A 230,686-nucleotide genomic window follows, 5' to 3' on the forward strand; every position below is an offset into this window, starting at 1 on the left:
AGACCGCCGAAAAGGCAAAGGAAGCCCTCGAGGCTGCCGGCGCAACGGTTACCCTCAAGTAGCATTGCCTTGCGGCCCAGCCGCATTGCTTCGAAAGCCCCCGCTCCCTTTCCAGGGAGTGGGGGCTTTTGCCGTACCGGGACGAAGAACTAGGGGAGGGGCTCAGTGATGTCGATGACGCGCGCGTCCAGCGCGTCGAGCAGGGCATCGCCGTCCACGAAAAGGCTGGCGCCGTGTTCGCCGGCGCCCATTGAAACCCGTTTGCCGCGGATGGCCGGCGCGGCAAAAACCGGCCAGCTGACGGTGCTGCCCAGCGGAGTGATCGTGCCGCGGGCATAACCCGTGGCTTCAAAGGCCTCCCCGGCCGGCGGCAGGGTCAGCTTGTTGGCACCGGCGGCTGCCCGCAGCTTCGGCCAGGAAATCTGCTCGTCACCGGGGACCAGCACAAACAGGTACTCCCCGGCTTTCCGCCGGACGACCAGGGACTTTACGATCTCCCCGGGGCTGATTCCCAGCGCAGCAGCCGCTTCGGCCAGGGAGGACGCATCCGGACGGTCAACGATCTGCACGTCCAACCCCAGTTCCCCGGCGGCAGCCTGCACCCGTTCACGCCCCCGGACGTGGTCCGCGTCCACTAGCCGCGGTACAGCAGCAGGGCCTCGCCCTGGCCGCCGCCTCCACAGAGCCCGACGGCGGCACGCCCCGAGCCACGCCGGTTCAGTTCGTGCGCGGCGTGGAGGGCCAGCCGTGCCCCGGACGCGCCGATCGGGTGGCCGAGGGCGATCGCACCGCCGTGAATGTTGCAGTCGGCCAGGTCCATGCCGAGCTCCTGCAGCGACTGCACGGCAACGGAGCCGAAGGCCTCATTGATCTCCACGAAATCAAGGTCACCGGCCGTCCAGCCGGCCCGCTTCAGGGCCTGCGCAATGGCGTTGGCGGGCTGGGAGTGCAGGCTGTTGTCCGGCCCGGCTACCTGCCCCGGCATTCCCACGACGGCCAGGATCTCCAGGCCCTGTTCCTCGGCAAACGCGCGCGAGGTCAGCACAACAGCTGCAGCCCCATCGGAGAGGGGGGAGGAGTTGCCGGCCGTGATCGTGCCGTCCGCCGCGAACGCCGGACGCAGGGCGGCAAGCGTTTCCACTGTGGTGGCCGGACGGATGCCCTCATCCGCCGTGAGCACCAGCGGTTCCCCCTTGCGCTGCGGCACGCTCACCGGGGCAATCTCCACGTCGAAGATCCCCGCCGCTGCTGCCGCTGCGGCCCGCTGGTGGGAAGCAGCCGCCACCTCGTCCTGTGCGGTGCGGCCGATGCCCAGCACGGAGTTGCCCCGTTCGGTGGAGACACCCATCGACTCGTTGTCGAACGCGTCGGTGAGCCCGTCGTGGGCCACGGAATCCAGCACCGACATGCTGCCGTAGTTCCAGCCCTGCCGGGAGCCGGGCAGGACATGCGGGCCGCGTGTCATCGATTCCTGGCCGCCGGCAACGGCGACCGTAGCCTCCCCGCTCCGGATCAGACGCGCCGCATCGGTAATCGCGGCGAGGCCGGAGAGGCAGACCTTGTTGATGGTCACCGTCGGTACGTCCCAGCCCAAGCCGGCCTTGATGGCAGCCTGCCGTGCGGGGTTCTGTCCGCAGCCGGCCTGGACCACGTGTCCCATGATCAGGGTGTCAACCTGGGACGGGTCGACGCCGGACCGCTCCAGTGCGCCGGCGATGGCGAAAGCGCCCAGTTCGACGGCGGTGAACGGGGCGAGCTGGCCGTTCAGCCGGCCCTGCGGGGTGCGGGCACCGCCCACGATCACCACGTCGGCTGCGCTTGATCCGGGTTCTGCAGTTGCGGGGGTGCTCATGCGGCCAGTCCACTCTCGTCGAAGGGAATCAGTTCCTGAAGGAAACAGCTGCCCCTAGGCTACCTTTTGAACGTGGTGCGGGACACACTGGCCGGAGTCCGCCCGGGACAGCCGCGCACACCGCCGGCCAGTCCGCCGGCCAGTCCGGCGACGGGGCGGCACAGGCACGGCACAGGCACGGCACAGGGAAATCGCGCAGACCAGGCGGACTTGGGGTACGCTTATTCCTAGCCAGCCACAAATCGGTACGCTGGCACCGCGCCCGTAGCTCCCCGGAAGGAAGCCGCAGCAAGGAACCTCCTGGTTCGCAGCTGCAGGATCCAGGGTAGAGCTGGCAGGGGTTTCGAATACCGGGTAGACTTCTGTGTCCCCAATGCCATATAGTAGATATTTGCTTCCCTCTCTTAACCTTCAGCCTTCATATAGCGGTGGGCTGTGTCACGGGCCAGGCGGCGTCCGGATCGTTCAAATGCACTGTCAGATGCACTGCAAGATGCAGTGTCGGCTGCACGGTATTGAACTGTTTCGACGCGCGTTGCGCCCGGCAGGACGCACGCGGACCAGGTCCGTCAGTGCAGAGGGGGAGCGTGAAACACGCCTGAAGGTCTGTGGAAGGATCCCTCTTGGTCGCCTCGAGCACCTCTAATAATGCAACCGCTACCAATCCGGAGAACGCAGCGTCCCGGATTTCATTCGCAAAGATTCACGAACCGCTGGATGTTCCCAATCTTCTTGCCCTGCAGACGGACAGCTTTGACTGGCTCGTCGGCAACGAGCGCTGGAAGGAACGCGTAAGGAAGGCGCAGGAAGCGGGCGAGGCAGGTTTCGCCACCACCTCCGGCCTCTCGGACATCTTCGAAGAGATCTCTCCGATCGAGGACTTCCAGGGCACCATGTCCCTGAGCTTCTCCGAACCGGAGTTCGCGGACCCGAAGTACACCATGGCCGAGTGCAAGGACCGGGACGCAACGTACTCGGCTCCGCTGTACGTTAAGGCCGAGTTCATGAACAACAACACGGGCGAAATCAAGCAGCAGACCGTGTTCATGGGCGACTTCCCGCTGATGACCGACAAGGGTACCTTCGTCATCAACGGCACCGAGCGCGTCGTCGTCTCCCAGCTGGTCCGTTCCCCGGGCGCCTACTTCGAGCGCACCGCAGACAAGACCAGCGACAAAGACATTTACACCGCGAAGATCATTCCTTCCCGCGGTGCCTGGTTCGAACTCGAAATCGACAAGCGCGACCAGGTGGGCGTCCGCCTGGACCGCAAGCGCAAGCAGTCCGTCACCATCCTGCTGAAGGCACTGGGCTGGACCGAGGGCCAGATCCTGGAAACCTTCGGTGAATACGACTCGATCCGCGCCACCCTGGAGAAGGACCCCACGGAGACCCAGGAAGATGCCCTGCTGGACATTTACCGCAAGCTCCGTCCGGGAGAGCCGCCCACGGTCGAGGCAGCAAAGACCCTGCTGGAGAACCTGTACTTCAACCCGAAGCGCTACGATCTGGCCAAGGTTGGCCGCTACAAGATCAACCGGAAGCTCGGCGTCGAGAAGGCCATCACCGACTCCGATGCCTCGGTCCTGAACATCGACGACATCGTCGCCATGATCAAGTTCCTCGTCGCGCTGCACGCCGGCGAGAAGACTGTTCCGGGCAAGCGCAACGGCGAAGACGTGGACATCCGCGTTGAGGTCGACGATATTGACCACTTCGGCAACCGCCGCATCCGCGCCGTGGGCGAGCTGATCGAGAACCAGATCCGCACCGGCCTGTCCCGCATGGAGCGCGTTGTCCGTGAACGGATGACCACCCAGGACGTTGAGGCGATTACGCCGCAGACCCTGATCAACATCCGTCCGGTCGTTGCTGCGATCAAGGAGTTCTTCGGAACCTCCCAGCTCTCGCAGTTCATGGACCAGAACAACCCGCTGGCCGGCCTGACCCACAAGCGCCGCCTGTCCGCGCTGGGCCCGGGCGGTCTGTCCCGTGACCGCGCAGGCATGGAAGTCCGAGACGTCCACCCCTCGCACTACGGCCGTATGTGCCCCATCGAAACCCCTGAAGGCCCGAACATCGGTCTGATCGGTTCGCTGGCATCCTACGCCCGGATCAACGCCTTCGGCTTCATCGAGACCCCGTACCGCAAGGTTGTGGACGGCGTCGTTACCGACCAGGTCGACTACCTGACGGCAGATGACGAAGTCGAGCGCACGATCGCACAGGCAAACGCCCCGCTGCGTGCCGACAACCACTTCGAAGAGGACCTTGTCCTCGTCCGTGCCCGCGGCGGATCCGGCGAGCCCGTGCTCGTCGAGCCCACCGAGGTGGAGTACATGGACGTTTCCCCGCGCCAGATGGTGTCGGTGGCAACCGCCCTTATTCCGTTCCTCGAGCATGACGATGCCAACCGTGCCCTCATGGGTGCGAACATGCAGCGCCAGGCCGTGCCCCTGCTCCGTTCCGAGCGTCCCGTCGTGGGCACCGGCATGGAGAAGTACGCAGCCATCGACGCCGGCGACTCCGTCACCGCAGTCAAGGCCGGCGTCGTCACCGAGGTGTCCGCTGACCTGGTAACCGTCATGAACGACGACGGCACCGAGACCAGCTACCCGATCATGAAGTTTGCGCGCTCGAACCAGGGCAACGCCTACAACCAGCGCGTGATCGTCTCTGAAGGCACCCGGGTTGAGGTCCACGACGTTATCGCCGACGGCCCCTCCACCGACCAGGGCGAACTGGCACTGGGCAAGAACCTGCTCGTGGCATTCATGTCCTGGGAAGGCCACAACTACGAGGATGCCATCATCCTCTCGCAGCGCATGGTCTCCGACGATGTCCTGACCTCGATCCACATCGAGGAGCACGAAGTTGATGCCCGCGACACCAAGCTTGGTGCCGAGGAAATCACGCGTGACATCCCCAACGTGTCCGAGGAAGTGCTCTCCCAGCTCGACGAGCGCGGCATCATCCACATCGGTGCCGAGGTCGAAGCAGGAGACATCCTGGTTGGCCGCGTAACGCCGAAGGGCGAAACCGAGCTCACCCCCGAAGAGCGCCTGCTGCGCGCCATCTTCGGCGAGAAGAGCCGCGAAGTCCGCGACACCTCCCTGAAGGTTCCCCACGGCGAGTCCGGAACCGTCATTGGCGTGCGTATCTTCGACCGTGACAACGACGACGAGCTGCCCCCGGGCGTCAACCAGCTGGTGCGCGTCTACGTTGCCCACAAGCGCAAGATCACGGACGGCGACAAGCTGGCCGGCCGCCACGGCAACAAGGGTGTTATCTCCAAGATCCTGCCGATCGAGGACATGCCGTTCCTCGAAGACGGCACCCCCGTCGACATCGTCCTGAACCCGCTGGGTGTTCCGGGCCGAATGAACGTCGGACAGGTCCTGGAAATCCACCTGGGCTGGGCTGCCAAGCAGGGCTGGAAGATCGAAGGCGAGCCGGACTGGGTCAAGGACCTGCCCGCGCTGCCGCGTGAAACCGGACCCACCACCGTTGCCACCCCGGTGTTCGACGGCGCCAGCGAGGACGAAATCACCAACCTCCTGGACTCCACGAACGTCACCCGCGACGGCGACCGCCTGATCGGTGCTTCCGGTAAGGCCCGTCTGTTCGACGGCCGCTCCGGCCAGCCGTTCCCGGATCCGATCTCCGTTGGCTACATGTACATCCTGAAGCTGCACCACCTTGTCGATGACAAGATCCACGCACGCTCCACGGGTCCGTACTCCATGATCACCCAGCAGCCGCTGGGTGGTAAGGCACAGTTCGGCGGCCAGCGCTTCGGTGAAATGGAAGTCTGGGCCCTGGAGGCCTACGGTGCCGCGTACACCCTGCAGGAACTGCTCACCATCAAGTCCGATGACATCCACGGCCGCGTCAAGGTCTACGAAGCCATCGTGAAGGGTGAGAACATCCCGGAGCCCGGCGTTCCGGAATCGTTCAAGGTGCTCATCAAGGAAATGCAGTCGCTTTGCCTGAACGTGGAAGTCCTTTCCACCGAGGGCAACACGATTGAAATGCGTGACTCGGATGAAGAAGTCTTCCGGGCCGCGGAAGAGCTGGGTATTGATCTGTCCCGCGCAGAGCCGAGCTCAGTCGAAGAAGTTTAGGTTTTTATCCCGGCTGGCGCCGGGAGGCCCGGAACGGCGGCAACGAAATTCCTCGCTCGCAGAGCTCGCAGGAATATTAAAGCCGCCTAACCCGGACCACCCGGCGCCACTGGGTTAGTCACCGAAGCTCTTCCCGTACCCGAGACATTCAGATTTAGAGAACAAGAGAGAACAGGGACCAATGTCCAACGATTCCACGTTCGGCCTCATGCGAATCGGCCTTGCCACTGCGGACGAAATCCGCAACTGGTCATACGGCGAGGTCAAAAAGCCGGAAACCATTAACTACCGAACCCTGAAGCCGGAGAAGGACGGTCTTTTCTGCGAAAAGATCTTCGGGCCTTCCCGCGACTGGGAGTGCTACTGCGGCAAGTACAAGCGCGTGCGCTTCAAGGGCATCATCTGTGAGCGCTGTGGTGTTGAAGTAACCCGTGCCAAGGTCCGCCGCGAGCGGATGGGCCACATCGAGCTCGCCGCTCCGGTTACCCACATCTGGTACTTCAAGGGTGTCCCCTCCCGTCTGGGCTACCTCCTTGACCTGGCACCGAAGGACCTGGAAAAGGTCATCTACTTCGCTGCCTACATGATCACCGCGGTCGACGAAGAGAACCGCCACACCGAACTGCCGAACCTGCAGGCCGAGCATGACCTGGAGCGCAAGCACCTCGTCGACCAGCGCGACTCCGACATCGCGGCGATCGCCAAGGACCTCGAGGACGAGCTTGCCCGCCTCGAAGGCGAAGGTGCCAAGGCTGCGGATAAGAAGAAGGCCCGCGACTCCGCCGACCGCCAGATGGCCAAGGTGCGCCGCGACGCAGACAACAACATCGAACGCCTCGAGCAGGTCTGGGAGCGCTTCAAGAACCTCAAGGTCGGCGACCTCGAGGGCGATGAGGGTCTCTACCGCGAACTGCGGGACCGTTACGGCCTGTACTTCGAAGGCTCCATGGGTGCCGAAGCCATCAAGAAGCGTCTTGAGGACTTCGACATGCAGGCTGAGTCGGAGAACCTGCGCGAGATCATCCAGAACGGCAAGGGCCAGCGCAAGACGCGTGCCCTGAAGCGCCTGAAGGTTGTCAACGCGTTCCTGACCACGACCAACAGCCCGATGGGCATGGTTCTCGACGCCGTACCGGTGATCCCGCCGGAACTGCGCCCGATGGTCCAGCTCGACGGCGGCCGTTTCGCGACGTCCGACCTCAACGACCTGTACCGCCGCGTGATCAACCGCAACAACCGCCTGAAGCGGCTGCTCGATCTCGGTGCCCCCGAGATCATCGTGAACAACGAAAAGCGCATGCTCCAGGAAGCTGTTGACTCCCTGTTCGACAACGGCCGCCGCGGCCGTCCGGTCACCGGACCGGGCAACCGTCCGCTGAAGTCGCTCTCTGACATGCTCAAGGGCAAGCAGGGTCGTTTCCGCCAGAACCTTCTGGGTAAGCGCGTTGACTACTCCGGCCGTTCCGTGATCGTCGTCGGTCCGCAGCTGAAGCTGCACCAGTGTGGCCTGCCCAAGCAGATGGCACTGGAGCTCTTCAAGCCGTTCGTGATGAAGCGCCTGGTTGACCTCAACCACGCCCAGAACATCAAGAGCGCCAAGCGCATGGTCGAGCGTTTCCGTCCGCAGGTCTGGGACGTGCTCGAAGAGATCATCACCGAACACCCGGTGCTGCTCAACCGTGCACCCACCCTGCACCGCCTCGGTATCCAGGCCTTCGAGCCGCAGCTGGTTGAGGGCAAGGCCCTGCAGCTGCACCCGCTGGTCTGTGGCGCCTTCAACGCTGACTTCGACGGCGACCAGATGGCAGTCCACCTGCCGCTGAGCCCCGAAGCACAGGCCGAAGCACGCATCCTGATGCTGTCCTCGAACAACATCCTGAAGCCGTCCGACGGCCGTCCGGTGACCCTGCCCTCGCAGGATATGATCATCGGCCTGCACCACCTGACCACCAAGCGTCAGGGCGCAGCCGGCGAAGGCCGCGTGTTCTCCTCGATGGCGGAAGCCGTCATGGCACACGACCTTGGCGAACTGCACCTGAACGCCCCGGTCCGGATCCGCGTCGAGGGCTTCGTGCCGAGCGAGGAGCAGCCGGCTCCGGAAGGCTGGGAAGAAGGCACTCCTGCCCTCATCCCGACCTCCCTGGGACAGGTTCTGTTCAACCAGACCCTGCCGGCGGACTACCCGTGGGTTGAGGCCGTTGCAGACAAGGGCCAGCTCTCCAAGATCGTCAACGATCTGGCCGAGCGCTACCCGAAGGTCGTCACCGCGGCAACGCTGGATAACCTGAAGGACTCCGGTTTCTACTGGGCCACCCGCTCGGGCGTTACCGTCGCCATCTCGGATATCGCTGCTCCGATCGACAAGCCTGCCATCATGGAGGTTTACGAAGCACGTGCAGCCAAGGTTGAAAGCCAGTACGGCAAGGGCCTGATCGCTGAAGACGAGCGCCGTCAGGAACTGATCGACATCTGGAACCAGGCAACCAACGAAGTTGCCAAGGCTATGCGCGACAACATGCCGATCGAGAACAACATCAACCGCATGGTTTCCTCGGGTGCCCGAGGCAACTGGCTGCAGGTCCGGCAGATCGCCGGTATCCGTGGCCTGGTGGCCAACCCGAAGGGCGAGATCATCCCGCGCCCGATCAAGTCCTCCTACCGTGAGGGCCTGTCGGTGCTGGAATACTTCATCGCCACCCACGGTGCCCGTAAGGGTCTGGCTGACACCGCCCTGCGTACCGCCAACTCGGGTTACCTGACCCGTCGTCTGGTGGATGTTTCGCAGGACGTCATTGTCCGCGAAGAGGACTGCGGCACCGAGCGCGGCCTGAACGTCACGATCGCTGTTCCGGATCACAACGGTGAGCTGCAGCTGCACGAAGAGGTCGAGAACTCGGCGTACGCCCGTACGCTGGCTACCGATGTCTCCGATGCGGAAGGCAACGTCCTGGCCAAGGGCGGCGACGACGTCGGCGATGTGCTGATCGAGAAGCTGTTCAACGCCGGCGTCACCGACATCAAGATCCGCTCCGTGCTGACCTGTGAGTCTGCCGTTGGTACCTGCGCCCTTTGCTACGGCCGTTCGCTGGCCACCGGCAAGACCGTGGACATCGGCGAGGCTGTCGGCATCATCGCCGCACAGTCCATCGGCGAGCCCGGTACCCAGCTGACCATGCGTACCTTCCACACCGGTGGTGTTGCATCGGCGGAAGATATCACCCAGGGTCTGCCCCGTATCCAGGAGCTCTTCGAAGCACGCACCCCCAAGGGCGTTGCTCCGATCTCCGAGACGGCCGGCCGGGTCACCATCGAAGAGACGGACCGCCAGATGCGTCTGGTTGTCACTCCCGATGACGGCTCCGAGGAAATTGCCTACCCGGTCCTGCGCCGTGCCCGCCTGCTGGTTGCCGACGGCGACCACGTTGAGGTTGGCCAGCAGCTGGTTGCAGGTGCAGTGGATCCCAAGCAGATCCTCCGCATCCTCGGCCCGCGCAAGGCACAGGAATTCCTGGTGGACGAAGTCCAGCGCGTATACCGCAGCCAGGGTGTTGGCATCCACGACAAGCACGTGGAAGTCATCGTCCGGCAGATGCTGCGCCGCGTGACCGTGATCGAATCCGGCGATTCCGACCTGCTCCCGGGTGAGCTGGCCGAGCGCCGCCGCTTCGAGAGCGAGAACCGCCGCGTGGTCTCTGAGGGCCGCCGTCCGGCTGCCGGACGTCCGGAGCTCATGGGTATCACCAAGGCATCCCTGGCGACCGAGTCCTGGCTGTCCGCTGCTTCCTTCCAGGAAACCACCCGCGTCCTGACGCAGGCGGCCATGGAAGGCAAGAGCGATCCGCTGCTCGGCCTGAAGGAAAACGTCATCATCGGTAAGCTGATCCCGGCCGGAACGGGCCTGCCCCGTTACACCGAGGTCACCGTCGAACCGACTGAGGAAGCAAAGGCCAATCTCTTCACCGGCCCCAGCGCCTTCAGCGACTTCGACTACGCCGGAGTTGACGGCGGCCTGAGCCCTGAGTTCCACGCCATCCCGCTGGATGACTACGACATGGGCAGCGAGTTCCGCTAAACCGGAGCAAAGCCAAGTGGAAGGACCCCGCCTTTGGGCGGGGTCCTTCCCCGTTTAAGCGGCAGTTCCAGCCCGGCCGGCTTTCCGGAGCCCGTGCCGGTCCGCGGCCAGGCAGCGCCGACGCCCGCGGACACCGCCGCCGGAAGGGTGTGCCAGAGTATTGGGTATGGCCAATTCCCCCTCCGGCGACTCCATGGCCGAGCGCATCCTGCGGCTGATCTCGGCGTTCGACGCCGAGCACACCGCCATGCCGGCCGCGGCCCTGGCCCGGCGGGCCGGGCTCCCGCTGTCCACCACCCACCGGCTGGCCGGTGAACTGGTGGCGCTGCAGGTGCTGCAGCGCGGAGACCGGGGCGAGCTGCGCCTGGGGCTGCGGCTCTGGGAACTGGCTAACCGGAGTTCCGCTGCACTCGATCTGCGGCAGGTAGCGATGCCTTTTATGGAGGACATCCAGGCCGTCATCCGGCAGCACACCCAGCTCTCGGTGCTGCAGGAGGATGAAGTGCTGTTCATCGAGCGGCTCTCCAGCCGCGGCTCGGTCTCCAACTTCGCCAAGGTCGCCGGCAGGCTTCCGCTGCATATTTCATCCTCGGGCATGGTGATGATGGCCCATTCGCCGCGGCACGTGCAGGAAGCGTTCCTGGACCGCCACCGCGGGGACCGCACACCCTTCCCGGCACCGGATTCCCTCCGGCGGCAGTGGGCGGACATCCGGCGGGAAGGCAGCGCCACGCTGCCCGGCGTCGTCGACCCGGAAACCACTGGCATAGCTGTCCCTGTCTTCGGTCCGCTGGGCACCGCGGTGGCAGCACTGGGTGTGGTGGTGCCCCTCGGCCGGGAAAACACGGCGGCCACGGTGCCGGCGCTGATGACCGCCGCCCGGGGCATCTCCCGCGGACTGGGAACCAACACCGCTGGAGCCGGCCCGCGGAACGGTGTTTCGGAACCGGCCGCACCCTAGGCAGCTGTGACATCAGGGACCACCAATTCTCATTGAATGAGAACCGCCTCGCCGGACGTATGTGGGTGTCCTCACACTTGAGTCAGGGGCATCCGTTCCCGGAGTTTTAGCTTGTCCAAAAAGGAGTTCAGCGTTGGCTGCAGAGCGTACCGTCATCAAGACCCAAGTCGGCATCGTCGGAGGCGGCCCCGCAGGCCTGATGCTCTCCCATATGCTCGCGAAGTCCGGGATTGAGAACATCGTCGTGGAAAAGCGGGACCACGAAACCATCCGCACCACGCACCGCGCCGGCATCCTCGAACATGGCAGTGTCCGGATGCTCACCGAGGGCGGAGTCAGTGACCGGGTCCTGACCGAGGGCTACAAGCATGACGGCATCGACCTGCGCTTTGGCGGGGTGAGCCACCGCATCGATTTTGAGGAACTGGTGGGGGAGTCCGTCTGGCTCTACCCGCAGAACGAGGTCTTTGTTGACCTGGCTGCCGCCCGTGAGCGGGACAACGGCGACGTGCGTTACGCCGTCACGGACACTGAGGTGCTGGACCAGACAACGTCCGTTCCCAAGATCCGCTTCACGGACGCTGAGGGAACCGGCTTCGAAATCCACTGCGACATCCTGGTCGGTGCCGACGGCTCCCAGGGCATCTGCAAGCGTTCCATCCCCAAGGAGCTGCGGACAGACAACTTCATCGAGTACCCGTTCGCCTGGTTCGGCATCCTGACCGAAGCCCCGCCGAGCGCCCCGGAACTGATCTACGCCAACTCTGACTACGGCTTCGCCCTGATCAGCCAGCGCAATGACAACGTCCAGCGGATGTACTTCCAGTGCGATCCGAATGAAGATGCCGGGGCCTGGAGCGATGAGCAGATCTGGGCAGAGCTGCAGCGCCGGGTGGACGGGCCGGACGGATTCCAGCTCAAGCGCGGCCCGATCTTCGAAAAGACGGTCCTGAAGTTCCGCAGCTACGTCTGTGAACCGATGCGCTACGGCAACATGTTCCTCGCCGGCGACGCCGGCCACACGGTTCCGCCGACCGGTGCCAAGGGCCTGAACCTGGCCCTGGCGGATGTCAAGGTGCTCTTCGAAGCCATCGACTCCTTCTACGCAACGAAGTCCGCGGAGCTGCTGGACGGCTACAGCGACAAGGCGCTCCAGCGCGTCTGGCGGGCACAGAATTTCTCCTACTGGATGACCTCCATGCTGCACACCCGTACGGACGCTACCCCGTTCGAGCGCAAGCGGGCGCTGGGAGAACTGAACGGTGTGGTTTCCTCCCGCCACGGCCAGGCATACCTGGCCGAGGCCTACACCGGCTGGCCGGAAAAGTAAGACCGCCAGGCACCACCCGCGTTCGTATTGTGAACGCATGTCCACAAAGTGAACAAGCGTGTAATGTGGTACAAACCACTGGGATGCTTGGACGATGACGAGGACGCGTCGTGTGCGCATCCTTTTGAAAGGAAAAAACATGGAGACGGAAAACGGCCTGTTCCCCGGGGACCAGCCAGACCAGCCAGTGCAGGGCCCGGACTCGGCGCAGAACTCGCAGGATGAGATCACCGCGGAAATCCAGGACGTGCACGCTGCGTACCGGAAGGGCCTGGAAAACGGCGACGCCGAAGAGACCCAGCCCCGCCTGGACTTCCGCCCGTACCGCAGTTCCATCCTGCGCCACCCCACCAAGGACCCGCACCACACGGACCCCGAGACCATCGAACTGTGGTCCCCGGCCTTCGGCCACCAGGATGTCCACGCCCTGGAGTCGGACCTGACCATCCAGCACAACGGGGAACCCCTCGGTGAGCGGATCGTCGTCGCCGGCCGCATCCTCGACGGCAACGGCCGCCCGGTGCGCAACCAGCTGGTGGAGATCTGGCAGGCGAACTCCGCCGGCCGCTACATCCACAAGCGCGACCAGCACCCGGCACCGATCGATCCCAACTTCACCGGCGTGGGCCGCTGCATCACGGACGATGACGGCAACTACCGCTTCACCACCATCAAGCCCGGACCGTACCCGTGGAAGAACCACTACAACGCCTGGCGCCCGGCGCACATCCATTTCTCGCTCTTCGGCACCGACTTCACCCAGCGCATGATCACCCAGATGTACTTCCCGGGCGATCCGCTGTTCTCCCTGGACCCGATCTACCAGTCGATCACCGACCAGAAAGCCAGGGACCGGCTTGTGGCCACGTACGACCACAACCTCACCCAGCATGAGTGGAGCACCGGCTACAACTGGGACATCGTACTGACCGGCAGCAACCGCACCTGGATGGAAGACGAGGACGCAGAGTAATGAGCGAGCAGAAACTCACCGCAACCCCCGGACAGACGGTTGGACCGTTCTACGGCTACGCGCTGCCTTATCCGAAGGACAACGAACTGGTCCACCCCGGTGCCAAGGGCGCCATCCGGGTCCAGGGCACAGTCCGTGACGGCGCCGGCGAAGTCATTCCGGACGCCCTGCTGGAAATCTGGCAGGCAGACGAAGACGGCAACATCCCGCAGAAGACCGGTTCGCTGGTGCGCGATGGCTACACCTTCACCGGATGGGGCCGGGGCGCCGTCGACAACGTGGGTAACTACACGTTCACTACGGTGAACCCGGGGCCGACCGAGGAAGGCTCCGCGCCGTTCATTTCGGTGGTCATCTTTGCCCGCGGTCTCCTGAACAAGCTGCACACCCGCATGTACCTGCCGGACGACGAAGCGGCCCTGGCCAAGGATCCGCTGCTCTCCTCCCTTCCCCAGGACCGCCGCCGCACCCTGATTGCAACGCGCGAGGCCGATGGCGGCCTGCGCTGGGACATCAAGCTGCAGGGCGAAGACGAGACCGTCTTCCTGGCCTACCCGGGAGCGTAATTCATTGGGCTCCGCGGAAACTGCCGACTACGGACTACTGTCGCCGGCATGGGCCGGCACCCGCGCCGCAGCACTGACCTCTGACGAGGCACTGCTGCAGGCCATGCTCGACGTCGAACTCGAGTGGCTGCGGGTGCTTGCCTCCGCGGGCCTGATCAACTCCGGGATCCCGGACGCCGTTGCTCCCGCCTGCCAGGCTTCGCGGTATGACATCGCGGACCTGGCCGCGCGGGCGCAGGGCGGCGGGAATCCCGTTATTCCCCTGCTGGCCGATCTGCGGGCACTGGTCCGCGGGGACGCCCCGGGTGCCGCCGGCCCCATCCACAAGGCGGCAACGAGCCAGGACATCCTGGACTCAGCCCTGATGCTCATGGCCGCCCGGACGCTGGAAACCATCCTGGCTGATGCGCGCCGGGTGGAAACCGCCCTCGGGGCACTGGCTCGCCGGCACGCCGGAACTGTCAGTGTGGCCCGTACCCTGACCCAGCATTCGCTGCCGTCGACCTTCGGACTGAAGGCCGCGCAGTGGCTCCATGGCATTGGGCAGGCCACCGCGGCGCTGGAAAATACGGCGGCGTCCCTGCCCCTGCAGTGGGGCGGTGCCTCCGGCACCATGGCTGCACTTACAACGGCCGCCGATGCGGCGGACCGCAGCCCCCTGGCTCTGGCCGCCGACCTGGCCGGCAGGCTGGGCCTCGCGGATCCCGTGGCGCCGTGGCAGACCAACCGGCTCCCGGTCACCCGCCTGGGGGCATCCCTGGCGGACCTGCTGGCAGCAGCGGGCAAAATCTCCAACGACGTGCTGCTGCTCAGCCGCCCGGAGATCGGCGAAGTCAGCGAACCGCGCGAAGCCGGCCGCGGCGGCTCCTCGGCCATGCCGCAAAAGCAGAATCCCGTGCTCTCCGTGCTGATCCGCAGCGCCGCCCTGGCAGCACCCGGCTACACCGCCATGCTGCAGGCCGCCGCCGGAGCAGCAGACGATGACCGCCCGGGTGGGTCCTGGCACGTCGAATGGCAGGCCCTGCGCCAGCTGCTGCGGCTGGCCGGGGGAGCCCTTGCCAAACTGGCGGAACTCACCGAAGGGCTGACGGTCCACACCGATGCCGTGGCCCGGAACCTGGAACTCGCCGGCCCGCTGGTCGTCAGCGAAAAGGTGATGGCACGCGTTGCTCCGCTGCTGGACGACGGAGTGCCCGGGCAGGGTAAAAAGCGTGTGCAGGAAATCGTGGCGCGCTCCCTGGCCGGCGAAGACTTTGCTGAGCTGCTGCGCGGGATCGTTCCCGCCGGAGAGCTTGCGGACCAGGAGATCACCGAGCTCCTGGACCCCGCCAATTACCTGGGCCAGTCGGATGCCCTGATCAGCCGAATTGTCTCGGCTTACCCCGGAAGGATGAACGCGTGAGCGTCCCGCAGATTAAAGCAACACAACTCTCCAATGCCGGCCCGGACGCCCCCGTCCTGATCGCCGGTCCGTCACTTGGGACCTCCGGCACCGCTCTGTGGAGCAGCACCGCAGCGCAGCTGGACGGCTACACGGTGATCGCCTGGGACCTGCCCGGCCACGGTAACAGCCCGGCGGCAGCGGAAGGATTCAGCCTGGAGGACCTGGCGGCGGCTGTTCACGGCCTGGTGGACAGTGCGGTCTCTGCCGGAGATCTCTCCGGCTCGCAGGAACTCTATTACGCCGGGGTCTCCCTGGGCGGCGCTGTTGGCCTGCAGCTGGGACTCGACTACCCGCAGGCGTTCCGGAAACTGGCCATCCTCTGCTCGGGCGCCAAGATCGGCGACGCCGAAGGCTGGGAAGCGCGCGCCGAAACAGTGCGCGGGCAGGGAACACCGGCCGTCCTGATCGGCTCCGCGCAGCGCTGGTTTGCCGAAGGCTTCATCGAACGGGACAAGGAAACCTCAGCCGCGCTGCTCCATTCCCTGCAGGACGCCGACCGCTTCTCCTACGCCTACTGCTGCCAGGCCCTGGCAGGCTTCGACGTCCGGGAGCGCCTGGACGGGATTTCCGCTCCGGTGCTGGCAGTGGCTGGCGCCGAGGACGTTGTCACCCCGCCGTCCTTCGCCGAGCTGATCGCAGCCGGCGTTCCCGACGGACGGTCCGCCGTCGTTCCCGATGCCGCGCACCTGGTGCCGGCCGAACAGCCTGCGGAAACCGCGAAACTGCTCAGCAGTTTCTTCGGCCCCGCCAACTAAACCCGGCTACGTAAAAGAGAAAGCGATTCAGTGAGCGAGAACAGCGCCAAAACCCAGCAGGACATCTACGACGAAGGCATGGCAGTCCGCCGCCAGGTGCTCGGCGACGCGCATGTCGACCGGGCCAACGCGGCAAAAGACGAGTTCACCTCCGATTTCCAGGACATGATCACCCGCTATGCCTGGGGCACCATCTGGACCCGGCCGGGCCTGGACCGGACCATGCGCAGCGCCATCACACTCACCGCCCTGATCGCCCACGGGCACCTGGAGGAACTCGCGATGCACGTGCGCGCCGCGCTGCGCAACGGCCTGACGCGGGATGAGATCAAGGAAGTCATCCTGCAATCGGCCATTTACTGCAGCGTCCCCTCCGCCAACTCTGCCTTCAAGGTTGCGCAGGGTGTTTTCGCCGAACTGGATGCTGCCGAAGGGGAAAGCGCCGAAGGCAACACCGCCGAAGTGAGCGCGGAAGCCGGACGCACCGAAGCCTGACGCAGCTGCGGGCCACCCAGGACGGCTTCCGCCGTCCGTCTTAAACCGCCATGTCCGGAAAGGGCTGGCGGTTTCGGGCATTCTTAGATAAATTCGCATCTTGTACGCATGTTCGGTCCGCGAACATTTTTTGGAAGTTGTACGCAGTACGGAGGTTCGCGGATTCGTACGCGGATAGACCGCATGCAGCACCCAGCAAAGGAGCCATGGTGAATCAGGCCTACATTTACGACGCCGTCCGGACCCCGTTCGGACGCTTCGGCGGAGCCCTCGCAGCGGTGCGCCCCGACGATCTCGCTGCCCAGGTGGTCAAGGCCGCCGTCTCACGGGCGCCGGGACTCGACCCCGAGCGGATCGATGAGGTGATCTTCGGAAACGCCAACGGCGCCGGCGAGGAAAACCGAAACGTCGCCCGCATGGCCACCCTGCTGGCGGGCCTGCCGGTCTCCATCCCCGGCACCACGGTGAACCGCCTCTGCGGCTCCTCCCTGGACGCCGCAATGATCGCCTCCCGGCAGATCAACGCCGGTGACGCTGACCTGATGCTGGTGGGCGGCGCCGAATCCATGAGCCGTGCACCCTGGGTCCTGCCGAAGAACGAGAAGCCCTACCCGGCCGGAGACCAGACCCTGGCCTCCACCACGCTGGGCTGGCGCCTGGTCAACCGGAACATGCCCAAGGAATGGACAGTCTCCCTCGGCGAAGCCACCGAGCAGCTCCGCGAGAAGTACGGCATCACCCGGGAACGCCAGGATGCCTTCGCGGCACGGTCGCACGAGCTGGCGGCCAAAGCCTGGGAGGAAGGGCGCTACGGCAACCTGACCGTTGCCGTGGACGGCGTTGACCTCACCCGCGACGAGAGCATCCGGGCCGGGTCCACCGTGGAGAAACTGGCCACGCTGAAGACGGTCTTCCGTCCCGTCTCCGATGAACCCTCCGGCGGCACCGTCACCGCCGGCAACGCGTCCCCGCTGAACGACGGTGCGTCCGCCGCATGGCTGGGCAGCGAAGCAGCAGCGCAGATGCTTGGCCTGGATCCGCTGGCCCGCATCGCCGGCAGGGGAGCGGCCGCCAACGAGCCGCAGTACTTCGGCTATGCACCGGTTGAAGCAGCCAACACCGCCCTGAAACGGGCAGGCATCTCCTGGAGCGACGTTTCCGCCGTCGAACTCAACGAAGCCTTCGCCGCACAGTCACTGGCCTGCATGGACGCCTGGGACATTGATCCCAGCATCGTCAACGCCTGGGGCGGCGCCGTTTCGATCGGCCACCCGCTGGGCGCCTCCGGAACCCGGATCCTCGGCACGCTGGCGCGCCGCCTGGAAGCCTCGGGCGAACGCTGGGGCGTCGCCGCCATCTGCATCGGTGTGGGCCAGGGCCTCGCCGTCGTACTTGAAAACACCAAAGCCTAACTTTCCAGGGAGAACCGTGCTGAATATTCTGCAGGACGTCGACGAAGCAGTCGCGCCGATCTATGACGGGGCCACCGTGATGATCGGCGGCTTCGGCAAGGCCGGGCAGCCCGTCGAGCTGATTGAGGCCCTGCTGCGCCAGGGCGCCAAGAACCTGACCGTTGTGAACAACAACGCCGGCAACGGTGAGGAAGGGCTCGCTGCGCTCATCGGTGCCGGCCGGGTCAGCAAGATCATCTGCTCCTTCCCGCGCCAGTCCGATTCCCACATCTTCGACGCCAAGTTCCGCGCCGGGGAAATCGAACTCGAACTGGTGCCGCAGGGCAACCTCGCCGAGCGGATCCGGGCTGCCGGCGCCGGAATCGGCGGTTTCTTCACGCCCACCGCCTACGGAACTCCGCTGGCAGAGGGCAAGGAGACCCGCATGATCGACGGCCGCGGCTATGTCTTCGAGACGCCGATCCACGCCGATTTTGCCCTGGTGAAGGCGCTGAAGGCGGACCGGACCGGCAACCTTATCTACCGCAAGACCGCACGGAACTTTGGCCCGATCATGGCAGCCGCCGCGAAGAACGCCATTGTCCAGGTCCGCGAAATCGTCGAAACCGGGGACCTCGATCCGGAAATCATTGTGACCCCCGGGATCTACGTGAACTCCCTGGTCCAGGTATCCCAGGAGAAAGCACCGGCAGCAGCATGAGCGAGAAGGCAGTGGACACCATCATGAGCGAAAAACTGGACCGCAACTCACTGGCAGAACTGGTTGCCCGGGACATTGCACCGGGCTCCTTCGTGAACCTGGGCATCGGCCAGCCGACCCTCGTCTCGAACTACCTCAAGCCCGAGCAGCACGTCACCCTGCACACCGAAAACGGCATGCTGGGCATGGGTCCGGAAGCCCAGGGCAGCGAAATCGACGGAGACCTGATTAACGCCGGCAAGATTCCGGTCACCGAACTGCCCGGCGCCTCCTACTTCCACCACGCCGACTCCTTTGCGATCATGCGGGGCGGCCACCTGGATGTCTGCGTGCTCGGGGCCTTTCAGGTCTCAGCAACCGGCGACCTGGCGAACTGGCACACCGGGGCACCGGATGCCATCCCGGCCGTGGGCGGCGCCATGGACCTTGCCACCGGTGCCAAGGACGTCTATGTCATGATGTCCCTGTTCACCCGCGAGGGTGTCAGCAAGCTGGTTGCCGAGTGCTCCTACCCGCTCACCGGGGTGGGATGCGTCACGCGCGTCTACACTAATGAAGCGGTGTTCCTCCTGAAGGAGGACGGCGTCCATGTCCGCGAGACCTTCGGGATCAGTTTCGAGGAGCTTGCCGCCAAGATGGACGTTCCGCTGATCGCACCTTCCGCGGACGCAGCCTAGGACCTTCAATGGGGGATAAATGAGCGAAACCATCGCGGCCAGCGACCAGTTTGTCCAGTCGCTGGCCCGCGGACTGTCGGTGATCCGGGCCTTCGACGCCGAACATGTGCAGATGACGCTCAGTGATGTCTCCCGCCGCACCGGACTGACCAGGGCTACGGCCCGGCGGTTCCTGCTTACGCTGGTGGAACTCGGTTACGTCCGCACCGATGGGCGGAGCTTCGAGCTGACAGCACTTGTTCTCCAGCTTGGCTATTCCTACCTGGCCGGACAGACACTTCCCCAGCTGGCCCAGCCGCTGCTCGAGGACCTGTCCCGGGAAATCCACGAATCAACCTCGGCCTCCATCCTCGACGGCAACGAAATCGTCTATGTCGCCAGGATCCACACCCGGCGCCTGATGACCGTCGGCATAACTGTCGGGACGAGGTTCCCCGCCTACGCCACCTCCATGGGCCGGGTCCTGCTGGCCGGCCTTCCGGAGGAGCGGCTGTCCGCGTACCTCGCGGAGGTGGAGCTCAAACCGCTGACTGAACGGACCCTGACCACCGAGGCCGGGCTGCGCGCGGAGGTGCAGCGGGTCCGGGAACAGGGGTGGGCGGTTGTGGACCAGGAACTCGAACGGGGACTGCGTTCGGTGGCGGTCCCGATTTTCAGCCCGTCCGGCGAAGTGATTGCCGCGCTGAATACCTCGATGCAGGCCACGCTGGGACTCGATGGTCCTACACTGGAGGAAGCGGCGGCCTCCGTGCTGCCGCATCTGCAGGAGGCTTCACGGAAAATCACGCAGGCCCTGGCGGCGCGGAGCTAGCTCCCGCGGCGCTGGCCGGCAGCCGGGGGTGTGCCCGGCCGGCGCCGGTCCCAGCCCCCGTGTGGAGTCTGCTAGACTTATAACAATTGTTTGTGTGGCAGTGGATGAAGGCCGCTCGCATGTTCTCCGGATATCTCTCCGAAGTGCGGGTGGGGGCCTGTTTCCGGGTTGCAGGGTTCTTGTGCAACGAATGCCACACTTTTGCACGCCTACGGTCGCTTTCGGTTCAACGGAACGTCTCGGGGGCACTGCGGCAACAAACTTTGAAAAGCGTCGCCTGAGGCTGCAGACAGCCGGCAGCCCGGCGTTGCAACCAGAGAATCTATCTCGAGATAAACGGAGAACTGATAAGTGCCTACGATTCAGCAGCTGGTCCGGAAGGGCCGCTCACCCAAGGTCTCCAAGACCAAGGCTCCTGCCCTTAAGGGCAGCCCGATGCGCCGTGGTGTTTGCACCCGTGTTTACACCACCACCCCGAAGAAGCCGAACTCGGCTCTGCGCAAGGTAGCCCGCGTCCGCCTCAACGGCGGCGTTGAAGTTACCGCTTACATCCCCGGTGTGGGTCACAACCTGCAGGAACACTCCATCGTGCTGGTCCGCGGTGGCCGTGTGAAGGACCTGCCCGGTGTCCGTTACAAGATCGTTCGCGGCGCACTTGACACCCAGGGTGTCAAGAACCGCAAGCAGGCTCGCAGCCGCTACGGCGCGAAGATGGAGAAGAAGTAATATGCCCCGCAAGGGTCCGGCCCCCAAGCGGCCGCTCGCAGTTGATCCCGTCTACGGCTCCCCGCTGGTCACGCAGCTGATCAACAAGGTCCTCGTCGACGGCAAGAAGTCCACCGCAGAGCGCATCGTTTACGGTGCCCTCGCCGGAGCACAGGAGAAGACCGGACAGGATCCGGTTGCAGCCCTGAAGAAGGCCATGGACAACATCAAGCCGAGCCTTGAGGTCAAGTCCCGCCGCGTCGGCGGCGCCACCTACCAGGTTCCCGTTGAGGTCAAGCCGGGCCGTGCAACCGCACTGGCCCTTCGCTGGCTGGTTGGCTACTCCAAGGCCCGCCGCGAGAAGACGATGACCGAGCGCCTGCGCAACGAGATCCTCGATGCCTCCAACGGTCTTGGTGCTGCTGTTAAGCGTCGCGAAGACACCCACAAGATGGCCGAGTCCAACAAGGCCTTCGCCCACTACCGCTGGTAACAAGCCTTTCCAGATTCTCTTCAGCCCCAGGCCCTGCGGCCCGCTTCGGCGGGCCTCGGGGCCGAAGGCCGAATAGATGACCGGCGGGGCCCAGAACCAAAACTAGGGAGAAACCGTGGCACTCGACGTGCTTACCGACCTCAACAAGGTCCGCAACATCGGCATCATGGCCCACATTGATGCCGGCAAGACCACTACCACCGAGCGCATCCTGTTCTACACCGGTGTCAACCACAAGATTGGTGAGACGCACGACGGCGCCTCGACCATGGACTGGATGGCACAGGAGCAGGAGCGGGGTATCACCATTACCTCCGCAGCTACCACGTGCTACTGGGACAACAACCAGATCAACATCATCGACACGCCGGGTCACGTTGACTTCACTGTCGAGGTTGAGCGGTCCCTGCGCGTGCTCGACGGCGCCGTAGCCGTTTTCGACGGCAAGGAAGGCGTGGAGCCGCAGTCCGAGACTGTCTGGCGCCAGGCTGATAAGTACAACGTTCCGCGTATCTGCTTCGTCAACAAGATGGACAAGCTGGGCGCTGACTTCTACTTCACCGTCGACACCATCATCAACCGCCTCGGCGCCAAGCCGCTGGTCCTCCAGCTGCCGATCGGTGCCGAGAGCGAATTCGAGGGCGTCGTTGACCTCCTCGAAATGCGTGCACTCACCTGGCGCGGCGACGCCAAGGGTGACGTGACCATGGGCGCCAAGTACGAAGTTGAGCCGATCCCCGCAGACCTGCAGGAAAAGGCTGAAGAGTACCGTGCCAAGCTGGTTGAGACCGTTGCTGAAGCCAGCGACGAGCTGATGGACAAGTACCTCGAAGGTGAAGAACTCACCCTTGAGGAACTGAAGGCCGGCATCCGCAAGCTGACCGTCAACTCCGAGGTCTACCCGGTGCTGTGCGGCTCCGCGTTCAAGAACCGCGGCGTACAGCCGATGCTTGACGCCGTCGTCGCTTACCTGCCGAGCCCGCTTGACGTCCCGAACATCAAGGGCCACGACATCCGCGACGAAGAGGTCATCCTCGAACGCGCCGCTGATGCCGAAGCTCCGTTCGCGGCACTGGCGTTCAAGGTTGTCACGCACCCGTTCTTCGGCCGCTTGACCTACATCCGCGTGTACTCCGGTCACGCTGCCTCCGGCACACAGGTCATGAACTCGACCAAGCAGAAGAAGGAGCGCATCGGGAAGCTCTTCCAGATGCACGCCAACAAGGAAAACCCGGTCGACGAGATCACGACGGGCCACATCTACGCCGCTATCGGCCTGAAGGACACCACCACGGGCGACACCCTGTGCGACCTTCAGAACCCGATCGTGCTGGAATCCATGAGCTTCCCGGAGCCCGTGATTTCCGTGGCCATCGAGCCGAAGACCAAGGGTGACCAGGAGAAGCTCTCCACGGCTATCCAGAAGCTCTCCGAAGAGGACCCGACCTTCCAGGTCTCCCTCGACGAAGACACCGGCCAGACCATCATCGCCGGCATGGGCGAGCTCCACCTGGACATCCTGGTGGACCGCATGCGCCGCGAGTTCCGCGTCGAAGCCAACGTGGGCAAGCCCCAGGTTGCTTACCGCGAAACGATCCGCCGTACGGTCGAGCGTTACGATTACACGCACAAGAAGCAGACCGGTGGTTCCGGCCAGTTCGCTAAGATCCAGATCGCGATCGAGCCGCTGGATACTGCTGAAGGCGCAATGTACGAGTTCGAGAACAAGGTCACCGGTGGCCGCGTTCCGCGCGAATACATCCCCAGCGTCGACCAGGGCATCCAGAGCGCCCTCACCGACGGCATCCTTGCCGGTTACCCGGTTGTCGGCATCAAGGCAACGCTTATCGATGGCGCTTACCACGACGTCGACTCTTCGGAAATGGCGTTCAAGATCGCCGGCCGCCAGGCTTTCAAGGAAGCTGCACGGCAGGCAAGCCCGGTTCTGCTTGAACCGATCATGGATGTTGAAGTCCGCACCCCTGAGGAATACATGGGTGAGGTCATCGGTGACATCAACTCGCGCCGCGGGCAGATGCAGTCGATGGAAGACGCCAGCGGCGTAAAGGTCATTCGTGCCCTTGTCCCGCTGTCCGGCATGTTTGGGTACATCGGCGACCTGCGGTCCAAGACCCAGGGCCGCGCCGTTTACTCGATGTCGTTCAACAGCTACGCAGAGGTCCCGAAGGCAGTAGCCGACGAGATCATCCAGAAGACGCGCGGCGAGTAAGACCCTGGCCGGTGTCCGGAGCAATTCGGACACCGGCCGTGCGCAGCCTGGTCCAGGGATGAAAAGTCCGGAAGACCAGGTTGCGCGGCCAGACTGAGCGGAACCTGTAAGGAACCGCAGCACAAGGCAATTTCATCAAAATAACAGCCCCCCAGTAGACTTGTATCGGATCAGTTGCGAGAAGCGCGGCTGGTGATTCAGTCTTCTAACCTTTCTAGGAGGAACCCGTGGCGAAGGCAAAGTTCGAGCGGACTAAGCCGCACGTCAACATCGGCACCATTGGTCACGTTGACCATGGAAAGACGACGTTGACCGCTGCCATTTCAAAGGTGCTTGCTGACAAGTACCCTGACCTGAACGAGCAGCGCGACTTCGCTGCTATCGACTCCGCGCCCGAAGAGCGCCAGCGCGGTATCACCATCAACATCTCGCACATCGAGTACCAGACCGAGAAGCGTCACTACGCACACGTTGACGCCCCCGGCCACGCTGACTACATCAAGAACATGATCACTGGTGCAGCTCAGATGGACGGCGCAATCCTCGTGGTTGCCGCTACTGACGGCCCGATGGCTCAGACCCGCGAGCACGTTCTGCTCGCCCGCCAGGTTGGTGTTCCCTACCTGCTGGTCGCACTGAACAAGTCCGACATGGTTGAGGACGAGGAACTTCTCGACCTCGTGGAAATGGAAGTTCGCGAACTGCTGAGCTCCCAGGAGTTCGACGGCGACAACGCTCCCGTCGTTCGCGTTTCCGGCCTGAAGGCACTGGAAGGCGACCCCAAGTGGGTTGCGTCCGTCGAAGAACTCATGGAAGCCGTTGACAACAACGTTCCGGACCCCGTTCGCGACAAGGACAAGCCGTTCCTGATGCCGATCGAGGATGTCTTCACCATCACCGGTCGTGGCACCGTTGTTACGGGCCGCGCCGAGCGCGGTACTCTCGCCATCAACTCCGAGGTCGAGATCGTCGGCATCCGTCCGGTCCAGAAGACCACGGTTACCGGTATCGAGATGTTCCACAAGCAGCTTGACGAAGCATGGGCCGGCGAGAACTGTGGCCTGCTGCTCCGCGGTATCAAGCGCGAAGACGTAGAGCGTGGCCAGGTTGTCGTCAAGCCGGGTTCCATCACCCCGCACACCGACTTCGAGGCCAACGTCTACATCCTGTCCAAGGATGAAGGCGGCCGCCACAACCCGTTCTACTCGAACTACCGCCCGCAGTTCTACTTCCGCACCACCGACGTCACGGGTGTTATCACCCTGCCCGAGGGTACGGAAATGGTTATGCCCGGTGACAACACCGAAATGACCGTTGAACTGATCCAGCCGATCGCAATGGAAGAAGGCCTCGGCTTCGCTATCCGCGAAGGCGGCCGCACCGTTGGATCCGGCCGCGTCACCAAGATCATCAAGTAATTTGATGAACTGACGCTCGGACCGTTCGGTTCAGCATTGAGAAGGCCCCGCTGCTACGGCAGCGGGGCCTTCTTGCGTTCGCGGAGGAGCCGGCTGGGATCGGCGCCCAAGGCGGCGGCCACGGCAGTACCGCACTCCAGGCCATCGGCGAAGGCACGGACGGCGTTGAGTCCGGCCGCGGTGGCAGCGCCGCCAATGACGGTGAACGGAATCCCTGCCGCCTCCAGCCCGTGCGCCAGTTCGGTGTTTTCCACCTGGCCGGCGGCCACGACGACGGCGTCAGCCGGGATGAGCAGGCCGCTGCCGTCCTGGCGGGTCACCAGCAGCCCCCGGTTGGTCAGGCGCCGGCAGGTGACGCCAGTGAGCATGCGCACCCCCGCGCTGCGCAGCACCTGGAGCGCGGCCCATCTGGTGGAAGGACCGATTCCGGCACCAATCCGGCCGCCCCGGCGCAGCAGGGTGATCTGTGCTCCGCCGCGGTCCGCGCCGGCGGCACCCGCCAGCTCCCGCGCGAAGCGTTCGGCCGACTGTTTTTCGGTCTCCGGGCGGCCCGGTTCCGGCTGGAGAAGCAGGTGGGCCAGGTCCACCGCGATCCCTCCTGCGCCCACGACGGCGATGCGGGGTACTGTGCGCAGCGCAGCCGGATCAGCGAACGCGTCCCGGTAATCCAGGACCGGAAGCTGGCCCTGCCCGGGCAGGGGCACGGTGCGGGGCAATACACCGGTGGCTACCACCACGTGGCTGAACCCGGCCAGATCGGCAGCCCGGACGCGCACGCCGGTCCGGATCCGGACACCCAGCCGCGGTAGTTCGTGGCTGAAGTACCTGACGTTCTCCAGGAAGTCCGCTTTGCCCGGCACCTTTCCGGCCAGCAGGAACTGCCCGCCGATGCCCGGCCCCGCCTCGAACAGGACCACTGGCACACCGTGGGAGGCGAGGGTTGCCGCGGCCTGGAGGCCTGCCGGTCCCGCGCCCGCCACCGCGACGGCGGCGTGTGCAGGAAGGCGTACACCACCGGGGCCTGGCCCGGTCCCGGGCAAGGGTGCCGGCCCCGCGCCGGGGACAGGACCCTTGCCGGCGGCCTGCACCTCGACGGGGTATGCCGCTTCCCGCCCGGCGCGTGGGTTAACCAGGCAGGAGACCGGTTCTGTGCCGAGCGACCGGTCGATGCAGGCTTCGTTGCAGGCAATACAGGTGTTCACCAGTTCCGGCCGTCCAGCGGCACTTTTAGCCACAATGCGCGGATCGGCGAGGAACGGCCGGGCCAGGGACACAAAATCAACCTGCCCGGCGGCCAGGGCGGCGTCCGCCTGGGCCAGGGAATTGATGCGGTTCGAACCGATGACCGGGACAGGGCAGGCCTGCGCGGCCAGTGCCGCCCGGATCAGGGCGGCAACTGGAAGCCACTGGCCGTGCGGTACCAGGGCCTGGACAGTGGGGACCCGTGATTCATGCCAGCCGATTCCGACGTTGAGGGCGTCTGCTCCGGCCGCCGCGAGGGCTGCGGCGAGGCCGCGGTATTCTTCCGGGGAGCTGGAGCCTGGCATCAGATCGTCTCCGGAGAGCCGGAATATCACGGGGAGTCCAGGACCGGCGGCGTCACGGACCGCGGCGAGCACCGCCAGGGGAAAGGCCCTGCGCCGGACGGCGTCCCCGCCCCACTCATCATCGCGCAGGTTGGTGGCCGCCGAGGCAAACTGATTCACCAGGTAGCCCTCGGAACCCATAATCTCCACAGCATCGAAGCCAAGCTCCCGCGCCAGCCGGGCGGCGCCGGCAAAATCCTCCAGCGTCCGCGCGATCTGCTCTTGGTTCATGGCCGCAGGCATGCTTCGGGAGAAGGCGGACCAGACGGGGGAGGGGGCCAGCGGCTGCAGGCCGAAGGTGTCTTCAAAGGCATACCGGCCGGCGTGGAAAAGCTGCAGCGCCAGCCGCCCACCGGCGTCGTGCACTGCCTCCAGCGCCGCTCCGGCAGCGTCCAGAAATGCGCCGCCACCGCTCACCAGGTAGGTCCTGCCGCCGGAACCTTCCCGGCTGACGGCGGTGCCCCCGGTGACGATCAGGGCGGCGCCCCCGGCAGCCCGCTCCGCGTAGAACGCGCCCAGCGCCCGGGGATCGGCTTCGAAGTTCAGGTGCATGGACCCCATGAGTATCCGGTGCGGCAGGTCCAGCGTGCCGATGGAACCCGGGGCGAAGGCAGCCGGAAACATGCGTGCTCCGGGGCGGGGATCAGTAGTCACGGGTTGCCGCTATCCGCCCGCACCGCCCAGGAGATCCCTGGCAATCACTGCCTTCTGGATCTCGTTGGTGCCTTCTTCGAACCGCTGGGCCCGGGCATCCCGGTAAACACGTTCAATCGGCTGGGACTGCCAGTAACCGATGCCGCCATGCACCTGCAGTGCCTTGTCCGTGACCCGGGTCAGCATATCGACGGCGGTCAGCTTCGCCATCGAGGACAGTGCAGGGGCCCCAGGGTCGGAATCCTGCCAGGCAGCAGCCGCCGTCAGCGTGAGCGCCCGGGCAGCGGCTATGTCGGCGGCATTTTCGGCCAGCATAAAGGCGATGGCCTGCCGGGAAGCCAGCGGTTTGCCGAAGGTGGTGCGTTCCAGGGCGTAGGTGACAGCCAGCTGCTGGGCGCGCTGGGCCAGCCCCACGCAGCTCATGGCCACGGAGATTCGGCTGGGGGTGAGGAATCCGCCCAGCGCCACCAGCAGGCCGTCTCCCTCCGCACCCAGCCGGTTCGCCACCGGAACCGGTGCGTTGGTGAATGTCAGCGAAGCATGGTCGGTGCCGCGCACTCCCATCGTGTGGGAAGTGTCTTCCACCACGGCCCCCGGCACGGTGCGGTCGACCAGCAGCGCCACGGTCCCGTCCCGGCCGGTGCTGCCCTCCAGCCGCGCGAACAGGAGCCAATAGTCGCACCGGACACCAAAGGTGATCAGGTGCTTGCGGCCCGTGAGGAAATAGGTGTCCCCGTCCCGGCGGACTGTGGAGGAGATGTCCACGCCGGTGCCGTTGCCCGGTTCCGTCAGGGTGAACGCCACCGTCAGGTCTCCGGCCACGGCCGGGCGGATGACATCCCGGCGCTGGCGCTCGTCCGCGAACGGGTTCATGGCCCGCCAGGTCCCGTTCAGGACATGCACGATCATGCGGATCGAGGCGTGCGACCGGGAGAAGACTTCCATCAGCCCCATCCACTGCACAAAGCTCAGCCCGGCTCCGCCGAGCTCCCGCGGCGCGGCCAGGGATAGGAAACCTTCGGTCCGCAGCTGCTTCCACAGCGCGTCCGGCGTGGAACCCGCCGCCTCGATCTCCTCAGCCCAGGCCTCGCCGGGCCCCTCAACCCAGTCCGTGACCCTCTGGAGCAGGCTCTGGTACTCGGGCTCCGGGACGGAGCTGCCCCTCCCGTCCGCAGTAATGCCGCTGGTCCTCACGCCTGGCTCCTGTCCTCGGCCGCTGGGTTTCCTGCCAGTTCACGCGCCCGTTCGCGCAGCAGGAACTTTTGTACTTTGCCGACGGGATTGCGGGGAATGGCCTGAACCAGTTCAAGATGCTCGGGCCAATAGTGCTTCGATACCTGGAAACTGTCCAAGTAGCCGGTGAGTTCGGCAAGGGTCAGGTCCGCTCCGCCGGCGGGCACCACGAAAGCACACGCCCGTTCGCCCAGCCGCGGATCGGGCATGGCAGCCAGCGCGACGTCTTCCACTCCAGGGTGGCGGTAGAGCAGCTGCTCAATCTCGGCCACGGGGATTTTCTCGCCGCCGCGGTTGATGACATCCCGCACCCGGCCGGTAATGCGCAGGTACCCGGCGTCGTCGAGCGTGGCCAGGTCCCCGGTGCGGTACCAGCCGTCCTCCGTGAAGGCTTCCTTGGTCAGGTCCGGACGGTCCAGGTAGCCCTCGAACAGGGTGGGGCTCAGGAGTTCGAAGTTGCCCTCCATCCCCGGCGGCAGCAGCTGCCCCTCGTCGCTGACGATCCTGGCCCGGACTCCGGGGAGCAGCCGCCCATCAGTTCCCCAGACCAGGGCCGGATCGTCACCGGGGGAGGAGACAGATCCCAGGCAGGTCTCCGTGGTGCCGAAGGCCCCGCAGACGGCGGTGTCCAGCACCCGGGTGGCGCGCTCCGCCAGGTGCCGCGGAACGGCCGCACCGGTATTAACGAAGATCCGCAGACTCGCAGGGGCAGCGGCTCCGGCTTCGACTGCCTTGACCAGGTCGGTGAGGAACGGGGTGGCAGCCTGCACGAACGTCCCCTTCCAGCCCCGGAGCATGGTCAGCGCCCGCTCAGGTTCCCAGACCGCCTGCAGGATCTGCGGCGCGCCCAGCACGAAGGACAGCCACATGCCGTAGAGGAATCCGGTTTGGTGGGCCAGCGGTGAGGGGATGAAGACGGCATCCGTGCTGTCCAGTTCCAGCTGGTGTGCTTCCATGGCCGCTGCCCGGCTTAGCGTGCTGTGCCGGTGGAGCACGCCTTTCGGCTCACCGGTGGTTCCGGAGGTGAACAGCAGCTGGGCGGGCGCATCGGGAGCCGGGGCAGCAGCGTCAATCAACTCCCGGTCCACCTCGGTCTCGGCCAGTTCCTGCTCCCAGCCATGCCAGATGATGCCCCGCTCGCGGACCGGCAGCGGGGGAGCGGCTGCGCCGATGACCACCACATGCCGGACCGCCAGGTCGTAGGCGGGGTCGGTGCCGGTGCCGGCGGCCAGGATGCCGGAGAGTTCCGCGGCATAGTGCCTGCCGCGGAACTCTTCGGGGACCACAACGACGGCGGCACGGGAGCGGTGGAGGGCAAACGCGACCTCGCGTTCGCGGAAGATCGGCATCAGGGGTGCAGCCACGGCGCCGATCCGCAGGACCGCCACGGTCAGGAGGACGAACTCGCTCCAGTTCGGCAATTGGAAGGCCACCCGGTCTCCGGGCCGGACCCCCAGGCTGAGCAGCATCGCCGCGATCCGGTCTGCTCCGGCGTCCAGCTCCGCCCAGGTCAGGTGTCCGGTATCCCGCGGCCGCCCGTCGACGACGGCGGTATCCGCCGGGCGTTCCTTCGCCCACCGGCGGACCCAGTCGGATCCGGTTACGGCGGAGCTTTCCTCGATGCCGTGGGCCGTGAGCTGGGCCGGACGGTGTCTGCGGAGCGCCTGCGGGGTTTTCCGGCGCAGGACACGCCCCTCCTCGACCTGCATGGACAATCCGAAGGAGTTCATTGCCTGGAGGAACTCCGGATAGGAGATGCGGTAGGCATTCGGGTAGGTCAGGGTGGACCGGCCCTCCGCTGCCGAGGCCGCGATGGCCAGGGACATCAGTACCCGGTGGTCGTTGAAGGAGGAAAGATCCGCGCCGGCCAGGTGTGCCGGGCCCCGGACACGCAGTTCATTGCCGGTGATCCGGACGTCCGCGCCCATGGAATTCAGCTGCAGCATCGCGGCGACCCGGTCCGATTCCTTCAGCCGCACGTGCCCGACATTGCGGAACACGCTTTCACCGTCGGCGCAGGCCGCCATGACGGACAGGATCGGCAGCATGTCCGGAACAAGGCGGCAGTCGATGTCCGCCGGTCCCAGGCGAAGGCCGTCGTGCCGGACCCGGACCGCGTCCAGCCCGGCGTCGTAGGTCATCGGCAGGCCCATGTCCGCTGCAATGTCCAGGAAATCCGCTTCCGGATGGTCACTGCCGTCCGCCGTGACCGACTGCAGCCCGTGCAGCAGCAGATCGGATGGATGCAACGCGGCGGCGGCCAGTCCGAAGGCCGCGGAGCCTATGTCCGGGGGCATCCTCAGGTCTGTGGGCACGGCCTGCTGCCCCGGCGGGATTTCGAACCTGTGCCAGTCCTCGAGAACCTCGAGCTGCAGCCCGAACCGGCGCATCATCTGGACCGTCAGTTCCAGGTAGGTTCGTTCGTTCAGCGTTCCGTCCACCACCACGGTGGTTGGTCCCGAGGCGAACGGTGCCAGCAGCAGAAGCCCGGAAATCCACTGGGAGAGGGTCCCGGCTATGTGTACCTCTCCGCCGGCGGGTGCGTGGGCACGGACCCGGATCGGCGGACAATCGGTGGGGGAATCGACGTCGAGCCCCATTTGCCGCAGCGCCGCCAGGAGCGGGCCGATGGGCCGGCGCTGGAAGTACTTCTGGCCGGTGACTGTAACGTCCCGGGATCCCAGAGCGGCGAGCCCGGCCATGAAGTAGAGGGTGGTGCCGGAGCTGCCGGCCGATATGCTCTCGCCGGCGGGAACGTAGGGGCCTCCGTGGACTACGTAGGTCCCGCCGTCAACGTCTATCCGGGTGCCGAGCCGGCGCAGCATTGCCACCGTGTAATGAACATGGCGGGCATCGGTCAGCCCGGTGATGCGGCTGGTCCCGGGCGCGAGTGAGGCCAGGATCAACGCCCGGTGGGCGTGGTATTTGGAGTTGGGCACCTGTGCTTCTCCACAGATGCGCTGCTGTGTTCCCAGGACCGAAAGATGCATGGCGTCATAGCCCTTCCACCGGCTGCTGTGCGCGTCCAGGCGGCCACCCCGGAGCCGAGGCTATCAGCTTGGGCAGACCCCCGGAACAGGCTGCGCATCCAGTGCCGGCGGGCGTCCCCCATTTTGTTCCGGGCATGGCCCGGGCCGGCTTTGTCCACAGGGTGGGATTGGAGGTCCGCGGACCGAGCCTGCGCGCCTAGGATGGTGGTCAGGACCGACGGATAGAGGGGAAAGCGGCAGGTCATGGGGGAATTCATCTTATTTTTGGCTGTCGCAGCGGCCGGGTTCACGGTTGGGCGTTTTTCCACGCGGAAGGGCGCAGCCACCAGGAACGGAACCGGGTATGGCCCCAATGTTCCCCATCCCGCACAGATTTTCGAAGAGGGCTACCAGGCAGGCCTGGTGGATGCGGCCGCCGTCCACCGCAGCACTGCTGCAGCCGGGGCGGGTTACACCATGTCCCAAGGGCTCACCAAGTCTCAGGAGCACGCCAGGTCTCAGGGTTATACCCAGCCGCAGGGGTACACCCAACCGCAGGGGTACACCCAACCACAGGGCAACGCCGGTCTTCACCCTGCGCCGCCTCAGTCAGGCCGGGCACCAGCTCCCGCTCCCGCGGCCTTCGTTTCCCAGCCGCCTGCTCCTCCGGTCTTCGAACGGCCGGCTGCACCGGCTCCCGCTCCGTCCGTTCCGGCTCCGCGGAATGTGCCTGCTCTGCCGAACGTCACTGCTTCGCGGAATGTGCCGGCTCCGCCGCCAACACGCCCGGCGCAGCCCCACAGCCCCCGGCCTCCGGAACCGCCCCGGGCCAGGACCGAAGCCGAGCTGGCGGCTGACAAACGGCGCCGGGACCTGCGCAACATCAACATCACCCTGTACTCCGCGAGCCTGCTGCTCGTGGCGGCGGCTGCGCTGTTTATTGGCATCTCGATCCCCGAAGAGGCACGGTTTGCCGGGATTGTGCTCCTGACTGGGCTGTTCTATTCCTCCGGTCTGGTGATCCATTCACGCCGGAAGAACCTGCGGCCCGCAGCCGTTGCGTTCACCGGCACCGGACTGGCATTGATACCGGTTGTTGGTCTGGCGCTCCACAATTTCATCCTCCACGATGCCGCTCTTGCCTGGCTGGTGACCTCACTGCTGGGAACCGCTGCCTTCGCCTACGCCGCTGCCCGGCTGGACAGCCGGGTTGTCACCTACCTGGCCCTGACTTTCCTGCTGTCTGCGGCGCTCGCCTCCGGGGCAGCGGTCCGCTCGGGAATCGTCTGGTACTTCGTCTTTACCGTTCTCCTCGCCACGCTGATGAGCCTTGCCGCGGTCCGCAGGCCAGGCTGGCTGAAGAACGTTTATCTCGACGCCTTTGTGCAGGCTCACCGGTACCTCGTCCCGGCCACCGCTGTGGCTGCTGTCCTGACCTCCCCGGACCTTGGACCGGGCTCCTTGGCTGTCCTGTTCCTGGCCATGGCCGGGTACTACGCCGTGCTGCTCTGGCAAGGCCCCGCAGCCCAGGTGCTGGTCCACAGCTACGGGGTCCGCGCCGGAGCCACCACCGGACTGGTGGCAGCAGCCCACTACTTCTTCGATTCAGTACCGGTGACGCTCTTCGCTGCGGCGGCATTGCTCGGTGTGCAGGCCGCAGGGCTCTTCGCCCTGGAGCGCCGGTATGCCGCAGCCGTCTCAACTGCCACGCGCCAGGACGTTCCAGGCCGCGGTACTCCGGCAGATGCCCAGGCCGCTGCCGCTGGATCAGCTGCGGGTTTCATCCCACCGGCGGGCACCGGCGGCCCCGCACCTGCGTCCGGCGGCCCTGCGCCTGCGTCTACGCCCGGCGGCGGAACGTCTGGCGGCCCCGCACCTGCATCCGGCGGCCCCGCATCTGCATCCGCTGGATTCCGGTCCGCTGACCCAACGGCACCTTTGGCCGGCCGCTGGTTCCTCGCGGACACTGCCACTGTGCTGGGACTGCAGTTCCTGGCAGGCTTCGTTGCAGCTCTGGTGTTCGGCTACGACCTCCGGAGCGGGAACGGCAATCTGCCGGCCTACGCCGCTTCCGTGATCCTCATACATCTCACGCTCTGCTTTGCCGCCTGGAAGTTCCGGGGTGCTGCGGAGACCGCCGCAGCCGCTGCCCTGCTGCTCGGTGTCCTTCCCCGCTTCTTGAGCGGGCAGGCCCCGCTGTGGCCGCTGCTGCTGGTTCTGGGAATGCTCACCGGCTACCTGGCGCTGCGTGCCGTCCGCGCCGCCGGAGAGGAACAGAAATCATTTGTACTGGCGGCGCGCTGGGCGGGAATCGTGCTGGTCCCGCTCGTCCTCTACACCGTCCTGGAGACACGGGCCTCCGCGGAGGCATGGACCTGGACGCTGGCCGGCGGATTTGCGGCAGCCGCGGGGAACCAGGCCGTTTCTGCTCTGTTCCGGGCAGCGGCGCGGAAAGAGAAATTCCCGAACGGTGAACTTGCCTTCTCGATTAGTGCCGGCATTGTGCTGGCACTGTCCCTGCGGCTGGCGGAAGCACCCGCAGCCGTCCTGACCGTGACTGCTCTGTGGGTCCTGGTCAGCGTCAACGTCCTGTCCTCCCTGCTGCGCCGCCCGGAAGCAGCCGCAGCCGCACCTGCAGCCTTCGGCGCTGCGGCCCTGCTCGGAGCCGGCACTCTGGGGCTGACGGGATATGAACTGCTTACGGCAGCGGCGCTTGGCTATTGCGCCCTTCAGGTGCTGCGGTTCGCACCGCACTCGGTGCGCGCGTGGTACCTGGCGGCGGGTCAGGTCCTGCTCACACTGCTCACCGCGCTCGTGGCCGCCGATCTGGGCCTCAGCGTGCATGGAATCTTCATCGCCACAGCGCTTTCGCTGGCAGCACAGCATGTTTTGCGCATCGTGCTCCGCCGCCGGCTCACAGCTGTAGGCCTGGGAGAGGCGCTGAACCGGGGAACCCTGCTGGCGCAGGCAGTCCTTCCGCTGGCTTACTACGCGCTTCTCGGCATGGAAGCCGCTGCGGATACCGGAACAGTGCTGCTGCTCATTGCTGCCGGCAGCGCTGTCACCACACAGACAGTCTCGGCCTTCGCGCTCAAACGGACCGCGGCGCCCGGGCCGGTGCTCATCCGAGGTATAACCGAAGCCGCGGCTCTGGCGCTGCTGCTCATGCTGGGAATCCGCCTGGCCGATGCACCGGGGACGGCGTTGGCGCTCGCCGGACTGTGGGCGGCATTTGGAGCGAATGCACTGACTGCCGTCCTGCACCGCGGCACCCGGCTGGCCCTGGCAGCCCCGGCCGGGTTCGTTGCAGCCGCCCTGATCGGTGCAGGCCTGCTGGGAATGCGCGGGTACCAGCTCCTCTTTGCTGCCGCCCTTGCCTACTGCGTGGTGCTGGTCCGGGATCGGGGCAACGCGTTCCGCGGAGCGTATCTGGCGGGAGCGCAGGGGCTGGGCGCCCTCCTCGCAGGGCTGTTGGCCGCGGACCTGACGGGGCAGGTCAGCGGGTTCTTCGTTGCACTGGCAGCAGCCTTCACAGCAGCGCAGGTCCTGCGGACGGTGTTCCACCGGCAGCTGGAACCACTGGGTCTGGCGGAACCTTCCCGGTGGGGAGGGTTGCTGGTACTCGCGCTCCTTCCCGTCCTCTACCCGGCGGCGTCCGGTCCGGTGGATGCTGGAGTGCTTCTTTTCCTTATCCTGATGGCAGCCGCAACCGCCTTGTTCACCCAGCTGTCCACCGCGGCCGGTATCCGGACGGGAACACCGCTGCCCAATGCTGCCGCCCTGACAGTCACCGCTGCCGTGGCGGTGCTGGCAGGGGTGTTTGCTGCCCGGTATGTGGAACACCCGCAGAGCGGCTGGACCCTGGCGCTGATCTGGGCCGCACTCGGCGTGAACGTGGCCACCTCGCTGCTGCTGCGTCCGGGCCGGTGGGAAGCAGCTGCGGCTGCGGGATTCGCGGCGGCCGCCCTGGCCGGAGCGGGTGTTTTGGGGCTGCGGGGCTATGAACTCCTGCTCCTGCTGGCGGCGGTCTACGGCGGATACCTCGTGACGCGGCGCAACCAGCCGAACCGTGGACACTACCTGCTGGGTGTGCAGGTTCTGGCTGCCTTCCTGGCCGGTGTTATCGCCGCAGATGCCGGAGCCGGAGTGCACGGGGTGTTTGCTGCCGGGGCGTCGGTCCTGGCCCTGGCCCAGGGGGCGCGCGCCGGTCTGGAGCCCCGGCTGGCGGGCCTCGGCTCCGCCGCCGCTGCCCAATGGACAACGATGGCTGCGCTGGCACTCTGCCCGGTTTTCTACACGGGGTACGCATGGGTGACCGGGCCGGGGGCACAGCGGGATGTTATGGCACTGCTGCTGGTGCTGCTCCTGGCTGTGGCAGCAGCCGGATTCGCCCGCTGGCGGGCAGCCGCTTTCCTCTACCCGGCGGTCTACGCCCTCGGAACCCTGCCCCTGCTCCTGACCGCGCTGGTGCGCTTCAGCGGCGGGGGTGTGCTGCCGGGCCCGGTCCTGGGGGTCCCGGCGGCCGGTTTCCTGCTGATAGCCCTCGGAGCCGCAGCCCTCACCGGCGAAGCACGGCCAGCGGTTGCCCGGCCGGTCCGTACCGCACTCCTCAGCGCTGCCGTGGCTTACCCGGCAGCTGCGCTGCTCATGGCAACCGCGAAAGACAGCCTGATGCTGACGGCGCTCTCACTCGCCGCGCTCGCAGCTGTCTTCCTGACCGTTTCCTACACGCGGGCGCGGATTTGGCTGGCGGCCGGTGTGCCGCCGCTGCTCTGCCTGGCGGCGCTGGCCGCGGTCGGGGAATTCCAGCGCTCCCTTCTGAGCACTCCGATGCCTCACGGCTACGAATACTTGTGGCCCGTCTGGACCGCTGCACTCCTGCTTCAGGCGCTGCGTATGTTCATTTCCCTGGCTGACGGTGTGCCCGGGACGCAGCTGCGCTCCCGGATTATGGGTGTGGCTTCTGCCTTCGTCCTGGTTGCCGGGGCTGTACCGGCGATGGGGGAGTGGAACCACGCCGGCCTCGCCGGATCTCTGACGCTGCTGGCCGCCCTTGGGCTCGCCGTCCGGGAAGCCCCGGCCGAGCTGCGGGAAGCGGCGGCGCAGGCAGCTGTTCTCCCGGCCGCCCTCGCCGTTCAGCGGATGGGCTGGTACTTCTTCCCCGTCGATGCCTTCTGGTCGGTGCAGTACTGGGCGGTCATCCTGGCCGGTCTGGCCGCGTGGGAGTATCTGCGTAAGCGGGACTCCCGGGGTACGGTCCTGCTCGGCGCCTCGGCTGTGATTCTTTCCGGCAGCGGCCTGACAACCATCGGGTCCGGAGGCGCCGGCGATCAGCTGTGGGCACTGGTGGCGCACGCGGGGCTGCTCGCCTTCGGCCTCCTCGCCAGCCGCAGGCTGTTCACCATCTGGGGCGCCGCGGGCGTCGCACTGGCGGTGCTCTGGTACCTGCGCGGGTACACTTTCCTGCTCCTGGCACTCCTGGCGGCCGGATTGATTGTCCTCGCCATCTGGCGGCTGACACGTGTCCGAAGTGAACCGGAGGAAGCCCGCGAAAAGGAAGAGATCCGGTCCTGACACCACCGGAGGTCCTCCGCTAGGCTCGGTGCATGGAATTTCTTATCCTGCTGATCGTTGCCGCAGCCATCGTGGGCGGCTTCGTGTGGAGCCGCCGGCACTTTTCCCATGAGATCGACCGGGCTAAGCGGATCCGGCGGGCTAACCGGGAGGACCGTCCCTGACCGGAGAATCCGGTACGGTGCTCTCCTGCCAGGTTCGTCCCGCCGGGCCGGTTGTTTTCCGGCCGCGCGGGTGCCTGGTCTAGAATGAAGAAAACAGCGCGCTGTGCCGACGGGTATCCCGCAGGCATGCGCGGTCATCTGCTGGCCGTCAGGCTGGGAACCCGGAGCTGATTCGCGTTCCCAGGCCCGATCTGGCAGACTAGAGAAGTTGTTCAAGCGCTTTTGTGCCCGCACGCGCTGAGCAGGCCGGTTAAACCCGGCACTGTGTGCGTGTTGAGATTGCGTCCCGGTCAGGATAATGCCTGACGCAGGGTCCGGTCCTTCAGGGGAAAAGCCCATATATGACCCGCCCCCATTCTTGTACGGGTGTTGCCAGTTTCGAATCTGCGACACGCCCGAGCGCGGGGGTCGGAGCCTCGGCAGGTTGAGGAACCCGGAGCTTCCGGATTCAGCTTGTTGGAGGAGCGCCGGGGCCAACATGGCCGCCAGGGGCAAAAACTGTACAGAGAGCAATACTCGAAGAAAGAGGCACGACGCCATGGCGGGACAAAAAATCCGCATCCGGCTGAAGTCGTATGACCACGAGGTCATTGACGTATCAGCACGGAAGATCGTTGAGACGGTCACGCGTGCAGGCGCAACGGTAGTAGGCCCCGTGCCGCTGCCCACGGAAAAGAACGTGTACTGCGTTATCCGTTCGCCGCACAAGTACAAGGACAGCCGCGAGCACTTTGAAATGCGCACGCACAAGCGTCTGATCGACATCATTGACCCCACGCCTAAGGCCGTTGACTCGCTGATGCGTCTTGACCTGCCTGCAGACGTGAACATCGAAATCAAGCTGTAGGGGGGAGCAGATACTTATGTCTTCTTCACTTACCCGCCAGGTTAAGGGCCTCCTGGGCACCAAGCTGGGCATGACCCAGGTCTGGGACGAGAACAACAAGCTCATCCCCGTCACCGTGGTCCAGGCTGATTCCAACGTCATCACCCAGCTGCGCGACGCTGCGAAAGACGGCTACACCGCCGTTCAGATCGGCTACGGCCAGATCGATCCCCGCAAGGTCACCAAGCCGCTGGCCGGCCACTTCGAGAAGGCCGGCGTTACGCCGCGCCGCCACGTTGTTGAGCTGCGCACCGCTGACGCCGACACTTACGAGCTGGGCCAGGAACTCTCTGTTGAGATGTTCGAAGCCGGCCAGAAGGTCGATGTCACCGGAACCTCCAAGGGCAAGGGCTTTGCCGGTGTCATGAAGCGTCACGGCTTCCACGGCGTCGGTGCATCCCACGGTGCCCACAAGAACCACCGCAAGCCCGGCTCGATTGGTGGCGCATCCACCCCCGGCCGCGTCTTCAAGGGTCTTCGGATGGCCGGCCGCATGGGCGCCGTCCGTCACACCACGATGAACCTCACCATCCACGCCGTGGATGTTGAGAAGTCGCTGCTGCTGATCAAGGGTGCCGTCCCCGGCGCCCGCGGCCAGGTCGTCCTCGTACGCACCGCCGTGAAGGGAGCTTAGTCTCATGGCTAACGAAACCACTGTTGAATTCCCCGCAGCGATCTTCGACGTTCAGACGAACGTACCGCTGCTGCACCAGGTTGTTGTGGCACAGCTTGCCGCCGCTCGCCAGGGCACGCACAAGACGAAGACCCGCGCAGAGGTTAGCGGTGCAGGCCGCAAGCCGTTCAAGCAGAAGGGTACCGGCCGCGCCCGTCAGGGCTCGATCCGTGCTCCTCACATGACCGGTGGCGGCGTTGTCCACGGACCGACGCCCCGCGACTACAGCCAGCGCACCCCCAAGAAGATGATTGCCGCCGCACTGCGCGGAGCACTCTCTGACCGGGCACGCAACGGCCGCATCCACGTGCTGGAATCCCTGGTTGCCGGCGACACGCCGTCGACCAAGGCCGCACGCGAAGCGCTGCGTTCACTTTCCGACCGCAAGAACATGCTCGTTGTTATCGAGCGCGCCAACGATGTTGCTGCACTCTCGGTGCGCAACCTCTCTGCTGTTCACGTGATCTATGTAGATCAGCTGAACACCTACGACGTGCTCGTTGCTGACGACGTGGTCTTCACCAAGGCTGCCTACGACGAGTTCGTTGGCAAGAACACTGTCAAGGAGGACGCCAAGTGAGCGCGACCACCGCTAAGGATCCGCGCGACGTAGTGCTTGCACCCGTCGTCTCGGAAAAGAGCTACGGCCTGATCGACGAAGGTAAGTACACCTTCCTGGTCGACCCCCGCTCGAACAAGACCGAGATCAAGCTGGCCGTGGAGAAGATTTTCTCCGTCAAGGTCGACTCGATCAACACCATCAACCGTGCCGGTAAGCGCAAGCGGACCAAGTTCGGATGGGGACAGCGCAAGAGCACCAAGCGCGCGATTGTCACCCTGAAGGACGGCACAATCGACATCTTCGGCGGTCCGCTCAGCTAGAGCGGAGACCACTTTAACGAGGAATAAATAATGGGAATCCGTAAATACAAGCCGACTACCCCGGGCCGTCGCGGCTCGAGCGTAGCCGACTTCACCGAAATCACGCGGTCAACGCCGGAAAAGTCGTTGGTTCGCCCGCTCCCGAAAAAGGGCGGCCGTAACAACACCGGTAAGATCACGACCAGGCACAAGGGTGGCGGACACAAGCGCCAGTACCGCCTGATCGACTTCCGCCGGCATGACAAGGACGGCGTCGACGCCCGCGTTGCAGAGATCGAATACGATCCGAACCGCACCGCCCGCATCGCGCTCCTGCACTATGTTGATGGCACCAAGCGTTACATCATCGCGCCGAACAAGCTCAAGCAGGGCGACTTCGTAGAGGCCGGCGCCGGGGCTGACATCAAGCCCGGCAACAACCTGCCGCTGCGCAACATCCCCGTGGGTACCACCATCCACGCCGTTGAACTGCGTCCGGGCGGCGGTGCCAAGATGGCCCGCTCCGCCGGTGCTTCTGTTCAGCTGGTTGCCAAGGAAGGCCGCTTCGCACAGCTGCGTCTGCCCTCCGGCGAAATCCGCAACGTTGACGTTCGCTGCCGCGCAACCGTCGGCGAGGTTGGTAACGCCGAGCAGTCCAACATCAACTGGGGCAAGGCCGGCCGCATGCGCTGGAAGGGCGTTCGCCCGACCGTCCGCGGTGTCGCCATGAACCCCGTTGACCACCCGCATGGTGGTGGTGAAGGCAAGACCTCCGGTGGACGCCACCCGGTCAACCCGAATGGTAAGCGCGAAGGCCGTACCCGCCGCCCCAATAAAGAGAGCGACAAGCTTATTGTGCGTCGCCGTCGTTCCGGCAAGAACAAGCGATAGGAGCCTGGAAACATGCCACGCAGCCTGAAGAAAGGCCCCTTCGTCGACCAGCACCTGTTCCTTAAGGTGCAGGCCGAAAACGAAAAGGGCACCAAGAACGTCATCAAGACGTGGTCCCGCCGCTCGATGATCGTCCCCGACATGCTCGGGCACACGATCGCCGTGCACGACGGACGCAAGCACATTCCGGTGTTTGTCACCGAGTCGATGGTCGGGCACAAGCTCGGCGAATTCGCTCTGACGCGGACATTCCGCGGCCATGTGAAGGACGACCGCAAGGGCAAGCGCCGCTAGGCGCTGCTCTTTCGGCAGAAGACGAGAGAAGGAAAGCAATGGAAGCCAAGGCAATTGCGCGTCATATCCGCGTAACGCCTATGAAGGCCCGGCGCGTCGTCAACCTTGTTCGTGGCAAGCAAGCGAATGAGGCTCTGGCAATTCTGAAGTTTGCCCCCCAGGCAGCTTCGGAGCCGGTATTCAAGGTAGTTCAGTCGGCTATGGCCAACGCACGTGTCCTCGCGGACCGTGACGGCGTGGCCTTCGACGAAGGTGACCTCTACATCAGCGAAGCATTCGTTGACGAAGGACCCACCATGAAGCGGTTCCAGCCGCGTGCCCAGGGCCGCGCCTACCGCATCAACAAGCGGACCAGCCACGTCACCGTGGTTGTCGCAACCCCGAAGAACGAGGAGGACCGTTAAGTGGGACAGAAGGTAAACCCGCACGGGTTCCGACTCGGCATCACCACTGACCACGTTTCGCACTGGTTTGCTGACAGCAACAAGCCGGGCCAGCGTTACAAGGACTTCGTCCGCGAGGACATCAAGATCCGTCAGCTGATGTCCACCGGCATGGACCGCGCCGGCATCGCCAAGGTTGAGATCGAGCGCACCCGCGACCGTGTCCGTGTGGATATCCACACCGCACGTCCGGGCATCGTCATCGGCCGCCGCGGCGCCGAAGCAGACCGCATCCGCGGCGAGCTCGAAAAGCTCACCGGCAAGCAGGTTCAGCTGAACATCCTCGAGGTCAAGAACCCCGAGATGGAAGCACAGCTTGTTGCCCAGGGTGTTGCTGAGCAGCTCTCTTCCCGCGTGGCTTTCCGCCGTGCGATGAAGAAGGCCATCCAGTCCGCACAGCGTGCAGGCGCAAAGGGTATCCGTATCCAGTGCTCCGGCCGTCTGGGCGGCGCTGAAATGAGCCGTTCCGAGTTCTACCGCGAAGGCCGTGTGCCCCTGCACACCCTCCGCGCGAACATCGACTACGGCTTCTTCGAAGCAAAGACCACCTTCGGCCGCATCGGCGTGAAGGTCTGGATCTACAAGGGCGACGTCACTTCCAAGGAACTGGCTGCACAGCAGGCTGCTGCACCGTCCCGTGGACGTTCCAACGACCGTCCGGGCCGTGGCCCGGCCGATCGCGGAGACCGTGGAGGCGACCGTCGTCGTCGTAACGACCGTGGCGACAAGGCCGCCGCGCCTGCTGCAGAGGCTCCGGCCGCTGAGGCAGCTGCCCCCGCAGCAGAAGGAGGACAGGCTTAAATGCTTATCCCACGTCGAGTCAAGTACCGCAAGCAGCACCACCCGGGTCGTTCCGGCGCTGCAACCGGTGGCACCGCTGTCAGCTTTGGTGAGTGGGGTATCCAGGCGCTTACGCCTGCATACGTAACCAACCGCCAGATTGAAGCTGCACGTATTGCCATGACGCGCCACATCAAGCGCGGCGGCAAGGTCTGGATCAACATTTACCCGGACCGTCCGCTGACGAAGAAGCCTGCCGAAACCCGCATGGGTTCCGGTAAGGGTTCGCCTGAGTGGTGGGTTGCAAACGTCAAGCCGGGGCGGGTTCTGTTCGAACTCTCCGGTGTTTCCGAAGAGGTAGCTCGCGAGGCCCTGCGCCTGGCGATCCATAAGCTGCCGTTGAAGGCACGCATTGTGCGTCGCGAGGGTGGTGAATAGCAATGGCTATCGGTTCAAAGGAACTTGCAACTGATCAGCTGGACGGGTTCGACAACGAGCGTCTCGTTGAAGAACTTCGTAAGGCTAAGGAGGAGCTGTTCAACCTCCGCTTCCAGTCCGCCACCGGGCAGTTGGAAAACAACGGCCGCCTTCGCGCCGTGAAGCGCGACATCGCCCGCATCTACACGGTGCTGCGCGAGCGCGAGCTGGGAATTCGTCCCGAGGCAGTGGCTCCCGTTGAGGAAGCCGCTCCCGAGAAGAAGAAGTCCAAGAAGAAGGCTGCCGAGTCCGAAGCGACGGTTGCCGAGGATGATGCCAAATGAGCGAAAACAAGAATGAGGCAGCAGTGACAAACGACGCAAACGGCGCCGATGCCCGCGGGTACCGGAAGACCGCTCGCGGCTACGTGGTCTCGGACAAGATGGATAAGACCATCGTTGTTGAGGTCGAAGACCGCGTGAAGCACGCGCTTTACGGCAAGGTTCTTCGCCGCACGTCCAAGCGCAAGGCCCATGACGAGTCGAACTCGGCCGGCATTGGCGACCTGGTGCTGATCACCGAAACCCGGCCGCTGTCCGCTACCAAGCGGTGGCGCCTGGTCGAGATCATCGAAAAGGCCAAGTAGTCTCCAAGCTGCAAAGCAAAAACAGGCCGGACAGTGTGCCGGCGGGAGCAGCACCAGCTGCCCCTGCCGGCACACGGGCGCCGTCCAAAGCGTCAGGGCCCCGGCCGCGATATCATCCGATTTCGTTTCCGGGGCCTTTTCGCGATAAACTTGAAATCTTGTCTGTGCGGTGCGGAAGCATGTCCTCTTTCGGACGCCCTTTCTCACCGCCGAATAAGACAAAAGCCCGATAATCTTGTTCAGCATGGTGCTGCGGCTTGCGCTGCAGAGCGGCCCGTCTTTGGGCCGGTGCTGAGTACCAGTATTACGGGGTCCACCCATATCCGTTCCGCAAGGCTCAACTACTGAGAACCGGCGCGACGACAGGAGTACTAAGTGATTCAGCAGGAGTCGCGACTGAAGGTCGCCGACAACACGGGTGCCAAGGAAATCTTGACCATCCGCGTTCTCGGTGGATCCGGCCGTCGCTACGCAGGCATTGGCGACACCATTGTTGCCACCGTCAAGGACGCAATCCCCGGCGGCAACGTCAAGAAGGGCGATGTGGTTAAGGCCGTCATCGTCCGCACCAAGAAGGAACGCCGCCGCCAGGACGGTTCCTACATCAAGTTCGATGAGAACGCTGCAGTGATCTTGAAGAATGACGGAGACCCCCGCGGTACCCGTATCTTCGGCCCGGTCGGCCGCGAGCTTCGCGACAAGAAGTTCATGAAGATCATTTCGCTTGCTCCGGAGGTGCTGTAGACCATGGCAAAGATTAAGAAGGGTGACCTGGTTCAGGTCATCACCGGTGCCAAGGCTGAGCGCGGCGGAGACCGCGGTAAGCAGGGCAAGGTCCTGAAGGTTTTCCCCGAGACCAACCGTGTCCTCGTCGAGGGCATCAACCGCGTCACCAAGCACACCAAGGTTGGCCAGTCCTCCCGCGGTTCCAAGACCGGCGGCATCGAGGTTGTTGAAGCCCCGATCCACGTTTCCAACGTGGCCGTCGTGGATCCCGAGACGAAGAAGCCTACCCGCGTTGGCTACCGCACCGAAACCGTCACGAAGGACGGCCGGACCCGCACCGTGCGCATCCGCGTCGCCAAGGGCTCTGGGAAGGACCTCTAATGACTGAGACCGTCACCAAGATCGTTCCCCGTCTGAAGACCCGCTACGCAGCGGAGATCAAGAAGACTCTGCAGGACGAGTTCAACTACGCAAACGTCAACCAGGTTCCGCGCCTCGTCAAGGTCGTCGTGAACATGGGTGTTGGAGATGCCGCCAAGGACTCCAAGCTCATTGACGGTGCTGTGCGCGACCTGACCGCGATCACCGGCCAGAAGCCGCAGATCACCAAGGCACGCAAGTCGATCGCACAGTTCAAGCTGCGCGAAGGCATGCCGATCGGTGCGCACGCAACACTGCGCGGCGACCGCATGTGGGAATTCGTGGATCGCCTGGTCACCCTGGCACTTCCGCGTATCCGCGACTTCCGCGGCCTGAGCGGCAAGCAGTTCGACGGCAACGGCAACTACACGTTCGGTCTGACCGAACAGTCGATGTTCCACGAAATCGATCAGGACAAGATCGACCGCGTACGCGGCATGGACATCACCGTGGTCACCACCGCCAAGACCGATGACGAGGGACGCGCGCTGCTCAAGGCGCTCGGCTTCCCGTTCAAATCCGAAGATTAATTACTACGTAAAAGGTCTGTTGTGCGCCACCGGTAAAGCCGCGGCTGCAGCAGAAACCGTTACGAGGGAGGGCTAGAGCCCACATGACAATGACAGATCCTGTCGCAGACATGCTTACGCGTCTGCGCAATGCAAACTCGGCATACCACGATTCCGTGTCCATGCCTTACAGCAAGCTCAAGGCACGCGTTGCCGACATCCTGAAGGCCGAGGGCTACATCGCCGGCTGGAAGGAAGAAGAGGCTGAGGTTGGCAAGACGCTGACCCTGGACCTCAAGTTCGGTCCGAACCGTGAGCGCTCCATCGCCGGCATCCGCCGCATCTCCAAGCCCGGCCTGCGTGTATACGCAAAGTCCACCAACCTGCCCCGCGTGCTCGGTGGCCTGGGTATCGCCATCCTGTCGACGTCGTCAGGTCTCCTGACCGACCGCCAGGCCGCCAAGAAGGGTGTGGGTGGGGAAGTCCTCGCCTACGTCTGGTAGCAGGGAAGGGAAAGAAAAATGTCACGTATTGGACGTCTGCCCATCTCTGTCCCCGCCGGAGTCGACGTTGCCGTTGATGGCAACAACGTTACGGTCAAGGGTGCCAAGGGAGAGCTGAGCCACGTTGTGCCCAGCCCGATCACGGTTTCCCTGGACGAGAACACCATCACCGTCGCCCGCCCCAATGACGAGCGCGAATCCCGTTCCCTCCACGGCCTGACCCGCACCCTGATCAGCAACATGATCACCGGTGTGACCGAAGGCTACAAGAAGGACCTGGAAATCGTTGGCACCGGTTACCGTGTGCAGGCCAAGGGCTCGGACCTCGAGTTCGCCCTCGGCTACAGCCACCCGGTTTCCGTGAAGGCTCCGGAGGGCATCACGCTCACCGTCACGGGCCCCACGAAGCTCACTGTTTCCGGCATTGACAAGCAGCAGGTGGGCGAGGTTTCCGCCAACATCCGCAAGCTGCGCAAGCCTGACCCCTACAAGGGCAAGGGCATTCGTTACGCCGGCGAGATTGTCCGCCGCAAGGTCGGAAAGGCTGGTAAGTAATCATGGCCATCAGCATTAATAAGAAGCGCAATTCCAAGAGCAAGTCCGCTTCCCGGAGCCGCCGCCAGCTGCGGATCCGCAAGCGCATTGCCGGCACCGCGGCCCGTCCGCGCCTGGTCGTCAACCGCTCTGCCCGCCACGTATTCGTCCAGGTTGTCGATGACAGCCGCGGCGTGACCGTTGCATCCGCGTCGACCATGGAAGCAGATCTGCGCTCCATGGAGGCCGATAAGACTGCCAAGTCGAAGCGCGTCGGCGAGCTCGTTGCCGAACGTGCCAAGGCTGCCGGCGTCGAAGCCGTTGTGTTCGACCGCGGCGGCAACCGCTACCACGGCCGCATCGCGGCTGTCGCAGACGGCGCACGCGAAGGTGGGCTGGCACTGTGACCGAGGTTAACAAGGAAAAGGAAAATCAGGTGACTGAAGCTACATCTGCTGAGGCAACTGAGACCAAGGAAACCGCTGCCGCAGGCACCGACGACCGCCGCGGCGGACGCCGGGGCGAGCAGCGCTCCGACCGTGGAGGCCGTGACCGCGGCGGACGCGGCGGACGCGACGGCGGACGTAATGATGACAAGGACAAGTTCATTGAACGCGTCGTGACCATCAACCGCGTCGCCAAGGTTGTCAAGGGTGGTCGGCGCTTCAGCTTCACCGCCCTGGTTGTTGTCGGTGACGGCAACGGCATGGTCGGCGTTGGCTACGGCAAGGCAAAGGAAGTTCCCTCGGCTATCGCCAAGGCAGTCGAGGAAGCGAAGAAGTCCTTCTTCCGCGTTCCCCGCATTGCCGGCACCGTCCCGCACCTGGTGCAGGGCGAGGCAGCTGCTGGAGTTGTCCTGCTGCGTCCGGCTTCCCCGGGTACCGGCGTTATCGCCGGTGGTCCGGTCCGCGCCATCCTCGAGTGCGCCGGTATCCACGACGTGCTTTCCAAGTCGCTGGGTTCCTCCAACGCGATCAACATCGTGCACGCCACGGTTGACGCACTGAAGCGCCTCGAAGAGCCCCAGGCAGTGGCAGCCCGCCGCGGCCTGCCGCTGGACGAAGTTGCTCCGGCAGCGATGATCCGCAACATGCAGAAGGCAGGTGCCTGATGACTACTCCGAAGCGCGTTGCCGTCAGCTCGGCACAGCTGGAAATCACTCAGATTAAGTCCACCATCGGTGGTAAGCAGAATCAGCGCGACACGCTGCGTTCACTCGGTCTCAAGCGCATCGGCCACACGGTCGTACGCAGCGCTGATGCCGTGACCGTTGGCATGATCAACACGGTTCCGCACCTCGTGAAGGTTGAGGAGGCGAAGTAACATGGCCGAAGAAAACAAAGCTCTGAAGGTCCACCACCTGCGTCCCGCACCGGGTGCCAAGACGGCTAAGACCCGTGTTGGCCGCGGTGAAGGTTCCAAGGGTAAGACGGCAGGCCGCGGTACCAAGGGTACGGCTGCCCGCTACCAGGTCAAGGCCGGTTTCGCAGGCGGGCAGCTTCCGCTGCACATGCGCCTGCCGAAGCTGCGCGGCTTCAAGAACCCGTTCAAGGTTGAATTCCAGGTTGTAAACCTGGACAAGATCTCCGAACTGTTCCCCGAAGGCGGTGAGGTCACCGTTGAGGCCCTCGTTGCCAAGGGTGCCGTGCGCAAGAACCAGCCTGTCAAGGTTCTGGGCACCGGCGACATCACCGTCAAGGTTGATGTGAAGGCCGATGCCTTCTCCGCCAGCGCCGCAGAAAAGATCGCTGCAGCAGGCGGATCGGTTACGGCGCTCTAAAGCACCGTGACGGGAACGCATAATCTCCGTTACCGGTGCCCGGTTCGTCCGGGCACCGGGGCGGGTTATGCACTCCTTCTGCTGACCACTTAGCTCCCGGTGGGCCGCGCGAGCGGCGCACCGGGAGCTAAGTGTTTTTAACACGTCGGCAATCCCCGGTAACAGCTGTTGGTGCCGTTAACACAACAGCGGGTTTGAGCGGATAGACTCAGTTTCTGTCACCAGTCCCGCCGGGACTCATTCACACTTCAGGATTACTTCAGGAGGACGCTTGCTTAGCGCTATTGGCCGGGCTTTCCGGACGCCAGACCTGCGACGCAAGCTGTTGTTTACGCTGGGAATCATCACTATTTTCCGCATGGGTGCGTTTATCCCGGCCCCTGGTGTTGACTACGGCAATGTGCAGCAGTGCTTGGCTCTTGGTGCCACCACAGGTGGCCTGTATGAGTTCGTGAACCTCTTCAGCGGCGGTGCCCTGCTGCAGGTCTCAGTCTTCGCCCTCGGCATCATGCCGTACATCACCGCGAGCATCATCGTTCAGCTGCTCCGCGTCGTGATCCCGCACTTCCAGGCCCTCCATGAAGAAGGCCAGCAGGGGCAGTCCACGCTGACGCAGTACACGCGCTACCTCACCATTGCGCTGGGACTGCTGAACGCGACCACTGTTGTTTCCCTGGCCCGCTCCGGCGCGCTGTTCAACAACATGTGCGCCGTGCCGATCATCCCCGATGACAGCATCATGACCATCCTCCTGCTCATCATCACCCTGACGGCCGGCACCGGTCTGATCATGTGGATGGGCGAGCTGGTGACGGAAAAGGGCGTCGGCAACGGCATGTCCCTGCTCATCTTCACCTCGATCGTCGCGAGTTTCCCCAGCGCCCTCGGCGCTATCCTCTCGGCCCAGGGCTGGACCGTTTTCCTCGGCGTGATTGCGATCGGCATCGTCACCGTTGCCCTGGTGATCTTCGTTGAACAGTCCCAGCGCCGTGTCCCGGTCCAGTACGCCAAGCGCATGGTCGGACGGCGCACTGTTGGGGGAACCAACACCTACATCCCGATCAAGGTCAACATGGCCGGCGTGATCCCCGTGATCTTTGCGTCCTCCATGCTCTACCTGCCCTCGCTGCTGGCCCAGTTCAATACTCCATCCGACGGCACAGCTCCGCCGGAATGGGTGGTCTGGATCAACAACTACCTGACATCGGGCGACCACCCTCTCTACATGGCCGTGTACTTCCTCATGATCGTGTTCTTCACGTATTTCTACGTCTCGATCACGTTCAACCCCGAAGAAGTCTCGGAGAACATGAAGAAGTACGGCGGATTCATTCCCGGCATCCGTGCCGGCCGCCCCACCGCCGAATACCTGCAGTACGTGCTTTCCCGCATTACCCTGCCCGGCGCCCTCTATTTGGGCCTTGTTGCCCTCATTCCGCTGATTGCCCTGGTGCTGGTCGGGGCAAACCAGAACTTCCCGTTCGGCGGAACCTCGATCCTCATCATGGTTGGTGTGGGTCTCGAGACGGTCAAACAAATTGACGCACAGCTTCAGCAACGTCACTACGAAGGGTTATTGCGATGACACGACTGCTCATTATCGGGCCTCCCGGCGCCGGCAAGGGAACACAGGCCGCCCGGATCTCGGACCGCCTCGGAATCGCAGCCATCTCCACGGGTGACATCTTCCGGTCCAACGTGAAGAACCTGACGCCCCTGGGTGTCGAGGCCAAGAAGTACATCGACGCCGGCAACTTTGTTCCCGACGAGGTCACGAACAATATGGTCCGGTCACGCCTGAAGGAAGACGACGTCGCCGAAGGCTTCCTGCTCGACGGTTACCCGCGCACCACCGCACAGGTGGATGAACTCGATGACATCCTGGCCTCCGGCAACCAGAAGCTCGACGCTGTCCTGCTGCTGACCGCCGACGACGAGGAACTCGTGTCGCGCCTGCTGAAGCGGGCGGAAATCGAAGGCCGCGCCGACGACAATGAAGAAGTCATCCGCCACCGTCTCGAGCTCTACAAGCAGCAGACGGCCGACGTCGTCGCCCGGTATGAGGAGCGCGGCATTGTCACCCGCGTCAACGGCCTGGGCGACATCGACGAAGTCACCGAGCGCGTGATGCAGGCGCTCAAGGACCACAGCTAAAGATAGAAGGCGAGACGTTGGCCCAGCCGCGGATCCAGTACAAAACCAACGCACAGATGCGCACCATGCGGGAAGCCGGCCTGGTGCTGATCAAGGCCCTCGACGCTGCGGTGGAAGCCGTTCGTCCGGGTATCACCACAGCGGAGCTCGACAAGGTCTTTGCCGCGGTGCTGGCTGAGGCCGGGGCCACGTCGAACTTCCTTGGCTACTACGGTTTCCCTGCGACGATCTGCACCTCAGTCAATGAGGAAGTCGTTCACGGCATCCCCGGTTCCCGCGTACTGGGCGAGGGCGACATCATCTCCATTGACGGTGGTGCGGTGGTTAACGGGTGGCATTCGGACTCGGCTAGGACAGTTATCGTCGGTGCCGCTGATCCCGAGGATCAGCGGCTGTCCGATGTCACCGAGAATGCCATGTGGCACGGCATTGCGGCCGCAGCCAAAGGCAGGTTCGTAGGTGACATTGGCGCCGCCGTCGATGACTATGTGAGCAGTGTCCCGGGCAAGCCGCTGGGCATCCTTGAAGATTACGTCGGCCACGGTATCGGTTCGGAAATGCACCAGGCACCGGACGTGCTGAACTACCGGACCAGCCACCGCGGCCCGAAGCTCAAGCCCGGAATGTGTCTGGCCATTGAACCGATGCTGGTACGCGGCGGGATCGAGACCAAGACGCTGGAAGACGACTGGACCGTTGTCACCACGGACGGGGCACGCTCCTGCCAGTGGGAACATTCCGTGGCTATCCACGAGAAGGGCATCTGGGTGCTGACCGCCCCCGACGGCGGTGCCTCCCGTCTGGCTCCGCTGGGTGTTACCCCGGTGCCGATTCCGTAGCTGCAGCTGTTTTCGCGTTGAAGGGCCCGTTCCGCCGATTGGCGGAGCGGGCCCTTTGCGTGGTGCTGCCCCTTCGCCTGGCGCTTCGTCCGGGCGGTTTCCGGTACCACTGAAGGCACATCAGGAAAATGACCGCGATTTCCACCGCGCCCCCGGCGTAGTACAGGACCATCGCCCCGGCTTCGCCCTGCTCCGCTGTGATTCCTGCCGGAGGAGTGGCATACAGGGACTTGGCCAGGACATTGTGCGCGGCCATGGTCAGGACCAGGATGGCCGCACGCAGGCGGAGGGAAGCACGGTGCGGGTTCGGATCACGGCCGATGAGCGCAGCGGTCCAGAGGTAGCCGGCGGCGGCCAGATGGAACGTCACCAGCCAGTGAACCGGCAGCTCGGTCCGCATGGCGTCGAAGAGCGGGGTGCGGAGCATCAGCACCATCCCGCCCATGGCCAGGACAGCCGCCGTGACCGGGTGGGCCAGGAAGCGGACCGGAATCGAGCGCAGAACCCTGACCAGGCGGCGGGTGGGAACGGGGTCCATAGTGCGCAGGGCCAGGGTCACCGGCCGGGAAATCACCAGCAGGAGAGGCCCCAGCATCCCGGCCAGGACGTGGGACACGGCCAGGAGGGTGAAGTTCCCATGGGCCTGGACCGGGAGCGGGCCGGCGGCCGTGACCAGCACTGCAGCGGTTCCGGCCGTGAACGCCACCGGACGGTAAACCGGCCAGACACCCGAGCGGGGTGAGAGCACGCCTGCCCAGTAGGCGGCGGCAGCTGCAGCCGCCGGAATCAGGAGCAGCAGGTCAACGGGCAGTCCGCCGGATTGGTGTGCGTGCAGCATCAGGCACTCGGACTGGCCGGAACCGCCGCACGGGTGCGGAAAAGCAGGAGGGCCCCGGCGGCCAGCAGCAGCACTGCCGCCAGATTCCAGATGAGGTCATAGGGCAGCAGCTCCACGCCATACCGGATTTGGTGGAGCGTGAGAACTTTGTGCTGGATGATGCCGTCGTAGAGCTGGAAGGCGCCGGTCCCCAGCAGGACAGCGCCCGTCCAGCGGACCGGAATGAGGCTGCGGTACCGGCGCAGGTCGGCGAACAGGAACAGGCCGGCTACGACGGCAAACCAGCCAAAAGCGTGAAACAACCCGTCTGAGAACAAGCCGGCTGCAGTCGTGGACTTGTCATAGAAGTGGTGCCACTGCAGGAGCTGGTGGAACACGACCTCGTCCAGGAAAGCGGCGATGCCGATGCCCACGAGGACACCGGAAAGCAGATTCCTGCGGCGGGCCCGGCGGGCCCGGTCCTGGGACAAGCTTGCGGAATTCATCCCCAGACCTTAGCAAACCGGTGCCGCCGGAAGGCGCAGCCCGGGCGCACCCCAGCCGCGCGTCCAGGCCCTCTCCCCGCCACACGGAGCCCGCGTCCGTCACAAAATGAACGGCCGCTGAACGCGCACTGAAAGCTCGGGCAACTGCTTCTGAAGACTCGTTGAACCGGAGACTTTTCCTGAATTCTCCGGCGCCAGGAAACCTACGCTGAAGGCATCAACCACCTGCCGACGAAGGTTCTTCGCCCCATGTCATCCACCACTTTGTCCCCGGCGCCGCCGGCCCGGCCAGGGATATCCGCACCCGCCAGCTCCGGCCCCGGGGGAGCAGCGCCAACGCTCCGGATCCGCCGGCCTGCCGGCAGGGCATCCCGGCGCCGCAGCAACTGGCTGCTGTTCCTCCTGCTGGCCGGCCCCAACATCGCGCTGCTGCTGGTCTTCACCTACAAGCCGCTGCTGCAGTCCCTCTACTTCTCCACCCTCCAGTGGAACATCGGCTCCAGCATTGCCAGGCCGGTGGGAATCCGGAATTACACGGACTGGTTCACCGCATCCTCCACACCCCAGATCGTGGGCGTCACGGTCGTCTTCACACTGGCCACGGTGGGCGGCGGGATGGTGATTGGGCTGCTCCTCGCGCTGCTGCTCAACAGCAGGCTGAAGCTCCGGGGCGCTGCCGGGACAATCATCGTCGCACCCTACGTTCTTTCGGGGGTTGCGGTTGGACTGCTCTGGCTGTTCGTCTTCGATCCGAACTTCGGTGTCACGTCCGCCCTGCTTCGGGCGCTCGGCATGCAGTCTCCGGACTGGTACAACGATCCGGGATCTGCACTGGCGATGGTGATCATCGTCTATCTCTGGAAGAACGCCGGCTACGTGGCCCTCATCTATCTGGCCGGACTCCAGGCGATCCCCAAAGACCTGCTGGAAGCAGCGTCACTGGACGGCGCCGGGAAGGTCCGCAGCCTGTTCGGGATCGTCCTGCCGCTGCTCGGTCCCACTACGTTCTTCCTCTCAGTGACCACCCTGCTCAGCTCGCTGCAGTCCTTCGACATCATCCAGGCGATGACCAAGGGCGGACCGCTGGAAGGCACGACCACCATGATGTACCAGATCTACCAGGAGGGCTTCACCCACGGAACGGCGGGGTACTCGTCGGCGATTGCCACCGTCCTCTTCGTGGTGCTGCTGGCCATCACCCTCATCCAGCTCAAATTCGTCGAAAAGAAGGTCCACTACTCATGAGCCGTACCCGGATCCGGATTGCCGGCTACGGCACCCTGCTGGCTGCCGTCGCGGTGATGGTCCTGCCGCTGGCCTGGATGCTGCTGGCCAGCTTCAAGGAACCCGATGAAATCTATACCGTCCCGATTCAGTGGCTGCCGGCGGCCTGGGACCTGTCCAATTACGCTGCAGCCCTGGAACGCGTACCGTTTGGCAGCTTCTTTGCGAACTCCCTGCTGGTGACGTTCATCGGAGCCTCGCTCAAGATCTTCCTGGGACTGACGACGGCGTATGCGCTGGTGTTCCTGGACGTCCCGTTCAAGAAGGTGTTCTTCGCCGTCGTGATCTTCGCCCTCCTCATTCCCCAGCAGATCGTCATCATCCCCAACTACACCCTGGTCGCGGAGCTCGGCTGGCTGAACACCTACCAGGGCATGATCCTGCCCGGGCTGGCCAGCGCCTTTGGCACGTTCCTCTTCCGCCAGCATTTCCTGTCCCTTCCGGCCTCCGTACTGGAAGCGGCGGGGCTCGACGGCGCCGGCCACCTGCGCAGGCTGTTCCAGTTCGTGGTGCCGATGTCAGCACCCACCATCGCCGCCGTCGCCCTCGTCTCGGTGGTCAACGAATGGAACGAATACCTCTGGCCGCTGCTGGTCGTGGACAAGGCGGACATGATGACCCTCCCGGTCGGTCTGACGCTGCTGCAGAACAACGACGGCGTCACCAATTGGGGCGTGCTGATGGCGGGAACGGTCCTGGTGACTGTGCCGGTGCTGGCCCTCTTCTTTGTGCTCCAGCGCCGGATTGTCTCCGGCCTGACCGCCGGTGCCGTCACGGGCTAAGCCCGTCCTGAATTTCCTCCCAACCCCGTCCCGTCCATCTATCCGCCCGCAAGACCCAGGAAACACAAAGGAAACCATGAACAAGCGACTCGCCCCTGCCTCACTTCCCGCCGCCGGCCTCACCCGCCGCAACATCCTTGCCCTTGCCGGAATCCTCGGAGGCTCAGCTGCCCTCGCCGCCTGCGGGGGACCCTCCACCGCCGGCGAAGGCGGAGCGGTGAAGGCCGCCGGAACTGACTGGTCCGCGGTCACCCCGGCGAAGCAGATCACCTGGTGGTCCAACCACCCCGGAGCCTCCAAACCGATTGAAGAGGAACTGATCCGCCGCTTTACCCAGGAAACGGGTATCGGGGTGGAGCTGGTCACCGCCGGTGCCAACTACGACGAAGTCGCCCAGCGCTTCCAGTCCTCGGCCGGTACGGACAATGTCCCGGACCTGGTCGGGGCCAGCGACGTCTGGTGGTTCCGCTACATGATCAACGGCCAGATCATTCCGGTGGACAGCCTCGCCGCGCACCTGGAGATCGATACCAGGGACTACAATACCGGCCTGTACAACGACTACCAGTTCGGCGAAGACCACTGGGCCTTCCCCTACGCCCGCTCCACCCCGCTGTTCTACTACAACCGGGACCTCTTCAAAGCTGCCGGCCTGCCGGACCGCGCGCCGAAGACCTGGACCGAATACAACGACTGGGCGCCGGCCCTGGCCGCAGCCAACAACGGGGCAGTGCCGATGTCCCTGGGGAAGGGCACCTCCTGGTCGGCCTGGTGGTTCTGCAACATCATGTGGGGCCTGGGCGGCTCCTACTCCGACGAGTGGACGCTGACGCTTGACGACCCGAAGACCATCGAAGCAGGCGAGTTCCTCCGCCGCATGATGAACCAGGACAAAACCCTCACCGTGTCCGCCGCTGACTATGTAGCCGACTTCACGGCAGGGGTCAGCACCTGCACCATCGCCTCCACCGGCTCACTGAGCGGCATCCTGGAAGCCGCGAAGTTCGACGTCGGCACCGGGTTCCTGCCCGAAGGTCCGGAAGGCGCGGCCTGCCCGACGGGCGGCACCGGCATCGCCATCGCGGCGGATAAGACCCCGGAACAGCAGCTGGCAGCAGCAATGTTCCTGAAGTTCATCGGCAAACCGGAACAGACCGCCTACTTCTCGGCGAACACCGGGTACATGCCGGTGCGCACCTCCGCAGCCGACGGCGAAACCATGCAGGCCGTGTACGCGAAGGCGCCGCAGTTCCGGACGGCAGTCGACCAGCTGGCCACCACCCGGGTGCAGGACTGGGCACGCTCCTTCGTCCCCTCCGGCGACCAGGCCCTGACCACCGCGCTGGAGAAAATCATGCTGCAGGACACCCCGGCGGCCGAGGCCTTCGCCGCAGCCGCGGAGGCCATCGGCAAGTCCTTTGAACAGAACGTTGAGCCGTACCTGTGAACCGCCCGCTGCCCGGCCCGGGGGAGATGCTGAACATTGCCCACCGCGGGAACTCCTCTCAGGCCCCAGAAAACACCCTGGCTGCCTTCGCCTCAGCGGCGGCGGCCGGGGCCGCGATGATCGAGACGGATCTGCAGCTCAGCTCCGACGGCACCGCGGTGCTCATCCATGACGCCAGCCTGTCCCGGACAGCCGGCAGCGATGCACTTGTGGGGCGGACAACAGCTGCCCGCCTGCGGGAAGCTGATGCGGGCTCCTGGTTCGCGCCGGAGTTCGCCGCCGAGCGGATCCCGGACCTGCCCGACCTGATTGCCTTCGCGGCAGGGCACCCGGAGATAGCCTGGCTGCTGGAGTTCAAGGGGGAGTGGAGCGTCAGCGCGCTGGCATCCGCGGCGGAACTGCTGCAGGCGGGCGGACTCAGCTCCCGCTGCCTGCTTCAGGGATTCTCCCGCCAGACAGTGCGGAACCTTTCCGAGGCCGCGCCGGACCTGGCGCGCGGGCTGCTGATCGCCGCAGCCCCTCCTCCGCGGCAGGACGCGGAACTGCTGAACTTCCTGGCCGACGTCGATGCCGCCGCCTGCAACCCGCACGGAGCGGTCCTCGCGGCCGCTCCGGAACTGGTGGAAACCCTGCACTCCAACGGGCAGGCGGTCTACAGCTGGACGCTGAACCAACAGGACCAATGGGCCGCGGCAGTGTCTGCCGGCGTCGACGGGATCATTACGGATCATCCCGCCGAACTCGCGGGCTGGCTGCGGCAGGCAGGCCCAGGCCGGACGGTCCCTGGGATTTAACTTATCGGGCATCGTACCGTAGAGTTATCTGTTGGTTGTCTCTACATTCGTGCCCTTTTCCATCCGGTGTATTCCGGTGGGTCAGGTCTCGGCGAGGCCGCCAAAAACCAAAACCGCTGCCCGCGTAATCAAGGGCGGCACAGACGTTAGCGGAGGATATGGCCAAGAAAGACGGCGTCATAGAGATTGAGGGCTCGGTCAACGAAGCCCTGCCCAATGCGATGTTCCGCGTTGAGCTGGCCAACGGCCACATTGTGCTCGCACACATCTCGGGAAAGATGCGTCAACACTACATTCGCATCCTCCCCGGAGACCGCGTTGTGGTGGAACTTAGCCCGTACGACCTCACCCGGGGCCGTATCGTCTACCGCTACAAGTAACAACAAGGCTCCGGTGTTTCCGAAGGAAGTCCGGAGTTCATCCCTGCAACCACGCAAAGGAAAACCATGAAGGTCCAGCCGAGCGTCAAGCAGATCTGCGATAAGTGCAAGGTGATTCGCCGTAACGGCCGAGTCATGGTGATCTGCGAGAACCCGCGCCACAAGCAGCGCCAGGGCTAACTAGCGGCTAACGTCCAAGGACCCGCAGGGGGCCTGGGGCACGCTAAGCCCACGCGTAGTAATTGAATATGGCAGTACAGCGTCTGATACGCGTGACGCATACCCCCGGTACGGAGGCCGGGGACCTGGCAACGGGGACGTACTGCCTCAGACCTCCGGTATTACCCAAAGGAGAACCGCCAATATGGCACGTCTCGCCGGCGTAGACATTCCCCGCGAAAAGCGGGTTGTCATTGCGCTTACCTACATCTACGGCGTGGGCAAGACCCGTGCAGAGCTGACCTTGGCAGAGACCGGCATCAGCCCGGACACTCGCGTCAAGGACCTCACCGACGCTGAACTCGTTCAGCTGCGTGACTACATCGAGGGCAACTTCAAGGTTGAGGGTGACCTCCGCCGCGAGGTAGCAGCAGATATCCGCCGCAAGGTTGAAATCGGCAGCTACCAGGGCATCCGCCACCGCCGCGGCATGCCTGTCCACGGCCAGCGCACCAAGACCAACGCTCGTACCCGCAAGGGCCCGAAGCGCACCGTTGCCGGTAAGAAGAAGGCCGGCCGCTAAATAACGCGGTCCAGGCCATGACCTGCACAGTCAGGTCACCTATTCCAAACTCTTTGTAGGAGAAGTAATGCCCCCCAAGACTCGTGGAGCGGTACGCAAACCGCGTCGCAAGGATAAGAAGAATATTGCGCTCGGCCAGGCGCATATCAAGAGCACTTTCAACAACACCATCGTGTCCATCACGGACCCGTCCGGTGCTGTTATCTCATGGGCTTCTGCCGGTGAGGTTGGCTTCAAGGGCTCCCGCAAGTCCACCCCGTTCGCTGCACAGATGGCTGCTGAAGCCGCTGCCAAGCGCGCCCAGGAACACGGCGTCCGCAAGGTCGACGTCTTCGTGAAGGGCCCGGGCTCCGGACGCGAGACCGCCATCCGTTCGCTCCAGGCCACCGGCCTGGAAGTTGGCACCATCCAGGATGTCACCCCGAGCGCACACAACGGCTGCCGTCCCCCGAAGCGCCGCCGCGTCTAATTCGCATTCGTTGCCGGTGCCGGCACCGCCCGTCGGGTCTGCTCTGCTTAGTGCAGGCAGGCCCGAAGGGCGGTCCGGCCCGGGTGCGAGGCTGCTAGCCGTCCAAGACGCGCGCGGGGTCGCCCCGTCGTCGTCGTTTCCACCATTTGTGCTGCGTCATATAGCGGACGCTCGCTGAAAGGAAATGCAAGTGCTCATTGCACAGCGCCCCACCCTCACAGAAGAAGTCGTAGCCGACAACCGGTCCCGGTTCATCATCGAACCGCTGGAACCCGGCTTTGGCTACACCCTCGGCAACTCGCTTCGCCGTACGCTGCTTTCCTCCATCCCCGGTGCTGCCGTAACCAGCATCCGGATCGACGGAGTGCTGCACGAGTTCACCACCGTTCCGGGCGTTAAGGAGGATGTCACTGAGATCATCCTGAACGTCAAGAACCTGTCGGTGTCCTCCGAGCACGACGAGCCCGTCGTGGCTTACCTGCGCAAGCAGGGCCCCGGCGTCGTCACCGCTGCGGACATTGCTCCGCCGGCCGGCGTGGAGTTCCACAACCCGGATCTGCACATCGCCACCCTGAACTCGAAGGGCAAGTTCGAACTTGAACTGACCATCGAGCGTGGACGTGGCTACGTTTCCGCAAGCCAGAACAAGTCCGGCGACCAGGAGATCGGCCGTATTCCGGTTGACTCCATCTACTCGCCGGTCCTGAAGGTAACCTTCCGCGTGGAGGCTACCCGTGTCGAGCAGCGCACCGACTTCGACCGCCTGATTGTCGACGTCGAAACCAAGGATGCCATTGCACCGCGCGACGCCGTCGCGTCCGCAGGCACCACCCTGGTTGAGCTCTTCGGCCTGGCCCGTGAACTGAACACTGCAGCTGAAGGCATCGAAATCGGCCCGAGCCCCACGGATGCCGCACTGGCAGCCGATATGGCCCTGCCGATTGAGGACCTTGAGCTGACCGTGCGCTCCTACAACTGCCTCAAGCGCGAAGGCATCCACAGCGTGGGTGAACTCGTTGCCCGCTCCGAGGCTGACCTGATGGACATCCGTAACTTCGGTGCGAAGTCCATCGATGAGGTGAAGGCGAAGCTGGTTGAACTGGGTCTGTCCCTGAAGGATTCCCCTCCCGGGTTCGACCTTGCAGCCCGCGCCGCAGCCATTGAAGAGGACGAGTCCGAATTCTCGGACGACGAGCTCTAACTACGCAAAATCATGCCGCCGTGCCTGAGCACAGTGCGGCACCGTTTGAGGAGAAAAAGTAATGCCTACACCCACCAAGGGTAAGCGCCTCGGAGGCAGCCCGGCTCACCAGCGCCTGATGCTGGCGAACCTGGCCGCACAGCTGTTCGAGCACAAGCAGATCACCACCACGGTGACCAAGGCCAAGCGCCTGCGTCCCTACGCAGAACGCCTGATCACGTTCGCAAAGCGCGGAGACCTGTCTTCCCGCCGCCGCGTCCTGGCCCTGATCTCTGACAAGGGCCTCGTTCACGAGCTCTTCACCGAGATCGCACCGGCCGTTGCCCAGCGCGACGGCGGCTACACCCGTATCACCAAGATCGGCAACCGCAAGGGCGACAACGCTCCCATGGCTGTCATCGAACTGGTTCTGGAACCGCTGTCCGCAAAGCAGTCTGTTGTTGCCGAGGCATCCACCGCTGCTGCTGCCGCTGCTCCCGCTCCGGTTGCTGAATCCGCCGATTCGGCTGAATCCGCTGACTCTGCCGAGTCCGCTGACTCTGCCGAGTCCGCCGAGTCTGCTGACTCCGCTGAGTCTGCTGACTCCGCAGATGAAGCTGCCGAGGCAACTGAAGAGAAGAAGTAATTCTCTGATTGATCCTTTGTGCCCTTAATATTGAGGGTATGAGTATCGAGAGACCCGCCGTTCCGAACGTGGACGGCGGGTCTTTTCGTGTCCGGCTGGACCTGGCCTACGACGGCGCGCCCTTCTCCGGCTGGGCCACCCAACCCGGGTTCCGCACTGTCCAGGGCACGCTGGAGGCAGCCCTTGCCGTGCTGATCCGCCGGCCCGTCCGTGTGACGGTGGCGGGGCGGACAGATGCCGGTGTCCATGCCCGCGGCCAGGTGGTCCACTTTGATCTGGCGGCAGCGGAGTGGCAGGCGCTGTCCAGGGGCAAGGAGCTGGATCCCTCCACGGCGCTTCGACGCAGGCTGCGCGGCGTGCTCAACCGCGAACTGACCATGCCGCTGAAGGAAAGCGGGACCTCCCGGCGGACAGCTGAAGCCCTGGCCGGCGCCATCGAGGTCCGCGCCGTCTCGCTGGCACCTGAGGGTTTCGACGCCCGGTTCTCGGCCCTGTGGCGCAGATACAGTTACCGGATCGCGGACCGGGATACGACGTGGGATCCGCTGCTGCGCAGCATCAGCCTCTGGTACAAGGTCCCGGTCGATGAGAATGCCATGAATGAAGCTGCCGCAGGGGTGCTGGGGATCCAGGATTTCCTGTCCTTCTGCAAACCGCGGGTGGGAGCCACGACCATCCGGGAGCTGCAGGAATTCAGCTTTGTCCGGGGTTCAGACGGAGTCCTCACCGCCCACCTGCAGGCCGATGCCTTCTGCCACAACATGGTGCGCTCCCTGATCGGAGGAGCGCTGCTGGTTGGTGCGGGGGAGCGGCGGCCGCAGTGGCTGGCGGAACGCATGTTCGCCCGCATCCGCGACTCCAAGTCCATCCTCGCAGCGCCGCATCCGCTGGTGCTGGAGGAAGTCCGCTACCCCAGCCCGGACCAGCTGCTGGCACGGGCGGAAATGACCCGGGCCCGGAGGGTATAGAGAAGGGCATAGAATAGTCAGGACAGTCGCGTGCACCGGACTTTGACCTGGCCCGGCAAGCACGCTATTGTTTATAGTCGTTGTGCGTGTCCTACCTCGATAGGTCTATGCCCACGGGAGCGGCTCAGTTGCAGAGCCACCTGGCCCCGGGGAGATAGCCGAGAACTCAGGACCACTGGTTACATCAGTCCTCACCTGACCGTCCGGTAACGCATAGAGAAGCTGCGTGGCGTATGGCATCCATACGCGGCGCGCCACCTAAGAAGAAGAAACGAAGGCAAAAACGTGCGTACGTACACCCCGAAGCCCGGCGACATCAACCGCCAGTGGCACGTCATTGACGCCACCGACGTTGTCCTAGGCCGTCTTGCCAGCCAGACCGCAACACTGCTGCGCGGAAAGCACAAGCCGACCTTTGCCCCCCACATGGACATGGGCGATTTCGTCATCATCATCAACGCTGAGAAGGTTGCCCTGACCGGCGCCAAGCTCGAACAGAAGCGTGCCTACCGCCACTCCGGTTTCCCGGGCGGTCTGTCCTCCGTCAACTATGCCGAACTGCTGGAAAAGAACCCGGTGCGCGCAGTTGAGAAGGCCATCCGCGGCATGCTGCCCAAGAACTCCCTCGCTGCACAGCAGATGGGCAAGCTGAAGGTATACAAGGGTGCCGAGCACCCGCATGCCGCACAGCAGCCCAAGACCTTCGAAATCACCCAGGTCGCCCAGTAGTTCTGGCCCGCCAACTAAGAAATTAATTCAAGGAGAATCGTGGCTCAGAACACTGAAGAGCTGAATGACAACACCGAGGAGCTCACCAGCTACACCTCGGAAAGCACCGACGCTGCCCAGGCGGAGGTCAAGGAGCGTCCGGCCCTGACCGTCGCCGGCTCCGCCGTCGGCCGCCGCAAGGAAGCCATTGCACGCGTCCGGGTTGTCCCGGGCACCGGCAAGTGGATCGTCAATGGCCGCGAACTGGCTGACTACTTCCCGAACAAGCTGCACCAGCAGGAAGTCAACGAGCCGTTCAAGCTTCTTGACCTCGACGGTGCTTACGACGTTATCGCCCGTATCCACGGCGGCGGCGCTTCCGGCCAGGCAGGCGCACTGCGTCTGGGTGTCGCTCGCTCGCTGAACGAGATCGACCGCGAAAACAACCGCCCCGCCCTGAAGAAGGCCGGCTTCCTGACTCGTGACGCCCGCGTCATCGAGCGCAAGAAGGCAGGTCTCAAGAAGGCCCGCAAGGCACCTCAGTACTCCAAGCGCTAGAAAGCGCTTTCCCCCGTTGCTGCCGCTGGCGCGTCAGCAACGGGGGGCCCGCAGCGCTTTCTGGCGCTCGGATCCCCAAGCGCTAATTCAGCGCTCCCGTTCTGCCAGCGCTGAAGCGCCTGCAGAACGGGGCCCTCGCGCTGAATTGGCGCTTGGCTCCACAAGCGCTCACTGGGTGCTTGGGTTCACAAGCGTCATTTCGGCGCTACCAGAGTTACGGCCGCTGTGGCGTCCACAACTCTGGGGCAGCAAAATACCCCCGGCTTCGGCCGGGGGTATTTTGCTTAAGCTACTGGTCAGCAGACGGTGCCCGGCGGGTACAGTTCGCTGGAAAGGACGGAAAGTCCTGTCATTCGGCTTGGCTGCGAGAGCGGCGTTTGGGCGCAGGCCTTGCTTGGGTGGCAGAATAGGCGCGGGGGTTGCAAGCTGGAACCCCTGCTGGGCAACTGCATGCTTGGTTACTACATGCTGTTAAGGATTCTTTGAACATGACACGACTGTTTGGTACCGACGGCGTCCGGGGACTGGCTAACGGCTTGATCACTGCCGAAGTGGCACTGGGACTGGCACAGGCTGCCGCCGTCGTCCTGGGACACCGGCAGGTTCCCGCAGGGAAGCGTCCGGTAGCGGTGGTGGCACGGGATCCACGGATCAGCGGCGAGTTCATTTCCGCCGCGGTGGAGGCAGGGCTTGCGAGTTCAGGCGTCGATGTTTTCGATGCCGGTGTCCTCCCCACCCCAGCGGCGGCCTACCTGGTAGCCGACCTTGATGCAGACTTCGGCGTGATGATTTCCGCATCCCATAACGCTGCTCCGGATAACGGCATCAAATTCCTGGCCCGCGGAGGCCAGAAGCTCGACGACGCGCTGGAAGATGCGATCGAAGCTGAGATGGATGCGCCGAATCCCCGTCCCACCGGTGCTGCCGTCGGCCGGATCCAGCGCTTTGCCGACGCCGAGGACCGTTACATCGTTCACCTTCTCCAGACCCTTCCGCACCGCCTCGAGGGCCTGAAGGTCGTCCTGGACTGTGCCCATGGAGCCGCGAGCGGATGCTCGCCCCAGGTCTTCGCCGATGCCGGTGCCGAAGTAGTGGTGATCGGAGCCGAACCGGACGGCATCAACATCAACGACGGTTACGGCTCCACCCACCTCGGCCCGCTGCAGGAAGCTGTCCTGCAGCACGGTGCGGACCTCGGCATCGCCCACGACGGAGACGCCGACCGCTGCCTCGCAGTGGATGCCGAGGGCAACGTCGTTGATGGTGACCAGATCATGGCCATCATGGCCGTAGCCATGAAGGCGTCCGGGGAACTGAAGGACGATGCCCTCGTAGCCACAGTCATGAGCAACCTCGGACTGAAGCTCGCGCTGCGGGAAGCCGGAATCAGCATCCGGGAAACCGGGGTAGGGGACCGGTACGTCCTGGAAGCCATGCGCGAGGGTGGTTACAGCCTCGGCGGCGAGCAGTCCGGCCACGTCATTTTCTCCAAGTACGCGACCACCGGAGACGGTGTCCTCACCGGCCTGCAGCTGGCCGCCCAGATGGCCAGGAGCGGCCGCAGCCTGAAGCAGCTGGCAAGCATCATGGAGAAACTTCCCCAGGTGCTGATCAACGTAAAGAACGTCGACAAATCCGCGGCCTCCTCCAACGAGGCCGTTCGGCGGGCCGTGATTGACGCCCAGGAGAAACTCGGTGAGACGGGCCGTGTCCTGCTGCGCCCGTCGGGGACCGAACCTCTGGTCCGGGTCATGGTTGAAGCGGCCGATATGGAAACCGCGCGGACAGTTGCCGAAAAGCTGGCAGCAACTGTCGAAGCAAACCTCTCATTGGCAGCCACTGAGGGCGCAGGCGTCTAACCGCTGCCCCCTGCTCCGGCCTGGTATCTCCAGAGCGGGAAAGTCAGGTGAGTGGAGTACCGGCGGACTGGCTGGGCTGGGTGGCCTGGTGGGATTGACCGGCCTGGCTGAAATGTCCGGCCTGGCTGGATTGTTCGGCCTGGCTGGATTGTTCGGACTGAGCGCTGAGGGCGTCCCGGATTTCGGTCAGCAGCACGATCTGCGGGTCCACGGCGGCTGACGGTTCGATGCCAAGGCGGCGGTTGCGCCGCTCGATCATTTTGTTCATCGGCAGGACGACCACGAAGTACACGGTCGCCGCCACGAGCAGGAAGTTGACGACGGCGGTGAGCAGGACACCGAACCGCACCGCGTTGCCGTTGAGTTCCAGGACCGCGAAACTGTCGAAGTTCGGCGATCCGGTGAGGCCGGAGATGAACGGCATCAGCACTGCGGAGACCATGGCGTTGACGACCGCGGTGAACGCGGTTCCAATGATGACGGCGACGGCCAGATCCAGCACGTTGCCTTTCATGATGAAGTTTTTGAACCCGTTAAGCATTGGCCCAGACTACCGGCTGCCCGGATGCTCCTAGGTCTTGCGCAGGAGCATCCGGCGGACGGAATGGTCCGCGTCTTTGGTGAGGACCAGCTGGGCCCGGCCGCGGGTCGGCAGGACATTCGTCACGAGGTTGGGCTCGTTGATGCGCTTCCAGATGTCCAGGGCCGTTTCACGGGCTTTCTGGTCCGTGAGGCCGGCATAACGGTGGAAGTAGGAGGCAGGGTTGGCAAAAGCGCCGCTGCGCAGCGATTGGAAGCGCTGGACGTACCACTCCTCGATGTAGGCGGTCCGCGCGTCGACGTAGATGGAAAAGTCGAAGAAATCGCTGAGCGCCAGCCCGGAGCGTCCATCCGGGCGGGTCCGCGCGGGTGCCAGGACGTTGAGCCCTTCGACGATCAGGACGTCCGGACGGCGGACCACGATTTCGGAATCCGGAACAATGTCATAGGTGAGGTGCGAATAACGCGGGGCCCTCACCTCCTCGGCGCCGCTCTTGACCGCGCTGACGAAGCGCAGCAGCCGCCGGCGGTCATAGCTTTCCGGGAACCCCTTGCGTTCCATGAGGCCGCGGCGCTTGAGCTCGGCGTTGGGGTACAGAAAACCGTCGGTGGTAATAAGTTCGACATTCGGGGTGTCCGGCCAGCGCCGCAGCATCTCCCGGAGCACGCGGGCCGTCGTGGATTTTCCGACGGCGACCGAACCGGCGACCCCGATCACAAACGGTGTCCTTGTGGTTTGTTCACCCAGGAAGGTGGTGGTGGCATTGTGCAGCTTGCCGGCCGCCGCCACGTAGAGATTCAGCAGCCGGGAGAGCGGCAGATAGACCTCGCGGACCTCATCCAGGTTCAGCTGGTCGCCGAGCCCGCGCAGGCGCGTGATGTCGTCCTGGTTCAGCGGAGACTCGATCTCGTGGGACAGGCGTGACCAGGTTTGCCGGTCCAGCTCAACGAAGGGGGTGAAATTGCTCTCATGGCCGTTGCCCGGCGAGGACTTCGGAGTTGGTTCGGTCACTCTAGGAATTGTGCACTGCCGGGGCGGTCAATCCAAACAAGGCTCCGGGACCGGGAGGCGGGAACGGGGCGGCGTTTAGACCGTCACCGCCAGCTGCCGGTAGTCTAATCATCATGTGTGGAATCGTAGGTTATACCGGCCGCCCGGGCGCTGCCGCAGCTATTGGGCACAGCGCCCTGGACGTCGTGATGGAAGGCCTTCGCCGGCTGGAATACCGCGGCTACGATTCAGCCGGCGTCGCCGTGCTGACCGGGACCGGAATGGAGTCCCGCAAGAAGTCGGGCAAGCTGGCGAACCTGGTTGCTGAACTTGAAGCAGACCCGCTTCCGGAAGCAACCACGGGCATCGGCCACACGCGCTGGGCCACCCACGGCGGACCGACCGACGGCAACGCCCACCCGCACCTGGCGGACGGCGGCCGCCTTGCCGTCATCCACAACGGCATCATCGAGAACTTCGCAGAGCTGAAGGAAGAACTCCTCGCCGCAGGCGTCGGGTTCAAGTCGGAAACCGACACCGAAGTTGCTGCAGCACTGCTGGGCCGCATTTACGCTTCCACCGGTGGACAGGACCTGGCCCGCAGCATGCAGCTCGCCTGCCAGCGCCTCGAAGGGGCGTTCACGCTGCTGGCCATCCATGCCGATTCCCCGGACACCGTAGTCGCCGCCCGCCGCAACTCTCCGCTGGTCGTGGGACTTGGCGAGGGCGAGAACTTCCTCGGCTCCGATGTGTCCGGCTTCATCGACTTCACCCGCCGTGCCGTGGAACTGGGCCAGGACCAGATTGTCACGATCACTCCGGATTCCGTCGAAATCACCGACTTCCACGGCCTCCCGGCCGAGGGCACCGAATTTGAGGTCAACTGGGACGCTGCCGCCGCGGAAAAGGGCGGCTATGACTCCTTCATGGAGAAGGAAATCAACGACCAGCCCCAGGCCGTTGCCGACACCCTGCTGGGCCGGTTCGACGCCGACGGGCGCCTCACCCTGGATGAGCTGCGCGTCAGCCCCGAAGCGCTGAAGTCGATCAACAAGATCATGGTCCTGGCCTGCGGCACTTCCGCCTATGCCGGCCAGGTCGCCAAGTACGCCATTGAGCATTGGTGCCGCATCCCGGTGGAGGTCGAGCTCAGCCATGAGTTCCGGTACCGCGATCCGATCGTCGATTCCAATACTCTGATCGTCGCCATCTCGCAGTCCGGTGAGACCATGGACACGCTCATGGCCGTGCGCTACGCCAAGGAACAGGGCGCCAAGATCCTGGCCATCTGCAACACCAACGGCTCCACCATTCCGCGGGAAGCGGATGCCGTGCTGTATACCCACGCCGGGCCGGAAATCGCCGTCGCCTCCACCAAGGCTTTCCTTGCCCAGATCACCGCCACCTACCTGCTGGGCCTCTACCTGGCGCAGGTGCGCGGCAATAAGTTCCAGGGCGAAATCAAGGACATCCTGGCCGACCTCGCCAAGGTGCCCGCCAAGATCCAGCAGGTGCTCGACGGTGCCGGTGCGATCAAGGAGCTCGGCCAGCTGATGGCCGGCACCTCTTCCGTCCTCTTCCTCGGCCGCCATGTCGGGTTCCCTGTCGCCATGGAAGGCGCCCTGAAGCTGAAGGAACTGGCCTACATCCATGCCGAGGGCTTCGCCGCCGGCGAGCTCAAGCACGGGCCGATCGCGCTGATCGAAGAAGGCCAGCCGGTGTTCGTCGTTGTTCCCTCGCCCCGCGGCCGGGATTCGCTGCACGCCAAGGTCGTCTCCAACATCCAGGAAATCCGGGCCCGCGGCGCCAAGACCATCGTCATCGCGGAAGAGGGAGACGACGCCGTCAAGGCTTACGCCGAGTACGTCTTCTACGTTCCGGAGACGCCGACGCTGCTGGCCCCGCTGCTGACTACGGTGCCGCTGCAGATCTTTGCCTGCGCCCTGGCCACTGCCAAGGGATTCGACGTCGACCAGCCGCGTAACCTGGCAAAGTCCGTCACGGTCGAGTAGCGGAGCGGACCAAACCTGCCGGAGGGGGCACCAATGATTGTCGGTATTGGCGTGGATGTCGTGGACATAAAGCGTTTCGGGCGCCAGCTCGAGCGTACTCCCGGGCTTCGGTCCCGGCTCTTCGTTCCGGCGGAACGGGAGCTGAACGTGCGGTCCCTGGCGGCACGGTTTGCCGCGAAGGAAGCGGTGGCCAAGGCCCTCGGCGCGCCAGCCGGCATGAACTGGCAGCACTGCCGGATTGAGCTGGATTCCTCCGGCGCGCCGCAGATCATTGTCGAAGGAACCGTTGCTGCAGCAGCCGAGCATAAGGGTGTCCGCACCTGGCACCTCTCCCTGAGCCACGACGGCGGCCTCGCCACTGCCATGGTGGTAGCTGAGGGCTAGTCTGGTACGCATGATCAGTGCGTACTCCGGCACCGCCGTCCGGGCAGCAGAACAACCGCTCCTCGATGCCGGCGCCGGGCCGGACCTGATGCAAAAAGCGGCCTACGGCCTTTACCACGCGGCCAGCGGGCTGCTCTCCAGCCGGCGCGGCCGGATCTACGGTTCGAAGACGGTGGTCCTGGCCGGAGCCGGCAACAACGGCGGTGACGCTCTGTACGCTGCGTCCCGCCTTCTGGCCCGCGGCGGCAGTTCCACCGCCGTGCTCACAGCCGCAGATGTGCACCCAGCCGCCCTGGCCGCCTTCCGCCGGCGCGGCGGGAAAGTCCTGACCCTCACCGAGGAAAATACCGGAACGGTTCTTGAGCTCTGCAGGGCCTCCGATCTGGTGCTGGACGGGATTCTCGGCACCGGAGGGAAGGGGGGACTCCGGTCCCCGGCAGCAGGGCTGGCAGTGCTGGAGCCGGCGCGCCTGCGCCGTGGCGAGGCTCCCGCCGTCGTCGCCTGCGACCTGCCCAGCGGGATCAACGCAGATACAGGTGAAGCGCGCGGAGCGTATCTGCGTGCAGACCTGACGGTCACCTTCGGTGCACCAAAGGCCGGACTGATGGCCGGCCCCGGCGCTGCAGCAGCCGGACAGATCGAGTGCGTGGACATCGGCCTCTCCCCGCAGCTGCGAACCGCCGGCATCCAGCGGCTGGAGGACGCGGACATCGCGGATCTCCTCCGCCCCCCGGCGCCCGGGGACCATAAGTACAGCCGCGGAGTGCTCGGCATTGCTGCCGGTTCAACAAAGTATCCCGGCGCCGCCGTCCTGGCCACCGGCGCCGCTCTGGCCACCGGGGTGGGTATGGTCCGCTTTCTGGGACCGGAGCCGGTCTGCCAGCTGATCAACCTCCTGCACCCCGAAGCCGTCTGTTCCCAAGGCGGCGTGGCGCAGGCCCACGTCCAGGCCTGGGCCGCGGGACCCGGCGCCGGTGAGGACGAAGGGCAGCTCCGCAGGGCGGTGGACGCCATGGCTTCGGGACTTCCCGCCGTGATCGACGCCGACGCGATCGCCGCCGCCGGGCCGGGCCTTGGCCCGCAGGTCATCCTGACACCGCACGCCGGGGAACTCACTGCGCTGCTCAACAGCCTGGGAAACCGCACTGACCGGGCGGCCGTGGAAGGGGACCCGCTGAGCCATGTCCGCCACGCCGCGGACCTGACCGGAGCCACTGTGCTGCTCAAAGGCTGGGCCACCCTCGTGGCCGCTCCCGGCGGGCCGGTCTACAGCCAGGCCGAAGCGACACCGTGGCTGGCGACCGCCGGCAGCGGCGACACACTCTCCGGAATCCTGGGCGCACTGCTCGCCACTGACACCAGCGGCCCCGGCAGCCCCGGACATTACGCGCGGCTTGCCGCGGCGGCAGCGAGTATCCATGGCCGTGCAGGCACCCTTTCTGCGCGGGGAGGTCCCGTGGAGGCCTCCGGTCTCCCGGCGAGCGTCCGCCGGGTCCTGGCCGGCTTTCTGCAGGATTGACCCGCGAGCACCGCGCCGCGGCGGCTGGCATACTGTAGAAAGTAAGCAGGCATAGTATTTGTCTGCCGCCCGCACAGCAGTCAGGAGCTCTGAATGGAAGTCTGGCCCGGAGATGCATACCCGCTGGGTGCCACGTATGACGGCAACGGCACCAACTTCGCCCTCTACAGCGAGGTGGCGGAATCGGTAACGCTCTGTCTGTTCGATGAGGACGGGTCCGAATCGCGCATTCCGCTGACCGAGGTGGACGGGTACGTCTGGCACTGTTATCTCCCGCATGTGGTCCCCGGCCAGCAATACGGCTACCGGGTGGACGGGCCCAACGATCCGGGCCAGGGCAACCGCTGCAACCCCAACAAGCTGCTCCTGGACCCGTATGCCAAGGCCGTCTCCGGGCAGATCGACTGGGATCAGTCGCTGTTCGGCTACAACTTCGGCGATGAAGATTCCCGCAATGATGAAGACTCCGCCCCTCACATGATGAAGGGCGTGGTGATCAACCCGTTCTTCGACTGGGATGGGGACCGGCGCCCCCGCACCATGTACCACCAGTCGGTGATCTATGAGGCTCACGTCAAGGGGCTGACCGAGCTGCACCCCGAGGTCCCGGAGGAACAGCGCGGGACGTACGCCGGCATCGCCCACCCCGCGGTGATCGCGCACCTGCAGAAACTGGGTGTGACCGCACTGGAACTGATGCCGGTTCACCAGTTCGTCAACGACTCAACGCTGCAGGAAAAGGGCCTCTCCAACTACTGGGGCTACAACACCATCGGTTTCTTCGCTCCGCAGAACACCTACGGAGCCACCGGCGAGAACGGCCAGCAGGTCCAGGAATTCAAGGCGATGGTCAAAGCCCTCCACCTGGCCGGCATCGAAGTGATCCTGGATGTGGTCTACAACCACACGGCTGAAGGCAACCACCTGGGGCCCACACTCTCCTTCCGGGGCATCGACAATGCTGCGTATTACCGGCTTATGGAGGACGACAAGCGGTACTACATGGACTACACCGGCACGGGCAACTCCCTGAACGTCCGTAACCCGCACTCCCTGCAGCTGATCATGGATTCGCTGCGCTACTGGGTCACGGAAATGCATGTGGACGGCTTCCGCTTCGACCTCGCGTCCGCGCTGGCCCGGGAGTTTTACGACGTCGACAGGCTCTCCAGTTTCTTCGAACTGGTGCAGCAGGATCCGGTGGTCTCCCAGGTCAAGCTCATTGCCGAACCGTGGGACATCGGCCCCGGTGGCTACCAGGTGGGGAACTTCCCGCCGCAGTGGACGGAGTGGAACGGAAAATACCGGGACACGGTGCGGGACTTCTGGCGCGGCGAGCCCTCCACGCTGGGTGAGTTCGCGTCCCGGATCACCGGCTCGGCGGACCTATACGAAACCTCGGGCCGCCGCCCGGTGGCGTCCATCAACTTTGTCACGGCCCATGACGGCTTTACCCTCCAGGATCTGGTCTCCTACAACGAAAAACACAACGAGGCCAACGGCGAAGACAACAACGACGGCGAATCCCACAACCGTTCCTGGAACTGCGGAGTCGAAGGGCGCACCGACGATCCGCTGGTACTCTCACTGCGCGCCCGCCAGCAGCGCAACTTCCTGGCCACGCTGCTTTTGTCCCAGGGCGTGCCGATGATCGCCCACGGAGATGAGCTCGGCCGGACCCAAAAGGGCAACAACAACACCTACGCGCAGGACTCTGAGCTGAGCTGGATCAACTGGGACCAAATGGACGCTCCGCTGATGGAGTTCGCCTCCGCGGTCAGCAAGCTCCGCGCCGAGCACCCGACGTTCCGCCGGCGGAGGTTCTTCGACGGGCGTCCGGTCGCCCGGGGAGAGGGCGACGCGCTGCCGGACATTGTCTGGCTGAACGAGGACGGAAGTCCCATGCAGCCGGAGGACTGGGATACCCAGCTCGGCCGTTCGCTCGGTGTGTTCCTCAACGGGCAGGGCATCCCCGGCAACGACCGCCGCGGGCAGCCGATCACGGACCTGAACTTCCTGCTCTATTTCAATGCCGACGACGATCCGGTGACGGTGACGCTGCCCTCCCAGGAACACGGGGAGCTGTGGGACCAGGTGATCGATACTGCCGGTGAATACGCCGACTCGGAGCCCGTGGCTGCTGACAACAAGATTTCGGTTGCAGCGAAATCAATGGTGGTGCTGAGGCAGCACGTCCGCAACGAAGAGGTCCCTGACCACTCCGTCGCGGCGTCGCTGGCCGCACTTGCCGGAGCCAAGACACGGGAGAGCGCCGTATGAGAACCCCGCGGTCCACCTACCGGCTGCAGATCCATGCAGGGTTCACCCTTTACGACGCCGCTGACCTGGTCCCCTACCTCAGTGACCTGGGGACGGATTGGATCTATCTTTCCCCGCTGCTGACGGCGGAGGAGGGCTCGGCCCACGGTTATGACGTGACGGACCCGTCGGCGATAGATCCGGCCCGGGGCGGACCTGACGGCTTCCGCGCCTTGGCCGAGGCAGCCCACGCGGCGGGAATGCGGGTGCTGGTGGACATTGTGCCGAACCACATGGGGGTGGCGACTCCGCGCGCCAACCGCTGGTGGTGGTCCGTGCTGAGTGAGGGCCCGGCGTCGCGCTATGCCGAAGCCTTCGACATCGACTGGGCGGCCGGCGGCGGGAAACTGCGGCTTCCCATGCTGGGGGAGGGCGGCGATGAACTTGACCGGCTCCGGATCGAAGAGGGGGAGCTGCGGTACTACGACCACGCCTTTCCCATCGCGGACGGCACCTACCGGTCCGGGGACTCGCCGCAGGCCGTGCATGAGAGGCAGCACTACGAGCTGATCAATTGGCGCCGTGCCGATGATGAGCTGAACTACCGCCGGTTCTTCGGCATCACCACGCTCGCTGGGGTGCGCGTGGAAGTGCCGTGGGTGTTCGAGGAAAGCCACGCCGAAATCCGGCGGTGGTTCCGGGAGGGGCTGGCCGACGGGCTCCGGATCGACCATCCGGATGGGCTGGCCGATCCGGCGGGATACCTGCAGCGCCTGGCGGAGCTGACCGGGGGCGCGTATGTCCTGGTGGAAAAAATTCTTGAACACGAGGAGGCTCTGCCGGAGAGCTGGCCCGTCGCGGGAACCACCGGTTATGACGCGCTCGCCGACGTGGACCGGCTCTTTATTGACCCGGCTGCTGCACCCGCGCTGAGCGCAGCTTCCGGGGCCGGACCGTACCGGGACTTGATCCACGACACCAAACGTGCGGTCGCAGACGGGCTGCTGCACTCCGAAGTGCAGCGGCTGGCCCGGCTGGTCCCGGCAGAGACGGGGATGGACACTGTCACGGCAGCGGATGCCTTCGCCGAACTGCTGGCCTGCTTCCCCGTCTACCGCAGCTACCTTCCCGACGGTGCCGTGTATCTGGAGGAGGCGGGCCGTGCCGCCAAAGTCCGCCGGCCGGACCTCGAAGCTGCGATCGACACGCTCCTTCCGCTGCTGGCCGGCGGGGAAGCAGCGGGGACACAGCCGGGCACGGGCCTCAACGAACTGGCCCTGCGGTTCCAGCAGACCTCCGGCATGGTCATGGCCAAGGGTGTCGAGGACACGGCGTTCTACCGGTACACGCGGCTCACTTCGCTGAACGAAGTTGGGGCAGATCCGTCGATTTTCGCGCTCGAACCCTACGACCTGCACCTGCGGATGCTCCGGCGGCAGCAGGAGCTCCCCGCGTCAATGACTGTGCTCAGCACCCATGACACCAAGCGGAGCGAAGACACGCGGGCCCGGATCAGTGTCCTGTCCGAACTGCCGCAGGAATGGACAGATACCGTCACCGAGCTTGATCGACTCCTCCCGCTGGGGGACCGGGACCTAGCGGACCTGCTCTGGCAGGCATTCGTTGGTGCCTGGCCGCTGGAGCGGGACCGGGCTCACGCCTACGCCGAGAAGGCGGCCCGGGAAGCCGGACACAGCACCAGCTGGACCTCGCCCGACGAGGCTTTCGAGAAGCAGCTCCATGCGCTGGTGGATGCCGCGTACGACCACCCGGATGTCCGTGCCATTGTGGTGTCCTTCGCGGAACGCATTACGCAGGCGGGACGCTCCAACGCCCTGGGCGCCAAACTGGTGCAGCTGACCATGCCCGGCGTTCCGGACGTCTACCAGGGAACTGAGCTGTGGGACCACTCGCTGGTGGACCCGGACAACCGCCGTCCGGTCGATTTCGATCTGCGTGCCCGGATAGCCGCCAGCCAACCCCGGGAAATCAGTGTGGTGCCGCCCATCGACGAGTCCGGGGCCGCCAAATTCCTGGTGACCCGGGAAGCCCTGCGGCTGCGCCGCGGCCGTCCGGAACTGTTTACCGGCTATACCGCGCTGAGCGTGGAGGGACCGGCCTCGAAGCACCTCTTCGGGTTTGACCGGGGAGGGGTCCTGACGCTGGTCACCCGGCTGCCGCTCGGACTGGCAGCAGCCGGCGGATGGAACGGAACAACGGTGCAGCTGCCCGCCGGCACCTACCGGAACCGGCTCACGGGAGCGGCCCACAGCGGCGGCGAGACGGATGTGGAAACCCTGTTCAGCACCTATCCCGTGGCGCTCCTGGCACTGGAGGGGGAACCGTGAACTCTGACTTCGATGTGTGGGCACCCAACGCGGACACCATGAGGCTCCTGGCCGATGGCCGGGAACTCCAGATGAGCCCCGGACAGGACGGGTGGTGGCACGTCCAGCACGCGGCGCTGGACGGCGATATTGATTATGGCTACCTCATCGACGAGGACACCACCCCGGTTCCCGACCCCCGCTCACGCCGCCAGCCGAACGGCGTCCATGGTCTCTCCCGCACCTTCGACCCGGATGCCTATGAATGGCACGACACCGGCTGGTCCCCGCCCGGGCTGAACGGCGGGGCCATTTACGAACTCCACGTAGGGACGTTCACCCCGGAGGGCACGCTGGATGCGGCCGCCGGAAAGCTGGACTACCTCGCGGACCTTGGTGTTCAGTACGTCGAGCTGATGCCGGTGAATGCCTTCAACGGCACCCACAACTGGGGCTACGACGGTGTGCTCTGGTACGCGGTCCACGAAGGCTACGGCGGTCCCCACGCGTACCAGCGGTTCGTGGATGCAGCCCACTCCCGGGGCCTGGGCGTCATCCAGGACGTCGTTTACAACCATTTGGGACCCAGCGGCAACTATCTGCCGAGGTTCGGTCCCTACCTGCACCAGGACAACGGCAATGACTGGGGAGACTCGGTCAACCTTGACGGACCGCTCTCCGATACCGTCCGCCAGTTCATCCTGGAGAACGTGGAGATGTGGTTCCGGGACTACCACGTGGACGGGCTCCGGCTGGATGCGGTCCACGCCCTCAGGGACGAGCGGGCCCTGCATATCCTCGAGGAGATGGCGGCCCGGGTCGACAACCTGGCTGCAGACCTCGGCAGTGAACTGTTCCTAATCGCTGAATCGGATTTGAACAACCCTCGGCTGATCACCCCGCGGAACCGTGGCGGATACGGCCTCGACGGGCAGTGGGCGGACGATTTCCACCACGCTGCGCACAGCAACCTCACCGGTGAAAACGGCGGCTACTACGCAGACTTCGATTCCCTGGGAGCCCTGGCCAAGGTGCTCCAGGACGGCTTTTTCCACGACGGCTCGTACTCTTCGTTCCGGCAGCGCAGCCACGGCAGGCCCCTGGACAAAGGCGTGCACAACGCCAACCAGCTGGTTGTAGCGGTGCAGAACCATGACCAGATCGGGAACCGGGCGGCGGGGGACAGATTGACGCAGAGCCTCGGTTACGAAGAGCTGGCGCTCGCAGCCGTGCTGAACCTGACATCTTCCTTTACGCCCATGATCTTTATGGGCGAGGAGTTCGGGGCTTCGACGCCGTGGCAGTTCTTCACCTCCCATCCGGAGCAGGAGCTCGGCCGGGCAACCGCGGAGGGCCGGCTGAGGGAATTCGCCCGGATGGGCTGGGACCCCTCGCTGGTTCCGGATCCACAGGATCCGCAGACATTCCAGAACTCCAAACTGGACTGGTCGGAAGCCGGCGTCGGCGCTCACGCCCGGCTCCACCGGCTCTACCGGGACCTTCTGGCACTGCGCCGGACGGTCCCTGATCTGAGGGAACCCGGCTTCCGGAACATCGTCGTCGAGTTCGATGAGGCTTCGCGCTGGCTCACCGTCCTGCGCGGCCGGACCACCGTCGTTTTGAACTTTGCGGACTCACCGTGCAAGGTGCCGCTGCCGCTGCAGGAACCGGTGAAGGTACTCCTTGAAACGGGACCCGCGGTTTCCCGCGGGGGCGCCATCCAGCTCCCTGCCTATGGGGCGGCAATCGTCTCCGGCAGCTGAGAACCGGCGCAGGACACCGGCGGAAGGTGCTCGATTCGCTGCCGTCAGGATGGCAGGATGATGCCATGACCCACACTCCCGCACAGAACCGTTACGACTCGATGCCCTACCGCCGCGTTGGCAGCAGCGGCCTGCTGCTGCCGGCCGTTTCGCTGGGCCTGTGGCATAACTTTGGTGATGACAGGGAGTTCGGCACGCAGCGCGCCATCCTCCGCCGGGCCTTTGACCTGGGGGTAACGCACTTCGACCTGGCCAATAATTACGGACCGCCTGCCGGTTCGGCTGAGACGAACTTCGGGCGCCATCTCCGGGACGATTTCCGGCCCTACCGCGACGAACTGGTCATCTCCACCAAGGCAGGCTACGACATGTGGCCCGGACCGTACGGCAGCTGGGGCTCACGCAAATACCTGCTGTCCAGCCTGGACCAGTCCCTGGAGCGCATGGGCCTGGACTACGTCGACATCTTCTACAGCCACCGCCCGGACCCCGAAACGCCGCTGGAAGAGACCATGGGAGCCCTGGACACAGCCGTCCGCTCCGGCCGTGCGCTCTATGCAGGCATCTCCTCCTATTCCCCGGAGAAAACGCTGGAGGCCGCCCGCATCCTGCGTGAGATGGGCACACCGCTGCTGATCCACCAGCCCTCTTACTCCATGCTCAACCGCTGGGTGGAAAAGGGGGAGCCGAACCTGTTCCAGGCACTCGAAGAAGTTGGGGCAGGTGCCATCGCCTTCTCACCGCTGGCCCAGGGCCTGCTGACCAGCAAGTATCTTGGCGGAGTTCCAGAGGGATCCCGCGCCGCAGCAGGCAAGTCCCTGGACCCGGCCCAGCTCTCCGAGGAGAACCTTGAGCGGGTGCGCGGATTGAACCGCATCGCGCAAGCGCGGAACCAGAGCCTCGCCCAGATGGCCATCGCCTGGGTACTGCGGCCGCAGGCCGGCGCCAGCACCGTGGCATCCGCCCTCGTTGGGGCATCCAGCGTGGGACAGCTTGAAGACAGCCTTGCTGCCGTGCAGAACCTGGACTTCTCCAGCCAGGAACTGAGTGAGATCGACACATATGCCAAGGATGCGGATATCAACCTGTGGGCCGCAGCGCTGGATGCCTGATCCTGCGGGAGGGAACGTGACGCTCACCATCAGGGAAGCCACCGGTGCGGACTGGCCGCAGATCTGGACTTTGATGGAGCCAATTGTCCGGGCGGGAGAGACCTACTGCTGGGACCGGGACCTGGACGACGACGGCGCCCGCCGGCTGTGGTTCGAACCGGCGCCGGCGCGCGTCTACGCAGCCGTGGAGGACGGCCGGATCCTCGGCACCGCCACGCTGCACCCCAACCGGGGCGGCGGAGGCAGCCATGTTGCCAACGCCTCCTTCATGACGGACCCTGCGGCGTCGGGCCGGGGCATCGCCCGGGCCCTTGCAGCGCATGTCCTGGCGGAAGCAGCAGCCCAGGGCTACCTCGCCATGCAGTTCAACGCGGTGGTGGAAACGAACGTCCGGGCCGTCGCCCTCTGGCAGTCCCTGGGATTCCGGATCCTGACCACCGTTCCGCGGTCCTTCCGGCACCCCTCGGCAGGGCTGACCGGACTCCACATCATGCATAAGGACCTCACGGAGGATGGAGAATGAACCGGGCCGGTGCCGTCAATGGGAGAATAGAGCCGTGAATTATCTCGAAGCTGTTCCCCCGGCGGAGCGTACCGCCGTCGTCGACCTCGCCGCGATCCGGCACAACATCCGCCACCTCGCAGAGCTCGTAAAGCCCGCCCGGCTGATGGCGGTCGTCAAGGCGGACGCCTACGGGCACGGCGCCCTCGAAGTAGCGCGCACTGCTGTGGACGCCGGTGCGGCCTGGCTCGGCACCGCACACATTTCCGAGGCGCTCGCACTGCGCACCGGGGGAATTTCGGCGCCGCTCATGGCCTGGCTGCATACGGCGGAGAGCGACTTTTCCGCAGCTGTTGCCGCTAACATCGACATCGGCATCTCCGGGTGGGAATTGGAAGCCGTGGTGGCCGCCGCACGCGAACTGGAAGTGCCGGCCCGGGTCCACCTGAAAATCGATACCGGTCTGGGCCGCAACGGCTGCCCGGAAGAACTCTGGGAGTCCTTCGTGGGGCAGGCACTTGCCTACCAGGAGGACGGACTGCTGAGAGTCGTGGGGATCTTCTCCCACCTCGCAGTCGCGGATGAGCCGCAGCGAAGGGAGACGGATGCGCAGCTGCAGAAGTTCCGTGACGCGGTTGCCGTTGCTGAGGACGCCGGCGTGGACCACGAGGTCCGCCATATTGCCAATACCCCGGCAGCGCTGTCCCGCCCGGACTCCCACTTCGACATGGTCCGCATCGGCCTCGGAATGTATGGGCTCTCGCCGTTCCCCGGCCAGGGCGCGGCCGAACTGGGCCTGCGTCCGGCGATGACCCTGAAAACCACCATTGCCAACTGCAAGGCCGTTCCCGCCGGGCAAGGCGTGTCCTACGGACTGCACTATAAAACGGCCGAGCCCACCACGCTGGCGCTGGTTCCCATGGGCTACGCGGACGGCGTCCCCCGGGTTGCCACGGGCGGACCTGTCCTGGTGGACGGGGAAGTATTTCCGGTGGTCGGCAGGATCGCCATGGACCAGATGGTCATCGACCTCGGGCGGACCGGGATCGCCGGCACACCGGAATCCTTCGTGGGCAAGGAAGCCGTGCTCTTTGGCGGCGAGGGCGCTCCCAGCGTCGATGAATGGGCGGCGGCCAGCGGGTCCATCAACTATGAAATCATCACCCGGATCAGCGGACGGGTCACGCGCAGCTACGTGGATTCCGACGCACCGGCAGCATCCGGGTCCGCCACCGCAGCGGCCGGGTCCGTGCTTCCATGACGGGTGCACAGGGCACAGCAGCCTGGGAACTCGAGCTGCGAACCACGTCCGCGGCCGGGACCCAGGACGTGGCCAAACGTTTGGGAGCGGAGCTGCGTCCCGGCGACCTGCTGCTCCTGACCGGTGAACTCGGCGCCGGCAAGACCACGTTCACCCAGGGACTCGGTGAAGGCCTCGGCGTGCGGGCCGGTATTATCTCGCCGACCTTTGTCCTGGTGCGCATCCATCCCGCCCTCGGCTCCGGACCGGACCTGGTGCACGTCGATGCCTACCGGCTCGGATCCGCTGCGGAAATCGACGACATCGACCTGGAAAACACCATGGATACCGCCGTGACGGTGGTGGAGTGGGGACAGGGCATGGTCGAGCACCTGGCGGAGAGCCGCCTTGAGGTGACCCTCCTGCGGGCCACTGGCGGACAGACGGGCACTGAGGGTGGCCTGGTCACGGACTTCTCCACGGACTTCTCCACGGAGGACGACGCAGAGGAGCGCACCATCCGCATTGCCGGGTACGGGCCGCGCTGGGCGTCGGCTCCAAACCTGGACGGTTCCTGACACTGCTTCTGCCCCCTGACATGGGCAGTTCTCCCCATCGCAGGCCGCCGCGGCACTGGATAAGCTTGCTGGACAGGCAATCCTGGTGAGCTTTTGGGGGAGGACATGACCAGCTGGAGCATCGATGCCGCGTCAGCGCACTCCATCATCAACCGGACCGCGGCGCGGGCAGAGGACTTCTCCGGTGCCTCCCGGGACCTCCGGAACGCAGTGGAGGCCGCCCAAGCTGCAGGCCGCAGCGCTGTCGTGGGGGATGCCCTCATCGCCGCCTACCAGGACTACGCCGGCCTCCTGATCGCGAATGCCGCCGACTCCGCTGAGACCGCCTGCACCTCGGTCCGCGGGGCCCTGGGCGCCTACCAGGACGCGGATCTGCAGATGGCGGCCGCCGCGCAGGCTGGGATGGCGTCAACCTGATGGCCGGAAGCGTTGATTTTTCCCTGCTGCCGGACTTCGCTGACGCCGATGAGCTTGTTGCGCAGGCCGGTGCCCTTGCCGCGGCCGGGGAATCAGCTGCCCTGACGGCGGCGGACTGCCACAGCGAATGGCAGGGGCTGCGCGAAGTTTACGGCGCTCCGGAAGCCGGCCTTGCCTACGGGGCTTTTGACAAGGTCGCCGCCTATGGCACGGAGACCAGGTCAGTGACCCAGGCAATCAAGACGGCCCTGGGAGATTTTGCGCAGGAGGCACGCCGGCTTCGCCTGCGCTCCCAGGAACTCATCGCAGCCTCCGGACAGTGCACACCGCCGGACGAATCCGGCGCCGAGGACGAAGCCAGGGCAGCCGAAATAAGGGCGGTCCAGCAGCAGGTAACGATCCTGGCCGCTGAGTATGCTGCCGCTGAGTCCATGTGCGCCGCGGGGATTCGTGCAGCCTGCGGCCTGCTGCCGGACAGCGGGCTGCTTGGCAGCAGCAGCTTCGGCACCACAACCTCACTCGCAGACACCGTGCTGGGCCAGGTCCACCAATCACCCGTTCATGTGCGCCGGACCCTGGAAGTCAGCGGGGAGCTCGCGGCCGAGCTGCGGGTGGAGAACATTGCCTATGACGTCATAGACGGCGGCGTGCGCTACACCCGAACACCGTCCGGGATCCTGATCCCGGCCGAACGTGCACTGGACCTGTTCCATCCGCCGGTCCCAGCGGCGGACTACGGGCGGCCGCGGCCTGAACTGAGGCTGGACGCCAACGCGGACACGCTGACCCCGCCCGGCTGGGCGCGTTGGGCGGGCCGCGGGCTGTTCACCCTCGATGCCGGCGTCACGGCGTGGGACCAGGGCAGTCAGCAGTACAACAGCGACCTGGTGCTCCACCCGGACTGGACCTCCGGTGAGCGGGCCTGGTCCGTCACGCAGAACGTGGCAATCGTAGGGGGCGCCTCCCTGGCCGGCGGTGCCGGCGGGGCCTGGGCCGGAGCCAAAGCAGGCGCGGTGGCCGGCGGCGTGTTCGGCAGCTGGGTGCCGGTTGTCGGTACGGCAGCCGGTGCCGTAGTGGGCGGTATTGTGGGTGGAATCGCCGGAGGCATGGTGGGCAGCGGCGTGGGGGAAAAGATTGGAAAGAAAGCCAAGGAGATATGGGATTCATTCTGGGACTGATCTTGAGCCTGGTGGTGCTCACGATGGGCTGGCGGGCACACACCGGCCGCTGGCGGTCCTGGCTGGGCCATCCTGGGCTGCTGCCGCGGGTCCGGGCCTATCCGGGACTGGGAATGCTCTACGGCGGCATAGGCCTGCTCACCGGAACACTGCTTTGGGATGCGGATCCGCGCTCCATGGGCAAACCGCTGCTCGGCCTGCTCCTGGTGCTGATGCTGGGCGGAATATGGACCTTCCTGGTCAGCCTGGTGTGGCTGCCGAAGTTTATGCTCCCTGACTGGGTCCGGGTGGCTGAGCGCACAACGGAACGGCGGGCATGAGCACGGCATTGCTGAATACCGGCTATCTGCAGCTGCAGGTCCCAGCCGGCTGGGAAAGCAGCATCGAAACGGATACAGCAGTGGTCCGGGCTCCTGTCAACGGAGGATTCCGGCCCAATGTCACCGCCCATACCCAGGCTTTTCCGGGCAGTGTGGCCCGGGCAGCTACCGAGGGCATCGCGGGGGCTTTGGCTGCCCTGGACCAGGTGCACATTCTCAGTTGCACCCTCTGGCCCGTTCCGGATACTGACGGTGGGCGCTGGATCGAGTACACCTATGAACTCCAGGGGACAACGCTGCACCTGCAGCAGGGGCTGCTGCTCCGCAGCGGCCTGCTCACGACTTTTTCAGCCACCTGCAGGACCTCGCAGCTTCCCGCTTATGGGGATCACTTTGCCAAGGTGGCCAGCAGCCTTCGTTTCACCGTTGCCGGGACGGAACCGGAAGGAAACACCCCATGAGCGGGTACACCGAACCGCGGCTGGAACCGTTTGCTGCGCGCTACACGGGTGAACCCCTGGAGGAGCTCTCCGGTCTGGCTGCCAGCCAGGATTACCGCTCGGACGGACCCTGGCTTTCCACAGCCGCACAGGATCTGCTGCTGATGCTGGCCAAGGGCGGCAGGCTGGGACGGTTTGGCTTCGGCAATGCCCAAGCCGGATTGGCTGAGCTTGAGGCCGCCGGCCTGGCAACAGGCAAGGGACGGTTGCAGGGGCAGGGAAGGCTGGTGACATCTCCGCTGGAGAATACGCTGGGTACCCTCCATCTCACTGCCGGCCTGGGCGGAGTCCGCACCGCTTTCTACTGTGCCATAGGGCCCGAAGGCGTGCTGGTGCTCGCCGGGCCTTCCTGCACCCGGCTGCGCACCAGGGACGGGGCGGAAACTGCCCGCCGGCAGGTTGACTTCCTCTCACTGGACCAGCTGTACCCGGCTCTCGCGGCCTGGCTGGGAATCGGCCCGTCGTGGACTCTGGATGAAGAGGCGGCACCCGATCCGGCAGCCGTCCAGGCACGGATGTCCGGAGCCGGCCCGGAACAGGTCCCGGCACCGGAGGGAAGCGGCCCGGTGGTGCGGCACATGTGGGAACAGGACTGGTTCATCTGGCAGCCGGCAGACGGCAGCACCGGGCTGCCTACCGGTATCCAGGCGGGCGCTGCTGGAACCTGGCAGCTGGTCCGCACCGAGGCTGGTCTTCTCCTGCGGCCGTGGCCTTCCGCCGCCGCATACCGCAGCCTGCTGCAGGCTGTGAACAGGCAGCTTTCCTAGCCCAGGACCACCGTGACGGGCAGCCAGGGGGAACCGCGTAAAATGGGCACCGTGCTCATCCTTGCCATCGATACCTCCGCCATTGCCAGTGCGGCACTGCTAACCGGTGAAGGGGAGACGCTGGCGTCCTTCGCCACCGCAGACACCCGTTCCCACGCCGAGGTCCTTGCCCCGGGGATCCAGGACCTGCTGCTGAAGACCGGAGTTGCCGGCGCGCAAATCGACGCACTGGTGGTCGGGGTTGGCCCTGGCCCGTTCACTGGACTGCGCTCCGGCATCGCCACCGCCCGGACCCTGGCCTTCGCCTGGAACAAACCGCTGCACGGCGTGATGAGCCTGGACGCCATTGCCCTCGACGCCGCCCTGGACGCCTGGCGGGAGGGAGTGGACGAGTTCGTTGTCGCCACGGATGCGCGGCGCAGGGAAGTCTACTGGGCGCACTACCGCAGCACCGGCGGCACCCCGGAACTTCTGGACGGACCGCACGTCACCTCACCCGCTGACGTTCCTGCTCTGCCCGCGTACGGCGCAGGCGCCGGCCTGTATCCGGATGCGCTGCACCCGGTGCGGGACTTTGCCGACGCCCAGCCGACGGCCGCTGCGCTGGGCCGCACCGCCGTCGTGCGCCTGGTCCGCGGACTGCCGCTGCTGGACAGCGCACCGCTTTACCTGCGTGAATCCGATGCCAAGGTGCCAGGCCCGCGGAAGCGTGCCCTGTGAGCACCCAGCCTGGGAAGGCCTCCCCGGTCACCATCCGGCCGATGACCGAGGCGGATATTCCGGCTGTGGACGCGCTGGAAAAAGCCATGTTCCCCGTCGACGCGTGGCCCACGCAGATGTTCTACGACGAACTCGGCCAGGCTGACACCCGGTCCTACTATGTGGCCGAGGCAGCGGACGGCAGCGTAGTAGGCTACGCCGGACTGATGTGCGTGCTGCCCATTGCCGATGTCCAAACCATCGCCGTTTCCACAGCCCACGAAGGTGCCGGGATTGGCTCCCGGCTGCTGGCCACCCTGATCGACGAAGCCAAGGACCGGGGCGCCGATGACGTGCTGCTCGAGGTCCGGGCGGATAATCCCCGGGCCCAGAGGCTCTACCGCTGGTTTGGTTTCGAACAGATCCACATCCGGCCGCGCTACTACCGTGACGGTGCCGATGCCCTGATCATGCGCCTGGACCTCTCCGCCTGGCAGGGCAGCCCGCAGCGCACCGTCCAAACTCCGAAGGAATCGTAAATGAACCGCACCGAACCCCTGGTGCTCGGCATCGAATCATCCTGTGACGAAACCGGCGTCGGAATCGTCCGCGGAAACACCCTGCTCACCAACGCTGTGTCCTCCTCCATGGAGGAGCACGTCCGGTTTGGCGGGGTGATCCCCGAGATTGCCTCCCGCGCCCACCTTGATGCTTTCGTCCCCACGCTGCGGCAGGCCCTGGAGGAAGCCGGCGTTACGCTCGACGACGTCGACGCCATTGCTGTCACCTCCGGACCCGGACTAGCCGGGGCGCTGATGGTCGGTGTGTGCGCGGCGAAGGCGCTGGCCGTTGCCACCGGCAAGCCGCTGTACGCCATCAACCATCTGGTGGCCCACGTGGGCGTCGGTGTGCTCGACGGCGGTGAGCTCCCGGAAAACCTTGGCGCGCTGCTCGTCTCCGGCGGCCACACCGAAATCCTCCGCGTCGGGTCGCTGACCTCCGACGTCGAACTCCTGGGCTCCACCATTGACGATGCCGCGGGCGAGGCCTATGACAAAGTGGCCCGCATCCTGGGCCTGGGTTATCCCGGAGGTCCGGCGATCGACAAGCTGGCACGGGAGGGAAACCCGAAGGCCATCCGGTTCCCGCGCGGCCTGACACAGCCCAAGTACATGGGCAGCGCCGAAGCTCCCGGCCCGCACCGCTACGACTGGTCCTTCTCCGGCCTCAAAACCGCCGTCGCCCGCTGCGTGGAGCAGTATGAAGCCGCCGGGCAGGAACCGCCGGTCGCTGATATCGCGGCATCTTTCCAGGAAGCCGTGGTGGATGTGATCACGTCCAAGGCCGTCCTGGCCTGCACCGAGCATGGCATTACCAACCTGCTGCTCGGCGGGGGAGTGGCAGCCAACTCGAGGCTCCGGGAGCTAACCGCAGAACGCTGCGCCGCGGCCGGCATTTCCCTGCGGGTGCCGCCGATCCGGCTGTGCACCGATAACGGTGCCATGGTGGCTGCGCTGGGTGCGCAGGTGGTGATGGCCGGCGGTCAGCCCTCCGGCGTGGAGTTCACTCCGGATCCCTCCCAGCCGGTCACCAGCATCCACCTGCCGGCGGCCTAGCGCGTGGTGCTCGGTCCTAGTGCCGTGTGCCCGGTGCCTGGCCGGGGCCTGGTGCTCAGCGTCTCGTGCCTAGCCGGAGCGCGGTGCTCAGCGTCTCGTGCCTAGCCGGAGCGTCTCGTGCCTAGCCGGAGTGCGGAGCCCGGTGCCCAGCGCTTCGTGCCTAGCCGGAGCCTGGTGCCTAGCGTCTCGTGCCTAGCCGGAGCCTGGTGCTCAGCGTCTCGTGCCTAGCCGGAGCCTGGTGCTCAGCGTCTCGTGCCTAGCCGGGGCCTGGTGCCCAGCGTCTCGTGCCTAGTGCCTAGTCGGTGCTCCGGCGCCTCGTGCCTTGAATCTGGAACCTTGACCCTAAAACGGTGGTGGGCCGTCATCGGGGGGAGTGCCTTTCGGTGCCTGTGGCAGGCAGCCGGGGGCGTAGTTGAGGGCGGGGTCGGTGGTGTAGGCCCGGCCGGTGGGGGAGCGCCATTCGATGGTGCCTGGCTCAGGTTGGCGCGCTTTCCAATGGCCGAGGGTTTTGAAGCGGTGGTGTTTGGGACAGAGGTGTTCCAGATTCGTGTGGTCGGTCGGTCCATAGTGGGCGAACGGGGTGGTGTGGTCGATCTCTGCATGGGTAACGCCGACCGAGCAACCAGGGAACCGGCAGGTTCCGTCCCGGGCCTGAAGCCAGCGTTTGAGCCCGGCGGGAATGCGTCGCCGCCGGCCCACACCGAGGATCTCCCCGGTGGCAGGGTCTTGGCTGAGCGGAGTCCAGTGCAGGGCTTCGAGGATCAGGCGGCGCCCGGTCTCGGGGCTGATGGGCCCGTAGCCGTTCAGCTCGGCCGGGTCCTCGTTGAGCCCGGCGAGGGTATCGGCGTTGATCAGGACCATCACTTCGGTCCGGACCCCGGAGCGGGTTCGGGTCCGGTGCCGTTCGGCCCTCCGCGGTCCCTTCGGTGACCGGCCTGCGCGCGGACCGCGGCCGAGTTCCTGAGGCTCTGGGCGTTCCTCTCCCATGCCGGCGCCAGGCTGATCAGGAGCTGAAGTATCTGCCGCGGTAGATCCCGGAATAGGCGTGGAATTGCCTCTGGGTGACGGGCCGGGGCCCGGAGCGGGGGCGGGGGTGGGGACGGAAGTGGGAGCGGGAGCGCCGGTGAAACTTGGGTCAGAGCCAGCTGCGGGGGCGGAGTCAGGGATGGGAGCGCGTGCGGGAGCGGGAGCACCGGTGGAACTTGGAGCGGGAGCGGGCTCAGAACCAGCAACGGGGGCGGGGGTGGAGCCAGGAAGATGGGAGGGGCCGGGGACGGGATCAGAGCCGGCTGCGGGGGCAGCGCCGGGGACGGGAGCGCGTCCGGGGGTTGGGACGGAAGTGGGAGCGGGCCGGATCCCCGGGATCTCGTCGTCGTTGTCCAGGAACAATGTGGTGAGGATGTCGGCACGGAGCTGGTCCATTGTGCGGGGGTCTCCGGAGCGTTTACCGGCCTTTGCGGCACCGGTAAGGGCGGAGAAGAGTGCCTGGCCTTTCTCCGCGGCGATAAATGCGCTCAGGCAGGACATCCCATCCGGCAGGGCCTGGAAGGAGACCCGGCGTTTGTCTTTGGCCTGACGGTGGCGAACCGGGATCAGGTCCGGGAACCTGGATTCCCGCAGCCGGCGGGCCCGGCGGCCAAAGCCTGCCGCGGTCCGGCCCTCGGCGGCATTGAGCAGGTCCCGCTCAAACTTCCCGCGTGCGCTCAACACTTCGGCCTCTGAACCAGCTCCATGAGTCACGCCGTCACCGGCTCCGCCAGCCGCTGAGTTCCCCGTCCCGGATCGATCAGCGGCCTGGCCGTCAGGACCCTTCTGATTGTTCTCCGCACCCGGGCCATCCAGCCCCAGGTCAAGCTGCCCGAAGCCAGTACCGGAGAGACCTCCGTCTGCTTCGCCGCCTCCGTCTGCTTCGCCGTGTCCGTCCGTCTCGTTGTCTTCGGCCGAGCCGTTTGGTTCCGTTCCGCTTCCAGCGGCACTCCCGTTAGGCCCGGCACGCCCGTCCGCCCCACCCCCTCCCGGATCACCGGCAACCCCACCCGCCCCACCCCCGCTATTCCCGGCTGTCCCGGGGATCTCGGTGGGCAGGTTCTGAGTTTCGTCGAGAATGATCCGGGCATGCTGGATAGCGATCCGGCCCTCGGCCAGCCGCGCGAGGGTTTGCGGTGCTTCCAGGCACAGACGGGTTGATTCGCTAATGAGCTGCAGCGCTGTCATGTGGGGCACATTCAGCACCGCTGCTGCTTCAGCAGCGGCCAAGCTCATGGCCAGGGCTGGTTGTTCCTTACCCGCGGCCGCCCCGAGGTCCCTGGCAAAGAGGGCTTCCAGCCGTGCGGCGGCCCTGGCCTGCTGGGCCTGGGCCCAAGACACCAGCATCCCCAGCCGCTGTAGCGCTGTAAGGGTTTCCTCATAGCCCAGGTTCCCGGCACCGCGCAGCGACAACCGTCCGTCGAAACCCTCTGGCAGCGTCTCCACGGATACGTCCGCCAACCCCGCAGGGTCGGCGCAGAACACCGGCACACCGCTTTCCTCCCGGTCAGCTGACCGGGAAAGCCCTGGGGTATCCGAGGAGCGGTTCATATCCCAACCCTGCCACCCGCCACTGACATTCCAAGCCCTAAATCGGCCCTTTGCCGTGCCCCTAAATACGGGTTATTTACTTGCCTTTTGGCCACCAGCGGGAAGGGGCTGCGGGGCGGCGGTCGGTTTCTTCGCGCGCCCACGAAACGGGGTCCTGGCCGTGACGGCGGGGACCGTGATGGTGGGGCTGGAGCTTCGCCGCGGAGCTGCCGGACGCCGCCGAGCCCCAGGCTAGGTTTCGGCACCCGGCTGCCGGGCGCCGTCGAGCCCCAGTTAGGCTTCGCCGCGGAGCTGCCGGACGCCGTCGAGCACCACGGCGCGCAGGTCGCCGTTGTTGTCCGCGGCTACCCGGCGCTGGCGCTGGTAGCCGGCACCGCGTCCGATAATGCCGGCGACGTCTGCCAATTCAGCGGTGCAGCCGAGCTTTTCCGCAACGGGTGCCAGACGCGGCAGGACATCTTCGAGCAGGTGTTCGGTGACCAGCTTTTCGTTGCCGGCAGCATCAAGGATGATGATGGCGTCGAGCCCGTAACGGGCGGCCCGCCACTTGTTCTCCTGCACATGCCAGGGCGGCATGGTGGGGATGGTTCCGCCGTTGTCCAGGATGGTGGAGAACTCGTCCACCAGGCACTGGGTCAGGGCCGCAATGGCTCCGATGTCGGTGGCGGTGGACAGTCCGTCGCAGACGCGCAGCTCGATGGTCCCGAGGGCGGGCACCGGGCGGATGTCCCAGCGGATTTCGCTGATCGAATCGATCACTCCGGTGGTGAACATGTCCTGGACGTAGGATTCGTACTCGCTCCAGGACTGGAACTGGAAGGGCAGCCCGGCGGTCGGCAGCTGCTGGAACATCAGCGCCCGCTGTGAGGCGTAGCCGGTGTCGTCCCCGGACCAGTACGGCGAGGAAGCGGAGAGCGCCTGGAAGTGGGGGAAGTAGTTCACCAGGCCGTCGAGGACCGGCAGGACTTTGTCGCGGGAATCCAGGCCCACATGGACGTGGACGCCGTAGATGAGCATCTGCTGACCCCACCACTGGGTGCGGTCAATCAGCTTGGCGTAGCGTTCCTTGTCCGTCACCGGCTGGGAACGCGGAGCCGCGAACGGATGGGTGCCGGCGCAGAACAACTCAACGCCCATCTCATCGGTGACCCGCCGGACCGCGGCCATGGACCGGGCCAGATCAGCTTTCGCCTCGGCCACGGTGGTGCAGATCCCGGTGACCAGTTCAACCGTGTTTTCCAGCAGCTCCTGCTTGATATGCGGGTGTTCTTCGTCCGCACTGAGGTCCGGGTCAGCGGCGTTGACCGCGCGCAGGACCTCGTCGGCCACTGAGAGAAGCTCCCCGGACTCCCGGTCTACCAGGGCCAGTTCCCACTCAACCCCCAGGGTTGACTGCGGTGAAGCTGCAAACTCAATGTCCAATACGTCTCCTGCTGTGCGTCTCGAATGAATGTCTCCGGTCCGCACCATTGCGTTCTTAGAGCCGCTCCAATCCTAGCCCGGAGGATGGGGGCTTTGGTTCCGCTGCCAAAGCCCCGTCCGGAACCTGTGCACGCGATAATGGTCCAGTGCCCATCCTGAACAAAGACATGGTCCTGTGCGTCTCGTTGGCGGCCCGGCCGAGCAATATCGGCACCCGGTTCCACAACTATCTCTACGAACAGCTGGGCCTGAACTACATCTACAAGGCGTTCGCACCCGCAGACCTGGCCCAGGCGATCGCCGGAGTGCGCGGCCTGCCCATCCGCGGCGCTGCGGTGTCCATGCCGTACAAGGAAGAGGTCATTGCGCTGGTGGACCGGATGGACGCCTCTGCCGCTGCCATCGATTCGGTGAACACGATCGTGAACGACGACGGCGTGCTCACCGCCTACAACACCGACTACCTGGCCATCGCACGGCTGCTGGCCGATCATTCGGTTTCACCGGCCAGTTCGGTGCTGCTGCGCGGATCCGGCGGAATGGCCAAAGCAGTGGCCGCCGCCCTGCGCGACGCCGGGTTCTCCGATGTATGCGTTATCGCCCGGAACGAGGGGACAGGCCGGGCGCTGGCGGACCTCTACGATTTCGACTGGCAGGCCGAACCCGGAACCGCGACGGCGGACCTGCTGATCAACGTGACCCCGCTCGGCATGGCCGGAGCTGATGAAGACGTCCAGTCCTTCGAAGATCAGGCGGTTTCCGCCGCGCGGACGGTGTTCGACGTCGTCGCGCTCCCCGCCGAAACCCCGCTGATCCGGGCCGCCCGCGCGGCGGGCAAAAAGGTCATCACCGGCGCCGAAGTGATCGCGATTCAGGCCGAAGAGCAGTTTGTCCTCTACACCGGGGTGCGGCCCACGCCGGAGCAGGTCCGGGCGGCCAGCGAGTTCTCCCGGAGCTAGACGGTTGGCGACCGGGCAGCACTAAAACCCCGCGCTGGGTGTGCAGATACGGTGACTTCCCCCGCCGCGGCGGGTCGTGGATGTGCAGCTATGGCGACCTCCTGTGCGGGAAGGTCGCCATATCTGCACAGCGGCGGGCCGCCGCCGCAGCCCCTGCCGGGCAGCGAGCTACTGGCCGGCAGGCACCGGATCGACGACGATCGCGACGCGGTCCTCACCGATCCGGGTCAGGACCAGGGTGGCCTTGTTCGGACCCTTGCCCGAGCCGGTGAGCAGCTGCCTGCGCAGTTCTTCCGGCGTCACTGACATCCCGCGCTTCTTGATGTCCAGCACGCCGATGCCATTGGCGCGGACCCAGGCCTTGAGCGCCTTGACGTTGTACGGGCGCACCTCCAGGATCCGGTACGCGCGGGCAAACGGGGTTTCCAGCAGCTCCGGCCCGGCAATGTAGGCGATCTGCGGATCCAGCAGGTGCCCGCCCAGGGTGCGCGCGACGTCGGCGACCAGACCCGCACGGATGACCGCGCCGTCGGGCTCATAGAGATAACCCTCCGCCGGCCCGGTGCGCACGTCCTGGGCGCCGGGGACGTAGTCCTCATGGGAGGTCAATTCAGCGGCCCCGGCCGGGCCGATCACCAGGGCAGCACGGCGGATCCCGGGACGGCGCAGTTCGTTGAACCAGAGTGTCGCCTCGGTAACGTCGCCGCCCACGGACACCCACTGGACTTCGCAGCCCGCGGGAATCGACTCGTGCGGAATGCCCGGGCCAAGCTTGACGCCCACCGGCATGCCGCCGTCGGCGAGGGATTCCACGAAGGAGAGCGGCGGGGAGAAGGCTTCCGGGTCGAAGATGCGGGAGGTGCCCGACGTCGTCGTCGTCCGCCGTGCCGGATCCAGCCACACGCCGTCGAACCCGGTCAGGTCGAAGGATTCCGCGTCACCCTGGACCACGCGGGCTTCCGGCCAGGGCATGAGGTTGATGGTGGCGACGGCGGCGGTAATCTCATCGAGTTCGACGGCGGTGACCTGCCGGTCCAGGGTGGCCAGGGCCAGGGAGTCCGCTCCGATGCCGCAGCCCAGGTCCGCGACCTTCGCCAGCCCGGCCTCCTGGAACCGCTGGGCGTGCAGGGCCGCAACGTTCAGCCGGGTGGCCTGCTCCAGTCCGGCCGGAGTGAACAGCATGTGTTCGGCGAACGGGCCGAATTTCGCCCGGGCCTTCATCCGCAGCTTCGCCTGGGTCAGGACGGCGGCGACCAGCTCGGGGGAGTGCCCGGCCTTGCGCAGATCGGTGTTTAGCTTCAGCGACTCGGATTCCAGGTACGGGCCGAGCGAGTTCAGCAGGGCCCAGCCCTCGGGGGTCAGGACATGGGCAAGGGAAGTATCGGGCATGCCTACAAGCCTAGTTCTTCGGCCGGGACGGATAGTTCTCCCGGCACGCTGCGGAGGTTCCTTCGACTGATCCACTGTGGTGCAGGGAACATTGGTCCAGGCGTGCTCAGGCCGTCCTTGTAAATTGGAAGATATGACTGAGATGGCCGTAGACCCCCTGGACGTACTGCGCAGGCGGACCAGCGTGAAGTGGCGGACCCACCCGCAGGATGTCCTGCCGCTCTTTGTGGCGGAGATGGACTACCCCCTGGCGCCTGCGGTGGCCCGGGCCATGATCGAACGGATTGAAGCCTCCGACGTCGGGTACGTTGCGGGTCCGGGTCCGCTGGCGCCCGCGTTTACGGGATTCGCACAGCGGCGCTGGGGCTGGGAGGTCGACCCCGCCGGCATCCGGACCACTACGGACGTCAGCGTCGCGATCGTCGAAGCCCTGCGGCAGGCCATTTCCCCCGGCGGCGAGGTAGTCATCACCCCGCCGGTCTACCCGCCCTTCTTCCAGCTGCCTGTCGAAGCCGGCGGCACCGTCCGGGAAGTGCCGCTGCTCGACGACGGCGCCGCCTGGTCCCTGGACCTGGCCGGACTTGAGGCTGCCTTCGCAGACGGCGCCGAGGCCCTGCTGCTGTGCAACCCGCATAATCCGCTGGGCCTGGTCCACACCCGCGAGACGCTCGCCGAGGTGGCCCGGCTGGCGCATCGGTACGGCGTGACCGTGGTCAGCGACGAGATCCATGCTCCGCTGGTTTACGCAGACTTCACGCCGTTCCTGGCGGTCTCGGATGAGGCCCGTGCCCACGGTGTCTGTGTGACCGCGGCCAGCAAGGGCTGGAACATCGCCGGCGCCAAGTGTGCCCTGGCGGTGGCGGCAGACCCCGCCATGCAGCTGCTGCTGGATGGTATGCCGGCGGGAACCGGCTTCCGCACCAGCATCCTTGGCCTGCACGGCACAGCCGCCGCTTTCGCGGAAGGCGAGCCGTGGCTGGACAGCGTCCTGGCAACACTGGATGCCAACCGCCGTCTTCTGGGTGAGCTGCTCTCAGCCGAGCTGCCGGGCGTGCGGTACAGGATGCCCGACGCCGGATACCTGGCCTGGCTGGACCTGCGGGCGCTGGGCTGGGGCGAGGATCCGGCGGCGGTGGCCCTGGAGAAGGCACGGGTTGCCGTGGAACCGGGGCTCAAGTTCGGTGCGGGCGGAGAGGGCCATGTGAGGTTGAACTTTGGCTGCGCACCCGACGTCCTGGAAGAAGCCGTGCGCCGGCTCGCCCGCGTCCGGGAGTCCGGGGCCTGAGGCTCCCGGACATCCCTCAGCACACCGGGTGCCCGTGCACTGCGCACCGCCGCATCAGGCGAAATACACGCCGATCCGGTTGCCCTCGATCTCCTCGATCCGGATGTCGATCTCGTAAATGTCCTTCAGGACCTCCGGCTGCATGATCATCGACGGCGGCCCCTGGTGCAGCAGCTTGCCGTCGGCCATGGCGATGATGTCGTCGGAGTAGCAGGACGCGAAGTTGATGTCATGGATGACCAGGACCACGGTCTTGCCGAGTTCGTCCGTGAGCCGGCGCAGCAGCCGCATCATCTCCACGGAGTGCTTCATGTCCAGGTTGTTCAGCGGCTCATCCAGCAGCAGGTAGTCGGTGTCCTGCGCCAGCACCATGGCGATAAACGCGCGCTGACGCTGCCCGCCGGAGAGTTCGTCAACAAAACGGTCCGCCAGCGCCGTGAGATCCAGGAAGGTCAGCGCCTGCTCGATCTTCTCCCGGCACTGGACTGTCGGGCGTCCGCCGTTGTGCGGGTAGCGGCCGAAACCGACGAGGTCCCGGACGGTCAGACGGACGGTGAGGTGGTTATCCTGGCGCAGGATGGCCATCTTCCGGGCCAGGTCCTTGCCCGGCGTGCCGGCCACATCCAGCCCATCCACCGTCACGGACCCGGTGTCGGGCGGAAGCAGGCGGCTGATGATGGACAGCAACGTGGATTTGCCGGCGCCGTTGGGGCCGATGATCGAGGTGACACCGCCCTCCTTGATGTGGCAGCTCACCTCGTCCACCACGGCAGTGTTCGCGTACTTTTTCGTAACGCCGGTGACCTGGATCATTTGATGGAGCCTCTCAGGAGCAGGATCAGGAAGACGATCCCGCCAACGAATTCAATGACAATGCTCAAGGCCGTGTCGAACGCGAAGACGCGTTCAAGGACCAGCTGGCCGCCGACCAGGGCGATGATGCCCAGCAGCACGGCGATCGGAACCACTGCGGAGTGCTTGAAATGGGAGCAGAGCTGATACGCCAGCGACGCAACCAGCAGCCCGAAGAAGGTGACCGGACCCACCAGTGCCGTGGAGACCGCCACCATCACCGAGCAGATGACCAGCACGATGGTTACCGAGCGTTTGTGGTTGACCCCGAGGTTGATCGAGGTTTCCCGGCCCAGGGACATCACGTCCAGTGAATGCCGCATCCGCCAGGCGGGAACGCTCACCACTGCGACGGCAATCAACGAGTAGCCGAGCAGTGCCCCGTCCACGTTGTTGAAGCTGGCGAAGAACAAATCCTGCAGGATGATGAATTCGCTGGGATCGATCAGCCGCTGCAGCAGCGAGGACACCCCGCGGAAGAGAGTGCCCAGCACAATGCCGACCAGCAGCATCAGATGCAGCGATTTCCCGCCGCCGGTGAACAGCCACCGGTAGAGCAGGAAGGAGAAACCGACCATCAGCGCGACTTCCAGCCCGTAGCGCAGCGGGGCCGCCAGAGCCAGGACCAGTCCGCCGCCGAACGTGAAGACCAGCACGGTTTGGATGAGGACGTACAGGGCATCGAAGCCCATGATCGACGGCGTGAGGATCCGGTTGGCGGTGACGGTCTGGAACAACACGGTGGAGACGCCGACGGCGTAGGCCACCAGGATCATTGAGCCCACCTTGATGGCGCGGCGGGGCAGGACGTAACCGATGTTCCCGCGCAGGTCGATGGTCATAAAAATGGCCACCAGAACAGCTGCGGCCACCGACAGCAGGATGATCCAGAACCTGGGGGAGAGGCCGCGCACCGGGCGGCGGCGCTGCACCGTAAGGGCGGAAGGTAGGACGCTGACGGGACTGCTAGGCACGGGCGGAGCGCTTTCTCAGGAGCAGGTAAAGGAACAGGGCGCTGCCGATGGCGGAGACGATGACTCCGACCGGGATTTCATAGGGGTAGCGGATAGTCCGGCCGATGATGTCACAGACCAGGACAAACCCGGCGCCGAAGATCGCCACCCAGGGAATGGCGCGGCGGACGTTGTCACCGATCATCAGCGAGACGAGGTTCGGCACGATCAGGCCAAGGAAGGGCACTGAGCCGACACTGACCACCACGACGGCGCTGATCAGGGAGACGATGATCAATCCCAGGGTCATGACGCGGTTGTAGTTCAGCCCGAGGTTTGTGGTGAACTCCTGGCCCATGCCGGCGACGGTGAACCGGTCTGCCGCCAGGTAGCCGATCACGGTCAGTGCCCCGACGATCCAGAGCAGTTCGTAGCGTCCGCGCAGGACGCCGGAGAAGTCCCCAACCATCCAGCTGTTGAGGGTCTGCAGCAGGTCGAAGCGGTACGCGAAAAAGGTGGTGATGGCTGCGATAACACCGCCGAGCATGATCCCGACCAGCGGGACGATCAGCGTGTTGCGCAGCGGAATCCGGCGCAGGACCAGCAGGAACAGGGCAGTGCCGGCGACGGCGAAAACGGTGGCGGTGGACATTTTCACGAAGAGCGAGGCCCCCGGCAGGAATACAGTGACCACCAGGATGCCCAGTGACGCCGACTCCACCGTGCCCACGGTGGAAGGTTCCACGAATTTATTGCGGGCCATCAGCTGCATGATGAGGCCGGCGACGCTGAGGGCCATTCCGGCCAGGATGATGCTCAGTGTCCGGGGGACACGGCTGATCCAGAAGATTCTCCACGCGTTTTCGTCCCCGGCCAGGAGCGAAGTGAGCGAGACATCGCTGACACCGACGAACATGCTGACGACGGCGAGCAGCAGGACTCCGGCTCCGCCCAGGATCAGCATTGCCCCGGGGCCGGGGAACCGCCGGCGGCCGGACGCGGCAGCGGCTCCGGCGGGCGCCGGAGCTGCGGGGGAGGTGAGGGTCAACATAGTGCTTTCCGTCTCCCTCGTCCGGCCGGCCTTCCAATGATGGGGAAGGCCGGCCGGGCGAGGATTGAGCAGGTGGGTGGGACGGGGTTAGGAGATGCCGTCCTGGACAGCGCTGACCATCGCGTCAACGTTGTTCAGGCCGTAGCCCACCAGGTACCAGCTGGAGGAGTCGAGCATGGTGATGTTGTCATTCTTTGCAGCCTTGGTGCCCATGACCAGTTCGTTGTCCAGGACAGCGGAGGCAACTTCGCCTGCATTGCCGACGGCGACGTCGCGGTCAATCACGAACAGGTGGTCCGGGTTGGTCTCGGCGACGTATTCGAAGGAGACGGACTCGCCGTGCTTGCCATCGGAGGTGATGTCGGCTGCGGTGGGAACGCCAAGGACGTCGTGGATCAGGCCGAAGCGGGAGCCGGCGCCGTAGGCGGTCATTTCACCGCCGCTGGTCATGATGATCAGGCCGTTTCCTGCGTCCGCCGCGGTTGCCTTGGTCTCTTCAACCTTGGTTTCCAGGGCGGCCAGCTTCTCTTCGACTTCGGCTTCCTTGCCGAAGATCTCACCGATGATCTCGGTGGTGGAGATAAAGGAGTTCCACGGATCCGCGGCGTCGTTGCTGAGGTTGATCGTGGGCGCAATCTTGGAGAATTCCTCGTAGGAATCCGCGGTCCGGCCGGACATGATGATCAGGTCCGGAGCGCCGGCGCTGATGGCCTCGAAATCAGGCTCCTTCATGCTGCCGATCTTGGCGTAGTCATCCGAGCCGTACTTGGACAGGCTCTCCGGGAAGTTTGCGGACGGAACACCGTCAACTTCAATGCCGAGGGCGTCCAGGGTATCCAGAGCGCCCAGATCGAACGTGTAGACCGTCTCCGGGTTGACCGGCACCTCGGTGGTGCCCTGGGTGTGTTCCACCGTCACGGTGGCGGGCTCGGCGGCTGCCGGTTCGGCGGCGGCTTCGGTGTCCTGGCCGCACGCGCTGACGGCAAGCAGGGACACGAGGGCGGTTCCGGCAAGCAGCCGGGACTTCAGGGTCGTCTTCACGAGTGGGTGCTCCAGTTGTTTCTCAATGGATGCGCCGCCTGCCGGATGCCTCCGCCATTAGGACACAAAATTGTTGGCTAATTTCTGCGCGCCATTGAAAACTATCTTGTTAGGCAAGGCTAAGCAACTTGGATGAATGGTCCGGGTAACACGAGGACCAGGCCCGCCGGGGGCACTTCCGGCACCGAAGACAGTTCCGTAAAAGGATTGTTGGCACTCACCTTGACCGAGTGCTAACGGTTGCATAAAGTCGGACTTAGCACTCGCCATGTGAGGGTGCTAACTCCTGAGGGAAGCGTGCACCGGCACCCGCGACGACGGCAAGCGCCTACCGACGGTCCACAAACCCGTTAGTAACTAAGCAAAGGAGAGCCCGAGTGTCGGTCTCTATTAAGCCCCTTGAGGATCGCATCGTTGTTCGCCCGCTCGAAGCTGAGCAGACCACGGCCTCCGGCCTGGTCATCCCGGACACCGCAAAGGAAAAGCCGCAGGAAGGCGAAGTCGTAGCAGTCGGCCCCGGCCGCGTTGACGACAACGGCAACCGTGTGCCGATCGATGTCGCCGAGGGCGACGTCGTCATCTACTCCAAGTACGGCGGAACCGAGGTCAAGCAGGGCGGCCAGGAATACCTGGTGCTCTCCGCACGCGACGTGCTGGCCATCGTCGTCAAGTAATTCTTTGAAGACCCCGGCCAGATTCGGCCGGGGTCTTCTTTTGTAGATGCAGATGTAGTTGTCGGAAAGGACACACACATGGCAAAGCAGTTGGAGTTCAACGACTCCGCCCGTCGTTCACTGGAAGCCGGTGTCGACAAGCTCGCCAACACGGTCAAGGTCACCCTCGGCCCGCGCGGCCGCAACGTTGTGCTCGCCAAGACCTGGGGCGCACCCACCATCACCAACGACGGCGTCACGATCGCCCGTGAGGTCGAGCTCGACGATCCGTACGAGAACCTTGGTGCACAGCTGGCCAAGGAAGTTGCCACCAAGACCAACGATGTTGCCGGTGACGGCACCACCACCGCCACCGTCCTGGCCCAGGCCCTCGTGAAGGAAGGCCTGCGCAACGTGGCAGCCGGCGCAGCCCCCGGCGCGCTCAAGCACGGCATCGAGACCGCCGTTGAGGCCGTCGCCGCACGCCTGCTGGAAAACGCCCAGGAAGTCGAGGGCAACCAGGTTGCCCACGTCGCCGCCATCTCCGCGCAGAGCGAAGAAATCGGCGAGCTCCTGGCCAAGGCGTTCGACACGGTCGGCAAGGACGGCGTCATCACCATCGAAGAGTCCTCTTCGACGTCCACCGAGCTGGTCATCACCGAAGGCATGCAGTTCGACAAGGGTTACCTCTCGCCGTACTTCGTGACCGACCCGGAGCGCCAGGAAGCCGTCCTCGAAGACGCGCTGATCCTGATCAACTCCGGCAAGATCTCCTCGGTTGCCGAGTTCCTTCCCCTGCTGGAGAAGGCACTGCAGGCCTCGAAGCCGCTGTTCATCATTGCCGAGGACGTGGACGGCGAAGCCCTCTCCACCCTGGTGGTCAACAAGATCCGCGGCACGCTGAACGTTGTTGCCGTGAAGGCTCCGGGCTTCGGCGACCGCCGCAAGGCCATGATGCAGGACATCGCGACCCTGACCGGCGCGCAGGTCGTGTCCCCGGACCTCGGCCTGAAGCTGGACCAGGTTGGCCTTGAGGTGCTGGGTTCCGCCCGCCGCATCACGGTCACCAAGGACCACACGACCATCGTTGACGGCTCCGGTTCCGAAGCTGACGTGGCAGACCGCGTGGCCCAGATCCGTGCCGAAATTGAGCGCACGGATTCCGACTGGGACCGCGAGAAGCTCCAGGAACGCCTGGCCAAGCTCTCCGGCGGCATCGGCGTCATCAAGGTCGGCGCCGCCACCGAAGTTGAGCTGAAGGAAAAGAAGCACCGGATCGAAGACGCCGTGTCCTCGACCCGGGCGGCCCTGGAAGAGGGCATCGTGGCCGGCGGCGGTTCCGCACTGGTCCACGCCGCCCGCGCCCTGGACACCGACGCCAACGTCGGGAAGCTCGACGGCGATGCCGCCACCGCTGTGGGCCTGGTCCGCCGCGCGCTGGCGCAGCCGCTGCGCTGGATCGCCGAAAACGCCGGTGCCGAAGGCATGGTTGTTGTCTCCAAGGTCGGCGAGCTCGACGTGAACAACGGCTTCAACGCCGCCACCGGCGAGTACGTCAACCTGATTGAAGCCGGCGTCATTGACCCGGTCAAGGTCACCCGGTCGGCGCTGCGCAACGCTGCTTCGATCGCTGCCCTGGTCCTCACGACCGAGGCACTGGTCGTTGAGAAGCCCTCCGACGAGGACGATGACCACGGTCACCAGCACTAGTTTCAGCTGAGCAAACGGGCCCGGTCAGGCGCAGAATTCCTGCGTCCGGCCGGGCCCTTTTGTGTCCCGTATCCCGCGGCCGCGGACAGCCGGGATTAAGCCTGCGGGTGACGGGCAGGTAAACTCTTGCGGTATTTACCATGTCGAAAGGACACCCGCAAGTGTCAGCACCTGAGCAGCACGCTGCCGCTTCCCCTGCCGCCAAGTCCGCCGCAGCTTCATCCCTGGAATCCGGAGAAGCCCGCACTGAAGCCCGCACTGAAGCACGCACTGCGGCCCGCAGCGCGGGTACGGAACGGCGCTACCGCCCGGAAGTCCAGGGCCTCCGCGCCCTGGCCGTGGTGCTGGTTGTGCTGTATCACGTGTGGCTGGGACGGGTTTCCGGGGGAGTGGACATCTTCCTGCTGATCTCGGCTTTCCTGCTCACGGGTTCCTTCGTGCGGAAGGCTGAAACCGGCCGCGCGCTGGCCCTGGGCCGCTACTGGCTGCACCTGTTCAAGCGACTGCTGCCCGCCGTCGTCGTCGTACTGCTGGCCGTCCTCACGGCGGCCGCCTTCCTGCTCCCGGCCAGCTCCTGGCAGGACGTGATCGGCCAGTCCTGGTCTTCGCTCTTCTACGTCCAGAACTGGACCCTGGCGAACAACGCCGTGGATTACCTGGCCGCGGACCACAGCGCCGCGAGCCCGCTCCAGCATTTCTGGTCCCTTTCCATCCAGGGCCAGGTCTTTATCCTCTGGCCGCTGATCTTCGCCGCAGCCCTTCCGGCGGCCAAGCTGCTCCGGCGAAGCTACCGGCCTGTGCTGGCTGTGATCTTCGGCACCATCTTCGCTGCCTCGCTGGTGTTCTCGGTCTGGGAAACCACCACCAATCAGGCCTATGCCTACTTCGATACCCGGACCCGGCTCTGGGAGTTCGCCCTCGGCTCGCTGCTGGCACTCGCCCTGCCCTACCTGCAGCTGGGCCGCCGCCTGCGGATTGTCCTGGGCTGGGTGGGCGTGGCCTCGATGCTCAGCTGCGGCATCATCCTGCAGGTCCAGCAGCAGTTCCCCGGATATCTGGCCCTCTGGCCCACCCTGGCCGCAGCCATGATCATCACCGCCGGTGACACCGGCAGCAGCCGCGGCGCGGACCGCTGGCTGAAGGCCAAGCCGCTGGTGAAGCTGGGGGACAACTCCTACGCCCTTTACCTGTGGCACTGGCCGATCCTGGTTTTCTGGCTCGTTGCCTCCGGGCAGCAGAATGCCGGGATCATCGACGGCGCTGTCGTCATCGCGGTCTCCCTGCTGCTGGCGGTCCTGACAACCAAGCTGGTGGAAGGTCCGCTGCGCGGCTGGTCCTGGCCTGAAGCGGCCTCCTGGCGTTCCGCCGTCGTCCTGGCCGCGTCCTTCGCCGTGGTTGCGGCACCGCTGGCGGGCTGGCAGGCCAAGGTCACCTCGGACGCCGAAGCCGTCCGGCTGCAGAGCATTGCGGACAACCCCGGCGCCCTTGCGCTGGATCCGTCCTTCGAATTCGCCGCCTCCACCAGCGCCCTGGTGAAACCCTCCCCGGCTGACATGGACCAGGAGTGGGCGCTGCTTGATGAGTCCTGCGGGCCGGATTTCGCGCCCGCCGGTGACTCCGTCCTCGCGGACTCCTGCAAAGAGATCGGCAGTGCCGAGGGCGCCACGAAGACCATTGTTGTGCTGGGTGACTCCCATTCCATGCAGTGGTCCGCAGCTCTGCGGCCTATCGCCCTGGCTAACGACTGGCACGTGATCACGGTCCTGAAAATGGGCTGCCGCTACGGCGGGGAAGACCCGGAACGCTCACCGGAGTGCAACGCCTTCAACCAGGCAGCCGGCGAATACGTGCTGGAGAAAATGCCCGACGCCGTGTTCACGGTGGCTTCGGTCACCAAGGAATCCCGGCCGGATGAAATGCTGGCCGGGGGATACGACGACGGCGTGCGGGGCTTCGCGGAAGCGGGGATCTCCGTGCTGGCCATGCGGGACAACCCGCGCTTCGAATTCGACATGTTCAAATGCCTGGAAGCCAATGGTTTCGCCACCGATGCCTGCCAGATGCCGCGCAGCGAGCTCCTGGCCGAAGTCTCCCCGCTGGACGGGCTGGAGGAACGCATTCCCGGCGTGCAGGTCCTGGACATGACGGACCAGCTCTGCATCGACGGCATCTGCCCGGGGATCATCGGCAACGTGATCGTCTACAAGGACCACGACCACCTCAACCGCACGTACATGGAGACCACCTCCCACGTCCTGGCCGAACGGATCCTGGAAGCCACGGGCTGGGAGGGAACCACCGTCCCGGAGTCTGCCTAGCCGCTGCCGGACAGACAACCCCCGGGAATAGGGCACCCCGCCGGTTTCGTTCTACGATTGATGTAACTTCGATGCAAAACGGCCGTGTTGCCCCGGCCTTCCCCCACACTCTCCGGTCCTGAAAGAGGCGCGAACTTTGAGCCAGCAGTCCACAGAACACGATCCGTTCGGCTTCGTCGGCCTTACCTACGACGACGTCCTCCTGCTGCCCGGTCCCACGGACGTGATTCCGTCCGAGGCTGACACCAGCTCCCGCCTGAGCAAGCGGATCACCGTCCAGACCCCGCTGCTGTCCGCCGCGATGGACACTGTGACCGAATCCCGCATGGCCATCGCCATGGCCCGCCACGGCGGCCTCGGGGTGATCCACCGCAACCTGTCCATCACTGACCAGGCCGAGCACGTGGACCGCGTCAAGCGCAGCGAATCCGGCATGATCACCAACCCGGTCACGATCTACCCGGAGGCAACGCTGGCGGAACTGGATGACCTGTGCGCGCACTTCCGCGTCTCCGGTCTGCCCGTCGTGGACCCGGAGAACAAGCTCCTGGGCATCGTGACCAACCGCGACACCCGCTTCATTCCGCGCTCCGAGTACGCCACGCGCACCGTCGGGGAAGTCATGACCCGCATGCCGCTGATCACCGGACGCGTGGGCATCACCCCCGAGGAAACCGTTGAACTGCTCGGCAAGCACCGGATCGAGAAGCTGCCGCTGGTGGACGACGCCGGGCGCCTGCAGGGCCTGATCACGGTCAAGGACTTCGACAAGGCAGAGCAGTACCCGCTGGCGACCAAGGACGACGAAGGCCGGCTCCGCGTCGGTGCCGCCGTCGGGTTCTTCGGCGACGGCTATGAGCGGGCGATGGCGCTGGTTGAGGCCGGCGTCGACGTCCTGGTCGTGGACACGGCCAACGGCCACAGCGCGGGCGTGCTGGAAATGATTGCCCGGCTGAAGAAGGATCCGGCCGCCGCACACGTCGACGTCATTGGCGGGCAGGCCGCTACCCGCGAGGGCGCCCAGGCGCTGATCGACGCCGGTGCTGACGCCATTAAGGTGGGTGTGGGCCCGGGATCCATCTGCACCACCCGCGTCGTCGCCGGTGTTGGCGTCCCGCAGATCACCGCCATCTACGAAGCCGCGAAGGCAGCTATCCCCGCAGGTGTCCCGGTGATCGCCGACGGCGGCCTGCAGTACTCCGGTGACATCGGCAAGGCCATCGTGGCCGGCGCTGACACCGTGATGCTCGGCGGCCTGCTGGCAGGCTCGGCTGAGAGCCCCGGGGACCTGGTCTTCGTCAACGGCAAGCAGTTCAAGACCTACCGCGGCATGGGGTCCCTGGGCGCCATGCAGACCCGCGGCAAGAACACGTCCTACTCCAAGGACCGCTACTTCCAGGCGGACGTCCCCAGCGACGAGAAGCTGATCCCGGAAGGCATCGAAGGCCAGGTGCCGTACCGCGGCCCGCTGTCCGCCGTCGCGCACCAGCTGGTCGGCGGCCTGCGCCAGACCATGTTCTACACCGGCGCGCACACCATTTCCGAGCTCAAGGCCAAGGGCCGGTTCGTCCGGATCACCCCGGCCGGGCTGAAGGAATCCCATCCGCACGACATCATGATGACCGCCGAGGCGCCGAACTACGGCCGCCGCTAGGCACCTGCTGCATGACGAAGCGGGCACCGTTCCACAGGGACGGTGCCCGCTTCCTTTTTGGTCTGGGATAACCTAGAGCAGTGACTAACGAGATAGAGATTGGCCGTGGCAAGCGTGGGCGCAGAGCCTACTCCCTGGATGACGTAGCGATCGTGCCGTCCCGGCGCACCCGTGACCCCCAGGACGTCTCGGTCAACTGGCAGATAGACGCCTACCAGTTCGAGATGCCGGTGATCGGCGCTCCCATGGACTCGGTGATGTCCCCGGCAACCGCCATCGCCCTGGGCAGGCTTGGCGGACTCGGCGTCCTGAACCTCGAGGGCCTGTGGACCCGCTACGAGGATCCGCAGCCGGTCCTGGACGAGATTGCCGTCCTGAGCCAGGAGAATTTCAACCCGGCCGCCACCCGCCGGCTGCAGGAAATCTACGCCGCACCCATCCGTGCCGAACTGATCACCTCCCGCCTCGCTGAAGTCCGCGAAGCCGGGGTCACCGTGGCAGGTTCGCTGACGCCGCAGCGGACCCAGGAGTTCTACAAGACCGTCCTGGCCGCGGGTGTGGACATCTTCGTGATCCGCGGAACCACCGTCTCCGCCGAGCACGTCTCCAAGAACGCCGAGCCGCTGAACCTCAAGCAGTTCATCTACGAACTCGACGTCCCCGTGATCGTCGGCGGCGCTGCCGGCTACACTCCGGCGCTTCACCTGATGCGCACCGGCGCGGCCGGTGTCCTGGTCGGTTTCGGCGGGGGCGCGACGACGACGACCCGCCGCGCCCTGGGTATCCACGCGCCGATGGCCACGGCCATCTCAGACATCGCCGAAGCCCGCCGGGACTACATGGACGAGTCCGGCGGCCGCTATGTGCACGTGATTGCCGACGGCGGCATGGGCACCAGCGGCGACATCATCAAGGCCATCGCCATGGGCGCCGACGCCGTGATGCTCGGCTCCGCCCTGGCGCGCGCCGAAGAAGCCCCCGGGCGGGGCTGGCACTGGGGCCAGGAAGCCCACCATGGCGAACTGCCGCGCGGGGACAGGGTCCACCTGGATACTGTCGGCCCGCTGCAGGAAGTGCTGTGGGGGCCCTCGCACCATACCAACGGAACCTCGAATCTGATGGGAGCACTACGGCGGGCAATGGCCACAACGGGCTACTCTGATCTAAAGGCTTTCCAGCGCATCGATGTGCTGGTTTCGCCCTACTTGTACAACACCTGAGCACACCCACCCCGGCACCCGGGGGCACGCTTCAGAGAGGAATCTTGACCATGGCTACAGATGCACTAAGTCCGGAATACCGCGAAGCAGCCCTCGGGAAACTGCGTGCCACCGCCCAACCCGGCGGCGAGCTGGACATCCTGATTGTCGGCGGTGGCGTGGTGGGTGCCGGGGCGGCCCTGGACGCGGTGACCCGTGGACTGAAAGTCGGCATGGTGGAAGCCCGGGACTGGGCCTCGGGAACCTCCTCCCGGTCCTCGAAGCTCATTCACGGCGGGCTTCGCTACCTGGAAATGCTCGACTTCGCGCTGGTCCAGGAGGCGCTGAAGGAACGCGGGCTGCTGATCCAGCGGATCGCCCCGCACCTGGTGAGGCCGGTGCCGTTCCTGTACCCGCTGACCAAGCGGTTCATCGAGCGTCCCTACGTCGGCGCCGGGATTATGCTCTACGACACCATGGGACTGACCTCAGGTAACTCCCGCGGCGTGCCAATGCACAAGCACCTCAGCCGGCGCTCAACCCTCCGTGCGGCCCCCAGCCTCAAGGACGATGCCATGATCGGCTCGATCCGCTACTACGACGCTCAGGTGGATGATGCACGCTACGTTGCGAACATGGTGCGCACCGCGGCGCATTACGGGGCCGCAGCGGCGAACCGGGTCGCCGTCGTCGACTTCCTCCGGGAAGGCGAGCGTGTGGTGGGCGCCCGGGTCCGGGACCAGGAGAGCGGGGAAGAGTTCGACGTCTTCGCCCAGCAGGTAGTTAATGCCACCGGCGTCTGGACAGATGAAACCCAGGCCATGGTGACGGACCGCGGCCAGTTGAAAGTCCGGGCCTCGAAGGGCATCCACCTGGTGGTGCCGCGGGACCGGATCCAGTCCACCGTGGGAATGATCCTCCGCACCGAGAAGTCTGTTCTCTTCGTGATCCCGTGGGGGCGGCACTGGATTGTCGGCACCACGGACACCGACTGGAACCTGGACAAGGCGCATCCCGCCGCTACTTCTGCGGACATTGACTACCTCCTCGAACACGTCAACCGGGTCCTGAAGCGGCCCCTGACCCGCGAGGACGTCGAAGGCGTCTACGCCGGGCTGCGTCCGCTGCTGGCGGGCGAGAACGATTCCACGGCCAAGCTCTCCCGTGAACACGTCGTCGCACACCCCGTACCGGGGCTGGTGGTGGTGGCCGGCGGAAAGTGGACCACCTACCGGGTCATGGCCAAGGACGCCGTGGACGAGGCAGCACGGGCGTTGGACGAAAAGGTCCCCGAAAGCTGCACCCAGACCATCCCGCTGCTCGGCGCCGTTGGTTACAAGGCGGCATGGAACAAGCGCCACCGCACGGCGGAGGAATACGGTGTCCACGTTGTCCGGGTGGAGCACCTGCTCAACCGCTACGGCTCACTGGCCGGCGAGGTGCTCGATCTGATCGCGGCGGATCCGTCGCTGGGGGAGACGCTGCCCGGGGCTGACGACTACCTCCGCGCTGAGGTTGTCTACGCCACCACCCATGAAGGCGCCCGCCACGTGGAAGACGTCCTGGCCCGCCGGACCCGGATTTCCATCGAGTCCTGGGACCGCGGTGTCTCAGCAGCCCCGGTCGTCGCCGAGCTTATGGCTCCGGTGCTGGGCTGGGATGAGCAGCGGATCGAGAAGGAGGTCCGGCACTACCTGGCCCGGGTCGAGGCAGAACGCCTGAGCCAGGAACAGCCGGACGACGTCTCCGCTGATGCTGCCCGGCTGGCCGTCCAGGACATCGCCCCTCCGCGCTGAGCGGGGCCGTAAGCATGAGTGATCTGAGCCTGAACCGGTACGAGGCAGTCCTGACGGAGCCCGAGATGGTCATCCTGGACCTGGAAGCCACGGACCGGGACGACGCCGCCGCGCAGCTGGCCGAGCGGATGTACAAGCAGGGGCGCCTCACCGACCTCCCGGGTTTCCTGAAGGACGTCACGGCCAGGGAACACCAGATGGCCACCGGGCTTCCCGGAGGAATCGGCCTGCCGCATGCCCGCAGCGTGCACGCGGTCAAAACCTCAATCGCCGTGGGCATCTGCAAATACGGGCACCGGCTGGACTTCGGGGCGTCGGACGGCCCGGCCAGCGTGGTGCTGCTTATTGCGACGCCCGCGGCCTCCTATTCCGAGCACCTGGAGGTCCTGGCAACTCTAGCCCGGTCGCTGTTCCGCCCGGCTTTCCGCGAATCCCTGCGCCGGGCCCAGGACCCGGAAGTCATAGCCGAACTGATCAATTCCTCGCTGGTGTTCTTTGACCACTGACGGGCCGCCGGCCGGGCATTGGGTTTTCTACACGGGTACGAAGTACCGTTAAGCCGTGCTTAAGACTGCCCTGCAACCACGCTGGATCGCCGGCCTCATCCTTGCCCTGGCCATTTCCACCGTCTTCGTGCTCCTCAGCGAGTGGCAGTTTTCATCCGCGGAGAACGAGGGCGCCCCGCCGGCGGCGACCACGGAAGAGGTCCGCCCGCTCACGGAGGTCTTCACTCCGGGGGAGCCGCTCTTTGCCACGCAGGCAGACCAGATGGTCACCTTCACGGGCTCCTTCCAGCCCGAGGACCAGGTCCTGGTCCAGAACCGCCTGCAGGACGGCGAGGAAGGCTACTGGGTAGTCACTGCCTTCGCTGTCGATGGCGCACCCGGAGACACGCTGATTCCTGTTGTCCGCGGCTGGACCGAGGACCCGTCGAACGCAGGCACGGCGCCGGAGGGCGACGTGGAAATCACCGGCCGGCTCCTGCCCCCGGAGGCACCGGTCGCCGGCCCCCAGCCCGAGGGGACCGTGGCGGCCCTCTCCAGTGCGGAGCTTGCCAACATCTGGGACGAACCCCTCTACTCCGCCTTCGTCACGGCTCATGAGACTCAGGCAGCAGGCCAGCAGGACAGTGCAAATGAGCTGGAAACCGTTGTCACGGGTCCACAGCCACAGGAAAAATCCGTTAACTGGCTCAACATCTTCTACGCCGTCGAATGGTTCGTTTTTGCCGGGTTCGCGGTGTTCCTCTGGTGGCGCCTGCTCGCCGATTCGTATCAGCGCAGCCTCGAAGATGAAGACGACGACTACGAAGACGAGTATGACGATGATGATGACGACGAGACCGGCCGGGAGCAGCCGCCCGGACCAACTAGCAGTGAGGTAGAGAAGTGAGCGATCCCGCAGTCACCAAGAAGCCGCGGCCCCGGAAAAAGAAGCGGCGGTTCGGCGGAACCCACGCCCAGATCCGTTCCGCCCTGACCTTCTACAAGGTCTCCTCCTGGGTAACCGGCATTTTCCTGCTGCTGCTCGTCGCGGAAATGGTTATGAAGTACATGCTGGACATCCCCCCGGTGATGCTCGGCGGCCTGAACCTCTACACCGCGGTGCTGATCGCCCACGGCTGGCTCTACGTTGTTTATCTGTTCGCAGACTTCAGGATCTGGCAGATGATGCGCTGGCCGTTCGTGAAATTCATTGTGATTGCCCTTGGCGGCGTTGTGCCGTTCCTCTCCTTCATCGTGGAGAGCCGGACTCACAAGCAGGTGCTGGCGGAGCTCGCAGCGCACCCCGAAGCGGCAAAGCGCTACTAGACGCGGCGGCACCGGCTGCGCGCAGTGCGGCCGGTGCCGATTTCGATGTGCGGAGGCGGCGCTCAGGCGACTATCCTTGAAACCGTGACTAATCCCGCAACTGCTCCCATAGAAGAGCGCCCCGTCCTGGTTGTGGACTACGGTGCCCAGTACGCCCAGCTGATTGCCCGGCGCGTGCGCGAAGCCGATGTCTACTCCGAGGTCGTGCCGCACACCTACAGCACTGAAGCGCTGCTGGCCAAGAACCCGGCAGCCATCATTCTTTCCGGCGGACCCTCCAGCGTCTACGCCGAGGGTGCACCGAAAATCGACCCCGCACTCTTCGAAGCCGGGGTTCCGGTTCTCGGTATCTGTTACGGCTTCCAGGCTATGGCCGCTGCGCTTGGCGGCAAGGTCGCCGAGACCGGCCTGCGCGAATACGGATCCACCGATGCCAAGACCATCAACGGTGCCCGTTCCATCCTCGAGGGCACCCCGGACCACCAGAACACCTGGATGAGCCACGGCGACAGTGTTCAGGAAGCCCCGGCTGGCTTCGATGTGCTGGCCAGCACTGCCGGTGCGCCGGTTGCCGCCTTCGCCAACGAGGAGAAGCGGCTCTACGGTGTGCAGTGGCACCCCGAGGTCAAGCACTCCGCCCACGGCCAGCAGGTGCTGGAGAACTTCCTCTTCAAGGGCGCCCGGCTGGACCGCAGCTGGACCACCGGCAACATTGTCGAAGAGCAGGTCGAACGGATCCGCGAGCAGATCGGCTCCTCCCGGGTCATCTGCGGCCTCTCCGGCGGCGTCGACTCCGCTGTGGCAGCAGCCCTGGTCCAGCGCGCCGTCGGCGATCAGCTGACCTGCGTTTTCGTGGACCACGGCCTGCTCCGCGAAGGGGAGGCAGAGCAGGTGGAGCGCGACTTCGTCGCCGCCACCGGCGTCAACCTCTACGTGGCTAACGAACAGGAGCGTTTCCTGAACGCCCTGGCCGGTGTCACCGATCCGGAAACCAAGCGCAAGATCATCGGCCGCGAGTTCATCCGTGCCTTCGAAGAAGCCGAGCGCGCCATCATGGCCGAGGCCAAGGCCGCCGGCGAACCGATCCGCTTCCTGGTCCAGGGCACCCTGTACCCCGACGTCGTCGAATCCGGCGGCGGTGAAGGCGCAGCGAACATCAAGAGCCACCACAACGTGGGCGGGCTGCCGGAAGACATGCAGTTCGAACTGGTCGAGCCGCTGCGCCTGCTGTTCAAGGACGAGGTCCGTGCCGTTGGCCGCGAGCTTGGCCTGCCAGCCGAAATTGTTGGCCGCCAGCCGTTCCCCGGCCCCGGTCTCGGTATCCGCATCATCGGCGAAGTCAACCAGGAACGCCTGGACCTGCTGCGCCGTGCGGACGCCATTGCCCGCGCCGAGCTCACTGCTGCTGGCCTGGATGACGAGGTCTGGCAGATGCCCGTAGTGCTGCTGGCCGACGTCCGCAGCGTCGGAGTCCAGGGCGACGGCCGTACCTACGGCCACCCGATCGTCCTGCGCCCGGTGTCCAGCGAAGACGCCATGACGGCGGACTGGTCACGGCTGCCGTACGATCTGCTGGCCCGGATCTCCAACCGGATCACCAACGAGGTGGACGGTGTTAACCGCGTAGTGCTCGACGTCACGAGCAAGCCGCCGGGAACCATCGAGTGGGAGTAGCATCATAAACGCGGGGGACGGCTGAACAAGCCGTCCCCCGCGTTGCTATCCGGAGCTATCGAGGTCCGAGGAGATAGCTTGGAAGGTATGCCAGTTTGGTCGAGATCGTCGCGCGGAAGTGCAGGAAAGAGGGCACCAGTGTCTGAGCAGAATCCCGGGGAAAAGGCCTCGGACTTCCTGCTGCCGTGGCTGGCCGGGCTCGGTCAGCATGCGGGGTCGGACACGCTGCTGCACTATACGGTCTCAGCGGAAAACAGCATCGACCTCACGCACGCGCATCCCTCCGGCCTGGCCCAGCTCCTCGCAGGCCGGCGCACCCGGCTTTCCACGCTGCTGCGCGACGCCGATCACTACCGGACGGCAATGCGGGCTGCACGGGCACTCCGGGCGAAAATCTACGAACTGGGTTCGGACCGCGGGCTCGACGTCGGATACCTGGCGGCCGGCACCGCATCCTGGCGTTACGCTTCCGACGACGCCGTGCGGCCGGAATCGCTGACGGCACCCGTGCTGCTGACCCCGGTATCGCTCACCGTCCACGCTTCCCAGGACGATTACGAACTTCAGCTCACCGGCAAGGCCGAACTGAACCCTGCCCTTGTCCGGCACCTGCAGGCCCAGCAGGGTCTGGACGTTGACGCCGAGGCACTGGCGCGGCTTGCCTACGGCACAGCCCGGTTTGATCCGCACCCGGTCCTGGACCGGCTCCGGGCACTGGCCGAGGGCGTGCGCGGCATGAACATCGAACACAGGATCCTGGTCTCGACCTTCGCGGACCTTCCGGACCTCGCCGAGGACACGGCGCTGGACCCCAGCCATCCGGTCCTCCGGGCCTTGATGGAGTCTGCCGTCAACGGCCAGGCACAGCCTTCGGAACCCGGTGATCCGGGCCTTCCTCCCCTCGACGAGCGGTCGCCGTCCGACGAGCTCCTGGTGCTCGACGCAGACAGCGAGCAGCAGGACGTCCTGGATTTGATTGGTGCGGGGGAATCCCTGGTCGTTTCCGCTCCGCCCGGCACCGGACAGACGCAGACCGCAATCAACGCAGCGGCAGCGTTGGCGAACGCCGGGAAGTCCGTGCTGGTGGTCGCCGAACGCCGGAGCACACTGAACGAATTCGTCTCCGGGCTCGATGCGCTGAACCTGGGATCCCTGGTCCTGCAGGCCAACACCGGCCTGAACGAGGAGCAGCTGCGTGACCGGCTGGTCAGGGCCATCGTCCGCAACGAAAAAGCTGTGGAACCCAATCTCGGCAACCTGCACAAGGTGCTCGCCGAAAGCCGGCACCAGCTGAGGGACCATGTGAAGTCCCTGCACAACGTGCGCCAGCGCTGGGGATGCTCGCCCTACCAGGCGATGCAGTCATTGGCCGAGCTCACCTCCATGAACCCTGCCCCGGCCACTACCGTGCGGCTCAAGCGCAGCGTGCTGGACAGCATCACCGACCGCACGGAGCTTACCGGGCGGCTGCGCCGCGCCGCCGAGCTGGGCAGTTTTTCCCGGGCCGCGGTTTCGAGCCCGTGGTTTGGCGCCAAACTGCTCAACCGCAAGGAAACCGAAGCCGCGCACAAGCTTTCCGAGGAACTGGCCGAGGCACTGCCCCGGCTGCGCGAGCGGGTCCAGGAAGTCGCAGAACATTCCCAGATCAGCCTGGGCGAGACTTTCGCCCAGTGGGGAGAGCAGCTGGAACTGCTCGTTGCGGTGCGTGAGAGCCTGGACAAGTTCACCCCGGACATTTTCGACCGGCCGGTGACCGACCTGATTTCAGCGACCGCGTCCTCCTCCTGGCGCCGGGAACACGGCGTGGACATGAGTTCCATGACCCGGTCCCGGCTGCGGCGGGTAGCCAAGGAGTACATCCGTCCCGGCGTCCACATTTCCGACCTGCACACCTCCTTGGTCCAGGTCCAGCAGCAGCGGGTGACCTGGGCCCGGTACGCCACCACCCAGCGCCATCCTTCCGTGCCGACCGGACTCGCGGACCTCAACCGTACCTACCTGGCGGTCAAGGAACAGCTGGAAACGCTGACCGGCATCCTGGCCCAGGCCCCGGAGAAACCGGAACTCGCCGGGCAGTCCCTGGATGAGCTGGAAAAGCGGCTCCATGCCCTGGCCGGGGACAAGGAAACTCTGGAAACGCTGCCCGAGCGGACCCTGCTGGTGGACGAAATGCGGGGCCAGGGTCTGGGCGAGCTGCTGGACGACCTCGAAGCCAGGGAAGTCACGCCGCGGCAGGTGGGCTACGAACTTGAGCTGGCCTGGTGGCAGTCGGCCCTGGAAGCCATGATCAGCGGGGACGACTACCTCGCCATGTCAGACGGAGACAGCCTGCGCCGGCTGGAAGCAGAATACCGGCTGGCTGACAACGCTCACATCGCATCCGGCTCCTCCCGGCTCCGCTGGGCTCTCGCCAGCCGCTGGCGTGAGGGAATCAAGTCCAAGGCGCATGCAGCCGGCCGGCTGAAGGAAACCATCAAATCGGGTCCGCTGAGTGTTGAATCGCTCAGCACCCAGTCCGATGACCTTGTCTCCTCCCTCCTTCCCATCTGGGCTGCCAGCCCGCTGCTGCTGCCCATGCTGCTGCCCGGCACCCGGCGTTTTGACGCGTTGATCATCCTGGACGCCGAATCAGTCAGCCTGCAGGCTGCCGTGCCGGCGATTGCACGTGCAAGCCAGGTCATCGCCTTCGGTGACGGCTGCCTGGGCGGACCCCGGCCGTTCACCATTGACGTGCAGGCTCAGTCTGCCGGCGAGGAACTGCCCAGCGTTTTCGAAGCGCTCAAACGGATCCTGCCCTGCCGGTCCCTGTCCACGGTTTACCGGGGGACAGATAAGCACCTGCTCAAGCAGCTCAGTGATGAGTTCTACGGCGGCCGCCTGTCCTGGGTGCCCCGCGGCGATGAAGTGGCCACCGGCGAACGTCCCCTCACCGTGGAGTACCTGGCAGATGGCACGGGTATGCCCAGTGCCGACCACGAAGGTGTCGAAAGCGTTGCCGCCGAGGTCAACCGCGTGGTGGACCTGGTGTTTGAACACATCCGCCGGCGGCCCAGCCAGTCCCTGGCCGTGATTACGGCCAGCCCCCGGCACGCCGTCCGCGTTGCCGAGGCGATCCGGGTCCAGATGGCCAACTTCCCCTGGGCAGCCGATTTCTTCGCACCGGGAGCTGAATCCTTCCGGGTGGTACCGGCTGACCGGGCGGCCGGACTGGTCCGGGACGCGGTGATCTTCTCCCTCGGCTACGGCCGGACCCCGCACGGCCGAGCGCTGCACAACTTTGGGCTGCTCTCCGAGCCGGAAGGCCGCGGCCGGTTTGTCAACGCGATGACCCGTGCCCGGCAGAGGCTGCATGTCCTCACGTGCTTCCAGCCCGCCGACCTGGACGAATCACGCCTGGGCCATGGTGCCCGTGACTTCTACCGGCTGATCGTGCGCGAACTCTCGGGACAGCCGGCTGCAGCCGTTGAGGCTCCCGGCGCCAGCGGCTCGATCATGTCCGACGACCCCCTGGTCGCGGATCTCGTCGGACGCCTCCGTTTCCGCGGCGCCCAGGTCTGGGATCACTACGACGGCGTGATTGACATTGTGGCGACCGTGGAGCGCCAGGGCGAATCGGATCCCGCAGTGCCCATGGCGATCGAATCTGACGGTACGGCCCGGTACCGGAGCATGAGCGTCCGGGAACGCAGCCGGCTCCGTCCGCAGCTGCTGGAACGCCTGGGCTGGCGGTACATGCCGCTGTGGACCATTGAGGTATTCACCGATCCCTCGGCCTGCGCCGACCTGGTTGGCCGCTACCTGGGGCTGCGGGTGCCGGAGACCCAGCCGGAGCCGATCCGGGCCGCCAGCTCCACCGAAGCCCGGAGCACAGTCACTCCGCATGGGAGCACCCGCATTCGCCAGCGTTCTGCTGAGGAACCGAACCCCGCCGTGGAGTCCGCTCCAGCCGCGGAGACAAACCCGGCCATCAGTGCTGCCGCGAAAGCGGCCGCTGCCGTGGCCGGTGGAAGCGATAGAGGCAATGAATCAGGAAACAAACCAGCCAACTGATCCAGCAGGCGCAGCTGTTCCGGCGGACGCTGAGAACACAGTGACCGCAGCCCGGGAGGGCCTGCCAGTGTCCCCGGCGGAATCCCCGGTGGTCTCCGGTACTGTCCCTGCCGCAGGAAGGCGCCGGTCCCGCCGCAGCACCGCTGCGCCGGCGACGTTGCGGCGTGCCGCGGAGCTGGTCCAGTCGGCGCCGTCCAATCCCCGGAAGGCAGACACGCCTCCGGCAGGACCTGATGTCGGTTCCGGCCGGTCAGGCGGGCGGCCAGCGGCGGGCGGAGACAGCAGCGGCGACGCCGCTGTCCAGGCTCCGCACCGGCACGAAGCCGGTCAGCGGGCGGGCTCCGGCCTTCCCCGGCTGGCCCGCGAAGACGATCCCCGTGCCTGGGGCGACCAGCCGGATGACAGCGCGGACTGGCTCCGCGAACAGCGCCCGCCGCACTGGGGCTGATCCAGGGAGTTAAGGGACTACTCACCGCTGAGGACCAAATAGAGGTTCCCGCGCTCGGAGGCCCCGGCCAGTGCAGCGGCGTCCCGGCCCCCGGCAGCGACGACGACCAGGCCGGCATCGGCTTTCGCGGCCCCCGGCCAGGTTCCACCGCCCTCCGCCATCTCGCCTGCAATCCACAGCACCGGAACCCCGGCGGCCAGCAGGGATGCCTCCGCGGCCCCGCTGGACCCGGGGTCGGGTGCGAGCATCACATCGACGAGGACCCCGGGGGAGAGCAGGCCGGCCGCGGCAGGGTCTGCGGTCCGCAGCGGCACCGCGGAAGTGCCGGCGGGCATCCCGGCCAGGAGCCCTGGTCCCACGAAGAACGAATCAGTCAGCACACTTCCTGCCCGCAGGGGAACGGCCAGCCGTTTGCCGGTCACCGCACCCGTGTCAGCGAAGGAGCCGGGGGAATCACCGGCAGCCGGGAGGGCCGCCACCCGCAGGTCCCCGGGGGTCAGGACATGCCCTGCGGGGAGATCGGCACGGGCGGTCACCACATCCACCGTTCGGGCATCCGGCGGCAGACAGGCCTCCACCGCAATGCCGCAGGCCAGTGAGGCGAGGATCCCGGCCAGGAGTCTCCTGCGGCGGACCGTGAACCTCCGGAGTCGGTCCCGCAGTGCGGCCCTTCCGGACCGTTCCCTGCCCGGCTGCCGGAATACGGTCCCGGCGCCGGCGTACTGGGAACGCGGAGCGGGCCGCGCGGCAGGGGAAACGCGGGTGCCGGGCGCGGGGCCGCGCCCGGCACGCCGGGGGTTTGAATGACCGAACATGACGCCATGCTAGGGACCATGCGGGCCCGGACTCCGGGAGGAGACCGCACCGGGGACAAAAAACGGCGCCCGCGGTCCTGTGGAGGACCAGCGGACGCCGTCGCTGTGTTTCGTGGGCTTTCGCTGCGGGGCCTTAGCCCGCTGCGGGGGCTGAGGAAGACGCGGCTGCCGCGGGGGCAGGGGCAGGAGCAGATTCTGCAGCCGCCTTGGCCGGGCTCTCCTTGGCGGGCGCGGCGGCCACGGTGGAAGCTGATTCTCTGGAATCGGTGCGGTAGAAGCCTGACCCCTTGAAGACCACTCCCACGCTGTTGAACTTCTTGCGCAGGTTTCCGCCGCACGCCGGGCAGACGGTCAGGCTGTCATCGGTGAAGGACTGCTGGATATCGAACGCGTGGCCGCAATCCTTGCAGGCATAGGCATACGTGGGCACTCTTACTCCTCCTGAAGACCGAAATTAAGGCCGCAGCGGTGCCCTCCGCGCCGGCACGTCCCGGATTGGTGGGAACCGCGGGCACACGGGAATTGGCACTCTGGGGCCTTGAGTGCTAAGTATACACCCCGGAAGATGGTACCGGCTTGAAGCCGGACGGTGTCAGGATTCCGTCCACGGGGGCATCAAGTGCATCGGCCGGAAGCTCCCCGGCAGGAAGGAACTCGTGGTCGTACACGACGGCGACGGTGCGCCCCGTGCCGCCCGCCGCCCTGAACCGGGCCAGGAACCGGTCATAGTAACCGCCGCCCTTGCCCATGCGGGTGCCGGCTGCATCGGCGGCGAGGGCAGGGATGAAAAGCAGGTCAAGTCCCTTGACCGCGTCCAGGCCCAGCCGGGGACCCACAGGTTCGGGGATGCCGGGGAACAGTCCGGCAGCCAGCTCGGTCCCCGGCGCCCAGCGCCGCCAGGAGAGCTGCCGCTCCGGTTCACAAACCGGTACCAGCACGGTGTGGCCGGCAGCGAACAGGTCCTCAAGGAGCCGGGATGTGTCAGGTTCGCTGCCCATTGGGAGGTAGCAGGCTACCTGGGAGGAAGCCGGAAGGGTATGCAGCAGGGGAGCGGCGGCGGAGGCGAAATCCCCGGCCGTTGCGGCGGTACTGCCCAGCTCACGCCGCTGCCGGCGGAAACTGGAGCGGACACGGTCTTTGAGATCGGCTGACATGCTCCCATTGTGCCCGCAGCGGCGCTGCATTTGGCGCGCTGCATACTCCCATAGGTAGTCTTACGGTCATGACCTCACGACCGAAGATCACCAAAGCCGTTATTCCTGCCGCCGGTTTGGGCACACGCTTCCTTCCTGCCACCAAGGCCATGCCGAAGGAAATGCTCCCCGTCGTCGACAAACCGGCCATTCAGTATGTCGTGGAAGAGGCTGTGAACGCTGGGATGTCAGACATCCTGATGGTCACGGGGCGCAACAAGCGCTCCCTTGAAGACCACTTTGACCGGGTGCCCTTCATCGAACAGACGCTGAAGGACAAGGGCGACGATAAGAAGCTGGCACTCGTGCGGGAATCGTCCGAGCTGGGCGAAATCCACTACCTGCGCCAGGGCGACCCCAAGGGTCTGGGGCATGCGGTCCTGCGTGCCAAGCTGCACATCGGCAATGATCCCTTTGCCGTGCTCCTCGGTGACGACCTCATTGATGCCCGGGATCCGCTGCTGGAAACCATGGTGGAGGTGCAGGCCAAGACCGGCGGTTCGGTCATCGCCCTGATCGAGGTCGAGCCGGACCAGATCAGCTCCTACGGCTGCGCTGACATCTCGGTGATCGAAGGCGAGGACTTTGTCCGTGTCAACAAACTCGTCGAGAAGCCGGACGCCGATGAGGCCCCGTCCAACCTTGCCGTCATCGGCCGCTACGTGCTGCACCCGGCGGTCTTTGATGTCCTGGAGGAAACCGGCCCGGGCCGCGGCGGCGAAATCCAGCTGACTGATGCGCTGCAGACCCTCGCCTCCGCCGAGGGTGAGGGCTCCGGGGTTTACGGCGTCGTCTTCCGTGGCCGCCGCTACGATACCGGGGATAAGCTCAGCTACCTGAAGGCCGTAGTCACCCTGGCTTCCGAACGGGAAGACCTTGGCCCGGACCTGCGCGCCTGGCTGAAGGAATTCAACGGCTCCATCGAGGGCTAGCTTCGTGCTGGGGTCGGCAATCTGGCCGGTGACGCTTGAATGCGGCGACCTCATTCTCCGGCCGATCCGCTACCGGGACCGCAGCGAATGGAGTGCGGTGCGGTCCCGGAACACGCAGTGGATCGGTCCGTGGGAGGCTACTAATCCGCTGCCCGGAACGGAACTTCCCAGTTATGCCGGGATGGTTCGCAGCCTGAACCAGCAGGCCCGGCAGGATACAGCCCTCCCTTTCGTCATCACGGAGCGGCTGGGCGGAGCTGGCCAGCCCCCTGCCATCGTTGGCCAGCTGACCGTGTCCACGATCGTGTGGGGGTCGGCGCGGATGGCAACCTTGGGTTACTGGGTGGATGAATCCCGTGCCGGCCGTGGAATTGCTCCGACGGCCGTGGCCATGGCAACAGACCACTGTTTCAGGGTGCTGGGTCTTCACCGGATGGAAATCAACATCCGGCCGGAGAACCGGCCCAGCCTGCGCGTGGTGCAAAAACTGGGTTTCCGTGAAGAGGGCCTGCGCCGCCGTTACCTGCATATCGCCGGTGACTGGGCCGATCACCTCAGCTTCGCGCTCACAGCGGAGGAAGTCCCCGGCGGGTTGCTGTCCCGCTGGCTTTCCACGCGCTGACCTCGCCTTTTGCCGTTGATGCTGAGAATTCGGTGGAAGTCCGCCGACACACCGCCGGCAATGCGGAGTGGTGAGTTTTTTATCTCATACGGTCGTAGTTGTGGACATCCCTCTTAACAGCTCCCTGGTCCTGGCGGCAGCCGTCGGGCTCTGGCTGCTGTGGGTTGCCCCGCAGTACCTGCAGCGAAGGCAGGCCCCTGCAGCGTCCGTGCCCGGACGAGCAGGAACTGCCTCCAGCGCAGCCAGCAGCGCCGCCAACGAACCGGACCCAAGTTCTCAGGGGAACATCATGTACAACACCAGCACCGGCGTCCAGCCTCCGCATGGGCCGGGGCGCCCCCAGCCGGGGGCAGACCGCGGTTCTGGTGAGACGCCTGCCGCTGCACCCGCCGCGCCGCTGCGTATCCGCTACGACCGCCTGGTACTGGCCGGCCTCGGGCTCGTTTTCCTCGCCGGCATTCTGGCGGGAGGAACAGCCGCACTCCTGGGCGTGGTGTCCGGCTGGCTGCCGGGGGCAGCCGCCCTCGGCACACTCGCTGTTTTCGCTGCGCTCCGCAATCTTGCCGTCCGCGACCGCCGGGCACGCCGCGCCCGGCACGCTGCAGCGGCAGCCCGCCGGGCTGCCGAGCCGGCTGCTGCTGCCCCCGTCCGGCCCAACCCGAAGGCCGACATCGTCTTCGATGCTTCCAGCTCCGCAGCTCCGGAAAACGCAGCCGCTGCCGCCCCCTCGCAGCCGGTCCAGCCGTCCATGCCGGTCCCGAAACCGCTGCCGCGCCTGACAGCCGGAGAGCTTCGCGCAGCGGCCCTGGCTGAGGCCGCCAAGAGCGCCGAAGCATCGTCCTGGGAACCCGTGGCCGTTCCAAAGCCGACGTACGTGGATGCTCCGATGGCCCCTCGTCCGGCGCCGAAGCCGCTGGCGGTCCCCGCTTCCCCCAAGCCCGTGCTGAAAACGCCCATCCGCCCCGTTGCAGCGCCCGCTGCCGGGAGCACCCCCATCGATCCCCGCCCGGCCACCGGTATTTTGAACCTGGACGACGTCCTGCAGCGGCGCCGGGCGTAACAGCCCGAGATGGCGCCGGATCCGCGGCGCGGACGCGGCGGTGATACGCACTCCGGTCCGGCTCTCCCTGCCGGGACCGTGCAGCGTGCACTGCTGGAGGGAACACGGATGGCAGTTCCGCTGGCGCAGCTCCTGACGCCGCGGCACCTCATCCTGGACTCCTGGACCCATGAAAGGACCTTTCACCGCCCCGGAGCCGGAGTCAGCTGCCTGTACCGGGTGCAGGCACTGGACCGGGCGGGACGCGTCCTGACGCTCTACGCCGGCGCCACGAGTGCTGTCCTGGACACTGCAGACCCGGGCACCGTTCAGGCCACCTTGGCCGGGATCCGCCTGAGCCTGTGGCTGCATCCCCATGATCCGCTGCTTTCGGGGCTGTCCTGGGCGCTCTCACCCCAGGACGTTGCCCGGGATGTTTTTGGGCAGTCAGACGCCGATGCCCCGACTGTCCTTAGCCTCTCCGCCTACCGTCCGCTGCGGAGGGCCGTGGTGCGGGCAGTCTGCGGCGACAGCACCGCCTACCTGAAAATCCTGCTTCCGGGACAAGCGGAAGAACTGCGCCACCGGCACCAGCTGCTGGCCGGAACGGCAGTGCCTGCGGCCACGGTGACCGGACCCAATCAACCGGCCGATCCCCGGGCACACAGCGCCGTTGCCCTCTCCGCCCTGGCTGGGGCGCCGCTGCTGCACGGGCTGCGGGACGGCACACATGGGCTGGTTCCCGAGGACCTGAGCCGGCTGCTGGACCTGCTCCCGGCGGACGCGCTGCACCTGGAAAGCCGCCCTGCCTGGGCAGAGCGGGCCCGGGCCTACGGCACAGCTGCGGCTGCCATCCTGCCCGGGGAAGCAAACCGGATCAGGGCCCTGGCACGGACGATCGAGAAGTACGTCCGCAGTCTGGACCCCGGGCCCGTGGTCCCGGTTCACGGCGACTTTTACGAGGGAAACCTCCTGTCCGGTGACGGACACATCACCGGGCTGCTCGACGTTGACGGCCTCGGACCGGGCCACCGGGTAGATGACCTGGCCTGTTTCCTCGGCCACCTCGCTGTCCTGGCGGAGCTCTCACCCGAGTCCGCGCTGCCCGGCGAACTGCAGGTGTTCCATACAGCGTTCCAGGATTTCGCTGAGGCGGCCGGCAGCTCATCGGCGGCGCTGCATGCGCGGGCAGCCGGAGTTGCCCTGAGCCTGGTACCGGGGGCAAGGGCCGGAAGCCGCAGCCGCTCCGAGAATGCCCTTGCCCGTCTGCGTGCCGTGGAAACCCTGCTGGCACGTGCTTCGGCCGGCTCCCGCAAAATGCGGCCCTGAGCCAGGCGGGGCATCCCCGCATCTGTTCCAACGGACGCCCAACGGACGCCCAACGGACGCCCAGCGGACGCCCAACGGACGCCCAACGGACGCCAAACGGACGCCGATCGGCGGATACCGGGTGGAAAACGCGCTCCGTTAGCCGGGTCCGCCCGCTGGCTGCGTAGGCTGAAGGAATGCAACTGAGCTCCAACCCCGGATCCGGGGCAGACCACACCGCCGTCGGCCTGGATATCGGTGGCACTAAAACACACGGCATCCGGCTGCACGGCAATGACGTCGTGGCCGAAGCCGTGAGCGGCAGCGCCAACGTGCAGAACGTTTCCCGCGAGCAGGCCCGGCAGAACCTGGCGGAGATTTTCGCCGCGCTGGGGACCGGGGACGTGTCCCGGGTGGTCGCGGGTTCCGGGGGAGTGGACACGGAAGAGGACGCCGCCGCGCTGCGGGTCCTGATCCACGAACATGTTCCGGACGCCGAGGTGAGCGTAGTACATGACACGCGGCTGATCCTGGCCGCGGGCGAGGCGCCGGCCGGGATCGGTCTGATCGCGGGCACCGGGTCCGTGGCCTGGGGGATGGACGGCTCCGGTGCCCAGGTGCGGTCCGGAGGCTGGGGCTACCTGCTCGGGGACGAAGGCAGCGCCTACTGGATTGGCCGCGAAGCGGTCCGGCATGCCCTGCGCCTGCACGATCTGGGGCAGGAACCCGACCGGCTGGCCGCGGAGCTGCTGCTGGCCGTCGGTGTGCCGTCCCCGGAGCTGCTCATTGCCCGGTTCCACGCTGAGGCCGGGCGCCGCTACTGGGCGTCGATGGCCCGCGTTGTCTTCGAAGCAGCGGAGGAAGGCCACGGACCCAGCAGAAGCATCGTTGCCACGGCCGCGCGGGATCTCGCCGGCCTGGTGGCAGACGTTGCCGCCCAGCTGGATATCCGGGGCCCGGTGGTGATCGGCGGCGGAATCGGCGTCCACCAGCCACTGCTGCAGGACCTGCTGGAAGCCGGCCTGTCCGCCCGGGGGCTCGCGGATATCCGCTTCCTTTCCCAGGATCCGGTGTTCGGTGTCCGCTACCTGCTCGCCGGTGGTGCAGCATGAGCGGGACGAAGCAGCCGTTTGATGTCCGCGTCGGCGCGTACGCCGTCGTCGTCCAGGATGGAGCCATCCTGCTGGCGCACTGGCACCAGCACGGCAACTCCGCGTGGACCCTGCCGGGCGGGGGACTCGAATTCGGGGAAGACGCACCCACCGCCGCTGTGCGCGAGGTCCTGGAGGAAACCGGCTACACCGTGGAACTGGACGGCTTGCTGGGGGTGGACAGCCACTTCATCCCGCCGGAGAAAAGGATGCACGGCGAGGGCCGGATGCTTCATGCCCTCCGCGTGATCTACCGGGCCAGCATCACGGGCGGCGAGCTGGCGAGCGAGGCGGCCGGCAGCACGGACGAGGCCGCCTGGTTCCCGCTGGACGAAGTGGCCGGGCTGGAGCGGGTGGGGCTGGTGGATGCTGCCCTTGAACTGCTGCGCAGCGCTCCCGGGGACGCCACGGCGCCGCTTCGCCCGTGGCGTAACCCCCGCTAACGCTGGACTCAGAGGCGCGGGAACACATAGCGTAATTTCACGGCTTGTCAGCATACTGCCGATTCCCCGCCGTATGTGCACCAGTCGAAACCAACCACGGAGGCTGTTATGTCCCTTCCGGATGCCCCTACGCCCCAGCCGGGTGCCGTGGAACCCATGATCAGGTTCCGCGGCGTCACCAAGTCCTATCCGGGCTCGGACTCGCCCGCCGTGGATAACCTCTCCCTCGACATCGCCAAGGGCGCCATCACCGTCTTCGTCGGCCCCTCCGGCTGCGGGAAAACCACCTCGCTTCGCATGATCAACCGCATGGTGGAACCGACGTCGGGAACCATCGAGGTGGACGGCCGCGACGCGGCCACGATCCCCTCCTCGGATCTGCGCCGGTCCATGGGGTACGTGATGCAGTCCTCCGGACTGCTCCCACACCGGACTGTCCTGGATAACATCGGGACCGTTCCCCGGCTGAACGGGGTCCCCAAACGCAAGGCCCGGGTACGCGCAGCGGAACTGCTCGACGTCGTTGGCCTGGCCCCGGAGCTGGGAAACCGGTATCCCGCGCAGCTCTCCGGCGGCCAGCAGCAGCGCGTCGGTGTGGCCCGGGCGCTGGCGGCCGATCCGCCGGTGCTGCTGATGGACGAACCGTTCAGCGCCGTGGACCCGGTGGTCCGGGCGGAGCTGCAGCAGGAACTGCTGCGCCTGCAGCGTGACCTGGCCAAAACCATCGTGTTCGTCACCCATGACATCGATGAAGCCACCATCCTGGGCGACAAGGTCGCCGTCTTCGCCGTCGGCGGGCGGCTGGCGCAGTACGACTCGCCGGAAGGGATCCTCCGGGCACCCGTCGACGACTTCGTTGCCGGCTTCGTCGGCAAGGACCGCGGCTTCCGCCACCTGGGCTTCCAATCCGGGGACACCGTTGCCGTGCATCCGGTGCAGACGCTGGACCCGGCCCAGCTCGCGGACCCCGCCGTTCCGGTCCGCGGGGGATGGGCGCTGGCGGTCGACGACGGCGGGCGGCCCCTGGGCTGGGTGCCCGCCTCCGGGCGTGCCTCGGTGACGTCCGCGCAGGACGTGGTTCCAGGTGGATCCCTGCACCGGCACGGCGAGAGCCTGCGCAGTGCGCTGGATGCAGCGCTGTCCTCGCCCTCGGGGATGGGTGTGGTTGTGGATCCCGAAGGCCGGGTGGAGGGGATTGTCCAGGCCGGAGAGATTCTCGAACTCATCGAAAAGGCCCGGCTGCGCCGCGGCATGGCGCTGCACGGCTCGGCGGTCTGAGCATGGACTGGTTCCTGCAGAACACTGAGATGATCGGACGCCTGACTGCGCTGCACCTGTTCCAGGCCGTGATTCCCCTTGTCCTCGGCGTGCTCATCGCCATCCCGCTGGCCCAGGCCGCGCGGCTGCACCGAGGGCTCGGCGGGTTCATCCTCGGCACTTCCGCGATCCTCTACACCATTCCGTCCCTGGCCCTCTTCGTTCTGCTGCCGGTGATCCTGGGCACCAAGGTCCTGGATATCACCAACGTGATCGTGGCCCTGACCATATATGCCGTGGCCCTGCTGGTGAGGTCCACCGTGGATGCGCTGAACTCGGTGGATGATGACGTCCGCCAGGCAGCAGCCGCGATGGGCTACCGGCCGCTGCGGCGCTTCCTTGCCGTGGACCTTCCGCTGTCCCTGCCGGTGCTGTTCGCCGGACTGCGGGTAATCTCCGTGTCCAACATGTCGCTGGTGAGCGTGGGTGCCCTGCTGGGCATCGACAGCCTGGGCCGGCTGTTTATGGACGGGCTGTACCGGAACTTCCCGACCGAGATCGTCGTCGGAATCGTGCTTATCCTGCTGCTTGCCCTGGTGCTGGACCTGGTGCTGGTCCTGTGCCAGCGGCTGCTCACCCCGTGGACCCGCGCCGCCCGGCGGACGGGCCCGCCGCTGCCGCTGTCCACCCTGGAAGCCAGGACGGCTGGTGCGTAATGGACTACACGAGCGATAACGTCCTGGTCCAAATGTTCGAATGGCTCACCTATCCCGCCAATTGGGAAGGGCCGCGGGGGATCCCCGTGCGCATCGTGGAGCACCTGGGCTACACGGCGCTCGCCGTGGGAATCGCGGCCCTGATCGCCGTTCCGCTGGGCCTGTACATCGGGCACACCGGCCGGGGACGCGTCGTCGTGGTCTCCGGCACCGGCATCCTGCGGGCGCTGCCCACCCTGGGCCTGGTGTTCCTCTTTGTCCTGCTGGCCGGAATCGGGCTGATGCCGCCCATCTGGGCCCTGGTGCTGCTCGCCATGCCGCCGCTGCTCGCCGGCGTGTACGCCGGAATCTCCTCCGTGGACCGCACCATCGTGGACGCGGCACGGGCCATGGGAATGAACGAGTTCCAGATCCTTTTCCGCGTCGAGCTGCCCAATGGCCTGAAAGTGGCCTTCGGCGGTTTCCGGGCAGCTGTGCTGCAGGTCCTGGCGACCGTCTCCGTCGTCGCGTTTATTTCCCTCGGGGGGCTCGGCGTGTACCTGATCGAAGGAACCCAGCTGCGCGACAACGGGCGTCTTTTCGGCGGAGCCCTGCTGATTGCACTGCTGGCGCTCGCTGTGGATTTGGTGCTGGCGGCCGTCCAGCGCCTTGTACTATCGCCGGGGCTGCGGACCAGCAGTGCCCGGAAACCGGCCGCACCAAGCCACCGGCGGGCCCAGCCCGCCGTCCGCCAAGAAGGAGCAACATCATGAGCATACGTACCCGACCGCGCACCAAGGCCGTCCTGACGGGGGCTGCGGGCCTGGCTGCCGCGCTGGTGCTGGCCTCCTGCGGAGCAAACTCGGACCCGCAGGGTGAGGAAACCAGCACCTCACCAGCGGCGTCGGGGGAAACCTCCACTCTGGTGGTCGGTTCCGCTGACTTCCCCGAATCCCAGATCATCGCGGAAATCTATGCCGGTGCCCTGAACGCCAAGGGCATCGAAGCCAGCACCAAGCCGGGCATCGGTTCCCGCGAGATCTACTACCAGGCCCTGGAAGACGGCTCGGTCCAGATCATCCCGGACTACAGCGGCAACCTTCTGCTCTTCGCTGACACCGAAGCCACCGCCCAGTCGGCGGAGGAGATCATGGACGCCCTGCCGGCGGCGCTGGAGGAGGAGTCCCCGGATGCCAACATTGCCGTCCTGGAACCGGCCTCGGCCGAAAGCAAGGACGCCCTGGTGGTGACGCAGGCGACCGCGGAGAAGTACGACCTGACCTCGCTGGAGGACCTGGCCAAGGTCTGCGGTGAAATTACCATCGCCGCGCCCACCACGTTCCAGGAGCGCGCCTACGGCCTGCCGGGCCTGGCGGAGAAGTACGGCTGTGAGCCGGGCGGTTTTGAAGCGATCAACGACGGCGGCGGGGAAGCCACGCTGCAGGCGCTGCTGACGGACAAGGTGCAGGCCGCGGATATCTACACCACCACACCGTCCATCGAGGAAAACAGCTTGGTGGTCCTGGAAGACCCGAAGAACAACTTCATTGCCCAGCAGGTGCTGCCGCTGGTGAACCTCGACGCCGTGAACCAGGAAGCGCAGGACGTCCTGAACAGCGTGTCAGCGGTCCTGACCACGGATGACCTGATTGCCCTGAACCAGGCCGTCTCCGGAGACCAGAAGCAGGACCCGAAGGCTGCGGCGGAAGCCTGGCTGAAGGAGAAGGGCCTGGCCTAGCCGGACAGCAGACCCATACGTTCGACTGCCGGCCCGGCGCCAGTGCTCTGTGAAGCACTGACGCCGGGCCGCAGCGTGTCGGCCGTCCCCGGGCTGGCTGGCCACACGTCGGAATCACCCCGGCTAGAATCAGCAAATACCCCGCCCCGGCTTCGAAGGACAGTGCGTGACCCTCCCTTTTCCGTCCCGCATTGTTCGCTGTGTTGCGGGCGCCCTGCTGGCTGTTCTCTTTCTGACCTCGTGCTCAGCGGTCTCCCGCCCGGTTGACTACCGTCCCCCTGCGTTGCCGAGCATGGATGCCGCGCCGCACGAGCTGACGACGGCCGACGTCGACGCGTGGCTGGACGGCTTTCTCCCCGCGGCGCTCAAACGGGAAGGGATCGCCGGAGCAGTTGTCTCAGTGGTCGGCGGAGGTTCAGCGGTCACCGAGCGGGGATTCGGATGGGCCGACACCGGCGTCAGCGGGAATGATCCAATACCGGTCGACGCGCAGCGAACGCTCTTCCGCATCGGCTCGATCTCGAAGCTCGTGACAGCGACGGCGGTTATGCAGCTGGTGGAAGACGGCAGGCTCGACCTCGACGCTCCGGTGCAGCAGTATCTCGACTTCACACTGCCGGTAGCCTTCGAGCAGCCAGTCACCGTGCGTCATCTGCTCACGCACACGGCAGGTTTCGAGGACAAGATCGCCGGTCTTTTCCGGGGACCGGACACAGAGCTCCCCACGCTGTACGACGCAGTCACTGTTGACCCACCCGAGCAGATTTTCGCGCCGGGCACGATGCCGGCATATTCGAACTACGCCAATGGGCTGGCGGCGTATCTCGTTCAGCACATCACGGGCGAGCCATACGAGGACGTTGTTGAGCGGGAGGTCTTCGCACCGGCCGGGATGGTGAACGCCACGCTTCAGCAGCCGCTCCTGGAACCAGCGCTCTCCAACATGTCGAAGGGTTACGACTCTGCGCGCTCCCCGGAAGTTCCATTCGAAGTCGTTTCGCCGGCCCCTGCCGGCGCCATCTCGGCGACGGCGGCCGATATGAGTGCCTTTATGATCGCTCAGCTCGATGGATCTCTGCTCGACGCGGCAACGCGCGAACAGATGCAGGCTCCAGGTTTGGACTCAGCAGATATCGGAGGACTCGCTGCCGGTCCACAGATGACGCTGGGTTTCTTCGAACAGGACCGTAACGGGCACCGGATCATCGGACACGGTGGTGACCTCACCGCCTTCCACTCCCAGCTCGACCTGTACCCCGAAGATGCGGCCGGCATCTTTGTGTCGCTGAACAGTTCCGGCCTGACCAGCGATTCAACAACGGCAATCCGCAACGCCCTATCCGAAGGTTTTGCCGACCGCTATTTCCCCGGTAAGCAGGCTGCAGCTGCCACCTCTGTCACTGCCGGTGACCACTCCGGCGCCCTGATCGGCACGTACCAGCTCTCCCGCCGCGGCGAGTCGACTTTCATCCGGCTGTACTTCACCCTGTCAAGCATCACCGTGGCGCAGGGACCAGGCGACAGCATCACCATTTCGGCCATCACCGACGCGTCAGGCTCACCCGTTCCCCTCGTCGAAGTGGAGCCATGGGTGTGGCAGGAAGCCGGCGGACAGACCCGCGTGGCAGTCGACCAGCGCGATGGCGTCGTGACAGCTATCGGTCTGGGCCCTGCCTTCACCCTGCAACCGATGCCGGCGACCCGGGCAATACTGCCTCTCGTCTTCGGCGCCACGCTCCTGATCCTGCTGGCGACAGCCGTCCTGACGCCGGTTGCGGCACTTGTGCGCCGCTGGCATGGCACCTCCGTGCCGCGCACGCGCTACCAAGCCCGGCTTCGCATCCTCATCGCGTCCAGCCTCGTGGCACTGCTCGCTGCGGGTGCACTCTGGGGTGTCGCAGCCTCGGCGCTGCTTTCCAATGCCGAGCCTCCGCCGGACGCCGTGTTCCGGACAGCACAGGCACTAAGCGCCGCCGCCGTGCTGGGGGCAGTGCCTGCTCTCCTTCTCACCGTCACGCACTTGAGGCCACAGCCAGGCACCGGCCGGGAGCAGGGTGTGCGTCTGATCCTTAGGGTGTCGGTGAGCGCGCTGATCACCCTAGCTTTCTGCGGCCTTGGCTACGCCGTCATCGTGGCCGGACTGCTCTCACGGAGCATCACCTACTGAGCAGCAGGCCAGGTTCATGCGTGGAAGCCCCGGTATGGCATTCTGAGTGAATGGCAGAATTCACCCAGTCGCATAAGCTCCACAACGTCCTTTACGACATCCGTGGGCCGCTGCTCGAACATGCGCAGCGGATGGAAGCCGCCGGCCAGCGGATCCTGAAGCTGAACATCGGCAACCCCGCGCCGTTCGGCTTCGAGGCGCCGGAGGCGATCCTGGTGGACATGATCCGCCATCTGCCTACCGCCCAGGGGTACAGCGATTCGCGCGGCATCTTCTCAGCCCGCACCGCCGTCGTGCAGTACTACCAGGGCCGCGGAATCCAGAACATCGACGTCGACGACGTGTACCTGGGCAACGGGGTCAGCGAACTGATCACCCTGTCCCTCCAGGCCCTGCTGAACAACGGGGACGAAATCCTGGTTCCCACCCCGGACTACCCGCTGTGGACCGCATCCGTGTCACTGGCGGGCGGCACCGCTGTCCATTACCTCTGCGACGAGGAAAACCACTGGTGGCCCGATGTGGAGGACATGGCAGCCCGGATTACCAACCGGACCAAGGGCATTGTGCTGATTAACCCGAACAACCCCACCGGCGCCGTCTACCCGGAGTACATCCTGCGCCAGATCGTGGACCTCGCGCGGAAGCACGGACTCATCATCTTTGCCGACGAGATCTACGAGAAGATCCTGTACGACGGCGCGGTGCACATCAACGCTGCGGCGATCACCGGCGAGGACGTACTCTGCCTGACGTTCAGCGGGCTGTCCAAGGCATACCGCATCGCCGGGTTCCGCAGCGGCTGGATGACCATCTCCGGTCCCAAACGGGATGCCGCGGACTACATCGAGGGCATCAACCTGCTGGCCAATATGCGCCTGTGCGCCAACGTTCCGGCGCAGCACGCCATCCAGACGGCGCTGGGCGGCTACCAGAGCATCAACGACCTGATCCTGCCCGGCGGCCGGCTCAAGGCCCAGCGGGACCTGGCGCACAAAATGCTCAACGACATCCCCGGGGTGAGCTGCGAAAACGCCGAAGGGGCGCTGTACCTCTTCCCCAAGCTGGACCCCGAGGCCTACCCGATCGAATCTGATGAAATGTTCGCCCTGGACCTGCTCAAGCAGCAGAAGATCCTGGTCTCGCACGGAACAGCATTCAACTGGATCCGGCCGGACCACTTCCGGATGGTGACGCTGCCCGCTCTGGAGGACATCGAGGACGCCGTGTCGAGGCTGGCTGAGTTCCTCAGCACCTACAAGCCGTAGCTTTACCCATCCGCGCTTATTCCGGCGCGTCCCCGCGGGCTGCCCGTGCCGCTTCCAGGCGCGCACGGGCGCCTTCGAGCCACGATTCACACCGGGTAGCCAGCGCTTCGCCGCGCTCCCACAGGGCCAGGGATTCCTCGAGGCTGGCACCGCCGGCCTCGAGCCGGGTCACCACGGATACCAGTTCGTCCCGGGCCTGCTCGTAGGTCATGGCTTCGACGTCTGCCGGCAGCGCTGCTGCTTCGTTCATGCTGTTCTCCTGGTTGCTTCGATGCTGGGTGGGAAAGTCTGGAACATTCAGGCCTGCTGCCAGGGGCCCGTTGCGGTGGCGCCGAGTTCCCCGGCCGCGACACGGACGCGCAGCGGAGTCCCGGTTTCAACCCCTGCGGCGTCGCGGACCACGGAACCGTCCGCAAGCTGCACGACGGCGTAGCCGCGGTCCAGTGTTTTCTGCGGTGAGAGGGAACGAACCTGCGCCCGCAGATAGGCGATCCGGTCGGCGTCGCGCCGGACCTCGGCGCGCATCGCGGAGAAGGCCCGGTCCCGGAGCCGACTGATGTCATCGCCGCGCGTGGCGAGCATGGTTTCGGGTGCGGAGAGCACCGGGCGGCTGCGGATGTGCCGCATCCGTTCGGATTCGCGTCCCAGGGTCAGCTCCATGATGCGGCGCAGCTGCGAGCGTGCGGCGCCGATGCGCGCCAGTTCCTCGCCGACGTCGGGCACAATCCGCTTGGCCGCATCGGTGGGGGTTGAAGCCCGCAGGTCGGCCACCTCGTCGAGCAGGGGCCGGTCAGCCTCGTGGCCGATGGCACTGACCACGGGGGTCTGTGCTGCCGCCACGGCCCGGACCAGATCCTCGTTGCTGAAGGGCAGCAGGTCCTCGAGGGAACCACCGCCGCGGGCGATGACAATGACTTCGACTTCCGGCATGGCATCAAGGGCAGCCAGGGCGCGGGTCACCTCGGCCACGGCATTCACGCCCTGCACCGCGACTTCCCGCACCTCGAACTCCACCGCGGGCCAGCGCAGGGCGGCGTTGCGCATCACGTCCTTCATGGCATCGGAGTTGCGTCCGGTAATCAGCCCAATCCGGCCCGGCAGCAGGGGCAGGCGGCGCTTGCGGGCTGCACTGAACAGGCCCTCGGCGGTCAGCGCCTGGCGGAGCCGTTCGATCCGGGCCAGCAGGTCGCCGAGGCCGACGGGCCGGATATCCCGGGTCTGCATGGACAGGCGGCCGGTCTTGACCCAGAAATCAGGTTTGATGTGGGCCACCACGCGGGCACCGCGCTCGAGCGGCAGTTCCAGCCGGTTCATCACCGTTCCCCAGACCGTCAGGGACAGTGAGATCTCGGCGTCGACGTCGCGGAGCGTAATGTACGATGCGTTGGCCCGGCGGTTCAGCTCGATGATCTGGCCCTCCACCCATGCGGCGGGAGCCCGGTCGATGTAGGCCTTCAGGTTCTTTGAAAGCAGTGCCAGCGGCCAGGGGTTGTCCGGCGAAGTAAGGGCCGCTGTCGGGGCCAGCGCGGTCCCGGCGTCTGCCTCACCAGGGCCCTGGGGTCCTGTTTCATCGTGCATTCGAGCTCCTGGGGTTTGACGGCTGGCCGGTGCCCGGGGAGGTACTGGTCCACGGTTAATGTCTATCAGGTACTTAGGACACAGCGGGCAGCGGTGCCTGGATGGTGGATGCGGCGCCGGTGTTTGGCAGAATTCCAGCAGGGCCGCGAACACGCGGCACGCGTACGAGTGGAGACAGATGCGAAGCTTTGGTTCAGCGATCCTGGTACTGGCCGCCGTGCTGCTGGCGGCAACGGCCGCCTGCGGCGCCTGGCTGGCGCAGAATGTGGTGTCCCCGGCAGGGTTCGCCAACCTCGCCCAGCCGCTGGGGGAGAACCAGGAATTCCAGGCGGAGCTCTCCGGGGCCATCGCGCAGCAGGCGGCAGCCTCTGCAGCGGACGGCCTGCCCGAGGGAATCAGTCAGTTGATCGAACCGGTCGTGCAGGAAATCGTTGCAGGCGTCCAGCAGGATCCCGGGTACCCGGAGGCCTGGACAGCAACCCTGGAGCAGTCACACGCGGCCACGTTCGAATCCGGCATCCCGACCCTGGACATCGGTCCACTGCTGAACCTCGTCCTCGCAGCCGTGGCCGGAGAGATCGGAACCAGTGTGCCGGATGGTGAATCCCGCCCGATCGCCCTATCCGGTGCAGATGTCAGTGGGCAGCTGGAGCGCCTGACCGGTTTTGCGGACGCGTGGCCCATGTTTGCCGCCGCAGCAGTGCTGGCCGCGCTGCTTGGGCTGCTGCTCGCCCGCCGCCGCTCGACCACGCTGGCGCTCGCCGGTGCCGGTGCCCTGGGGGCCGGAGTGGTCCTGTGGCTGCTCGCCGGGGCCGTACCCGCAGTGATGGACCGGTTCTCGCCGTCGAACCCTGTTGCTTCCACCTTCATCAGCGCCCTGGGACCCGAAGCAAGCTCTGCGTTCCAGGCCTGGCTCATCCCGCTCCTGCTCGGTGCGGCTTTCATCTTCGTCCTGGGCCTGGTCTTCCGCCTGGCAGCCGTGGCCCGGCGGAGGGTGCGCTGACAGCGGACGGACACCCTCCGGGCCAGGGCCGGCGGCGGCACCGGCTAGCATGGTGGTATGACCAGCACAGCCGTTTCCGTGCCGATGCCCACCGTGCCACGCCGCCGCCGCAGCCCCGAAGAGGTTGCCGCCGCTGCCCCCGTTGAGGGCCAGCGCCGGGTCCTCCTCGCCGCCCCGCGCGGCTACTGCGCCGGCGTCGACCGCGCGGTCATCGCCGTCGAGAAGGCACTGGAAGCCTACGGGCCGCCCATCTACGTCCGCAAACAGATTGTTCACAACCTTCACGTGGTCCACACGCTGGAGGAAAAGGGTGCCATCTTCGTCGACGAAACCGACGAGGTCCCGGAAGGTGCCCGGCTGATCTTTTCCGCACACGGCGTCTCTCCCGCCGTCGTGCAGTCCGCGAAGGACCGGAACCTGCAGACCATCGATGCCACCTGCCCGCTGGTGACCAAGGTGCACAAGGAAGCGGTGCGTTTTGCCCGGGACGACTTTGACATCCTGCTGATCGGCCACGAGGGCCACGAGGAAGTTGAAGGAACTTACGGCGAGGCCCCCGAACACACGCAGATTGTGAACGGTCCCGAAGACGTGGACAAGGTGGTGGTCCGTGATCCGGAGAAGGTCATCTGGCTGTCCCAGACCACGCTGAGCGTGGATGAAGCCATGCACACGGTGAATCTGCTGCGCAAGCGGTTCCCCACGCTGCAGGATCCGCCCAGCGACGACATCTGCTATGCCACCTCCAACCGGCAGGCAGCGATCAAGAAGATCGCCCCGGATGCGGACCTGGTGATCGTGGTCGGGTCTGCGAACTCCTCCAACTCCGTGCGGCTGGTGGAAGTTGCGCTGGAGTACGGCGCCAAGGCGTCCTACCGCGTGGACTTCGCCAACGAGATTGACGAGAGCTGGTTTGAGGGCGTTGCCACCGTGGGCGTGACTTCCGGTGCCTCCGTTCCGGAAAACCTGGTCCAGGACGTCCTGAACCTGCTGGCGGACTACGGCTACGGTGACGTCGAAGAGGTGGTCACCGCGCAGGAGGACATCATCTTCTCCCTGCCCAAGGAAATCCGCGCCACCCTCAAGGCCATGGGGGACACCTCGCGCGGTCTGGGCGGACGCCGCACCGGCTCCTAAGGAGGAGCGCCGGTTCGGCTCTGGCGGGCCGCCCCGGTAACATTGGCTAACGTGGCTCTTACTATTGGCATCGTCGGCCTGCCCAACGTCGGCAAATCGACCCTTTTCAACGCACTGACCCGGAACAACGTGCTGGCAGCGAACTATCCGTTCGCGACGATCGAACCGAATGTCGGCGTCGTCTCCCTGCCCGATCCGCGGCTGGCCAAGCTTGCCGAGATCTTCGGCTCGGCCCGCATCCTGCCGGCCACCGTGTCCTTCGTGGACATCGCCGGCATTGTGAAGGGCGCTTCGGAGGGCGAAGGCCTGGGCAACCAGTTCCTCGCCAACATCCGCGAAGCCGAGGCAATCGCCCAGGTCATCCGCGTCTTTGACGATCCCGACGTCGTGCATGTGGACGGCAAGGTCGATCCGAGCTCCGACATGGAGACCATCAACACCGAACTGATCCTCGCGGACCTCCAGACCCTGGAGAAGGCCATCCCCCGCGTGGAAAAGGAAGTGAAGATCAAGAAGCGCGACGCCGCGCAGCTGGCTGCCATGCAGGCCGCGCAGGCTGTGCTGGAGCGCGGCGACACGATCTTCGCCTCCGTGGAGAGCGACAAGCTGGACATGGAGCACCTGCGCGAGTTGAGCCTGCTCACCGCCAAGCCCTTCATCTACGTCTTCAACGTCGACGACGCCGTCCTGGGCAACCCCGCACGCCAGGAGGAGCTGCGCGCCCTCGTGGCCCCTGCAGACGCCATCTTCCTCGACGCCAAGCTCGAAGCCGATCTGGTGGAGCTGGACGAAGAGGAAGCCCGCGAAATGCTGGAGATGAGCGGCCAGGAGGAATCCGGCCTGGACAAGCTCGCCCGTGTTGGCTTCCACACGCTGGGCCTGCAGACCTACCTGACCGCCGGCCCCAAGGAAACCCGCGCCTGGACCATCCGTAAGGGCGACACCGCCCCGCAGGCTGCCGGCGTCATCCACACCGACTTCCAGCGCGGCTTCATCAAGGCCGAGGTTGTCTCCTTCGACGACCTCGCCGAAGCCGGCTCCATGGCTGAGGCCAAGTCCCGCGGCAAGGTCCGGATTGAAGGCAAGGACTACGTGATGGCCGACGGCGACGTGGTGGAGTTTAGGTTTAACGTCTAGGTTTCAGCTGATCGCTTGAGGAAGGCCCGGGGTGCTGATCGCATCCCGGGCCTTTCTGTCTTCCGAGGCGGTGCCGAATCGAAGTGCGCTAGCGTAACCGGCATGGACCGTAGAGACATGGATATCTTCGATGCGGCAACGCTTATGACCTTGTTGCATCCTGGGAAGCGCCCCTCGACGCTCCGGACGATGTTATCTGGGTGGGACATGCTGCAGGCGAACGTCCCATCGCGGGAACAGATGGAGACAGCAATGTCGATCCTGGCTGGTTCCGGCTTGGCGGAAGTGGACTCGTCGTGGGGAATGCTGCTCACGGAGGAGGGAGAACAGATCAGGCGGTCCGTCAAAGGTACTCAGGGGATGCGGATGATCCCGAGCGCAATCAACGAAATTCTGGCAGCACGACTGTTGAGCCGTGCGCAGCTGACCTTGCCTCAGGCCGTCTTTGATACGGCCTACGAGGACTATTACGGCGCCGCTCGACGCCGGGCAGAGCGTATGCGCGTGCGCCGGTCGCGGCCTCGCTGGTGGTGGCCTAATCCATTTAGGAGTCCCGGCCAGTGATGACGGGTGTCCCAATCCCCGATGCGGCGCGGTTCAGGCAGCTATGCGACACCCCGGTGCCAGCGGCCAGGCTGCCTTAGCCCTTACCGAGGGGTCTGCTAGGGGCTGGATGCCCCGGCCCATGGGGGGTGCTTACTGCCGCGGGGGAAAGCACAACTGCTGAGAAGATGGACAAGCCCCTGATCGGTCTGGCACGTCGTGGAAGCACGGGGTAACAGTTTCCGCCGGGTGTCCGACGGGGATGAGATTATTTAGGCTCGGATTTCGTTCAACCGGAAGGTTCCGTGAACTTTATGCTTCCTGCCTGCGACGACGTTCCCGGCTCAGGCTCAGGGTTGCCGCGGCAAGGACGGCTTACACGCTATCGGGTCCCGGGGATGTTGAGCCCGGAGGAGAAATTTGAGCATTGGCGCACTTGGTACGGCTCGGCCGTTGATTTACCCATGCGCCTGGAGAAAACCGAAAGCACGGTGCATCGCGGTTTTAATCCGACCGCGGTAAGCCTGAACGGCTCCGGGTTCAGCCTTGTGGAACTCACTAACGAACCGGTCGCCGGCTACTGGGGTGGGGCTGCGTCTTCCGAAGAGATCCGGTTGGTGCATTTCAAGACTGCGTGCGCCGGGTTCACCTTCTCGGGCCAGTCAAAAGCCGTTTTGCCAGGTGCTGTGAGGTTTATTGATCTTTCGTCTTCCGGTAGTTTCCACGCTCCGGCCGGACTCGGGGCGGTGCAGATAAACATTGACCGCGGCCTGCTTGGACTGGATGAAAAGTCAGTGGAACGGTTGCAAGCGCTGACCGATATTAGGACAAACCCTGTGGTGAGGTCTCTGATAATTCCAATGCTGTCGGGCTGGCAGCATCCGGACATGGATCAGGAAGTGGATCGTCTCCTGCCAGTCGTCCGATCCGTCATGGCTGCCCTGATCGGCTCCCTATTCGACACACACATTGACGACGCCGACCTTCGTGCGGCCCGCATCCTGGCGATCAGGAAGTTTATGCGGAAGAACGCCAGGAACCGGGCACTGGATGTGGACGCTGTTGTGGAGTACTCGCATCTTTCACGCCGCGCTCTCTACTATCTTTTCGAAGGTGAAAAGCTACAGGTAAATGGTTATATCCGTGCGCTCAGGGCGCTGGAGGCCCTTGAGCTCCTCACAGCTCCAAACCCGCGGAAGGTCCCACTCGCGGAGATAGCTGAAGCGAGCGGATTTAGCAGCGCGGCAGCGATGCGGCGGGCAGTCGAAACGACCACGGGAGCTTCCCTGCAGGAAATACAGTCTGACCCTGAAGGGTTGCGCTCGGCGACCCTTGCGCTCAGGAAATCCATCGGATTCTAAGGAACCCAGCGCCTCGAGGATGGCGGCAGGGCACGGATTCCCCTGCGTAGCCACGGCCGTGGATTAGCTCCTGATTGGGTTGGGAGCCAGACGGCATTCCGGTGTTTTGTGACCCACACCATTCAGCATGCACGGGATGCTCGTTTCGACGTGCAACTCTGCACAAACTGGGCGGCCCGCTCCTGTCTGGCTGGGCAGGAAGTCCATAAAATTGAGGCAGGCCGGCGGCGGATTCCCGGGCGGATTCCCCCAAATTCACGCCTGGTGAATGTTGCGCCGCCGCCGGCCGGACACGACAGCATTTTCGCTTCCCGGGGCCCGGTTCGTCTGCCGCCGTAAGCAGGCAGCCTCAACCGTCAAAAGGTTTGGCCAGTTTCCCAATTTTGCGATCGAATACGTTTCAAGGCTGAGTGTGATTTCTAAGTTCGAACCGGCTGGTGTCCAAGATCAACGCCGGGCCACCGCCGCGGGCGGGTCCCGTCTGCCCGAAGTCGAGCTCATGCCCAGCGGCATCCTTCTGGTTCGCTGGCCACCGAATGCAACAATCGAAGTGCCGGAGGCGCTGGCTGCCATTTCCCGCATAGAGCAGCTGAGCGGGAACGTCCCAAGGCCGCTGCTGGTGGAAATGCGCGGCATGCGTTATGCCAGCTCCGCGGCGTTGAAGAAGTTTGCCCGAGCCCTTACCGCGACCCGGATGGCGTTGGTGGGTACCTCACCTGTTGAACAAACAATCGGGCATTTTTTCCAAGCTATCCATCGGCCGTCCTACCCGGCTTCATACTTCACGCAGTACGCGGAGGCGTTGGACTGGCTCGCAGCGGTGGAAGCCGCCAACCGGTTAACCCCGCCGTCGCAGTTCCCGCCACGAAGCCGCACCCAGCGCTAGCGACCAGACGCTCCACAGCCGTTCCACGGGTGAGCGGGAGACTGCATTCATTACCGTTCCCACGACGCCGAGCCCAACGCACCCGCGGAGAATTGCTCGCCGCACGGAAGCGGAAGTCCCGGTGGAAGCCAATGCTGCACCAGCGGCGGAATACACCAGTGCGGTCACGGCGCTGGCTGCCCGAAGCCCCGCCGGCAGCCTGCCCTGGTGCTGCCCGCCGTAGGCAGTACCTCCCCACGGGGCACCTAAGGCAAGAGCAGCCTGAAAGGCCGACTGCGCCGTGAGCAGCAGGGGAGGAACGGGGCTTAGATCCATGCGGGACATGCAAGCAGGGCCAGTGCAGGTCCACAAGCCTGCTGTGTGGCTGATAGACGCGGCAGGGGCTTCTTTTCCAAGGCCGCGGCTGGCTAGCATGGCGGGCATGGCCATCAAAGTTGAGAACGTCGGGATTGCCGTCCGCGATCTCGAGGCGGCCATCGCCTTTTTCACCGATTTGGGGCTCACCGTCATGGGCCGTGACACCGTCAGCGGCGAGTGGACAGATACCGCCGTCGGACTTGACGGCAACCACGCCAAGATCGCGATGCTCCAGAGCCCGGACGGGCACGGCCGGCTGGAGCTCTTCGAATACATCCACCCCGAAGCGATCGAGACGCCGCCCGCCAGGCCCAATGAGATTGGCATGCACCGCGTCGCCTTCTCCGTCGATGATCTGGACGGGGCCCTTGAAATTGCGGCCAAACACGGTTGCCATCCGCTGCGCGGGGTGGCAACTTATCGGGACGTCTATCGGCTGACTTATGTCCGCGGGCCCAGCGGCATCATTGTGATGCTCGCTGAGGAACTAAAGAAGACCTGACTGCCAACCGGCCGGCCCGTGTGCCGGTGAGGGGATGGGAACGGCTATGGGAACCCTGATATTCACGGCGACAGTGTCCCTTGACGGCTACGTCTCTGATCAAAATGGGGACTTTCAATGGACGGGCCCGTCCGATGACATGTTTGCACTGCACGTCGACCGGATGGGGGAGGTGTCGACTGAAGTGCTCGGCCGGAAAACCTATGCGTTGATGGAGTACTGGGAGAAGCTTCCAGACACTGAAGACCAGCCCGCGCCTGAGCGGGAGTTCGCCCGCCGCTGGCGGGACATCAACAAGGTTGTGGTGTCGTCGACGATGACGGATAACGAGCTGGCGTCGGGCCGGGCCCGTATCGTGCCGCAGCTGAGCCTGGCCGAGCTGCAGCAAATCGTGAAGGATGCGGAGGGGATGGTCGAGATTTTCGGGCCCACTACGGCGGCGGACGCTATCCGTGCGGGCCTCGTTGACGAGTTCCGGTTAGTAGTCGTTCCGAAGCTGGTGGGCGGCGGTCTGCGCGCCCTGCCCGGCGACGTCCAGCTGGACCTGCGCCTCGCTGAACAGAGAGTTTTTGCCAACGGCACCGTGTACCTGCGCTACCTGGCCGGCCGGGGCTAAGTCCCATGGGCGATCACCGAAGTCTTCCCGAGCCCGCTCCGTTCACCGTTGAGGATTTCGCCGAGCGGTTGCGGCGCGCCGCCCGCGCCGCCCGGGAAGCCGGACTCGACGGCATTCTGGTTACTCCCGGGCCGGACCTGCTTTACCTCACCGGGTATGCGCCCGTGGCCATCACTGAACGCATCACCATGCTGGTGATTCCGGTCGACGCGGAGCCGGCAATGATCGTCCCGAGGCTCGAGCGGCCCGACGCGGAAGCTGCCCCCGGCGCAACGATTCTACGGATCACCGACTGGACTGACGGGAGCGACCCCTACGCGGAATCTGCAGCGCTGCTGGCCGGTGCCGGACGCTATGCCGTCTCTGACTCCGCCTGGGCAATGCACCTCCTTGGCCTGCAGGACCACCTTCCCGAGTCGTCCTACATATCGATGACGACCGCCCTGCCGATGCTTCGGGCGATCAAGGACGAGGACGAGATCGAGCGGCTGGCAGCGGCTGGCGCAGCCGCCGACCAGGCATACGAGGAAATCGTCACCATGCGGTTCGCCGGCCGCAGCGAGGCCGACGTCGGCTCAGACCTCGCCGACCTGCTTCGCCGATTCGGTCATTCGCAGGTGGACTTCACCGTCGTCGGATCGGGCCCGAATGGCGCCAACCCGCACCACGAGGTTGGCCCGCGGGTCATCGAGGATGGCGACATGGTGGTGCTCGACTTCGGCGGACTCAAGCACGGCTACGGATCAGACACGACGCGGACCGTGCACGTCGGCGAACCCACCGCCGAAGAACGCGAGGTTCACGACGTCGTCCGGCAGGCGCAGCAGGCAGGGTTCGCGGCCGTGCGGCCAGGCGTCGAGTGCCAGGAAATCGATCGTGCGTCCCGGGCGGTGATCACTGAAGCCGGCTACGGCGAATACTTCATTCACCGCGTTGGGCACGGAATCGGACTGACGACCCACGAGCCGCCGTACATGGTGGAGGGAGAAACCCAGATTCTCCACCCCGGCATGTGCTTCTCGATTGAACCCGGCATCTACCTGCCGGACAGGTTCGGTGTGCGGATCGAGGACATCGTGACGGTGGTTCCTGACGGCGGGCGGCGGCTCAACCAGACCCCTCATGAGATGAGAATCGTCCAGTAATCCGCCGGCGTCGTGACGCCCATTGGACTCATCCGCGTCCGCTTTGCAGTTCTTGGTCCGGGTAGAGGGCCTGGAGAGTGGAAATGTGGCTGCTGACAAAGAGGGACCGCGAGTTGCCCCCGCTGGAGTAGCGGAACGCCAGTCGACCCCAGAACAACGGGAAGTTCCCGTAACATCCGCCGATATCACCAGCTATACCCTGTATCCATGGGGGCATTGCTGAAGAAACTCGACCAGGTGAACGTCCGGTATTTCTATGCCGGGATGATCGTTCTGATGCTGGCGTTATTTGCCTGGTTAGCCGGCAGCAATCTGTCTAAGGCGTCAGTATTTCTGGCGGTAGGGGTGGTGTACGCAGTTCTTGTGTATCGCGTCGTCTCACAGTCAGTGCGTGCCTTTACCGTGATGTCCTGGACGTTCCTCTTGAACTACTTCACCTTGATCTCGATCTCCGTCGACGGTTCCTTGGGTATCCCTTCGGCTGGACCGTGGTTCATCGGGTTCATCATCGGTGCAATTGCGGGCGGATACGTCTGGCTCGGCCCGCGCGCCGGGTCAGAATTCAAGCACAGCCGTAAGCGCCTCCCCGAGCCGGACGGCAGTTTCTCCGGCGGGTGGCGCCTGGCGGTGATCAATGGATTCTGCGCGCTGGTGCTGCTCGGATTCGGCACAGCGCAGCTTCTCCTGTTGTCACCGACGGCGGAGTCGGCTGTGGTCCTAGCTGCTGCGTTTATGGCGGGCTGGACGTTGTTCCGCTTCCCGCCGTCGCTGGGAATCAGAAACGGCCTCCTCATCCTGGGTCTGCCCGTTAGCTACTTCGTGTTGGGATTCGTCGGCGGTGCAACAGACCAGATAGCCCTTCCCAATGCGTGGGCTTACGGCGTCCTTGCGGGCATTTTGATCGGCGGGAGGTACTGGACCGGTCCGCGGATCGGCCAGCCCCGGGCGCCTTTCAACGGTCCAGGCCGCCGCCGCAAACGACGGTTGCGGTCGAAACCGAAACAGACACATCCGATGTGACAGAGTTCGGCCGCGACCCAGCGTGCACGGAGTATCTGCGGTATCCGACTCGCCGGGACTGAGCCGACGCGGGAATGGGCAGGGTCAGCTGCTCAGGCCGAGGGCTTTGCCCACGCTGGCCTCATCACTGAGCAGCCCGAAGATGCACGCAGCGAGATCCCCGCGCGGAATCGAGCCGCCCAGCTTTCCAGCGTCGCTTGTCTCGAGGGCGCGCCAGCTGCCCGCCGGTTCCTTGTCCGTGAGGCCGGTGGGCCGGACAAGGGTCCAGTCCAGGCCGGAGCCCTGCACGGCACGTTCCTGCTCATTGTGATCCGCCAGCGGTTTGGCCAGGACGGTGCGCATGATCAGCCGGAGCGGACCAGGGAGCTGGGACGCCGAATCTCCAGCGCCCAGCGAGGACTGCACAACCAGTCTCCGCACCCCTGTTTCCTGCATCGCCTCAATGACGCTCCTGGTAACCGCAGTGCGTTGATGGGGGACTCCCTTGGCTCCGCCCACGGTGACAACGACGGCGTCAGCCCCGGCCACGGCGCCGGCAGCAACCGCAGGATCAGCGGCGTCGCCGGTGATAATCCGGACACCGTCCGGTGCACTTCCGCTGCGCGAGAGGGCCGTGACCTCATGGCCGGCGTCCCGTGCCAGACAGGCAAGCTGGGCCCCCGTGCCTTTGGATCCGCCGATAATCGTGATTTTCACGTATTCCCCTGCTTCGTGTGGCTGCTGATCCAAGCAGTTTATCGGGGACGCGAGCCGGGGGAGCAGGGGACGCCACTCGGCCACCGGCAGCAAACTGGCATGGTGTGCGGACAAGAATAGAGCATCACCAGGGTGTACGCCAGACCACATCGCATAATTGCATTTTACAGGTTGCAAACGTGTAACAACCGTGTCCTGCTGTGAGCCAGGTTACGACCCAGTAGGGGTCAGAGGCTTACTCTTCTACTCATATGCGACGAGACACGCAGGAACTGCGCTGTCCGTCCTTCCGGTAATCCCGCCGGAGAGAAACCCGCACTAAGAATTAGGAGGCGGAATGCGTTTCGGACGTATTTCCAAAGCAGTGGGAGTCGCAGCAGCAGCTGCGCTTGCACTGAGCGCCTGTGCTGCAAACCAGGGGACCACCGATAACGGGTCCACTGACAGCGAGAGCACCGGCGGATCAGTCCGCGTCGTGGAGGTTAACGCCTTTAGCTCGTTCAACAGCCAGACGGCGAACGGCAACGTGGATGTCAACGGCAAGATTGCGTACGCGACGCACTCCGGGTTCAACTACATCACTGACGAACTTGAAGTGGTGCCGCTGGAAGAATTCGGTTCCTATGAGAAGGTCTCCGATGACCCGCTGACGGTCAAGTACACCGTTAACGAAGGAGTTAACTGGTCCGACGGCGAACCCGTCGATGCTGATGACCTGATGCTGATGTGGGCCGTCAACTCAGGCCACTTCAACGACGCCACACTGGATGACGAGGGAGCGGTTGTCTCCGGCACCAGCTACTTCGACTACGCCGGCGATACGTCCGGCCTGGGCTTGACCGATGTTCCCGAGGTCGGCGACGACGGACGAAGCATCACCATGACGTACTCCGAGCCCTTCGCTGACTGGGAGGTCGCGTTCGGCCTGATGTCCGACGGCGGCGTGAACGTTCCCGCGCACGTGGTGGCCGAGAAGGCTGGCCTGGCCGACGGCGACGCCCTGATCAAGCTGATCCAGGACTCCCCGGCAGGAGATCCGGAGAACCCGGCTCCGGTCAATGAGGAACTGAAAGCAGTTTCAGACTTCTGGAACACCGGTTTCGACACCAAGTCCCTGCCGTCGGATCCGTCGCTGTACCTCTCGAACGGTCCGTTCATCGTCTCAGCCATTGATCCGGAAAACTCGATGACGCTGGTCCGCAATGAGGACTACAGCTGGGGCGCCGAGCCGAAGGTTGACGAAATCAACGTCCGCTACATCGGTGACTCCCCGGCCCAGGTGCAGGCCCTGAAGAACGGCGAAGTGGACATCATTGCTCCGCAGGCTTCAGCCGACACCGTGGCACAGCTGGAAGCCATCGACGGCGTGACCATCAACAGCGGCAACCAGCTTGCCTATGATCACCTCGACCTGAACTTCTCGGGTGTCTTCGCCGAGCAGAACGTACGCGAAGCCTTCATGAAGACCGTTCCCCGCGACGCAATCGTTGACTCGATCGTCAAGAAGCTGAACCCGGATGCAGCCCCGCTGGATTCGCAGATCTTCCTCTCCGACCAGCCCGGCTATGAGGAATCCGCCAGCAACAACGGTTCCTCGGCCTACGGCGAGGTGGACATTGAAGGTGCTAAGGAACTGCTGGCCGGTGCCACCCCGGAAGTCCGGATCATGTACAACAAGGACAACCCCAACCGTGCGGACGCCTACACGCTGATTGCCGAGTCTGCCTCCCAGGCCGGCTTCAAGGTCGTCGACGGCGGCCTGGGCGCTTCCGACTGGGGGTCAGCCCTGGGCGGCGGAACCTACGACGCGTCGATCTTCGGCTGGATCAGCTCGGGTGTTGGCGTCAGCAGCGTTCCGCAGCTCTTCAAGACCGGTGCCGCCTCCAACTACAGCGGGTTCTCGAACCCCGAGGCTGACACTTTGATGGATCAGCTGATCGTTGAAACCGATGCGGAGAAGCAGCGCGAGCTGCAGACCCAGATTGACAAGCTGATTTGGGATTCCTCCTTCGGCCTGCCGCTCTTCCAGTCGCCGGGCGTTGACGCGCACAGCGACAGCATCAGCGGCATCAACTCCTACATGCCCAACCAGACCGGCGTCTGGTGGAACTTCTGGGAATGGGAAGTCAAGTAATCCCGGTGGCCTGAGCGCCATGCAGTAACCCGCAAGGCGCCGGGGCCTCCACGGCCCCGGCGCCTTGCCTCTTTCCAAACTCCTGCTTCCCACGGCCCTCCCGCGCCTCCGGCAAGTGATTGGGAACTACCAAATTCCCAGCCACTATGACCTGCACTACACTTCTGCGAGTGCCGGGAGAACCCCCGGACCGTACTAATGAGGCTGACAACTTTATGGTTACCTACATCGTCCGGCGGCTTTTGACCGCCGTGCTAATCCTCTTCGGGGCTTCCTTCCTCGTCTACCTCCTGACAGCGGCGTCAGGGGATCCCCTGCATGATCTGCGTGAAAACCCTGCCCCTAACCGGGAAGAACTGATCCGCAGCCGCATCGAGCTCCTGAACCTGGATGTCCCGGCCCCACTGCGCTATTTCCACTGGCTCGGCGGCGCCGTGAAATGCCTGGCGCCCTTCGCGGCGACCTGTGACCTGGGCCAGAGCGTCCAGGGTGAAGCCGTAACCGACGCCCTCGGCCGAGCCATGGGCGCCACGATTCTTCTGGTCACCACCGCAACGGTTCTGGCCATCATCGTGGGCATCTCCCTGGGGATCATCACCGCCCTGCGCCAGTACAGCTCGCTGGACTACAGCGTGACCTTTATGGCCTTCCTGTTCTTCTCCCTGCCGATCTTCTGGCTGGCCGTCCTGCTCAAGGAATACGGTGCCATCGGCTTCAATGACTTCCTGGCCGACCCGACCATACCTATGTCCGTGGTCCTGGGAGTGGGATTGGCCAGCGGTCTGATCTGGGTTGTTTTTGCCGGCGGCTCGTGGCAGCGCCGCGGCGTCGCCTTCGCCGCAGGCTTCGCGGTTGCGGCCGTCATTCTTTACCTGCTCGGACTAACCGGCTGGTTTACCGCCCCCAGTCTCGGGCCGGTGGTGATTGCCCTGACGGGCGTCGCCATCGCCTACGGTGTGACCCTGCTCAGTGCGGGGCTGAAGAACCGCAAGGCCCTGTATTCCGCCCTGATCACCGTGGCCATCGGGGTGATGGCCTACTATGCCGTCCAGCCGCTGCTGAACTCGGCTACCTGGACCATGATCCTGCTGCTGGCACTGGCGACGGTCGCCGTCGGCTGCCTGGTGGGCTACCTCATGGGTGGTTACGACCGCGGGCAGAGCATGCGGGGCGCCGCCCTGACCGGACTGCTGGTCGGAGGCCTCATTGTCCTTGACCGGTTTATGTTCACCTGGCCTGCCTACATGGCCAACTCCCGGATCCGGGAAAGGCCCATCGCCACCGTGGGTGCATCCACTCCGGGGCTCGACGGCGATTTCTGGATCAGTGGACTGGACACGTTCACCCACCTCCTGCTGCCCACCATCGCCCTCCTCCTGGCCTCCCTGGCCAGCTACAGCCGCTACTCGCGGGCATCGATGCTGGAAATCATGAACATGGACTACATCCGCACTGCCCGGGCAAAGGGGCTCTCAGAGCGCACCGTGGTGATGCGCCATGCTTTCCGCAACGCTTTGATTCCGCTGGCCACCATCGTTGCCTTTGACATCGGCGCGCTGATCGGCGGCGCCGTCATCACCGAGCAGGTCTTCGCCTTCAGCGGCATGGGACAGATGTTCGTCCAGGCACTGCAGCGGGTTGATCCCAACCCGATCATGGGCTTCTTCCTGGTGACCGGCATTCTGGCGCTGGTCTTCAACCTGGTGGCAGACCTTGTTTATACCGTCCTTGATCCGCGCGTAAGGGTGAAGTCATGAGCACGACGTTTTCCGCCGAAACCCCCTCCAATCCGCCCGGCACAGATCCTGAACTGCCCCAAGCCAAGGTTGTAGGACTGTCGCAGGGACAAATTGTCCGAAAGCGTTTCTTCGATAACACTGCGGCGATCATTTCGCTGGTGGTCTTTGCCTTGATCTGCGTCCTGGCGTTCACTTCCATTGGATTCGCTGGTATCCCCGGTTGGTGGAAGTACGACCACCGGCAATTCACCGAGCAGATCAATGGCGGTGCGCCGACCTTCGTGAACATCTTTAACTGGGGTGAGCACCCCTTCGGCCAGGACCGGATTGGCCGGGACATGTTCGCCATGACCATGCGCGGGACGCAGCAGTCCATCATCGTGATGTTCTTGGTCGGCGCCATTGCCTGCGTGGTTGGTTCCGTGGTCGGAGCTGCCGCGGGCTACTTCCGGGGCTGGGTTGAAGCCGTGCTGATGCGCCTGACGGACGTCGTTATCATCATTCCGATCATCGTGATGGCCGCAGTCCTGGGCCAGATCGCCAACCGCCTGGTTGGGGAAGGGATCGGCGTTATCCTGCTGGGCATCTTCCTGGGTCTGGCGACCTGGACGTCGCTGGCCCGGCTGGTGCGCGGAGAGTTCCTCTCGCTGCGCGAACGGGAATTTGTCGACGCGGCCCGGATCGCCGGCGCTTCCAACAACCGGATCATCTTCAAGCACATCCTGCCCAATGCGGTGGGTGTGATCATCGTGAACACCACGCTGCTGATGTCAACGGCCATCCTGCTGGAGACCTCGCTCAGCTACATCGGGTTCGGTGTGCAGCCTCCGGACACCTCCCTGGGGCTGCTGGTCAGCCAGAATCAGGAAGCATTCCAGACCCGCCCGTGGCTGTTCTGGTGGCCCGGCCTGTTCATCGTGTCGATCTGCCTGTGCATCAACTTCATCGGTGACGGCCTGCGGGATGCTTTCGATCCGCGGCAGAAGAAGTTCAACGCCAAAAAGGTCAAGACGAAGACAGTAGGCAGCTAGTGGGAATGCTGCTGTCCCGGAGGGGGCTGGGCTTAGGCCAGTCCCGTCAGGGCGAAGAGCACAACAGTCAGGGCCGGCAAGCCCAGCAGCCAGCGCCAGTTGGCCGTGCTGCGGACCGTCGCAGCGTCCGTCTGGTCCGCGTCGATTCCACCGGCATTCACCAGGGCCTCCCAGCGGCTGCGGACCAGCCGGGCGGCCTGTCCGGAGTCGGTGTGGCTGAGGTCGCCGGGACGGATCGAGCCGCCGGCACCGTACGTGGTTCCCGGGAGGTTGCGGACATGTTCGGGCTTTCCCGCATGGGTGCCCCAGACGCCCGGCGCCGGAGCCGCCCAGGCGGTGTAGGAGCCGTGTGGTGTGATGAGCTTCAGAGCGAAGCGCGTGTCCACGTGGATCAGTGCGGTCCAGGGAACTTCGATGGTGCGGAACGGGTTCTGCAGGGCCACACCGTCGGTATCCACGCGTACGCACGGATACCAGAACAGCCAGCTGGCCACCGCCGGAATGAGCAGCAGGGGAGCCGTGGCCAGCAGCCCGGAAAACCCGGAGCTCAGGAACGCGGAAACCATGGCCGCCAGAGCCAGCAGCCCGGCAATTCCGGTGAACCACAGGGTGCTCCGGGGACGGAAAACGGCAGGCTCAGGCTTGCTCATCGGGATCGACATACCCCCATCGTTACAGCATTTCCAGGTACCTCTGTAATCGGCCCGATGACCCGGGACGCGCGCAGCCTGGATGGAAGGAAACCAAGGCCATGACTGAAACCATTATGGGAAGTTCGGGCACTGCGAGCCGCCAGGACCGGCCCCCGGTCCTGGAAGTACGCGACCTGTCCGTTGACTTCGGGGTGGACAAGGAATGGGTTCCCGCCGCCGTCGGATTGAATTACCACGTCAACGCCGGCGAAGTCCTGGCCATCGTGGGTGAATCCGGCTCCGGCAAGAGCGCCAGCTCCATGGCACTGCTGGGTCTGCTGCCCACGAACTCGCGGGTGACGGGCGAAGTGCTGCTGGACGGCAAGCCCCTGCTGGGCCTGTCTCCGCACAGACTCCGCCAGGTCCGGGGCAACGACGTCGCGGTGATCTTCCAGGAGCCGATGACGGCGCTGAACCCCGTCTACACGGTGGGTTTCCAGATTATGGAGACGCTGCGGCTGCACAACGAAATCTCCCCGGACGAAGCGAAGCAGCGTGCACTGAAACTGCTGGCCATGGTGGAGCTGCCGGACCCTGAGAAAGCGTTCAAATCCTATCCGCACCAGCTTTCGGGCGGCCAGCGGCAGCGCGCCATGATCGCCCAGTCCCTGTCCTGTGATCCGAAGCTGCTGATCGCGGATGAGCCGACGACGGCCCTGGACGTGACCGTCCAGGCGGAAATCCTCGACCTGATGCGGAACCTGCGCACCAAGCTGAATTCGGCCATTGTCCTCATTACCCACGACATGGGCGTAGTGGCGGACCTTGCCGACCGGATCGCCGTGATGCGCCACGGTGTGATTGTGGAGACCGGGACGGCCAAGGAAATCTTCGCGAACCCGCAGCACCCGTACACCCGCGCGCTGCTGGACTCCGTGCCGCACCTGGGACAGGGAGCCGCGGGGGAGAATGTGGACGTGGTCGCCGCCCTGGCCGCAGCCACCAACGTTGAGCTGGAATCCGTGGACCAGCAGGAGCTGGCGCGCCGCGAGGACATTGTCCTCGCCGGCTTGGAATCAGCTTCGGCCACAGCCGGCGCACCCGCGGCCGAACCGGTCCTGGTGCTGGAAAACGTTGCCATTGAGTACCCCAAGCAGGGCCGGGTTGCGGCCTTCCGTGCCGTTGAGGGAGCGAATCTCTCGATCTTCCCCGGAGAGGTCATGGGCCTGGTGGGCGAGTCCGGCTCCGGCAAGACCACCATTGGCCGTGCGGCAGTCGGGCTGCTGCCCGTCGCTGAAGGCGAGCTGCGCGTGGTGGGCACGGACATCTCGGAGCTGAAGCCCAACTCCAAGGCGATGCACCAGCTCCGCCGGCAGGTGGGCATGGTCTTCCAGGACCCGTCCTCCTCCCTGAACCCGCGCCTGCCGATTGGTGAGAGCATCGGCGAGCCGATGTTCCTGGCCGGGGAGGCCAAGGGAGCCGCGCTGCAGCAGCGGATCGAAGAACTGCTGGACCAGGTGGAGCTTCCCCGTGCCTACCGGAACCGTTATCCGCATGAGCTCTCCGGCGGCCAAAAGCAGCGCGTGGGGATTGCCCGTGCCCTGTCCCTGAAGCCGAAGCTGATGGTGGCGGATGAACCGACGTCCGCCCTGGACGTTTCCGTGCAGGCCAAGGTGCTGGAGCTGTTCCAGAACCTGCAGCGGGAACTCGGTTTCGCCTGCCTCTTCGTCACACATGACCTGGCCGTAGTGGACGTGCTGGCTGACAACATCTGCGTAATGCGTCACGGCCGGATCGTGGAGCAGGGCACCCGGGACCAGATCCTGCGGAACCCGCGGGAGGAATACACGCAGCGCCTGATCGCCGCTGTGCCGCTCCCGGACCCGGACAAGCAGCGTGAGCGCCGGGAACTTCGGGCCAAGCTGAACGCAGGCTCCGGCGTCGTTTCCTAGGTCTCTGCGCTCCCGTTAGGCACTTGATCAGCGGAAGGCCCCTTTCCCGGCTATGGTCCAGGGAGGGGCCTTCCTGCTTGCTGCGCCGGGGCAGCAGGGGCGCATTAGGGAACCTTTGGCAAAACGACTAGAATGGTACGGTGCCCGCTGACGGCGGCCTCTCGGCGATTTCTTACACGTGTGTTCCTACGCAGCATTTGTATAGAACTGCCGGACTATCCGGAATCGAACTCCGGACCACTGTGAATCATCCCGAACGCTTACCAATGAATTGAGTCTTCACGCATGTCAGAAACCAACACGGCTGTGAACAGCGCTGTGCGAAGCGACCTCCGGAACGTTGCTATTGTGGCCCACGTTGACCACGGCAAAACGACCCTCGTCGACGCCATGCTCAAGCAGACGAACTCCTTTGCATCCCACGGAGACGTTGAAGAACGCGTGATGGACTCCGGCGACCTGGAGCGCGAAAAGGGCATCACCATCCTGGCCAAGAACACCACGGTGTTCTACAACGGTCCGGCCGCCAACGGCGAGACCATCACCATCAACGTGATCGACACCCCCGGCCACGCCGACTTCGGCGGCGAGGTGGAACGCGGTCTGTCCATGGTGGACGGCGTTGTGCTCCTCGTTGACGCCTCCGAGGGCCCGCTGCCCCAGACCCGCTTCGTGCTGCGCAAGGCCCTTGCCGCCAAGCTGCCGGTCATCCTGCTGGTCAACAAGACCGACCGCCCCGATGCCCGCATCGACGAGGTTGTCAGCGAAGCCATGGACCTGCTCCTGGGCCTGGCCTCCGACCTCGCGGACGAAGTTCCGGACCTGGATCTGGACCTGGTCCTGAACGTTCCCGTTGTCTACGCAGCAGCCCGTGTGGGTGCCGCATCCCTGGAGCAGCCGGCCGATGGCCAGGCTCCGGCCAACGACAACCTGGAACCGCTGTTCCAGACCATCATTGACCACATCCCGGCCCCGACGTACGACCCCGAGGGTGTCCTGCAGGCCCACGTGACCAACCTGGACGCCTCGCCGTTCCTTGGCCGCCTGGCACTGCTGCGTATCTTCAACGGCACCCTGCGCAAGGGCCAGCAGGTTGCCTGGGCCCGCGCCGACGGCACCATGAAGACGGTCAAGATCACCGAACTCCTGGCCACCAAGGCACTGGAGCGCGTTCCGGCCGAATCCGCCGGACCCGGTGAGATCGTCGCCGTCGCCGGCATCGAAGACATCACGATTGGTGAAACCCTCACCGACGTCGACAACCCCAAGCCGCTGCCGCTCATCACGGTCGATGATCCCGCGATCTCCATGACCATCGGTATCAACACCTCGCCGCTCGCCGGCCGGGTGAAGGGCGCCAAGGTCACCGCACGCCAGGTCAAGGACCGCCTCGACAAGGAACTGATCGGCAATGTCTCGCTCCGCGTCCTGCCGACCGAGCGTCCCGACGCCTGGGAAGTCCAGGGCCGCGGCGAGCTCGCCCTGGCCATCCTCGTGGAGCAGATGCGCCGCGAAGGCTTCGAACTGACTGTCGGCAAGCCGCAGGTTGTCACCAAGATGATCGACGGCAAGGTCCACGAGCCGATGGAACACATGACCATCGACGTACCCGAGGAATACCTCGGCGCCGTCACCCAGCTGCTGGCCGCCCGCAAGGGCCGCATGGTCAACATGGCCAACCACGGCACCGGCTGGGTCCGGATGGAATTCATTGTTCCGGCACGTGGCCTGATCGGCTTCCGCACCCGGTTCCTCACGGAAACCCGCGGCGCAGGCATCTCCGCCTCCATCGCCGAGGGATACGAGCCGTGGGCCGGCCCGATCGAATACCGCACCAACGGTTCGATGATCGCCGACCGCGCCGGTGTGGTTACTCCGTTCGCCATGATCAACCTGCAGGAACGCGGCTCCTTCTTCGTGGAGCCGACCTCCGAGGTTTACGAGGGCATGATCGTCGGCGAGAACTCGCGCGCCGATGACATGGACGTGAACATCACCAAGGAAAAGAAGCTCACCAACATGCGTGCAGCTTCCTCCGACACGTTCGAGAACCTGACCCCGCCGCGGAAGCTGACCCTGGAGGAATCCCTCGAATTCGCCCGTGAGGACGAATGCGTTGAGGTCACCCCCGAGTCGATCCGTATCCGCAAGCTCATCCTGGACGCCAACGAGCGTGCCAAGGCCAACCGCGCCCGCGCCAAGGCCTAGCACCATCGCCACGGCACACACTTCCGGCCACCGGGTCCCGCGTATGCGGGGCCCGGTGGCCGTGCTTCTGGGTGCCGTGGCGGCGGCCGTCCTGGGCACTTCGCTGCACGCCCAGGTGATCTACGCAGGAGACGCCGCCCTTCCGCTCGGCGCTGCGGGGGCGCTGGTCTTCAGTGCCGCCGTGGCCGTTCTGGCGGGCCTGTGGGCGCGTTCGGTCCTGGTCAGCGCCCTGACCGGGGTGCTGACCTATGTGCTCCTCGGATTCTTCACCCTCGATGTCTTCGGCGGTCCGCTGATCGTCACCGGAACCGTCTCGGACCTCGATCTGCCGGTCACCACCGCCGGGCTGATCTGGATTTACGGCCAGGCAGCAGCAACTGTGGCAGCGGTGCTTATCACTGCCGGCGTCCTGCGCCGTGAGGCCGTGTTCCAGCGCACCGTGGCAGCCCAGGAACCCCTGGGCTACGGGACTGATCCGGGATACCGTCCCGGCGGTGCCGGAACCCTGCAGGGACCGGAAACCGGCCGGCAGGAACCACCCGCTTAGTTCCCCGCAGGGTCCAGATGATGGGCCAGCAGAAGTGACGTCGGAGTGCCGTCCGCATCAGGGCCGCGCACGGCATACTCCTCGAAGACGGCCCGCAGCTTAGCCATCATGGCGCTGCGGTTTTCCTCGTTAAGGCACACGCCCATCCGCACCACGTCAATGTCTGACGGAGAGAGGCCTTCGATCTCCTGGCGGAATGTCTCCAGCAATACTGCCTTCGTGCCCTCCGGAAGCGATGTCTGCCAGCTCAGGCCGGTGGCCCGGTACGGTATTTCCTTCGCCCCGCGGTTGCCTGTGCGCGGTTCTCCGGCGCGCAGGAAACCGGTGCTCAGGAGTGTCCGAACATGGTGCAGGGCCGTTGCGGGATTCAGCTCCAGCGCCTCGGCAATTTCCTTGTTGGTGCGCTCCCGGTGCAGGCACAGCCGCAGGATGCGCACCCGTACGGGAGAACTCAGTGCCCGTCCACGGGCTTGAACTACCTCATCGCTCGGCATCACCTCAGCATACGCCGCGGGTCCAGGCGCTTCTGCCGGGATCAGGACCCGGTGCGCGGCCGGCGCCGCGGGGGCGCGTCCGGTACCGGTTTGCCCGCGGTCACCCGCTCCCAGGCGATGAAGACTTCGCCGGTCCGGGTTGCGATGGTGCACCCGGCGGAGTCCAATGCCGTGATGGTTCCCAGTGCATCAGTCAACCCGTCCTCGATCCGGTACCGGACGACGGCGCGGCGTCCGGTACCAGCCTCGCGGAGGCGGGATTCGGGGGTCTGGGAAGTCATCGTTACATAGTACGCGCGGGCCGTCCGGCTGGGAGATAATGGTGTGGGCTACTAACGTGGAAGCAACACCTCGTGGACAACCGCTGATCAGCGGTATTCCGCACACCAAGGAAGGCAAAGGGACGTGACGTACGTAATTGCGCAGCCATGCGTGGATGTTAAGGACAAGGCATGCATCGAAGAATGCCCCGTGGACTGCATCTACGAAGGTGAACGCTCCCTCTACATCCACCCCGACGAGTGCGTCGACTGCGGTGCCTGCGAACCGGTGTGCCCCGTCGAAGCGATTTACTACGAGGACGACACGCCTGAGGAATGGGCGGATTACTACAAGGCCAACGTCGAGTTCTTCGACGACCTGGGTTCCCCGGGCGGCGCTGCCAAGCTCGGCAACACCCACAAGGATCACCCGTTGATCGCCGCCCTGCCGCCGCAGAACCAGGAATGAGCGGGACCGTCTCCCGGAGCTTCGGACTGAACCTTCCGGAGTACCCCTGGGAAGCCATGGCCCCCTACGCCCGGCAGGCCGCTGCCCATGCTGACGGTGCGGTGAACCTGTCCATCGGAACGCCGGTGGATCCGACGCCGGCTTTCATTCAGGAAGCGCTGGCCGCGGCTGCCGATGCACCCGGATATCCCACGACGCACGGCACGCTGGAACTGCGCCAGGCCATCGCCGGGTGGTTCGCCCGCCGCCGTGCAGTTCCCGGCCTGGACCCGCAGGACATCATGCCGACCGTCGGCTCCAAGGAGCTGGTGGCTTGGCTCCCGCTGCTGCTTGGACTCGGGGCGGGGGACGTCGTCGTGCGTCCGACCGTTGCCTACCCGACCTATGACATGGGTGCCGTTCTGGCCGGCGCCACCGCGGTGGCTGCAGACGACCTGGAGGACCTGGATGAGCAGACCCGGGCCCGGGTCCGGCTGGTCTGGGTGAATTCGCCCGGCAACCCCACGGGAATCGTCCGCGGCGCTGAATCCCTGGCGCGCCTGGTGGAGCAGGCCCGGGAGCTCGGCGCCGTGGTTGCCTCCGACGAGTGCTACGCCGAACTGGGCTGGGGCGAATGGGACACCGCGCGGGGAGGTGCACCGGTTCCATCGGTCCTGGATCCCCGGGTGAGCGGTGGCAGCAACGAATCGCTGCTGGCCGTCTACTCGCTCAGCAAACAGTCCAACGTGGCCGGCTACCGGGCAGCGTTCGTAGCCGGGGACTCCGCGATCATCGCCAACCTGGTCAACAGCCGCAAGCACGCCGGCATGATCGTCCCGGCACCGGTCCAGGCCGCCATGCAGGCCGCGCTGTCCGAAGACGGGCACGTTGCTGAGCAGAAGGACAAGTACCGGGCCCGGCGGGAACTGCTGGTTCCGGCCCTGGAATCCTTTGGCCTGGACATCCGGCACTCCGAAGCCGGCCTCTACCTCTGGGCGACCGCCGGGGAGGACACCTGGCAAACGGTCCAGCGGTTCGCCGAACTGGGAATCGTCGTCGGACCGGGCGTGATTTATGGGGACGCGGGTGCCGGATTCATCCGTGTGGCCCTGACTGGGAGCGATGAACGGATTGCCGCAGCCGCCCGGCGGCTGGCCGAGGCTGCGGGCTGATTGGCCTGTGACACGGCGCAGCCATGTTGCGCTTGCACAACAACATGGTTACCGATTAGTGGTATCGCCCGGTCAGCCGGTAGCGTTTTAGCGAAATAGTTTAAGCACCGAATGTGTACTATGGGCGCTTCCCTCACGAGGATGAGGGCCCGTAGCAGTGGGTTCTTCAACTCCTGAAGGAGAAAAATGACTGAGCGACCGAGTGCCGAGCTGCACTATGGGACCGACCCGGGGGACAAGCTCGAGCTGCCCCGCATCGCGGCGGAGGAAGGCAACGACGGTTTCGACGTATCGAAGCTGCTGAAGCAGACGGGGACCGTCACCTTCGATCCCGGCTTTATGAATACCGCGGCAACCACCTCGGCGATCACCTACATCGACGGTGACGCGGGAATCCTGCGCTACCGCGGATACCCGATTGAACAGCTGGCAAAGCACTCGAGCTTCCTCGAGACCTCATACCTGCTGATCTATGGCAACCTTCCCACTGCCACTGAACTGGAAAACTTCGACCATCGGATCCGCCGGCACACGCTGCTGCACGAGGACCTGAAGGGCTTCTTCGGCGGCTTCCCGCGCGACGCACACCCGATGCCGGTGCTGTCCTCCGCTGTCAGCGCCCTGTCCACGTTCTACCAGGACTCCCTGGACCCCTTCGACGATGAGCAGGTGGAACTCTCCACCGTCCGCCTCATGGCGAAGCTCCCGGTCATCGCGGCCTACGCCCACAAGAAGAGCATCGGGCAGCCCATGCTGTACCCGGACAACTCCATGAACCTCGTGGAGAACTTCATGCGGCTGTCCTTCGGCCTCCCGGCCGAGCCGTACGATGTGGATCCGAAGCTGGTCAAGGCACTGGACCTGCTGCTCATCCTGCACGCAGACCACGAGCAGAACTGTTCGACGTCGACAGTCCGCCTGGTTGGCAGCTCCAACGCCAACATGTTCGCTTCGATTTCCGCCGGCATCAGCGCGCTCTTTGGGCCGCTGCACGGTGGCGCCAACGAAGCCGTTTTGAACATGCTCCGCCAGATCCAGTCCAACGGCATGCAGCCGGAGGACTTCATGGAAAAGGTGAAGAACAAGGAAGACGGCGTGAAGCTCATGGGCTTCGGGCACCGCGTCTACAAGAACTACGATCCGCGCGCCAAGATCGTCAAGGCGACGGCACACGAGATCCTCTCCGACCTCGGCGGCAACGACGAGCTGCTGGACATCGCCATGCGCCTGGAGGAGAAGGCCCTCGCGGACGACTACTTCATTGAGCGCAAGCTCTACCCGAACGTGGACTTCTACACCGGCCTCATCTACAAGGCGATGGGCTTCCCGGAGAAGATGTTCACCGTGCTCTTCGCGATTGGCCGCCTGCCGGGCTGGATTGCCCAGTGGCGCGAAATGATGCAGGACCCGCAGACCAAGATCGGCCGCCCGCGCCAGCTCTACACGGGTGTTGCGGAGCGTAACTACCCGGAGCGCTAAACCAAGCGAAAGGGCGGGCCGCCTTCCTCGGGAAGAGGAGGCGGCCCGCCCTTTGCTGTATCAGGAGCGCCGTTGGATCAGGAGCTCCTGGCTGAATCAGGAGTGCGGGGCGTAGCCCTGCGGGTTCTGCTTCTGCCAGTTCCAGTGGTCCTGGCACATGTCCTCGAGGGACCGTCCGGCAGACCAGCCCAGCTCGGCGAGGGCGGCGGAGGGGTCGGCATAGCTGACCGCCGCGTCGCCCGGACGGCGCGGGGCAAACTCGTACGGGACATCCTTGCCGGCTGCCTTCGAGAAGGCGGCAAGCACCTCCAGGACGGAGGAGCCGTTGCCGGTGCCCAGATTCCACCGTTTGACGCCCTTGCGGGCGGCAATGTAATCCAGCGCTGCCAGATGGCCTGCCGCGAGGTCCATCACATGGATGTAGTCGCGCACGCCGGTTCCGTCGGGAGTGGGGTAGTCGTTGCCGAAGACCATAACCTTTTCCCGGCGGCCGACCGCAACCTGGGCCACGAACGGGAGCAGGTTGTTCGGCACACCCGTGGGGTCCTCGCCGATGCGGCCTGACTCATGGGCGCCAACCGGGTTGAAGTAGCGCAGCAGGGCGATGCTCCAGCGCTCATCGGAGGCACCCAGGTCGGCCAGGATGTCCTCGATCTGTTCTTTGGTCCGCCCGTAGGGATTCACGGCGTCCATCGGCATCTTCTCGACCAGGGGCACCTCCTCGGAGGCGCCGTAGACGGTGGCGGAGGAACTGAACACGATGGTGCGGACATCATGCCGGTCCATCACCTCCAGCAGGTTAAGGGTGCCGGCAACGTTGTTCCGGTAGTAGTACAGCGGCTTCGCCACCGACTCGCCGACGGCCTTCAGTCCGGCGAAGTGAATCACCGCTTCAGGGGAGTGCTGGGCGAAGACAGCTTCGAGCGCCTGCGGGTCCAGCAGGTCAGCCTGCACAAACTCCGCCGTGCGCCCGGAGAGTTCCTGGACCCGGTTGAGGGATTCGGTGCTGGAGTTGGCCAGGTTGTCCAGGACCACGACGTCGTGGCCGGCCTGCAGCAGCTCAAGAGTGGTGTGGGATCCGATGTAGCCGGTTCCTCCGGTGACTAGTATTCGCATGCTCCCAGCCTACTGGGTGGACCTTGCCAATGCTGAAGGGCTATCCGGTGCCCACGGGGGCCACATGGATGGCAACCTGGGAATCCGAGGCGTCAGAGCCGGTCCATTCGCCGCTCCCGCGGCTCCAGGTCCGGGAATCGTAGGAGACCTCGTTGATCCCCAGAGCGCGGGCGTTGGCTACAGCCCAGTGCGCCAGGGACCAGCCGTAGTCGCCGGAGGCGCCGATCAAAAGCACATCGCCCAGCACCACGGCCTGCTGCGTGCCGTACAGAGTGGTCACTGCGGCGAGGATGCTTTCCGGGTTTCCGGCCGTTGCAGCGGGATTCAGGACGCAGGTCAGCGCAGCCGGGGACTGGCCGGTCAGGGCGGAGGCAAACGCCCGGCCCTCGGGTTCATGGTCCGCATAGGCGTCCGGGTAGGCACTGCGCTGCACAGTCTGGGCCGCGACCGTGATCGGCAGCTCCTGGTAGCCCTCGACCTGCACCAGTGCGTCATAAAAGGCGTTGGCCGCGTACACCGGATCCATGATCTGTTCCTGTGTGCCCCAGCCCTGGGACGGACGCTGCTGGAACAGGCCGCGGGAATCGGGGCCGGCATCGTCGCCGTAGTCGATATTGCGCAGCCCCGATTCCTGGACCGCGGTCGCCAGTGCAATCGACGCCGCCCGCGGGGGAAGCCCGCGGACGACGGCGACGGCCGCGATTGTTGCAGCGTTGGCCGCCTGTTCCGGGGTGAGCTGCCAGGTGCTGTCATTGACGGCTGCCGTGCAGCTTTCCCGGAGGGGGCGGTCCTCCCCGGAGGTGCCGGCGAGCACCAGGAGGTACAGCGCCGCGGCCGCCGCTGCAGCGCCCGCCACGAGGAGCACCGTCACCCGCTGCCTGCGCGCGGGCAGCGGGTGGTTGCGGGGATTCACGGCCAGTTCTCCCGGTTGTGCCGCCTAGTTGGCGTGCAGCGCGGCGTTCAGTTCCACGGTGCGGGCCAGCCGGGGGAGGACCTCGACGGCGCCGGTCACCGAGTTGCGGCGGAACAGCAGGCCGGGCACACCGGAAAGTTCTGCAGCTTTCAGGGTGCGTGCTTCCCCGGTTTCCGGATCCACCACGCTGACCCGGGTGCCGGCGGTGATGTAGAGGCCGGCTTCGACGACCGTGTCATCACCGATGCTGATGCCCACGCCGGAGTTTGCCCCGAGGAGCACCCGTTCCCCAACGGTGATCCGCTCCTTGCCGCCGCCGGAGAGGGTACCCATGATCGAAGCGCCGCCGCCGACGTCGCTGCCGTCACCGACCACCACGCCTGCAGAGATACGGCCCTCAACCATGGACGTCCCCAGGGTGCCGGCATTGAAATTGACGAAGCCCTCGTGCATTACCGTGGTGCCTTCGGCGAGGTGCGCCCCAAGGCGGACCCGGTCGGCGTCGGCAATGCGCACTCCGGAGGGCAGGACGTAGTCCACCATCCGCGGGAACTTGTCCACGCCGTACACGGTCACCGCTCCGCGGGCACGCAGGCCCACGCGGACCTGCTCGAAGCCCGCAACCTGGCAGGGGCCGAAATTGGTCCACACAATGTTGGGCAGGACACCGAAGACACCGTCCAGGTTGATGGTGTTGGGCGCCGCAAGCCGTGCCGAGAGGACATGCAGGCGAAGGTAGGCGTCCGCAGTGGAGCCCGGAGCTGCATCCAGGTCGACCTGCGTTTCCACGACTTCGCCGCGGGTGCCGCGGACCTCATCGGTCATGGCGTCGGCAGCCTTGGCCAGGTCGGCGGCCAGTGCTGTGTCCGGTTCGAAAGGTGCCAGCTGCGGCTTCGGGTACCAGACGTCAAGGACGGTGCCGTCTGCGGCTACGGTAGCCAGTCCAAGGCCGGAGGCGGTGCGGGCGGTCAGGGCTGATGGGGTGCTGGAAGTCATGGGTTCCACTCTACCGAGCGGTAGTCTGGTCCGGTGACTGTATTACCTGTGAACCGCCTGGACCTGGAGGGCGACGTTGCTGCCCTCACCGCCGCCCTGATGGACATCGAAAGTGTCTCCGGCAACGAGGCTGCCATTGCCGGCGCCGTCGAATCCGCGCTCCGCTCCCTGGACCATCTGGAGGTGGTCCGGGACGGCGACACGGTGATGGCGCGCACGAACCTGGGCCGGGCCGAACGGATCATCCTGGCCGGGCACCTGGACACCGTGCCGCTGCCGACGGTTCCCGGGGCCCGGGGCACCGTGCCCTCGCGCTGGGACGGCGAGGTGCTGTATGGTCGCGGGGCCACCGATATGAAGGGCGGCGTCGCCGTCCAGCTGGCGCTGGCAGCCCAGCTGACCGAACCCACCCGGGACATCACCTTCATCTTCTATGACCATGAGGAAGTTGACGCCTCGCTCAGCGGGCTCGGCCGGGTTGCCCGGAGCTACCCGGCGTGGCTGGAGGCAGACTTCGCGATCCTGCTTGAACCCACGGACGGCACGGTGGAAGGCGGCTGTAACGGGACCATGCGCTTCCAGGCCCGGACCACCGGAAAGGCCGCCCACTCGGCACGCGCGTGGATGGGGGAGAACGCCATACACGCGGCGGCGGAAATCCTGGTGAGGCTGCGCGGCCATGAGCCGGCCACCGTCCGGGTTGAAGGCCTGGACTACCGCGAGTCGCTGAACGCGGTCCGCATCAGCGGCGGCACCGCGGGAAACGTCATCCCCGACGCCGCCATGGTGGAAATCAACTACCGGTTCGCCCCGGACAAGGATCTGGCCCAGGCCGAGGCCTACGTCCGGAACCTGCTCGACGGCTTCGACCTGGTGGTTACGGATGCCTCCGCCGGCGCCCGCCCCGGGCTGGACCGCCCGGCTGCGGCCAGTTTCGTGGCCGCTGTGGGAGCTGAACCGAAACCCAAATACGGATGGACCGACGTCGCCCGATTCAGCGCGCTGGGTGTTCCGGCCGTGAACTTCGGGCCGGGGGATGCCCTGCTGGCCCATTCCGACGACGAGCATGTGCATGCCGAGGCCATCCGCGAGTGCCTGCGGGCCCTGCGGACGTGGCTGGGCTAGTTTTCGGCTGGCCCCATAAAGCGAAAGGTTCCCTCCCGGATTACCGGGAGGGAACCTTTCGCTTTTCTGATTTCGTCCAGGCCTAGCGTGCCGGGGCCGGAACGCCTTCGGGTTCCACATTGTCCTCGGTCCGCAGGAGCTGGCCGGACCGTGCGCCGAGGCGCCGCGAAAGGCGCTGGGCGGCGAACGTCAGGATCATATTCAGGACGATGAAGATCGCTGCGGTGACCAGCAGGGCGGGAAGGATATTTCCCTCCCCGGAGGCCAGGCGGCGGGCGTAAGCCAGCAGCTCGGTGTAGCCGATGAAGGTACCCAGGGCGGAGTCCTTCAGGATCACGACGAACTGGCTCAGCAGTGCCGGGAGCATGGCCACCAGCGCCTGCGGAACCTCGATGGCGCGCAGTGACTGGCTTCGGGTCAGGCCGATCGCCAGGCCTGCCTCGCGCTGACCCTTCGGCAGGCCGAACACGCCGGAGCGCACCAGCTCGGCGATGACCGATCCGTTGTAGAGGGTCAGGGCCAGGACAACCGCCACGAACGGTACATCGGACGAGGGCACCGGCGTCGACTTGGAAAGGAACTGATAGAAGAAGATCATCATCAGCAGCACCGGTACGGCGCGGAAGAACTCCACGATCACCCCGGAGGTCCAGCTGATGGCCTTGACCGAGGACAGGCGGCCCAGCCCGAAGACCAGGCCGAAGAGGATCGAGGTGACGATCGCGACGCCGGCTGCCCGCAGGGTGGCCAGCAGGCCCGGCAGCATAAAGAACTCCCAGGTGCGCCACTCGAGGAACGGAAGCCACTTGGCCGCGTCGAACTGGCCCTTCTCCGCCAGTCCGTTCACGATCAGGGCGATCAGGCCAAGGATCAAAAGGATCCCGAGGATGTTGCCGATCATGATCCGGCGCCGGGCGCGCGGGCCCGGCGCGTCGAAAAGGACACTCTGGCTCATCGGGCCACCGCCAGTTTCTTCGAGGCCCAGGTTGTCAGCAGGCCGATCGGGATCACGATGAGGACGAAGCCCAGCGCGAAGGTCAGGAAGATCTGTGTCATCAGGTCCGGCCGGAACTCGATCATGGTTTTCATGAGGCCGGATGCTTCCGCCACGGATGCCGTGGCAGCCACCGTGGTGTTCTTGGCCAGGGCGATCAGGACGTTGCCCAGCGGGGCAATGGCGCCGCGGAAAGCCTGCGGCAGGATAATCAGCCACGCGGCGGGCAGGAAGGAGAGGCCGATGGAACGGGCTGCCTCGGCCTGGCCCAGCGGAACCGTGTTCACTCCGCTGCGGATCGCCTCGCAGACGAAGGCTGCGTGGTAAACCGACAGGGAAAGGATGGCGAGCCGGAAGAAGTTGAGGTTGAAGTCGCTGGACAGGCTGACCTGGAGCTGGGACCACAGGGCCAGCGCACCGAAGACCATGATGATGGTCAGCGGCGTGTTCCTGAAGATGTTCACATACGCCGTGCCGAACCAGCGCAGGCTGGCTATGGGGGAGATGCGCATAATGGCCAGCACGGTGCCGAGCACCAGGGACCAGATACCGGCCCAGAAAGTCAGTTGGATGTTGACCCAGAAGGCCCCGACGACGTCGTATTCGCCGAAGAGCTCGAGGAAACCTTCCATATGTCACCTCTTCCATAAAAAAATAATGTGCGGAGTTCAGGGCAGGGCCGCAGCCCTGCCCTGAACTGTGCCGCCGAAAACCCGGCGGGGGTTGGTGAGGTTAGGCGCAGTCAGCCGGCGTGGGCGGGTTCAGTGAAGCATTGAAGGTGTAATCGGCACCCTCTGTGTTCGCCTTGATGGCCTCTTCCCAGGCGCCGTCGTCGATCATCTTCTGGATAGCGGCGTTGATGTCTTCACACTTGTCGCTGCCCTTCTGGATGCCGACGCCGTACTGCTCTTCAGAGAAGGTGTTGCCGACAACCTTGAACTGGCCCTTGTTTGCTTCGGTGGAGGCCAGGCCGGCCAGGATGATGTCATCGGTGGTGACGGCGTCAATCGAGCCGCCCTGCATGGCGGTGACGCACTCGGCGTAGCTCGGCTGTTCCATCAGGTTCACCTCGGACGCCAGGGTGTCCTTGATCTTCTGGGCGGAGGTGGAACCGGTGACGGAGCACAGGTTCTTGCCGTTGAGGTCCTCGGGGCCCTTGATGTCGTCATTGTCCGAGCGGACCAGCAGATCCTGGCCGGCAACGAAGTACGGGCCAGCGAAGCCGACCTTTTCCTTGCGGGTGTCAGTGATGGAGTAGGTCGCGAAGATCATGTCGACCTGGTCGTTTTCGAGCATGTTCTCGCGCTGGGCGGAGGGGGTCTCGATCCATTCGATCTGGTCTTCGCTGAAACCGAGCTCGCCGGCGACGTACTTGGCGACGTCGACGTCGAAGCCGCTGTAGGAGCCGCCTTCGTCAAAGCCCAGGCCGGGCTGGTCGAACTTGATGCCGACGCGGATGGTCTCCCCACCAGCGGAATCGGCGCTTTCGCTGCCGGAGTCCCCGCCGCAGGCGGAAAGGGTCAGGGCAGCTGCTGCAGCCATGGCGGCAGCAGCGTAGCGGGTCTTGCGCATTTTTTCTCCTTGCATTGCGGCAGGTTCCAGACGGATCCTGCCTTGCCTCAAAGGGTGGATGAAAAACTTTTGCGGTGCGGTGGGGGTCTCTAGTGCGCCAGGATCTTGCCGAGGAAGTCCTTGGCCCGGTCGCTCTTCGGGTGGGTGAAGAACTCCTCGGGGGTTGCCTGTTCGACGATCTGGCCGTCAGCCATAAAGATCACGCGGTCGGCGGCCTTCCGGGCGAAGCCCATTTCGTGGGTAACCACGATCATGGTCATCCCCTCCTGGGCCAGTTCGACCATGGTGTCCAGGACCTCGTTGATCATTTCCGGGTCCAGTGCCGAGGTTGGTTCGTCGAACAGCATCACCTTGGGCTTCATCGCCAGCGCACGGGCGATGGCCACACGCTGCTGTTGTCCGCCGGAAAGCTGAGCCGGAAGCTTGTTGGCCTGGTTGTCGACGCCGACCCGCTTGAGCAGGGTCATGGCCTTTTCCTTGGCCTCAGCGGATTTCTCCTTCTTGACCTTGATCGGGCCCAGCGCCACATTGTCCAGGATCGATTTGTGGGCAAACAGGTTGAACGACTGGAACACCATGCCGACGTCGGCACGCAGCTTCGCAAGGGCCTTGCCCTCGGCGGGCAGGACCTTTCCGTCAATGGTGATCTCGCCGTCGTCAATGGTTTCCAGCCGGTTGATCGCCCGGCAGAGGGTCGATTTGCCCGAACCGGACGGGCCGATCACCACAACCACTTCGCCGCGGGCCACCTCAAGGTTGATGTCCCGCAGCACGTGGAGGTCCCCGAAGTGCTTGTTAACGTTCTTCAGCGAAACGAGGGGTGCTGCGGCTTTTTCAGGTACAGGCTGCCCTGGTGTTGTGTCACTGGTCATACGTAGAAGATAGCGAACAAATCAAGGAGCTGTGCGCCCCATCACTCCGCCGGGCATAAATCGTGACTCAAGAGAAACACAAACAACCCGGCTAACACCCGGGTCCTCGCGCCTCGCTTTGGGCACGGGTGAGAGACGGGACACGCCTTGCCGCTAGCCTTGGAGCATGGCAATCAGTGACGAGCAAGACCTCACCAACCCGGTAACGGCGAAGCGCCGCGGCCCCGTGGAACTCCGCCGGGGGCAGGCGCGCGTACCGCAGTCGGACCGGTTCCTTCTGGACACCCAGGACGGAACGCACTTCACGCACACCGATCCCTGGCGGGTCCTGCGCATCCAGAGCGAGTTCGTGGAGGGCTTCGGAACGCTTTCCGAGCTGGGGCCAGCGGTCAGTGTCTTCGGGTCTGCACGGAGCCTGCCGGGATCGCGCTGGTATAAAACCGCCGAGCAAGTGGGCAGGCTGCTCTCCGAAGCCGGCCTGGCCGTGATCACGGGAGGCGGTCCGGGGTCCATGGAAGCCGCCAACAAGGGCGCCGTGGAGGCCAGTGGCGTCTCCGTGGGACTTGGTATCGAGCTGCCGTTCGAAACCGGGCTCAATGATTGGGTGGACCTGGGCATAAACTTCCGCTATTTCTTTGTCCGCAAGACCATGTTCGTCAAGTACGCGCAGGGCTTCATTGTCCTTCCCGGCGGCTTCGGCACACTGGATGAACTGTTTGAAGCGATGACGCTGGTCCAGACCCAGAAGGTGACGTCCTTCCCCATCGTGCTGATTGGTACGGATTTCTGGGCGCCGCTGCTGGACTGGGTGCGCGGCAGCCTGCTGGCCGAAGGCATGATCTCGGAGAAGGACCTGAACCTGCTCCATCTGGTCGATGACCCCGCGGAGGCTGTCCGCCTGGTTGTGGCCGACAGCGCCGGGCATGTCTCCCTCTAATTGCCCGCCGGCACAATCTGGGACGATGGGTCGGTGATGATCCTGCTCGCCTTCCTTGCCATCGCCGTCGTCGGCGCAGTCTCCCTCCTGGTGGCCGGCCGGATCGGTCCGGGCAGGTGGCGGCGCGCGCCTGGCCCGGAGCAGGAGAATCCGGAAGGGGAACGTCGTTTCCCGGCCGCTGCCGGACTTGCCGAACCTGATCCCCGGCTGCCTCCGGTGCTTCTGCCGGAACGGCCCGTTGCCGCCGACATCGCGGACCTGCGCTTTTCCGTGGCGCTGCGGGGCTACCGGATGGACGAGGTGGACGATGTTCTGGAGCGCCTGGCTGCAGCCCTGCTGGAACGTGACGCCGCTCTGGCCGAGCTGCGGGGCCTGGGCAGCGCTCCGGCACCCGGAACGCGTGGGGGAGCCCGGCAGGAACAGTCCGAATGACGGCACAGCCGGGCCCGGACGGGCTGCTGCGCTGCCCCTGGGCACTTGGCAGCCCGGACTATCTCACCTATCACGACGAGGAATGGGGCCGGCCCGTGGCCGGCGAAGCTGCCCTGTTTGAGCGCCTCAGCCTGGAGGGTTTCCAAGCGGGCCTGAGCTGGATCACCATTCTGCGTAAGCGGGAGGCGTTCCGCGAAGCGTTCTGCGGATTTGACCCCGCCACCGTGGCCCGGTTCGGCGAAACCGAGACCGCGGAACTCATGGCGAACCCCGGCATTGTGCGCAACCGCGCCAAGATCCAGGCCACGATTTCCAACGCGCGCGCACTGCTGGCACTCCCGGCAGGAGAGTCCCTGGAGATCCTGCTGGGCAAACACCGCCCGCAGCCCGGACCGGCACCCCGGACGACGGCGGATGTTCCGGCTTCCACCCCCGAATCCGTCAGCCTGTCCCGCGGACTTCGGGCCAGGGGCTTCCGCTTCGTTGGCCCTGTCACGGCGTACGCCATGCTGCAGGCCACCGGATACGTCAACGACCATCTGGAAGCCTGCAGCATCCGGAAAAGCTGCTAGCGGAGCGTCCCGCACGCTGCCCGGTTGTGGCGTCAGACACACCGAAATTTCGCCTGCTTAGCACTTGTGCGGAATAATGATCCAAAATGCAGCTCGGTGCCCTAAGCAACGGCACCGATCGGCAGCAGTACAGGTGACTACTCGGGGACTAACCCCGCTGTGCACTGTTGAAAGGGGAACTTCAAGATGGCTGCGATGAAACCGCGTACGGGTGATGGACCCATGGAGGTCACCAAGGAAGGGCGCAGCCTGATCTTGCGGGTGCCGATCGACGGCGGCGGACGCCTTGTCGTGGAACTGAACGCAGAGGAAGCCGGCAAGCTCAAGGAATGCCTCCTCGGCGTCACCGGCTAGGCTGGGTGCATGCGTCCTTCCAGGCAAGTTTCCAAGCCTGCGGGTTCCGTGCAGGCTCCCCGCAGGATGTCCATGACGGCGGTTTTGCCGCTGCCGCCGTACCCGCAGCCGGGTGAACCCGGCGCGGAAACCGGCTTCGAGCCTCTGTCCGGCGAGGGCGTGGACGTGCTGGCTGTGGGAATTGCCCCGGGACCCGCTGCGGAATCTGCCCAGGAAGGCACTCCTGCGGACGCGAAGCCGGTTCCCGAGCCGCGCAGCGGGGCTGTTGAAGCTGCTGTGCGCTACGGCGTGGATGTCGCTGCGCGCGCGGATGCTGCAGGAGTCAGCGGGCGGGCCGGGGAGCACCTGGTGGTTGAACCGCCGCGCGGGTCCGCAGGGCTGCCCGGGAAACTGATCTATCTGGGGGTCGGCGATGAGTCCCACCAGAGTCTGCGGCGTGCGGGCGCTGCTTTGGCCCGCGCGACGTTCGGAGCGCAGAAAATACGCACCAGTGTGGTGGACGGACTGACGCCGCAGGCTCAGCAGGCATTCCTTGAAGGTTTCTTCCTGGGCGGCTACCGTGCGCCGAAGACCGGGCTCTCCGACGCCGCCAAGCCAATGGCGGCCCAGATGGAGGTTACCGGGTTGAACCCCCAGGCCCTGGCGCTGGCTGAAATCAGTGCCCGTGCCGCCTGGCTTGCCCGGGACCTGACAAACACACCCCCGGACACCGCCACTCCGGCGTGGATGGCAGCGCAGAGCCGCTCGGTGGCCCAAGCCGCCGGACTCGAGTTCGAGGAATGGGACCCTAAGCGGCTGGCCGCTGAAGGTTTCGGCGGACTCAGCGCCGTGGGATCGGGGTCCGCCAACGGTCCCCGGCTGGTTCGGGTGACGTACCGGCCCGCAGCCGCGGGAGCCGGAAGCGTGGTTCTGGTCGGGAAGGGCATAACCTTCGATTCCGGCGGCATCTCGCTCAAACCACGCGAATCCATGCCCGCCATGAAAATGGACATGGCTGGCTCCGCCGTCGTTCTGGCCGCTGTGCAGGCCGCGGCTGAGCTTAAGCTGCCGTTCAAGGTGACCGCGCTGCTGGCCCTGGCGGAGAACGCGATCGGGGCGGCCTCTTATCGGCCAGGCGATATTGTCACGGCCTGGAACGGCACAACGGTGGAAATCGGCAACACCGACGCCGAAGGGCGGATGGTGCTCGCCGATGCCCTCGCGTACGCAGCCGGAAAGCTGAAGCCGGATGCCCTGATCGATGTTGCCACCCTGACCGGCGCTGCCGCGCTGGGCCTGGGCAAGCGCCACGCCGCACTCTTCGGCAACGATCCAGGTCTGCTCTCCGCCTTTGAGGCAGCGGCCAGCAGTTCCGGCGAGCCGCTCTGGCAACTGCCGCTGGTGCCGGATTACGACTACCTGCTCGACTCCGATACAGCTGACCTGGCGCATGTGGCACCTGTGGGTGCCAAGGCCGGGGCAGGGGCTATCCTCGGGGCACTGTTCCTGGAGAAGTTCGTTGACAGCACGCCGTGGATTCACCTGGATATTGCCGGGCCCATGGAAGCAGCGGGCGACAGCCACGAGTACGCCAAGGGTGCCACTGGTTTCGGGGCCAGGCTGCTCATTGCCTTCCTTCGCGCCCGCGCCGCCCGCACCCTGGCGGGATTGGACGCCTCCTAGGAAACCGCAGGAGGGCTAGTGACGCGCCGGCTGGACCTTGACGGCCAGCAGGAGGCCGTCCCCGGTGGGCAGCAGCGCGGAAACCAGCGCGTCGTTTTCCCGAATGGCTTTTCCGACCTGCCGCATCGTGTTGGTCAGCGGTTCCCGGGCCGCCGGATCCGCCACCCGGCCGTTATCGAGGGCTCCATTGACGATCAGCAGGCCTCCGGGCTTCAGCAGGCGGACGGCCTGCTCCGTGTACACGGGAAAAGCTGGTTTGTCCGCGTCGATGAAGACCAGGTCGTAGGCGTTGTCGGTGAGCCGCGGCAGCACTTCGGCGGCGCGTCCGGAGATGGTCCGGGTGCGGTTTCCCGGAATGCCGGCCTCTGAATAGGCCAGCCGGGCAGCCCGCAGATGGTCGACGTCGGAATCAATGGTGGTCAGGACGGAGTGGGGACCCAGCCCGCGCAGCAGGCAGACTCCCGAAACTCCGGCGCCTGTCCCAACCTCCACTACAGTCTGGGCCTTCGCGGACGCAGCCAGGACTGTCAGCGCTGCACCGACCCCGGTGCTGACGGGATGTACACCAAGTTCGTGGGAACGCTCGCGTGCGCGAAGCAGCACTTCATCCTCGAAGGGCAGGGCCTCCGTGTAGGACCAGTTGGTCTGCTTGTCGGCGCTCATCGGTGTACGTCACTTTCGGTCGGGGCGGCAGGGGAAATCAGGAATAGACAGGAAAAGAAGCAGGAATCAATCCGGAATGCAGCAGGGATGGCAGCCGCTGGGCTGGACCGGCGCCGGGCTGCCTTACCAGCTTAAGGCCAGCGGTGCTGCAAACCGGCCTGGCGCGGCCGTGCCGCGGATCTTGTCATGGGGAATCAAGCCCGAACCCGCGGCCACTTGTGTGCCGAACCACGGCATGCTAACAGCGAACTCCCAGAATCATGCGCGAATATTGATGCTGAAGCCGGCGATCAGGGCCTGCCTGTACCTCTTGCGGTAATACGGCAGCTGACTTGAGCTTTGAAGGGAGGAAGACCATGACCGGGACACTTGACGTTTCAGCGGACGCAGCCGCAGGCGCCGACTGGGTGCGTCCGACCTGGGAAGAAGTGGTGCAGGCGCACTCCGCGAAGGTCTACCGCCTGGCATACCGCCTTACCGGCAATAAACACGACGCTGAGGATCTGACCCAGGAAGTGTTTGTCCGCGTTTTCCGCTCGCTGGCCAATTTCCAGCCGGGCACCCTGGACGGCTGGCTTCACCGGATCACCACCAACCTCTTCCTGGACCAGGCCCGGCGCAGGAGCCGGATCCGGTTCGATGGCATGAGTGAGGAAGCTGAAAGCCGGCTCCCCAGCCCAGGCCCGGGGCCGGAGCGAAGCTTCGAATTCAACAACCTCGACGTTGATATCCAGCAGGCGCTGGAAGAACTTCCCCCGGATTTCCGGGCAGCCGTTGTGCTCTGTGACCTTGAAGGACTGTCCTACGACGAGGTTGCCCGCGCCTTGGGCGTCAAACTTGGCACCGTCCGTTCCCGGATACACCGCGGGCGCACCATGCTGAAGGAGAAGCTCGCCCACCGGGATCCAACCCAGCGCCGGACTCCTGCAGTCAGCCTCAAAATCCCCCGCGTGGTTGGAGCCGGATAGAGAATATGCGCCATCCCCGACGCCATATCCGTGAGTTCCTGGACGCGGAACTGCCGCAGCGCAAACGGGCAGCTGTCCAGGCCCACCTGGAACGCTGTGCCCCCTGCCGTTCCCTCGTTGAAGAGGAACGGCGCCTGCGCATCCGGCTGCGGTCCATGAGCATCCCGCTGCCGGGGGAGGACCTGGCCCAGCGCATTGTGGCCGGCGGAGCCTCAATGCCGGCGGCAGCAGCGGAGGCGAAAAGGCCGCGGACCCGCGCCCGGTACGCCGTCGCCGTCGGCAGTATCCTGACCCTTGTCTCCGGTTTTGTCCTCGCCGGTGCCTACGTTCTGGGCACTTTGGCCGATGAACCCCTCTCAGCTCCGCAGCAGGCGCACCTGCTGGCCGGTTGGAACCAGATAACGGCGGGTTCCTCAGGGGAACTGTCCAGGGAACAGCTGCAGAAACTGCGCGAAGCCGGCTGGTCCTGCCCGGAACTCTCCGAACTCGGCTTCACCCTTGAAGAAGCCAGCGCCACGCACGTGGCCGGCCAGCCCGCGGTCGCCCTGGTGCTCGCCCGCAACGGCGAGAAGATTACGCTGTATGAGCAGCGTCCGGGTGAGAATGAAACGAACTCCGGCGTCCTGCACGCGGTCAGCGAACGGCCGGTAACGGAAGTGGGTTTCACCCTGCAGACCGGTAACCCCGCTACATCGCCCCAGATCTGGCAGGACCCCGCGAAACCCGGCCAGGCGGTGCTCTCCATCGGAAATGTTACTTACACCCTGGCGTCATCTGCGCCGAAGGAAATGGTTGCCGGTGCAGTCAGTGAATTGTCGCTGACTGAGTCCGCCCGGCTGCTTGTTCCTGCCAAGGACCGGGATTCCGGGCCTATGGACAAGGTGATGCGCGGGTTCTCCCTGCTGGCCGGTGCCGGACATTCACTTTGAGTCCACCGTGTAAGTCGCTGGAACCGAGCAGGAAAAGGTAACCTTCAGAAGTGTTCGGAATTAATGGCTATGAGCTGATCGTCCTGGCAATCCTTGCCGTGGCCGTTCTCGGCCCCGAACGGCTGCCCGAATACGCTTCCCAGCTTGCACGCCTGGTCCGCGAACTTCGAAGGATGGCCACCGGAGCACGGGAGCAGCTGCGCGAAGAAGTCGGCCCGGAAATTGATGAGGTGGACTGGCGCAAGCTGGATCCACGCCAGTACGACCCGCGCCGGATCATCAAGGAAGCGCTGCTGGACGACGTCGAAGAGGCAGTCCGCCCGGCTCCGAGGCAGGGGACCTCCGGGCACCCCGTCCGCACATCCCCCGCTGGACCCTCGGCCGCTGCTGCCGCTCCGGCTGCCGCAGTACAAACACCCCCGCCGCCCGTCCAGCGCATCGAGCGCCTCGCAGCCGGGGAAACCGCGCCTTTCGACGTAGAGGCGACCTAGACACGTCCGTGAACCGGGAGGCGCCTGCCTAAGGCCTCCCGCGCGGTTCAGCCGCGCGGGGTAACCCCGAGGCTCTTCCCGGAAAGTCCCCGCGGACGGCGGGCCAGGGTTTGGGCGATGCGCCGAAGCTCCGCACCGGCTGAGCCGTCCTGCGCCGCGGATTCCGTCAGCACGACAGGCAGTCCGGCATCCCCGCCTTCACGCAGGCGGACATCCAGGGGAATGCTGCCGAGCAGCGGAACCGGATAGCCGAGTGCACTGCCCAGCCGGGTGGCGACCAGGTTGCCTCCGCCGGAGCCGAAGAGTTCCATGCGCTCCCCGTTCGGCAGGCTCAGCCAGGACATGTTCTCAATGACACCGGCGACCTTTTGACCGGTCTGGGCCGCAACAGTTCCCGCCCGCTCGGCAACATCCGCCGCAGCAGCCTGCGGCGTCGTGACCACCAGGATTTCAGCCGACGGCAGCAGCTGGCCCACGGAAATGGCGATGTCGCCCGTGCCCGGTGGCAGGTCCAGCAGCAGCACGTCGAGGTCCCCGAAGTACACATCGGTGAGGAACTGCTCCAGCGCCCGGTGCAGCATCGGCCCGCGCCAGGCCACCGGCTGGTTTCCATCGAGGAACATACCAATGGAAATCGTCTTGATGCCATGGGCCACGGGCGGCAGGATCATCTCATCCACCCGGGTCGGGGGTGCGGTGATGCCGAGCAGGCCCGGGACCGAGAACCCGTGGACATCGGCGTCGACCACACCCACCCGCAGACCGGAGGCTGCCATTGCCGCAGCGAGGTTTACCGTCACCGTGGATTTGCCCACGCCGCCCTTGCCGCTGGCCACGGCGTAGACACGGGTCAGGGAATCCGGCCGGCTGAACGGAATCCCGCGGGCTCCGCCAGGCCCGCGGAGCATCGTCTTGAGCTCTTCGCGCTGTTCCGGGCTCATTACGTCCAGCTCAACGTCCACCGACGTGATGCCTGGAACGGCGGCGAGCTCGCGCTCCACGTCGCCGGTGATGGTTCCGCGCAGCGGGCAGCCCGCGATAGTCAGGAGCACGGAAACGCGGGCGGCTCCGGCGTCGTCGACTTCCACGCTGCGAAGCATGCCGAGTTCGGTAATGGGACGCCGGAGCTCCGGGTCGATCACCCGGTCAAGCGCGGTCCGGGCCTGCTGCTCCAGGGTCCTGGCAAGGTCGTTCACCGGCAATTCTTAGTCCTCTCCCATGCCGGGGGTGATCCTGGGCAGCGACGCGGTTGCGTCCGGACTGCGGCGGCGCTGGCCCCGGCGGCCGGCATCGTCCCGGCCGTCGTTGGCCTCCAGGAGCTCTTCGAGCAGGCTCCGGATCTCTGAGCGGACATAGTCACGGGTGGCGACTTCGCGCAGGGCGATCCGCAGCTCGGCGATTTCCCGGGTGAGGTACTCCGTGTCCATCAGGTTGCGTTCAGCGCGTTCGCGGTCCTGGCGCATGGAGACGCGGTCCCGGTCGTCCTGCCGGTTCTGCGCCAGCAGGAGCAGGGGAGCGGCATAGGAGGCTTGGAGCGAGAGCATCAGGGTCAGCAGCGTGAAGCCCAGCGCCACACTGTCAAAGCGGAGCGCCTGGGGTCCCCAGGTGTTCCAGCCCAGCCAGACCAGGCAGAAGACGGTCATGTACAGCAGGAACTGCGGGGTGCCCATGAACCGGGCAAAATTCTCCGTGGCGTGGCCAAAGGCATCGGGGTTCGGGGACAGCCGCGGCAGCCACCGGGTGCGGGCGGTGCGCGGGGTGTCCAGTCCGTCGGTACGGGGGCGGTTTTTCTCAGCCATTCTTCCTTCCCTGCCACGTAATGGGGCCGGTGTCGTCGGAGGCACGCCAGTCATCCGGGAGGAGGTGGTCCAGCACGTCGTCCACCGTTACGGCTCCCACGAGCCGGCCGCCGTCGTTCACTACCGGCAATGAGTTCAGGTTGTAGGTCGCGAGCATCCGGGAGATCTCGCTGATATCCGCGTAGTCACGGACCGGTTCAAGGTCAGTGTCCAGGATGTTTCCCAGGGCCTCGGGCGGAGCGGCCCGCAGCAGTTTCTGGATGTGCACGACGCCGAGGTAGCGTCCCGTGGGAGTCTCCAGCGGGGGGCGGCAGACGTAAATAGAGGAGGCGAGGGCCGGGGTGAGCTCCTCCTTGCGGACGTGGGCCAGGGCTTCGGCCACGGTGGCCTCCGGCGGGAGGATCACGGGCACCGGCGTCATCACCGAACCGGCAGTATCCTCTTCGTACTGCATCAGGCGCCGCACGTCGCGGGCGTCTTCGGGCTCCATCAGCTGCAGGAGTTCTTCCTTCTGCTCCTCCGGCAGCTCGTTGAGCAGGTCGGCGGCGTCGTCCGGATCCATTTCCTCCAGCACGTCCGCGGCACGCTCCAGGTCGAGGGACTGCAGGATCTGGACCTGATCGTCGTCGGGCAGTTCCTGGAGGACGTCGGCAAGGCGCTCATCCTGGAGTTCGCTGGCCACCTCGATGCGGCGCTTGCCGCTCATCTCATGAAGTGCCTCGGCGAAGTCGGCGGCCTTCAAATCATCATGCTGGGCAACGAACTGCGTGGCGGCCTGCGGGCCGGAAATGTCCCAGTGATAAATCTCGGCCCAGTCCACGATCAGGAGCTCGCCGCGCCGGCGCAGTCCGCGCAGCCGTGAGGTCTGCCCGCCGCGCCGGACGAAGAGGCTGGAGACATGCCAGTCCCCGGCACGGTTCTGCTCAATGGCAATATCCTCGACGGTGGCCTCACCGCCGTTGTCCGCGAGGATCACCTTGCTGTCGAAAAGCTCGGCGACCACCAGCATTTCCGCGCCGCGCTGCTGGAAGCGGCGCAGGTTGACCAGCCCGGTGCAGATGATCTGGCTCGGATCCATGGAGGTGATCCGCGTGATCGGCACGAAGACCCGTTTTTTGCCAGGGACCTCGACGACGATTCCCACGGCCTGGGGCGGCCGGCCGGCGCCGCGGTCCAGCACGACGGCGTCGCGGAGGCGGCCCAGACGGTCCCCGAGCGGATCGAAGACATCCAGGCCGAGCAGCCGTGCAATGAAGACTCGGGTGGGATTTGTGCTCACCCTTCTTAGGCTACTTGGCGGCGGCGGGATCGGCGTATTACGGCGCTGCCAACCGGGCTCGGCGTTCACTGCGAGCGATACATTCACCCACAACGGGTCCAGTTGCGAAAGAATGGGGGAATGTCGAACCTATTTGGTGGATCAACGCAGCGTGACCCGGGACGCAACCTGCCCCGCGGCGAACTCGTGGGCCGCTACACCGCGTACCTGGATGCCCAGAAGGCGGTGGACTACCTGGCCGATTCGAAGTTCCCCGTCCAGCTTGTCTCCATTGTCGGCAACGAGCTGAAATCAGTGGAGCGGGTGACCGGAAGGCTGTCCTATCCGCGGGTGGCGTTGTCCAGCGCCGCGACCGGTGCCTGGTTCGGCCTCTTCGTTGGTCTCGCCCTGATGCTGTTCGGCGGGGGAGACTCCTATATTTCGCTGATCCCGTCCATGGCGCTTGGTGCCGTTTTCTGGCTGCTGTTCGGCGTACTGGCGTACGCCTTCCAGCGCGGCCGGCGGGACTTCACCTCCACCAGCCAGGTCATAGCCACCAGCTACGACGTCGTGGTGGCACCGGAAGCTGCCAACGAGGCCCGGAGGCTGCTGCAGCAGCTGCCCATGGTGGGACAGAGCGGGCATCCGGCGCCAGCGCAGGGCCAGCCTCCTTACCAGCCGCCGCAGGGCCAGCCGCCATACCAAGGCCCCCAGGGGCCGCAGGGGCCGCCCCAGAGCCAGGCGCCTCAGCGCCCGTCCACGTGGGCGGACCCGTACGGTGCCCGTGGCGCCGGCAACCCCGGCAACCCCGGCGAAGCAGCGTCCAGCGGAGCCGGGGCGCACGCTGCTGCACCTCAGGGACAGCCCGCAGAGCAGCAGGCAGCTGCAGGGCAGGCTCCGCCCCGGGGCCAGTTCCCCGACCTGCCCGACGGCCGGCCCCGGTATGGTGTCCGGCTCCCGGATGCTGTCCCGGCCGCCCAGGAACACAGCGGTGCCGGTTCTCCGGCACCAGACGCTGCCGCACCTGAACCCGATGCCGCGCAGAATGGAACAACCCCGGAGCAGAAGGACGAGAACCGCTGACCCCAGCAGGTTCCGGGGCCGGCGCAGCCGCTAAGGACCAGATCGGTAAAACCGCAGCCCACAAAAATACCCGCCCGGATGACCCGGGCGGGTATTTTTATGCGCGGGCTGAATGCCCCCGGGCGGCTACGAAGCGTGGATACCGGCCATCCAGGCTTCGACGTCGTCCGGGTTGCGGGGCAGCGCGTCGCTGAGGTTCACCGGTCCGTCCGCAGTGATCAGGACGTCGTCCTCAATCCGCACGCCAATTCCCCGGTATTCCTCGGGAACCGTGAGGTCTTCCTTCTTGAAGTACAGGCCGGGTTCGATCGTGAAGACCATGCCTTCTTCGATCACGCCGTCCAGGTACAGCTCGCGGCGGGCCTGGGCACAGTCGTGGACATCCAGGCCGAGGTGGTGGCTGGTGCCGTGCGGCATCCAGCGGCGGTGCTGCTGGCCTTCCTCGGACAGTGCTTCCTCCAGCGGTACCGGGAGCAGGCCCCAGTCCTGAAGGCGTTCGGCGAGGACCCGCACTGCGGCAGCATGGACATCGCGGAACTTGTTGCCGGGTTTGGCGGCGGCGAAACCTGCGTCCGCAGCATCCAGGACAGCCTGGTAAACCCGGCGCTGGACCTCGGTGAACGTCCCGTTCACCGGGAGGGTGCGGGTGACGTCGGCAGTGTAGAGGCTTTCTGCCTCGACGCCGGCGTCCAGCAGCAGCAGGTCCCCGGCCTGCACAGCACCGTTGTTGCGGATCCAGTGCAGCACGGTGGCGTTGTTGCCGGCGGCAGCAATGGTGTCATAGCCGAGCTCGTTGCCTTCTTCACGTGCCCGGGCAAAGAACGCACCTTCCACGACGCGTTCACCCCGCGGGTGGGAGATGGCACGCGGAAGCGCCTTGACGACGTCGGTGAAACCGTTGACGGTAGCGGCCACGGCCTCGCGCATCTGGGTGATTTCCCAGTCGTCCTTGATCAGGCGCAGTTCGGAGAGCGCCTCGCTGACTTCGTCGTCCAGGGCATCCAAAGCGGAGAGATCGACGTTGTCCGGATCCTGGGCAGTGTTATAGCGGACCGTGTCGACCAGCGCATCGATCATTTCGTCGACCTTGCGAAGCAGGCGGACCTGCACGCCGCCGAACTGCGGGTCCCCCACATTGGCGGTGATCGCGGTTTCAGCTTCGGAGAGGTCGCGGGTACGAAGCCCAACCAGCGCACTGACCTGTTCCAGGTTCAGGCGGGAACCGATCCAGAACGCACCGTAGCGGGCGTTGGAGTAGAACTCCTCGCTGTCCGTGCCGGCCAGCGGACGGAAGTACAGGGTGGCAGTGTGGTGGCCGCCGTCGTCGCCCGTTCCTTCTTCCACCGGCTCCAGGACCAGCACTGCGTCGGGCTCATGGTCCAGGCCCAGTCCGGTGAGATGGGCAAAGCCGGAATGGGGCCGGAAACGGTAATCGGTGTCATTGGAGCGGACCTTCAGCGGGCCGGCCGGGATCACCAGACGCAGGCCCTTGAACCGCTCGGAGAGTTCCCTGCGCCGGGCTGCAGCATAGGGGGCTACCTCAGACTGTGCGGGCAGCTCGTCCGATTCCGCGGCCCAGCCGGAGGACATGAAGTCCTTGAACGCCTGTGATGTGGGGCGCTGAGAGCGGTTGTTCACCCGGTCATCAAGGGGCTGTCCCTCGGACAGCTCGTCGAGGCCGGCGTCGGCGGGGTTTGGGAAATTGGCTTCAGTACTCACCTGTCTATGCTCTCACCGCCTCAGAACTGGGCCAAACACTCCTGCGGAAAGCCGGGACGGTCCTGCAGGACCCGGTGCGGGTGGACGCGTAGATTGGTGGGGTGAGAATCGATCTGCACACCCACTCCAACGTTTCAGACGGCACGGAACCACCCGGCGCTGTTATGGCGGCAGCCAGTGCGGCCGGCCTGGACGCCGTTGCGCTGACGGACCACGACTCCACGGCCGGCTGGGCAGAAGCGGCGGAAGCTGCACGCGGACTGGGGCTGGTGTTCATTCCGGGCATGGAGGTTTCCTGCCGGACGGCAGACGGCATCAGCGTCCATCTGCTCTCCTATCTGCACGATCCGGCCCACCCCGGCCTCCGGGCGGAGATCGCGAAATCAAGATCAGCGCGGATAACCCGGGCCGAGCGCATGGTGGAACGGCTGGCGGAGGATTATCCGATCAGCTGGCAGGACGTCCAGGAGCAGGTGGCCCCCGGGGCAACCATTGGCCGGCCGCACATCGCCGACGCGCTGGTCGCCGCCGGTGTGGTTCCCACCCGGTCCGCCGCTTTTGCGGGCATCCTGACGGCCCGCTCGCGCTACTTCGTGGCGCACTATGCGCCGGAACCGGCGCTGGCCGTGGAACTGATCCGCGCGGCCGGCGGGGTGCCGGTGTTTGCCCATCCCGAGGCATCTTCACGGGGCAGGGTGGTGGGGGAAAAGACGTACCTCGAGATGATCGACGCCGGCCTGGCCGGACTCGAAATCGACCACCGGGACAACCCGGAGCCGGGACGGGAGTACCTGCGGCGTCTGGCACACAGGCATTCCCTGCTGGTCACGGGGTCCAGCGACTATCACGGCACCGGCAAACCCAACCGCCTGGGGGAGCACACCACCGACCCTGCCGCTTTGGAGGAGATCGCCGAGCTCGCCACGGGAACCGGCCTGGTGACGCCCTAGGAGGCTGCGTGCGGCGCGCGTCCTGCCCGGGTTCCGTCCGGCGCCCAGGACTCCGCAGTGCCCACCTAGCGCATTCCTGTGATTCTGCCAAAAAATGCACTGGATCCTTCCGGGAAAGCGCATCTGCACACTTCGAAACAGAACTGTGACATTTCATTATTCATATCTGTGAATTGAAATATGTTAGGTTGTAGAAAGTCCGCGGACGCCATGGGGTGGCATTCGCGGAACGGAGACCTGTGCCCTGAAGCCACAGGGGCTCCTCGCGGCAGCGAACGGCTGCCGGTCGCGGTTTGAGTGAACTCACCGCTGTTTGGGCGGCGCCTGGAGTGCCGCTTCCCCGATGAGCAGGCGGCACCTTATGGGTTTATCTGCGGAGAAATACTTTTCCGCGCACTGTGCCTGCCATCTTTCGTAGGGCCCGCCGGAATGCGGTTCGTGGCCTTTTCGCATGGATGACCCGCGGCGCCTGACTGGCCGTGGAGGAGAGGAAAATGTGGTTGACGACGGAGTGGAGTTTTATCAACTGGGGGCGTGGACAGTAGTTGCGCTGTTTGTCCTGTTTTATGGCGGGACATTCTTAATGTCGGCGTTCATTGGTAAAAAAAATGAAAATGCTGATGGTTATATGACCGCTGGAAACAAAATTGGTTTCGGCGTGTCGGCTGCCAGCATGACAGCCACCTGGATCTGGGCGTCCTCCATGTACGCCTCGGCAACCTCCGGATACACCTACGGCATCTCCGGCCCCATTCACTATGGTCTGTGGGGCGCCCTGATGATCCTGTTCATTTATCCGTTCGGGCGGCGTATCCGGAAAGTGGCGCCCAAGGCGCACACCTTGGCGGAGGTGATGCGGGCCAGGCACGGGAAGTCCAGCCAGCTGATGCTCGCTGGTTCCAACGTAGTGGGCAGCGTTATCTCACTGACCTCGAACTTCATTGCCGGTGGTGCATTGGTTGCGCTGCTGTCCCCGTTCAATTTCCAGCAGGGCATAGTCGCTGTGGCTGCCGGGGTGCTCCTTTATACGCTGTGGTCAGGTTTTAGAGCCTCCGTTCTGACCGATTTCACCCAGGTCGTCGCGATGCTCGGAGCTGTGGTCATCATTATTCCCGTGGTGTTCATTGCTGCCGGGGGACCGGGCATGTTTGAATCCGGTGCGGCCAACCTCACGGCGGAACAGTCAAACTTTTTCTCTTCCGAGGCCTTCCTGAATCAGGGTGCGCCCTATATTGCCGCCGTCCTGGCTTATGCGATCGGGAACCAGACCATTGCCCAGCGGCTGTTCGCGGTCCGGGAAGACCTCATCAAAAAGACATTCGTCACGGCCACCATCGGATACGGCGCCACGGTCATCGGGATCGGCATGCTGGGTGTGATGGCCCTGTACCTGGGCATCAATCCTGCCGAAGGTGACCTGAACAACCTCATCCCGCAGATGGCCTCCACCTATCTGGGGCCGATCCTCCTGGGCGTTTTCTTCATCATGATCCTGGGGTCGCTGTCCTCCACCGCTGACTCGGACCTATCTGCACTCTCGGCCATCATGATGGCTGATGTCTACGGCCAGAACGTCGCCCGGAAGGGCAAAGCCAATCCCAAGACCATGCTGCTGATTGGCAGGATCTCCATGGTGGTGGCCACCGCCGCCGGGCTCTACTTTGCCAGCGGACGAATGAATATCCTGGACCTGCTGGTGTTCGTGGGGGCGCTCTGGGGAGCCCTGGTGTTCCCGGTGCTGGCCAGCTTCTACTGGAAGAAGGTCACCAACAAGGCCTTCACCGTTTCGGTCCTGGCAGCGCTGGCAGTATTCATTCCGGTCCGGTTCGGCTGGATCTCCATGGACGGAGCCACCGGCTACGTCTTCGACGCCATTTCCGTGGTGGGGATCGGAGTGGTCCTGGGCCTGATGGCCTTCGGCTTCTTCGGCCTCCGGCCGGCGCTGGGCGTTGGGGTGGCCGGCGCGGTTCTTTCCGCTCCGTTCGTTATGGGTTTCCTGCATGACTACGAGGTCCTGACCGGATCCCTGGTGGCCTACGCGGTCAGCACGGTGCTCTGTTACCTCATGTCCTTCCGCAATAAGGAAGAGTTCGATTTCGCGCTGATTCAGCAGCGGATCGGTGACTATGACCAGCGCTCCATGCAGCCGGCAGAAGCCGCTGCCGCAGCCCGGTCCTGACCGGCCAACCGAGACCCGCACCGTTTACAAGGAGTGAATCACCCATGACAGTCTTCTGGCTTACCGTTTATGTCCTGATCTGGCCGGTCATTGTGGCCGGCACCCTGGCCGTCATCTGCCGCGGATTCTTCCGGGACTGGGCCGAAGCCCGCCGGGAGGGACGCCGCATAATCTAAGCCGGTGCCGCCCCACAGGGCGGAGGCTTGAACTGCGCGAAAAGGCGCCGCAGTGCCAGGAACACATCCTGGCACTGCGGCGCCTTTGGCACTGAATTCGCCGGGTCAGGCTAGCCGGCGTCGACGCTGTCCACGTCCACGTCCACGGTCAGCGCGGCCGCTGGACTCACAGCGGCCGAGGGGCCTGCGGCAGCAGCTTTTGGCTGCGGAGCGGGTTTGGCCCGGGCGCGGACGGGCCTGGGCTTCCTCACGGGCTTGGGCTTCACCGGAACGACGACGGCGGCAGCGTGCCCCAGCCTCTGCTCCATCACCTCGATCGCCTGCGGGTTGGCATCCACACAGACGAATTTCCGGTTGAGCTTCGCGGCGACGGCACCCAGGGTTCCGGAACCTGCGAAAAAGTCCAGGACCCAGTCACCTTCCCGGCTGCTGGCGGCCACGGCACGCCTGAGCAGACCTTCCGGTTTCTGCGTGGGGTAGCCGGTCTTCTCCCTGCCCGTGGGCGAAACGATGGTGTGCCACCAGACGTCCGTGGGCAGTTTCCCCAGCGCCACCTTTTCCGGAGTCACCAATCCGGGAGCCATGTAGGGCTCACGGTCGACTTCCGCGTTGTCGAAGTGGTACGTATTGGGGTTTTTGACGTAGACAAGGATGTTATCGTGCTTGGCCGGCCAGCGGCTCTTGGCCCGGCCGCCGTAGTCGTAGGCCCAGATGATTTCGTTCAGGAAGCAGTCGCGGCCGAACAGGGCGTCCAGCATTACCTTCACATAGTGCACCTCGCGGTAATCCAGGTGCACGTACAGCGTGCCGTCGTCGGCAAGCAGGCGCCACGCTTCTGCCAGCCTCGGTTCAAGGAACGCCCAGTAGTCCTCGAAGGCGTCGTCGTAGCTGGACAGCAGGCCTTTGACCGTGGTGTAGCTGCGGCCCTTGAATCCGGTCCTGTCGCCGCTGCCGTCGACGCTGCGGACCATGGTGGTCTGCTGGCGCCGCTGTGCCCGGCCCGTATTGAACGGGGGGTCGACGTAGATCATGGTGAAGGCGCCGTCCGGCAAGGTCGGCAGGTAGTCCGCATTGTCTGCGTGGACCACCAGCGACCCGCCGTCCGGCGTCCAGGTAGTTGTGCTCATCCGTGCCGCAAAAGTCCCGCCCTATTCGGCTGCGGGAGCCTTGCTGACCACTTCGCCGTTGCGGCGGCGGGTGCGGCTGCGGTTGCGGCGCGGGCGGTCAGCCTTGGGCGCTTCGCTCCCGGTGGCCGGTGCTGCCTCTTCAGCTGCGGCGGGTGCCTTATCAGTGCTGCGGCGCCGGGCACCGTCGCGGGGAGCGCGTGTCCGGTCACCGCTGCGGCCGCCGTCGGAGCTGCGTCCGCCGCGGGAGCGGGAATCGGAGCCTGCATCAGAGCGGGCCGGGCGCCGTCCGCCGGACTTGCCGGTTTCACCCAGGTCTTCGAGCTTCTCAGCGTCGATTCCGGCCAGCACGCGCTTGTTGCGGGGCAGCCGGCCCTTGGTGCCTTCGGGGATATCAAGGTCGGTGTACAGGTGCGGAGAAGACGAGTAGGTCTCAACCGGCTCGGCCTGGTCCATGCCCAGGGCCTTGTTGATCAGGCCCCAGCGGGGGACATCGTCCCAGTCCACGAACGTGACCGCGGTGCCCTTGTTGCCGGCGCGGCCGGTACGGCCAACACGGTGCAGGTAGGTCTTTTCGTCTTCGGGGCACTGGTAGTTGATGACGTGGGTGACGTCATCAACGTCGATGCCGCGGGCGGCGACGTCGGTGGCAACCAGGACGTCCACCTTCTCGTTGCGGAAGGCACGCATGGCCTGCTCGCGGGCGCCCTGTCCCAGATCGCCGTGCATGGCGGCCACGGCGAACCCGCGGTCCACGAGCTCCTCGGACAGCTTCGCGGCGGTGCGCTTGGTCTTGGTGAAGATGATGGTCCGGCCGCGGCCCTTGGCCTGCAGGATCCGTGCCACAACTTCGCTCTTGTCGAGGTTGTGGGCACGGTAGACAACCTGGCGGATGTCCTTTTTCGTCAAGCCTTCGTCATCCGGATCTGCTGCCCGGATGTGGGTGGGCTTGGTCATGTAGCGGCGGGCCATGGAAACGACGGCGCCGGGCATGGTGGCGGAGAAGAGCAGCGTCTGGCGTACGGCCGGGGTGGCAGCCATGAGGGTTTCGACGTCGGGCAGGAAGCCGAGATCCAGCATCTCGTCGGCCTCGTCGAGGACAACAATCCGCACGTTCTTCAGCGAGAGCTGCTTCTTGTTGTAGAGGTCGATCAGGCGGCCGGGGGTTCCGACGACGATTTCGACGCCGGCGGCCAGGGCCTCGATCTGAGGCTCGTAGGCACGTCCGCCGTAGATCGTGACGATGCGGGCGCCGCGGCGGCGGGCGGCGGTGGTGAGGTCACCTGCCACCTGCACGGCCAGTTCACGGGTCGGAACCACGATCAGGGCCTGCGGGGCGCCGGGCACTGCGAGGTCCGCGTAGCCCTCATCAGCCGGGGCAATGACACGCTGCAGCGCGGGGATGCCGAAGCCCAGGGTCTTGCCCGTGCCGGTTTTGGCCTGGCCAATGATGTCGTGCCCGCCGAGTGCGACCGGAAGGGTCATCGACTGGATGGGGAAGGGATGGGTGATTCCGGCGTCAGCCAGGGACTCCACGATGTCTGCACGCACGCCGAAATCCGCGAACGTCAGTTCGGGGATTTCCGCAGCTGCTTCCGTGGTTGCCAGGGTCTCGGCTACATCGAGTTCTTCGTTGCTGTCATCGGCGGTCAAATGTGCATCGCCGACCTGTGAAAGTTCAGTGTTCAATTACATACCGTTCAGTTAGGCATCGCTGCCGGCCGCGCTCGACGAGAGGGCGTAAAGCCCGTCCCGGAGCGGACGGCGCGCAGGTGATGCGTCCAGCGGAAGCCGATCGCGGGCTAACAACTGCTGGCCACTCCAACTGCATTCGGCAAAGGCAGTGGCCGGGAAATATCAAGATCGCGTAGGTACTGCGGGTCTATAACCAGATTGGTGCATATATATACAACTACATACAACTGGCTCTTCAAGATGATGGGAACGACCGGGCATCCATTTACTACCATCCCAGTCTACCCGGTATGGCCGCAGCGGGCCGCATTGAAGGCCGGCGGGCCTCCCACGCTCCGCGGCGTCCGGCGGCCCGCTCCCGGGAGGACGGAGATTGACTGGCCGGGAGTGCCGCGCGTCCGCAGGCCGGGGCGCACCGGTACGCTGGGCATATGAGCGAGAACAAGCCACCTGCGGCCAGCGGACAGGGCTCCGCAGCCGTGACGTCACCGGCCTATCAGCAGTTCCTGACCGACCTGTTTGGTGTTATTGCCTATGGTGAGCTTTCCGCCTTCGAGCGGATGTCCTCTGACGCCCGGTTCTCACCCACTCTGCACGACAGGGCCACGCTGGGCCGGCTGGCCGTGCGGGAATATGCTCACTTCGAACGCGTGAGCAGGCATCTTGAGGGCCTGGGGGCTGACCCGGAAACGGCCATGGCACCCTTCCAGCAGTCAGTGGACGCCTTCCACGACCGCACACGGCCGGGGGACTGGTACGAGTCCCTCATGAAGTTCTACGTCACGGACGCCATCTCAGATGACTTCTATGCGGCTCTCGGTTCCCGGCTGGATCCGGAAAGCAGCGCCTTGATCTCCTCCCTGCATGGCAGCAGCGAAGCTCCGGGCGAAGTGCTCTTCGACCGCCTGCAGCGTTCCCTCAAAGACGATCCGCGGCTTGCGTCCCGGCTTGCGCTCTGGGGCCGGCGGCTGGTGGGTGAAGCCCTGACCCAAGCCCAGCGGGTGGTGATCGAGCGGACTTTCCCCAAGGGGCTGGCCGATGCGCTCAGCGGCGAGGAGTACGACGCCCAGGTCCGGGACCTGTTCAGCCAACTCACCCGCAACCATTCCCGACGTATGTCCCTGCTGGGCCTGACCGCCTGAGAGTACGCCGGGGGGGCACATATGACAGGAAAAATCATCGGCCCGCTGCGCAGGGCCCTCGCCGCTGCGGCAGTGCTGGCGTTTGCCGCGGGTGCGGCCGGCTGTGGTGCGGCCGCTCCGGCAGGGCCGGCTGCCGCAGAAATCCCGGCTTCTCCGCCGGCGGAACAGCCGGCAGGAGAGCCGCCGGTCAGGGATCCGGTGCAAATCACAGCCAAGCCTGTGGATACGAACGCTGGTCCGGTTCCGCCGCCCGCCGGCGTTCCCGCTGTGGCCTGGGCCGCCATGCTGCGCTTCGCGGAGCTGCGTGGGGACGCCGGACGGCCGCTGGCTGAAGCCAGCGCCGATCCTGACTGTTCCCTTCCGGGGCCAGGATGCACCTGGTCCCATGGGGCGGAAACTGTGGTGTGGTCCGCTGCCTCCGGCACCCGTGCCCTGCGGACGGAGGTGTTCACCAGATGGATGGCATCCGGACGCACCCAGCTCGGCTGGCCCACGTCTTCCGAATACCGGTTCGGCGGGGATTACCGCACCGACTTCCAAAAGGGCTCACTCATGTACGTTCCCCGCCTCGGACGGGTCATGGCCTACGATCCCGGGGTGGAAAAATCCGCCGTCGTCATCGGCGACTCGCAGGCAGGCAAGGACACCTGGGTGGGGAAGGGGCTGGCTTCGCTTGGCTTCGCGCCGGTGATTCTTGGCGCCGGCGGGACCGGCTACACCCGCGGCAACGGGACGGTGGACAGCTACCCTGAGGCCCTTGAGGGTGAGGAATGGCTGCTGCCCTGGGGGAAGCCCGCACTGGTCATCCTGCAGGGCGGCGGTAACGACGCCTTCGGCCCCAGCAACCAGGCGATCAGGCACAATGCCATCCAGCTGATCCGGGAGATCCGGCGCACGTATCCCGAGTCCCGGATCGTGGTCGCCGGCGTCATCGGGAGCGGCAGCGGGCGCCGCGGCGAAATCGATGACCTCATGAGGCGGGTGGCTGCGGAACAGCAGCTGGAATTCCTGAGCCTGAAGGACTGGTGGAGCAGGTATGGGCTCGGTTCAAAACTGGATGACGGGGTACACCTGACAAAGGCCGGCCATGATGCCGCGGCACCGGTTTTCGCCCGTGAGCTCAAGGGGATACTGGACCGCCCACGGCCTTAGCCATCAACGGTTCAGAGCTTCAGGATGCGGTTCAGTTCGGTGTTGTCCCGTGCGCTGCGCGGGGGAACAACAACCAGGGCAGCGGCAATGGCCGCTGCCGGGCCAACGGCCACGGGAACAGCCCAGGTCAGCCAGGCGTAATCCAGGCTGGCGCTGGTTCCGGAGAATTGCAGGACGATCCAGGCAAGGAGCCCTGCCGCCAGGGAGATCCCCGGCAGCAGGAGAACGCCGTACCGCTGCCTGCGCGGGTCGGCACCCCAAACGATGAAACCGGCGGCGGCAGTGCCGGCAGCGGTAAGCATCAACTCCAGCATGGGTGGCCTAGAGGGCGCCGAATCCGACGCGGCGGACTTCCTCTGCACCAATTTCGACATATCCGATGACACCCGCCGGAACCATGATGAGGCGTCCCTTTTCATCCGAGAGGCGCAGCTCCTTCGAGTCCCTAATGGCCTCGGCGACGGTGTCGGCGACCTGGTCGGCGCTCTGCCCGGACTCGAACACGATCTCGCGTCCGACGTTCTGGATACCGATCTTTACTTCCACCGTGGTGCCTCCTGTTTAAATGAACTCAGTGGAATGAAATCTACTCTAGATTTCCTTGGGGAAACGGCTGATTCCGCGCCAAGCTAAACGGTAGACCAGCTCACTTGCGGCATCGATGTCCAGATCGCCGCCGGTCTCCAGCCAGTAGCGGGCGCTGACCTGCGCCATTCCCGCCAGGGCGCGGCCCAGGAGCGTTGCCTCGATATGGGAGAGCTTGGTGTCCTCGGCGATGACATCGGCGATATCGCTGGCGAACCGCGCATTGAATTCTTCGATCCGTGAGCTGACTTCCTTGTCGCTGGTCAGATCCGACTCAAAGACAAGGCGGTGGCCCTGGCTGTCCTGGGCCACAAAACGGAAGTAGGCCCGCATGGTTTCGCGGACCCGGAGCTTGTTATCCGTCGTGGAGGTCAGCGCGGTCTGCAGGAACCGGGTCAGCGTGCCCAGGTGGTCCTCCAGCAGGGCCAGGTAGAGTTCGCGCTTGCCGGGAAAATGCTGGTAGAGCACCGGTTTGCTGACCTGGGCCGTCTCAGCGATCTCATCCATGGCTGCACCGTGGAAACCGTGGCTGACAAAGACTTCCTGTGCCGCCTGCATCAACTGCCTGCGGCGTTCTTCCCGGGGGAGCCGGGTGGACTTGCCGGCGGGCTGGTTGCTCACGTGTGTTGGGCCTCTCAGAATTCATCCGGGTTCCGCACCCGGCGTAATGGAACAACAGTTTACCCACGGGTAACCGCGTGGGAAGGGATCGGGGCACCTCATGTGGCGCAGCTCTCGAATTCAATCCGCCAGGGGGCATAGATTGGAGGACATGAGCACTGCTGAGCTGCCACCGCTGGTCCATCCGGCGCCGGAACTGACCCGTGATGAGGCAGAACGCTATTCACGCCACCTCATTCTGCCCGGATTCGGCGTCCAGGCACAGCTGAGGCTGAAGAACGCCAAGGTGCTGGTGATCGGCGCCGGAGGGCTGGGATCGCCTGCTTTGCTGTATCTGGCCGCGGCCGGGGTGGGAACGCTGGGCATTGTGGACGAGGACACCGTGGAAGCGTCCAACCTCCAGCGCCAGGTGATCCATACGGCGGCAGATGTTGGACGTTCCAAGGCAGAGTCCGCCCGTGCCGCAGTGCAGGCGTTGAATCCGCTCGTGGAGGTTGTCCTGCACGAGGCACACCTCGATGCGGGAAATGTCCTGGAGATTTTCTCCGGTTATGACCTCATCCTGGACGGCACGGATAACTTCGCAACCCGATACCTGGTCAACGATGCCGCAGAAATCCTGGGCAAGCCCTATATCTGGGGATCCATCCTCCGCTTCGATGGGCAGGTGAGCGTTTTCTGGGGCGCGCACGGGCCGACTTACCGGGATCTCTATCCCGAGCCGCCTGAGCCAGGGGCCGTGCCCTCCTGTGCCGAGGGCGGTGTCCTGGGGGTGCTGTGTGCCCAAATCGGATCCGTGATGGTCAACGAAGCCATCAAGCTCATCACCGGAACGGGACGCACGCTGCTGGGCCGGCTTCTGGTCTTCAACGCCCTGGACATGAGCTGGCGGGAGGTTGGCCTGCGGCCCGACCCGGAGCGGACGCCCGTCACGGAACTCATCGACTACCAAGCCTTCTGCGGCCTTGTCCCGGCCGGGGACTCCGGCACGGTCCCGAGCATCGGCGTTGCGGAACTGGCCCTGCTGCTGGCCGACCGCAGGGCAGGCCGCGCGGACTTCGACCTGCTGGATGTTCGTGAGCCCGGGGAACACGACATTGTGAGCATCGACGGGGCGGACCTGGTTCCGCGGGCAGGGATCCTCGCCGGGACCGTGGTTCCGGACCCGCAGCGCACTGTGTACGTGCACTGCAAGTCAGGGGGGCGTTCGGCGGAGGTCACCGCATTCCTGCGGGACAGGGGGCACGAGCACGCCTTCAACGTCAGCGGCGGGGTCCTGGACTGGGTGCGCGAAGTGGAGCCGCACAAGCCTGTCTATTAGGTGCAGCGGATCCGCGGAGGCAGGAGCTAGGCGGACCGGCTGTGGCCGGCATCCTCGCCGTCTGATTCGAGCGCCGCTGCGCCGTGCGGTTTGAGCGGGGCAGACTGCCCGTCCGCGGTCTTTTCGACAGTGATCCCGTACACGGCTTCGAGTCCGCGGACGTACTCCTCCTGCTGGCCGCTGGCAGCCAGTTCACGGGCACGGACGGCCGGTACATGGAGCAGCGCCTTGACCATCCGGCGCATCGCGAATTCGACTTCCTCAGCAGCACCGGTACAGCCGTGCTGGGCACGTACCTTCTCCAGTTCCTTGTCCAGCACGTCGAGGGTGTGCCGGCGCAGGGCGACGATGGCGGAATCGAGCTCGCGGCTCAGCTGGGCTTCGGAGAACGCCTGGGCTGCGTCTGAAACGATCCGGTTGGCCTGCTGCAGGGATTCGGCCTGCTCAGCCGGGGCTGCCAGCCGGACGGATTCGAGGGTGATGAGGTCGACGCCCTCGATTTCCCGGACATCAGGATCGAAGTCATGCGTCAGGGCAAGATCGATGATGATCAGGGGCTTCTCATTGCCCGCCCGGACCCGGCGGATGTCCTCGGCACTAACCTGGTTTTCGGAGCCGGAGCAGCCGATCACGACGTCGGCACGGGCCACGGCGGGTGCCAGGGAGGCTCCGTCAAGTGCAGTTCCGCCGCGCGAAGCGGTGAAGGACTCAGCGCGGCCGGAGGATGAATAGACGGAAATGTCGGTACAGCCGCGCTCCTTGAGGAGGGCCATGGTGGCTCCGGCGTAGGCGCCGGTGCCGAAGACGACGACTGCCTTGTTCCGCCAGTCGATGTCCTCGGAGAGATCGGTGGCCAGCTCCAGCGCCACCGAGACGATGGAGAGGCCGCGCTTGCCCAGCGCCGTCAGCGCACCAACATCCTTGGCTGTGCGGGAGGCAGTCTGGAAGAGCCGGGTCAGGGTGCCGCTGGCGGTTCCCTTTTCCTGCGCCTCGATCAGGGCGCGGCGGACCTGGCCGGCAATTTCGCGTTCACCAACGACGGCGGAGTCCAGCCCTGCGCCGACGGCGAACAGGTGCTTGGCCACGTCCTGGCCGGTGTTGGTGGTGAAGGACCGGGAGACCAGATCCTCGTCCAGTCCCGAGTGCCGGCTGATTTCGGCGATCGCTGCCGAGCGGGCGGCCTCGACGTCCGCTTCGGAGCGGGCCTCGCAGTACACCTCGAACCGGTTGCAGGTGGCAAGAACCACCGCCCCCGACACAGCCGGGCCGCTTTCCAGCAGGGAGGAAGGGACCTTGGGCGCGCCAGCACTAAGCCGGGCAACGGTTTCCAGGTCTACGTCAGAGTGTGTCGCGATAAGGGAAAGAAGTACCACAGTGGCTTAATAGTAGCCACGCAAACCGCATTCGGTGGCATCGGAGGCCCCGAAGGCGCACATTTGACGGGTGATCCAGGACGCAAACGGCACGGCAGGACCGGCCCCGGGAGGCCCGGTGCCGCGCCCGGTTATCCTTCCGCCGGAAATTTGGAGAGAATCAAAAGCATGACTCTCAGCGCCACTCATCCGCTCATGGATGGCCGCACGGCCGATTCCCCGCTAATCACCGCCTACCGCGGCGGAACTCCGTCCCGGAGGCCTGTCTGGTTCATGCGCCAGGCCGGGAGGTCGCTTCCGGAGTACCGGAAGCTGCGCGAAGGCACCGGCATGCTTGAATCCTGCCTGCTGCCCGAGATGGCCTCTGAAATCACCCTCCAGCCCGTGCGCCGGCATGATGTCGACGCGGGTATCTTCTTCTCCGACATCGTGATCCCGCTCAAACTGGCCGGAGTGGACGTGGACATTGTTCCGGGCGTGGGTCCCGTGCTCGGATCGCCGATCCGCAGCGCCGCCGATGTCGCGGCCCTGCCGCAGCTGACGGAGGCGGCCCTGGAACCGATCCGGGAAGCTGTGCGCCTGACCGTGGACCAGCTCGGCAAGACGCCGCTGATCGGTTTCGCGGGGGCCCCGTTCACCCTCGCCGCCTACATGGTGGAAGGCCGGCCGTCCCGCGATCACCTGGGTCCGCGCACCATGATGCACGGCGACCCGCAGACGTGGAAGGCACTGACCGACTGGGCCGCTGATGCCTCCGGCATGTTCCTGCGGGCACAGCTGGAAGCCGGTGCCAGCGCCGGCCAGCTGTTCGACTCCTGGGCTGGCTCCCTCAGCCTGGCGGACTACACCAGCCACGTCGCACCGGCATCCGCCCGGGCACTGGACCACGTCCGTGACCTGGGGGCGCCGCTGGTGCACTTTGGTACCGGGACCTCCGAGCTGCTGGCCGCAATGCGGGACGTCGGCGTCGACGTCGTAGGTGTCGACTACCGGCTGCCGCTGGATGAGGCCAACCGGCGCCTCGGCGGCACTGTGCCGCTGCAGGGGAACATTGACCCCGCACTGCTCTCGGCGCCGTGGGAGGTTCTGGAAGCCCACGTCCGCGGCGTGCTCGCAGCCGGAGCCTCCGCCCCGGGCCACGTCGTGAACTTGGGGCATGGCGTGCCGCCGGAAACCGACCCGGAGGTGCTGACGCGGGTCGTGGAACTCATTCATTCGGTGGAGCCGTAATCATGCCCGGTGCCGCACCCACGCCTCGGTCCGCCGTCGTCATCGGCGGCGGAATCTCTGGACTCATCGCCGCCCGTGACCTTTCCCGCGAAGGGCTGGAGGTCACCGTCCTCGAAGCCGGGGACGGCTTCGGCGGCTGCGTCGGCAGCCACCAGGTCGCCGGGCTGAGCCTGGACAGCGGCGCCGAGTCCTACGCCACCCGGTCCCCGGCAGTGCCCACCCTGATTGAGGAATTGGGACTGGCGGGGAACATCGTCCAGCCGCACCCGGGCGGCGCCTGGCTGCAGCTGGGCGGATCCGACCTGGCTCAGTCCGCGCAGCGGATGCCGCAGAGCGGGCTGCTGGGTATTCCGGCGGATCCGCGCGCTGACGAAATCGTCAAGGCGATCGGCCGGGTGGGAGTTGCCCGCGCTGCCCTGGACCGGGTGCTGCCGGTCGCTCCGCTGCTGCGGAAGGACAAGATGAGCCTGGGGGAGGTGGTGCGCGCCCGGATGGGTGAGGCTGTCCTGAAACGGCTGGTCGCCCCCGTGGTCGGCGGGGTCTACTCCGCGGATCCGGACGTGCTCGACGTCGATTCTGTGGCGCCCGGACTGCGGAAGGCCATGGTGGAGCACGGTTCGCTGTCCGCCGCCGTCGGTGCCATGCGCAAGGCAGCTCCGGCAGGGTCCACCGTTGCCTCGCTGAAAGGCGGCATGGGCACGCTGACCCAGGCGCTGACTGCAGACCTCACGGCCCGCGGCGTGCAGCTGCTGACGGGCACGCCGGCCGGAAGCATCGAACGGGCGGGAACAGGGTTCCGGATTACCGCCGGGGACCGGTGCCTGGACGCCGATGCCGTAGTGGTTGCCACGGACGGGCCGGCCGCCGTGGATCTGCTGGATGGTGTGGTGCCTGAACTGGCTGCCTACCGCCCCGGGCCCGGGCCGGGCGTGGCGCTGGTAACCCTGGTTGTGGACCAGCCGGAACTGGATGCGATGCCGCGCGGCACCGGTGTGCTCGTGGCACGCGACGCCGGATCGGTCCAGGCCAAGGCCCTGACCCATGCCACCGCAAAATGGCAGTGGCTCGCGGATTCCACCGGACCCGGCACGCATGTGCTGCGCCTGTCCTACGGGCGGGGCCTCGGCGCGGGGGAGGAAGCCGACACCACGGCCCTGCGTCCGGATGATGAACTCTTCGCGGCGGCCCTTGAAGACGCGTCAGCGCTTCTGCAGACGCCGGTGAAGGAAGCCGATGTCATCGGCTGGGATGTTGTCCGCTGGGTGGGAGCTTTGCCTTCCGCCGCCGTCGGGCACGCGGACCGGGTAGCCGCCGTCCGCTCGGCCGTTGCCGGCGTCGACGGCCTGGAGGTGGTGGGAGCCTGGCTCGCCGGAACAGGACTGGCCGCTGTCACTGCCGATACCCGGGACCGGTGCGCGCGGCTCGCGGAGGCTATCCAAACCGTGGAATAATTGATGTTGTTCTACGACATGTAGAAGTTCGCATTTCGCCTAAGTCTGCCCAACGCGGCAGACTGTTAAACATGAGTGAGCCCATGGGTCAGACTGCATCTGTCACAGCCGAAACACAAGAACAGTTCTTTACGCTCTGGACCGTTTTCAAGCGGTCTGAACTTCCGCGCGAGGCAACAGGGAATGCCCTCAATGAATTCGAAGTCCTGGAACAGGGCCTGGCCGCGGAAAACGTCACCCTGCGCGGCATCTACGATGTCTCCGCGATGCGCGCCGACGCCGACGTTATGATCTGGCTGCACGGCAGCCAGCCCGAAGCGCTGCAGGCCGCAGTGCGCCGGATCCGCCGTTCGGAGTTGTTCTCCGGTACCGAAATCGCCTGGTCTGCCATGGGCGTGCACCGCGACGCCGAGTTCTCCAAGGATCACTGGCCCTCCTTCTCCCGCGGGATCGCCCCCGAAGCCTGGGTCTGTGTTTACCCGTTCGTCCGTTCCTACGAGTGGTACCTGCTGCCCCCCGAAGAGCGCGGCGCCATGCTGCGCGACCACGGCAAGCTCGGCCGCGAATTCCCGCAGGTCCTGGCCAACACGGTGGCGTCCTTTGCCCTGGGTGACTGGGAATGGCTCCTGGCGCTGGAGGCGCCGGAGCTGGTGGACCTCGTGGACATGATGCGCCGCCTGCGCTCGACCGAAGCGCGCAATCATGTGCGTGAGGAAGTTCCGTTCTACACCGGCCGGCGCATCGCCGCCGCCGAAGTTTCCGAGGTGCTCAAATGACTTCTCTTTCCCCTGAAACCCAGGCCGGCTTCGATCCCTTTGAAGGGGTTGATGAGAACGGTGAAATGGCCCCGGCCAAGTACGATGCCATCCTGCTGGCCTCGTTCGGCGGACCCGAAGGCCAGGAAGACGTTATTCCGTTCCTGCGCAACGTCACCCGCGGCCGGGGCATCCCCGACGAACGCCTCGAAGAGGTGGCAACCCACTACCGCGCCAACGGCGGCATCAGCCCGATCAATGAGCAGAACCGTGCGCTGAAGGCGGCGCTGGAAGCCGAACTCGAGCGCCGCGGAATCGACCTGCCGGTCCTGTGGGGCAACCGGAACTGGGACCCGTACATCAAGGATGTCCTGCAGGAGGCCTATGCCACCGGTTACCGCCGCCTGCTGATGGTCACCACCAGCGTCTACTCCAGCTACTCGAGCTGCCGCCAGTACCGCGAAGATCTGGGCATGAACCTCATCGCCACCGGGCTGGACAAAAAGCTCCAAGTGGACAAGGTCCGCCAGTACTTCGACCACCCCGGCTTCGTGGAGCCGTTCGTTGAAGGCCTGCGGGATTCACTGGCCAAGGTCCGCGAACAGCTGGCCGCCGCCGGCAAGGCAGACGGGAAGATTGAAGTCCTCTTCGCGACGCACTCCATTCCCACGGCCGATGCCGAGGCCTCCGGTCCCCGTGACCGCGAATTCGAAGAGGGCAGCGCCTACGTCGCGCAGCACCTGGCCAACGCCCGGGCCATCATGGACCGAGTTTCCGAAGCAGCCGGCCTGGACTGGCAGCTGGTGTACCAGTCCCGCTCCGGCTCGCCGCACACCCCGTGGCTGGAACCGGACATCAATGACGCGATCGCTGAACTGCCTGCCAAGGGCGTCGACGGCGTCGTTATTGTTCCGCTGGGCTTTGTCAGCGACCACATGGAAGTCATCTGGGACCTGGATACTGAGGCCATGGAGACCTGCTCCGAACTGGGCCTGGCCGCGCACCGCGCACCAACTCCGGGCATCCACGAGAAGTTCGTGGCCGGGCTGGTTGACCTGCTCTGCGAACGCACGGTGGAGAACACGATCACCGAGCGGCCGGCCCTGACGAAGCTGGGCCCCTGGTACGACGTCTGCCGGCCGGGCTGCTGCGCGAACCTGCGCGGCGAAAAGCCGACCATCGCCGGTGCCGATTCCACGGTGGGTGTGAAGTAGTGGCGCATTCGCCTGTCCTGATCGGCACGCGCGGCTCCGCGCTGGCCGTCACCCAGACCACCACGGTCGCCGAAACCCTGTCCGATCTGGGCAGCTTCGAGGTTGAACTGGTCCGGGTGAAAACCGAAGGCGACATCAACCGGGCAGCTCTTTCGCAGATCGGCGGCACCGGCGTATTTGTGGCCGCGCTGCGCGAATCCCTGCTTTCCGGTGACTGCGACGTCGCCGTGCACTCGCTCAAGGACCTGCCCACGGCAGAAGCCGGTGGGTTGACCATCGGCGCGGTTCCCGCCCGGGTGGACGTCCGTGACGCGCTGTGCGCACGGGACGGTCTGACGCTGGGGCAGCTGCCTCCCGGTGCCAAGATCGGCACCGGTTCCCCACGGCGTGCGGCCCAGCTGCGCGCCGCGCGGCCGGACCTGGAGATCGTCGACATCCGCGGCAACGTGGATACCCGGCTGGCCCGTGTGGCCGGCCTGGTCGACGGCGGCCCCGGGGACCTCGACGCCGTTGTGCTGGCCGCCGCCGGCCTGCTGCGGCTGGGCCGGCTGGACATGGTCTCCGAGTTCCTCGACCCGTCCGTGATGCTCCCTGCCCCCGGGCAAGGCGCACTGGCGGTGGAATGCCGTACCGCCGATGCCGCCGAGGGGCCGCTGAGCCGGGCGCTGGCAGCGTACGACGACACCGCGAGCCGGCTGACGGTGACCGCTGAACGCGCTCTCCTGGCGCGGCTCGAAGCCGGCTGCACCGCACCGATCGGTGCACTGGCACGCGTTACCGAACAGGGCCTGGCGCTCGAAGCAGTGGTCTGCAGCGATGACGGGGCCCGGACGCTGCGGCGCTATTCCTCCACGTCGCAGGCCGACGAGGACGGCGCCCGTGCCCTGGGTATCCGCATGGCGGAGGAACTGCTGGCCGCCGGCGCTGCGGAACTGACGGAACTCGCGTCCTGATGAAGAGCTGAGGCTGGCTCCGATGACCACCGACCGCGCCAGGCCGGCACCGAACCCCGCCGGAGGAACCCTCTCCGGTGCGGATGTGGTGCTGCTCCGAACCCCAGACCGCGCGGGTCCCATGGCGGCGGAACTGCGGGCCCGCGGTGCTCGGGTCCGGCTGCTCCCGCTGATCGACTTCCAGCTGCCGGCAGACACCTCCCCGGTGTCTGCCGGACTGCAGGAACTGGGGGAGGGGGCCTTCGACTGGATCATCCTTACCTCCGCAACAACCGTCCGGGCATTGCACCGGTTCGCCGCAGACTCCGGACGCACGCTGGCCCAGCTGACTTCCGGCACCCGGGTTGCCGCCGTCGGCGCTGCCACCCGGCAGGCACTGGCCGGGAAGGGAATCGACGCCGACCTGGTGCCGGAAGCGGACCAGTCCGCGCGCGGACTGGCCGCCGCCTGGCCCGCCCCAGGAACCGGCCGGAACCGGCTGCTGCTGCCGCAGGCTGACATCGCCGACCCGTTCCTGCGCACCACCCTGGCCGACGCCGGCTGGGAGGTTTCCGCGGTCACCGCCTACCAGACAGTCGACTACCCGGCACCGGAGGAACTGCGGCTGGAGCCGGGCGCTGCGGTGTCGGGGCCCGGGAGCAGCCCCGCTCAGGCAGCACACACCCAACTGTCTCCGGAACAGTACCGAAGCTTCGCCGTGGCCTGCCGCAGCGGAGATGCACCGGCACCGCACGCCGTCGTCGCCACCTCGCCAAGCACTGCGCGGCGGTTCGTCCGGGACACCCTGGTGCCGGATGCAGCCGTCCTGGTAGCCATCGGTGATCCCACCGCCCGCCAGCTCCTTGAGCTCGGGCACCCGCCGGAGGCCACCGCCACCGAGCCCACGCCGGCAGGGATTGCCGACGCCGTTGAAGCGGCCCTGGACGCACACAGGATTTCCCATTCCCCTCGACCGGAAGGCAAAACGTCAAAATGAGCTTCCCCCAGCACCGCCCCCGCCGGCTGCGGACCACCCCGGCCATGCGCCGGATGACTGCCGAATACCGTCTTGACCCCGCCGAACTCGTGCTCCCGGCCTTCATCCGGGAAGGCCTCACCGAGCCGAACCCCATCAGCTCCATGCCCGGCGTTCTCCAGCACACCACCGACACGCTCAAGCGCGCCGCTGCCCAGGCAGTGGAACTCGGCGTCGGTGGCATCATGCTCTTCGGCATTCCAGAGGTCCGGGACGCAACGGGCAGTGCCGGAACCGATCCGGACGGCGTCCTGAACAAGGCGATCGCCGACGTCCGCGCCGAGGTCGGCGATGACCTGGTGATCATGAGCGACGTGTGCCTGGACGAATTCACCGACCATGGGCACTGCGGCGTCCTGGACGCCAACGGTGTGGTGGACAATGACACCACGCTCGAAATCTACGGGCGCATGGCCGTTGAACAGGCCCGCGCCGGCGCACACGTCCTGGGCCCGTCCGGCATGATGGACGGCCAGGTCGCCGTGATCCGCCAGGCCCTGGACGACGCCGGCTTCCAGGACGTCTCTGTTGTCGCCTACGCCGCAAAATACGCTTCTGCTTTCTACGGACCGTTCCGCGAAGCGGTGGATTCCCAGCTCAAGGGCGACCGCCGCACCTACCAGATGGACGCCGCCAACCGCCGCGAAGCGCTGCTCGAGGTGGAACTGGACCTGGAAGAGGGCGCTGACATGGTCATGGTGAAGCCTGCCATGAGCTATCTGGACATCCTGGCCGACGTGGCTGCCATGTCCCCGGTCCCCGTCGCGGCTTACCAGATCTCCGGCGAATACGCGATGATCGAAGCTGCGGCTGCCAACGGCTGGATCGACCGGCGCCGCGCCATTGAAGAATCCGTCCTCGGCATCAAGCGTGCCGGCGCAAACATCATTCTCACGTACTGGGCCGCCGAACTGGCTGCCTGGCTGAAGGAAAGCAAGTAATGACCCAGACAGTCTCCTCCGAAGAGCTCTACGACCGCGCCCGCGCCCTGATGCCCGGCGGAGTTAACTCACCCGTGCGCGCCTTTGGATCGGTGGGCGGGACACCGCGCTTCCTGGTTTCAGCCAAGGGGCCCTACGTCACGGACTCCGAGGGACGCGAATACGTGGACCTGGTGTGTTCCTGGGGTCCGGCACTGGTCGGCCACGCGCATCCGGATGTCCTTGCCGCCGTCCACACGGCCGTGGACCGGGGCCTGTCCTTCGGCGCCTCGACCCCCGCCGAAGCCGATCTCGCCGCCCTGGTCATGGACCGGGTGAAGCCGGTGGAACGCCTCCGCATGGTCTCCACCGGCACCGAAGCGACCATGACAGCCGTGCGCCTGGCCCGCGGCTTCACCGGCCGCAACCTGGTCATTAAGTTCGCCGGCTGCTACCACGGCCACCTCGACGGCCTGCTGGCCTCGGCCGGGTCCGGCGTCGCCACCCTGGCCCTGCCCGGTTCCGCCGGGGTCACCGAAGCCACCGCCGCTGAAACGCTGGTCCTGCCGTACAACGACATCGCTGCCGTCGAAGCCGCATTCGCCGAACACGGCGCGAACATCGCCGCCGTCATCACGGAGGCAGCCCCGGCCAACATGGGCGTCGTCACCCCCGCGGACGGCTTCAACGCCGCCCTGTCCCGGATCACCACAGCCCACGGCGCGCTGCTGATCCTGGACGAGGTCCTCACCGGCTTCCGCACCTCGCCGGCCGGATACTGGGGCCTGACCGGTGCCAACGAAGGCTGGGCGCCTGACCTGTACACCTTCGGCAAGGTCATCGGCGGCGGTATGCCGGTGGCAGCCCTGGGCGGCCGTGCCGAGGTCATGGACTACCTGGCGCCGCTCGGGCCGGTGTACCAGGCCGGCACCCTCTCCGGTAACCCGATCGCCATGGCCGCCGGCGTCGCCACGCTCAAGGCCGCGACCGCCGAGGTGTACGCGAACATTGATGCCCGTTCGGCCCAGCTGTCCCAGGCCGTCTCCGATGCACTCGCTGCGGAAGGCGTGAACCACAGCATCCAGCGTGCCGGGAACCTGTTCAGCATCGCCTTCGGCACCGCGGAGCACGGTGTGCACAACTACGCCGATGCCCTGGCCCAGGACACATTCCGTTTCAAGCCGTTCTTCCACTCCATGCTGGATTCCGGGGTCTACCTGCCGCCGTCGGTCTTCGAGGCCTGGTTCCTCTCCGGCGCGCATGATGACGCAGCCATGGACCGGATCCTGGCCGCACTGCCGGCAGCTGCCAAGGCGGCGGCCGCGGCCAAGCCGTAGGTTCACCCGAAACGAGATGACAGAAACTGCCCGTATTGCACCGGATACGGGCAGTTTCTGCTATCTCGGTGAGGTAATCAGCCGAGAATGTCCCTGCGGTCCAGGGCCCACACCGTCACCGCCGTGAAAAGTACACACCCTGCGGCGAGAAGTCCCAGCCCTGCCAGGTCGGGGCCATCCGCCAACGGATCGTTCAGGTAGGCCCAGGAATAGGGGGAGAAGGTCCGCAGCCAGTCCAGGTCCGGGTTCTGGTTCGCCAGCGCGTTCAGGACATAGCCCGCGGCGGCTACGCCCGCGGCGGTGCTCAGCGCCGCGGTCCGACGGCCGGTGAGGGCGCCGATTGCCATCGCGATGCTGGCGGCCAGATAGCCCAGTCCCAGCCACGATGCCTCCACTGCTGCAACGTTCGCGGCCTCCAACCCAAGCTCGGAGGGGCCGCTGAGGGTCAGGACCAGCACCGCCGTGACCACAGCGAACCAGAGCAGCCGCACCAGGATCCCCAGCGCCGACTCCAAGGCGTACTGGCCCCTGCCTACGCCGTGTGAGAGCACCAACTCCAGCCGCCCGGATTCCTCAGCCCCTGCAACCGCAGCGCTTCCCCAGGACACCGCAGCCGCAGTGATGAGAACGAACCCCAGCAGTCCGAAGAACGTGGCCTGGACGTAGCCCGGCCCCGAAAGGATGTCCTCGTAGCCCAGGGCATTGACCAGTTCGGGCGGAAGGCCTTCAATCATGTTCCGCATATCGGCCCCGTTCATGGACGGATAGAGGGGCAGATACAGCAGCAGTACGGCGGATAGGGCGAGCGTCCAGGCGAGCGTGGAACGCCAGGTATCCACCACCGCACGGCGGAAGACAGGAAGCGGAGGGGAGGCGATGGCCTTCCCGCTGCCCACGGCTGTGTGCTCTCCACTGCTCACGGCTGTGCCCTCCGGCCATCCGCGTCCGGCGAGGGCGCTGCCTGATTCTCCCCGGGCCTGCCGTAGAGACGCAGGACGGATTCCTCCAGGTCGGGCTCTTCCACCGACAGGTCCAGGACCCGGTAACCGGCAAGAATCTTAATGAAGGGGTCAACCCCTCCTTCCAGGGTGCCCTGGATGTGCAGGATGCCGTCCTGGGCAGTGACGGTCCCCTTCAGCCCGGCCGCGCGTTCCAGCTCGCCGTGCAGCACGTCCGGGCCCGTCCCGGACACGGACGCGCGGACGTGCCGGAGCCGGTTAAGGCGCAGGGAGGACACATCTCCCTGCGCCACCACCCGGCCCAGGGAGAGCACTGCCACTACGTCCGCTGCCTGCTGGATTTCACTGAGTACGTGGGAACTGAGCAGGACCGTGCGTCCGGCTGCGCGTGCCTCCCGCACCAGATCGAGGAATTCGCGCTGGACCAGCGGATCCAGTCCGCTCGTGGGTTCGTCCAGGATCAGCAGGTCCGGATCGTGCATAAAGGCCTGGACCAAGCCAAGTTTCTGCCGGTTGCCCTTGGAAAGCGTGTGTACCGGCCGGGACAGGTCGAGGTCCAGGCGCCCGGCAAGCAGCTCGATTCTGCCGGCGGGGACCGGGGCGCTGATTTCGGCATAGTGCCGCAGCAGCGTTCCGCTCCGGATCCGTCCGTCGAGCCGGAGGTCCCCGGGAATATAACCAATCCTGCGACGCAGGGCCGCACCACCGTTTCGCGGGGATAAGCCGAGGACGACGGCGGTTCCCGACGTCGGGCGGACGATGTCCAGCAGGATCCGCAGGGTGGTTGTTTTCCCGGACCCGTTGGGACCGATCAGACCGAAAACGGTCCCAGGTTGCACAACGAGATCCAGGGAGGTGAGCGCCGTGTTTGAACCGTATCGTTTGGTCAGGGCCCGGGTCTCGATCACAGGTGGAACGGTCTCGATCGCTGGCGGCATTAAGGCTCCTATAAGGTCAGGCCGGATCGGCCGGGGGACGGTACGTAAGGTGCCTGTTCCTGTAGATGTAGCAGGTCCGGTACATTTCCGGGGGCGATTCGTGCCCTGAGAATAATGCCGCCCGGATGGGAAATCGAGGGCAGCCCTGCCCGTAGGGTGGTTTTACTCCCCACCACATCCCTCTTAGCGGCCGGGCTCCGCAGCCGGCCGATGCGCGCAAAGGTAAGCACATAATGATGATTTTCAGCCGTCCCCAGCCGGGAACGCTGCCGACAACGTTCAAACTGCTGGTGGCAATCCTGATTCCTTCCGCTATCGTGAGCGTCCTGGGAGGCGCCTCCGCCAGTATGGGATTTGGTTTGGCCGTGGGCCTCGGCATGGCAGTCACCCCCGTGAGCCGGCCGCGGCAGGCTGCCATGCTGGTTGCCTTGGGCGCAGCTCTTGGCGGGCTGGCTTCACTGGCAGGGTCATCACCGTGGGCTATCTCGGTGCTCATTTTTGTTTCGGCCATCCTGAACGCCATCTCCAATCAGCGCTCTGCCGGGCTGCTTTCCCTTGCCCCGATTATGGTGATCCTCATCGGCCCCGGACCGATCGATCTCAGCTGGTGGTCCGCGGTCTTGTGGATCCTGGCCGGCGGAGCGACAGGTGCGCTGATCACCCGGCTGCTGAAGTTCCAGGCTCCGGTTCTTCCAGTGGACAAACGCACTGCCTGGGAGCACGGCCTCGCCGTGGGCCTTGTGTGCGCTGCAGTGATGTTCTGGAGTCTGGCGAATGACATTCCCCACGGCTACTGGATCGCCGTGACCGTGCTGATGGCGCTGCGGCCCCTTCCCGACCAACGCCGCGAGACCCTGAACGGGCGCCTCATCGGCACCTTCCTGGGCGCCGTCGTCGCGCTGCTGGCAGTGGTCTTCCTCCCCTCCTGGGGCGCCCTGATTGTCGCCGTGCTGTGCCTGTTCTTCCTGGTCTGGTATTCCATGGGCGGGGCCTACCTGATGCAGGCGCTTGCCCTGACGCCCATGCTGCTGATCTTCGCTTCGCTGGGGGACATCGAACGCGGCTTCGAGCTGACTGTGGAACGGGTTATCTTCACGGCCATCGGATTCGCCGTCGCGGTGCTGGCTGCACTGCTCCTCCGGCACTGGGAATCCCGGCGTGAGGCCGAGATGGGCTGAGACCACCGCGGGTCAGCGGAGGGGACGGAACCGTGCCCGGGCATGGAGGCAGCACAGCAGGATGCGGTGCAGGACAGGCCGCGCTGGTGCTGCTTAAACGAAATATGCCCCACATCCGGAAGGACGCGGGGCATATTCGTCACCGCTGCTAGAAAGCGGCGGTGACGTCGCCGTTCGGCCACTTCTGCTCAATGAACGCCTTGACGTCCGCAGAGTGCAGCAGCTCGTCGAGCTTCTCGATCCGCGCGTCCTTGCTGCCGGACTTCCAGACGAGCAGGTTCGCGTACGGGTTGGCATCGAGTGACTCCACCAGAAGCGCGTCATCGGTGTTCAGCCCGGCATCCAGGATGTAGTTACCGTTGATGATTGCCAGGTCCACGGTGGGATCCGAGAGATCGTTCACCAGCAGTTCAGCCTGGTTCTCGGAGAAGTCCAGGTTCTTCGGGTTCTGCTCATCGGTCAGGGCGATGACCGAGGCGTCCTCGCCGATGTCCGTCAGCAGGCCGGCATCTTCGAGCAGCTTGAGCGCACGGGCCTGGTTGGACGGGTCATTGGTGATGGCAACGCGGGCGCCCTCAGCGACGTCGGAAATGTCCTTGTGCTTCTCGCTGAAGATGGCATACGGCTCGATGTGGATGCCTTCGCCGTGCTCGAAGTCGTAACCCTGGCTCTCGGTCTGGGCCTCGAGGTAGGACAGGTGCTGGAAGTAGTTGGCGTCGATGGAGCCGTCGTCCAGCGCAATATTGGGGGTCACGTAGTCATCAAACGGAACAACTTCGAGTTCCAGGCCGGCGTCCGCAGCGAGGTTCTCGGCAACGTACTCCAAGATGACTGCGTGCGGCTGCGGGCTGGCGCCCACAGTCAGCGTGACAGGGTTGGCCGGATCGAGGCTCTCCACAGCGCTGGAGGAGGATTCGGAACCCCCGCAAGCCGTCAGCGCCAGAGCCGCGGCCACGCCGGTGGCCACGAGTGAAAATGCTTTCCGCATCGGATGCGTTTCCTTTCGAGTGTCCGGCCGGGGCGGGCCCTGGCCGGCTGTTATGCAGCTAGCGGCTACTGGCTGCAGTCCCTGGTTCCGCACGTTCGTACGGCTCAGGAAGTATCAGGGCCCGAGGGGATCAGGCCCGCGCGTCGTCACGCAGTTCTTCGCCTGCCGGCACGGCTGCGGCGGGCGCTGCGGCTGGAGCGGCTGCAGTCACCGGCCGCCGGGGGCGGTTGCCCGCTGCGGAGCGGTGGTCCACCCGCCTGGCGGCGAAGTCCCCGGCCAGCTGGATGATCTGCACGATCGCCACGATGATGACGATCGTTACGACCATGACGGCGGTGTCGAAGCGCTGGACACCGTAGTTGTAGGCCAGCCGGCCCAGGCCGCCGCCGCCGATAATGCCCGCCATCGCCGAGTACCCAACCAGGGTGACCAGGGTCGTTGTCAGTGCGGCGACCAGGCCTGGCAGGGACTCCGGCATCAGGACCTTGCGGATGACCTGCATCCGCGTGGAGCCCATCACCAGAGCGGCGTCGATCTTGCCGCCGGAGACGTCGCGCAGAGCGGTTTCCACCAGCCGCGCGAAGAACGGAATAGTACCAATGCTCAGGGGAACACAGGCCGCCAGCGGGCCGATCGAAGAGCCGGTGACCATCCGGGAGAACGGAATGAGGATGACCATCAGGATCGCGAACGGGATGGAACGGGTGATGTTCACGATGATGTCGGACAGGATCCGGTTGGTGACAGGCATCGGCCGGAGCCCGCCGGGGGCGCTGGTATGCAGGAAAATGCCCAGCGGCAGGCCAATCAGCAGCGTGAAGAAGCCTGAGACACCGACCATCAGCAGGGTGTCAGCCACGGCCTCCGGAAGCGCCTTGGTGATGCCGGGGTTGTTAGCCAGTTCTTCGAACAAATTCATGCCGCCACCTCCACTGTGACTCCCTGGGATGCCAGGTAGTCTTTGACCGCTTCCATGTCGGTGCTCGCATCCAGCTGGACCCGCAGACGGCCAAAGCGCTGGCCGGCCAGGGTTTCCACGCTGCCGGCCAGGACATTGACGTCGGTGTTGAAGCGCCTGGTCAGACCTGAAAGGACCGGTTCGGTAGCGTGGTCGCCGACCATGAGCAGTTCCACCACCGGGCCGCCCGGTACCGGGGGAGTCGGGGGCAGCGGTATCAGGGCCTTGGCGAGACGGCCGCCCAAATGGGATGCCACCTCCTGCAGCGGCCCGTGCTCGACCACGCGTCCGGCTTCAAGCAGGGACACCGAGTCGCAGATCCGCTTCACAACGTTCATCTCGTGGGTGATGATCAGCACGGTCAGTCCGAGGCGGTTCGTCAGTTCCGAAATGAGGTCCAGGATTTCGTCCGTGGTGCGCGGATCGAGGGCGGAGGTGGGCTCGTCGCAGAGCAGCACATCCGGGTGGGCAGCCAGGGCGCGGGCGATCCCCACACGCTGCTTCTGTCCGCCGGAGAGCTGGGCGGGGTAGGCGTCGGCGAACTGGTCCAGGCCGACCAGGGCCAGCAGTTCCTGAACCCGTGCCTCGATGTCCCGCTTCGGTGTTCCCACCAATTCCAGCGGGTGGGCGATGTTGGCGGCGGTTGTGCGGGAATCCATGAGGTTGGCGTGCTGGAACACCATTCCGATCCGGCGGCGGGCCAGCCGGATCTCGGAGTCCTTCACGTTCGTCAGCTCCCGGCCGTCGATCGTGACAGTTCCCGACGACGGGCGGTCAAGCAGCGTGAGGCACCGGACCAGGGTCGATTTCCCAGCGCCGGAATGTCCGATGATGCCGTGGATCGATCCCTTGGGAACGCTCATGCTGACACCGTCCAGGGCAACTACTTCCCGGGTGCCCTGGCGGTAGACCTTTCGCAGGTCGGTAACTGTGATCATTCATCCTCGTGTCTGCGTCGTGTGGGACATGCGGGGGCAGGAGCAGGGCCTCGTGGCGGCACGCCGCCGGCCGAACCGAAGTGGAGGAGTGCCTGCCAATCACGTGACACGGGGCGCGCCACCGGCTCGGGAGACTCCGGCCGCACCCGGGCGCCATCAGCGCCTGACACTGCGTCAAGTACTTAATGTTACGCGGGTATGTCCCTTACCCGGAAATCCGGAAGGCCCGGTCAGGCTGGGGCAAGGGTGTCCTCAGACAGGTCCAATGCCAGCTGCCCATCCGGTTCTTCGGCAAGCCGCACCCCGGCGGGAACCTGTGTGTTCTCCGCCGGCAGCGAAAAGAGGGCGGGTTCTGTGAACGCAGCGGCGGGAGTGGAAGCAGCGGCGGGCGTGGCCGGAGCGGGTGCCGGATCCGGAACAGGCGGGGCAGGTGAAGGAGCAGCCAGCACCGGGGCGCTGCCACCGGGAGCCAATTCGGGCGCGAGGGCGGGAGCGGGCGTGGGAATGGGAGTGGGCGCTGACGTGCTGGTAGGTGCTGCCTTGACCGGCCAGGTGCCGTCAATCACCGCTTCCGGGTCGCGCCGCCGCAGGTAGGACTGGAAACTGGCGGCCTGCTCGGCCGCCCACCCGGTCTGGAGCTGGTGGAGGGACGCAGCATCCTGGGCGAGGAGTGGAAAAGCGCCGGCCATCGCCGCGCCGACGGCCAGGGTGGCCATGACATCCGCGGCCGATGTGTGGGCGTTCTCGAAGGCTACGCCGTAGTGTTCGGCCATGGCCGTGAGGGTACGTTTCCCGCGGCGGTAGCGGTCTGCCTGCTTGTCCATGATGAAGGGATCGATGACGGGAAAAGGCACGGGGGCCGACAGTCCGCAGCGTTCCGCCTCCCGTGCCAGCACCGTGAAATCGTAGGCTGCATTGAACGCGAGCACCGGCACGCCGGCGGCGAAGGTGTCCTGGAGCACCTGGATGATCTCCGCTACACCAAGCCGGGCTGGAATGCCGTCCGCCCGTGCCCGTTCGGTGCTGATGCCATGAATGGCAGCCGCTTCCTCCGGGATGTCCACTCCCGGGTCAATGAGCCACTCATGGTGCTTGAGGATCCCGCCGCTGGCATCCACCAGGATGATCGACGCAGTGACGATCCGTGCCTCCTGAGGATCCCGTCCAGTGGTTTCCAGGTCGAAGGACGCGCGGGGAAGTTCATGCCAGCTCAACATGTATTCAAACGTACCGGCGGGCACCGACAATTCCGGATTCAGCGCGCCGGGCGCCGTTAGGCTGGGCATATGCGCCAGGACTATCAGGAAGCCGTGATGGCGGCCGTGGAACTTATAGCACCGGGCAAAGTGCTTGCCTACGGAGATATCGCCGAGCTTCTCGGCACGGGCGGCCCACGCCAGGTCGGAGCCGTGATGGCACGCAGCGGAGGCGCCGTGCCCTGGTGGCGGGTCATCCGGGCCTCCGGCGAACCTCCCGCCTGCCATGGCAGGACCGCCTGGGAACACTATGCAGCTGAAAACACGCCGGTCCGCGGGACACCTGCCGACGACGGCACCGGCTACCGCGTCCGGATCGCGGAGGCCCGCTGGCAGCCTTCCGCAGCAGACTGGATTGTCCTGGACGGACTGCGCCGCGGGCTTGGTTCCGCAGAGGCGGACTCCGAGGCAGCGGAGCAGGCACCCGGCGGAGCCCCCGCCGGGTGTGGAGATGCGGTTGGCCGGAGTGCCGCAGGGCCGGATCGGGCAATGTCGGTGCGGCATGGTGAAGTGGAGGCATGAGCATTAACCTGCAACTCGTTCCTCCCGCTGCCGCGGGCAGGGCTGCCCCGCAGCTGAGTCCTGACCAGCAGGCCGCTGTGGACAGGCGCACCGGCAGCGGGCCGCTGCTGGTGCTCGGCGCGCCGGGAACCGGAAAATCCACCGTGCTGGTGGAAACCGCCGTCGCACGCATCCAGCGGGACGCACTGGACCCGGCAGGCGTCCTGCTGCTCGCTCCGTCGCGGCTGGCCGCGGCGTCCCTGCGCGACGCGCTGTCAGCCCGGCTGGAACGCACCATCAGCGCCGCGCCGGCCAGGACCTGGGCCTCCTACGCGTTCGACCTCATCCGGCGGGCGAAGGCCGAGGGCCGGCTTCCGTACGTGACACGTGCTCCCAAACTGCTCTCCGGCGCCGAACAGGACGTCATCATCAAGGAACTGCTGTCCGGTCACGGCCAGAACGGAGTTCCACGGCTGCCCTGGCCGGACTCCCTTGAGCTGGCGCTGGGAACCCGGGGGTTCCGGCAGGAAGTGCGGCAGCTGTTCGACCGCGTCATTGAGCTGGGTCTGGCACCGGAGGACCTCGCCGGACTGGGCCGCCGCTACGGCCGGCAGGACTGGGTGGCCGCCGCCGGACTCTATGCGGAGTACCGCGATGTCCTGGACATCCGCATGCCGGAAGCCTTCGATCCGGCGGGAATTATCACCACGGCGCTGGACATCCTGGAATCGGACCCGGAGTTCCTGGCCGCCGAACATGAGCGGCTGCAGCTGATCCTGGTGGACGATCTGCAGGAAGCCAACCCGGCCATCCACCAACTGCTGGGACTGCTGGCCGCCGGCCGGGATGCGGTGGTGACGGCGAGCCCGGACACCGTGGTCCAGGGATTCCGCGGAGCCCGGCCGGACCTCCTGGGCGGTTTGGCCAAAACACTCGGCCCCGGGCTCGAGACAGTGGTGCTGGACACCCAGCACCGGCTCAGCGGACCCATAGCCGCCGCCTGGCACCAGGTCGCTTCCCGGATCTCTGTGGTACCTGGGCTGCCATCCTGCCGCACCGGGGCCGGGCGTCCGGCACCGGCAGTGCCGTCCGGGGAGGGCAATCTTCCGGCTGCTGCCGCCCACGTGGTGGACTCTCCCATGCATGAACAGCGCTATGTGGCTCAGCGCATCCTTGAAGCCCAGCTGCTGGAGGGCCGGAGGCTCGAGGACATCGCCGTGATCGTGCGCACCGGCGGGCAGCTGGCCCGGATCCAGCGGTACCTCACCAGCCAGGGGATTGAGGTCAAGGTTCCCGTGGCGGAGAAAGCCGTCCGGGATGAAGCAGCGGTCCGCCCGCTGCTGGATGCCTTCGCCGTCGTCCTGGATCCGGAACTGCTGACACCCGAAACCGCTGTGTCGCTACTGACCTCCAGGATCGGCGGAGCAGGTTCGCTGGACCTGCGGAGGCTGCGGCAGGCGCTGCGGCGAGAGGAACTGCGCGCCGGCGGCGGCCGCAGTTCCGACGCGCTCCTGGTCGAGGCCCTGCTTGACCCGCTCTCGGATTCAGGCCTGGCCCTTGCCGGTCTTGGCTGGGAAGCGGGTGCAGCGAAACGCCTGGCAGCAATGCTGCGAGCAGGAAAGGAAGCGGCGGACCAAGCCGGTGCTACAGCCGAAACGGTGCTTTGGGCGCTGTGGGCTGCCACGGGCTGGTCGAAAAAATGGGCAGAGTCTGCCTTGGCGGGCGGGTCCACCGGCCTCCGCGCCGACAGGGACCTGGACGCCATCATGGCCCTGTTCCAGACCGCAGAGCGCTACGTTGACCAGCTGCCCGGCTCCACGCCGGCCCAGTTCCTGGACTACCTCACCAGCTCGGAACTGCCGATGGACACCCTCGCAGCCAGGGCGCAGAAACGCGACGCCGTGGAATTACTCACGCCGGCCAGCGCCGCCGGGCGGGAATGGCCGGTGGTCATTGTGGCTGGAATCCAGGAAGGCGTCTGGCCGAACCTGCGGCTGCGCGGGGAGCTGCTGGGCAGCGGGGACCTGGTCTCCGCCGTCGAGTTCGGTGATGACTACCGCCGTTACCGCAACCCGCAGACGCTCATGCACGGTATCCGCCACGATGAGCTGCGCAGTTTCTCCACCGCGGTCTCCCGGGCACGCGAGACCCTGATCTGCACGGCCGTTGCGTCCGAGGACGAGCAGCCCTCCCAGTTCCTGGACCTGGTGGATCCGCTGCCCGACGGTGCGGTGGCCAGGCCCCGGACCGAGGTCCTGCGCCCGCTCACCCTGCGGTCCCTCGTGGCGGAACTGCGCGCCTATGCCCAGCAAGCCGACGCCGAGCCGGCGCTGGCGAAGGAAGCGGCCGAACACCTGGGCCGGATGCTGCGCCACCCGGTCCGGGTTCCAGGCGCGGCGCCTGCGCAGTGGTGGGGCCTGCTTCCACTTTCCAGCGCCGAACCCATCCTCCCGGCAGAAGCGCCCATCCCGGTGTCGCCGTCGAAGGTGGATGCGGTCACCAAATCACCGCTGAGCTGGTTCGTGTCCGCCGCCGGGGGTGAGCAGGCGACAGACTTTGCCCGGTCGCTGGGAACCCTGGTCCACCAGATCGCGCAGGACATGCCGGACGCCTCCGGTTCTGAATACACCGCTGAACTGCAGCGCCGCTGGCCGTCTTTAGGCATGAAGGACACCTGGGAGGGCAAGCTGGACTTCAAGCGGGCGGAGACGATGGTCCGCAAACTGGCCGACTACGTGATCCAGATGCGAAAGAGCGGGCGCAGCCTCGTGGCCGTGGAAAAGGACTTTGAGGCAGACATTCCGGTGGAAGTCCGGGGCGCCGTCCGCACGGCGCTGCTCCGCGGCCAGATCGACCGGCTGGAAGCCGATGCCGAGGGGCGCCTTTTCATCGTTGACCTCAAGACCGGCAAATCCGCACCAAAAAAGGCGGACCTTGACGGGCACCCGCAGCTAGCCGCCTACCAGGAAGCCGTCCGTGAAGGCGCGCTCGAAGAAGGGCCGCCGGTCCCTGGCGGAGCTGCACTGGTGCAGCTCGGGACGACCTCCAAGGGTGTCTCTGTGCAGGAACAGCCGCCGCTGGGCACCGGGGACACCAGTGCGCTGGAGATGATCCAGGACGCGGCAACGCTGATGTCCGGTGCCACATTCGAGACGATCCATGATCCCGCCAGAAGCGGATTCGGCGGGCACGGCTGCCGCCTGCCGGAGATCTGCCCGCTGTGTACCGAAGGAAAGCAGGTTACCGAGTGAGCGTCCACCTGAGCGAAGATGTGCGGGACAGCCAGGAGCGCAGTCCGCGGTTTTCCGCCCGGCAGCTTGCCGAACTGCTGCACGGTGATTCCAGCGAACCGGTGCAGTACCCCACCACGGCCCAGGAAGAGATCATCGAGGCTCCCCTGGAACCGCTGCTCGTGGTTGCCGGGGCCGGGTCCGGCAAGACCAAGACCATGGCCGACCGGGTGGTGTGGCTGGTGGCCAACGGCCTGGTGGAACCCGAACAGATCCTCGGTGTCACCTTCACCCGCAAAGCGGCGGGAGAACTCGCTACCCGTATCCGCCAGCGGCTCCGGCTGCTCTTCCGCATGCTGGGGGAGGAGGCTGGCGGGACAGAAACAGACCAGTTGGAGGCGGCTGTCTCCACCTACCATTCCTACGCCAACGGCATAGTGAACGATTACGGGCTGCGCATCGGCGTCGAACGGGATTCCGTGATGCTCGGCGGCGCACAGTCCTGGCAGCTGGCGAACGAAGTTGTCGAGGCCTACGCCGGGGACTACGAACACTTCACCGCGGCTAAGTCCACCCTGGTGAGTGCCGTCCTGCAGATGGCCTCCGAATGCTCCGAGCACTTGAGGACGCCGGCCGAGGTCAGGGCGGAACTGGAGCACCAGATCGCCGAAATCCAGCACCTGCCCTATCAGGCCGGCAAAACCAAGGAACCCGCGCAGGCCGCCAAGACCCTGCTCGGCAAGCTTCGCACCCGGGTCTCCGTTACCGAGCTGGTGGAGTCCTACCAGCGGGCCAAATCGGAACGGCGGCAGCTGGACTTCGGCGACCTCGTGGCGCTCGCGGCCCGCATCGCCGAAGAAATCCCCGAAGCCGTTGCCATGGAGCGGGCCAAGTACAAGGTGGTGCTGCTGGACGAATTCCAGGACACATCCCACGCGCAGATGGTGCTTTTCTCCAAGCTGTTCGGAGACGGAACACCGGTGACGGCAGTTGGCGATCCGCACCAGTCAATCTACGGTTTCCGCGGTGCGTCCGCCGGGCAGCTGGGCACCTTCCGCACGCACTTCCCGCTGGTCCAGCCGGGCGGAAACCGGACCCCGGCCCCAGTCGCCAACCTCTCCGTGGCCTGGCGGAACTCCACCGCGATTCTGGCCACCGCCAATGCCGTTTCCGGTCCGCTGAACCAGCCCGTGCCCTGGCTGAAGCACAACCGTCCCCTGGATGTGCCCGAACTCCAGGCCAAACCCAAGGCACCGGTGGGGGAGGTGTACCTGGGCAGGTATCTCTCGGAAAAAACGGTGACGCTTCCCGACGGAACCGTCAGCCTGGGGGAAGCAGAAGCACTGGCTGCGGAAATCGCCAAGCTGCGCGCCCAATGGTGGAAACGGCCGCACGAGACCGATTCCCGCGGCAACCTGCTGCCGCCCACCGTCGCCGTGCTCTGCCGGGGGAAAAAGCAGTTCGACCCGATCCGCCGCGCGCTGGAAGCCCACGGCATCCCGGTGCAGGTCGTTGGGCTGGGAGGTCTGCTCTCCACCCCGGAGATCGTCGACCTGCTCGCCGTGCTCCGGGTCCTCGGAGACCCCGGACGTTCAGACTCCATGCTGCGTATCCTTGCCGGTGCCCGCTGGCGGATCGGCCCGGCCGACCTGATGGCGCTCGCTGATTGGTCCCGCCACCTGGTGCGGGTCCGTGAGCGGGCCGTCCGGGTCCAGGACCTTGCCGACGTTGACGGACCGGATGAAAGCGGGCCCGCCGTCGTCGAGACAGATCTTTCGGAGGCGGGCAGCCTGGTTGAGGCTGTCGACCACCTGCCAAAGCCGGGCTGGACGTCGAACGCCGGGCGTTCCCTGAGCGCGCAGGCGCTTTCCCGGCTGGCTGCGCTCCGCGACGAACTGCGGGAACTGCGCGGCTATGTCGGGGAGGACCTGACGACCTTGATCGGAGAGGTGGAGCGGCGCATCCTGCTCGACATCGAAGTGGCCGCCAAACCGGGGATCAGCATCCACGAATCGCGGCGGAACCTCGATGCCTTTGTGGACGCCGCGGCGACGTTCAGCGCCTCCGCTGACCGGGTTGACCTCGCCGCGTTCCTGGCCTGGCTCGAAGTCGCCGATGAGGAAGAGAACGGACTGCCCGTAACCCAGCTGGAGACCAGCCGGGAAGCCGTCCAGCTGCTGACGGTCCACGCATCGAAAGGGCTGGAATGGGACGTTGTTGCCGTTCCGGGTCTCAGCGAAGGCCAGTTCCCCAACGACAAAGACTCGCGCTGGAGCAGCGGGAATGCGGCCATTCCGTGGAATCTGCGCGGGGATGCCCCCGATTTGCCGCAGTGGGAGTGGGAACAGCCGGACCAGAAGTCCTGGGTCGATGCGGAGAAACTCTTTGCCGAAGATGCGCGCGGGCATGCCGAACGTGAGGAACGCCGGCTCGCCTACGTCGCGTTCACCCGGGCGAAGCACGTGCTGCTGTGCACCTCCAGCGCCTGGGGCGGCGGGCGGTCCAAGCCGACGCCGGCCTCACGCTACCTGCTGGACCTCTACGACCTGGGGAATAACGGTGCCGAAGGTTTCCACCTGCTGTCCTGGCTGGAACCGGAGGACGAGGGAGATGAGAACCCGGCCAACGCAGCCACCGAACGTGCCGTGTGGCCCAAGGACCCGCTTGCTCCGGCCCGCCGGACGGCGATGGAGGCCGCCGCAGCGGCGGTCCTGGCTGCGGCAGATGCTCCGGCGGACAGCGGCATGGGCCTGGCCGAATCCGTTCCGGCGGACGGGGGAACCGACGACGGCGGCTCGGCAGTTTTCGAACCCCGCCGCTGGGGCCGGGACGTTGAACTGGTCCTGGCAAGGCACAGGGCTCCGGATGAAGTCATGCAGGTTGAGCTGCCCGCCCATATTTCCGCGTCTATGCTGGTGGACCTGCGGGATGATCCGGAGGCCGTAACACGCCAGCTCCGCCGGCCCGTTCCCCGTGAGCCTGGAATGGCGGCCCGCAAGGGCACGGCCTTTCATGCCTGGGTGGAGGACTTCTTCGGCCGCAGCGGGATGCTCGACCTTGACGAGCATGCCGGTGCCGCTGATGCCTACGTTGATGAGGCCTACCAGCTTGAAGACATGGTGGCCACCTTCGAGGCTTCTGAATGGGCGGCCCGGACCCCGGCGTTCATCGAGGTCCCGGTGGAAACCCGCGTCGATTCAGTGATCGTCCGCGGGCGGATCGACGCAGTCTTCCAGGACAGCGACGGCTCCTGGGACCTGATCGACTGGAAGACCGGTGCGCCGCCGTCGGCGGACAAGCTGGCCGTACGGTCAGTCCAGCTGGCCGTCTACCGCCTGGCCTGGTCCCGCCTGAAGGGCGTGCCACTGGATCAGGTCCGGGCCGCGTTCTACTTTGTGGCGGCGGACAAGGTGATCCGCCCGCACAACCTCCTCGGCGAAGAGGAGCTGGAGCGGATCATCCTGGACTCAGCGGGAGGAGCAGGTCCGTCCGGGCCTGGCCGGGACTGATCGTTCTGAGCGCCGGACAAGAACGGAACAGCGCCGCCGACTGGACGGCGGCGCTGTTCCGTTCATCCGGAGCCAGGTACCTAGGGGGTAGCCCGGCGAAGCGTTCCGTAGGACCCGGCCGCAAGGACTACTCCGGCGAGCAGCAGCCAGCCGGAAAGGGACAGGGGCGTGAGCTGGACAAACCAGGCGCCCACTGCGGCCCATGAATCCGTTGTCGTGGCGGCAGCCACACCGGCCAGCAGAATCAGCGCGAAACCGACCAGCGCTGCGACCAGGCCGATTGTCCGCCAACGCCGGTACACGGTGGCGAACCAGAAACCGAACATAAACAGCAGGATGGTCAGAGCGAAATAGAGCAGAATCTGCACCCACCAGGCGGACTCAGCGACCCACGGCAGGGCGAAGATGTTCCCGTCGACCCCCCAGCCGTTCGTCGCCCGCTCCACCAGCCCCAGGATCCAGTAGAGCACCCCCAGCGCGAGCGCGAGCAGCGAAAACAAGCCAAGGGTTCCAAGGTAGAAAGACCGCCGGCTCACGCTCATGGCCTGTGAAAACGGAAACGTAAGGCTCAGCGACTGAACCCCGGCGGCGAGGAAATACCACATGACCGCCTGGCCGGAGAACGCCAGCCTGGTTCCCTCCCCCTCGTCAGAGGGAACCAGGGCCAGGATCGCAATGGCCAGCACCGTGGATGAAACAATGATGATTCCTGGTATGCCCAGGTACAGCCATTTGTTCAGCAGCTGCATGCGGGCGACGGCGAGCGGGCGGTTCATCGCAGGGCCTCCTGGTTCTGTTCGTTGCTGTCAGCGGCGGAGCCGAAGTGCTCATTGGCCTTGAGCGTGCGGCGGATAATGAGCTGCTGGAGTGAGACGGGGGCAAGCTCCAGGCCCAGAGCCTGTGCCCGCTGCCGGTCTTCCGTGGAGAGGGGAGTGTCCACGGTTACGGAGGCCAGGGCGCCCAGGCCCTCCCGGTGCAGGACGGGACGCCCGGCAACGAACTCCTCCACAGCTGATGACTTCCCGGCTACGGCGAAGGCAGAGCCGGTAATGGCTTCCACCTCGTCATCCATCACGATGCGTCCGCGGTCAATGACGATGACGTGTTCGAGCAGGTTCGCCACTTCGTCGATCAGGTGCGAGGACAGGATGATCGTGCGCGGGTGGTCTGCGAAGTCAGTGAGCAGGCGGTCGTAGAAGAGCTGCCGGGCGACGGCGTCGAGGCCCAGGTAGGGCTCATCGAAGAACGTCAGCTCCGCGCGGGACGCCAGCCCGATGATCACGCCGACGGCGGAGAGCTGGCCGCGGGAGAGTTTCTTGATTCTGTGTTTTTTCGGCCGGGGGAGCTGGAAGTCCTCAAGCAGTGTCTCCGCCAGGTCCTTGTCCCAGTTGGGGAAGAACAGGGCAGCTGCATCCAGGGCATTCCGCACGGTGAAGTCGTCGGGGTACTTCTGGGATTCGCGTACGAAGCACAGGCGGGAGAGGATCTGTTCGTTTTCGAACGGGTGTCCGCCGAAGACCCGGACTTCCCCGGAGCTGGCAAAGCCCTGGGCGGTCAGGATGGACATCAGAGTGGTTTTCCCTGCGCCGTTGCGGCCCAGGAGGCCGTAGATGCGGTTCGGAGAGATGTCGAGGTTGACGTCGTCAAGGGCCAGCTGGTCCTTGTATCGGCGGGTCAGTCCGCGGGTTTCTATGACGTTCATGGTGCCGGGGTCCCTTCATGTTCAGCGGCACTGCGTTGGATAAGGCTGGTAAGTTCCTCCACCCCGATGCCGAGCTTCCGGGCTTCTGTCTGGAGGGGTTGCACATACTGGCGGTAGAACTGCTCCCGCCGCTTGGCGAGCACTGCGGCCCGGGCCCCGGGGGCAACGAACATTCCGATGCCGCGGCGTTTGTAGAGCAGGCCCTGGTCCACGAGCAGGTTGACGCCCTTCGCGGCCGTTGCCGGGTTGATCCGGTAGAACGCGGCGATCTCGTTTGTTGACGGCACCTGGCCCTCCTCCTGCAACACGCCGTCCAGGACATCACCTTCGATCCGTTCAGCGATTTGCTGGAAGATCGGCCTGCTGTCATCGATCACGGCATCCTGCTTTACTGTGGCTCATGTTTACCCGGCTCATTGGTTAGTTACTTGACTAACTAACCATGGTGGTGCGGCGGTGTCAATGGATTTCCCGGGAATATTCCGGGACCCGCCGGGACGCAGCGAAGCGCCCGCCTGGAATCCAGGCGGGCGCTTCAGGCGCAGTTTCCGCGGGGGAGGGACGGATTGGCTAGCCTGCGGGGCTGGGATCCTTGTCCGCTTCGGATGCCTTGGCCGCAGCGAGCGGAATGGCCGTGGTGGAGGTTCCCGCCTCGCTGTCTGTCTTAGCGGGGGCCGGAGCCTTCGGGCTGATGCCGCTCTCCTCCGCTGCCGGCGCGGCTCTATCCGGCGAAGGTTCAGTGCTTTCGAGGTCTCCGCTGTCCTGCTCCACCGGTGCTTCACCACCGCTGACCGTGGTTTCTTGGCTTTCTCCGGTCCCGGTGATGGGCAGGACGCTTACCTTGGCTCCGGCCTGGGGACCTGGCTGCGATCCCGCGGCGACCGAAGATGCGACGCCGGCCGGGGCCGGGCTGGACGCTTGACGTTCCACCGGCGGCCGGGAGGACACAACCAGCGTATCCGGGACCGCAGCCCCGGCCAGGGGTGCAGCGGACTCACGGGCAGCCGCCAGGGCGGCCTCCTGCTCCAGGATGTCCGCCTCCAGCGTTGACAGCATTTCTTCAGCCTCGGCCACCATATCCGGGTTCTGTGCGGCGAGCCCGCGCACCAGCCACTGCGCCAGGGCGAACTCCGCCGAGAGGGCCGCCCGGCGGATGAGATGGGGATCCACGGCATCCGGCCGCGCAGCAACATAGGCAGCATGAACGGCGTCGGTAAAGCCGGTGTTGTTGGCTGCGATCAGCCAGGCAAAGTCATCCGCGGGGTCCCCGATGCGAAGGTCTGTCCAGCCGCTGACGGCACTGACCCGGCTGCCGGAGATGAGCAGGTTGTCCTCATGGAGATCCCCGTGCACCACCGTGGGACTGAACCGCCACAGGCCGACATCCTCCAAGGCGTGCTCCCAGCGCCGCAGCAGGGTCGCAGGGATTTTGCCGGTGGTGGCAGCCTGGTCAAGTTCATTCAGCTTGCGCTGGCGGAACTCGTTTGCCGTGTAGCTGGGCAGGTCCGCGTTGTGGACGAGGGACTGGGGCAGGGCGTGAACCGCGGCCATCGTGCGTCCAATGTCGGCGGCCAGCTCGCTGCCCAGCGCGGCCAGGTCATCAATATCACGGGTCGTTCCGGGCAGGTGCGAGTACACGAAGGTGCACAGCTCGCCCTGGCGGACCGTGCCGGCGACATAGGGCAGCGCGAACGGCAGCTCGGCGCGGACGGCAGGAACGAAAGCGCGCAGCACCAGCAGCTCGGTTTCGAGGCGCATGCTGGCTTCCACATGCTTGGGTGAGCGCACCCGCCACTGTTTGCCGGCGTCGTCAACGAGGAGCGCGGAGTCAAAATCCGCCACGTCGTCCGGCGAACCGGCGACACCGGTAAGCGCCAGTGCCGGTACGGCGGCGCTGGCCAGGGCTGCCAATTCCATAGGAGTGCGTTTCACACCTTCAACCGTAGGGGCACATGTGGCGGGAGTAACCCATAGACCCCCGGCGAGTCGGAAGAGCGTGAGGAAAACCTCAGCCGTGCGGGTGCTCTGTCCACTGCGGGGCTTCCGCTTTCTGATTGGGCTTCCTCAGTCAGTACGGTAGGTATATGACCACCCCGCCACGCACAGCAGAGACCCCGCAACTTGGAGCGCTGCCGCTTGCACGCGGCGCCGTGGACCGGGGCAGCGAACGGAGGGTCGCCGAAGATCTCTTCGGGACCATCCTTGACCTGCCGTCCACCCGCGTCATGTACATTTCCGGCGGCAAGACCCTTATCCGGGACACCGGCAGTAATACCTCGGAACTCGTCCTGCAGCGGCCGGGGCCCGGCGGCTTCGGTTCCAATCCGGTCTATCTGGGCCGGACGCTCGAAGCAGGCTCCGCGGCCATTGGCGCTGACATCGTGATGGTCACCGTGCCGGAACCGGAAACGGCGCCGGCTGTGGAGGGTGCCCGCTGGGCCGGCCTGCGCGAGGTTGCGACAACGCTGGGAGCTCTGGATGCCGGACTGTTCGTCGAGGCCTGCGCCGTGTCGAACTGGCATGCCACCCATACCCACTGCCCGCGCTGCGGCGCGCCCACTGAGCTGGAACAGGGCGGCTGGGTGCGCCGCTGCCCGGAGGACGGCAGCCAGCACTTTCCCCGCACCGATCCGGCGATCATCGTGGCTATCACAGACCCGCAGGACCGCATCCTGCTCGGCTCAGCGGCTGCCTGGCCCGGCAACCGGTACTCCACGCTTGCCGGCTTCGTTGAGCCGGGGGAATCGCTGGAAGCGGCGGTGATTCGCGAGGTGGCGGAGGAAGCCAACGTCGTGGTGCGCAATCCGCAGTACCTGGGCTCGCAGCCCTGGCCGTTCCCGTGCTCACTGATGCTCGGTTTCTGCGCCGAGGCAGACGGAACCGAGCCGCAGGCCGACGGGATCGAAATGTCCGATGTCCGCTGGTTCACCCGCACGGAACTCACCGATGCCGTGGCCGCAGGGGAGCTGACCATCCCATCCTCGATTTCCATCGCCCGCAACCTGATTGACCGCTGGTACGGGGGGCCCGTGCCCGAGCCGGTTCCGGCAGGCGGCAAATGATCACCGATTCGCTCGAAGCGCGCATCCTCTCGGGGCTCGACGACGAACAGCGCGAAGTTGCCACCACCCTGAACGGACCGCTGTGTGTCCTGGCTGGCGCCGGCACCGGAAAGACCCGGGCCATCACCCACCGCATGGCCTACGGCGTCCATTCAGGCCTGTACAAACCGCAGCAGGTCCTCGCCGTCACCTTCACCGCCCGGGCCGCAGCCGAAATGCGCACCCGGCTGCGGGACCTGGGGGCCGGCGGCGTCCAGGCCAAGACGTTCCACGCCGCAGCACTCAAGCAGCTGCAGTACTTCTGGCCGCAGACCGTGGGCGGGCCCCTGCCCGGGCTGCTGGACCACAAAGCCCAGCTGATCGCCGAAGCTGCGCGCCGGCTGCGGCTCTCCACCGACCGCGCCGCGATCCGCGACGTGGCCGCGGAAATCGAATGGGCCAAAGTCTCCATGCTTACCTCGGACAGCTATGTCCGGGCTGCCGCCGGACGGGACGCCCCGGCCGGGTTCGACCTCACCACCGTGTCCCGGATCTTCCAGTCCTATGAGGACGTGAAGGTGGACCGCAACGTCATCGATTTTGAGGACGTGCTGCTGATTATCGTGGGGATCCTGCAGGAGGACCCCCGGGTGGCCGCAGCCGTGAGGGACCAGTACCGGCATTTCGTGGTGGATGAGTATCAGGACGTTTCCCCGCTGCAGCAGCGGCTGCTGGACCTGTGGCTGGGCGAGCGGAACGAACTCTGCGTGGTGGGTGATGCCAGCCAGACCATCTATTCCTTCACCGGGGCCACTTCACGGCACCTGCTGGAATTCACGCACCGCTTCCCGGGAGCACAGGTAGTGAAGCTCGTGCGGGACTACCGCTCCACTCCGCAGGTGGTCAACCTGGCCAACCGGATCCTGGCTGCCCGCACAGCCGAAGGGGAACGCTCGCGGAACGCGCCTCCCTGGCCCGAGCCGCTGGAACTGATAGCGCAGCGCAGCTCCGGCCCGGAACCGACCTTTACCGAGTGTTCTGATGACGAAGCAGAGGCAGCCCAGGTCGCCGCGCGGATCCGGAAACTGGTCGAGGAAGGGATCGAACCCAGCCAGATCGCCGTCCTGTTCCGGACGAACGGGCAATCCCAGGCTTACGAACAGGCTCTGGCCAGTGCCGGAATCGGCTACCAGCTGCGCGGCGGGGAGCGCTTCTTCGCCCGGCGGGAAGTCCGGGACGCGATGCTGCAGCTGCGCGCCGCAGCCCGGTCCGTGGGAAACGAACCGGTGCCGCAGCTGGTGCGGGACATCCTGGCCAACCTCGGCTACACGGCAGAGGCGCCCTCCGGCGGAGGAGCCACCCGTGAACGCTGGGAGTCCCTCGCCGCTCTGGTGGCGCTGGCCGATGAGCTGCACGCCAACCGCACCCTGGACCCGGAGAGCATTTTCACCCTTCAGGACTTCTCAGCCGAGCTTGAGGAGCGCGCCGCAGCGCAGCACGCGCCAAAGGTGCAGGGCGTGACCCTGGCCAGCCTGCACTCGGCCAAGGGCCTGGAATGGGATGCCGTATTCCTGGTGGGCCTGAGTGAAGGACTGATGCCGATCTCCTTCGCGGACACCCCTGAAGCAGTGGATGAGGAACGGCGTCTGCTCTACGTCGGAATCACCCGCGCACGGGTGTACCTGGCACTGTCCTGGTCCACGGCGCGGACACCGGGAGGACGGGCCAACCGCAAGCCGTCCCGCTTCCTGGACGGCCTGCGCCCCAATACCGCGCGGGACGCAGCCGGCCCGCGCCAGGTACGGGCGGCCCGCAAAAAAGTAACGGGTCCGGCCAAGTGCCGCGTATGCGGGACGCTTCTTGGTACAGGGGCTGAACGCAAAATGGGCAGATGCGCCGACTGCCCGGCCACCTATGACGAAGTCACTTTTGAGGCGCTGCGGGACTGGCGCCGCGAGACATCCGCGGAGGCGGGCGTTCCAGCCTTTGTCATCTTCACCGATGCCACGCTGGTGGCCATCGCCGAGGACAAACCACCGACCCTCAACCGGCTGGCCACTCTCCCGGGTGTGGGACCGTCCAAGCTGGAACGCTACGGCGAAGCAGTCCTGGCCGTACTCGCCGCCCACCCCGGAGCTTAGGCCGCCCTGCTGGCACCGGCGGCCTGGAGCTGGCAGCCGCACCCGGGATGGAACTCCAGTGGTTCCACTCCGATGTGTCCGTCGGCGGCGCGCAGCTGGAGTACAGCGGACCACGTAACCGGCTGGGCCACGCCATCGATGAAGGACAGGGCCTGGCCGGCGGCGATCCCGGCGGCCAGGCTGGCCGCAGAGACCTCCTCGCCCCCGGGCCCGGGTGGGCTGCCGGATTCCGGCTGCTGCGGCTCGAGCGCTGCAGAGGCGGCGTACCAGCCGGGGTCGGTGTCCCCGCGGTACCGGTCCAGGCAGCCCAGGCAAGCGGTGGATCCCGGCACCACGAGTGGGCCGATCTGGTAACCGTACTGCTGCACGGCGACGGCCAGGTGAGGCTGTTCGCGGTCGCCGCCGGCAATGGTGAGCAGCGGACCGGGCTGGTCCGAGACGAGGACGGCCAGGTCAGTGCCTGCCGGGGGCCGGCCCGGATCAGGTCCCGGAACGGCAAGGACCCGGACGGTCGGATCGATCCGGTACAGATGCCTTCTGACCGCTTGGAAGCGCTGCATACCGATGTCGGTCAGCGCATAGGCGGGTCCGACGTCGGAGGGAGCGACGATCCGCGGGTCGCCCAGGAGAAGGGTACCGATTCCGGCAGCGGCCAGGGTCCGCGCAAGGAGTGCCCCGCAGCGGCCCAGGCCCTGGATTTCGACGGCGGCCCCGGCACGGCGGGCCACAGCAGCGGACGCGTCCTGGCCATAAACCGCGGAGAGCCGCTGTACGTCCGGCCCCAGCCGCTCCTGCCGCAGGGGAGGCAGAGGGTGCTGGTTATCTGTGCAGGGCAGCAGCACCGGCGCAAGGGCCGTCACAAGCTGCGACTGCCGCTCGGCACCGACGCCGGACGCCGCCGCGGCCGCCTGCTCAGTGCCGTCGGGAACTCCGCCGCGCAGCAGCCCGACGAATGCCAGGTCAGCCGGGGTGAGGCCGGCCAGCAGCAGTGCCCCGGTGCCGAGGCCGAACTGCCGGCGGTCAGGGCCAAGGTCCAGAACATAGATTCCCGGGTTGATCCGCATGCTGGGCCTCCTGAAGACAGCGGTCTGAGAACGTGGGAGCACCCATGCTGGCACGCGGCGAAACCGTTTCCCGGGTTATCCACAGGTTCACGAACCCACCGGCTGCCGGAATAAGCTGGAGACATGCCCTCCCCGTCTGTCCCCGCCACCACCCGTGGCGGTCTGCCCATTGAAGTGCGCCGGTCGGCCCGCCGTAAACGCACGGTCAACGCTGTGTTCCGGGATGGAGTGGCGGTGGTATCGATTCCGGCACACTTCACCCGCGCGCAGGAAGCGGATTGGGTCCAGCGAATGGTCGACCGGCTTGAGACCCGCGCAGCCGCAGCTCCGGCGCCCGACCCGGCCAGCGCAGAAAGCGATCTGGCCCGGCGTGCGGCCGAGCTTTCGGACCGTTACCTCGGCGGGGCGGCCAAACCGGTTTCCGTGAGGTGGGTGAGCAACCAGAACTCGCGCTGGGGATCTGCGACGCCGGCGCGCGGCACCATCCGGCTTTCCGACAAGCTGGTTGGCATGCCGTCATGGGTTGTCGACTACGTTCTGCTGCACGAACTGGCCCACTTGATTGAGGCCTCGCATGGACCCCGGTTCTGGCGCCTTCTGGAGTCCTATCCGCAGACCGAAACGGCCAAGGCCTTTCTCTCCGGGGCGGCCTACGCCAGCGCGCGCGGACTCAAGGGCGAAATGTCCGAGGACTAAAACACCCCCGGGCGGTTTACCGCCCGGGGGTGTTTTAGCAGCGCGTTAGGACGCGTTGCCGTCCTTGCCGCTGTCAGGATTCTCCGCATCGGATCCGTCCTCCGGGTTTCCGTCCGGCTGCGGGTCACCGGAGGCTTCCGGCCCGGCGTGCGGCTGGGCTTCGCCGGAGGTTTCCGACTCAGCTTCGGCCGGGGCCTGGGAATCGTCCTCCTGCGTGTCGAACCCTCCCTCGAGCAGCCGCCGCAGGGCTGCATCGACGTCGGAATCCGAGGCGTCGAGGAGCTCGCGGCGCTTGCTGAAGCCCAGCGGGTCATCAAGATCCTTGGAGGTGGGCATCAGGTCGGGGTGTTCCCAGATGGCATCGCGTCCTTCGATCCCGCGTTCCTCGCGCAGCTGCGCCCACAGAACGGCGGCATCGCGCAGGCGGCGGGGCCGCAGTTCCAATCCCACCAGCGAAGCGAAGGTATGCTCCGCGGGGCCGCCGCTGGCCCGCCGCCGCCGGATCATCTCGCGGAGCGCCGCGGCGGAGGGAAGATTGGACGTAGCGGCAGCGGTGACCTCGTCCACCCATCCCTCGACCAGGGCCAGTGCGGTCTCCAGGCGCTCAAGCGCCGCGTCCTGCGCAGGTGTCCGCTCGGGCTGGAAGACGCCGCCGGCAAGGGCTTCCTGGAGGGACTCAGGATTACTCGGGTCGATGTCCCGGGCCACGTCCTCGATCTTGGAAATATCAATGTGGATGCCCCGGGCATAGCTTTCGATGCTGCCGAAGAGATGCCCCGCCAGCCAGGGTGCGTGGGCGAAAAGCCGAGCGTGCGCTGCTTCGCGCACAGCCAGGTAGAGCCGGATTTCAGCTTCGGGAATGTCCAGGCCTTCGCCAAAGGAGGCCACGTTGGCCGGCAGCAGTGCCATGGTTCCCGCGGCCAGCGGAAGGCCCACATCAGTGGAGCTGACAACTTCCTTCGACAGGGCGCCGACAGCCTGGCCGAGCTGGATCCCGAACATTGCGCCGCCCATATTCGCCAGCATGGAGGAGGCTCCGCCCATCATGGACTTCATTTCCTCGGGCATCTGCGTGGAAATGGCGTTGGTCAGCGCTTCAGAAATGCTGACCGCAACGGGCTCGGTGAGGCGCCGCCAGGAATCCATCGTCGCTTCAACCCACTCAGCGCGGGACCACGCCTTGCCGATGGCCGCTGTGGAGGGAAAATCTGTCACCGGGTCCAGCCACATCTGTGCCACGTGCAGGGCCTCACCAACGTCGCGCGCCTGTTGGGCGCTGACAGAGGGATCGGTACCCGTGGCGGCCACACGGCGTGCGTTGTCCTTGGCGAGCTGCCAGTTGACCGGCCCGTCGGACGGGGTGCTGAACATGGCCTGGACCTGCTGGAAGATCATGGCCATGGCATTTGGGTCCGAAGGCAGTCCGGCGGCTTTGGCCAGTTCCTGGGGATCTATGCCTCCGGCCTGCCCGCCGAAGAGACGCGCGAGCATTTCGGACAACGGGTCCTGGGGCGTATCCCCGTGGTCGGAGGGGTTTGAGCTCATGGGTACCACCGGTCCTGTGGAAGTTCTGATGCCTGGACAGCCGGGGGATCACCGGCGGCCTGGGTTTCCACGTTACCGGCAGGCGCCGGGGCCTGTCCTGCATTCCGTGATTCGTTCGCTGTTGGCAAAGGAGCACGTGGGACAATAGCCCGGAGTGCATGCAGCCCGGATCAAACCCGAACAGCAAGCACTGGGCCCCGCTCATGACGAAAACAGCAGCAGCTGCGCCGCGAAGACCACCGGTGCAGGAAAGGAAAGCCGATTGCGCTCCCCGAATGAAGACTTTCCTCCTACTGCCGGCGGTGCGGATGTGCCATCGGCGGAGAGCGGCCCGGATGCTGGACGCCGCCCGTCCCGCGGACAGCGTTCCCCCCGCCGCTTGGCTTTGGTTGTTGCCGGCGGAACAGCGGTTCTCCTCGGCGCGGCCGGGCTGCTGCTGCCCGCTCCGTACGTCGTGGAATCGCCCGGCCCCACCTTCAACACCATCGGCGAAATCCCGTCAGGTCCACTGATCAGCATCGAAGGCCGGGAAACCTATCCGACGGCCGGCGAGCTGGACCTGACCACCGTCTACGTCTCCGGCGGTCCGAACGGGGCGGTCAGCATGGCGGAGGTGCTGGCTGCCTGGATCAGCCCGGCCGACGCCGTCCTTCCCGTTGATTTTGTCTATCCGCCGGGAACCACCAGCGGCGAGGTGAAAGAGGAGAACGCGGCGGCGATGACGTCCTCGCAGGAATCTGCCGTAGCTGCGGCGTTGGCACAGCTGGAGATTCCCTTCACGGAGGAGCTGGCTGTTGCCGGCACCATGGAAGGTGCGCCGGCTGACGGACAGCTGGAAACCGGGGATGTCCTGCTGCGGGTGGACGGCAAACCCGTCGAGGGCATGGACTCGCTGCGCGAAGCACTGAACGAGTCAGAGGGCAATCCTGCCGACATCACCGTCCGCCGGGACGGGGAGGAACAGACCCTGACCATCACCCCCGAGCTTTCGGACTCGGGTGCCTACCAGATGGGCGCCTACCTCAGTATCGACTTCACTTTCCCCTTCGAGGTCAGCATCGCACTGGAGAACGTGGGCGGGGCCTCTGCCGGAACGATGTTCGCCCTGGGGATCATTGACAAGCTCACCCCGGGAGAACTGACAGAGGGCCGGCACTTTGCCGGCACCGGCACGATCGATGCAGCCGGGAACGTCGGACCTATCGGCGGAATAGAACAGAAGATGGTGGGAGCGAAGAGCTCCGGAGCTGAATTCTTCCTGGCGCCGGAGGCCAACTGTGCGGAAGTAGCCGGGAATATCCCCGAGGATCTGGTCGTGGTCAGCGTTGCCACCCTGGGCGACGCGCTCGCAGCCGTCGAGTCCCTTGCCTCCGGCGGCAGCGCCGAGGCCCTGGGCAGCTGCACGGACGGAGCCTAGGAACGTTCGGAGCGGGCGCGAATTACGATCCTAATAAGGTTCGCCTCCGGGGCCGGTATAAGTGGCCGTTCGACGGCGAAACAAGGCAGAATAGGGAACCACGGCAAGAAACGCGCAGCCGTCGGACAGAGGGGTCACGGTTGCTTCGATTCGGAGGCAGCGGAATATCTCCACACGCCGAGCTGCCGCACGTGCCGTGAGCCGACGCCCCGAACGATGAGGAAACTGTGACTTCCGGACCAAATGGCCCATTCTCCCAACCCGGCTCCACCGCCACCAAACGGCGGCGCAGTCCGCTGATAGCGACCCTCATTGTGGTTGCTGTACTGGTGATCGGGTTCGTGTACTTCTCCCAGGTCTACGCTGACGTGCTCTGGTACAACCAGCTCGGTTTCCTCGAAGTGTTCGTCAAGGAAAACCTCACCCGTATCGGATTGTTCGCTGCCGCGTTCCTGATTATGGGCGTCTGCGTTTTCTTCAGCATCCGAGCTGCGTACTCTTCCCGGCCGATCTACGCCCCGGACAGCTCCATGCAGGACAATCTGAACCGGTACCAGGCGCAGCTAGAGCCGGTCCGGAAGCTGCTGATGATCGGCATCCCGGTGGTGGTTGGCGGGTTCGCCGGCACTGCAGCGATGTCGATGTGGGAGCAGACCCTGCTCTTCTTCAACCGCCATGACTTCGGGCAGACTGACCCGGAGTTCAACATGGACTACAGCTTCTACCTCAACACGCTGCCGTTCGTTGGCTTCATCGTCGGGTTCCTGATTTCCGTGGTTGTCATCAGCGGCATCGCGGGCCTGCTCACGCACTATCTTTACGGCGGTATCCGGCTTGAGGAAAAGGGCATCTTCGTCAGCCGGCCGGCACGGATCCACATTGCCGTCATCGCCGCTTCCTTCCTGCTGCTGCAGGCAGTGAACTTCTGGCTGGACCGTTACAACACCCTCCAGAGCACCTCCGGTGCCTGGACCGGTGCCCTGTACACCGACGTGCATGCCGTCATCCCGACGAAGGCCATCCTGGCCGTGGCCTCCGTCATTGTTGCCCTGCTGTTCATCGTCTCGGCCATCATCGGCCGCTGGCGCCTGCCCATCATCGGTACCGCCATGCTGGTCATCACTGCGATCGTCGCTGGGGGCGTCTACCCCTGGATTGTCCAGCGCTACCAGGTCATTCCGTCCGAGCAGACGCTCGAGCGCGAGTACATCCAGCGCAACATCGACCTGACCCGCGAAGCCTACGGGCTCGCTGATACTGAGGTCATCCCGTACGACGCCACTGTCGACGCGAACGCCGGTGCGCTGGCCGCAGACGCCGGAACCACCTCGAACATCCGCCTGCTGGATCCGAACGTCGTCTCTGATGCCTTCGGCCAGCTGCAGCAGTTCCGCCAGTACTACCAGTTCCCGGAAAACCTCAACGTCGACCGTTATGACGTGGAAGGCGATGTCCAGGACACCGTGATCGCGGTGCGCGAACTGAACATCGACGGTGTGCCGGCCGGCTGGGTGAACGAGCATGTCCTCTACACCCACGGTTACGGTGTGGTCGCCGCCCGCGGTTCCACGGTCCAGCCCGACGGCAAGCCGAGCTTCATGGAGTCAGGCATTCCCTCCAGCGGTGTCCTGGGGGACTACGAACCCCGGGTCTACTTCGGCGAATCCTCCCCGGATTACTCCGTGGTGGGTGCTCCCGAGGATGCCGATCCGGTGGAGATCGACCGGCCGCAGACCGGAAACTCGTCTGACGATTCACAGACCACCTTCCGCGGCGACGGCGGCCCCAGCGTTGGCAACATCTTCAACCAGCTGGTCTACGCCATCAAGTTCCAGTCCACGGAACTGCTGCTCTCCGACTTCGTCAACGAAGATTCGCAGATCCTGTACGACCGGGACCCGCGCGAACGTGTGGAAAAGGTTGCCCCGTACCTGACCGTGGACGGAAATGCCTACCCGGCCGTTGTTGACGGGCGCGTGAAGTGGATCGTGGATGGTTACACCACCAGCAGCAACTTCCCGTACTCCACGCAGCAGGAACTTGCCTCGGCGACCACTGACTCGCTGACCGGCGGCGCTTCGGCTGCCCTCCCGGCGGACCGGGTCAACTACATCCGTAATGCCGTCAAGGCTACGGTGGATGCCTACGACGGGTCTGTCACCCTGTACGCCTGGGATGATGAGGATCCGCTGCTGCAGGCCTGGCAGGACGTCTTCCCGTCCACGCTCAAGCCGTACAGCGAAATGTCCGCTGACCTCATGGCACACGTGCGGTACCCGGAGGACCAGTTCAAGGTCCAGCGCGAACTGCTCGGCCGCTACCACGTCACCGACGCCCAGTCCTTCTACCAGAACGACGACGCCTGGTCCGTTCCGTCCGACCCGACCCGGACGAACTCCGACGTCAAACAGCCGCCGTACTACCTGTCCCTGCAGATGCCGGGCCAGGAAAAGGCCGCCTTCTCACTGACGACGCCGTTCATTCCGTTCGTCGCGGCGAACGGGGAGGCGCGGAACGTGCTCTACGGCTTCCTCGCCGCCGACGCCGATGCCGGCACCGGCACTGCGGGGGAGAAGGCCGACAGCTACGGCACGCTGAGGCTGCTGGAACTGCCGACTGATACCGCCGTGCCCGGCCCCGGCCAGGCGCAAAACCGGTTCAACTCGGACCCGACGGTGTCCAACGCGCTTAACCTGCTCCGCCAGGGTGCTTCTGAAGTCATCAACGGCAACCTGCTCAGCCTTCCTGTCGGCGGCGGCATGCTCTACGTGCAGCCGGTCTACGTGCAGTCCTCGGGTGCTTCCTCCTATCCGACCCTGCAGCGTGTGCTGGTGAACTTCGGCGAGAAGGTCGGATTTGCGCCCACGCTCGACGAGGCGCTGAACCAGGTGTTCGGCGGCGATTCCGGCGCCGTCACCGGTGATCAGGAGAACGTCGGCAACACGCCGGATACCGGAACCGAGGTGCCTGGTGAAACCACGGCCCAGGCAGACCTGTCGACGGCGCTGGCTGATGCCGGCGCTGCCATCCAGGAAGGCCAGGATGCCCTGGCCAGCGGCGACTTCGCCGCCTACGGTGCAGCCCAGGACAAGCTGAATGCGGCTATCCAGCGTGCCATCGCAGCGGAGGAAAAGATCGCCGGTGGTGCCGCCGCCGGTGCTGCCCAGGAAGACAGCAGCGGTGGAGAGGGCTCCGGCGAGTAGCTGATTTGCGGCTCAACCCCGCGGCCGGTAGAGTAGATACCACGCCGCGGGGTGGAGCAGTTCGGTAGCTCGCTGGGCTCATAACCCAGAGGTCGCAAGTTCAAATCTTGCCCCCGCAACCAAGAAAATCCCCGTCCGGGTTCCGGACGGGGATTTTGTCTTTCCGGGCAAGGAACCAGCGTCCAGACAGGGGCAGGCCGCCGCACCGGATTGCCGGGCAGGGGGAAGCGCAGCGGACCTGCGGCCGTTAGAATCTCTGCATGAATGCCCGCCGCAGCGGCCGGCCGCGCAGCAGGTCCCGGGACAGCCCGGAGGCAGACCCCGACCGCGGCGAGAGCGCACTGCAGAAACTGGACCGCAATTGGACGGACCTGCTGCAGGAGCTGCGCGTCCTGTAGACCGGAATCCAGATTCTTACCGGGTTCCTCCTGACGTTGCCCTTCCAGCAGCGCTTCACCACGCTCACGCCCCTCCAGACCGGGCTGTACCTCGCGCTGGTCGCTTTATCCGTGCTGGTGACGGCGGTGCTGATGTCCACAGTTGTTATGCACCGATCGTTCTTTCAGCGCCGGATCAAGAACGACCTGGTACGGAACAGCGACCTGCTCCTGCGCTGGACGCTCATACTGGTTGGCCTGATCCTCATCGGGACCGTGGGCCTGGTTTTCGACATCGTGCTTGGTGGCTGGGCAGCGGCTGTGTCGGCCGCCGCTGCCGCCTTGGTCCTGGCCGGGTTGTGGCTTGTGCTGCCCCTGACCAGCCGCAGCCGTGCCCTGCGGCGTGGACAACCGGAAGACCCGCGGGATTCGCCGGCACCGGAGTAGCCCTTCCACAAAAGCAGCAGGCTGGCTCCCACGGGGGGAGCCGGCCTGCTGTCGGGATTCCCGAGCGGTCAGTTCTGTTCGATCGCTGACTGATTGGCTGACTGGTTGGAGGCAGAAGCCTTGAGGGCTGCCAGGCGGGCTTCGACCTCGGTCTGTTCGCCCAGGTCCTCGAGGGACTCGAACTGGGCGTCCAGGCTGGAAGCAGCGAGCTCGTTGGCGCCGCGGACCTTGGCCTCTTCGCGGCGGATCTTCTCTTCGAACCGGCCGACCTCGGAAGTGGGATCCATGACATCGATGCTCTTGATGGCATCGTGCATCTGGTTCTGCGCGGCAGCGTTCCGGGCGCGGGCGATCAGCTCGTTGCGCTTGGACTGCAGCTGCTGGAGCTTGTCCTTCATCTGGGTCAGGCCGGTCTTGAGCCGCTCGACGATTTCCTCCTGGGAAGCGATCGTCGGCTCGGCACCGCGGGCCTCGCTTTCAGCAGCCATCTGGCGCTGGATAGCGACCTTTGCGAGGTTGTCGAACTTCTCGGCGTCCACGGCGTTGCCGCCGGCGCGGAACTCGTCCGCCTTGCGGGACGCTGCGAGGGCCTTGTTGCCCCAGTTGCGGGCGTTCTCCAGATCCTCGTTGTAGTCGTCCTGGAGCATCCGCAGGTTGCCGATGGTCTGCGCGACGGCGCTTTCGGCCTCGGCAATGTTGTTGCTGTAATCGCGGACCATCTGGTCAAGCATCTTCTGGGGGTCTTCCGCCTGGTCCAGGAGGGCGTTGATATTGGCCTTGGCCAGTGTGGCGATCCGTCCGAAAATTGACTGCTTTACCATCTGTCTGCCTTTCAAAGTGCTGGGGTTGTGAGTGGTTGTGCTGTTTCCAGCCTGTCAAAAACGTTGGCCGTACCCTAGAACTACCGCCCTAGAAGTTGCCGCCCGAAGAACCGAAGCCGCCTCCACCGCCGCCGAAGCCGCCGCCGCCGCCGAAGCCGCCGAATCCGCCGCCGCCCCAGCCGCCGCCTCCGCCGTGGGAGCCTCCGCGCAGGATCGAGTCGATGAGGATGCCGCCCAGGATGGCTCCGCCAAGCCCGCTGCCACCGCCGCGGCCGCCGTACATTCCGCCGCCGCCTCCGCCCCAGCCGCCCATTCCGCCGAACCCATCCACGTCCTGCCGGGCCATTTCGGAGGCCTGCGCGGCCAGCGCATTGGCCTGCTGGGCGTAGGCGAGGGCGCTGACCGGGTCAGAGGACTGTACGGCGATGGCCTGCTGCAGGTTGCGTTCCGCTTCGGCCAGCCGGGTCCTGGCCTCACTGCCGACTCCGCCGCGGCGGGCCCGGATGTAGTCGGAGGTCCCGGCGATCTGGGCCTGGGCTGACATGATCGTGTGCTGCAGGGCGTCGCGGGCCCGGCGTTCCTGTTCCTGCCGGTCGCGCAGGCCCTCCAGCGCAGCATCAAGCTGGGCATTGGAGGACTCAAGCCGGCCGAGCAGGTCCACCGGGTCGTACTTGCCGCGCCTGGCGCTTTCAACGGCGTCCAGGGCCTGTTCGACGCCGGCAATCGGGCCGGCCAGCGCGCTCTGGGCGCCGCTCTGGGCAAAGGCCCGTGCCTGGGCCAGGTCCTGCCGGGCGTCGGCTACGGCACGGTCAAGTTCGGAGGCCGCGGTATCAAGCCCCGCCCCGGTCCGGTCAATCGCATCTATGAGGACGTTCGCCTGATGGAGGCTTTCCTCCGCAGCCCGCACGGCGAGCACTGCTGCGGAGGTATCTCCGGTGCGCAGCTTCTCCTCCGCGGTCCCGGCAGCGTTGTCCACGAAGGCCAGCCGTTCGGCCGCCTGTTCAATGTTGTCCCGCACCTGGACCAGGGCCGATTCGCTGTACCGGGTTGTGAGGCCGTCGAGAGCCGCCTGCGCCGAATCCAGGCGGGCTGCGGCTGCCCGTGCGGAATCCTGCGCCGAAGCGAGGGCGCTCGGGGCGTTCTTTTCAAGTTCGCGCAGCGCGTCGAAGTCTTCCTTGTGCGCCTGGAGTGACTCGTTGACGGCTTCGCAGCGGCGGATGATGTCCTTGAGCCAGGTGCGCTGCTGCTCCTCGGTATCGGGGATTTCATCGTCGAGCTGCTGCTGCATCTTGAAGGATTCACCCATGTGCGCACGGGCTACGGCGAGGTCGTCTGTGAAAGTTGACACCGCGTCGTCCCCGTACTGGGCCGCAGCGAAGGCAAGTTCCTGCTCGCTGGACTTGATGGCGTCGTCCGCCGCGATCAGCAGGCTCCCGGCCCGCTTCCGCAGCTCTTCCACGCTCATGGCGTCCAGCGGGTCCTTCGGGGCAGCGTCCTGTACCGTGATGGCGCCGCGCTTCCGTGAGCGGCTGCGGACCAGGCCGAAGACTGCGAAAGCTCCGACGAGTACAACACCGGCAACAATGAAAGCGGGCAGCAGGCTGCCGCCGCCGGAGGAGATTTCACCGCTGCCGCCTCCCGCAATGTCTTCCAGGGACTTGGCTGCGTTGACAGCGGAAGCAGCCCATTGCTCGGAGCTGATGTCCTGCACCCCCAGCAGCGGTTCCGTCGCCGCCTCAAGCATGGCGTTGCGTTTGTCCTGCGTAAGCACCGACTGGTCTCCGGTGGAGACCTCCAGCTTGCGTTCGACGGTTGCGATGCTCAGCAGGGCTTCTTTGGACCCCATGCCTTTTTCGGTCACGACGTCCTCAGCCCAGGCACTGGCATTCGAGGGGTCAGTGAAGCTGTCCACATACACGACGTACAGGGTGTAGCCGCTGCTGCGCTGGACGTCGGTGATCGCCTGCTGGACCTCGCCGGTGCTCCCGCCCAGCGAATCGTTGGTATCCACCAGGTACTGGCCGGGGGGAATGCTCACGGGAGGGTCCGCATGGGCCACTGACGGAGAGAACACCGCCAGCGCACTCAGAGCCAGCACGGCCGCAAACCGCTTCGTCCTCAACCGCATAAAAGATCCCTTGTGTGTTTGAACTTGTCTGTCTTTAAAACCGTGTCTGGTGGTCTTGCTGGGCCTGAAGCTCATGCCGGTGGTCTGCAGGGCGGATATTGCATTGATTCTATGGGTGGCCCGTGCGCCCGTCCACCACGAAACCGTATCCCATGAAGCTGGACTCGGCCCCGGAGATCCCACGGTTGACTAGGGGAGACGACGGCGGACCACCCGAACGGCGGCCCCACCGCCGTTCGGGTAACTCCCAGCAACCATCCAGACTTCTCCAGCCTGCATCACAGACTCCCCTGTCATAGTGGATGGGTCGATACTTGTGGGTAAACCGAATTTTCGAAAGGACGGCCCATATGACTGAGCACTATGGGGGCAGCGAAGGACCGCAGCGGCCACTGCCTCCCCGTCCGCCGGCCCCGCCGTCTTCCAGCGTCCCTGACGGGGACGCGCAGGAGCCTGCGGCGACGGAAACCACCCGGCTCCCCGCCGGCGGCGCTCATCCGGTATCCGGAGACAGCGGCGGGCAGCCCGCCTGGACGGCTCATCAGCGCCCTGGCGGCATCCCTGCCCAGGCTGCGTCCCAGCCGGGCACATTCGGAACTCCAGCCCCCGGCCCGCAGGACGGGTACGGCACCCCCTACCCGCCGGCTTCCCAGGGGAACACCTATTACGGAGGCGGCCACGGGAACGCAGACCAGGCGCCTTCCGGAACAGGCGGGCGCCGTTACGGCACCGGGACCCTGATTACCGCCATGCTGGTAGCCGGCCTCCTCGGCGGCGGGGTAGCAGTCGCAGCTGACGCGGTACTGGACGGCGGCAGTAACACTGCCGCGGGAACAACGGGCCAGTCGCAGACCGTGGTGGTCAACGACCACGAGAGCGTGAACGCCGTGACGGCCGCGGCGGTGAAGGCATCGCCCAGCGTGGTGACCATCGAGGTCTCCGGTTCGGGAAGCTCCGGCAGCGGCTCGGGGATCATCCTGGACGATGAGGGGCACATCCTGACCAACACCCATGTGGTCACACTTGGCGGAACGGTTGCGAGTCCCTCAATCGAGGTGCAGACCGAAGACGGACGCGTTCTCACCGCGACTGTGGTCGGCACCGACCCGCTCTCCGATCTTGCCGTCATCAAGGTGGACGCTCCGGACCTGACTCCGGCTTCGCTCGGGGATTCGGGGAACCTGAACGTCGGGGACACCGTCATCGCCATCGGCGCACCGCTGGGACTCGCCGGAACGGTCACCGACGGCATTGTCTCGACACTGAACCGGACCATCAGCGTCCAGTCCTCCGCGGCGCCGGAGTCTGACACCGATGCCGCGCCGGACGACGGCAACGGGTTCCGCTTCGCTCCGCCGGACGGTTCGTCGCAGAACCAGAGCTCGGCGTCGTCGTCGATCTACTTGAACGTCATCCAGACGGACGCTGCCATCAACCATGGCAACTCCGGCGGAGCGCTGGTGAACTCGGACGGTGAAGTCATTGGCGTGAACGTTGCAATTGCCTCCGCCTCCAGCACCAGCTCCGGCGAGGACAGCGGAAACATCGGCGTCGGCTTCGCAGTTCCGGCCAGTTATGCGAAACGGGTTGCTGAGGAGATCATCGACAATGGAACCGCCAGCCACGGATTCCTGGGTGTTTCGGTGACTCCGGCCACCGGGTCGGGTTCATCCTCCTTCACTATCGGTGCCGCGATCGCGGACAATCCTGCGAGCGGGACACCGGCAGCCAAGGCGGGGCTGCAGAAGGGCGACATCGTGACATCAGTGAACGGCATTCCGATCACGGATGCACAGTCACTGACCGCGGCCATCCGGATGCAGGCCGCCGGCAGCAAGGTCAGCATTGACTACGTCCGCAACGGCCAGACCGAGACAACCGAGACCACCCTGGGAGATTCGGCCAGCCAATAGCAGCACGGCCCGCACCCCGGCGTACGACGCCGGCACAATGCAAGCGGTTCCGGCCCGCCTGGAGATGAACCCGCTCCAGCCGGGCCGGCGTGCTGTCCCGGCCAGGTGTGGCCAGGGCAGTGA

Annotated in this window: 211 protein-coding genes, 1 tRNA gene and 2 pseudogenes (1 of these 214 running past the window's edge); 157 read left to right on the plus strand and 57 right to left on the minus strand. The window is 65.6% G+C overall.

Annotated elements, in window-relative coordinates; translation table 11 throughout:
- Positions 1–62 carry the 3' portion of a 50S ribosomal protein L7/L12 gene (rplL, locus tag H9638_RS09125; RefSeq protein WP_066296012.1) on the plus strand. It extends 316 nt beyond the left edge of the window, so 62 of the gene's 378 nt are visible here — the last part of the coding sequence; its start codon lies off the left edge, out of view; the stop codon is at positions 60–62.
- A gap of 87 nt (positions 63–149) precedes the next feature.
- Here rplL and H9638_RS09130 read toward each other — a convergent pair whose 3' ends face one another.
- Both H9638_RS09130 and H9638_RS09135 read right to left on the minus strand, forming a co-directional pair.
- The gene (locus H9638_RS09130; RefSeq protein ID WP_191746902.1) at positions 150–635 is read right to left on the minus strand and encodes an aminoacyl-tRNA deacylase; all 486 of its coding nucleotides are present in this window, start codon (positions 633–635) and stop codon (positions 150–152) included.
- A complete protein-coding gene (locus tag H9638_RS09135; protein WP_191746903.1) occupies positions 635–1,852 on the minus strand; it encodes an acetyl-CoA C-acetyltransferase in 1,218 nt (405 codons plus the stop codon). Before H9638_RS09135 ends, H9638_RS09130 begins: the two co-directional genes overlap by 1 nt.
- Positions 1,853–2,475: 623 nt before the next feature.
- On the opposite strand from H9638_RS09135, the gene rpoB reads away from it, so the two are divergent.
- The 17 genes from rpoB to tuf all read left to right on the plus strand — a co-directional run bounded on the left by rpoB (position 2,476) and on the right by tuf (position 25,018).
- Positions 2,476–5,976 (plus strand): DNA-directed RNA polymerase subunit beta, encoded by a 3,501-nt coding sequence (gene rpoB, locus H9638_RS09140; protein ID WP_191746904.1) that lies wholly within the window; start codon positions 2,476–2,478, stop codon positions 5,974–5,976.
- A gap of 181 nt (positions 5,977–6,157) precedes the next feature.
- Positions 6,158–10,048 carry a DNA-directed RNA polymerase subunit beta' gene (locus tag H9638_RS09145; RefSeq protein ID WP_191746905.1) on the plus strand — a complete coding sequence of 1,297 codons (3,891 nt, stop codon included), beginning with the start codon at positions 6,158–6,160 and terminating at the stop codon, positions 10,046–10,048.
- Between the two features lie 166 nt (positions 10,049–10,214).
- Positions 10,215–11,009 (plus strand): IclR family transcriptional regulator, encoded by a 795-nt coding sequence (locus tag H9638_RS09150; protein ID WP_191746906.1) that lies wholly within the window; start codon positions 10,215–10,217, stop codon positions 11,007–11,009.
- 133 nt (positions 11,010–11,142) lie between these two features.
- Positions 11,143–12,339 (plus strand): 4-hydroxybenzoate 3-monooxygenase, encoded by a 1,197-nt coding sequence (locus H9638_RS09155; RefSeq protein ID WP_191746907.1) that lies wholly within the window; start codon positions 11,143–11,145, stop codon positions 12,337–12,339.
- Positions 12,340–12,478: 139 nt separating this feature from the next.
- A complete protein-coding gene (gene pcaH / locus H9638_RS09160; RefSeq protein ID WP_191746908.1) occupies positions 12,479–13,312 on the plus strand; it encodes a protocatechuate 3,4-dioxygenase subunit beta in 834 nt (277 codons plus the stop codon).
- Positions 13,312–13,878 (plus strand): protocatechuate 3,4-dioxygenase subunit alpha, encoded by a 567-nt coding sequence (gene pcaG / locus H9638_RS09165; RefSeq protein WP_191746909.1) that lies wholly within the window; start codon positions 13,312–13,314, stop codon positions 13,876–13,878. The genes pcaH and pcaG overlap by 1 nt, the downstream gene beginning before the upstream one ends.
- Positions 13,879–13,882: 4 nt before the next feature.
- On the plus strand, positions 13,883–15,280 hold the full coding sequence (locus H9638_RS09170) for a lyase family protein (RefSeq protein WP_225217245.1): 1,398 nt from the start codon (positions 13,883–13,885) through the stop codon (positions 15,278–15,280).
- Positions 15,277–16,077 carry an alpha/beta fold hydrolase gene (locus H9638_RS09175; protein WP_191746911.1) on the plus strand — a complete coding sequence of 267 codons (801 nt, stop codon included), beginning with the start codon at positions 15,277–15,279 and terminating at the stop codon, positions 16,075–16,077. The genes H9638_RS09170 and H9638_RS09175 overlap by 4 nt, the downstream gene beginning before the upstream one ends.
- A gap of 30 nt (positions 16,078–16,107) precedes the next feature.
- A complete protein-coding gene (pcaC, locus tag H9638_RS09180) occupies positions 16,108–16,572 on the plus strand; it encodes a 4-carboxymuconolactone decarboxylase (protein WP_318241830.1) in 465 nt (154 codons plus the stop codon).
- A gap of 209 nt (positions 16,573–16,781) precedes the next feature.
- Entirely contained in the window at positions 16,782–17,984 is a 1,203-nt protein-coding gene (locus H9638_RS09185) for a thiolase family protein (RefSeq protein ID WP_191747251.1), read from the plus strand.
- Positions 17,985–18,000: 16 nt separating this feature from the next.
- Positions 18,001–18,684 (plus strand): 3-oxoacid CoA-transferase subunit A, encoded by a 684-nt coding sequence (locus H9638_RS09190; protein ID WP_191746912.1) that lies wholly within the window; start codon positions 18,001–18,003, stop codon positions 18,682–18,684.
- Positions 18,681–19,361 (plus strand): 3-oxoacid CoA-transferase subunit B, encoded by a 681-nt coding sequence (locus tag H9638_RS09195; protein ID WP_225217247.1) that lies wholly within the window; start codon positions 18,681–18,683, stop codon positions 19,359–19,361. The genes H9638_RS09190 and H9638_RS09195 overlap by 4 nt, the downstream gene beginning before the upstream one ends.
- Before the next feature lie 19 nt (positions 19,362–19,380).
- The gene (locus H9638_RS09200) at positions 19,381–20,172 is read left to right on the plus strand and encodes an IclR family transcriptional regulator domain-containing protein (RefSeq protein WP_191746913.1); all 792 of its coding nucleotides are present in this window, start codon (positions 19,381–19,383) and stop codon (positions 20,170–20,172) included.
- Positions 20,173–20,523: 351 nt separating this feature from the next.
- On the plus strand, positions 20,524–20,898 hold the full coding sequence (gene rpsL, locus H9638_RS09205; protein WP_055239341.1) for a 30S ribosomal protein S12: 375 nt from the start codon (positions 20,524–20,526) through the stop codon (positions 20,896–20,898).
- 1 nt (position 20,899) lies between these two features.
- Positions 20,900–21,370 (plus strand): 30S ribosomal protein S7, encoded by a 471-nt coding sequence (rpsG, locus tag H9638_RS09210; RefSeq protein WP_055239342.1) that lies wholly within the window; start codon positions 20,900–20,902, stop codon positions 21,368–21,370.
- Positions 21,371–21,485: 115 nt separating this feature from the next.
- Positions 21,486–23,600: an elongation factor G gene (gene fusA, locus H9638_RS09215; protein WP_191746914.1), complete on the plus strand. Its 2,115-nt coding sequence runs from the start codon at positions 21,486–21,488 to the stop codon at positions 23,598–23,600.
- 227 nt (positions 23,601–23,827) lie between these two features.
- Positions 23,828–25,018 (plus strand): elongation factor Tu, encoded by a 1,191-nt coding sequence (tuf, locus tag H9638_RS09220; RefSeq protein WP_066295960.1) that lies wholly within the window; start codon positions 23,828–23,830, stop codon positions 25,016–25,018.
- A gap of 53 nt (positions 25,019–25,071) precedes the next feature.
- On the opposite strand, the gene H9638_RS09225 is transcribed toward tuf, so the two are convergent.
- The 3 genes from H9638_RS09225 to aroA are packed head-to-tail and all read right to left on the minus strand — an operon-like array spanning position 25,072 to position 31,481.
- Positions 25,072–27,258 carry an oxidoreductase gene (locus H9638_RS09225; RefSeq protein ID WP_318241831.1) on the minus strand — a complete coding sequence of 729 codons (2,187 nt, stop codon included), beginning with the start codon at positions 27,256–27,258 and terminating at the stop codon, positions 25,072–25,074.
- 9 nt (positions 27,259–27,267) lie between these two features.
- Positions 27,268–28,452: an acyl-CoA dehydrogenase family protein gene (locus H9638_RS09230; protein WP_318241832.1), complete on the minus strand. Its 1,185-nt coding sequence runs from the start codon at positions 28,450–28,452 to the stop codon at positions 27,268–27,270.
- Entirely contained in the window at positions 28,449–31,481 is a 3,033-nt protein-coding gene (gene aroA, locus H9638_RS09235; RefSeq protein ID WP_191746915.1) for a 3-phosphoshikimate 1-carboxyvinyltransferase, read from the minus strand. Before aroA ends, H9638_RS09230 begins: the two co-directional genes overlap by 4 nt.
- A 243-nt stretch (positions 31,482–31,724) precedes the next feature.
- Here aroA and H9638_RS09240 point away from each other — a divergent pair, with 243 nt between their 5' ends.
- From H9638_RS09240 to map, 25 genes are all read left to right on the plus strand, one after another.
- On the plus strand, positions 31,725–37,034 hold the full coding sequence (locus tag H9638_RS09240) for a hypothetical protein (RefSeq protein ID WP_191746916.1): 5,310 nt from the start codon (positions 31,725–31,727) through the stop codon (positions 37,032–37,034).
- 32 nt (positions 37,035–37,066) lie between these two features.
- Positions 37,067–37,198: a hypothetical protein gene (locus tag H9638_RS16960; protein ID WP_263599469.1), complete on the plus strand. Its 132-nt coding sequence runs from the start codon at positions 37,067–37,069 to the stop codon at positions 37,196–37,198.
- Between the two features lie 538 nt (positions 37,199–37,736).
- Positions 37,737–38,045, plus strand: a complete 309-nt coding sequence (gene rpsJ, locus H9638_RS09245; protein WP_003803825.1) for a 30S ribosomal protein S10 — start codon at positions 37,737–37,739, stop codon at positions 38,043–38,045.
- Positions 38,046–38,061: 16 nt separating this feature from the next.
- Positions 38,062–38,718: a 50S ribosomal protein L3 gene (gene rplC, locus H9638_RS09250; RefSeq protein WP_191746917.1), complete on the plus strand. Its 657-nt coding sequence runs from the start codon at positions 38,062–38,064 to the stop codon at positions 38,716–38,718.
- Positions 38,719–38,722: 4 nt separating this feature from the next.
- Positions 38,723–39,337: a 50S ribosomal protein L4 gene (gene rplD / locus H9638_RS09255; protein WP_191746918.1), complete on the plus strand. Its 615-nt coding sequence runs from the start codon at positions 38,723–38,725 to the stop codon at positions 39,335–39,337.
- Positions 39,334–39,639 carry a 50S ribosomal protein L23 gene (gene rplW / locus H9638_RS09260; RefSeq protein ID WP_066295939.1) on the plus strand — a complete coding sequence of 102 codons (306 nt, stop codon included), beginning with the start codon at positions 39,334–39,336 and terminating at the stop codon, positions 39,637–39,639. Before rplD ends, rplW begins: the two co-directional genes overlap by 4 nt.
- Before the next feature lie 30 nt (positions 39,640–39,669).
- The gene (rplB, locus tag H9638_RS09265; RefSeq protein ID WP_066295936.1) at positions 39,670–40,509 is read left to right on the plus strand and encodes a 50S ribosomal protein L2; all 840 of its coding nucleotides are present in this window, start codon (positions 39,670–39,672) and stop codon (positions 40,507–40,509) included.
- 12 nt (positions 40,510–40,521) lie between these two features.
- Positions 40,522–40,803 carry a 30S ribosomal protein S19 gene (gene rpsS / locus H9638_RS09270; protein WP_191746919.1) on the plus strand — a complete coding sequence of 94 codons (282 nt, stop codon included), beginning with the start codon at positions 40,522–40,524 and terminating at the stop codon, positions 40,801–40,803.
- A 38-nt stretch (positions 40,804–40,841) separates the two neighbouring features.
- Positions 40,842–41,207, plus strand: coding sequence for a 50S ribosomal protein L22 (rplV, locus tag H9638_RS09275; RefSeq protein ID WP_066295929.1), 366 nt, complete (start codon positions 40,842–40,844; stop codon positions 41,205–41,207).
- A complete protein-coding gene (gene rpsC, locus H9638_RS09280) occupies positions 41,208–42,047 on the plus strand; it encodes a 30S ribosomal protein S3 (protein ID WP_191746920.1) in 840 nt (279 codons plus the stop codon).
- Positions 42,048–42,464: a 50S ribosomal protein L16 gene (rplP, locus tag H9638_RS09285; RefSeq protein ID WP_055239353.1), complete on the plus strand. Its 417-nt coding sequence runs from the start codon at positions 42,048–42,050 to the stop codon at positions 42,462–42,464.
- A 2-nt stretch (positions 42,465–42,466) separates the two neighbouring features.
- Positions 42,467–42,787 (plus strand): 50S ribosomal protein L29, encoded by a 321-nt coding sequence (rpmC, locus tag H9638_RS09290; protein WP_066295918.1) that lies wholly within the window; start codon positions 42,467–42,469, stop codon positions 42,785–42,787.
- On the plus strand, positions 42,784–43,089 hold the full coding sequence (rpsQ, locus tag H9638_RS09295; protein ID WP_191746921.1) for a 30S ribosomal protein S17: 306 nt from the start codon (positions 42,784–42,786) through the stop codon (positions 43,087–43,089). The genes rpmC and rpsQ overlap by 4 nt, the downstream gene beginning before the upstream one ends.
- A gap of 375 nt (positions 43,090–43,464) precedes the next feature.
- Positions 43,465–43,833 (plus strand): 50S ribosomal protein L14, encoded by a 369-nt coding sequence (gene rplN, locus H9638_RS09300; protein WP_055239356.1) that lies wholly within the window; start codon positions 43,465–43,467, stop codon positions 43,831–43,833.
- Positions 43,834–43,836: 3 nt separating this feature from the next.
- Positions 43,837–44,196 carry a 50S ribosomal protein L24 gene (rplX, locus tag H9638_RS09305; RefSeq protein WP_191746922.1) on the plus strand — a complete coding sequence of 120 codons (360 nt, stop codon included), beginning with the start codon at positions 43,837–43,839 and terminating at the stop codon, positions 44,194–44,196.
- Complete coding sequence (gene rplE, locus H9638_RS09310; protein WP_066295909.1) at positions 44,196–44,765, plus strand: 50S ribosomal protein L5; 570 nt, start codon at positions 44,196–44,198, stop codon at positions 44,763–44,765. Before rplX ends, rplE begins: the two co-directional genes overlap by 1 nt.
- Before the next feature lie 83 nt (positions 44,766–44,848).
- Positions 44,849–45,247 carry a 30S ribosomal protein S8 gene (gene rpsH / locus H9638_RS09315; protein ID WP_066295906.1) on the plus strand — a complete coding sequence of 133 codons (399 nt, stop codon included), beginning with the start codon at positions 44,849–44,851 and terminating at the stop codon, positions 45,245–45,247.
- 18 nt (positions 45,248–45,265) lie between these two features.
- Positions 45,266–45,802 carry a 50S ribosomal protein L6 gene (rplF, locus tag H9638_RS09320; protein ID WP_191746923.1) on the plus strand — a complete coding sequence of 179 codons (537 nt, stop codon included), beginning with the start codon at positions 45,266–45,268 and terminating at the stop codon, positions 45,800–45,802.
- 2 nt (positions 45,803–45,804) lie between these two features.
- On the plus strand, positions 45,805–46,188 hold the full coding sequence (gene rplR, locus H9638_RS09325) for a 50S ribosomal protein L18 (RefSeq protein ID WP_191746924.1): 384 nt from the start codon (positions 45,805–45,807) through the stop codon (positions 46,186–46,188).
- A gap of 29 nt (positions 46,189–46,217) precedes the next feature.
- The gene (gene rpsE / locus H9638_RS09330) at positions 46,218–46,892 is read left to right on the plus strand and encodes a 30S ribosomal protein S5 (protein WP_191746925.1); all 675 of its coding nucleotides are present in this window, start codon (positions 46,218–46,220) and stop codon (positions 46,890–46,892) included.
- Positions 46,892–47,104, plus strand: a complete 213-nt coding sequence (gene rpmD, locus H9638_RS09335; protein ID WP_191746926.1) for a 50S ribosomal protein L30 — start codon at positions 46,892–46,894, stop codon at positions 47,102–47,104. Before rpsE ends, rpmD begins: the two co-directional genes overlap by 1 nt.
- Before the next feature lies 1 nt (position 47,105).
- Entirely contained in the window at positions 47,106–47,561 is a 456-nt protein-coding gene (rplO, locus tag H9638_RS09340) for a 50S ribosomal protein L15 (protein WP_191746927.1), read from the plus strand.
- Positions 47,562–47,832: 271 nt separating this feature from the next.
- The gene (gene secY / locus H9638_RS09345; RefSeq protein WP_191746928.1) at positions 47,833–49,146 is read left to right on the plus strand and encodes a preprotein translocase subunit SecY; all 1,314 of its coding nucleotides are present in this window, start codon (positions 47,833–47,835) and stop codon (positions 49,144–49,146) included.
- Positions 49,143–49,715 carry an adenylate kinase gene (locus tag H9638_RS09350; protein ID WP_191746929.1) on the plus strand — a complete coding sequence of 191 codons (573 nt, stop codon included), beginning with the start codon at positions 49,143–49,145 and terminating at the stop codon, positions 49,713–49,715. Before secY ends, H9638_RS09350 begins: the two co-directional genes overlap by 4 nt.
- Positions 49,716–49,732: 17 nt before the next feature.
- Positions 49,733–50,554 carry a type I methionyl aminopeptidase gene (map, locus tag H9638_RS09355; protein ID WP_225217248.1) on the plus strand — a complete coding sequence of 274 codons (822 nt, stop codon included), beginning with the start codon at positions 49,733–49,735 and terminating at the stop codon, positions 50,552–50,554.
- Here map and H9638_RS09360 read toward each other — a convergent pair.
- Entirely contained in the window at positions 50,532–51,392 is an 861-nt protein-coding gene (locus H9638_RS09360) for a cytochrome c oxidase assembly protein (protein WP_191746930.1), read from the minus strand. The two genes, map and H9638_RS09360, sit on opposite strands and share 23 nt — an antisense overlap.
- Positions 51,392–51,877, minus strand: a complete 486-nt coding sequence (locus H9638_RS09365) for a DUF2243 domain-containing protein (protein WP_191746931.1) — start codon at positions 51,875–51,877, stop codon at positions 51,392–51,394. Before H9638_RS09365 ends, H9638_RS09360 begins: the two co-directional genes overlap by 1 nt.
- A gap of 249 nt (positions 51,878–52,126) precedes the next feature.
- Between H9638_RS09365 and H9638_RS09370 the strand changes: the two genes are divergently transcribed.
- The 14 genes from H9638_RS09370 to glmM all read left to right on the plus strand — a co-directional run bounded on the left by H9638_RS09370 (position 52,127) and on the right by glmM (position 63,694).
- Positions 52,127–53,122 carry a carbohydrate ABC transporter permease gene (locus H9638_RS09370; RefSeq protein ID WP_191746932.1) on the plus strand — a complete coding sequence of 332 codons (996 nt, stop codon included), beginning with the start codon at positions 52,127–52,129 and terminating at the stop codon, positions 53,120–53,122.
- The gene (locus H9638_RS09375; protein WP_191746933.1) at positions 53,119–53,943 is read left to right on the plus strand and encodes a carbohydrate ABC transporter permease; all 825 of its coding nucleotides are present in this window, start codon (positions 53,119–53,121) and stop codon (positions 53,941–53,943) included. The genes H9638_RS09370 and H9638_RS09375 overlap by 4 nt, the downstream gene beginning before the upstream one ends.
- A 76-nt stretch (positions 53,944–54,019) precedes the next feature.
- Positions 54,020–55,390 carry an ABC transporter substrate-binding protein gene (locus tag H9638_RS09380; RefSeq protein ID WP_191746934.1) on the plus strand — a complete coding sequence of 457 codons (1,371 nt, stop codon included), beginning with the start codon at positions 54,020–54,022 and terminating at the stop codon, positions 55,388–55,390.
- Entirely contained in the window at positions 55,387–56,184 is a 798-nt protein-coding gene (locus H9638_RS09385; RefSeq protein ID WP_191746935.1) for a glycerophosphodiester phosphodiesterase, read from the plus strand. Before H9638_RS09380 ends, H9638_RS09385 begins: the two co-directional genes overlap by 4 nt.
- 158 nt (positions 56,185–56,342) lie before the next feature.
- A complete protein-coding gene (gene infA / locus H9638_RS09390; RefSeq protein ID WP_055239372.1) occupies positions 56,343–56,564 on the plus strand; it encodes a translation initiation factor IF-1 in 222 nt (73 codons plus the stop codon).
- 66 nt (positions 56,565–56,630) lie between these two features.
- Positions 56,631–56,744 (plus strand): 50S ribosomal protein L36, encoded by a 114-nt coding sequence (rpmJ, locus tag H9638_RS09395; RefSeq protein WP_012397712.1) that lies wholly within the window; start codon positions 56,631–56,633, stop codon positions 56,742–56,744.
- A 184-nt stretch (positions 56,745–56,928) separates the two neighbouring features.
- Complete coding sequence (rpsM, locus tag H9638_RS09400; protein ID WP_066295877.1) at positions 56,929–57,306, plus strand: 30S ribosomal protein S13; 378 nt, start codon at positions 56,929–56,931, stop codon at positions 57,304–57,306.
- Between the two features lie 67 nt (positions 57,307–57,373).
- Entirely contained in the window at positions 57,374–57,775 is a 402-nt protein-coding gene (rpsK, locus tag H9638_RS09405; RefSeq protein WP_066295874.1) for a 30S ribosomal protein S11, read from the plus strand.
- Between the two features lie 190 nt (positions 57,776–57,965).
- Complete coding sequence (locus H9638_RS09410; protein WP_066295871.1) at positions 57,966–58,976, plus strand: DNA-directed RNA polymerase subunit alpha; 1,011 nt, start codon at positions 57,966–57,968, stop codon at positions 58,974–58,976.
- Positions 58,977–59,037: 61 nt separating this feature from the next.
- Complete coding sequence (rplQ, locus tag H9638_RS09415) at positions 59,038–59,601, plus strand: 50S ribosomal protein L17 (RefSeq protein WP_191746936.1); 564 nt, start codon at positions 59,038–59,040, stop codon at positions 59,599–59,601.
- 38 nt (positions 59,602–59,639) lie between these two features.
- Positions 59,640–60,569: a tRNA pseudouridine synthase A gene (locus H9638_RS09420; protein ID WP_191746937.1), complete on the plus strand. Its 930-nt coding sequence runs from the start codon at positions 59,640–59,642 to the stop codon at positions 60,567–60,569.
- A 285-nt stretch (positions 60,570–60,854) separates the two neighbouring features.
- Complete coding sequence (gene rplM, locus H9638_RS09425) at positions 60,855–61,298, plus strand: 50S ribosomal protein L13 (protein WP_055239378.1); 444 nt, start codon at positions 60,855–60,857, stop codon at positions 61,296–61,298.
- Positions 61,299–61,337: 39 nt separating this feature from the next.
- Positions 61,338–61,835 carry a 30S ribosomal protein S9 gene (rpsI, locus tag H9638_RS09430; protein WP_066295858.1) on the plus strand — a complete coding sequence of 166 codons (498 nt, stop codon included), beginning with the start codon at positions 61,338–61,340 and terminating at the stop codon, positions 61,833–61,835.
- A gap of 488 nt (positions 61,836–62,323) precedes the next feature.
- Positions 62,324–63,694, plus strand: coding sequence for a phosphoglucosamine mutase (gene glmM / locus H9638_RS09435; protein WP_191746938.1), 1,371 nt, complete (start codon positions 62,324–62,326; stop codon positions 63,692–63,694).
- 163 nt (positions 63,695–63,857) lie between these two features.
- Here the strand turns inward: glmM and mscL are convergent.
- Together mscL and coaA are read right to left on the minus strand one after the other, a co-directional pair.
- Positions 63,858–64,235 (minus strand): annotated as a pseudogene (gene mscL, locus H9638_RS09440) (large conductance mechanosensitive channel protein MscL); the annotation flags it as partial.
- A gap of 30 nt (positions 64,236–64,265) precedes the next feature.
- Positions 64,266–65,246: a type I pantothenate kinase gene (coaA, locus tag H9638_RS09445; RefSeq protein WP_191746940.1), complete on the minus strand. Its 981-nt coding sequence runs from the start codon at positions 65,244–65,246 to the stop codon at positions 64,266–64,268.
- A 113-nt stretch (positions 65,247–65,359) separates the two neighbouring features.
- Here coaA and glmS point away from each other — a divergent pair, with 113 nt between their 5' ends.
- The 18 genes from glmS to tsaD all read left to right on the plus strand — a co-directional run bounded on the left by glmS (position 65,360) and on the right by tsaD (position 84,418).
- Positions 65,360–67,237 carry a glutamine--fructose-6-phosphate transaminase (isomerizing) gene (glmS, locus tag H9638_RS09450; protein ID WP_191746941.1) on the plus strand — a complete coding sequence of 626 codons (1,878 nt, stop codon included), beginning with the start codon at positions 65,360–65,362 and terminating at the stop codon, positions 67,235–67,237.
- Positions 67,238–67,270: 33 nt separating this feature from the next.
- Positions 67,271–67,621 (plus strand): holo-ACP synthase, encoded by a 351-nt coding sequence (locus H9638_RS09455; protein ID WP_191746942.1) that lies wholly within the window; start codon positions 67,271–67,273, stop codon positions 67,619–67,621.
- A 10-nt stretch (positions 67,622–67,631) separates the two neighbouring features.
- Positions 67,632–69,140, plus strand: coding sequence for a bifunctional ADP-dependent NAD(P)H-hydrate dehydratase/NAD(P)H-hydrate epimerase (locus H9638_RS09460; protein ID WP_191746943.1), 1,509 nt, complete (start codon positions 67,632–67,634; stop codon positions 69,138–69,140).
- Positions 69,141–69,233: 93 nt separating this feature from the next.
- The gene (gene glgX / locus H9638_RS09465; protein ID WP_191746944.1) at positions 69,234–71,420 is read left to right on the plus strand and encodes a glycogen debranching protein GlgX; all 2,187 of its coding nucleotides are present in this window, start codon (positions 69,234–69,236) and stop codon (positions 71,418–71,420) included.
- A complete protein-coding gene (treY, locus tag H9638_RS09470; protein ID WP_191746945.1) occupies positions 71,417–73,747 on the plus strand; it encodes a malto-oligosyltrehalose synthase in 2,331 nt (776 codons plus the stop codon). The genes glgX and treY overlap by 4 nt, the downstream gene beginning before the upstream one ends.
- The gene (gene treZ, locus H9638_RS09475; protein ID WP_191746946.1) at positions 73,744–75,489 is read left to right on the plus strand and encodes a malto-oligosyltrehalose trehalohydrolase; all 1,746 of its coding nucleotides are present in this window, start codon (positions 73,744–73,746) and stop codon (positions 75,487–75,489) included. The genes treY and treZ overlap by 4 nt, the downstream gene beginning before the upstream one ends.
- A 65-nt stretch (positions 75,490–75,554) precedes the next feature.
- A complete protein-coding gene (gene mgrA / locus H9638_RS09480; protein ID WP_191746947.1) occupies positions 75,555–76,601 on the plus strand; it encodes an L-glyceraldehyde 3-phosphate reductase in 1,047 nt (348 codons plus the stop codon).
- A gap of 16 nt (positions 76,602–76,617) precedes the next feature.
- Complete coding sequence (locus tag H9638_RS09485) at positions 76,618–77,124, plus strand: GNAT family N-acetyltransferase (protein WP_318241833.1); 507 nt, start codon at positions 76,618–76,620, stop codon at positions 77,122–77,124.
- 34 nt (positions 77,125–77,158) lie between these two features.
- Positions 77,159–78,364, plus strand: a complete 1,206-nt coding sequence (alr, locus tag H9638_RS09490) for an alanine racemase (RefSeq protein ID WP_318241834.1) — start codon at positions 77,159–77,161, stop codon at positions 78,362–78,364.
- On the plus strand, positions 78,361–78,921 hold the full coding sequence (gene tsaE, locus H9638_RS09495; RefSeq protein ID WP_191746950.1) for a tRNA (adenosine(37)-N6)-threonylcarbamoyltransferase complex ATPase subunit type 1 TsaE: 561 nt from the start codon (positions 78,361–78,363) through the stop codon (positions 78,919–78,921). The genes alr and tsaE overlap by 4 nt, the downstream gene beginning before the upstream one ends.
- Positions 78,922–79,026: 105 nt before the next feature.
- Entirely contained in the window at positions 79,027–79,338 is a 312-nt protein-coding gene (locus H9638_RS09500) for a DUF6507 family protein (RefSeq protein ID WP_191746951.1), read from the plus strand.
- Positions 79,338–80,516: a hypothetical protein gene (locus H9638_RS09505; RefSeq protein ID WP_191746952.1), complete on the plus strand. Its 1,179-nt coding sequence runs from the start codon at positions 79,338–79,340 to the stop codon at positions 80,514–80,516. Before H9638_RS09500 ends, H9638_RS09505 begins: the two co-directional genes overlap by 1 nt.
- Positions 80,495–80,836: a hypothetical protein gene (locus H9638_RS09510; protein WP_191746953.1), complete on the plus strand. Its 342-nt coding sequence runs from the start codon at positions 80,495–80,497 to the stop codon at positions 80,834–80,836. Before H9638_RS09505 ends, H9638_RS09510 begins: the two co-directional genes overlap by 22 nt.
- The gene (locus H9638_RS09515; RefSeq protein ID WP_191746954.1) at positions 80,833–81,297 is read left to right on the plus strand and encodes a hypothetical protein; all 465 of its coding nucleotides are present in this window, start codon (positions 80,833–80,835) and stop codon (positions 81,295–81,297) included. The genes H9638_RS09510 and H9638_RS09515 overlap by 4 nt, the downstream gene beginning before the upstream one ends.
- Positions 81,294–82,103: a hypothetical protein gene (locus H9638_RS09520; RefSeq protein ID WP_191746955.1), complete on the plus strand. Its 810-nt coding sequence runs from the start codon at positions 81,294–81,296 to the stop codon at positions 82,101–82,103. Before H9638_RS09515 ends, H9638_RS09520 begins: the two co-directional genes overlap by 4 nt.
- 51 nt (positions 82,104–82,154) lie before the next feature.
- Positions 82,155–82,823, plus strand: coding sequence for a tRNA (adenosine(37)-N6)-threonylcarbamoyltransferase complex dimerization subunit type 1 TsaB (tsaB, locus tag H9638_RS09525; RefSeq protein WP_191746956.1), 669 nt, complete (start codon positions 82,155–82,157; stop codon positions 82,821–82,823).
- On the plus strand, positions 82,820–83,341 hold the full coding sequence (gene rimI / locus H9638_RS09530; protein ID WP_404799656.1) for a ribosomal protein S18-alanine N-acetyltransferase: 522 nt from the start codon (positions 82,820–82,822) through the stop codon (positions 83,339–83,341). The genes tsaB and rimI overlap by 4 nt, the downstream gene beginning before the upstream one ends.
- Positions 83,342–84,418: a tRNA (adenosine(37)-N6)-threonylcarbamoyltransferase complex transferase subunit TsaD gene (gene tsaD, locus H9638_RS09535; protein ID WP_191746957.1), complete on the plus strand. Its 1,077-nt coding sequence runs from the start codon at positions 83,342–83,344 to the stop codon at positions 84,416–84,418. It begins immediately after the preceding gene.
- A gap of 342 nt (positions 84,419–84,760) precedes the next feature.
- On the opposite strand, the gene H9638_RS16965 is transcribed toward tsaD, so the two are convergent.
- A complete protein-coding gene (locus H9638_RS16965; RefSeq protein WP_191746958.1) occupies positions 84,761–86,995 on the minus strand; it encodes an HNH endonuclease in 2,235 nt (744 codons plus the stop codon).
- Between the two features lie 273 nt (positions 86,996–87,268).
- Positions 87,269–88,417, minus strand: a complete 1,149-nt coding sequence (locus tag H9638_RS09545) for a glutamate--cysteine ligase (protein ID WP_191746959.1) — start codon at positions 88,415–88,417, stop codon at positions 87,269–87,271.
- Between the two features lie 146 nt (positions 88,418–88,563).
- On the opposite strand from H9638_RS09545, the gene H9638_RS09550 reads away from it, so the two are divergent.
- On the plus strand, positions 88,564–89,376 hold the full coding sequence (locus H9638_RS09550) for a shikimate 5-dehydrogenase (RefSeq protein ID WP_318241835.1): 813 nt from the start codon (positions 88,564–88,566) through the stop codon (positions 89,374–89,376).
- Between the two features lie 168 nt (positions 89,377–89,544).
- On the opposite strand, the gene H9638_RS09555 is transcribed toward H9638_RS09550, so the two are convergent.
- Complete coding sequence (locus tag H9638_RS09555; RefSeq protein ID WP_191746960.1) at positions 89,545–90,765, minus strand: class I SAM-dependent methyltransferase; 1,221 nt, start codon at positions 90,763–90,765, stop codon at positions 89,545–89,547.
- Between the two features lie 133 nt (positions 90,766–90,898).
- Here H9638_RS09555 and H9638_RS09560 point away from each other — a divergent pair, with 133 nt between their 5' ends.
- Positions 90,899–92,050: a MalY/PatB family protein gene (locus H9638_RS09560; RefSeq protein WP_191746961.1), complete on the plus strand. Its 1,152-nt coding sequence runs from the start codon at positions 90,899–90,901 to the stop codon at positions 92,048–92,050.
- A gap of 54 nt (positions 92,051–92,104) precedes the next feature.
- Here H9638_RS09560 and H9638_RS09565 read toward each other — a convergent pair whose 3' ends face one another.
- From H9638_RS09565 to H9638_RS09580, 4 genes are all read right to left on the minus strand, one after another.
- Positions 92,105–92,863: an iron ABC transporter ATP-binding protein gene (locus H9638_RS09565; RefSeq protein ID WP_191746962.1), complete on the minus strand. Its 759-nt coding sequence runs from the start codon at positions 92,861–92,863 to the stop codon at positions 92,105–92,107.
- Positions 92,860–93,876: an iron chelate uptake ABC transporter family permease subunit gene (locus tag H9638_RS09570; RefSeq protein ID WP_318241836.1), complete on the minus strand. Its 1,017-nt coding sequence runs from the start codon at positions 93,874–93,876 to the stop codon at positions 92,860–92,862. Before H9638_RS09570 ends, H9638_RS09565 begins: the two co-directional genes overlap by 4 nt.
- Positions 93,869–94,906, minus strand: a complete 1,038-nt coding sequence (locus tag H9638_RS09575; RefSeq protein ID WP_318241837.1) for an ABC transporter permease — start codon at positions 94,904–94,906, stop codon at positions 93,869–93,871. The genes H9638_RS09570 and H9638_RS09575 overlap by 8 nt, the downstream gene beginning before the upstream one ends.
- 87 nt (positions 94,907–94,993) lie before the next feature.
- Positions 94,994–95,947 carry a siderophore ABC transporter substrate-binding protein gene (locus H9638_RS09580; RefSeq protein WP_191746963.1) on the minus strand — a complete coding sequence of 318 codons (954 nt, stop codon included), beginning with the start codon at positions 95,945–95,947 and terminating at the stop codon, positions 94,994–94,996.
- Between the two features lie 377 nt (positions 95,948–96,324).
- Between H9638_RS09580 and groES the strand changes: the two genes are divergently transcribed.
- The 12 genes from groES (at position 96,325) to H9638_RS09640 (ending at position 113,260) form a co-directional block, all read left to right on the plus strand.
- Positions 96,325–96,621 carry a co-chaperone GroES gene (gene groES / locus H9638_RS09585; protein ID WP_055239413.1) on the plus strand — a complete coding sequence of 99 codons (297 nt, stop codon included), beginning with the start codon at positions 96,325–96,327 and terminating at the stop codon, positions 96,619–96,621.
- 78 nt (positions 96,622–96,699) lie between these two features.
- A complete protein-coding gene (gene groL / locus H9638_RS09590) occupies positions 96,700–98,310 on the plus strand; it encodes a chaperonin GroEL (protein WP_191746964.1) in 1,611 nt (536 codons plus the stop codon).
- Positions 98,311–98,471: 161 nt separating this feature from the next.
- Positions 98,472–100,628, plus strand: coding sequence for an acyltransferase family protein (locus tag H9638_RS09595; protein WP_318241838.1), 2,157 nt, complete (start codon positions 98,472–98,474; stop codon positions 100,626–100,628).
- A 136-nt stretch (positions 100,629–100,764) separates the two neighbouring features.
- The gene (gene guaB / locus H9638_RS09600) at positions 100,765–102,282 is read left to right on the plus strand and encodes an IMP dehydrogenase (protein WP_191746966.1); all 1,518 of its coding nucleotides are present in this window, start codon (positions 100,765–100,767) and stop codon (positions 102,280–102,282) included.
- A gap of 80 nt (positions 102,283–102,362) precedes the next feature.
- Positions 102,363–103,502 carry a GuaB3 family IMP dehydrogenase-related protein gene (locus H9638_RS09605; protein ID WP_191746967.1) on the plus strand — a complete coding sequence of 380 codons (1,140 nt, stop codon included), beginning with the start codon at positions 102,363–102,365 and terminating at the stop codon, positions 103,500–103,502.
- 50 nt (positions 103,503–103,552) lie between these two features.
- Positions 103,553–105,277, plus strand: a complete 1,725-nt coding sequence (locus tag H9638_RS09610; RefSeq protein ID WP_191746968.1) for a glycerol-3-phosphate dehydrogenase/oxidase — start codon at positions 103,553–103,555, stop codon at positions 105,275–105,277.
- A gap of 14 nt (positions 105,278–105,291) precedes the next feature.
- Positions 105,292–105,783, plus strand: coding sequence for a PTS sugar transporter subunit IIA (locus H9638_RS09615; protein ID WP_191746969.1), 492 nt, complete (start codon positions 105,292–105,294; stop codon positions 105,781–105,783).
- Positions 105,784–105,838: 55 nt separating this feature from the next.
- Positions 105,839–106,669, plus strand: coding sequence for an SURF1 family protein (locus H9638_RS09620; RefSeq protein WP_191746970.1), 831 nt, complete (start codon positions 105,839–105,841; stop codon positions 106,667–106,669).
- Positions 106,666–107,088, plus strand: coding sequence for a DUF3817 domain-containing protein (locus tag H9638_RS09625; RefSeq protein ID WP_191746971.1), 423 nt, complete (start codon positions 106,666–106,668; stop codon positions 107,086–107,088). The genes H9638_RS09620 and H9638_RS09625 overlap by 4 nt, the downstream gene beginning before the upstream one ends.
- 84 nt (positions 107,089–107,172) lie before the next feature.
- Positions 107,173–108,762, plus strand: coding sequence for a glutamine-hydrolyzing GMP synthase (guaA, locus tag H9638_RS09630; protein WP_318241839.1), 1,590 nt, complete (start codon positions 107,173–107,175; stop codon positions 108,760–108,762).
- A 138-nt stretch (positions 108,763–108,900) separates the two neighbouring features.
- Positions 108,901–112,812, plus strand: coding sequence for a DUF4011 domain-containing protein (locus H9638_RS09635; protein WP_191746972.1), 3,912 nt, complete (start codon positions 108,901–108,903; stop codon positions 112,810–112,812).
- Entirely contained in the window at positions 112,784–113,260 is a 477-nt protein-coding gene (locus tag H9638_RS09640) for a hypothetical protein (protein ID WP_191746973.1), read from the plus strand. The genes H9638_RS09635 and H9638_RS09640 overlap by 29 nt, the downstream gene beginning before the upstream one ends.
- A gap of 17 nt (positions 113,261–113,277) precedes the next feature.
- Here the strand turns inward: H9638_RS09640 and cpaB are convergent, their stop codons facing one another.
- From cpaB to H9638_RS09655, 3 genes are all read right to left on the minus strand, one after another.
- Complete coding sequence (cpaB, locus tag H9638_RS09645) at positions 113,278–114,075, minus strand: Flp pilus assembly protein CpaB (RefSeq protein ID WP_191746974.1); 798 nt, start codon at positions 114,073–114,075, stop codon at positions 113,278–113,280.
- Positions 114,076–114,208: 133 nt separating this feature from the next.
- Positions 114,209–114,505: an FmdB family zinc ribbon protein gene (locus H9638_RS09650; RefSeq protein ID WP_191746975.1), complete on the minus strand. Its 297-nt coding sequence runs from the start codon at positions 114,503–114,505 to the stop codon at positions 114,209–114,211.
- A 115-nt stretch (positions 114,506–114,620) separates the two neighbouring features.
- Positions 114,621–115,229, minus strand: coding sequence for a 5-formyltetrahydrofolate cyclo-ligase (locus H9638_RS09655; protein WP_191746976.1), 609 nt, complete (start codon positions 115,227–115,229; stop codon positions 114,621–114,623).
- A 68-nt stretch (positions 115,230–115,297) separates the two neighbouring features.
- Between H9638_RS09655 and galU the strand changes: the two genes are divergently transcribed.
- The 12 genes from galU to H9638_RS09715 all read left to right on the plus strand — a co-directional run bounded on the left by galU (position 115,298) and on the right by H9638_RS09715 (position 127,888).
- Positions 115,298–116,200 (plus strand): UTP--glucose-1-phosphate uridylyltransferase GalU, encoded by a 903-nt coding sequence (galU, locus tag H9638_RS09660; protein WP_191746977.1) that lies wholly within the window; start codon positions 115,298–115,300, stop codon positions 116,198–116,200.
- Between the two features lie 4 nt (positions 116,201–116,204).
- Positions 116,205–116,822 (plus strand): GNAT family N-acetyltransferase, encoded by a 618-nt coding sequence (locus H9638_RS09665; RefSeq protein WP_191746978.1) that lies wholly within the window; start codon positions 116,205–116,207, stop codon positions 116,820–116,822.
- Positions 116,823–116,922: 100 nt separating this feature from the next.
- Entirely contained in the window at positions 116,923–117,882 is a 960-nt protein-coding gene (locus H9638_RS09670; protein WP_191746979.1) for a hypothetical protein, read from the plus strand.
- Between the two features lie 108 nt (positions 117,883–117,990).
- Positions 117,991–119,190, plus strand: coding sequence for a phosphotransferase (locus H9638_RS09675; RefSeq protein ID WP_191746980.1), 1,200 nt, complete (start codon positions 117,991–117,993; stop codon positions 119,188–119,190).
- A gap of 176 nt (positions 119,191–119,366) precedes the next feature.
- Positions 119,367–120,281, plus strand: a complete 915-nt coding sequence (locus H9638_RS09680; RefSeq protein ID WP_191746981.1) for an N-acetylglucosamine kinase — start codon at positions 119,367–119,369, stop codon at positions 120,279–120,281.
- A complete protein-coding gene (locus H9638_RS09685) occupies positions 120,278–120,763 on the plus strand; it encodes an NUDIX domain-containing protein (RefSeq protein ID WP_191746982.1) in 486 nt (161 codons plus the stop codon). The genes H9638_RS09680 and H9638_RS09685 overlap by 4 nt, the downstream gene beginning before the upstream one ends.
- Before the next feature lie 156 nt (positions 120,764–120,919).
- Positions 120,920–122,041 carry an ABC transporter ATP-binding protein gene (locus H9638_RS09690; protein ID WP_191747274.1) on the plus strand — a complete coding sequence of 374 codons (1,122 nt, stop codon included), beginning with the start codon at positions 120,920–120,922 and terminating at the stop codon, positions 122,039–122,041.
- Between the two features lie 2 nt (positions 122,042–122,043).
- A complete protein-coding gene (locus tag H9638_RS09695) occupies positions 122,044–122,736 on the plus strand; it encodes an ABC transporter permease (RefSeq protein ID WP_191746983.1) in 693 nt (230 codons plus the stop codon).
- Entirely contained in the window at positions 122,736–123,488 is a 753-nt protein-coding gene (locus tag H9638_RS09700; RefSeq protein WP_191746984.1) for an ABC transporter permease, read from the plus strand. The genes H9638_RS09695 and H9638_RS09700 overlap by 1 nt, the downstream gene beginning before the upstream one ends.
- On the plus strand, positions 123,485–124,453 hold the full coding sequence (locus tag H9638_RS09705; protein ID WP_191746985.1) for an ABC transporter substrate-binding protein: 969 nt from the start codon (positions 123,485–123,487) through the stop codon (positions 124,451–124,453). Before H9638_RS09700 ends, H9638_RS09705 begins: the two co-directional genes overlap by 4 nt.
- Before the next feature lie 166 nt (positions 124,454–124,619).
- Positions 124,620–126,620: a serine hydrolase domain-containing protein gene (locus tag H9638_RS09710; RefSeq protein WP_318241840.1), complete on the plus strand. Its 2,001-nt coding sequence runs from the start codon at positions 124,620–124,622 to the stop codon at positions 126,618–126,620.
- A gap of 50 nt (positions 126,621–126,670) precedes the next feature.
- Positions 126,671–127,888 (plus strand): pyridoxal phosphate-dependent aminotransferase, encoded by a 1,218-nt coding sequence (locus tag H9638_RS09715; RefSeq protein WP_191746987.1) that lies wholly within the window; start codon positions 126,671–126,673, stop codon positions 127,886–127,888.
- 16 nt (positions 127,889–127,904) lie between these two features.
- Here H9638_RS09715 and H9638_RS09720 read toward each other — a convergent pair whose 3' ends face one another.
- Positions 127,905–128,138, minus strand: a complete 234-nt coding sequence (locus tag H9638_RS09720; RefSeq protein WP_191746988.1) for an exodeoxyribonuclease VII small subunit — start codon at positions 128,136–128,138, stop codon at positions 127,905–127,907.
- Between the two features lie 47 nt (positions 128,139–128,185).
- On the minus strand, positions 128,186–129,466 hold the full coding sequence (xseA, locus tag H9638_RS09725) for an exodeoxyribonuclease VII large subunit (protein ID WP_191746989.1): 1,281 nt from the start codon (positions 129,464–129,466) through the stop codon (positions 128,186–128,188).
- A gap of 178 nt (positions 129,467–129,644) precedes the next feature.
- Here xseA and H9638_RS09730 point away from each other — a divergent pair, with 178 nt between their 5' ends.
- The 10 genes from H9638_RS09730 (at position 129,645) to H9638_RS09775 (ending at position 139,173) form a co-directional block, all read left to right on the plus strand.
- Complete coding sequence (locus H9638_RS09730) at positions 129,645–130,469, plus strand: hypothetical protein (RefSeq protein ID WP_191746990.1); 825 nt, start codon at positions 129,645–129,647, stop codon at positions 130,467–130,469.
- A gap of 57 nt (positions 130,470–130,526) precedes the next feature.
- Positions 130,527–131,606, plus strand: coding sequence for a 4-hydroxy-3-methylbut-2-enyl diphosphate reductase (locus tag H9638_RS09735; RefSeq protein WP_191746991.1), 1,080 nt, complete (start codon positions 130,527–130,529; stop codon positions 131,604–131,606).
- A gap of 51 nt (positions 131,607–131,657) precedes the next feature.
- Entirely contained in the window at positions 131,658–132,743 is a 1,086-nt protein-coding gene (gene ychF, locus H9638_RS09740) for a redox-regulated ATPase YchF (RefSeq protein WP_191746992.1), read from the plus strand.
- Positions 132,744–132,860: 117 nt separating this feature from the next.
- Positions 132,861–133,307 carry a hypothetical protein gene (locus tag H9638_RS09745; protein ID WP_191746993.1) on the plus strand — a complete coding sequence of 149 codons (447 nt, stop codon included), beginning with the start codon at positions 132,861–132,863 and terminating at the stop codon, positions 133,305–133,307.
- A gap of 377 nt (positions 133,308–133,684) precedes the next feature.
- The gene (locus H9638_RS09750; protein ID WP_225217253.1) at positions 133,685–134,647 is read left to right on the plus strand and encodes a helix-turn-helix domain-containing protein; all 963 of its coding nucleotides are present in this window, start codon (positions 133,685–133,687) and stop codon (positions 134,645–134,647) included.
- A gap of 268 nt (positions 134,648–134,915) precedes the next feature.
- Positions 134,916–135,533, plus strand: a complete 618-nt coding sequence (locus H9638_RS09755; protein WP_191746994.1) for a DUF7793 family protein — start codon at positions 134,916–134,918, stop codon at positions 135,531–135,533.
- A 421-nt stretch (positions 135,534–135,954) separates the two neighbouring features.
- On the plus strand, positions 135,955–136,392 hold the full coding sequence (locus H9638_RS09760) for a VOC family protein (RefSeq protein ID WP_191746995.1): 438 nt from the start codon (positions 135,955–135,957) through the stop codon (positions 136,390–136,392).
- 46 nt (positions 136,393–136,438) lie between these two features.
- Positions 136,439–137,008, plus strand: coding sequence for a dihydrofolate reductase family protein (locus tag H9638_RS09765; protein WP_191746996.1), 570 nt, complete (start codon positions 136,439–136,441; stop codon positions 137,006–137,008).
- A gap of 5 nt (positions 137,009–137,013) precedes the next feature.
- A complete protein-coding gene (locus H9638_RS09770) occupies positions 137,014–138,153 on the plus strand; it encodes a M24 family metallopeptidase (protein WP_191746997.1) in 1,140 nt (379 codons plus the stop codon).
- Positions 138,154–138,360: 207 nt separating this feature from the next.
- Complete coding sequence (locus tag H9638_RS09775; RefSeq protein ID WP_191746998.1) at positions 138,361–139,173, plus strand: hypothetical protein; 813 nt, start codon at positions 138,361–138,363, stop codon at positions 139,171–139,173.
- A gap of 84 nt (positions 139,174–139,257) precedes the next feature.
- Here the strand turns inward: H9638_RS09775 and H9638_RS09780 are convergent, their stop codons facing one another.
- Positions 139,258–139,869 (minus strand): NAD(P)-dependent oxidoreductase, encoded by a 612-nt coding sequence (locus H9638_RS09780; RefSeq protein ID WP_191746999.1) that lies wholly within the window; start codon positions 139,867–139,869, stop codon positions 139,258–139,260.
- A gap of 337 nt (positions 139,870–140,206) precedes the next feature.
- Between H9638_RS09780 and H9638_RS09785 the strand changes: the two genes are divergently transcribed.
- The 3 genes from H9638_RS09785 (at position 140,207) to H9638_RS09795 (ending at position 144,773) form a co-directional block, all read left to right on the plus strand.
- Positions 140,207–142,003 (plus strand): ABC transporter family substrate-binding protein, encoded by a 1,797-nt coding sequence (locus H9638_RS09785; RefSeq protein ID WP_191747000.1) that lies wholly within the window; start codon positions 140,207–140,209, stop codon positions 142,001–142,003.
- A gap of 215 nt (positions 142,004–142,218) precedes the next feature.
- Positions 142,219–143,760: an ABC transporter permease gene (locus tag H9638_RS09790; protein WP_191747278.1), complete on the plus strand. Its 1,542-nt coding sequence runs from the start codon at positions 142,219–142,221 to the stop codon at positions 143,758–143,760.
- A complete protein-coding gene (locus tag H9638_RS09795) occupies positions 143,757–144,773 on the plus strand; it encodes an ABC transporter permease (protein ID WP_191747001.1) in 1,017 nt (338 codons plus the stop codon). Before H9638_RS09790 ends, H9638_RS09795 begins: the two co-directional genes overlap by 4 nt.
- Before the next feature lie 32 nt (positions 144,774–144,805).
- On the opposite strand, the gene H9638_RS09800 is transcribed toward H9638_RS09795, so the two are convergent.
- Positions 144,806–145,435: a PH domain-containing protein gene (locus H9638_RS09800; protein WP_191747002.1), complete on the minus strand. Its 630-nt coding sequence runs from the start codon at positions 145,433–145,435 to the stop codon at positions 144,806–144,808.
- 89 nt (positions 145,436–145,524) lie between these two features.
- Between H9638_RS09800 and H9638_RS09805 the strand changes: the two genes are divergently transcribed.
- The 3 genes from H9638_RS09805 (at position 145,525) to H9638_RS09815 (ending at position 150,112) form a co-directional block, all read left to right on the plus strand.
- Positions 145,525–147,357: an ABC transporter ATP-binding protein gene (locus H9638_RS09805; RefSeq protein WP_191747003.1), complete on the plus strand. Its 1,833-nt coding sequence runs from the start codon at positions 145,525–145,527 to the stop codon at positions 147,355–147,357.
- A 285-nt stretch (positions 147,358–147,642) separates the two neighbouring features.
- Positions 147,643–149,565: a translational GTPase TypA gene (gene typA / locus H9638_RS09810; RefSeq protein ID WP_191747004.1), complete on the plus strand. Its 1,923-nt coding sequence runs from the start codon at positions 147,643–147,645 to the stop codon at positions 149,563–149,565.
- A gap of 55 nt (positions 149,566–149,620) precedes the next feature.
- Positions 149,621–150,112, plus strand: coding sequence for a hypothetical protein (locus H9638_RS09815; RefSeq protein WP_191747005.1), 492 nt, complete (start codon positions 149,621–149,623; stop codon positions 150,110–150,112).
- Here H9638_RS09815 and H9638_RS09820 read toward each other — a convergent pair.
- Positions 150,109–150,606: an ArsR/SmtB family transcription factor gene (locus H9638_RS09820; RefSeq protein ID WP_191747006.1), complete on the minus strand. Its 498-nt coding sequence runs from the start codon at positions 150,604–150,606 to the stop codon at positions 150,109–150,111. The two genes, H9638_RS09815 and H9638_RS09820, sit on opposite strands and share 4 nt — an antisense overlap.
- Positions 150,607–150,647: 41 nt before the next feature.
- A complete protein-coding gene (locus tag H9638_RS09825; protein ID WP_191747007.1) occupies positions 150,648–150,887 on the minus strand; it encodes a putative acetyltransferase in 240 nt (79 codons plus the stop codon).
- Positions 150,888–151,011: 124 nt separating this feature from the next.
- On the opposite strand from H9638_RS09825, the gene fdxA reads away from it, so the two are divergent.
- From fdxA to H9638_RS09840, 3 genes are all read left to right on the plus strand, one after another.
- Positions 151,012–151,335, plus strand: coding sequence for a ferredoxin (gene fdxA, locus H9638_RS09830; protein WP_066295741.1), 324 nt, complete (start codon positions 151,012–151,014; stop codon positions 151,333–151,335).
- Complete coding sequence (gene dapC / locus H9638_RS09835) at positions 151,332–152,486, plus strand: succinyldiaminopimelate transaminase (RefSeq protein WP_191747008.1); 1,155 nt, start codon at positions 151,332–151,334, stop codon at positions 152,484–152,486. The genes fdxA and dapC overlap by 4 nt, the downstream gene beginning before the upstream one ends.
- A gap of 186 nt (positions 152,487–152,672) precedes the next feature.
- Positions 152,673–153,965: a citrate synthase gene (locus H9638_RS09840; RefSeq protein ID WP_191747009.1), complete on the plus strand. Its 1,293-nt coding sequence runs from the start codon at positions 152,673–152,675 to the stop codon at positions 153,963–153,965.
- A gap of 96 nt (positions 153,966–154,061) precedes the next feature.
- On the opposite strand, the gene galE is transcribed toward H9638_RS09840, so the two are convergent.
- The 3 genes from galE to dapD form a co-directional block, all read right to left on the minus strand.
- Positions 154,062–155,081 (minus strand): UDP-glucose 4-epimerase GalE, encoded by a 1,020-nt coding sequence (galE, locus tag H9638_RS09845; protein ID WP_191747010.1) that lies wholly within the window; start codon positions 155,079–155,081, stop codon positions 154,062–154,064.
- 40 nt (positions 155,082–155,121) lie between these two features.
- A complete protein-coding gene (locus tag H9638_RS09850) occupies positions 155,122–155,907 on the minus strand; it encodes a hypothetical protein (RefSeq protein ID WP_225217290.1) in 786 nt (261 codons plus the stop codon).
- A 111-nt stretch (positions 155,908–156,018) separates the two neighbouring features.
- On the minus strand, positions 156,019–156,990 hold the full coding sequence (gene dapD, locus H9638_RS09855; protein ID WP_191747011.1) for a 2,3,4,5-tetrahydropyridine-2,6-dicarboxylate N-succinyltransferase: 972 nt from the start codon (positions 156,988–156,990) through the stop codon (positions 156,019–156,021).
- A 33-nt stretch (positions 156,991–157,023) separates the two neighbouring features.
- Here dapD and dapE point away from each other — a divergent pair, with 33 nt between their 5' ends.
- Positions 157,024–158,115 (plus strand): succinyl-diaminopimelate desuccinylase, encoded by a 1,092-nt coding sequence (gene dapE, locus H9638_RS09860; protein WP_318241842.1) that lies wholly within the window; start codon positions 157,024–157,026, stop codon positions 158,113–158,115.
- 82 nt (positions 158,116–158,197) lie between these two features.
- Here the strand turns inward: dapE and H9638_RS09865 are convergent, their stop codons facing one another.
- From H9638_RS09865 to H9638_RS09880, 4 genes are all read right to left on the minus strand, one after another.
- Positions 158,198–159,070 carry an amino acid ABC transporter permease gene (locus H9638_RS09865; RefSeq protein ID WP_191747012.1) on the minus strand — a complete coding sequence of 291 codons (873 nt, stop codon included), beginning with the start codon at positions 159,068–159,070 and terminating at the stop codon, positions 158,198–158,200.
- Entirely contained in the window at positions 159,067–159,741 is a 675-nt protein-coding gene (locus tag H9638_RS09870; protein WP_191747013.1) for an amino acid ABC transporter permease, read from the minus strand. Before H9638_RS09870 ends, H9638_RS09865 begins: the two co-directional genes overlap by 4 nt.
- A 100-nt stretch (positions 159,742–159,841) precedes the next feature.
- Positions 159,842–160,681 carry a glutamate ABC transporter substrate-binding protein gene (locus H9638_RS09875; RefSeq protein ID WP_191747014.1) on the minus strand — a complete coding sequence of 280 codons (840 nt, stop codon included), beginning with the start codon at positions 160,679–160,681 and terminating at the stop codon, positions 159,842–159,844.
- Positions 160,682–160,770: 89 nt separating this feature from the next.
- Positions 160,771–161,553, minus strand: a complete 783-nt coding sequence (locus tag H9638_RS09880) for an amino acid ABC transporter ATP-binding protein (RefSeq protein ID WP_191747015.1) — start codon at positions 161,551–161,553, stop codon at positions 160,771–160,773.
- A 166-nt stretch (positions 161,554–161,719) separates the two neighbouring features.
- On the opposite strand from H9638_RS09880, the gene H9638_RS09885 reads away from it, so the two are divergent.
- From H9638_RS09885 to H9638_RS09905, 5 genes are all read left to right on the plus strand, one after another.
- On the plus strand, positions 161,720–162,490 hold the full coding sequence (locus H9638_RS09885) for an LOG family protein (RefSeq protein ID WP_191747016.1): 771 nt from the start codon (positions 161,720–161,722) through the stop codon (positions 162,488–162,490).
- The gene (locus H9638_RS09890; RefSeq protein WP_225217255.1) at positions 162,491–162,922 is read left to right on the plus strand and encodes a DivIVA domain-containing protein; all 432 of its coding nucleotides are present in this window, start codon (positions 162,491–162,493) and stop codon (positions 162,920–162,922) included.
- Positions 162,919–163,494, plus strand: coding sequence for a DNA-3-methyladenine glycosylase I (locus H9638_RS09895; protein WP_191747017.1), 576 nt, complete (start codon positions 162,919–162,921; stop codon positions 163,492–163,494). Before H9638_RS09890 ends, H9638_RS09895 begins: the two co-directional genes overlap by 4 nt.
- A 186-nt stretch (positions 163,495–163,680) precedes the next feature.
- Positions 163,681–163,848: a DUF3117 domain-containing protein gene (locus H9638_RS09900; protein ID WP_083521353.1), complete on the plus strand. Its 168-nt coding sequence runs from the start codon at positions 163,681–163,683 to the stop codon at positions 163,846–163,848.
- A gap of 72 nt (positions 163,849–163,920) precedes the next feature.
- Complete coding sequence (locus H9638_RS09905; protein ID WP_191747018.1) at positions 163,921–165,510, plus strand: leucyl aminopeptidase family protein; 1,590 nt, start codon at positions 163,921–163,923, stop codon at positions 165,508–165,510.
- Between the two features lie 15 nt (positions 165,511–165,525).
- On the opposite strand, the gene H9638_RS09910 is transcribed toward H9638_RS09905, so the two are convergent.
- Positions 165,526–166,173: an O-methyltransferase gene (locus tag H9638_RS09910; protein ID WP_191747019.1), complete on the minus strand. Its 648-nt coding sequence runs from the start codon at positions 166,171–166,173 to the stop codon at positions 165,526–165,528.
- 356 nt (positions 166,174–166,529) lie between these two features.
- Here H9638_RS09910 and sigE point away from each other — a divergent pair, with 356 nt between their 5' ends.
- The 3 genes from sigE to H9638_RS09925 are packed head-to-tail and all read left to right on the plus strand — an operon-like array spanning position 166,530 to position 168,561.
- Positions 166,530–167,141: an RNA polymerase sigma factor SigE gene (gene sigE, locus H9638_RS09915; protein WP_191747020.1), complete on the plus strand. Its 612-nt coding sequence runs from the start codon at positions 166,530–166,532 to the stop codon at positions 167,139–167,141.
- Positions 167,142–167,146: 5 nt separating this feature from the next.
- Positions 167,147–168,070: a zf-HC2 domain-containing protein gene (locus H9638_RS09920; RefSeq protein WP_191747021.1), complete on the plus strand. Its 924-nt coding sequence runs from the start codon at positions 167,147–167,149 to the stop codon at positions 168,068–168,070.
- Positions 168,071–168,120: 50 nt separating this feature from the next.
- Positions 168,121–168,561, plus strand: a complete 441-nt coding sequence (locus H9638_RS09925) for a Sec-independent protein translocase family protein (protein ID WP_191747022.1) — start codon at positions 168,121–168,123, stop codon at positions 168,559–168,561.
- Between the two features lie 47 nt (positions 168,562–168,608).
- On the opposite strand, the gene H9638_RS09930 is transcribed toward H9638_RS09925, so the two are convergent.
- From H9638_RS09930 to H9638_RS09940, 3 genes are read right to left on the minus strand one after another with little or no spacing between them, the layout of a single operon-like run.
- Positions 168,609–169,757 carry an Mrp/NBP35 family ATP-binding protein gene (locus H9638_RS09930; protein ID WP_318241843.1) on the minus strand — a complete coding sequence of 383 codons (1,149 nt, stop codon included), beginning with the start codon at positions 169,755–169,757 and terminating at the stop codon, positions 168,609–168,611.
- Between the two features lie 9 nt (positions 169,758–169,766).
- On the minus strand, positions 169,767–170,360 hold the full coding sequence (locus H9638_RS09935; protein ID WP_191747023.1) for a DUF1003 domain-containing protein: 594 nt from the start codon (positions 170,358–170,360) through the stop codon (positions 169,767–169,769).
- Positions 170,353–171,639, minus strand: a complete 1,287-nt coding sequence (locus H9638_RS09940; RefSeq protein WP_191747024.1) for a magnesium transporter — start codon at positions 171,637–171,639, stop codon at positions 170,353–170,355. The genes H9638_RS09935 and H9638_RS09940 overlap by 8 nt, the downstream gene beginning before the upstream one ends.
- Positions 171,640–171,759: 120 nt before the next feature.
- Here H9638_RS09940 and H9638_RS09945 point away from each other — a divergent pair, with 120 nt between their 5' ends.
- Positions 171,760–172,701, plus strand: a complete 942-nt coding sequence (locus H9638_RS09945; protein ID WP_191747025.1) for a general stress protein — start codon at positions 171,760–171,762, stop codon at positions 172,699–172,701.
- 126 nt (positions 172,702–172,827) lie between these two features.
- Here the strand turns inward: H9638_RS09945 and H9638_RS09950 are convergent, their stop codons facing one another.
- Entirely contained in the window at positions 172,828–174,420 is a 1,593-nt protein-coding gene (locus H9638_RS09950) for an aminopeptidase P family protein (protein ID WP_404799657.1), read from the minus strand.
- A gap of 101 nt (positions 174,421–174,521) precedes the next feature.
- On the opposite strand from H9638_RS09950, the gene H9638_RS09955 reads away from it, so the two are divergent.
- From H9638_RS09955 to H9638_RS16850, 3 genes are all read left to right on the plus strand, one after another.
- Positions 174,522–175,370: a PHP domain-containing protein gene (locus H9638_RS09955; RefSeq protein WP_191747026.1), complete on the plus strand. Its 849-nt coding sequence runs from the start codon at positions 174,522–174,524 to the stop codon at positions 175,368–175,370.
- Between the two features lie 451 nt (positions 175,371–175,821).
- Positions 175,822–177,549 (plus strand): sodium:solute symporter family protein, encoded by a 1,728-nt coding sequence (locus H9638_RS09960; RefSeq protein ID WP_191747027.1) that lies wholly within the window; start codon positions 175,822–175,824, stop codon positions 177,547–177,549.
- A gap of 44 nt (positions 177,550–177,593) precedes the next feature.
- The gene (locus H9638_RS16850) at positions 177,594–177,725 is read left to right on the plus strand and encodes a putative transporter small subunit (protein WP_225217257.1); all 132 of its coding nucleotides are present in this window, start codon (positions 177,594–177,596) and stop codon (positions 177,723–177,725) included.
- 278 nt (positions 177,726–178,003) lie between these two features.
- On the opposite strand, the pseudogene H9638_RS09965 reads toward H9638_RS16850, so the two are convergent.
- Together H9638_RS09965 and H9638_RS09970 are read right to left on the minus strand one after the other, a co-directional pair.
- Positions 178,004–178,852: pseudogene (locus H9638_RS09965) on the minus strand (DNA-methyltransferase); the annotation flags it as partial.
- 21 nt (positions 178,853–178,873) lie between these two features.
- Positions 178,874–180,538 (minus strand): DEAD/DEAH box helicase, encoded by a 1,665-nt coding sequence (locus tag H9638_RS09970; protein ID WP_225217258.1) that lies wholly within the window; start codon positions 180,536–180,538, stop codon positions 178,874–178,876.
- Between the two features lie 437 nt (positions 180,539–180,975).
- Between H9638_RS09970 and H9638_RS09975 the strand changes: the two genes are divergently transcribed.
- On the plus strand, positions 180,976–181,686 hold the full coding sequence (locus tag H9638_RS09975; RefSeq protein ID WP_191747029.1) for a ferritin-like fold-containing protein: 711 nt from the start codon (positions 180,976–180,978) through the stop codon (positions 181,684–181,686).
- A gap of 21 nt (positions 181,687–181,707) precedes the next feature.
- Complete coding sequence (locus tag H9638_RS09980; protein ID WP_191747030.1) at positions 181,708–182,838, plus strand: SGNH/GDSL hydrolase family protein; 1,131 nt, start codon at positions 181,708–181,710, stop codon at positions 182,836–182,838.
- An 11-nt stretch (positions 182,839–182,849) separates the two neighbouring features.
- On the opposite strand, the gene H9638_RS09985 is transcribed toward H9638_RS09980, so the two are convergent.
- From H9638_RS09985 to H9638_RS09995, 3 genes are read right to left on the minus strand one after another with little or no spacing between them, the layout of a single operon-like run.
- Positions 182,850–183,140 (minus strand): hypothetical protein, encoded by a 291-nt coding sequence (locus H9638_RS09985; RefSeq protein WP_191747031.1) that lies wholly within the window; start codon positions 183,138–183,140, stop codon positions 182,850–182,852.
- A gap of 19 nt (positions 183,141–183,159) precedes the next feature.
- Positions 183,160–183,384 (minus strand): DUF3107 domain-containing protein, encoded by a 225-nt coding sequence (locus H9638_RS09990; RefSeq protein ID WP_191747032.1) that lies wholly within the window; start codon positions 183,382–183,384, stop codon positions 183,160–183,162.
- 45 nt (positions 183,385–183,429) lie between these two features.
- On the minus strand, positions 183,430–184,044 hold the full coding sequence (locus H9638_RS09995) for a TetR/AcrR family transcriptional regulator (protein WP_318241844.1): 615 nt from the start codon (positions 184,042–184,044) through the stop codon (positions 183,430–183,432).
- Between the two features lie 151 nt (positions 184,045–184,195).
- Between H9638_RS09995 and moeB the strand changes: the two genes are divergently transcribed.
- Positions 184,196–185,365 carry a molybdopterin-synthase adenylyltransferase MoeB gene (moeB, locus tag H9638_RS10000; RefSeq protein ID WP_191747033.1) on the plus strand — a complete coding sequence of 390 codons (1,170 nt, stop codon included), beginning with the start codon at positions 184,196–184,198 and terminating at the stop codon, positions 185,363–185,365.
- Positions 185,366–185,391: 26 nt separating this feature from the next.
- On the opposite strand, the gene H9638_RS10005 is transcribed toward moeB, so the two are convergent.
- Positions 185,392–186,738 carry a glutamyl-tRNA reductase gene (locus H9638_RS10005; RefSeq protein ID WP_191747034.1) on the minus strand — a complete coding sequence of 449 codons (1,347 nt, stop codon included), beginning with the start codon at positions 186,736–186,738 and terminating at the stop codon, positions 185,392–185,394.
- Positions 186,739–186,906: 168 nt separating this feature from the next.
- On the opposite strand from H9638_RS10005, the gene hemE reads away from it, so the two are divergent.
- The 8 genes from hemE (at position 186,907) to hemL (ending at position 195,613) form a co-directional block, all read left to right on the plus strand.
- The gene (gene hemE, locus H9638_RS10010) at positions 186,907–187,968 is read left to right on the plus strand and encodes a uroporphyrinogen decarboxylase (protein WP_191747035.1); all 1,062 of its coding nucleotides are present in this window, start codon (positions 186,907–186,909) and stop codon (positions 187,966–187,968) included.
- Between the two features lie 2 nt (positions 187,969–187,970).
- Entirely contained in the window at positions 187,971–189,419 is a 1,449-nt protein-coding gene (gene hemG, locus H9638_RS10015) for a protoporphyrinogen oxidase (RefSeq protein WP_191747036.1), read from the plus strand.
- A gap of 71 nt (positions 189,420–189,490) precedes the next feature.
- Complete coding sequence (gene hemQ / locus H9638_RS10020; RefSeq protein ID WP_191747037.1) at positions 189,491–190,195, plus strand: hydrogen peroxide-dependent heme synthase; 705 nt, start codon at positions 189,491–189,493, stop codon at positions 190,193–190,195.
- Positions 190,192–191,388, plus strand: coding sequence for a ferrochelatase (locus tag H9638_RS10025; protein ID WP_191747038.1), 1,197 nt, complete (start codon positions 190,192–190,194; stop codon positions 191,386–191,388). Before hemQ ends, H9638_RS10025 begins: the two co-directional genes overlap by 4 nt.
- Positions 191,388–192,341 (plus strand): hydroxymethylbilane synthase, encoded by a 954-nt coding sequence (gene hemC / locus H9638_RS10030; protein ID WP_191747039.1) that lies wholly within the window; start codon positions 191,388–191,390, stop codon positions 192,339–192,341. Before H9638_RS10025 ends, hemC begins: the two co-directional genes overlap by 1 nt.
- Before the next feature lie 22 nt (positions 192,342–192,363).
- The gene (locus H9638_RS10035; RefSeq protein ID WP_191747040.1) at positions 192,364–193,317 is read left to right on the plus strand and encodes a uroporphyrinogen-III synthase; all 954 of its coding nucleotides are present in this window, start codon (positions 192,364–192,366) and stop codon (positions 193,315–193,317) included.
- Positions 193,314–194,297 carry a porphobilinogen synthase gene (hemB, locus tag H9638_RS10040; RefSeq protein WP_191747041.1) on the plus strand — a complete coding sequence of 328 codons (984 nt, stop codon included), beginning with the start codon at positions 193,314–193,316 and terminating at the stop codon, positions 194,295–194,297. The genes H9638_RS10035 and hemB overlap by 4 nt, the downstream gene beginning before the upstream one ends.
- On the plus strand, positions 194,297–195,613 hold the full coding sequence (gene hemL / locus H9638_RS10045; protein ID WP_191747042.1) for a glutamate-1-semialdehyde 2,1-aminomutase: 1,317 nt from the start codon (positions 194,297–194,299) through the stop codon (positions 195,611–195,613). Before hemB ends, hemL begins: the two co-directional genes overlap by 1 nt.
- 77 nt (positions 195,614–195,690) lie before the next feature.
- Here hemL and H9638_RS10050 read toward each other — a convergent pair whose 3' ends face one another.
- Positions 195,691–196,533 carry an ABC transporter permease subunit gene (locus tag H9638_RS10050; protein WP_318241845.1) on the minus strand — a complete coding sequence of 281 codons (843 nt, stop codon included), beginning with the start codon at positions 196,531–196,533 and terminating at the stop codon, positions 195,691–195,693.
- A complete protein-coding gene (locus H9638_RS10055; protein WP_191747043.1) occupies positions 196,530–197,510 on the minus strand; it encodes an ABC transporter ATP-binding protein in 981 nt (326 codons plus the stop codon). Before H9638_RS10055 ends, H9638_RS10050 begins: the two co-directional genes overlap by 4 nt.
- A gap of 233 nt (positions 197,511–197,743) precedes the next feature.
- Here H9638_RS10055 and H9638_RS10060 point away from each other — a divergent pair, with 233 nt between their 5' ends.
- Positions 197,744–198,688: an FUSC family protein gene (locus H9638_RS10060; RefSeq protein ID WP_191747044.1), complete on the plus strand. Its 945-nt coding sequence runs from the start codon at positions 197,744–197,746 to the stop codon at positions 198,686–198,688.
- Between the two features lie 148 nt (positions 198,689–198,836).
- Here H9638_RS10060 and H9638_RS10065 read toward each other — a convergent pair whose 3' ends face one another.
- From H9638_RS10065 to H9638_RS10080, 4 genes are all read right to left on the minus strand, one after another.
- Complete coding sequence (locus tag H9638_RS10065; protein ID WP_191747045.1) at positions 198,837–199,676, minus strand: MetQ/NlpA family ABC transporter substrate-binding protein; 840 nt, start codon at positions 199,674–199,676, stop codon at positions 198,837–198,839.
- Between the two features lie 130 nt (positions 199,677–199,806).
- A complete protein-coding gene (locus H9638_RS10070) occupies positions 199,807–200,595 on the minus strand; it encodes a methionine ABC transporter permease (protein WP_191747046.1) in 789 nt (262 codons plus the stop codon).
- A complete protein-coding gene (locus H9638_RS10075) occupies positions 200,592–201,572 on the minus strand; it encodes a methionine ABC transporter ATP-binding protein (protein WP_191747047.1) in 981 nt (326 codons plus the stop codon). The genes H9638_RS10070 and H9638_RS10075 overlap by 4 nt, the downstream gene beginning before the upstream one ends.
- 230 nt (positions 201,573–201,802) lie before the next feature.
- Positions 201,803–202,789, minus strand: coding sequence for a 3'-5' exonuclease (locus tag H9638_RS10080; RefSeq protein WP_318241846.1), 987 nt, complete (start codon positions 202,787–202,789; stop codon positions 201,803–201,805).
- 69 nt (positions 202,790–202,858) lie between these two features.
- Here H9638_RS10080 and H9638_RS10085 point away from each other — a divergent pair, with 69 nt between their 5' ends.
- From H9638_RS10085 to H9638_RS10095, 3 genes are read left to right on the plus strand one after another with little or no spacing between them, the layout of a single operon-like run.
- Positions 202,859–203,350, plus strand: a complete 492-nt coding sequence (locus H9638_RS10085) for an MGMT family protein (protein WP_191747048.1) — start codon at positions 202,859–202,861, stop codon at positions 203,348–203,350.
- Complete coding sequence (locus tag H9638_RS10090; RefSeq protein ID WP_191747049.1) at positions 203,347–206,580, plus strand: ATP-dependent helicase; 3,234 nt, start codon at positions 203,347–203,349, stop codon at positions 206,578–206,580. The genes H9638_RS10085 and H9638_RS10090 overlap by 4 nt, the downstream gene beginning before the upstream one ends.
- Entirely contained in the window at positions 206,577–210,068 is a 3,492-nt protein-coding gene (locus tag H9638_RS10095; protein WP_318241847.1) for an ATP-dependent helicase, read from the plus strand. The genes H9638_RS10090 and H9638_RS10095 overlap by 4 nt, the downstream gene beginning before the upstream one ends.
- Positions 210,069–210,148: 80 nt before the next feature.
- On the opposite strand, the gene H9638_RS10100 is transcribed toward H9638_RS10095, so the two are convergent.
- From H9638_RS10100 to H9638_RS10115, 4 genes are all read right to left on the minus strand, one after another.
- Positions 210,149–210,844: a hypothetical protein gene (locus H9638_RS10100; protein WP_191747050.1), complete on the minus strand. Its 696-nt coding sequence runs from the start codon at positions 210,842–210,844 to the stop codon at positions 210,149–210,151.
- Entirely contained in the window at positions 210,841–211,770 is a 930-nt protein-coding gene (locus H9638_RS10105; protein WP_191747051.1) for an ABC transporter ATP-binding protein, read from the minus strand. The genes H9638_RS10100 and H9638_RS10105 overlap by 4 nt, the downstream gene beginning before the upstream one ends.
- Positions 211,767–212,147, minus strand: coding sequence for a GntR family transcriptional regulator (locus tag H9638_RS10110; RefSeq protein WP_191747052.1), 381 nt, complete (start codon positions 212,145–212,147; stop codon positions 211,767–211,769). Before H9638_RS10110 ends, H9638_RS10105 begins: the two co-directional genes overlap by 4 nt.
- Before the next feature lie 193 nt (positions 212,148–212,340).
- Positions 212,341–213,702, minus strand: coding sequence for a macrolide 2'-phosphotransferase (locus tag H9638_RS10115; protein WP_191747053.1), 1,362 nt, complete (start codon positions 213,700–213,702; stop codon positions 212,341–212,343).
- A gap of 152 nt (positions 213,703–213,854) precedes the next feature.
- Between H9638_RS10115 and nudC the strand changes: the two genes are divergently transcribed.
- Both nudC and H9638_RS10125 read left to right on the plus strand, forming a co-directional pair.
- On the plus strand, positions 213,855–214,832 hold the full coding sequence (gene nudC, locus H9638_RS10120; protein ID WP_191747054.1) for an NAD(+) diphosphatase: 978 nt from the start codon (positions 213,855–213,857) through the stop codon (positions 214,830–214,832).
- Entirely contained in the window at positions 214,829–216,952 is a 2,124-nt protein-coding gene (locus tag H9638_RS10125) for an ATP-dependent DNA helicase UvrD2 (protein WP_191747055.1), read from the plus strand. The genes nudC and H9638_RS10125 overlap by 4 nt, the downstream gene beginning before the upstream one ends.
- Here H9638_RS10125 and H9638_RS10130 read toward each other — a convergent pair.
- Complete coding sequence (locus H9638_RS10130; protein WP_191747056.1) at positions 216,949–218,016, minus strand: ThiF family adenylyltransferase; 1,068 nt, start codon at positions 218,014–218,016, stop codon at positions 216,949–216,951. The genes H9638_RS10125 and H9638_RS10130 overlap by 4 nt on opposite strands.
- A 123-nt stretch (positions 218,017–218,139) precedes the next feature.
- Here H9638_RS10130 and H9638_RS10135 point away from each other — a divergent pair, with 123 nt between their 5' ends.
- Entirely contained in the window at positions 218,140–218,712 is a 573-nt protein-coding gene (locus H9638_RS10135; protein ID WP_191747057.1) for a M48 metallopeptidase family protein, read from the plus strand.
- Positions 218,713–218,757: 45 nt separating this feature from the next.
- On the opposite strand, the gene H9638_RS10140 is transcribed toward H9638_RS10135, so the two are convergent.
- The gene (locus tag H9638_RS10140; protein ID WP_191747058.1) at positions 218,758–220,257 is read right to left on the minus strand and encodes a zinc-dependent metalloprotease; all 1,500 of its coding nucleotides are present in this window, start codon (positions 220,255–220,257) and stop codon (positions 218,758–218,760) included.
- Positions 220,258–220,519: 262 nt separating this feature from the next.
- Here H9638_RS10140 and H9638_RS10145 point away from each other — a divergent pair, with 262 nt between their 5' ends.
- The 5 genes from H9638_RS10145 (at position 220,520) to H9638_RS10160 (ending at position 225,701) form a co-directional block, all read left to right on the plus strand.
- Positions 220,520–221,674 carry a YlbL family protein gene (locus H9638_RS10145; RefSeq protein ID WP_225217259.1) on the plus strand — a complete coding sequence of 385 codons (1,155 nt, stop codon included), beginning with the start codon at positions 220,520–220,522 and terminating at the stop codon, positions 221,672–221,674.
- A gap of 227 nt (positions 221,675–221,901) precedes the next feature.
- The gene (locus tag H9638_RS10150; RefSeq protein ID WP_404799658.1) at positions 221,902–224,877 is read left to right on the plus strand and encodes a UPF0182 family membrane protein; all 2,976 of its coding nucleotides are present in this window, start codon (positions 221,902–221,904) and stop codon (positions 224,875–224,877) included.
- A gap of 45 nt (positions 224,878–224,922) precedes the next feature.
- Positions 224,923–224,999: transfer RNA gene (locus tag H9638_RS10155), tRNA-Met, on the plus strand.
- Positions 225,000–225,137: 138 nt separating this feature from the next.
- Entirely contained in the window at positions 225,138–225,275 is a 138-nt protein-coding gene (locus H9638_RS16855) for a DUF6328 family protein (protein ID WP_225217260.1), read from the plus strand.
- A 12-nt stretch (positions 225,276–225,287) separates the two neighbouring features.
- Positions 225,288–225,701: a DUF6328 family protein gene (locus tag H9638_RS10160; RefSeq protein WP_318241856.1), complete on the plus strand. Its 414-nt coding sequence runs from the start codon at positions 225,288–225,290 to the stop codon at positions 225,699–225,701.
- A 68-nt stretch (positions 225,702–225,769) separates the two neighbouring features.
- Here H9638_RS10160 and H9638_RS10165 read toward each other — a convergent pair whose 3' ends face one another.
- Both H9638_RS10165 and H9638_RS10170 read right to left on the minus strand, forming a co-directional pair.
- Positions 225,770–226,522, minus strand: a complete 753-nt coding sequence (locus tag H9638_RS10165) for a PspA/IM30 family protein (RefSeq protein WP_191747059.1) — start codon at positions 226,520–226,522, stop codon at positions 225,770–225,772.
- Positions 226,523–226,610: 88 nt separating this feature from the next.
- Positions 226,611–228,560, minus strand: coding sequence for a TPM domain-containing protein (locus tag H9638_RS10170; RefSeq protein WP_318241848.1), 1,950 nt, complete (start codon positions 228,558–228,560; stop codon positions 226,611–226,613).
- 440 nt (positions 228,561–229,000) lie between these two features.
- On the opposite strand from H9638_RS10170, the gene H9638_RS10175 reads away from it, so the two are divergent.
- The gene (locus H9638_RS10175; protein ID WP_191747061.1) at positions 229,001–230,563 is read left to right on the plus strand and encodes a S1C family serine protease; all 1,563 of its coding nucleotides are present in this window, start codon (positions 229,001–229,003) and stop codon (positions 230,561–230,563) included.
- The last annotated feature ends 123 nt before the right edge of the window (positions 230,564–230,686 follow it).

It is taken from the genome of Arthrobacter pullicola (assembly GCF_014836875.1).
Taxonomy (GTDB): Bacteria; Actinomycetota; Actinomycetes; order Actinomycetales; family Micrococcaceae; genus Arthrobacter_B; species Arthrobacter_B pullicola.

Bases quoted from the DNA above. Each gene is read 5' to 3' on its own strand.
- H9638_RS09135 (WP_191746903.1), bottom strand. From the start codon at position 1,852: ATGAGCACCCCCGCAACTGCAGAACCCGGATCAAGCGCAGCCGACGTG.
- H9638_RS09145 (WP_191746905.1), top strand. From the start codon at position 6,158: ATGTCCAACGATTCCACGTTCGGCCTCATGCGAATCGGCCTTGCCACT.
- H9638_RS09150 (WP_191746906.1), top strand. From the start codon at position 10,215: ATGGCCAATTCCCCCTCCGGCGACTCCATGGCCGAGCGCATCCTGCGG.
- pcaH (WP_191746908.1), top strand. From the start codon at position 12,479: ATGGAGACGGAAAACGGCCTGTTCCCCGGGGACCAGCCAGACCAGCCA.
- pcaG (WP_191746909.1), top strand. From the start codon at position 13,312: ATGAGCGAGCAGAAACTCACCGCAACCCCCGGACAGACGGTTGGACCG.
- H9638_RS09195 (WP_225217247.1), top strand. From the start codon at position 18,681: ATGAGCGAGAAGGCAGTGGACACCATCATGAGCGAAAAACTGGACCGC.
- H9638_RS09200 (WP_191746913.1), top strand. From the start codon at position 19,381: ATGAGCGAAACCATCGCGGCCAGCGACCAGTTTGTCCAGTCGCTGGCC.
- rpsG (WP_055239342.1), top strand. From the start codon at position 20,900: ATGCCCCGCAAGGGTCCGGCCCCCAAGCGGCCGCTCGCAGTTGATCCC.
- aroA (WP_191746915.1), bottom strand. From the start codon at position 31,481: ATGCATCTTTCGGTCCTGGGAACACAGCAGCGCATCTGTGGAGAAGCA.
- H9638_RS09240 (WP_191746916.1), top strand. From the start codon at position 31,725: ATGGGGGAATTCATCTTATTTTTGGCTGTCGCAGCGGCCGGGTTCACG.
- H9638_RS16960 (WP_263599469.1), top strand. From the start codon at position 37,067: ATGGAATTTCTTATCCTGCTGATCGTTGCCGCAGCCATCGTGGGCGGC.
- rpsJ (WP_003803825.1), top strand. From the start codon at position 37,737: ATGGCGGGACAAAAAATCCGCATCCGGCTGAAGTCGTATGACCACGAG.
- rplC (WP_191746917.1), top strand. From the start codon at position 38,062: ATGTCTTCTTCACTTACCCGCCAGGTTAAGGGCCTCCTGGGCACCAAG.
- rplD (WP_191746918.1), top strand. From the start codon at position 38,723: ATGGCTAACGAAACCACTGTTGAATTCCCCGCAGCGATCTTCGACGTT.
- rplB (WP_066295936.1), top strand. From the start codon at position 39,670: ATGGGAATCCGTAAATACAAGCCGACTACCCCGGGCCGTCGCGGCTCG.
- rpsS (WP_191746919.1), top strand. From the start codon at position 40,522: ATGCCACGCAGCCTGAAGAAAGGCCCCTTCGTCGACCAGCACCTGTTC.
- rplV (WP_066295929.1), top strand. From the start codon at position 40,842: ATGGAAGCCAAGGCAATTGCGCGTCATATCCGCGTAACGCCTATGAAG.
- rplP (WP_055239353.1), top strand. From the start codon at position 42,048: ATGCTTATCCCACGTCGAGTCAAGTACCGCAAGCAGCACCACCCGGGT.
- rpmC (WP_066295918.1), top strand. From the start codon at position 42,467: ATGGCTATCGGTTCAAAGGAACTTGCAACTGATCAGCTGGACGGGTTC.
- rpsQ (WP_191746921.1), top strand. From the start codon at position 42,784: ATGAGCGAAAACAAGAATGAGGCAGCAGTGACAAACGACGCAAACGGC.
- rplX (WP_191746922.1), top strand. From the start codon at position 43,837: ATGGCAAAGATTAAGAAGGGTGACCTGGTTCAGGTCATCACCGGTGCC.
- rplE (WP_066295909.1), top strand. From the start codon at position 44,196: ATGACTGAGACCGTCACCAAGATCGTTCCCCGTCTGAAGACCCGCTAC.
- rpsH (WP_066295906.1), top strand. From the start codon at position 44,849: ATGACAATGACAGATCCTGTCGCAGACATGCTTACGCGTCTGCGCAAT.
- rplF (WP_191746923.1), top strand. From the start codon at position 45,266: ATGTCACGTATTGGACGTCTGCCCATCTCTGTCCCCGCCGGAGTCGAC.
- rplR (WP_191746924.1), top strand. From the start codon at position 45,805: ATGGCCATCAGCATTAATAAGAAGCGCAATTCCAAGAGCAAGTCCGCT.
- rpmD (WP_191746926.1), top strand. From the start codon at position 46,892: ATGACTACTCCGAAGCGCGTTGCCGTCAGCTCGGCACAGCTGGAAATC.
- rplO (WP_191746927.1), top strand. From the start codon at position 47,106: ATGGCCGAAGAAAACAAAGCTCTGAAGGTCCACCACCTGCGTCCCGCA.
- H9638_RS09350 (WP_191746929.1), top strand. From the start codon at position 49,143: ATGACACGACTGCTCATTATCGGGCCTCCCGGCGCCGGCAAGGGAACA.
- H9638_RS09360 (WP_191746930.1), bottom strand. From the start codon at position 51,392: ATGCTGCACGCACACCAATCCGGCGGACTGCCCGTTGACCTGCTGCTC.
- H9638_RS09365 (WP_191746931.1), bottom strand. From the start codon at position 51,877: ATGAATTCCGCAAGCTTGTCCCAGGACCGGGCCCGCCGGGCCCGCCGC.
- H9638_RS09370 (WP_191746932.1), top strand. From the start codon at position 52,127: ATGTCATCCACCACTTTGTCCCCGGCGCCGCCGGCCCGGCCAGGGATA.
- H9638_RS09375 (WP_191746933.1), top strand. From the start codon at position 53,119: ATGAGCCGTACCCGGATCCGGATTGCCGGCTACGGCACCCTGCTGGCT.
- H9638_RS09380 (WP_191746934.1), top strand. From the start codon at position 54,020: ATGAACAAGCGACTCGCCCCTGCCTCACTTCCCGCCGCCGGCCTCACC.
- infA (WP_055239372.1), top strand. From the start codon at position 56,343: ATGGCCAAGAAAGACGGCGTCATAGAGATTGAGGGCTCGGTCAACGAA.
- rpmJ (WP_012397712.1), top strand. From the start codon at position 56,631: ATGAAGGTCCAGCCGAGCGTCAAGCAGATCTGCGATAAGTGCAAGGTG.
- rpsM (WP_066295877.1), top strand. From the start codon at position 56,929: ATGGCACGTCTCGCCGGCGTAGACATTCCCCGCGAAAAGCGGGTTGTC.
- rpsK (WP_066295874.1), top strand. From the start codon at position 57,374: ATGCCCCCCAAGACTCGTGGAGCGGTACGCAAACCGCGTCGCAAGGAT.
- rplQ (WP_191746936.1), top strand. From the start codon at position 59,038: ATGCCTACACCCACCAAGGGTAAGCGCCTCGGAGGCAGCCCGGCTCAC.
- H9638_RS09420 (WP_191746937.1), top strand. From the start codon at position 59,640: ATGAGTATCGAGAGACCCGCCGTTCCGAACGTGGACGGCGGGTCTTTT.
- glmM (WP_191746938.1), top strand. From the start codon at position 62,324: ATGACACGACTGTTTGGTACCGACGGCGTCCGGGGACTGGCTAACGGC.
- glmS (WP_191746941.1), top strand. From the start codon at position 65,360: ATGTGTGGAATCGTAGGTTATACCGGCCGCCCGGGCGCTGCCGCAGCT.
- H9638_RS09455 (WP_191746942.1), top strand. From the start codon at position 67,271: ATGATTGTCGGTATTGGCGTGGATGTCGTGGACATAAAGCGTTTCGGG.
- H9638_RS09460 (WP_191746943.1), top strand. From the start codon at position 67,632: ATGATCAGTGCGTACTCCGGCACCGCCGTCCGGGCAGCAGAACAACCG.
- glgX (WP_191746944.1), top strand. From the start codon at position 69,234: ATGGAAGTCTGGCCCGGAGATGCATACCCGCTGGGTGCCACGTATGAC.
- treY (WP_191746945.1), top strand. From the start codon at position 71,417: ATGAGAACCCCGCGGTCCACCTACCGGCTGCAGATCCATGCAGGGTTC.
- mgrA (WP_191746947.1), top strand. From the start codon at position 75,555: ATGACCCACACTCCCGCACAGAACCGTTACGACTCGATGCCCTACCGC.
- tsaE (WP_191746950.1), top strand. From the start codon at position 78,361: ATGACGGGTGCACAGGGCACAGCAGCCTGGGAACTCGAGCTGCGAACC.
- H9638_RS09500 (WP_191746951.1), top strand. From the start codon at position 79,027: ATGACCAGCTGGAGCATCGATGCCGCGTCAGCGCACTCCATCATCAAC.
- H9638_RS09505 (WP_191746952.1), top strand. From the start codon at position 79,338: ATGGCCGGAAGCGTTGATTTTTCCCTGCTGCCGGACTTCGCTGACGCC.
- H9638_RS09510 (WP_191746953.1), top strand. From the start codon at position 80,495: ATGGGATTCATTCTGGGACTGATCTTGAGCCTGGTGGTGCTCACGATG.
- H9638_RS09515 (WP_191746954.1), top strand. From the start codon at position 80,833: ATGAGCACGGCATTGCTGAATACCGGCTATCTGCAGCTGCAGGTCCCA.
- H9638_RS09520 (WP_191746955.1), top strand. From the start codon at position 81,294: ATGAGCGGGTACACCGAACCGCGGCTGGAACCGTTTGCTGCGCGCTAC.
- tsaD (WP_191746957.1), top strand. From the start codon at position 83,342: ATGAACCGCACCGAACCCCTGGTGCTCGGCATCGAATCATCCTGTGAC.
- H9638_RS16965 (WP_191746958.1), bottom strand. From the start codon at position 86,995: ATGAACCGCTCCTCGGATACCCCAGGGCTTTCCCGGTCAGCTGACCGG.
- H9638_RS09555 (WP_191746960.1), bottom strand. From the start codon at position 90,765: ATGCCCGATACTTCCCTTGCCCATGTCCTGACCCCCGAGGGCTGGGCC.
- H9638_RS09560 (WP_191746961.1), top strand. From the start codon at position 90,899: ATGACTGAGATGGCCGTAGACCCCCTGGACGTACTGCGCAGGCGGACC.
- H9638_RS09565 (WP_191746962.1), bottom strand. From the start codon at position 92,863: ATGATCCAGGTCACCGGCGTTACGAAAAAGTACGCGAACACTGCCGTG.
- H9638_RS09575 (WP_318241837.1), bottom strand. From the start codon at position 94,906: ATGTTGACCCTCACCTCCCCCGCAGCTCCGGCGCCCGCCGGAGCCGCT.
- groL (WP_191746964.1), top strand. From the start codon at position 96,700: ATGGCAAAGCAGTTGGAGTTCAACGACTCCGCCCGTCGTTCACTGGAA.
- H9638_RS09610 (WP_191746968.1), top strand. From the start codon at position 103,553: ATGGCTACAGATGCACTAAGTCCGGAATACCGCGAAGCAGCCCTCGGG.
- H9638_RS09615 (WP_191746969.1), top strand. From the start codon at position 105,292: ATGAGTGATCTGAGCCTGAACCGGTACGAGGCAGTCCTGACGGAGCCC.
- H9638_RS09640 (WP_191746973.1), top strand. From the start codon at position 112,784: ATGAATCAGGAAACAAACCAGCCAACTGATCCAGCAGGCGCAGCTGTT.
- cpaB (WP_191746974.1), bottom strand. From the start codon at position 114,075: ATGTTCGGTCATTCAAACCCCCGGCGTGCCGGGCGCGGCCCCGCGCCC.
- H9638_RS09655 (WP_191746976.1), bottom strand. From the start codon at position 115,229: ATGTCAGCCGATCTCAAAGACCGTGTCCGCTCCAGTTTCCGCCGGCAG.
- galU (WP_191746977.1), top strand. From the start codon at position 115,298: ATGACCTCACGACCGAAGATCACCAAAGCCGTTATTCCTGCCGCCGGT.
- H9638_RS09675 (WP_191746980.1), top strand. From the start codon at position 117,991: ATGGCAGTTCCGCTGGCGCAGCTCCTGACGCCGCGGCACCTCATCCTG.
- H9638_RS09680 (WP_191746981.1), top strand. From the start codon at position 119,367: ATGCAACTGAGCTCCAACCCCGGATCCGGGGCAGACCACACCGCCGTC.
- H9638_RS09685 (WP_191746982.1), top strand. From the start codon at position 120,278: ATGAGCGGGACGAAGCAGCCGTTTGATGTCCGCGTCGGCGCGTACGCC.
- H9638_RS09690 (WP_191747274.1), top strand. From the start codon at position 120,920: ATGATCAGGTTCCGCGGCGTCACCAAGTCCTATCCGGGCTCGGACTCG.
- H9638_RS09695 (WP_191746983.1), top strand. From the start codon at position 122,044: ATGGACTGGTTCCTGCAGAACACTGAGATGATCGGACGCCTGACTGCG.
- H9638_RS09700 (WP_191746984.1), top strand. From the start codon at position 122,736: ATGGACTACACGAGCGATAACGTCCTGGTCCAAATGTTCGAATGGCTC.
- H9638_RS09705 (WP_191746985.1), top strand. From the start codon at position 123,485: ATGAGCATACGTACCCGACCGCGCACCAAGGCCGTCCTGACGGGGGCT.
- H9638_RS09715 (WP_191746987.1), top strand. From the start codon at position 126,671: ATGGCAGAATTCACCCAGTCGCATAAGCTCCACAACGTCCTTTACGAC.
- H9638_RS09720 (WP_191746988.1), bottom strand. From the start codon at position 128,138: ATGAACGAAGCAGCAGCGCTGCCGGCAGACGTCGAAGCCATGACCTAC.
- xseA (WP_191746989.1), bottom strand. From the start codon at position 129,466: ATGCACGATGAAACAGGACCCCAGGGCCCTGGTGAGGCAGACGCCGGG.
- H9638_RS09730 (WP_191746990.1), top strand. From the start codon at position 129,645: ATGCGAAGCTTTGGTTCAGCGATCCTGGTACTGGCCGCCGTGCTGCTG.
- H9638_RS09735 (WP_191746991.1), top strand. From the start codon at position 130,527: ATGACCAGCACAGCCGTTTCCGTGCCGATGCCCACCGTGCCACGCCGC.
- H9638_RS09745 (WP_191746993.1), top strand. From the start codon at position 132,861: ATGGATATCTTCGATGCGGCAACGCTTATGACCTTGTTGCATCCTGGG.
- H9638_RS09750 (WP_225217253.1), top strand. From the start codon at position 133,685: ATGTTGAGCCCGGAGGAGAAATTTGAGCATTGGCGCACTTGGTACGGC.
- H9638_RS09755 (WP_191746994.1), top strand. From the start codon at position 134,916: ATGTTGCGCCGCCGCCGGCCGGACACGACAGCATTTTCGCTTCCCGGG.
- H9638_RS09760 (WP_191746995.1), top strand. From the start codon at position 135,955: ATGGCCATCAAAGTTGAGAACGTCGGGATTGCCGTCCGCGATCTCGAG.
- H9638_RS09765 (WP_191746996.1), top strand. From the start codon at position 136,439: ATGGGAACCCTGATATTCACGGCGACAGTGTCCCTTGACGGCTACGTC.
- H9638_RS09770 (WP_191746997.1), top strand. From the start codon at position 137,014: ATGGGCGATCACCGAAGTCTTCCCGAGCCCGCTCCGTTCACCGTTGAG.
- H9638_RS09775 (WP_191746998.1), top strand. From the start codon at position 138,361: ATGGGGGCATTGCTGAAGAAACTCGACCAGGTGAACGTCCGGTATTTC.
- H9638_RS09785 (WP_191747000.1), top strand. From the start codon at position 140,207: ATGCGTTTCGGACGTATTTCCAAAGCAGTGGGAGTCGCAGCAGCAGCT.
- H9638_RS09790 (WP_191747278.1), top strand. From the start codon at position 142,219: ATGGTTACCTACATCGTCCGGCGGCTTTTGACCGCCGTGCTAATCCTC.
- H9638_RS09795 (WP_191747001.1), top strand. From the start codon at position 143,757: ATGAGCACGACGTTTTCCGCCGAAACCCCCTCCAATCCGCCCGGCACA.
- H9638_RS09800 (WP_191747002.1), bottom strand. From the start codon at position 145,435: ATGTCGATCCCGATGAGCAAGCCTGAGCCTGCCGTTTTCCGTCCCCGG.
- H9638_RS09805 (WP_191747003.1), top strand. From the start codon at position 145,525: ATGACTGAAACCATTATGGGAAGTTCGGGCACTGCGAGCCGCCAGGAC.
- typA (WP_191747004.1), top strand. From the start codon at position 147,643: ATGTCAGAAACCAACACGGCTGTGAACAGCGCTGTGCGAAGCGACCTC.
- H9638_RS09820 (WP_191747006.1), bottom strand. From the start codon at position 150,606: ATGCCGAGCGATGAGGTAGTTCAAGCCCGTGGACGGGCACTGAGTTCT.
- H9638_RS09825 (WP_191747007.1), bottom strand. From the start codon at position 150,887: ATGACTTCCCAGACCCCCGAATCCCGCCTCCGCGAGGCTGGTACCGGA.
- dapC (WP_191747008.1), top strand. From the start codon at position 151,332: ATGAGCGGGACCGTCTCCCGGAGCTTCGGACTGAACCTTCCGGAGTAC.
- H9638_RS09840 (WP_191747009.1), top strand. From the start codon at position 152,673: ATGACTGAGCGACCGAGTGCCGAGCTGCACTATGGGACCGACCCGGGG.
- galE (WP_191747010.1), bottom strand. From the start codon at position 155,081: ATGCGAATACTAGTCACCGGAGGAACCGGCTACATCGGATCCCACACC.
- dapD (WP_191747011.1), bottom strand. From the start codon at position 156,990: ATGACTTCCAGCACCCCATCAGCCCTGACCGCCCGCACCGCCTCCGGC.
- H9638_RS09865 (WP_191747012.1), bottom strand. From the start codon at position 159,070: ATGAGCCAGAGTGTCCTTTTCGACGCGCCGGGCCCGCGCGCCCGGCGC.
- H9638_RS09870 (WP_191747013.1), bottom strand. From the start codon at position 159,741: ATGGAAGGTTTCCTCGAGCTCTTCGGCGAATACGACGTCGTCGGGGCC.
- H9638_RS09875 (WP_191747014.1), bottom strand. From the start codon at position 160,681: ATGCGCAAGACCCGCTACGCTGCTGCCGCCATGGCTGCAGCAGCTGCC.
- H9638_RS09880 (WP_191747015.1), bottom strand. From the start codon at position 161,553: ATGACCAGTGACACAACACCAGGGCAGCCTGTACCTGAAAAAGCCGCA.
- H9638_RS09885 (WP_191747016.1), top strand. From the start codon at position 161,720: ATGGCAATCAGTGACGAGCAAGACCTCACCAACCCGGTAACGGCGAAG.
- H9638_RS09895 (WP_191747017.1), top strand. From the start codon at position 162,919: ATGACGGCACAGCCGGGCCCGGACGGGCTGCTGCGCTGCCCCTGGGCA.
- H9638_RS09900 (WP_083521353.1), top strand. From the start codon at position 163,681: ATGGCTGCGATGAAACCGCGTACGGGTGATGGACCCATGGAGGTCACC.
- H9638_RS09905 (WP_191747018.1), top strand. From the start codon at position 163,921: ATGACGGCGGTTTTGCCGCTGCCGCCGTACCCGCAGCCGGGTGAACCC.
- H9638_RS09910 (WP_191747019.1), bottom strand. From the start codon at position 166,173: ATGAGCGCCGACAAGCAGACCAACTGGTCCTACACGGAGGCCCTGCCC.
- sigE (WP_191747020.1), top strand. From the start codon at position 166,530: ATGACCGGGACACTTGACGTTTCAGCGGACGCAGCCGCAGGCGCCGAC.
- H9638_RS09920 (WP_191747021.1), top strand. From the start codon at position 167,147: ATGCGCCATCCCCGACGCCATATCCGTGAGTTCCTGGACGCGGAACTG.
- H9638_RS09935 (WP_191747023.1), bottom strand. From the start codon at position 170,360: ATGGCTGAGAAAAACCGCCCCCGTACCGACGGACTGGACACCCCGCGC.
- H9638_RS09945 (WP_191747025.1), top strand. From the start codon at position 171,760: ATGTCGAACCTATTTGGTGGATCAACGCAGCGTGACCCGGGACGCAAC.
- H9638_RS09960 (WP_191747027.1), top strand. From the start codon at position 175,822: ATGGATGACCCGCGGCGCCTGACTGGCCGTGGAGGAGAGGAAAATGTG.
- H9638_RS16850 (WP_225217257.1), top strand. From the start codon at position 177,594: ATGACAGTCTTCTGGCTTACCGTTTATGTCCTGATCTGGCCGGTCATT.
- H9638_RS09975 (WP_191747029.1), top strand. From the start codon at position 180,976: ATGAGCGAGAACAAGCCACCTGCGGCCAGCGGACAGGGCTCCGCAGCC.
- H9638_RS09980 (WP_191747030.1), top strand. From the start codon at position 181,708: ATGACAGGAAAAATCATCGGCCCGCTGCGCAGGGCCCTCGCCGCTGCG.
- H9638_RS09985 (WP_191747031.1), bottom strand. From the start codon at position 183,140: ATGCTTACCGCTGCCGGCACTGCCGCCGCCGGTTTCATCGTTTGGGGT.
- moeB (WP_191747033.1), top strand. From the start codon at position 184,196: ATGAGCACTGCTGAGCTGCCACCGCTGGTCCATCCGGCGCCGGAACTG.
- hemE (WP_191747035.1), top strand. From the start codon at position 186,907: ATGACTCTCAGCGCCACTCATCCGCTCATGGATGGCCGCACGGCCGAT.
- hemG (WP_191747036.1), top strand. From the start codon at position 187,971: ATGCCCGGTGCCGCACCCACGCCTCGGTCCGCCGTCGTCATCGGCGGC.
- hemQ (WP_191747037.1), top strand. From the start codon at position 189,491: ATGAGTGAGCCCATGGGTCAGACTGCATCTGTCACAGCCGAAACACAA.
- H9638_RS10025 (WP_191747038.1), top strand. From the start codon at position 190,192: ATGACTTCTCTTTCCCCTGAAACCCAGGCCGGCTTCGATCCCTTTGAA.
- H9638_RS10035 (WP_191747040.1), top strand. From the start codon at position 192,364: ATGACCACCGACCGCGCCAGGCCGGCACCGAACCCCGCCGGAGGAACC.
- hemB (WP_191747041.1), top strand. From the start codon at position 193,314: ATGAGCTTCCCCCAGCACCGCCCCCGCCGGCTGCGGACCACCCCGGCC.
- hemL (WP_191747042.1), top strand. From the start codon at position 194,297: ATGACCCAGACAGTCTCCTCCGAAGAGCTCTACGACCGCGCCCGCGCC.
- H9638_RS10055 (WP_191747043.1), bottom strand. From the start codon at position 197,510: ATGCCGCCAGCGATCGAGACCGTTCCACCTGTGATCGAGACCCGGGCC.
- H9638_RS10060 (WP_191747044.1), top strand. From the start codon at position 197,744: ATGATGATTTTCAGCCGTCCCCAGCCGGGAACGCTGCCGACAACGTTC.
- H9638_RS10065 (WP_191747045.1), bottom strand. From the start codon at position 199,676: ATGCGGAAAGCATTTTCACTCGTGGCCACCGGCGTGGCCGCGGCTCTG.
- H9638_RS10070 (WP_191747046.1), bottom strand. From the start codon at position 200,595: ATGAATTTGTTCGAAGAACTGGCTAACAACCCCGGCATCACCAAGGCG.
- H9638_RS10075 (WP_191747047.1), bottom strand. From the start codon at position 201,572: ATGATCACAGTTACCGACCTGCGAAAGGTCTACCGCCAGGGCACCCGG.
- H9638_RS10080 (WP_318241846.1), bottom strand. From the start codon at position 202,789: ATGTTGAGCTGGCATGAACTTCCCCGCGCGTCCTTCGACCTGGAAACC.
- H9638_RS10085 (WP_191747048.1), top strand. From the start codon at position 202,859: ATGCGCCAGGACTATCAGGAAGCCGTGATGGCGGCCGTGGAACTTATA.
- H9638_RS10090 (WP_191747049.1), top strand. From the start codon at position 203,347: ATGAGCATTAACCTGCAACTCGTTCCTCCCGCTGCCGCGGGCAGGGCT.
- H9638_RS10100 (WP_191747050.1), bottom strand. From the start codon at position 210,844: ATGAACCGCCCGCTCGCCGTCGCCCGCATGCAGCTGCTGAACAAATGG.
- H9638_RS10105 (WP_191747051.1), bottom strand. From the start codon at position 211,770: ATGAACGTCATAGAAACCCGCGGACTGACCCGCCGATACAAGGACCAG.
- nudC (WP_191747054.1), top strand. From the start codon at position 213,855: ATGACCACCCCGCCACGCACAGCAGAGACCCCGCAACTTGGAGCGCTG.
- H9638_RS10125 (WP_191747055.1), top strand. From the start codon at position 214,829: ATGATCACCGATTCGCTCGAAGCGCGCATCCTCTCGGGGCTCGACGAC.
- H9638_RS10130 (WP_191747056.1), bottom strand. From the start codon at position 218,016: ATGCGGATCAACCCGGGAATCTATGTTCTGGACCTTGGCCCTGACCGC.
- H9638_RS10135 (WP_191747057.1), top strand. From the start codon at position 218,140: ATGCCCTCCCCGTCTGTCCCCGCCACCACCCGTGGCGGTCTGCCCATT.
- H9638_RS10140 (WP_191747058.1), bottom strand. From the start codon at position 220,257: ATGAGCTCAAACCCCTCCGACCACGGGGATACGCCCCAGGACCCGTTG.
- H9638_RS16855 (WP_225217260.1), top strand. From the start codon at position 225,138: ATGAATGCCCGCCGCAGCGGCCGGCCGCGCAGCAGGTCCCGGGACAGC.
- H9638_RS10165 (WP_191747059.1), bottom strand. From the start codon at position 226,522: ATGGTAAAGCAGTCAATTTTCGGACGGATCGCCACACTGGCCAAGGCC.
- H9638_RS10175 (WP_191747061.1), top strand. From the start codon at position 229,001: ATGACTGAGCACTATGGGGGCAGCGAAGGACCGCAGCGGCCACTGCCT.